This is a genomic window from Dietzia sp. IN118, assembly GCF_032905965.1.
GTDB lineage: Bacteria > Actinomycetota > Actinomycetes > Mycobacteriales > Mycobacteriaceae > Dietzia > Dietzia kunjamensis.
This window is the reverse complement of sequence record NZ_JAUMSR010000001.1, coordinates 977553-1205607: the sequence shown is the minus strand read 5'-3', so window position 1 is coordinate 1205607 and position 228055 is coordinate 977553. Positions and strand designations below refer to the sequence as shown.

The 228055-nt window shown below is 67.8% G+C and carries 204 protein-coding genes, 3 tRNA genes and 7 pseudogenes (2 of these 214 only partly in view); 119 read left to right on the top strand and 95 right to left on the bottom strand.

The window, feature by feature from the left end; all coding sequences use genetic code 11:
- Together Q2K20_RS05890 and Q2K20_RS05885 are read left to right on the top strand one after the other, a co-directional pair.
- Positions 1-39: the 3' portion of an LLM class flavin-dependent oxidoreductase gene (locus Q2K20_RS05890; RefSeq protein ID WP_269500893.1), read on the top strand. It extends 1212 nt beyond the left edge of the window; only the last 39 of its 1251 coding nucleotides appear in the window; its start codon lies off the left edge, out of view; its stop codon occupies positions 37-39.
- Complete coding sequence (locus Q2K20_RS05885) at positions 36-737, top strand: CE1759 family FMN reductase (protein WP_159148273.1); 702 nt, start codon at positions 36-38, stop codon at positions 735-737. Before Q2K20_RS05890 ends, Q2K20_RS05885 begins: the two co-directional genes overlap by 4 nt.
- 57 nt (positions 738-794) lie before the next feature.
- On the opposite strand, the gene Q2K20_RS05880 is transcribed toward Q2K20_RS05885, so the two are convergent.
- Together Q2K20_RS05880 and mca are read right to left on the bottom strand one after the other, a co-directional pair.
- Positions 795-1121: a hypothetical protein gene (locus tag Q2K20_RS05880; protein WP_182634178.1), complete on the bottom strand. Its 327-nt coding sequence runs from the start codon at positions 1119-1121 to the stop codon at positions 795-797.
- Positions 1118-2041 carry a mycothiol conjugate amidase Mca gene (gene mca / locus Q2K20_RS05875; protein WP_269500892.1) on the bottom strand — a complete coding sequence of 308 codons (924 nt, stop codon included), beginning with the start codon at positions 2039-2041 and terminating at the stop codon, positions 1118-1120. The genes Q2K20_RS05880 and mca overlap by 4 nt, the downstream gene beginning before the upstream one ends.
- Before the next feature lie 137 nt (positions 2042-2178).
- Between mca and Q2K20_RS05870 the strand changes: the two genes are divergently transcribed.
- From Q2K20_RS05870 to Q2K20_RS05845, 6 genes are all read left to right on the top strand, one after another.
- The gene (locus Q2K20_RS05870; RefSeq protein ID WP_120283777.1) at positions 2179-2637 is read left to right on the top strand and encodes a DUF4307 domain-containing protein; all 459 of its coding nucleotides are present in this window, start codon (positions 2179-2181) and stop codon (positions 2635-2637) included.
- Between the two features lie 147 nt (positions 2638-2784).
- On the top strand, positions 2785-3282 hold the full coding sequence (gene greA / locus Q2K20_RS05865) for a transcription elongation factor GreA (protein ID WP_067715687.1): 498 nt from the start codon (positions 2785-2787) through the stop codon (positions 3280-3282).
- A gap of 94 nt (positions 3283-3376) precedes the next feature.
- Positions 3377-5617 (top strand): AAA family ATPase, encoded by a 2241-nt coding sequence (locus tag Q2K20_RS05860; RefSeq protein ID WP_269500891.1) that lies wholly within the window; start codon positions 3377-3379, stop codon positions 5615-5617.
- Positions 5614-7059, top strand: coding sequence for an McrC family protein (locus Q2K20_RS05855; RefSeq protein ID WP_269500890.1), 1446 nt, complete (start codon positions 5614-5616; stop codon positions 7057-7059). Before Q2K20_RS05860 ends, Q2K20_RS05855 begins: the two co-directional genes overlap by 4 nt.
- A complete protein-coding gene (locus Q2K20_RS05850; protein ID WP_269500889.1) occupies positions 7056-8288 on the top strand; it encodes an SGNH/GDSL hydrolase family protein in 1233 nt (410 codons plus the stop codon). The genes Q2K20_RS05855 and Q2K20_RS05850 overlap by 4 nt, the downstream gene beginning before the upstream one ends.
- A 41-nt stretch (positions 8289-8329) precedes the next feature.
- Positions 8330-9550 carry an acetyl-CoA C-acetyltransferase gene (locus tag Q2K20_RS05845; RefSeq protein ID WP_069389598.1) on the top strand — a complete coding sequence of 407 codons (1221 nt, stop codon included), beginning with the start codon at positions 8330-8332 and terminating at the stop codon, positions 9548-9550.
- 291 nt (positions 9551-9841) lie between these two features.
- Here the strand turns inward: Q2K20_RS05845 and Q2K20_RS05840 are convergent, their stop codons facing one another.
- From Q2K20_RS05840 to Q2K20_RS05820, 5 genes are all read right to left on the bottom strand, one after another.
- Positions 9842-10705, bottom strand: a complete 864-nt coding sequence (locus Q2K20_RS05840) for a Bax inhibitor-1/YccA family protein (RefSeq protein WP_120283781.1) — start codon at positions 10703-10705, stop codon at positions 9842-9844.
- Between the two features lie 223 nt (positions 10706-10928).
- Positions 10929-11753, bottom strand: coding sequence for an excalibur calcium-binding domain-containing protein (locus Q2K20_RS05835; protein WP_317176750.1), 825 nt, complete (start codon positions 11751-11753; stop codon positions 10929-10931).
- A 140-nt stretch (positions 11754-11893) separates the two neighbouring features.
- On the bottom strand, positions 11894-12727 hold the full coding sequence (locus tag Q2K20_RS05830) for a hypothetical protein (RefSeq protein WP_317176749.1): 834 nt from the start codon (positions 12725-12727) through the stop codon (positions 11894-11896).
- Positions 12724-13455, bottom strand: a complete 732-nt coding sequence (locus tag Q2K20_RS05825; protein ID WP_241260950.1) for an ABC transporter ATP-binding protein — start codon at positions 13453-13455, stop codon at positions 12724-12726. Before Q2K20_RS05825 ends, Q2K20_RS05830 begins: the two co-directional genes overlap by 4 nt.
- 1 nt (position 13456) lies before the next feature.
- Positions 13457-13852, bottom strand: coding sequence for a GntR family transcriptional regulator (locus Q2K20_RS05820; protein ID WP_069390092.1), 396 nt, complete (start codon positions 13850-13852; stop codon positions 13457-13459).
- 147 nt (positions 13853-13999) lie between these two features.
- On the opposite strand from Q2K20_RS05820, the gene Q2K20_RS05815 reads away from it, so the two are divergent.
- Positions 14000-14383: a flavodoxin family protein gene (locus Q2K20_RS05815; RefSeq protein ID WP_253695991.1), complete on the top strand. Its 384-nt coding sequence runs from the start codon at positions 14000-14002 to the stop codon at positions 14381-14383.
- A gap of 323 nt (positions 14384-14706) precedes the next feature.
- Positions 14707-14877: a hypothetical protein gene (locus Q2K20_RS05810; RefSeq protein WP_096905156.1), complete on the top strand. Its 171-nt coding sequence runs from the start codon at positions 14707-14709 to the stop codon at positions 14875-14877.
- Between the two features lie 216 nt (positions 14878-15093).
- On the opposite strand, the gene Q2K20_RS05805 is transcribed toward Q2K20_RS05810, so the two are convergent.
- Both Q2K20_RS05805 and Q2K20_RS05800 read right to left on the bottom strand, forming a co-directional pair.
- Complete coding sequence (locus Q2K20_RS05805) at positions 15094-15234, bottom strand: hypothetical protein (RefSeq protein ID WP_156776371.1); 141 nt, start codon at positions 15232-15234, stop codon at positions 15094-15096.
- 65 nt (positions 15235-15299) lie between these two features.
- A complete protein-coding gene (locus tag Q2K20_RS05800) occupies positions 15300-16682 on the bottom strand; it encodes a family 1 glycosylhydrolase (protein ID WP_069390091.1) in 1383 nt (460 codons plus the stop codon).
- A gap of 223 nt (positions 16683-16905) precedes the next feature.
- Here Q2K20_RS05800 and Q2K20_RS05795 point away from each other — a divergent pair, with 223 nt between their 5' ends.
- Both Q2K20_RS05795 and Q2K20_RS05790 read left to right on the top strand, forming a co-directional pair.
- Entirely contained in the window at positions 16906-18564 is a 1659-nt protein-coding gene (locus Q2K20_RS05795) for an MFS transporter (RefSeq protein ID WP_268099800.1), read from the top strand.
- Positions 18557-19174 carry a TetR/AcrR family transcriptional regulator gene (locus Q2K20_RS05790; RefSeq protein WP_182642600.1) on the top strand — a complete coding sequence of 206 codons (618 nt, stop codon included), beginning with the start codon at positions 18557-18559 and terminating at the stop codon, positions 19172-19174. Before Q2K20_RS05795 ends, Q2K20_RS05790 begins: the two co-directional genes overlap by 8 nt.
- Before the next feature lie 19 nt (positions 19175-19193).
- Here Q2K20_RS05790 and Q2K20_RS05785 read toward each other — a convergent pair whose 3' ends face one another.
- The 5 genes from Q2K20_RS05785 to Q2K20_RS05765 form a co-directional block, all read right to left on the bottom strand.
- Entirely contained in the window at positions 19194-20312 is a 1119-nt protein-coding gene (locus tag Q2K20_RS05785; RefSeq protein WP_268099802.1) for a sterol desaturase family protein, read from the bottom strand.
- An 82-nt stretch (positions 20313-20394) separates the two neighbouring features.
- Positions 20395-21858 (bottom strand): MDR family MFS transporter, encoded by a 1464-nt coding sequence (locus Q2K20_RS05780; protein ID WP_254050654.1) that lies wholly within the window; start codon positions 21856-21858, stop codon positions 20395-20397.
- 176 nt (positions 21859-22034) lie between these two features.
- Positions 22035-23078 (bottom strand): arsenic resistance protein, encoded by a 1044-nt coding sequence (locus tag Q2K20_RS05775; RefSeq protein WP_317176748.1) that lies wholly within the window; start codon positions 23076-23078, stop codon positions 22035-22037.
- A 175-nt stretch (positions 23079-23253) separates the two neighbouring features.
- Positions 23254-25242: a hypothetical protein gene (locus Q2K20_RS05770; protein WP_317176747.1), complete on the bottom strand. Its 1989-nt coding sequence runs from the start codon at positions 25240-25242 to the stop codon at positions 23254-23256.
- Positions 25243-25345: 103 nt separating this feature from the next.
- Positions 25346-26644 (bottom strand): acetyl-CoA carboxylase biotin carboxylase subunit family protein, encoded by a 1299-nt coding sequence (locus tag Q2K20_RS05765; RefSeq protein WP_317176746.1) that lies wholly within the window; start codon positions 26642-26644, stop codon positions 25346-25348.
- Positions 26645-26852: 208 nt separating this feature from the next.
- On the opposite strand from Q2K20_RS05765, the gene Q2K20_RS05760 reads away from it, so the two are divergent.
- The gene (locus tag Q2K20_RS05760; RefSeq protein ID WP_317176745.1) at positions 26853-27242 is read left to right on the top strand and encodes a DUF1622 domain-containing protein; all 390 of its coding nucleotides are present in this window, start codon (positions 26853-26855) and stop codon (positions 27240-27242) included.
- Positions 27243-27244: 2 nt separating this feature from the next.
- Here the strand turns inward: Q2K20_RS05760 and Q2K20_RS05755 are convergent, their stop codons facing one another.
- The gene (locus Q2K20_RS05755) at positions 27245-28597 is read right to left on the bottom strand and encodes a cytochrome P450 (RefSeq protein WP_317176744.1); all 1353 of its coding nucleotides are present in this window, start codon (positions 28595-28597) and stop codon (positions 27245-27247) included.
- A gap of 172 nt (positions 28598-28769) precedes the next feature.
- Between Q2K20_RS05755 and Q2K20_RS05750 the strand changes: the two genes are divergently transcribed.
- Positions 28770-29066: a hypothetical protein gene (locus Q2K20_RS05750; protein ID WP_317176743.1), complete on the top strand. Its 297-nt coding sequence runs from the start codon at positions 28770-28772 to the stop codon at positions 29064-29066.
- Here the strand turns inward: Q2K20_RS05750 and Q2K20_RS05745 are convergent.
- Entirely contained in the window at positions 29063-30280 is a 1218-nt protein-coding gene (locus Q2K20_RS05745; protein WP_317176742.1) for a class I SAM-dependent methyltransferase, read from the bottom strand. The genes Q2K20_RS05750 and Q2K20_RS05745 overlap by 4 nt on opposite strands.
- 623 nt (positions 30281-30903) lie before the next feature.
- Here Q2K20_RS05745 and Q2K20_RS05740 point away from each other — a divergent pair.
- Positions 30904-31752, top strand: coding sequence for a class I SAM-dependent methyltransferase (locus Q2K20_RS05740; protein WP_317176741.1), 849 nt, complete (start codon positions 30904-30906; stop codon positions 31750-31752).
- Between the two features lie 23 nt (positions 31753-31775).
- Here Q2K20_RS05740 and Q2K20_RS05735 read toward each other — a convergent pair whose 3' ends face one another.
- Positions 31776-32048, bottom strand: coding sequence for a type II toxin-antitoxin system RelE family toxin (locus Q2K20_RS05735; protein ID WP_119192872.1), 273 nt, complete (start codon positions 32046-32048; stop codon positions 31776-31778).
- Between the two features lies 1 nt (position 32049).
- Positions 32050-32271 (bottom strand): ribbon-helix-helix protein, CopG family, encoded by a 222-nt coding sequence (locus Q2K20_RS05730; protein WP_119192871.1) that lies wholly within the window; start codon positions 32269-32271, stop codon positions 32050-32052.
- A 241-nt stretch (positions 32272-32512) separates the two neighbouring features.
- On the opposite strand from Q2K20_RS05730, the gene helR reads away from it, so the two are divergent.
- Positions 32513-34825 carry an RNA polymerase recycling motor ATPase HelR gene (helR, locus tag Q2K20_RS05725; protein ID WP_317176740.1) on the top strand — a complete coding sequence of 771 codons (2313 nt, stop codon included), beginning with the start codon at positions 32513-32515 and terminating at the stop codon, positions 34823-34825.
- Between the two features lie 319 nt (positions 34826-35144).
- Here the strand turns inward: helR and Q2K20_RS05720 are convergent, their stop codons facing one another.
- The 3 genes from Q2K20_RS05720 to Q2K20_RS05710 form a co-directional block, all read right to left on the bottom strand.
- Positions 35145-35999: a GIY-YIG nuclease family protein gene (locus tag Q2K20_RS05720; RefSeq protein WP_317176739.1), complete on the bottom strand. Its 855-nt coding sequence runs from the start codon at positions 35997-35999 to the stop codon at positions 35145-35147.
- A gap of 327 nt (positions 36000-36326) precedes the next feature.
- A complete protein-coding gene (locus Q2K20_RS05715; protein WP_317176738.1) occupies positions 36327-37148 on the bottom strand; it encodes a hypothetical protein in 822 nt (273 codons plus the stop codon).
- Positions 37149-37841: 693 nt separating this feature from the next.
- A tRNA-Met gene (locus Q2K20_RS05710) sits at positions 37842-37915 on the bottom strand.
- A 250-nt stretch (positions 37916-38165) separates the two neighbouring features.
- Here Q2K20_RS05710 and Q2K20_RS05705 point away from each other — a divergent pair.
- Positions 38166-40400, top strand: coding sequence for an AAA family ATPase (locus Q2K20_RS05705; protein ID WP_317176737.1), 2235 nt, complete (start codon positions 38166-38168; stop codon positions 40398-40400).
- On the top strand, positions 40397-41449 hold the full coding sequence (gene mcrC, locus Q2K20_RS05700) for a 5-methylcytosine-specific restriction endonuclease system specificity protein McrC (protein WP_317176736.1): 1053 nt from the start codon (positions 40397-40399) through the stop codon (positions 41447-41449). The genes Q2K20_RS05705 and mcrC overlap by 4 nt, the downstream gene beginning before the upstream one ends.
- 37 nt (positions 41450-41486) lie before the next feature.
- Here the strand turns inward: mcrC and Q2K20_RS05695 are convergent, their stop codons facing one another.
- From Q2K20_RS05695 to Q2K20_RS18190, 3 genes are all read right to left on the bottom strand, one after another.
- A complete protein-coding gene (locus Q2K20_RS05695; protein ID WP_317176735.1) occupies positions 41487-43613 on the bottom strand; it encodes an FAD-dependent oxidoreductase in 2127 nt (708 codons plus the stop codon).
- 155 nt (positions 43614-43768) lie between these two features.
- Positions 43769-44581, bottom strand: a complete 813-nt coding sequence (locus Q2K20_RS05690; protein WP_317176734.1) for a hypothetical protein — start codon at positions 44579-44581, stop codon at positions 43769-43771.
- A gap of 20 nt (positions 44582-44601) precedes the next feature.
- The gene (locus Q2K20_RS18190; RefSeq protein WP_410494222.1) at positions 44602-44718 is read right to left on the bottom strand and encodes a hypothetical protein; all 117 of its coding nucleotides are present in this window, start codon (positions 44716-44718) and stop codon (positions 44602-44604) included.
- 361 nt (positions 44719-45079) lie between these two features.
- Here Q2K20_RS18190 and Q2K20_RS05685 point away from each other — a divergent pair, with 361 nt between their 5' ends.
- Positions 45080-48079, top strand: coding sequence for an AMP-binding protein (locus Q2K20_RS05685; protein WP_317176733.1), 3000 nt, complete (start codon positions 45080-45082; stop codon positions 48077-48079).
- On the opposite strand, the gene Q2K20_RS05680 is transcribed toward Q2K20_RS05685, so the two are convergent.
- From Q2K20_RS05680 to Q2K20_RS05660, 5 genes are all read right to left on the bottom strand, one after another.
- Complete coding sequence (locus tag Q2K20_RS05680; RefSeq protein ID WP_317176732.1) at positions 48076-49452, bottom strand: DUF3375 domain-containing protein; 1377 nt, start codon at positions 49450-49452, stop codon at positions 48076-48078. The two genes, Q2K20_RS05685 and Q2K20_RS05680, sit on opposite strands and share 4 nt — an antisense overlap.
- A 621-nt stretch (positions 49453-50073) precedes the next feature.
- Positions 50074-52131, bottom strand: a complete 2058-nt coding sequence (gene brxL / locus Q2K20_RS05675) for a protease Lon-related BREX system protein BrxL (RefSeq protein WP_317176731.1) — start codon at positions 52129-52131, stop codon at positions 50074-50076.
- Complete coding sequence (gene pglZ, locus Q2K20_RS05670; RefSeq protein WP_317176730.1) at positions 52128-54461, bottom strand: BREX-1 system phosphatase PglZ type B; 2334 nt, start codon at positions 54459-54461, stop codon at positions 52128-52130. Before pglZ ends, brxL begins: the two co-directional genes overlap by 4 nt.
- Positions 54458-57670 (bottom strand): Eco57I restriction-modification methylase domain-containing protein, encoded by a 3213-nt coding sequence (locus Q2K20_RS05665; RefSeq protein ID WP_317176729.1) that lies wholly within the window; start codon positions 57668-57670, stop codon positions 54458-54460. The genes pglZ and Q2K20_RS05665 overlap by 4 nt, the downstream gene beginning before the upstream one ends.
- Before the next feature lies 1 nt (position 57671).
- Positions 57672-58517: a hypothetical protein gene (locus Q2K20_RS05660; RefSeq protein ID WP_317176728.1), complete on the bottom strand. Its 846-nt coding sequence runs from the start codon at positions 58515-58517 to the stop codon at positions 57672-57674.
- Between the two features lie 154 nt (positions 58518-58671).
- Here Q2K20_RS05660 and Q2K20_RS05655 point away from each other — a divergent pair, with 154 nt between their 5' ends.
- Positions 58672-60081 (top strand): IS1380 family transposase, encoded by a 1410-nt coding sequence (locus tag Q2K20_RS05655; protein WP_069389547.1) that lies wholly within the window; start codon positions 58672-58674, stop codon positions 60079-60081.
- A gap of 61 nt (positions 60082-60142) precedes the next feature.
- On the opposite strand, the gene brxC is transcribed toward Q2K20_RS05655, so the two are convergent.
- The 8 genes from brxC to eno form a co-directional block, all read right to left on the bottom strand.
- The gene (brxC, locus tag Q2K20_RS05650; protein WP_317176727.1) at positions 60143-62803 is read right to left on the bottom strand and encodes a BREX system P-loop protein BrxC; all 2661 of its coding nucleotides are present in this window, start codon (positions 62801-62803) and stop codon (positions 60143-60145) included.
- Positions 62800-63357: a BREX protein BrxB domain-containing protein gene (locus Q2K20_RS05645; protein ID WP_317176726.1), complete on the bottom strand. Its 558-nt coding sequence runs from the start codon at positions 63355-63357 to the stop codon at positions 62800-62802. Before Q2K20_RS05645 ends, brxC begins: the two co-directional genes overlap by 4 nt.
- Positions 63354-64109 carry a hypothetical protein gene (locus Q2K20_RS05640; protein WP_317176725.1) on the bottom strand — a complete coding sequence of 252 codons (756 nt, stop codon included), beginning with the start codon at positions 64107-64109 and terminating at the stop codon, positions 63354-63356. The genes Q2K20_RS05645 and Q2K20_RS05640 overlap by 4 nt, the downstream gene beginning before the upstream one ends.
- A 258-nt stretch (positions 64110-64367) precedes the next feature.
- A tRNA-Leu gene (locus Q2K20_RS05635) sits at positions 64368-64441 on the bottom strand.
- 53 nt (positions 64442-64494) lie between these two features.
- Positions 64495-65499 (bottom strand): Ppx/GppA phosphatase family protein, encoded by a 1005-nt coding sequence (locus Q2K20_RS05630; RefSeq protein ID WP_317176724.1) that lies wholly within the window; start codon positions 65497-65499, stop codon positions 64495-64497.
- On the bottom strand, positions 65496-66047 hold the full coding sequence (locus Q2K20_RS05625; protein WP_317176723.1) for a DUF501 domain-containing protein: 552 nt from the start codon (positions 66045-66047) through the stop codon (positions 65496-65498). Before Q2K20_RS05625 ends, Q2K20_RS05630 begins: the two co-directional genes overlap by 4 nt.
- Positions 66044-66949, bottom strand: coding sequence for a septum formation initiator family protein (locus tag Q2K20_RS05620; protein ID WP_317176722.1), 906 nt, complete (start codon positions 66947-66949; stop codon positions 66044-66046). The genes Q2K20_RS05625 and Q2K20_RS05620 overlap by 4 nt, the downstream gene beginning before the upstream one ends.
- Positions 66950-67012: 63 nt before the next feature.
- Positions 67013-68290, bottom strand: coding sequence for a phosphopyruvate hydratase (eno, locus tag Q2K20_RS05615; RefSeq protein WP_317176721.1), 1278 nt, complete (start codon positions 68288-68290; stop codon positions 67013-67015).
- A 321-nt stretch (positions 68291-68611) separates the two neighbouring features.
- On the opposite strand from eno, the gene Q2K20_RS05610 reads away from it, so the two are divergent.
- From Q2K20_RS05610 to Q2K20_RS05585, 6 genes are all read left to right on the top strand, one after another.
- On the top strand, positions 68612-68872 hold the full coding sequence (locus tag Q2K20_RS05610) for a ribbon-helix-helix protein, CopG family (RefSeq protein WP_154828144.1): 261 nt from the start codon (positions 68612-68614) through the stop codon (positions 68870-68872).
- A gap of 394 nt (positions 68873-69266) precedes the next feature.
- Entirely contained in the window at positions 69267-70895 is a 1629-nt protein-coding gene (locus Q2K20_RS05605) for a DEAD/DEAH box helicase family protein (protein WP_317176720.1), read from the top strand.
- Positions 70896-70933: 38 nt separating this feature from the next.
- A complete protein-coding gene (locus tag Q2K20_RS05600) occupies positions 70934-72442 on the top strand; it encodes a tyrosine-type recombinase/integrase (RefSeq protein WP_154828146.1) in 1509 nt (502 codons plus the stop codon).
- A gap of 107 nt (positions 72443-72549) precedes the next feature.
- The gene (locus Q2K20_RS05595) at positions 72550-74187 is read left to right on the top strand and encodes a hypothetical protein (protein ID WP_132064156.1); all 1638 of its coding nucleotides are present in this window, start codon (positions 72550-72552) and stop codon (positions 74185-74187) included.
- Positions 74184-76148: a hypothetical protein gene (locus Q2K20_RS05590; RefSeq protein WP_132064157.1), complete on the top strand. Its 1965-nt coding sequence runs from the start codon at positions 74184-74186 to the stop codon at positions 76146-76148. The genes Q2K20_RS05595 and Q2K20_RS05590 overlap by 4 nt, the downstream gene beginning before the upstream one ends.
- Entirely contained in the window at positions 76145-76504 is a 360-nt protein-coding gene (locus Q2K20_RS05585; protein WP_132064158.1) for a hypothetical protein, read from the top strand. Before Q2K20_RS05590 ends, Q2K20_RS05585 begins: the two co-directional genes overlap by 4 nt.
- 242 nt (positions 76505-76746) lie before the next feature.
- Here the strand turns inward: Q2K20_RS05585 and Q2K20_RS05580 are convergent, their stop codons facing one another.
- Positions 76747-77007, bottom strand: coding sequence for a helix-turn-helix domain-containing protein (locus Q2K20_RS05580; RefSeq protein WP_182654034.1), 261 nt, complete (start codon positions 77005-77007; stop codon positions 76747-76749).
- 1125 nt (positions 77008-78132) lie between these two features.
- Here Q2K20_RS05580 and Q2K20_RS05575 point away from each other — a divergent pair.
- Both Q2K20_RS05575 and Q2K20_RS05570 read left to right on the top strand, forming a co-directional pair.
- On the top strand, positions 78133-78468 hold the full coding sequence (locus Q2K20_RS05575) for a histone-like nucleoid-structuring protein Lsr2 (RefSeq protein ID WP_182642448.1): 336 nt from the start codon (positions 78133-78135) through the stop codon (positions 78466-78468).
- Positions 78469-78718: 250 nt separating this feature from the next.
- Positions 78719-78985, top strand: coding sequence for a hypothetical protein (locus Q2K20_RS05570; protein ID WP_067715495.1), 267 nt, complete (start codon positions 78719-78721; stop codon positions 78983-78985).
- A gap of 42 nt (positions 78986-79027) precedes the next feature.
- On the opposite strand, the pseudogene Q2K20_RS05565 reads toward Q2K20_RS05570, so the two are convergent.
- The 3 genes and pseudogenes from Q2K20_RS05565 to Q2K20_RS05555 all read right to left on the bottom strand — a co-directional run.
- Positions 79028-79951: pseudogene (locus Q2K20_RS05565) on the bottom strand (sensor histidine kinase); the annotation flags it as partial.
- A pseudogene (locus tag Q2K20_RS05560) lies at positions 79944-80132 on the bottom strand (response regulator); the annotation flags it as partial. The pseudogenes Q2K20_RS05565 and Q2K20_RS05560, both read right to left, overlap by 8 nt.
- Positions 80133-80396: 264 nt before the next feature.
- Entirely contained in the window at positions 80397-80630 is a 234-nt protein-coding gene (locus Q2K20_RS05555) for a heavy-metal-associated domain-containing protein (RefSeq protein WP_235027278.1), read from the bottom strand.
- A gap of 413 nt (positions 80631-81043) precedes the next feature.
- On the opposite strand from Q2K20_RS05555, the gene Q2K20_RS05550 reads away from it, so the two are divergent.
- The gene (locus Q2K20_RS05550; RefSeq protein WP_007626392.1) at positions 81044-81388 is read left to right on the top strand and encodes an NADH-quinone oxidoreductase subunit A; all 345 of its coding nucleotides are present in this window, start codon (positions 81044-81046) and stop codon (positions 81386-81388) included.
- A gap of 95 nt (positions 81389-81483) precedes the next feature.
- Here the strand turns inward: Q2K20_RS05550 and Q2K20_RS05545 are convergent, their stop codons facing one another.
- The gene (locus tag Q2K20_RS05545; RefSeq protein ID WP_187352317.1) at positions 81484-81933 is read right to left on the bottom strand and encodes a hypothetical protein; all 450 of its coding nucleotides are present in this window, start codon (positions 81931-81933) and stop codon (positions 81484-81486) included.
- A 21-nt stretch (positions 81934-81954) separates the two neighbouring features.
- On the opposite strand from Q2K20_RS05545, the gene Q2K20_RS05540 reads away from it, so the two are divergent.
- Genes Q2K20_RS05540 through Q2K20_RS05510 form a run of 7 tightly spaced genes read left to right on the top strand, consistent with a single transcriptional unit; the run spans position 81955 to position 89329 of the window.
- Complete coding sequence (locus tag Q2K20_RS05540) at positions 81955-82662, top strand: hypothetical protein (protein ID WP_223210110.1); 708 nt, start codon at positions 81955-81957, stop codon at positions 82660-82662.
- Complete coding sequence (locus tag Q2K20_RS05535; RefSeq protein WP_017836399.1) at positions 82655-83590, top strand: complex I subunit 1 family protein; 936 nt, start codon at positions 82655-82657, stop codon at positions 83588-83590. Before Q2K20_RS05540 ends, Q2K20_RS05535 begins: the two co-directional genes overlap by 8 nt.
- A gap of 3 nt (positions 83591-83593) precedes the next feature.
- Positions 83594-84157, top strand: coding sequence for an NADH-quinone oxidoreductase subunit J (locus Q2K20_RS05530; RefSeq protein ID WP_064257203.1), 564 nt, complete (start codon positions 83594-83596; stop codon positions 84155-84157).
- Complete coding sequence (locus Q2K20_RS05525; protein WP_017836397.1) at positions 84154-84456, top strand: NADH-quinone oxidoreductase subunit NuoK; 303 nt, start codon at positions 84154-84156, stop codon at positions 84454-84456. Before Q2K20_RS05530 ends, Q2K20_RS05525 begins: the two co-directional genes overlap by 4 nt.
- The gene (locus Q2K20_RS05520) at positions 84453-86399 is read left to right on the top strand and encodes an NADH-quinone oxidoreductase subunit L (RefSeq protein ID WP_317176719.1); all 1947 of its coding nucleotides are present in this window, start codon (positions 84453-84455) and stop codon (positions 86397-86399) included. The genes Q2K20_RS05525 and Q2K20_RS05520 overlap by 4 nt, the downstream gene beginning before the upstream one ends.
- Positions 86400-86401: 2 nt before the next feature.
- The gene (locus Q2K20_RS05515; protein WP_007626381.1) at positions 86402-87892 is read left to right on the top strand and encodes a NuoM family protein; all 1491 of its coding nucleotides are present in this window, start codon (positions 86402-86404) and stop codon (positions 87890-87892) included.
- 15 nt (positions 87893-87907) lie between these two features.
- Complete coding sequence (locus tag Q2K20_RS05510; protein ID WP_007626380.1) at positions 87908-89329, top strand: NADH-quinone oxidoreductase subunit N; 1422 nt, start codon at positions 87908-87910, stop codon at positions 89327-89329.
- Between the two features lie 174 nt (positions 89330-89503).
- On the opposite strand, the gene Q2K20_RS05505 is transcribed toward Q2K20_RS05510, so the two are convergent.
- From Q2K20_RS05505 to Q2K20_RS05485, 5 genes and pseudogenes are all read right to left on the bottom strand, one after another.
- A complete protein-coding gene (locus Q2K20_RS05505) occupies positions 89504-89932 on the bottom strand; it encodes a four-helix bundle copper-binding protein (RefSeq protein ID WP_007626378.1) in 429 nt (142 codons plus the stop codon).
- A 110-nt stretch (positions 89933-90042) separates the two neighbouring features.
- Positions 90043-90243, bottom strand: a pseudogene (locus Q2K20_RS05500) (ATP-binding protein); the annotation flags it as partial.
- Positions 90242-90751, bottom strand: a complete 510-nt coding sequence (locus tag Q2K20_RS05495) for a DUF2771 family protein (protein ID WP_007626376.1) — start codon at positions 90749-90751, stop codon at positions 90242-90244. The pseudogene Q2K20_RS05500 and the gene Q2K20_RS05495, both read right to left, overlap by 2 nt.
- A gap of 239 nt (positions 90752-90990) precedes the next feature.
- Positions 90991-91995 (bottom strand): c-type cytochrome biogenesis protein CcsB, encoded by a 1005-nt coding sequence (ccsB, locus tag Q2K20_RS05490; RefSeq protein ID WP_017836393.1) that lies wholly within the window; start codon positions 91993-91995, stop codon positions 90991-90993.
- Positions 91992-93638 (bottom strand): cytochrome c biogenesis protein ResB, encoded by a 1647-nt coding sequence (locus tag Q2K20_RS05485; RefSeq protein ID WP_096907181.1) that lies wholly within the window; start codon positions 93636-93638, stop codon positions 91992-91994. Before Q2K20_RS05485 ends, ccsB begins: the two co-directional genes overlap by 4 nt.
- 318 nt (positions 93639-93956) lie before the next feature.
- Between Q2K20_RS05485 and Q2K20_RS05480 the strand changes: the two genes are divergently transcribed.
- Complete coding sequence (locus Q2K20_RS05480) at positions 93957-94655, top strand: response regulator transcription factor (RefSeq protein ID WP_096907180.1); 699 nt, start codon at positions 93957-93959, stop codon at positions 94653-94655.
- A complete protein-coding gene (locus tag Q2K20_RS05475) occupies positions 94652-95809 on the top strand; it encodes a sensor histidine kinase (RefSeq protein WP_119192606.1) in 1158 nt (385 codons plus the stop codon). Before Q2K20_RS05480 ends, Q2K20_RS05475 begins: the two co-directional genes overlap by 4 nt.
- A gap of 1 nt (position 95810) precedes the next feature.
- Here Q2K20_RS05475 and Q2K20_RS05470 read toward each other — a convergent pair whose 3' ends face one another.
- Entirely contained in the window at positions 95811-96437 is a 627-nt protein-coding gene (locus Q2K20_RS05470) for a M23 family metallopeptidase (RefSeq protein ID WP_154828158.1), read from the bottom strand.
- 652 nt (positions 96438-97089) lie between these two features.
- On the opposite strand from Q2K20_RS05470, the gene Q2K20_RS05465 reads away from it, so the two are divergent.
- From Q2K20_RS05465 to lnt, 3 genes are all read left to right on the top strand, one after another.
- Positions 97090-97518: a hypothetical protein gene (locus Q2K20_RS05465; protein WP_244200922.1), complete on the top strand. Its 429-nt coding sequence runs from the start codon at positions 97090-97092 to the stop codon at positions 97516-97518.
- Entirely contained in the window at positions 97515-97880 is a 366-nt protein-coding gene (locus Q2K20_RS05460) for a cytochrome b5 domain-containing protein (RefSeq protein ID WP_017836387.1), read from the top strand. The genes Q2K20_RS05465 and Q2K20_RS05460 overlap by 4 nt, the downstream gene beginning before the upstream one ends.
- 313 nt (positions 97881-98193) lie before the next feature.
- On the top strand, positions 98194-99672 hold the full coding sequence (lnt, locus tag Q2K20_RS05455; RefSeq protein WP_269529591.1) for an apolipoprotein N-acyltransferase: 1479 nt from the start codon (positions 98194-98196) through the stop codon (positions 99670-99672).
- 158 nt (positions 99673-99830) lie between these two features.
- Here lnt and Q2K20_RS05450 read toward each other — a convergent pair whose 3' ends face one another.
- The 3 genes from Q2K20_RS05450 to Q2K20_RS05440 all read right to left on the bottom strand — a co-directional run bounded on the left by Q2K20_RS05450 (position 99831) and on the right by Q2K20_RS05440 (position 102945).
- Positions 99831-100829 carry an SURF1 family protein gene (locus Q2K20_RS05450; RefSeq protein WP_269529592.1) on the bottom strand — a complete coding sequence of 333 codons (999 nt, stop codon included), beginning with the start codon at positions 100827-100829 and terminating at the stop codon, positions 99831-99833.
- 166 nt (positions 100830-100995) lie between these two features.
- Positions 100996-101739, bottom strand: a complete 744-nt coding sequence (locus tag Q2K20_RS05445) for a M23 family metallopeptidase (protein ID WP_081615259.1) — start codon at positions 101737-101739, stop codon at positions 100996-100998.
- Between the two features lie 270 nt (positions 101740-102009).
- Positions 102010-102945: a cation diffusion facilitator family transporter gene (locus Q2K20_RS05440; protein WP_095719382.1), complete on the bottom strand. Its 936-nt coding sequence runs from the start codon at positions 102943-102945 to the stop codon at positions 102010-102012.
- A gap of 191 nt (positions 102946-103136) precedes the next feature.
- Between Q2K20_RS05440 and Q2K20_RS05435 the strand changes: the two genes are divergently transcribed.
- From Q2K20_RS05435 to Q2K20_RS05365, 15 genes are all read left to right on the top strand, one after another.
- Entirely contained in the window at positions 103137-103790 is a 654-nt protein-coding gene (locus tag Q2K20_RS05435; protein WP_154828163.1) for a TlpA disulfide reductase family protein, read from the top strand.
- Positions 103787-104641, top strand: a complete 855-nt coding sequence (locus tag Q2K20_RS05430) for a cytochrome c biogenesis CcdA family protein (protein WP_043568439.1) — start codon at positions 103787-103789, stop codon at positions 104639-104641. The genes Q2K20_RS05435 and Q2K20_RS05430 overlap by 4 nt, the downstream gene beginning before the upstream one ends.
- A gap of 358 nt (positions 104642-104999) precedes the next feature.
- Complete coding sequence (locus tag Q2K20_RS05425) at positions 105000-106547, top strand: multicopper oxidase family protein (RefSeq protein WP_269529594.1); 1548 nt, start codon at positions 105000-105002, stop codon at positions 106545-106547.
- Between the two features lie 76 nt (positions 106548-106623).
- Positions 106624-107250, top strand: coding sequence for a DUF305 domain-containing protein (locus Q2K20_RS05420; RefSeq protein WP_096907541.1), 627 nt, complete (start codon positions 106624-106626; stop codon positions 107248-107250).
- 109 nt (positions 107251-107359) lie between these two features.
- A complete protein-coding gene (locus Q2K20_RS05415; protein ID WP_241724152.1) occupies positions 107360-108202 on the top strand; it encodes a F510_1955 family glycosylhydrolase in 843 nt (280 codons plus the stop codon).
- A gap of 41 nt (positions 108203-108243) precedes the next feature.
- On the top strand, positions 108244-109518 hold the full coding sequence (locus Q2K20_RS05410; protein ID WP_181694399.1) for an Ig-like domain-containing protein: 1275 nt from the start codon (positions 108244-108246) through the stop codon (positions 109516-109518).
- A gap of 130 nt (positions 109519-109648) precedes the next feature.
- Entirely contained in the window at positions 109649-109804 is a 156-nt protein-coding gene (locus Q2K20_RS05405) for a hypothetical protein (protein WP_156523497.1), read from the top strand.
- Between the two features lie 667 nt (positions 109805-110471).
- Entirely contained in the window at positions 110472-110738 is a 267-nt protein-coding gene (locus Q2K20_RS05400) for an SHOCT domain-containing protein (RefSeq protein WP_003862069.1), read from the top strand.
- Positions 110735-112216, top strand: coding sequence for a multicopper oxidase family protein (locus tag Q2K20_RS05395; RefSeq protein ID WP_096905124.1), 1482 nt, complete (start codon positions 110735-110737; stop codon positions 112214-112216). Before Q2K20_RS05400 ends, Q2K20_RS05395 begins: the two co-directional genes overlap by 4 nt.
- A 65-nt stretch (positions 112217-112281) precedes the next feature.
- On the top strand, positions 112282-113583 hold the full coding sequence (locus Q2K20_RS05390; RefSeq protein ID WP_096905123.1) for an APC family permease: 1302 nt from the start codon (positions 112282-112284) through the stop codon (positions 113581-113583).
- Between the two features lie 236 nt (positions 113584-113819).
- The gene (locus Q2K20_RS05385) at positions 113820-114062 is read left to right on the top strand and encodes a DUF2892 domain-containing protein (protein WP_076599981.1); all 243 of its coding nucleotides are present in this window, start codon (positions 113820-113822) and stop codon (positions 114060-114062) included.
- Positions 114063-114241: 179 nt separating this feature from the next.
- Complete coding sequence (locus tag Q2K20_RS05380; RefSeq protein ID WP_256385638.1) at positions 114242-114370, top strand: hypothetical protein; 129 nt, start codon at positions 114242-114244, stop codon at positions 114368-114370.
- A 35-nt stretch (positions 114371-114405) separates the two neighbouring features.
- On the top strand, positions 114406-114753 hold the full coding sequence (locus Q2K20_RS05375; protein ID WP_096907174.1) for a YHS domain-containing protein: 348 nt from the start codon (positions 114406-114408) through the stop codon (positions 114751-114753).
- A 153-nt stretch (positions 114754-114906) separates the two neighbouring features.
- Complete coding sequence (locus Q2K20_RS05370) at positions 114907-115845, top strand: cation diffusion facilitator family transporter (protein ID WP_096907173.1); 939 nt, start codon at positions 114907-114909, stop codon at positions 115843-115845.
- Complete coding sequence (locus tag Q2K20_RS05365; RefSeq protein ID WP_067717485.1) at positions 115842-116768, top strand: DMT family transporter; 927 nt, start codon at positions 115842-115844, stop codon at positions 116766-116768. Before Q2K20_RS05370 ends, Q2K20_RS05365 begins: the two co-directional genes overlap by 4 nt.
- A 49-nt stretch (positions 116769-116817) precedes the next feature.
- Here Q2K20_RS05365 and Q2K20_RS05360 read toward each other — a convergent pair whose 3' ends face one another.
- Both Q2K20_RS05360 and Q2K20_RS05355 read right to left on the bottom strand, forming a co-directional pair.
- On the bottom strand, positions 116818-118338 hold the full coding sequence (locus tag Q2K20_RS05360) for an ABC transporter permease (RefSeq protein WP_096907172.1): 1521 nt from the start codon (positions 118336-118338) through the stop codon (positions 116818-116820).
- Positions 118335-119018, bottom strand: coding sequence for an ATP-binding cassette domain-containing protein (locus tag Q2K20_RS05355; protein ID WP_096907171.1), 684 nt, complete (start codon positions 119016-119018; stop codon positions 118335-118337). Before Q2K20_RS05355 ends, Q2K20_RS05360 begins: the two co-directional genes overlap by 4 nt.
- Before the next feature lie 831 nt (positions 119019-119849).
- Between Q2K20_RS05355 and Q2K20_RS05350 the strand changes: the two are divergent.
- From Q2K20_RS05350 to Q2K20_RS05335, 4 genes and pseudogenes are all read left to right on the top strand, one after another.
- A pseudogene (locus Q2K20_RS05350) lies at positions 119850-120215 on the top strand (L,D-transpeptidase); the annotation flags it as partial.
- Positions 120216-120592: 377 nt separating this feature from the next.
- Entirely contained in the window at positions 120593-120802 is a 210-nt protein-coding gene (locus Q2K20_RS05345) for a heavy-metal-associated domain-containing protein (RefSeq protein WP_007625927.1), read from the top strand.
- A gap of 86 nt (positions 120803-120888) precedes the next feature.
- Complete coding sequence (locus Q2K20_RS05340; protein ID WP_269529589.1) at positions 120889-123261, top strand: heavy metal translocating P-type ATPase; 2373 nt, start codon at positions 120889-120891, stop codon at positions 123259-123261.
- Positions 123258-123614 carry a metal-sensitive transcriptional regulator gene (locus Q2K20_RS05335; RefSeq protein WP_017838595.1) on the top strand — a complete coding sequence of 119 codons (357 nt, stop codon included), beginning with the start codon at positions 123258-123260 and terminating at the stop codon, positions 123612-123614. Before Q2K20_RS05340 ends, Q2K20_RS05335 begins: the two co-directional genes overlap by 4 nt.
- A gap of 840 nt (positions 123615-124454) precedes the next feature.
- On the opposite strand, the gene Q2K20_RS05330 is transcribed toward Q2K20_RS05335, so the two are convergent.
- Positions 124455-124682 (bottom strand): hypothetical protein, encoded by a 228-nt coding sequence (locus Q2K20_RS05330; protein WP_317176939.1) that lies wholly within the window; start codon positions 124680-124682, stop codon positions 124455-124457.
- Between the two features lie 48 nt (positions 124683-124730).
- Between Q2K20_RS05330 and Q2K20_RS05325 the strand changes: the two genes are divergently transcribed.
- Positions 124731-126671 carry a heavy metal translocating P-type ATPase gene (locus Q2K20_RS05325; RefSeq protein ID WP_132061807.1) on the top strand — a complete coding sequence of 647 codons (1941 nt, stop codon included), beginning with the start codon at positions 124731-124733 and terminating at the stop codon, positions 126669-126671.
- Positions 126672-126676: 5 nt separating this feature from the next.
- Positions 126677-127273 carry a CueP family metal-binding protein gene (locus Q2K20_RS05320; protein ID WP_179524731.1) on the top strand — a complete coding sequence of 199 codons (597 nt, stop codon included), beginning with the start codon at positions 126677-126679 and terminating at the stop codon, positions 127271-127273.
- A gap of 75 nt (positions 127274-127348) precedes the next feature.
- Here Q2K20_RS05320 and Q2K20_RS05315 read toward each other — a convergent pair whose 3' ends face one another.
- Positions 127349-127738 carry a heavy metal-responsive transcriptional regulator gene (locus tag Q2K20_RS05315; RefSeq protein ID WP_107747668.1) on the bottom strand — a complete coding sequence of 130 codons (390 nt, stop codon included), beginning with the start codon at positions 127736-127738 and terminating at the stop codon, positions 127349-127351.
- Positions 127739-127830: 92 nt separating this feature from the next.
- On the opposite strand from Q2K20_RS05315, the pseudogene Q2K20_RS05310 reads away from it, so the two are divergent.
- Positions 127831-128433, top strand: a pseudogene (locus Q2K20_RS05310) (FAD-dependent oxidoreductase); the annotation flags it as partial.
- A gap of 71 nt (positions 128434-128504) precedes the next feature.
- On the opposite strand, the gene Q2K20_RS05305 reads toward Q2K20_RS05310, so the two are convergent.
- Together Q2K20_RS05305 and Q2K20_RS05300 are read right to left on the bottom strand one after the other, a co-directional pair.
- Complete coding sequence (locus Q2K20_RS05305) at positions 128505-129560, bottom strand: IS3 family transposase (RefSeq protein ID WP_083249486.1); 1056 nt, start codon at positions 129558-129560, stop codon at positions 128505-128507.
- Entirely contained in the window at positions 129557-130012 is a 456-nt protein-coding gene (locus tag Q2K20_RS05300; protein ID WP_095719468.1) for a transposase, read from the bottom strand. The genes Q2K20_RS05305 and Q2K20_RS05300 overlap by 4 nt, the downstream gene beginning before the upstream one ends.
- Between Q2K20_RS05300 and Q2K20_RS05295 the strand changes: the two genes are divergently transcribed.
- The 8 genes from Q2K20_RS05295 (at position 129932) to istB (ending at position 137840) form a co-directional block, all read left to right on the top strand.
- Complete coding sequence (locus tag Q2K20_RS05295) at positions 129932-130828, top strand: FAD-dependent oxidoreductase (protein WP_317176938.1); 897 nt, start codon at positions 129932-129934, stop codon at positions 130826-130828. The genes Q2K20_RS05300 and Q2K20_RS05295 overlap by 81 nt on opposite strands.
- A gap of 81 nt (positions 130829-130909) precedes the next feature.
- Complete coding sequence (lspA, locus tag Q2K20_RS05290; protein WP_227022071.1) at positions 130910-131473, top strand: signal peptidase II; 564 nt, start codon at positions 130910-130912, stop codon at positions 131471-131473.
- A gap of 613 nt (positions 131474-132086) precedes the next feature.
- Positions 132087-132653: a copper chaperone PCu(A)C gene (locus tag Q2K20_RS05285; RefSeq protein ID WP_227022070.1), complete on the top strand. Its 567-nt coding sequence runs from the start codon at positions 132087-132089 to the stop codon at positions 132651-132653.
- A 6-nt stretch (positions 132654-132659) separates the two neighbouring features.
- Positions 132660-133916 (top strand): Dyp-type peroxidase, encoded by a 1257-nt coding sequence (locus tag Q2K20_RS05280; RefSeq protein WP_132061803.1) that lies wholly within the window; start codon positions 132660-132662, stop codon positions 133914-133916.
- Between the two features lie 153 nt (positions 133917-134069).
- Complete coding sequence (locus tag Q2K20_RS05275; RefSeq protein WP_132061801.1) at positions 134070-134738, top strand: DsbA family protein; 669 nt, start codon at positions 134070-134072, stop codon at positions 134736-134738.
- Complete coding sequence (locus tag Q2K20_RS05270) at positions 134722-135369, top strand: vitamin K epoxide reductase family protein (RefSeq protein ID WP_132061799.1); 648 nt, start codon at positions 134722-134724, stop codon at positions 135367-135369. Before Q2K20_RS05275 ends, Q2K20_RS05270 begins: the two co-directional genes overlap by 17 nt.
- 423 nt (positions 135370-135792) lie before the next feature.
- A complete protein-coding gene (istA, locus tag Q2K20_RS05265) occupies positions 135793-137049 on the top strand; it encodes an IS21 family transposase (RefSeq protein WP_132061797.1) in 1257 nt (418 codons plus the stop codon).
- Positions 137046-137840 carry an IS21-like element helper ATPase IstB gene (gene istB / locus Q2K20_RS05260; protein ID WP_132061795.1) on the top strand — a complete coding sequence of 265 codons (795 nt, stop codon included), beginning with the start codon at positions 137046-137048 and terminating at the stop codon, positions 137838-137840. The genes istA and istB overlap by 4 nt, the downstream gene beginning before the upstream one ends.
- On the opposite strand, the gene Q2K20_RS05255 is transcribed toward istB, so the two are convergent.
- Positions 137833-138675, bottom strand: a complete 843-nt coding sequence (locus tag Q2K20_RS05255; RefSeq protein ID WP_132061793.1) for an SURF1 family protein — start codon at positions 138673-138675, stop codon at positions 137833-137835. The genes istB and Q2K20_RS05255 overlap by 8 nt on opposite strands.
- A complete protein-coding gene (locus tag Q2K20_RS05250; protein WP_017838586.1) occupies positions 138672-138872 on the bottom strand; it encodes a hypothetical protein in 201 nt (66 codons plus the stop codon). The genes Q2K20_RS05255 and Q2K20_RS05250 overlap by 4 nt, the downstream gene beginning before the upstream one ends.
- A gap of 446 nt (positions 138873-139318) precedes the next feature.
- Here Q2K20_RS05250 and Q2K20_RS05245 point away from each other — a divergent pair, with 446 nt between their 5' ends.
- A complete protein-coding gene (locus Q2K20_RS05245) occupies positions 139319-139696 on the top strand; it encodes a hypothetical protein (RefSeq protein WP_017838585.1) in 378 nt (125 codons plus the stop codon).
- 761 nt (positions 139697-140457) lie between these two features.
- Here Q2K20_RS05245 and Q2K20_RS05235 read toward each other — a convergent pair.
- Entirely contained in the window at positions 140458-141228 is a 771-nt protein-coding gene (locus Q2K20_RS05235) for a M23 family metallopeptidase (RefSeq protein WP_069389212.1), read from the bottom strand.
- 479 nt (positions 141229-141707) lie between these two features.
- Between Q2K20_RS05235 and Q2K20_RS05230 the strand changes: the two genes are divergently transcribed.
- On the top strand, positions 141708-142403 hold the full coding sequence (locus tag Q2K20_RS05230) for a M23 family metallopeptidase (RefSeq protein ID WP_063973417.1): 696 nt from the start codon (positions 141708-141710) through the stop codon (positions 142401-142403).
- Between the two features lie 60 nt (positions 142404-142463).
- Here Q2K20_RS05230 and Q2K20_RS05225 read toward each other — a convergent pair whose 3' ends face one another.
- The 6 genes from Q2K20_RS05225 to Q2K20_RS05200 form a co-directional block, all read right to left on the bottom strand.
- The gene (locus Q2K20_RS05225; protein WP_017838581.1) at positions 142464-143105 is read right to left on the bottom strand and encodes a hypothetical protein; all 642 of its coding nucleotides are present in this window, start codon (positions 143103-143105) and stop codon (positions 142464-142466) included.
- A gap of 86 nt (positions 143106-143191) precedes the next feature.
- Positions 143192-145234 (bottom strand): cytochrome c oxidase assembly protein, encoded by a 2043-nt coding sequence (locus Q2K20_RS05220; RefSeq protein WP_132061791.1) that lies wholly within the window; start codon positions 145232-145234, stop codon positions 143192-143194.
- Positions 145235-145604: 370 nt separating this feature from the next.
- Entirely contained in the window at positions 145605-146546 is a 942-nt protein-coding gene (locus Q2K20_RS05215) for a cation diffusion facilitator family transporter (protein WP_017838579.1), read from the bottom strand.
- A 6-nt stretch (positions 146547-146552) separates the two neighbouring features.
- Positions 146553-146930: an ArsR/SmtB family transcription factor gene (locus Q2K20_RS05210; RefSeq protein ID WP_042330374.1), complete on the bottom strand. Its 378-nt coding sequence runs from the start codon at positions 146928-146930 to the stop codon at positions 146553-146555.
- A 208-nt stretch (positions 146931-147138) separates the two neighbouring features.
- Entirely contained in the window at positions 147139-148857 is a 1719-nt protein-coding gene (locus tag Q2K20_RS05205; RefSeq protein ID WP_276549594.1) for a heavy metal translocating P-type ATPase, read from the bottom strand.
- A 272-nt stretch (positions 148858-149129) separates the two neighbouring features.
- The gene (locus Q2K20_RS05200; RefSeq protein ID WP_063973160.1) at positions 149130-149492 is read right to left on the bottom strand and encodes an ArsR/SmtB family transcription factor; all 363 of its coding nucleotides are present in this window, start codon (positions 149490-149492) and stop codon (positions 149130-149132) included.
- 306 nt (positions 149493-149798) lie between these two features.
- Here Q2K20_RS05200 and Q2K20_RS05195 point away from each other — a divergent pair, with 306 nt between their 5' ends.
- The 7 genes from Q2K20_RS05195 to Q2K20_RS05165 all read left to right on the top strand — a co-directional run bounded on the left by Q2K20_RS05195 (position 149799) and on the right by Q2K20_RS05165 (position 155250).
- Positions 149799-150419 carry a TlpA disulfide reductase family protein gene (locus Q2K20_RS05195; protein ID WP_017838574.1) on the top strand — a complete coding sequence of 207 codons (621 nt, stop codon included), beginning with the start codon at positions 149799-149801 and terminating at the stop codon, positions 150417-150419.
- A gap of 41 nt (positions 150420-150460) precedes the next feature.
- Positions 150461-151315, top strand: coding sequence for a cytochrome c biogenesis CcdA family protein (locus Q2K20_RS05190; protein ID WP_371517683.1), 855 nt, complete (start codon positions 150461-150463; stop codon positions 151313-151315).
- Between the two features lie 108 nt (positions 151316-151423).
- Entirely contained in the window at positions 151424-151783 is a 360-nt protein-coding gene (locus Q2K20_RS05185; protein WP_031265411.1) for an ArsR/SmtB family transcription factor, read from the top strand.
- A complete protein-coding gene (locus Q2K20_RS05180; RefSeq protein ID WP_132061787.1) occupies positions 151780-152376 on the top strand; it encodes a cadmium resistance transporter in 597 nt (198 codons plus the stop codon). The genes Q2K20_RS05185 and Q2K20_RS05180 overlap by 4 nt, the downstream gene beginning before the upstream one ends.
- Before the next feature lie 222 nt (positions 152377-152598).
- Positions 152599-152727, top strand: a complete 129-nt coding sequence (locus tag Q2K20_RS05175; RefSeq protein ID WP_256385636.1) for a hypothetical protein — start codon at positions 152599-152601, stop codon at positions 152725-152727.
- Between the two features lie 1231 nt (positions 152728-153958).
- Positions 153959-154354 carry a hypothetical protein gene (locus Q2K20_RS05170; RefSeq protein WP_132061785.1) on the top strand — a complete coding sequence of 132 codons (396 nt, stop codon included), beginning with the start codon at positions 153959-153961 and terminating at the stop codon, positions 154352-154354.
- Positions 154351-155250: an alpha/beta fold hydrolase gene (locus Q2K20_RS05165; protein ID WP_227022069.1), complete on the top strand. Its 900-nt coding sequence runs from the start codon at positions 154351-154353 to the stop codon at positions 155248-155250. The genes Q2K20_RS05170 and Q2K20_RS05165 overlap by 4 nt, the downstream gene beginning before the upstream one ends.
- Here the strand turns inward: Q2K20_RS05165 and Q2K20_RS05160 are convergent.
- Positions 155241-155753 (bottom strand): hypothetical protein, encoded by a 513-nt coding sequence (locus tag Q2K20_RS05160; protein WP_132061783.1) that lies wholly within the window; start codon positions 155751-155753, stop codon positions 155241-155243. The two genes, Q2K20_RS05165 and Q2K20_RS05160, sit on opposite strands and share 10 nt — an antisense overlap.
- 160 nt (positions 155754-155913) lie before the next feature.
- On the opposite strand from Q2K20_RS05160, the gene Q2K20_RS05155 reads away from it, so the two are divergent.
- Complete coding sequence (locus Q2K20_RS05155; protein ID WP_132061781.1) at positions 155914-156762, top strand: hypothetical protein; 849 nt, start codon at positions 155914-155916, stop codon at positions 156760-156762.
- A gap of 22 nt (positions 156763-156784) precedes the next feature.
- Here Q2K20_RS05155 and Q2K20_RS05150 read toward each other — a convergent pair whose 3' ends face one another.
- The gene (locus Q2K20_RS05150; RefSeq protein WP_132061779.1) at positions 156785-158038 is read right to left on the bottom strand and encodes an alpha/beta fold hydrolase; all 1254 of its coding nucleotides are present in this window, start codon (positions 158036-158038) and stop codon (positions 156785-156787) included.
- A 56-nt stretch (positions 158039-158094) separates the two neighbouring features.
- On the opposite strand from Q2K20_RS05150, the gene Q2K20_RS05145 reads away from it, so the two are divergent.
- The gene (locus tag Q2K20_RS05145; RefSeq protein WP_167492338.1) at positions 158095-158796 is read left to right on the top strand and encodes a DUF4386 family protein; all 702 of its coding nucleotides are present in this window, start codon (positions 158095-158097) and stop codon (positions 158794-158796) included.
- Between the two features lie 98 nt (positions 158797-158894).
- On the opposite strand, the gene Q2K20_RS05140 is transcribed toward Q2K20_RS05145, so the two are convergent.
- The 4 genes from Q2K20_RS05140 to Q2K20_RS05125 all read right to left on the bottom strand — a co-directional run bounded on the left by Q2K20_RS05140 (position 158895) and on the right by Q2K20_RS05125 (position 164398).
- The gene (locus Q2K20_RS05140; RefSeq protein WP_317176717.1) at positions 158895-160736 is read right to left on the bottom strand and encodes an ABC transporter ATP-binding protein; all 1842 of its coding nucleotides are present in this window, start codon (positions 160734-160736) and stop codon (positions 158895-158897) included.
- Positions 160733-162586 (bottom strand): ABC transporter ATP-binding protein, encoded by a 1854-nt coding sequence (locus tag Q2K20_RS05135; RefSeq protein ID WP_317176716.1) that lies wholly within the window; start codon positions 162584-162586, stop codon positions 160733-160735. Before Q2K20_RS05135 ends, Q2K20_RS05140 begins: the two co-directional genes overlap by 4 nt.
- Before the next feature lie 390 nt (positions 162587-162976).
- Positions 162977-163726 carry a lytic transglycosylase domain-containing protein gene (locus tag Q2K20_RS05130; protein ID WP_067713423.1) on the bottom strand — a complete coding sequence of 250 codons (750 nt, stop codon included), beginning with the start codon at positions 163724-163726 and terminating at the stop codon, positions 162977-162979.
- A gap of 81 nt (positions 163727-163807) precedes the next feature.
- Positions 163808-164398, bottom strand: a complete 591-nt coding sequence (locus Q2K20_RS05125; protein WP_317176715.1) for a TetR/AcrR family transcriptional regulator — start codon at positions 164396-164398, stop codon at positions 163808-163810.
- 45 nt (positions 164399-164443) lie between these two features.
- On the opposite strand from Q2K20_RS05125, the gene Q2K20_RS05120 reads away from it, so the two are divergent.
- The 9 genes from Q2K20_RS05120 (at position 164444) to Q2K20_RS05080 (ending at position 173021) form a co-directional block, all read left to right on the top strand.
- Entirely contained in the window at positions 164444-165700 is a 1257-nt protein-coding gene (locus Q2K20_RS05120; RefSeq protein ID WP_317176714.1) for an oxygenase MpaB family protein, read from the top strand.
- 214 nt (positions 165701-165914) lie between these two features.
- Positions 165915-166256 carry an ArsR/SmtB family transcription factor gene (locus Q2K20_RS05115; RefSeq protein WP_067713415.1) on the top strand — a complete coding sequence of 114 codons (342 nt, stop codon included), beginning with the start codon at positions 165915-165917 and terminating at the stop codon, positions 166254-166256.
- Positions 166253-168232, top strand: coding sequence for a cation-translocating P-type ATPase (locus Q2K20_RS05110; RefSeq protein ID WP_317176713.1), 1980 nt, complete (start codon positions 166253-166255; stop codon positions 168230-168232). Before Q2K20_RS05115 ends, Q2K20_RS05110 begins: the two co-directional genes overlap by 4 nt.
- Before the next feature lie 99 nt (positions 168233-168331).
- Positions 168332-169030, top strand: a complete 699-nt coding sequence (locus Q2K20_RS05105) for a hypothetical protein (protein ID WP_317176712.1) — start codon at positions 168332-168334, stop codon at positions 169028-169030.
- Positions 169027-169467, top strand: a complete 441-nt coding sequence (locus Q2K20_RS05100) for a hypothetical protein (RefSeq protein ID WP_317176711.1) — start codon at positions 169027-169029, stop codon at positions 169465-169467. The genes Q2K20_RS05105 and Q2K20_RS05100 overlap by 4 nt, the downstream gene beginning before the upstream one ends.
- A 36-nt stretch (positions 169468-169503) precedes the next feature.
- Complete coding sequence (locus Q2K20_RS05095) at positions 169504-170193, top strand: DUF305 domain-containing protein (RefSeq protein ID WP_131886155.1); 690 nt, start codon at positions 169504-169506, stop codon at positions 170191-170193.
- Between the two features lie 74 nt (positions 170194-170267).
- On the top strand, positions 170268-170945 hold the full coding sequence (locus Q2K20_RS05090; protein ID WP_317176710.1) for a CueP family metal-binding protein: 678 nt from the start codon (positions 170268-170270) through the stop codon (positions 170943-170945).
- 44 nt (positions 170946-170989) lie between these two features.
- On the top strand, positions 170990-171628 hold the full coding sequence (locus tag Q2K20_RS05085) for a GNAT family N-acetyltransferase (protein WP_317176709.1): 639 nt from the start codon (positions 170990-170992) through the stop codon (positions 171626-171628).
- A gap of 58 nt (positions 171629-171686) precedes the next feature.
- On the top strand, positions 171687-173021 hold the full coding sequence (locus Q2K20_RS05080) for an alpha-hydroxy-acid oxidizing protein (protein ID WP_317176708.1): 1335 nt from the start codon (positions 171687-171689) through the stop codon (positions 173019-173021).
- Between the two features lie 152 nt (positions 173022-173173).
- Here the strand turns inward: Q2K20_RS05080 and Q2K20_RS05075 are convergent, their stop codons facing one another.
- From Q2K20_RS05075 to mfd, 4 genes are all read right to left on the bottom strand, one after another.
- Positions 173174-173305, bottom strand: coding sequence for a putative transporter small subunit (locus tag Q2K20_RS05075; RefSeq protein WP_096907137.1), 132 nt, complete (start codon positions 173303-173305; stop codon positions 173174-173176).
- Positions 173306-173323: 18 nt separating this feature from the next.
- Positions 173324-175057 carry a sodium:solute symporter family protein gene (locus Q2K20_RS05070; protein ID WP_317176707.1) on the bottom strand — a complete coding sequence of 578 codons (1734 nt, stop codon included), beginning with the start codon at positions 175055-175057 and terminating at the stop codon, positions 173324-173326.
- Positions 175058-175536: 479 nt separating this feature from the next.
- Entirely contained in the window at positions 175537-176244 is a 708-nt protein-coding gene (locus tag Q2K20_RS05065) for a MazG nucleotide pyrophosphohydrolase domain-containing protein (protein WP_317176706.1), read from the bottom strand.
- Between the two features lie 212 nt (positions 176245-176456).
- Positions 176457-180131: a transcription-repair coupling factor gene (mfd, locus tag Q2K20_RS05060; RefSeq protein WP_317176705.1), complete on the bottom strand. Its 3675-nt coding sequence runs from the start codon at positions 180129-180131 to the stop codon at positions 176457-176459.
- 129 nt (positions 180132-180260) lie between these two features.
- On the opposite strand from mfd, the gene Q2K20_RS05055 reads away from it, so the two are divergent.
- Genes Q2K20_RS05055 through Q2K20_RS05035 form a run of 5 tightly spaced genes read left to right on the top strand, consistent with a single transcriptional unit; the run spans position 180261 to position 184152 of the window.
- Positions 180261-180992: a vitamin K epoxide reductase family protein gene (locus tag Q2K20_RS05055; protein ID WP_067713395.1), complete on the top strand. Its 732-nt coding sequence runs from the start codon at positions 180261-180263 to the stop codon at positions 180990-180992.
- 6 nt (positions 180993-180998) lie between these two features.
- Positions 180999-181733 (top strand): glycosyltransferase, encoded by a 735-nt coding sequence (locus Q2K20_RS05050; protein WP_269505193.1) that lies wholly within the window; start codon positions 180999-181001, stop codon positions 181731-181733.
- 27 nt (positions 181734-181760) lie between these two features.
- Complete coding sequence (locus tag Q2K20_RS05045; RefSeq protein ID WP_390890278.1) at positions 181761-182795, top strand: acyl-CoA dehydrogenase family protein; 1035 nt, start codon at positions 181761-181763, stop codon at positions 182793-182795.
- Positions 182792-183583 carry a PIG-L deacetylase family protein gene (locus tag Q2K20_RS05040; protein WP_269505191.1) on the top strand — a complete coding sequence of 264 codons (792 nt, stop codon included), beginning with the start codon at positions 182792-182794 and terminating at the stop codon, positions 183581-183583. The genes Q2K20_RS05045 and Q2K20_RS05040 overlap by 4 nt, the downstream gene beginning before the upstream one ends.
- Positions 183580-184152 carry an SAM-dependent methyltransferase gene (locus Q2K20_RS05035; RefSeq protein WP_269505190.1) on the top strand — a complete coding sequence of 191 codons (573 nt, stop codon included), beginning with the start codon at positions 183580-183582 and terminating at the stop codon, positions 184150-184152. Before Q2K20_RS05040 ends, Q2K20_RS05035 begins: the two co-directional genes overlap by 4 nt.
- Positions 184153-184165: 13 nt before the next feature.
- Here the strand turns inward: Q2K20_RS05035 and Q2K20_RS05030 are convergent, their stop codons facing one another.
- Positions 184166-184867 carry a TetR/AcrR family transcriptional regulator gene (locus Q2K20_RS05030; RefSeq protein WP_269505189.1) on the bottom strand — a complete coding sequence of 234 codons (702 nt, stop codon included), beginning with the start codon at positions 184865-184867 and terminating at the stop codon, positions 184166-184168.
- Between the two features lie 117 nt (positions 184868-184984).
- On the opposite strand from Q2K20_RS05030, the gene Q2K20_RS05025 reads away from it, so the two are divergent.
- Positions 184985-185551: an HdeD family acid-resistance protein gene (locus Q2K20_RS05025; protein WP_269505186.1), complete on the top strand. Its 567-nt coding sequence runs from the start codon at positions 184985-184987 to the stop codon at positions 185549-185551.
- 44 nt (positions 185552-185595) lie between these two features.
- Here the strand turns inward: Q2K20_RS05025 and Q2K20_RS05020 are convergent, their stop codons facing one another.
- A complete protein-coding gene (locus tag Q2K20_RS05020) occupies positions 185596-186267 on the bottom strand; it encodes a TetR/AcrR family transcriptional regulator (protein ID WP_067713378.1) in 672 nt (223 codons plus the stop codon).
- A 177-nt stretch (positions 186268-186444) separates the two neighbouring features.
- On the opposite strand from Q2K20_RS05020, the gene Q2K20_RS05015 reads away from it, so the two are divergent.
- Positions 186445-188307, top strand: coding sequence for an FAD-dependent oxidoreductase (locus tag Q2K20_RS05015; protein WP_269505181.1), 1863 nt, complete (start codon positions 186445-186447; stop codon positions 188305-188307).
- Positions 188308-188449: 142 nt separating this feature from the next.
- Positions 188450-188521, top strand: a tRNA-Gln gene (locus Q2K20_RS05010).
- On the opposite strand, the gene Q2K20_RS05005 is transcribed toward Q2K20_RS05010, so the two are convergent.
- Both Q2K20_RS05005 and Q2K20_RS05000 read right to left on the bottom strand, forming a co-directional pair.
- Complete coding sequence (locus Q2K20_RS05005) at positions 188522-188692, bottom strand: hypothetical protein (protein ID WP_159147944.1); 171 nt, start codon at positions 188690-188692, stop codon at positions 188522-188524. It abuts the tRNA gene before it with no gap.
- A complete protein-coding gene (locus tag Q2K20_RS05000) occupies positions 188689-190494 on the bottom strand; it encodes a thiamine pyrophosphate-requiring protein (protein WP_269505176.1) in 1806 nt (601 codons plus the stop codon). The genes Q2K20_RS05005 and Q2K20_RS05000 overlap by 4 nt, the downstream gene beginning before the upstream one ends.
- A 133-nt stretch (positions 190495-190627) precedes the next feature.
- On the opposite strand from Q2K20_RS05000, the gene Q2K20_RS04995 reads away from it, so the two are divergent.
- The gene (locus Q2K20_RS04995; RefSeq protein ID WP_269505174.1) at positions 190628-191239 is read left to right on the top strand and encodes a flavodoxin family protein; all 612 of its coding nucleotides are present in this window, start codon (positions 190628-190630) and stop codon (positions 191237-191239) included.
- On the opposite strand, the gene Q2K20_RS04990 is transcribed toward Q2K20_RS04995, so the two are convergent.
- On the bottom strand, positions 191236-192519 hold the full coding sequence (locus Q2K20_RS04990; protein WP_269505222.1) for an MFS transporter: 1284 nt from the start codon (positions 192517-192519) through the stop codon (positions 191236-191238). The genes Q2K20_RS04995 and Q2K20_RS04990 overlap by 4 nt on opposite strands.
- A 170-nt stretch (positions 192520-192689) precedes the next feature.
- Here Q2K20_RS04990 and glmU point away from each other — a divergent pair, with 170 nt between their 5' ends.
- From glmU to Q2K20_RS04970, 4 genes are all read left to right on the top strand, one after another.
- On the top strand, positions 192690-194186 hold the full coding sequence (gene glmU / locus Q2K20_RS04985; RefSeq protein WP_269505172.1) for a bifunctional UDP-N-acetylglucosamine diphosphorylase/glucosamine-1-phosphate N-acetyltransferase GlmU: 1497 nt from the start codon (positions 192690-192692) through the stop codon (positions 194184-194186).
- Positions 194183-195160 carry a ribose-phosphate diphosphokinase gene (locus Q2K20_RS04980; protein WP_067713365.1) on the top strand — a complete coding sequence of 326 codons (978 nt, stop codon included), beginning with the start codon at positions 194183-194185 and terminating at the stop codon, positions 195158-195160. Before glmU ends, Q2K20_RS04980 begins: the two co-directional genes overlap by 4 nt.
- A 1-nt stretch (position 195161) precedes the next feature.
- Positions 195162-195521: an arsenate reductase (glutaredoxin) gene (gene arsC / locus Q2K20_RS04975; protein WP_132061728.1), complete on the top strand. Its 360-nt coding sequence runs from the start codon at positions 195162-195164 to the stop codon at positions 195519-195521.
- Between the two features lie 274 nt (positions 195522-195795).
- The gene (locus Q2K20_RS04970; protein ID WP_069389953.1) at positions 195796-196428 is read left to right on the top strand and encodes a 50S ribosomal protein L25/general stress protein Ctc; all 633 of its coding nucleotides are present in this window, start codon (positions 195796-195798) and stop codon (positions 196426-196428) included.
- Positions 196429-196561: 133 nt separating this feature from the next.
- Here Q2K20_RS04970 and Q2K20_RS04965 read toward each other — a convergent pair whose 3' ends face one another.
- The gene (locus tag Q2K20_RS04965) at positions 196562-197179 is read right to left on the bottom strand and encodes a LysE/ArgO family amino acid transporter (RefSeq protein ID WP_269505163.1); all 618 of its coding nucleotides are present in this window, start codon (positions 197177-197179) and stop codon (positions 196562-196564) included.
- Positions 197180-197247: 68 nt separating this feature from the next.
- On the opposite strand from Q2K20_RS04965, the gene Q2K20_RS04960 reads away from it, so the two are divergent.
- Genes Q2K20_RS04960 through Q2K20_RS04950 form a run of 3 tightly spaced genes read left to right on the top strand, consistent with a single transcriptional unit; the run spans position 197248 to position 199260 of the window.
- A complete protein-coding gene (locus Q2K20_RS04960) occupies positions 197248-198144 on the top strand; it encodes a LysR family transcriptional regulator ArgP (RefSeq protein WP_132061724.1) in 897 nt (298 codons plus the stop codon).
- Positions 198145-198193: 49 nt separating this feature from the next.
- The gene (pth, locus tag Q2K20_RS04955; RefSeq protein ID WP_132061722.1) at positions 198194-198805 is read left to right on the top strand and encodes an aminoacyl-tRNA hydrolase; all 612 of its coding nucleotides are present in this window, start codon (positions 198194-198196) and stop codon (positions 198803-198805) included.
- Positions 198802-199260 carry a DUF1990 family protein gene (locus Q2K20_RS04950; RefSeq protein ID WP_269505157.1) on the top strand — a complete coding sequence of 153 codons (459 nt, stop codon included), beginning with the start codon at positions 198802-198804 and terminating at the stop codon, positions 199258-199260. The genes pth and Q2K20_RS04950 overlap by 4 nt, the downstream gene beginning before the upstream one ends.
- Before the next feature lie 38 nt (positions 199261-199298).
- Here the strand turns inward: Q2K20_RS04950 and Q2K20_RS04945 are convergent, their stop codons facing one another.
- On the bottom strand, positions 199299-199730 hold the full coding sequence (locus Q2K20_RS04945; protein ID WP_067713342.1) for a DUF6508 domain-containing protein: 432 nt from the start codon (positions 199728-199730) through the stop codon (positions 199299-199301).
- A 290-nt stretch (positions 199731-200020) separates the two neighbouring features.
- Between Q2K20_RS04945 and Q2K20_RS04940 the strand changes: the two genes are divergently transcribed.
- The 4 genes from Q2K20_RS04940 (at position 200021) to Q2K20_RS04925 (ending at position 206203) form a co-directional block, all read left to right on the top strand.
- Positions 200021-201694 (top strand): peptide chain release factor 3, encoded by a 1674-nt coding sequence (locus Q2K20_RS04940; RefSeq protein WP_269505154.1) that lies wholly within the window; start codon positions 200021-200023, stop codon positions 201692-201694.
- A gap of 56 nt (positions 201695-201750) precedes the next feature.
- Positions 201751-202695, top strand: a complete 945-nt coding sequence (locus tag Q2K20_RS04935) for an LLM class F420-dependent oxidoreductase (RefSeq protein ID WP_269505152.1) — start codon at positions 201751-201753, stop codon at positions 202693-202695.
- 85 nt (positions 202696-202780) lie between these two features.
- Positions 202781-204436 (top strand): hypothetical protein, encoded by a 1656-nt coding sequence (locus Q2K20_RS04930; RefSeq protein WP_269505150.1) that lies wholly within the window; start codon positions 202781-202783, stop codon positions 204434-204436.
- Between the two features lie 60 nt (positions 204437-204496).
- Complete coding sequence (locus Q2K20_RS04925) at positions 204497-206203, top strand: serine hydrolase domain-containing protein (RefSeq protein WP_317176704.1); 1707 nt, start codon at positions 204497-204499, stop codon at positions 206201-206203.
- A gap of 47 nt (positions 206204-206250) precedes the next feature.
- On the opposite strand, the gene Q2K20_RS04920 is transcribed toward Q2K20_RS04925, so the two are convergent.
- The 3 genes from Q2K20_RS04920 to ppk2 all read right to left on the bottom strand — a co-directional run bounded on the left by Q2K20_RS04920 (position 206251) and on the right by ppk2 (position 209511).
- Positions 206251-207405 carry an AI-2E family transporter gene (locus Q2K20_RS04920; RefSeq protein ID WP_069390333.1) on the bottom strand — a complete coding sequence of 385 codons (1155 nt, stop codon included), beginning with the start codon at positions 207403-207405 and terminating at the stop codon, positions 206251-206253.
- Positions 207406-207479: 74 nt separating this feature from the next.
- A complete protein-coding gene (locus Q2K20_RS04915) occupies positions 207480-208523 on the bottom strand; it encodes an enoyl-CoA hydratase/isomerase family protein (protein WP_069390334.1) in 1044 nt (347 codons plus the stop codon).
- A gap of 85 nt (positions 208524-208608) precedes the next feature.
- On the bottom strand, positions 208609-209511 hold the full coding sequence (gene ppk2, locus Q2K20_RS04910; protein WP_235027705.1) for a polyphosphate kinase 2: 903 nt from the start codon (positions 209509-209511) through the stop codon (positions 208609-208611).
- A gap of 86 nt (positions 209512-209597) precedes the next feature.
- Here ppk2 and Q2K20_RS18185 point away from each other — a divergent pair.
- The 5 genes and pseudogenes from Q2K20_RS18185 to Q2K20_RS04890 form a co-directional block, all read left to right on the top strand.
- Positions 209598-209645: pseudogene (locus tag Q2K20_RS18185) on the top strand (twin-arginine translocation signal domain-containing protein); the annotation flags it as partial.
- Between the two features lie 8 nt (positions 209646-209653).
- Positions 209654-209953, top strand: a pseudogene (locus tag Q2K20_RS04905) (GMC oxidoreductase); the annotation flags it as partial.
- Positions 209954-210020: 67 nt separating this feature from the next.
- A complete protein-coding gene (locus Q2K20_RS04900; RefSeq protein ID WP_269505140.1) occupies positions 210021-210575 on the top strand; it encodes a TetR/AcrR family transcriptional regulator in 555 nt (184 codons plus the stop codon).
- Complete coding sequence (locus Q2K20_RS04895) at positions 210572-211273, top strand: HAD hydrolase-like protein (protein ID WP_069390337.1); 702 nt, start codon at positions 210572-210574, stop codon at positions 211271-211273. The genes Q2K20_RS04900 and Q2K20_RS04895 overlap by 4 nt, the downstream gene beginning before the upstream one ends.
- 390 nt (positions 211274-211663) lie before the next feature.
- On the top strand, positions 211664-213187 hold the full coding sequence (locus tag Q2K20_RS04890) for an HNH endonuclease signature motif containing protein (protein WP_067713318.1): 1524 nt from the start codon (positions 211664-211666) through the stop codon (positions 213185-213187).
- 18 nt (positions 213188-213205) lie between these two features.
- Here Q2K20_RS04890 and Q2K20_RS04885 read toward each other — a convergent pair whose 3' ends face one another.
- The 7 genes from Q2K20_RS04885 to Q2K20_RS04855 form a co-directional block, all read right to left on the bottom strand.
- A complete protein-coding gene (locus Q2K20_RS04885; protein WP_067713316.1) occupies positions 213206-215053 on the bottom strand; it encodes an ABC-F family ATP-binding cassette domain-containing protein in 1848 nt (615 codons plus the stop codon).
- Positions 215054-215055: 2 nt separating this feature from the next.
- Positions 215056-216075, bottom strand: a complete 1020-nt coding sequence (locus Q2K20_RS04880; RefSeq protein ID WP_067713443.1) for a 4-(cytidine 5'-diphospho)-2-C-methyl-D-erythritol kinase — start codon at positions 216073-216075, stop codon at positions 215056-215058.
- 10 nt (positions 216076-216085) lie between these two features.
- A complete protein-coding gene (gene rsmA, locus Q2K20_RS04875) occupies positions 216086-217015 on the bottom strand; it encodes a 16S rRNA (adenine(1518)-N(6)/adenine(1519)-N(6))-dimethyltransferase RsmA (RefSeq protein ID WP_067713441.1) in 930 nt (309 codons plus the stop codon).
- Positions 217012-218202 (bottom strand): resuscitation-promoting factor, encoded by a 1191-nt coding sequence (locus Q2K20_RS04870; RefSeq protein ID WP_269505135.1) that lies wholly within the window; start codon positions 218200-218202, stop codon positions 217012-217014. Before Q2K20_RS04870 ends, rsmA begins: the two co-directional genes overlap by 4 nt.
- Before the next feature lie 224 nt (positions 218203-218426).
- Positions 218427-219293 carry a TatD family hydrolase gene (locus tag Q2K20_RS04865; RefSeq protein ID WP_119192018.1) on the bottom strand — a complete coding sequence of 289 codons (867 nt, stop codon included), beginning with the start codon at positions 219291-219293 and terminating at the stop codon, positions 218427-218429.
- A 9-nt stretch (positions 219294-219302) separates the two neighbouring features.
- Positions 219303-221141, bottom strand: coding sequence for a methionine--tRNA ligase (metG, locus tag Q2K20_RS04860; RefSeq protein WP_067713310.1), 1839 nt, complete (start codon positions 221139-221141; stop codon positions 219303-219305).
- Between the two features lie 79 nt (positions 221142-221220).
- The gene (locus Q2K20_RS04855; RefSeq protein WP_069390416.1) at positions 221221-222795 is read right to left on the bottom strand and encodes a BCCT family transporter; all 1575 of its coding nucleotides are present in this window, start codon (positions 222793-222795) and stop codon (positions 221221-221223) included.
- 99 nt (positions 222796-222894) lie between these two features.
- Here Q2K20_RS04855 and Q2K20_RS04850 point away from each other — a divergent pair, with 99 nt between their 5' ends.
- On the top strand, positions 222895-224124 hold the full coding sequence (locus Q2K20_RS04850) for an aminodeoxychorismate synthase component I (RefSeq protein WP_317176703.1): 1230 nt from the start codon (positions 222895-222897) through the stop codon (positions 224122-224124).
- 14 nt (positions 224125-224138) lie between these two features.
- Here Q2K20_RS04850 and rsmI read toward each other — a convergent pair whose 3' ends face one another.
- Positions 224139-224978, bottom strand: coding sequence for a 16S rRNA (cytidine(1402)-2'-O)-methyltransferase (rsmI, locus tag Q2K20_RS04845; protein ID WP_256820573.1), 840 nt, complete (start codon positions 224976-224978; stop codon positions 224139-224141).
- A gap of 66 nt (positions 224979-225044) precedes the next feature.
- Here rsmI and Q2K20_RS04840 point away from each other — a divergent pair, with 66 nt between their 5' ends.
- Together Q2K20_RS04840 and Q2K20_RS04835 are read left to right on the top strand one after the other, a co-directional pair.
- Entirely contained in the window at positions 225045-226556 is a 1512-nt protein-coding gene (locus tag Q2K20_RS04840) for a dolichyl-phosphate-mannose--protein mannosyltransferase (RefSeq protein WP_067713301.1), read from the top strand.
- Between the two features lie 181 nt (positions 226557-226737).
- On the top strand, positions 226738-227766 hold the full coding sequence (locus Q2K20_RS04835) for a mechanosensitive ion channel family protein (RefSeq protein ID WP_069390418.1): 1029 nt from the start codon (positions 226738-226740) through the stop codon (positions 227764-227766).
- Positions 227767-227803: 37 nt separating this feature from the next.
- Here Q2K20_RS04835 and Q2K20_RS04830 read toward each other — a convergent pair whose 3' ends face one another.
- Positions 227804-228055: the 3' portion of a DoxX family protein gene (locus tag Q2K20_RS04830; RefSeq protein ID WP_317176702.1), read on the bottom strand. It continues 147 nt past the right edge of the window; 252 of the gene's 399 nt are visible here — the last part of the coding sequence; the start codon falls outside the window, past its right edge — the gene reads right to left on this strand; the stop codon is at positions 227804-227806.

Here is a 228055-nt window from a genome sequence, read left to right as displayed (position 1 = left end):
CGCCTCGCCGAGGCGCCGGCCGGGAAGGACTCCAAGTGACCGAATCCCACAACAGCCATGCCGCCGGGCGGCCGCTCAACCTCGTCGTCGTCGCCGCCGGAACCTCGGTGCCCTCCAGCACCCGGATGCTCGCCGACCAGCTCACCGCCGCGACCCGGGACGCGCTCGCGCGTCACGGCCAGGACGTCAACGTGACGGTCCTCGAGGCCCGTGAACTGGCGCACGAGGTCGTCGACGCCACCTTCACCCGGTTCCCCGGCGAGAAACTGGCCGCGGCGATCGACGAGATCGGCCGGGCGGACGGGCTGATCGCGGTGACGCCCATCTACAACCAGTCGTTCTCGGGCCTGTTCAAGTCACTGTTCGACGTCATCGAACCCGGCACGATCGCCGGCGTGCCGGTGGCGTTGGGCGCGACCGGCGGGACCGCGCGGCACTCGCTGGCGGTCGACTACGCACTGCGACCCATGTTCGCCTACCTCAAGGCCGACATCGTCCCCACGACCGTGTTCGCGGCGGCCGAGGACTTCGGCGCCGCCACCACCGACGGCGACGAGGACTCGCTGCGCGCACGAACCGCGCGGGTGGGTACCGAACTGTCGGACTACATGATGCGGTTCGCCGGGGTCACCGCCGGCGCGGTGGCGCCGACGCGCGCGGACGCCGGGCGGGGACGCAAGACCGACGACGACGAGTTCAGCGACTTCGTCCCGATGGGCGACCTTTTGGGCCGCTGAACCGGCGGGCAGGTCCTGCCCCCGGCGGGGTGTGCGGCCCGGCCCCGACGCAGACCGTCAGCGGGGGTCGGGCTGCCCGTCGGTCTGCTCCAGGGGCGGGACGGCGCCGCGGTCGGTGCCCTCGTCGGCGAGCTGATCCGGCTCGGGATGCTCGGTGTCGAAGCTCTCCGGCAGGTTCTTGATGTGCTTGTTCATGTTGCGGATGAGCAGCACGGTGGCGATGAGCAGCAGCAGGATCACCGGGATACCGATCGGCGATGCCTTGCCGAACTCCGGTCCCACCGGGTTGTCGTTGTACCCGGGCGTACCGGGCGACTGGTTCTGCGCGAGGACCATCGCCGACTGGTACGCCAGGATCTGGACGTCCGGTCCCAGGGTGATCATCGTGGGTCCTTCACTGTGCTCGGGCCGACGGGGAGAGCGACGTTCGGGTCGACTCCCTCGAACAGGTCTGTCTCGTATTCTCCCTCACCGAGCTCGGGAAAGCCCACCCGGCTGGCGGCGAGCTCGAACTCCTCGGTGGGCCACACCCGCTGCTGCATCTCCACGGGTGCGGCGAAGAACCAGCCGTTGGGGTCGATCTGGGTGGCGTGGGCCAGCAGTGCCGAGTTGCGCTGCTCGAAGTAGTCAGCGCACTCGACCCGCGTGGTGACCCGCTCCATGATGTCGGGGCGGTCCCCCCAACGGGACAGGAACTCCTCGAAGTGGCGCACACCGTCGCGGGCGAACAGCTCGTCGTCCAGCAGCTGGAGGCGGCTCTTGGGGAACCCGTGGGTGTAGTAGACCTTGGCGATCGCCCACGGCTCACCGGCGTCCGGATAACGGGTGGGGTCGGCGGCGGCCTCGTACGCGGCCATCGACGCCGAGTGCACCTTCAGGTGATCCGGGTGGGGATACCCACCGTTCTCGTCGTAGGTGATCATCACGTGGGGACGGAACTCCCGGATCCTGCGGACCAGGGACTCGGTGACCTCGTCGTCGTCGGCCAGGGCGAAACATCCCTCCGGCAGGGGTGGCGTGGGGTCACCCTCCGGCAACCCCGAGTCCACATATCCCAGCCAGTGGTGGTCGACCCCCAGGATGTCGGCCGCGCGCGCCATCTCACGCACCCGGACGCCCGTCAGGTCCGCGACGATGTCGGGGCGGTCCATCGCGGGGTTGAGGATGTCGCCCCGCTCGCCCCCGGTGCACGTCTCGACCAGCACGTGGACGCCCTCGGCGACGTACCTGGCCATGGTTGCCGACCCCTTTGACGACTCGTCGTCGGGGTGGGCGTGGACCGCCATCAGCCGCAGACCGGCCATCGGAAGCACCTGCCGTTCTTCTCACGTGAGTGGATGACCGCACCATTCTATGGGCGTCGGCCCAGGCGCCGCCCCCGGCGGGGCCCGCCGGCGACCCCCGGCCGTCCCCGCCAGCGTGCCCCGATACCCTGGCTCCCATGAGTGAGCCGAGGTCGGACGCCCCGTCGCAGCCCCCCGTGGGCCCGCCCGCGGACCGGTACGCGACCGCCGACCGCGGCTCGAACCTGACCGGCAAGGTCGTCGCCGTCATCCTGGCGCTGCTCGTGGGCGGCCTGGTGATCGCCGGCGTCTACACGATGTGGCGTCTCAACCAGACGCCGGACATCACGGGCGAGGCGATCGGGGTGGAGGTCGTCGACGAGTCGCGGGTCGACCTGACGTTCACCGTGACGCGCGAGGAGCCGGGCACGCCCGCCTACTGCATCATCCGGGCCCAGGAGGAGTCCAAGGGCGAACTCGGTCGGCGCGAGGTGTACGTCCCACCGTCGGAGAACACCACGATCCAGATCGACGCGTCCATCTTCACCACCGCCCGCGCGTTCGCCGCGGACGTCTACGGGTGTGGCGACGACGTCCCCGACTACCTGCGCAGGTAGAGCCGCAGACGGCGCGGCCGTCAGGGCCGCGCGTATCGGCCGGCGACCGACGGCGCCTGTGTTAGAATCGGCGCTTCAGCACGGCTCCCTTTTTCGCGGGGCCGTGTTTTTCTTACATCACGCACGCGAACAGATTGGAGTGCGCTCATGGCGAACGACACCCAGGTCCACTGGTTGACCCAGGAATCGTACGACCGCCTCATGGCCGAGAAGGAGGCGCTGATCGCCAACCGTCCGGTCATCGCCGCCGAGATCAACGAGCGGCGCGAGGAGGGCGACCTCAAGGAGAACGCCGGCTACCACGCCGCGCGTGAGCAGCAGGGCCAGGAGGAGGCCCGCATCCGGACCATCGACGACCTGCTGGCCAACGCCCAGGTCGGCGAGACGCCCACCGAGTCCGGTGTCGCGCTCATCGGCTCCGTCGTCCGCGCCTACTACAACGGCAACGAGGACACCAAGGAGACCTTCCTCATCGGCACCCGCGGCGAGGGTTCCGGCAAGGACGACCTCGAGATCTACTCCCCCGAGTCCCCGCTCGGCAAGGCCGTCCTCGGCGCCAAGAACGGGGAGAGCCGCGAGTACACCGCCCCCAACGGCAAGAAGGTCGCCGTCACCATCGTGACCGCGGAGCCGTACCACAGCTGACCGGCTGAAGACCGGGGCCGGTGGTAGGTTCTTCACGAATGTCGGGCCGCCTCCAGGCGGGCCCGAATCCGCCCCGGCGTAGCAGGAGTTCCACGTGTCAGACGGTTCCCAGGACAGGCCCCACGGCCCGGCCCCGACTATCGAAGCGGCGGCCGGGCGGGTCCTGGGACCGGCACTGCGGACGGGCCAGTCCCCCTTCGAGGACGACCTCTACACGTGGACACCCGAGGTGGCCGAGGAGCTGGCCCGCCGTCTGGACTCCGACCCCGAGGACGGGGCCGCCGGTGCGGCGCCTGGGTCGACACGCTCCCCCGTGATGCAGGCGCTGCACGACCAGCTCGAGGGCGCACCGCGGCCCGTGGTCCTGCTCGCCGCCGAGCTGCTCTTCATCCAGCAGCTCCCCCTGTCCACGGTCACGGCCCGCCTCAAGCGCGGCCGCGTCCGCGACGTGCTCTCCTGGATCGAGGACGCGCCCGCGATCCCCACCGATCTCGACGAGGTCCTCAGCGAGAAGGGCCCGCTCACCGGCGGCCTGGGGTTCAACGTGCAGATGCGCGAGCACCTGCGCTGGCTGTGCTCGTTCGTCATCCACTGGGCGGAGCTCGACGCGTCCGTCCGGGACGCCGCCCTGTCGGACCCGTGGGAGTTCCAGCGCGCGGCCCGCTCCACCCCCGGCGACTGGCGGGCCATCCGCTACAGCCTCCAGTACCTCGTGTGGCCCGGCTATTTCCAGCCGATCGTCAAGCACGAGCACAAGACCCGCATCCGCGACGCGTTCGCCGACCTCATCGGCGGCCCGTCCGGCATCGACGAGCTGGACATCGACCAGGACCTGCACCGCATCTCCGAGGTGCTCTCCGCGCAGCTCGGCCAGCCCGTCGACTGGTACCGCGGCTCCGTCGCCAACCAGTGGCAACGCCACCGCGACGACCACTCCCGGCGTGCCTGGCTCGTGCGGCCCGGCCGCGGCGGCGTCGGCCAGGCCGGCCAGTGGGTCGCCCAGAACCGCATCGCGCTGCCCGCCTCGCACCTGCCGCGGATCCCCGCGCACGCCAGCCGGCTCGAGGTGTCCCAGGCCGTCGAGCAGGGTTACCCGCACCTGGACTACCAGGCCCGGTTCCAGCTCACCGCCGAGCTGCACACCTTCCTGTCCCGGATGAACCCGCAGGACGTGGTGGCCACTGTCGCCGACGCCAAACTGCATCTGGGCACCCTCACCGACGACCTCGGCTACGTCGACGACGGCGGCCAGCAACTCGAGCGCTCGGTGCTGTGGAGCACCGTCACCCTCGACTTGGAGACCCTGCCCAGTCCCCTGTCCGAGCTGATCGGCGAGCCCGGCACAGTGGTCGACCTCACCGACGGCCTGGACGCGATGCTCTCGGCGATGCACCCCGGGCGCCACTCCGCGGAGTCGCAGGTCGCCGAGGCCCCCGCCGCCGGGGCGGTGCCGACCCTGCCCGAGGTCACCGACGAGCTGGCCGACGGCCTGCACATGCCCCGCGAGGAGTTGCAGGAGATCGTCGACACCCTGCAACAGCGTCAGCAGATCGTGTTCTACGGCCCGCCCGGCACCGGCAAGACCTTCCTCGCCCAGGAACTGGCCCGCTTCCTCGCCGGCCCCGACGACCCCAGCCGGGTCCAGCTGGTGCAGTTCCACCCCAGCTACGCCTACGAGGACTTCTTCGAGGGCTACCGGCCCACGCTCACCGAGTCGGGGCAGCCCGGCTTCGCTCTCCAGGCCGGGCCGCTGCGGCGCCAGGCCGCGCGGGCGACCTCGGAGTCGGGCCGCGAACACCCGAGCTTCCTCATCATCGACGAGATGAACCGCGCCGACCTCGCCCGCGTGTTCGGCGAGATGTACTTCCTGCTGGAGTACCGGGACCGGACCGTGCTGCCGCAGTACTCCCCCGACACCTCCTTCCGGCTGCCGCGCAACCTGTTCATCATCGGGACCATGAACACCGCCGACCGGTCGATCGCCATGGTTGACGCCGCCATCCGCCGACGCTTCGCGTTCATGGAACTGCACCCCGACACCCCGCCCGTGGCCGGTGTGCTCCGACGCCACCTCGAGGCGCGCGGCGTGACGACCGAGCCCGCGGAGCTGCTCGAGGCGCTCAACTCCGAGATCGACGACTCCGACCGCGACCTGCGGATCGGGCCGTCGTACTTCATGAAGGACCGGGCCACCGAGCCGGGCGGCCTCGAGGCCATCTGGCGGTTCGACCTCCTCCCACTGCTCGAGGAGCACTACTACGGGCGGCTCACCCGCGCCGAGGTGCACGAGCGGTTCGGCCTCGCGGCGCTGCGCCGCAAGATCGGGCGGGCGTGACCGCAACTCCGACGCGCGCCGGCGCGCCGGCGTCGGCACAGTCGCCGGCGTCGCCGGTGGCGCTCGAGTTCGACGAGTTCGACCGTCGCGGCCGACTGGTCAACCTGAGCTGGGAGGGTGCGCAGCACCTGTCGCAGACCGGCCTCGTGGAGGTGCTGCCCGCCGGCCGCGACACGTGGCGGCTCATCCCCTGCGGCGCGGTCGGTTCGGTCCGCGTCGAAGGACTGTCGGTGCGGGTCATGCCCGCCGCCAGCCTCGGCCTGACGCAGTTGTTCTTCCTGCTCGACCACGCGGCCGACGACCCCTTCCTGTCCTCATCGGTGCAGGCCAGGGACGACGACGAGCTGTGGACCTCCGTCGCCGAGTCCATGGCCCGGTTGGCGCACCGGGCCCTGTCCGCCGGACTGCTGCGCGGGTACCGCAGGGTCGACGAGGCGCTGACCACCGTGCGCGGCCGGATCCGACTGGGTGACCAGATCCGCCGCCACCCGGGCATGACCATCCCGCTCGAGGTCACCTACTCCGAGTTCACCCCGGACATCCCCGAGAACCGCATCCTGCGCACGGCCGCCCACCGCCTGCAGTTCCTGCCCGAACTGCCCGATGCCACCCGCCGCCGGCTGGCCATGGTCGACGCCCGGTTGTCGGACGCGACGCTCATCGGCCAGGGCGCGCCCGTGCCGGCGTGGACTCGCAGCAGGCTCAACGCTCGTTACCAGGACGCGCTCGCGTTGGCGGACCGCATCGTGCGGCGGATCTCGGTGGAGGTCGAGGACGGCCACGCAGCGTCGGCGGCCTTCGTCACCGAGATGCCGGCACTGTTCGAACGCTTCGTGGAGGCCGAGCTGACCGCCGCCCTCGACGGCCGGGGTGGTCGGCTGCTGCAGAACCCCGTCGTCAACCTGGATTCCGGTGCCGAGGCGGACGACGCGCCGTCGGGTCGTCACAGCGCGCCGTCCGACGACGGTGACCACATCTCCGTGCGCACGGGGTTGGTGTACGAAGTCGACGGCGAGCCCGTCACCACGTTCGTCCCGACCTATCCCACGGACCGCCGGGCCCGCGCCGCCGAGCACTACCGACTGTTGGCCGCCTGCACCGCGCTCGGGGTGGACCGCGCGTACCTGGTCTACCCGGCCCAGCGGCGCGACGATTCCCCCCAGCCCCGACGGATCGTCCACACCGACATCTCGATCGTGGAGTACCCGATCGACCTCTCCCGCGGGCCGGCCGAGAGCAGGAGGGCTATCGTCGAGTTGGCCCAGCACGCCCGTGAGCTGGCCGCTCCGTCCGCCGCACGCCACCGGACGGGCTCACGCCACGACGCCGGGTCCCACCACAGCGCCGGGTCCCACCACAACGCAGAGTTCGACCACAACCCAGAGTCCGACCACAACCCAGAGACCGACCACAACCCAGAGGGGAGACGACACGCCCGATGACCGACGCCGACGACGCCTCCCGACGCCTCTGGATGAGCCTCGGGCTGGCTGCCGTCGGCACGGTCGGGGCGTTCCGCGGCGCCCAGGAGGTGCTCACGCAGCAGGCCCGGATCGCGCGCCGGGTGATCCCCAAGCCGACGTCGCGGCCCTACTCCGGCGACGGGCTCTACCGGCCCGGGGCCCGGTCACCCGAGCCGTGGCGACCCGGAATGACGTGCGATGTGCACATGATGATCTTCGGCGACTCGCTCGCCGCCGGCCTCGGCGCCGACTCCCCTGACGAGTTGCCCGGCGTCCTGCTGGCGCGGGGTCTGGCCGAGGAGTCCGGCTGGGACGTGCGGCTGAGCATCAAGGCGATCGTCGGCGCCACCTCCAAGGGACTGCCCGGGCAGATCGAGGCGATGCAGATCGCGCACGGCGACCCCGACATCTCGGTGATCCTCGTCGGCGGCAACGACATCACGTCCCGCAACGCGATCGGCCCGTCCGCACGCCGCGTGGGCGACGCCGTGCGGGCGCTCCGGGAGAACGGTTCACACGTCGTGGTGGGCACCTGCCCCGACCTGAGCATCATCAAGCCGGTCCCCCAGCCGTTGCGATCGGTCATGTCGGGCCTGAGCCGGCGCCTGGCCGGCGCGCAAGCCGTGCAGGCCCGCAGGGCCGGCGGCGTCCCCGTCTCCCTGGCGGAGACCCTCGCGCCCGAGTTCCACCGTCGTGGCGAGAGCCTGTTCTCGCCCGACCGATTCCATCCCAACTCGGCCGGGTACGAACTCGCCGCCGGTCTGCTGCTGCCCGCCGTGTGTGTGGCGCTGGGCGTGTGGGAGGACGTGCCCGAGGAGCAGCTGCCGCACGACGCCGAGGGGGCCGCCGCCTCACTGGAGGCCGCCGAGAGCGCCGCCGACACCGGCGCGCCCGCCGACACTGCCGACACCGGCGCGCCCGCCGACGCTCCCGACTCCGGCGCGCCCGCCGACGCCCCCGACTCCGGCGCGCCCGCCGAGCACCGCGAGTCCGTGGTGGCCCGGCTGACCAAGCGCCTGACCGACTTCGTCCGCACTCACGAGGATGCGGACGACGGTGACCGGAACACGTTCCTGCATAATGAGGACGTGGACGGTGACCCCGAGAGCACGGGCGAGGCCCGTGAGGCCGCGGACACCCTCCGACGCCGTAGCCGGATCCTGACACCGGCCCGCTCGACGCGGGACGACCCGGATCCCCAGGACTGACCCGACCACACCAGCACTCACCCGCAACGAAGGAGCTTTCCATGCCGGAAGCCGTGATCGTCTCGTACGCCCGTTCCCCCATCGGGCGCGCCAACAAGGGTTCCCTCGTGGGCATCCGCTCCGACGACCTCACCGCCCAGATGGTCAAGGCCGCGCTGGACAAGATCCCCGCGCTCGACCCCACCGAGATCGACGACCTCATGCTGGGCTGCGGCCTGCCGGGCGGCGAGCAGGGCTTCAACATGGGCCGTGTCGTCTCCGTGCTCGCCGGCCTGGACACCGTCCCGGGCACCACCGTGAACCGCTACTGCTCCTCCTCGCTGCAGACCACCCGTATGGCGCTGCACGCGATCAAGGCCGGCGAGGGTGACGTGTTCATCTCCGCCGGTGTGGAGACCGTCTCCAACTTCTCCAAGGGCACCGCCGACCACTGGCCGGACACACACAACCCGATCTTCGCCGACGCCGAGGCCCGCACCGCCACGCGCGCAGAGGGCGGCGCCGAGACCTGGACCGACCCGCGGGTGAACGGCCAGCTCCCCGACGTCTACATCCCCATGGGCCAGACCGCCGAGAACGTCGCCCAGATGACCGGCATCACCCGCGAGGACCAGGACCACTGGGGCGTGCGCTCGCACTCCCGCGCCCTCGACGCGATCGAGCGTGGCCACTTCGCCAACGAGATCGCCCCGGTCACCATGCCCGACGGCACCGTCGTCTCCACCGACGACGGCCCGCGCGCCGGCACGACCTACGAGAAGGTCTCGCAGCTCAACCCGGTCTTCCGCCCCGATGGCACCATCACCGCCGGCAACTGCTGCCCGCTCAACGACGGTGCCGCCGCCCTGGTGATCATGTCCGACACCAAGGCCAAGGAGCTGGGCCTGACCCCGCTCGCGCGCGTCGTCTCCACCGGCGTGTCCGGCCTGTCGCCCGAGATCATGGGCCTGGGGCCGATCGAGGCCGTCAAGAACGCCCTGCGGATCGCCGGCAAGTCGATCTCCGACATCGACCTGTTCGAGATCAACGAGGCGTTCGCCGTGCAGGTGCTCGGCTCGGCCCGCGAGCTCGGCATCGAGGAGGACAAGCTCAACATCAACGGCGGTGCCATCGCGCTCGGCCACCCCTTCGGTATGACGGGCGCCCGCATCACCGCGTCGCTGCTCAACAACCTGCAGGCCGAGGACAAGCAGTTCGGCGTCGAGACCATGTGCGTCGGCGGCGGCCAGGGCATGGCGATGGTGCTCGAGCGCCTCAGCTGATCCCACCCGGCGCGGCCTGAGCCCGCGCCACCCCGCGGCACTGCGAGCGCCCCGGGCACGCTTCTCTCGAGGAAGTGTGCCCGGGGCGCTCTCGTCGTTGGTCCTGCAGCCGGCTACCCCGGCGGCGCCCGCGGGGTGTACGAGGCGGGCCGGGCACGCCGGCCGCCGCCGGAACCCCATCGCCGCCACACCCGAAATGCCGACGACCCCGGCTCCCCTCGCGGGGGCCGGGGCCGTGGGATTCGCCGGAACCTGACCTGATCAGTCAGGCAGCGCTACAGCTCGCGCCGGTCAGTCGCGAAAGTAGCTCATGAGGCGGAGGATCTCGACGTACAGCCACACCAGGGTGACCGTGAGGCCGAGCGCGACGCCCCACGCCATCTTGGACGGGGCACCGGCGCGCACGAGGCGGTCGGCGTTGTCGAAGTCCATCAGGAAGCTGAACGCGGCCAGGCCGATGCACAGGAGGCAGAAACCGATCGCGATCGGGCCACCGTCGTACAGCGGGTTGGTGCCGGTGAACAGGCTCAGCACGATGCTGCCCAGGGCCGCGAACAGCACGCCGACGATCGCGGCGGACATGAAGCGGGTGAACTTGGGCGTCACGCGCACGGCGCCGGTCTTGTAGACGAACAGCATGCCCACGAAGACGCCGATGGTGCCGAGGATCGCGGCACCCACCGCGCCGAGGACGCCGCCGGTCCCCTGCAGGTCGATGGTGAACAGGTACGTCGCCGCGCCGACGAACAGCCCCTCGAGGGCGCCGTAGGTCAGGGTGACGGGCGCGGAGTCCATCTTGCGCGCGAAGGTGGCGATCAGAACGGTGATCAGGCCGCCGATGCCGCCGACCAGGATGAACGGGAACAGCAGCCCCGGGTTCATCGTGATCAGGTAGAAGGAGATCGTGCCGACGATGGCGAGCAGGCCGAGCGTCGTGCCGGTCTTCGCGACGACGTCATCGATCGTCATGGGCCGCGTGTCGGCGGCGAACTGCGGGTGCGCCTGCGGGGCACCGTAACCGGCCTGGGCACCGAAGCCCTGCTGGCCGTACTGGCCCTGCTGGAAGGCGCCACGGCCGGCACCACCGAGATGGGTGGCGCCGCGGGCACTGTCCGTGGACAGTGAACTGAAGACCGGGTTGCTACTGGTGCGCATCGAGGTCCCTTCGGAATTGTCGGGGAAGGTCGTTGGTCGAGAGTCCCCGCCGGGTCACCGACGAATCACTCGTACATAGTCAACGCGCGGGCTCACCTGTGTGTTCCCGGCGCCGATACCCATCTTGCCCGATCCGCTCGCCCGGCCCGGAACGACTCACGGGAACGACGACGACGACGAAGATTTCAGCGCCGAGCGATCCTGCGGTCCCCGGCGCCGCGGATCATTCGCAGGCGACACCGTCGTCGTCGCGGTCCAGTTTCGAGGCGTACCCCGGCTGCCCGCGGTACAGCGGCGCGACGCCGGCGGCCCGGGCCGCCGAACAGTTGGCGTAGGACGCCGCCTGCGGGACCGGCTCGGCGACCGGGGCGGGCGCGTAGGTCTGCGGCGGGGCGTACGTCTGGACCGGGGCGGGCGCGTACGTGGGCTCGGGGGCCACCGGCTGCCGGGGCGCGGACTCCGACTCGACGGCGACGGGCGTGACCGGGGTCGCCGAGGCCGGTGAACTCGTGGGGGCTTGCGTCACGGTGGTCGTCGGCGCCGCGGCCCGGGCCGTGGTGGTGACGGTGCTGGTCGCGGCCACCGGGCTCGAGGCCGGGGTCGGCGTGGGCGCGGGGGTGGGCATCAGTGCCGCCCCGACCATGAACATGGCCACCGAGACGGAGCCGACCACCGGCCAGCGACGGGTGAACGGGCTCAACGGGGTGTTCCAGGTCAGCGGGCTCAGCGCGTCCGGGGCGACGAAGCCGGACATCGACTGCGCGGCGAGAGCGGCCTGCCGGTCGAGTTGGAAGTCCTCCTCGGCGTGGGTGCGGTCCTCACGCTCGCAGAAGACCCACCACCCGCCCGCCACGGCCATGGCCAGACCGATGAGCGCCATCGCCACCGACTCGAGAACGCCGCTGCCGAGCGTTCCGAGCGCCCCCACCACCATGAGTCCACCCATGACCAGGCCGGCCCAGGCGAGGACCGGCTTCCAGACGGGAGGCGTGAGGTAGGTGGGCTCGGTCAGGGTCGGACGGGCCATGGAGGGCAGGACGATCGGCATGCTCGCGGTCTTTCGAGGGAGGTGAGGGGCCCGCGGCGGCCAATGGACGACGCGCGGTGAGGATGTGAACACTACTCCACCGCGCGCCGCCCGCCAAAGAAATCCTTATCCAGACCGGGGCAGTGCCCGGGCAGGGACTACTACCCCAGCGCCACCTTGTGGTTCCACGATCGCGCGGTGCGCCAGAGGCAGAACGCCGCCACCGCGACCAGGGAGACCGCAAACCCGATCGGCATGACCTCGCTGGTCGTGCGCCCCGCGGCGAGCTCGCCGACAAGGTCGAACCGGACGAGGCCCAGGGTCTCGCCCTCTGCCTCCCCCACCCCGAACGGGATCACGAGCATGCCGAGCAGGGCAAGGACCTGGCTGGCGATGTAGACCGCGACGAACACCACCACGGGCCCGCCGGCACCGAGTCCGGCCAGTCGCCGCTCGTGCCCCACCGAGACGGCGAAGTAGTAGTACACCGGCCACACCAGGAACCAGGCGAGCACCAGCACCAACCCGGCGGCGATCATCCACCCCGGGGTCACGGCGGTGACCGTGGACCACGCCTCGGTCAGCGTCGACCACGACGGCGCGGTGCCCCCGGACCGCTGCGAGTTCGCCCACCACGCGAGCAGCGCGAGCACGACGGTCAGGACGATCGCCGCCAGCGAGGCGAGCATCGCCCACGCCAGCTTGGCCCGGAAGATGCGGGCCCCGCGGACCGGGATCGAGTGCGTGAAGTAGCCCGTCCGGCCGTAACCGGAGCGCCAGTAGTCGGCGGCGAGGGCCAACTGGACGGCCGGGACCGCCACGACCGCGGCGAGCATGCCCGCGGCCAGCCCGAGCTCAGACAGGAGCGGCCATCCCGAGGCACCGAGCAGGCTGCCCAGCACGCCGACCAGCGCGATCAACCCGAAGAGGGTCGCGAGCGGACCGCGCGTGCGCAGCCACTCGTGCTTGAGGAGTGTTGTCGTCGTCGCTCTCATCGGTAGGTCTCCCTGAAGATCTGGTCGAGGCTGGCGCCGCGGCTGCCGCGGAGGTCGTCGGCGTCGCCGGAGAGCAGGACGCGGCCGTGGCGCATCATGACGGCGGCGTCGAGGATCGGCTCGAGGTCGTGGACGAGGTGGGTGGTGATGAGCAGGAGCGAGTCCTCGGAGAGGTTGCGTACGATCCCGTCGAGGATCACCTGACGCGCGGCCGGGTCGACGCCCGAGATGGGCTCGTCGAGGAGGAACACGCGCGCGTCGCGGGACATGGCCAGTGCGATCTGGACCTTCTCGCGCATGCCCTTGGACATCTGCTTGAGCCGCGCGGACTCGCTCAGGCCGAAGAAGCCGATGAGGTCGCGCGCCTTCTCGGGCTGGAAGTCGGCGAAGAAATCCGTGTACAGCTCGAGGCAGTAGCTCACCCGCGCGGCGTCGGGCAGGAAGCTGGTGTCGGGCAGGTAGGACACCAGTGCCTTGGACTCCGGACCGGGGACGTGACCGGCGATCCGCACGTCGCCGGAGTACCCGGCCAGGACGCCGGCGAGGATCTTGAGCAGCGTGGTCTTGCCGCAGCCGTTCTCGCCCAGCAGGCCCACGATCTGCCCCGGGGCCAGGGCCATGTCCAGGCCGTCGAGAGCGGTGGTGGCGCCGTACGTCATGCGGAGCCCTGTGGCCTCAACGAGTGTAGTGGCGGGGCTCGCGGTGGCGGCATGGTCGGTGGCGCTCATGTCAGGCACCTCCGTCGTGCTCATCGGTAGTGGTGTGTTCATGGGTGTCCCATCTGTGGTCGAGCAGCGTTCGGGCTTTGTCGTGCGCCATTCCCAGGCCGCGGACGCGTCGGATGAAGGCGTCGGCGGCGTCGGTGGCGAGGTCGGCGCGGACCTCGTCTATCCGTTCCTCGTCCTGCGTGACGAACCGCCCGGTGGCCCGCTCGGACCGGCACAGTTCGAGCCGTTCCAGTTCCGCGAGGGCCCGCTGGGCGGTGTTGGGGTTGACGCCGAGATCGGCCGCCAACTCCCGGACGCCGGGCATCTTCTCCCCGGCCGCCCACTCCCCGGTCACGATGCGTCGCGAGAACTCCCCGACGAGCTGCACCCAGATCGGGGACGAGTTGTCGAACTGCATCGCCGCCCCGCTTCCGTGTTGCTGTATTAGGTGCTTAATACAGTGACATCAGGCGGGACACTTGTCAATGAGCGGATCCTGACGAGCCGCTGTGCGGGGCGGTCCGGAGGCGCAGACTGAGGGCAGGACCTGCGGAAAGGGCCGGCCATGAACGCACTCGTCGTGTACGAATCCGCGTGGGGGAACCCCAGGCTCGTCGCCGAGGCGATCAGCGACGGCCTGTCCCCTCACCTGACCGCCGAGGTGGTGGCCGCCCACGAAGCGCCGCCGCTCGCCGAACTCACGGTGGACCTGCTCGTGGTGGGCGCGCCGACCCACGCGTTCGGGCTACCCCGCGACGGCACCCGCGAGGACGCCCACGCCCGCGGCGGCGAGCTGATCCCGTCGGGAGTGCGCGAGTGGCTCGACGCCGCCGGGCCCGCCTCCCTCGCGGTGGCCACCTTCGACACCCACGTCCGCCACCCCGACCTCCCCGGCCATGCAGGCAAAAAGGCCGCAAAGAAGCTACGCAAGCTCGGCTGCCACCCGTGACGGATCCCGAGACCTTCTACGTGGACGGCTACGAGGGCCCGCTCCTGCCCGGCGAGCTGGAGCGCGCGCGGGAATGGGGAGATGGCCTGACCCGCGGCGACTGGTGAGCCGGGCCGGACGCCGGCGGGGGTGAGCCCCGACGGGAACGACGACGACGAGGTCGACCACCCCGCCCACGCCGCAGGTGCAGGGCGTGCCGAACCGGCAGGGTTGACCGATACCCCTAGGGGTATGTAACCTCGGGGCATCAGCCAGTCGGATCATCGGCCGGCGGTCGGCGCGATTCACGCCGACGACAACCCCACCCCCTGAGGAGTCTCATCATGTGCCGTCCCGCCACCTGCAAGAAGTGCGGCAAGACCACCTGGGCCGGATGCGGAATGCACGTCGACCAGGTGATGGCCGGCGTGCCCAAGGCCGACCGCTGCCCGGGCCACGAGTCGGACGTCCCCGCCGTCAAGGACGGCTTCTTCGCGAAGATGTTCAGCAGGTAGTCTCGGCCGCCGCCGCCGAGCCTGGCGGAATTCGATCCGCATTCGATCCGCCCCTCGGATTTCGACCTGCATTCGATCCGCCCCTCGGATGTCGATCCACGCTGCGGCCCCCGCGCGCAGAAGAAAATCCGACGGGCGGGTCGGGGCGTTTCGGACAGGGGCTACCGGGAGTCGTCGGCCGGGGGCCGTCAGTCGGGGCTCGCCAGTCGGGGCTCGTCAGCTGGCGATACCGAAACGGGCCGCGAGGTACGGGATCAGGCCCATGCACTCCGGTGTGAGAGCGAGGCACGCGGGCTCATCCGGCCCGGGGCCGAACAGAAAACGCAGCGGATTCTCGATCGAGCCGGCGGGAAACATCTCATCGGTCCTCTCGTGGTCAACGGGCGGGTCCACTAGGGAAATCGCGTGTGAGGTCGATCCTGTTATCGCCCTGCCAGCGTCGTCAAGGGTCCTTCTGCCGACACCGGCCCGATGCAGCTGTCCGGGATCGTGGCCAGCGAACACCACGCGGACGGCAGCACCGGACGGTATCCGTCGGGCACTCCCCCGCCCGCGATGATCTCGCGGTAGGCGTCGACGCCCGACGTGGGTTGGCGTGTCAGGGTCGGGTCGGTGAGCACGTCCACCCGGTACAGCCCGAACCGCGCCGAGTAGTCGCCCCATTCGTAGTTGTCGACCAGTGACCAGTGGTTGTAGCCGATCACGGGGTACCCGTCGGCCACCGCCCGCTGCAGCCAGAAGACCGTGTCGCGCAGGAAGTCGCCCCGCTCGATCCCGTCTGCGCGCCCACCGTTGAGAGTCGGCATGCCGTTCTCGACGATGTAGATCGGCTTGCCCGGGTAGGCGTGCGCGTAGTGCGCGATCGCCTCGTAGATCCCCTCCGGCTGCGGTCGCACGGCCGCGAAGTCGTCCCACGCCGCGTTGATGGCGGTGAGGTTGTTCAGCGCGACGCCGTAGTAATAGTCGATGCCCACGTAGTCCACGACGTCGGCCACCCGGTCCCCGATCAGCGTGTCGGTGAACTCGGTGGCCAGCGGCAGGTAGGCCTCGTTCATGGTGACCATCGCGTCCGGGTCGGCCCGGTGGGCGGCCGCGTAGCCGAGCCGGTGGGCGGCCTCGATCCGGTCGAGGAACCGCGAGAAGTCGGTGAACTGCACGCGGCCGATCGTCATCTCGTGCTTGAAGAAGACCAGGGGTTCGTTGAACGTCACCCACATGGTGCCGTCACCGGCCCACCGGTCTGTGATGAGGTCGGCGAAACGGCCGAAGGACTCCACCGCCGTGTCCGCGAGCATCCCGCCGCGGTCGGCCAGCCACCCCGGGTAGACGAAGTGCACCATCGTGATCATGGGGGTCATGCCATGTCGGCGGACCGTGTCGATGATCCTGTCGTAGCGTCTGAGTGCCTCGTCGTCGTACTCCCCCGGCGCCGGCTCGATACGCGCCCACTCCACGCTCAACCGGAAGGTGTTCACGCCCATCGCCGCGGCGTTGGCGATGTCCTCCTCGTAGCGGTTCCAGAAGTCCACCGCGTCACCCACCGGGTCGGTCTGACCCGTCGGCGCGGTCGCGTCGACATACCGCTTCCAGTTGGAGTCCGGATTCGATCCCTCCACCTGGAAGCCCGACGTGGCGACGCCCCAGTGAAAGCCGGAACCCGGCGCGGCCAGTAGCCCACCAGGTTGGGCCGCTGCGCTCGGCTGCAGCTGCGGGGCCACCGACACGGCGAGGACGAGCGCCAGCAGCAGCGGAAGCGCCCTCCGGACGATCGTCGAATGTCCGGCCCATCGCGCGCGTCCGCTCATGGGTGAACCCTAGGAAGCACCCTCGCGGACGGCAGCGGAATGACCCAAGTGCGCGAACCGCGAGCGCTCCCGACGGTGGCACTCCCCACACTTCTGGCCACCTGGCCAAGAAGGGTTGGCCAGTTGGCCAACCTCGTGTCAGGATGGTCTTCGCCGGGTGCGGATCTCCCCGGCATCGCTGCGTGCACACCGCCCGCAGTCCGACCGCCCTGGAGAGGCACCCGTGTCCCCCGCACGCCGCTGGACGGCCCTGCTCGTCCTCGTCCTTCCCGTTCTGCTGATCTCGATCGACATGTCCGTGCTCGGCATCGCCGTGCCCGCGCTGTCCGCAGACCTGCGGCCGACGTCGAACCAACTGCTGTGGATCATCGACCTCTACTCGTTCCTGCTCGCGGGCCTGCTGATCTTCACGGGCTCACTCGGAGACCGGATCGGCCGCAAACGGATCCTCATGATCGGCGCACCCCTGTTCGGCGTCGCCTCCCTCGTGGCCGCGTTCTCCACCAGTCCTGAGATGCTGATCGTCGGCCGTGCGCTGCTCGGCATCGGCGGCGCGACCCTCATGCCGTCCACGCTCGGCCTGATCCGCGCGATCTTCCCGGACCGCACCGAGCGACGCACCGCCATCGCCGTGTGGGCCACCGCGTTCTCCGGCGGCGCCGCACTGGGCCCCGTGGTCGGCGGGCTGCTGCTGGAGAACTTCTGGTGGGGCTCGGTCTTCCTCCTGAACGTCCCGGTCATCGCGCTGTTCCTCCTGACCGCCCCGTTCCTGCTCCCCGAGGCGAAGGACCCCAACCCGGGCCCGTTCGACCCGACCTCCGTCATCCTCTCGATCGCGGGCATGATCTCGCTGGTCTACGCCCTCAAGACCGGTGTGAAGGGAGTCGACGGGGCGGTGCTCGTCGCCTTCGTTCTGGGTGCTGCCGCGCTGGTCTGGTTCGTGTCCCGTCAGCGCCGCCGCGAGAACCCCATGATCGACGTGTCCCTGTTCGGGAACTTCGCGTTCTCCTCGGCGGTGTCGATCAACGTGATCTCGGTGTTCGCGTTCATGGGGCTGATGTTCTTCCTCCCGCAGTACCTCATGCTCGTGCGCGGCATGGGCTCGGCCGAGGCCGGTCTGTGGATGCTGCCGCTCGCGGTGGCCGCCGTCGTCGGCACCCTGCTGGCCCCGGTTCTGGCGCGGACGGTCTCGGTGCGCACCGTGATCATGACGGGCCTGTCGCTCGTGATCGTCGGGTTCGTCATCGGCACCCGGTTGGACACCGCCGAGACGATGCTCCTCTTCACGCTCCTGTCGGCCCTGTTCGGCATCGGCGTGGGTCTGGCCGAGACCCTGACGAACGACGTCATCCTCACTGCCGCCCCGAGTGACCGCGCCGGCGCCGCCGCGGCGATCTCCGAGACCGGCTACGAGTTCGGCGGCGCGATGGGCACCGCCGTACTCGGCACCGCGGGGATGGCCGTGTACTCGAGCCGCGTGGTCGAGACCGCTACCCTGCCCGGCATGGACGCCGACTCCGCGAACGCCGCTTCCCAGACCCTGGCCGGCGCCCACGAGATCGCGGAAACGATGCCCGGCGGCGGCGCTCGTCTCCTGGAGATCGCCGATTCCGCCTTCCTGGCGGGCATGGACCTCGTGGCCGCGATCGGTATCGGGACGGCGGCGATCACTCTGATACTGGCCTGGCGCGGCCTGCGCTCGGAGTCGCGAGCGGCCGGAGCGGTCGGGGCGGCCGGGGCGGCCGGAGCAGCCGGGGCGGCGCCGGTAGAGGATTACGACGCCGAGGCCGCCCACGCGACGGGAGGGCCGGAGGCGAACCTGCCGTACATGCCACCCGCCGCACGCGCGGACCCCGCCGATTCCGAGGTGACCCGTGGCTGACGCTCGCCGCGCACAGGTGCCGATCGAACAGCGCCGCCGGGAACTCACCGAGACCGCGGTGACGGTGATGGCTCGGGACGGGGCGTGGGCGCTCACCACGCGGGCCCTGGCCAAGGAGGCCGGGGTGCCCCACGGGTCCGTCCACTACGCGTTCTCATCGAAGGACGAGCTGATGCGCTCGGTGCTGCGTCTGGACCTGACGCACCTGTCGGACCTGGTCCAGACGCAGCAGGACCGGCCGGTACACGGACCCGACGACGTGACCGCCGCCGTGGCCGAACTCTTCGCGGCCTACGCGGATTCCGTCCTCGCCGATCCGATGACCGAGATCGCCTACTTCGAGTTGTCTCTGATGGCGGCCCGCGACGAGCAGCTGCGGGCTCTGGCCGCGCAGTCCCACCAGGAGTACCGACGGATCATCGTGACCCTGCTCAGCAGCCTGGCCGAGCGTGCGGGCCTGCGGTGGGACGCCGACGTGGTGCTGGTGGCCGAGCAGGCGATGACGCTGATGTTCGGGGCGGCGCTGGGTTGGTTCGAACTGCGCGACGACGCCCTGTTCCGGGCTGTGCTCGACGATGCCGCCGGGATGGTCGGTCGCCGACTCGTCTGAGTCCGCGTTGCACCGGGCCCTACGCCCTCCGCGCCCCGGCCCACCCCGGCCCACGCATCAGGTACCCCGCGCGGTCGCGCCAGGTCTGCGCGCTGAAGATGTCGCGCCCGATCGCGACCCATTCATGCATGGCGATCCGTAGCGGGTTGAACGTGTCGATGTTCGTGGTCAGCCCGTAGACCACGTCCTCGCCCTCGGGTTCGTAGGTACCGAACAGACGGTCCCAGATGATGAGGATGCTGCCGTGGTTGCGGTCGAGGTACCGCCGGTTGCTGCCGTGGTGCACGCGGTGGTGCGAGGGCGAGTTGAGCACTTTCTCCAGCGGCCCGATCGACCGCACCGCCTCGGTGTGGACCCAGAACTGGTAGATGAGGTTGATCGCGCGGGCGTCCATGACGATCGCCGGCCGCACCCCGAGCAGCGAGAGCAACCCGTACGGCACGTAGATCGTCAGCGCCTCGGCGACGGGCTGGCGCAGCGCCGTCGACAGGTTGTAGCGCTCGCTCGAGTGGTGCACGACGTGCATGGCCCACAGCCACCGCGACTCGTGGGCGAGGCGGTGATTGCAGTAGTAGATGAGGTCCCAACCGAGGATCCCTACCGCGTACGCAAGCGGCCCGGACCCCAGGTCGAGCGGGGACGTCCGGAAGAGCCGCGAACTCGCGGTCTGCGCGCTCCACAGTGTCGAGACCATCACCACGGTCGAGGCCACGGCGGTCACCGCCGACCCGCCGGTGATCCGACGCAGGGCGGGCGGGACCGCCGCGCCGGTGGCACCGTCGGCGTCGGGTCCGGGGCCGGATGACGACGACGACAACGACCCCGCCTCACCCAGACCCGACCCGCGATGGCGGCGTAGGACGTCCCCGGCAGTGGCGACGGCCGCAGCCCCGAGGGACAGTCCCATCACGGCTTTTGCGAATCGGCCTGTCCGCGGGGTGAGTGGGGAGAGCACCGTGGCGGAGATGTAGGGGGCGAGCAGACTCCCCACGCCCATCGAGAGGCTCGCCATCGTGTCGGCGAACTCGTAGTCCCCCGCCCGCTCCCCGACGGCCGGGTTGCGCTTCTGCCATGCGCATTCGGCTGCCATCGCCCCGACGAACGCCGGGATGGCCAGGACCGTCAGATCAACCTTCACGCCATCCAGGGTATGGCGTGGGTCACTCCGGCGGGCGATCGACCGGCTACGCCCGGGCTGCCGGCTACACCCGAACTGCCGGTTACGCCGAGGCGGTCTCCTGCGCCGTGGCGTTCTCGGACCCCTCGGCCTTCGGCGCCGAGGCCGGCCCCTCGGTCTGCGCGCTGTTGCGGACGAACCACACGCCGACCACGGTGATGAGCGAGATGCACGCGCCCAGCAGAAGTGCGTTGTGGACGCCGGTCATCTGCGCGGCGACGTCTCCCAGGCCGGACTCGGCGCCGGAGACGATGCCCAGCGTCATGACGGTGATGAACAGCGCCGTGCCCGCGGCGGCGGCGACCTGCTGCAGGGTGTTGAGCAGCGCCGAACCGTGCGAGTACAGGTGCGGCGGCAGCGAGCCGAGCGCGGAGGTCATGAGCGGCGAGAAGAGGAACGCCAGGCCCACGCTGAGCACGATGTGCCAGACGACGACCGTGACCAGCGAACTGTCCGCGGAGAAGAACGTGTACATCCCCCACAGGCCGGCGGACGCGAGGACGGAGCCGGGGATGATGAGCGGCCGGGGGCCGATCCGGTCGAACGCGCGGCCGACGAACCAGCCGAGCACGCCCATGATCAGGCCGCCGGGCAGCAGTGCCAGCCCGGAGTTCAGGGTGCTGGTGCCCACGACCTGCTGCATATAGAGCGGCAGCAGGATAAGGGTGCCGAACAGCGACATCATGGAGATGAGCATGAGCGCCAGGCTCACGGTGAAGGTCGGGAACGCGAACGCCCGCACGTCGAGCAACGCGTAGTCCTTGAGCGAGAGCTGGCGCCAGACGAACACGGCCAGGGCGACCACGCCGATCGCCACGGGGATCCACGGCGAGATGAGGGCGTTGTCGCTGGCGGCTTCGCCGATGGAGCTGAGGCCGAAGATGAGGCCGGCGAAGCCGATCGCCGAGAGGACGCCGGAGAGGATGTCGAGCGGGATCCGCCGGGGCTCGGTGACGTTGCGGATCAGCACCGCTCCGGCCACGAGTGCCAGCACACCGATGGGCAGCACGGACCAGAACATCCAGCGCCAGCTGAGCACGTCGAGCACCAGGCCACCCACGGTGGGGCCGATGGCCGGGGCGACGGCGATCACGATGGAGATGACGCCCATGGTGCGGCCGCGACGGTCGGCGGGAACCACGTTGAGCACGGTGGTCATGAGCAGCGGGATCATGATGGCGGTGCCGACCGCCTGGACGACCCGGCCGGCGACGAGCATGGGGAACACCATGGCCAGCGACGCCAGCAGGGTGCCCGCGGTGAACGTGCTCATCGCGATGACGAACACGGACCGCAGCGGCAGGCGCACGAGCAGCCACCCGGTGAACGGGATGACCACCGCCATCGTGAGCATGAACGCGGTGGTCAGCCACTGCGCGGTGGCGGCGGTGACCGCGAACTCACCCATGAGCTCGGGCAGTGCCACGGACATGATGGTCTCGTTGAGGATCACCACGAACGCGGCGCCGACGAGCAGGGCGATGAGCCGCACGGTGGCGGCGGGCATCGGCGGGGAGGCCTGCGGGGCCCGGGCCGCCTGTGCGGAATGGGGGGTGGCGGAGACTTCAGACGTCACGGTCGTCCTCTGGGATTGCGGTGTGAGCAGAGAGCAGAATCCGGCGCCGGCCTCAGCCGCGCACGGGAACCCTCTGAAGCTACCGGAACCACGGTTCGGATGGCGGGTCAAGTGACCGGCGTTACCTCGGGGATGAGACGGGGGACGAGCCGAACGAGGACGACCATGGCGACGAGCTCGACGAGGGTCTGGGTGACGACGACGAGGGCTGCCAGATCGAACGCCGCGGGCAGTGCCAGGACCAGCGGGAGGACGACCAGGGAATTTCGGGTCGCGCCACTGAACGCGATCGCCCGCCTGCCCGGCACATCGAGGCCCGCCAGCCGCCCGGCCGCGATGCCCGCCGGCACCATGACCATGACGAACGCCACGTACACCGGGACCACCTGCACCAGCGCGCCGAGCCGCTCGCCCACCGCGCTGATCTGGGACGCGACCACGAGCGCGAGGGTCGCGACCATGAGCGGGACCATCGCCGCCGTCGCGCCCTGCGCCACCGAACGACCGACGCGACCGACGCGACCGACGCGAACGGCCCGGTCACCCCGGGCGGAGCGGGCCGACTCTCCGCGGGCCGACTCCCCGTGGCCTGCGACGAACTGCGTCAGCGCGGCCGCCGCGAGGGGCAGCGCGATGAGCACGAGGAACGCCTCGCCGAACGGGCCGAACTCCACCGTGTCCATGAACCCTGAGCCGACGAACAGCCACAGGTACAGCGGCAGCAGCGCCATCTGGGCGAGCATGAGCAACGGGGTCGCGGCCAGGAGCCGGTGCACGTCGGCCCCGGCGAGACCGGCAAAGACGAGGACGTAGTCGATGCACGGCGTCAGCAACACGAACAGCACTCCGACGAGCAGCACCTGGTCGTGGGCGACGATGCGCGTGAGCAGCCAGACGACCGGCGGGACGGCCACGAAGTTGACCGCGAGGATCGTGCCCAGGAAACGCCAGCCGCGGAAGGCCCGGCCGATGCGCGCGAACGGGATGCCGAGGAACGTCGCGTACAGCAGCAGCGCGAGCACGGGCTGGATCGCGAGCTCCGCCGGGCCGGCCACAGCGGGCGCGAGCAACCCGACGACTCCGCCCAGGACGAGTCCCGCCAGGTAGAGCGACACCTGGTGCCGCTCCATCCACTCCACGCTCGCGCGCATGCTCCTCCTCACGCCCATCCCTCTCCGGCTTGTGCGTCCTCTTTGCACACTTTGTCGGCAGGTGTGCGCGCGGTGTGGACCATTCCCGCAGCGCATCGACTCCGAACCCCCGCGTCGGGCCGCCTCACGCCATTCCCGGCGCACAAGTCGACTCAGCAGCCGCGCCGCGCCGGCCTCAGAGTTCCGGCAGCCGGTCGGCGCCCCAACTGCCGTGGATCAGGTCGGTCACCCGCGAGATCTCCTCGGCCGTGACCGATGCGGTCTCGCCGGGTTCGAGGGTGTCGAAGTGGAAGATGTACAGCCGCGAGACGAACTCCTCGAACGGCAGTGACGACTCACCGAACCGCTCGCCGCTCCCGGCGGTGCTCACCACTACGCCGTTGCCCCAGTCCTGCCCGCTGTCGTTGTTGGGGTTGAAGAAGTAGACGCGCATGGTCTCGTCCGGGTCCAGCGCGACCCGCAGGATCGTGATGGCGTGCCACCCGACGAACCGCGCGGAGGAATCGGTGACGGCGACGCCGGCGGGCTGCGGGTGGATGAGCGGCTGGTTGCCGTTGTGGAACGGGTGGTAGCTGCCGTAGAAGTGCCGCAGGAAGTCCTCGAGCCCGGTCAGCCTGCCGGTCTCCACGTCCACGTTGATGCGGAAGCCCCGGGCCGACCACCAGCCGTGGAACTCGGGGTTGACCCACCGGTGGGGGTCGCCCGGGCGGTCCGAGCACAGCCGGCCCATCTCGGCGTAGATCCGGTCCAGGTGCGGCACCACGAGCAGCGACACGGGGTCGAGATCCACGGGCAGCATGGTGGCCAGGCCCGAGTCGAGTTCGCGGGAGGAGATCGGCCGGCCCTCGAAGTGCATGACCACCTCGTTGTCACGCGCCGCCCACGCGATGATCTGCAGCAGGTAGTCGGGGTCGTTGTACGCCCAGATCGACAACGCCCGGGCGGACTGGCAGGTGGGGTTGTCGCCCTGGCCCACGCCCAGCGGCTGGCCGAGCATCGACATGGTCCCGGCGAGCAGCCACACGCGCCCCTCGTGGGCGGGGCCGCAGGAGAGTGCGAGCCGCTCGGCCGCGTAGTCGGACAACGGAAGTGCCGACAGCCGCCACAGCGCCGGCGCGACGGGCGGCTGGAAGAGGATCCCCCGCTCGAGCAGCAGCGCCAGCCCGTACACGGATTGCGCGGTCTCGGGGTGGACGGCCGCGTCGATGAGGGCGTCGACGAGAGCGTGGAAGCAGAGCAGGCTCTCGCGCCCCGTGCTGGACAGTCCCAGCGCCTCGCTGAGCAGGAAGCTGCCCTTCTCGCGGAGGAACCGGACCAACACCGGGTGGTACGGGGAGACGAGCCCGGTGTCGTGCATGGACCGGGCGAACCCGGTCGCCTCGTACTGCAGCGAACCCTCGTCCATGGACTCCAGCCGGGAGAGGTAGACCTCCACCCCGGGATCCTCACGGCTCGCGTCGGTGGTGCCGTAGATGCTGCTGATCAGCCGGTCGATGCCCACGCCGCCGCCGCTGGTGTCGACCTGCGGGTCCCGGCGCGCGATCGCGATCTGGGTGATGGTGTGTTTGATCTGGTCCACCTGGATGGGGCGTTGCCGCAGGATGCGCCAGATCTCCTCGACCAGTTGGTCGAGCACGCCGTCGAGGCCGATCTCCGCGGCGATGTGCGCCAGCGCGGCGCGGGTGACCGTCGCCATGCGGCCCTGCTGGCTGCGCTCGGCCTCGGTGGCGACGGTGAACAGCAATGAGGCGTTGACGGCGAGGACCTCGGTGAGGTGCTGCCGCGCCTGCTCGGGTGTCACCTCCGGGTGCTCGTACTCGCCCAGCGCCACGGCGACGAGCCGCAGGTCGCTGACGATCTCGATGACGACCTTGTCGGAGTCGGGACTACGGAGCGTGCCCGCACTCAGTGCGGGGATCAGCGACGCCGGCGACGCCCAGTCGGTGCCGTCGAAGAAGCCGGCGGCCTCGAGGTCGTGCGCCATCGACTGCACGGCCCGCGCTCCCCCGTCCCGGAGAAGCACCAGACGCACGCCGTCCAACACCCGTCGCAGTCGCGACGCCTTGGCCACGTCGCCGGCCTCGGCGAGCGATCGGGCGGCGTCGACGAGCGAGGCCACCCGCTTGTCGAGCACTCGCGCCGCGTCGGGCTCGTCGTCTCCCACTGGTCCACTCTCCGTCCTTCGCGGCGGCGTCTGCCACGTCGCCCGACCTCTGACCACGTCCACCCGCCGGTACCGTACCCGCGGGTCGGTACCGGCCGAGGCGTCACACGTAGAAGTCGAGGTCCTCCTGGTTGCGCAGGACCGATCGCATCTCGTAGGCGTCGTCGCCGAAGAAGTAGACCAGGCCCCAGTGGGTGCCGAAGGCGGTGCGCTTGGTGACGGTCTCCTCGACCGGTGCGGTGAGCTCGTGGGACTCGAAGTACTCGTGGTCCTCGGTGGCTTCCGGGATCTCGAGCGTGGAGACGACCCGGCGCCGCGGGTAGACGCCGAAACACCCGGCGTGACCCTTCGCGTCGACCACCTCGCGCGGGAAGAACGCGGCGATCTCCTCCTCGGTGGTCTTGGGGTCGAACGCCAGCACCAGGCCCTGGTAGGCGTTGAACCCGTACGTACGCTCGAGCAGTTCGAAGACCTTGAACCCCGGCGGCCGGTAGGCCACCTCGCCGAAGTACATCTCGCCGTCGCTGGTGACGAAGTACTCGGGGTGGACGAACCCGAACTTGATGTCGAAGGTCTTGATGAGCTTCTCGATCTGCCGGGTGATCTCCGGACGGTACTTCTCGAGCTCGGGCGAGGCCGGTACGAACACCGAGTAGCCGAGCGTGACGTACTCGGAGATGTTGAGGAACACGATCTTGCCGTTGTGCACCCAGGCCTCCACGGCGAACTCCCAGCCGTCGAGGTGGGACTCCATGAGGACGGGGAACTCCTCCTCGGGGATCGTGTCGACCTCGTCGGGCGTGCGGATGACGCGGTGGCCGAGGCACCCGGCCTTGTCGAAGGCCTTGAGGTGGATCGGGTCGTTGGGGTCGCCGTCGAGCTTGAGCAGGGTCTGGTTGACGCGCTTGAGGAACCGGATCACGTCGTCCCGCTCGTGCGCCTCCTCGAAGATGCCCACGCGGATCCCGCCGAGCTGGGCGCGCCGCTTCATCAGCGCCTTGTCCCGCAGCAGCAGCGACTGCCCGTACAGGGTGGGGTTGTCGAGCAGCATCGAGTTGATGGCGCCCGCCCACTCGACGGTCTCCTCGAACAGCGGGATCGCCACGTCGACGCCCATGTCCCGCAGCGTCTCGGCGATCTCCATGGACCGGTCGTTGAGCCGCTCGAAGTCCCACGGGACGTACGGGATCTGGTGCTGGCTGCAGTATTCCTCGGCCCAGGGCGGTGCCACCACGACGTAGCGGCGGTCGAACTTGTCGAGCGCGTCGATGGCGTTGGGCACCCAGCCCAGCAGTGCGACGTAGCCCTTGTCGGGATCGCGCAGGTGCTCGTTGGGGTCGTGGGTCGGGTTCGGACGAAGGTCCGTGGCTCCGGAGGTCGATTCTGCGGTAGGCGTCTGCAAGTGCGGTGCCTCCTCGAGTTGGCGCGGGTTCGATCTGCGTGGGCCGATCAATCCAGGGCGGTGGGCCACAAACGTACCCAAGACCCGTCTCAGTGCAACTGGTTACGGGATCGGCGAACGCCCGGGCGCGCGGCGGGAGGCCCCCTAGGCTCGTCGGACAACGCCGTCCGGGTCGCCCCGGTGCGGATCCGGGTGAGAGGAGTCCAGGGTGCCTTCCAAGGAGTACATCGAGGCGGTCGGCGAGGTGATCGACGCGCTCGGTGTGGCGGCGATCGTCATCGGCATCGTGGCGGCCACGGTCATCGCGGGGTGGCGCCTGCTCAGCCGGCAGCCGGACACCTATCGGCACTTCCGCCGGTTCCTCGGTCGGTCGATCCTGTTGGGGCTGGAGATCTTGGTGGCGGCGGACATCATCAAGACGGTCGCGGTGACCCCGACGCTGGAGAGCGTGGCGGTGTTGGCGGCGATCGTCGTGATCAGGACCTTCCTCAGCTGGTCGTTGGAGCTGGAGATCTCGGGCCGGTGGCCGTGGCAGAAGTCGAGGACCCCGGAGGCCAAGCCCCGGGACGCCGCCACCTCACCGGTGCCGTCCGACTAGGGTCACCGACGCCGGACGGTGATCCGCCCGCCGCGACGGGGTGCGAACGCGACCCCCCGCGAATGCCATTTCTCGTCAGGCTCGGTCGTGGGGACGATCTCGTACATGCTCAGCACGGTGCGCAACACGACATCCATCTCCATGGCCGCGAACGCCGCCCCGATGCACCGCCGGGTCCCGCCGCCGAACGGCAGCCACGCCGGCGGTGGCGTGGTGCCGAGGAAGCGGGTCGGGTCGAAGCGTTCGGGTTCGGCGAAGTGCGTGCTGTCGTCGTGCAGTAGCGAGATCGCGACCAGCACGTTGTACCCGCGTGGGATCCGCCACGGGCCCAGGTCGAGGTGCGGGACCTGCACGTTGCGTCCGGCGAGATCGATCACCGGCCGGCTGCGCTGGACCTCGAGGATCGTGGCGCTGCGGTAGTCGGTACCCCCGGCATCGACCTCGGCGACCAGCTCGCGTAGCACCGCGGGGGTGCGGCTGAGCCGCTCCAGCGCCCAGGCGAGTGTCGTCGCCGTGGTCTCGTGCCCGGCCACGAGGAGTGCGGTGAGCTCGTCGCGGATCTCGTCATCCGTCATGGACGATCCGTCGTCGTAGGTGCTCTGCAGCATCATCGCGAGGATGTCGTCGCGCTCGTCGAGCCGGTCGTCGCGGCGACCCCGTGTGATGAGGGCGCCGATCGCCTCGTCGTACTCCTTCTTGTAGCGGGCGAACCGGGCGCGCGGGCCCACCGTGCCGAGCCGTGCCGGCAGCTCCGGGGTGATCACCACCGCCGAGCCGGCCTCGACCATGGGCGGGATGACGCGGCGCAGGGTGTCGAGCTCGTCGTCCCGGGCGCCGAACACGGTCCGGAGGATGACGTCCAACGTGATGCGGGTCATCGAGGGCATGGAGGCGAACGGTCGGCCGGCGACCCACGAGTCGAGCTCGCGACGGGTCTCCTCCTCGACGATCGCCTCGTAGGCCTTGATGCGTCTGCCGTGCAGTGGCGGCGTGAGCAGTTTCCGGCGCCGGCGGTGGTCGGTGCCCTCGAGCGCGAACATCGAGTTCTCCCCCAGGACCCGGCCCAGGTTGGGGTCGACGTTGGTCAGCGACTCCTGCGGGGCGGTGAACAGCTCCTTTGCGAGCGCGGGGTCGGAGATCACCACCGCGCGCCCGTAGATGGGGAGGTGCACGGTGAACGCGGTGCCGTACCGCTGGTGCAGCAGTCGGAGAGTCTCCCGCCGGGCGATCCCGAAGCCCACCCCCTGGACTGGCCTGGGTAGCCGGGGCCCGGGTGGGAGCTGGGGTGCGCGCTCGCCCTCGGTGGGATGTCCGCCGCCAGCGGCGGGAGCCGACCTGTCCGTCATGCTGTCCATGGCATCCTCGGCCTCGGGTGGGGTGCGGGCGCCGCCAGCCTACGTTCCGGAATCGCCGTGGTGGCGGGGTAAGTGCGACGACGACGAGGTGCTCCACTGCCGCCGGAGACCCGCCGACTGCTCGCTCGGCCGAACCGGCCATCCGGGCACCCCTGGGTGACGAACCCCTGTCATGCACTCCGCCTCGCAGTCCCCTCGGCCCGCCGACTTCCCACTGGCGGCGGACAGCTCTGACGTTGAAGGGCTGTGGGCGGGCTCCTCACACGACGACCCCGAGCTCGCCGACCCCGGGCACAGCGCTCCCGAACAGACTGATCCCGAGCGCGGCGACTTCCTCGCCGCCATGCGCGCGTCGTGGGACGACTGGGTGCCCGTCGCCACCACGGGCTGGGGCGCGGTGGTGCTCATCGCCCCGTTGCTCGCGGTGCACGCGCTGGTCTGGGCGTTCGGTGGGAGCCGCCCCCGTTAGGTGTCCCGCCTCCAGTTGTCCCGCCTCCAGGTGTCCCGCCTCGCCCCCACCCGCCAGAGGATGGTGCGCTCCTTCGATCGCGCCGCGTGGAGCGGATCGTCCGTGTCAGATGCGCGCGGGTGGCGAGGCGTCGTCTCGTGCGTTCCCAGAACCGTCAGCCCGGCGTCGGCGATGCGGGTCAGCAGCTCGTCGCGAGTGCGTAGACCGAGATGCTCGGCGAGGTCGGACAGGATCAGCCACCCCTCGCCCTGCGGCGTGAGGTGCTGCGCGAGCCCGTCCAGGAAGCGGCCCAGCACGTCCGAGCCCGGGTCGTAGATCCCCTGCTCCAGAGCGGACGTCGGACGACCCGGAATCCACGGCGGGTTGCACACCACCACGTCGGCCCGCCCGGAGTCGCCCACCTCGTCGTCGTCGTCATAAGGCCACAGGTCGGCCTCCACCACGTCCACCCGGTCCGCCAACCCCAGCCGACCCACGTTGTCGCGCGCGCACTGCGCCGCGCGCGGATTGATGTCGGACGCCACGACCTGCCGGGCCCCGCGCCGGGCCAGGACGGCCGCGAGCACCCCGGTTCCGGTGCCGATGTCCCACACGATCGGATCCTCGACGCCCTGCGGCCAGGGGGCGTCGGCGACCAGGTCGATGTACTCGTCTCGGGTGGGGGCGAACACGCCGTAGGCGGGATGGATGCGCGCTCCCAGTGCTGCCACCTCGATACCGCCCAGGTGCCACTCGTAGGCGCTGATGACGCCGAGGAGCTCGGGCAGCGAGACCAGCGTGTCCCGACCGGTCGAGTCGTTGCCGTTGTGGGTCGGCGGCCCGTAGGCATGGGTGCAGGCGTCGCTCACGTCGGGCGCCCGGCGCAGCCGAACCGAGTAGTCCTGCTCCAGTGGGATGAGGACCTTTCCCAGCGTCTCCGCCCGCTGCGCGCGTGCCTTCCGGTTGGCCAGGAACACCTCCCCGGGGTCGGAGCTCTGCGGCGCCCGGGACGCCCGCTTCTGCAGACGCCGGTCGAGGGCGCGCATGAGCTGGCGGGCGTTGTGGAAGTCGCCCCGCCACAGCAGGCCGGTGCCCCGCCGGATCATCCGAAGCGCCTTGTCCGCGGCGATGTCGTCGTGGATCACCACGATGTCCCGCGGCGGCGGCGCGCCGTTCTCCGAGTGCCACCGGGCCGTGCGGCCCTCGCCCTTCTCGCGCCAACTGACGGTGGTCACAGGCGACCCGGGCGCGGCAGGAGAAGACACGGGAGTCCTTTGAACGGGCGCGCACTCGACCGTGGGGAGGAATGACGCGCGAGAGCAAGCTACCCGCGAACCGGGCCGCACCCAGTGTCTCAGCTCCGCCGCCGACCGGTTACTGCCAGTCGATCTCATACGGCTCGGCCCGGGCCGAGTGCATCCGACCCCCGCTGACGAAGTAGCCATCGGTGTAGGTGGCCGTGTCGGACGGGATGCCGTGGGCGAGCGCGTAGAGCTGGGCCGCCAGGTCATCGGCATCGAACGCGCCGGAGCTGTCGCGATGGGGGGTGATGACCGCGGTCCTGTCGGCGAAGACCCCGGGCGCTCCCTTCAGTGATTCGGCGAGCGCGGTAGTCCCCGGCGCGAACGAGGGCGAGGGCTTGGCGAAGCACCGTGTCGTAGCGGGTGCCGGTCAATGGTGTGGCGATGTGCATGGCCGACAGCGTCACACCCCTCGACGGATTCCTCGCCCGTACCGCGGTCCCCGGAACGGCGCCCTGTGGAGAGTCGCGTGCCCTGTGAGTGTGGTGCCGCTGCCGTGAGGGTTCCGGTCGCCTCTCCCCGGTTCTACGATGGGAGTCGAGGCATTGGAGCTCATCATGAGTGCATCGCAGGCCGACCTCTGGAGTGGTCCCGTCGGGCAGTCGTGGGTGCGCAATGCGCTCGCGTACGACACGATTCTCGAGCCGCTCGGTCGCGCGGCCCTCGACCGCCTGGACCTCAGCCCACCGCAGCGGGTGCTGGACATCGGGTGCGGGACCGGGACCACGACGTTGGAGATCGGACGCCGGGTGCGCCCGGACGGGTCGGCGGTCGGCGTGGACGTGTCCCGACCGATGGTCGAGTGCGCGCAGGCTCGCCTGGTGGACGAGGCCGATGCGGAGAACGTCGAGTTCCTCACCCTCGACGTGGAGAGCGAGCCGTTGCCCGGCCTGTTCGACGCCGCGTTCTCGCGGATGGGCGTGATGTTCTTCGACCGACCCGAGGTGGCGTTCTCCGCCGTCCGGGCGGCCCTCCGACCGGGCGGCCGGCTCGCGTTCGTCTGCTTTGCCGCGCCCGCCGCAAACCCGTTTATCACGGTCCCCACCGGCGCCGCGTTGGCCCGGCTCGGTGGTGCCCCTGTGCCTCCGCCGGGCGCGCCGGGACCGTTCTCGTTCGCTGACCCGGACCGCGTGCGCAGCGTGTTGGAGACCGCCGGCTTCCAGTCCGTCGAGGTGAACCCCGGCCCCGACGAGGTCACCCTCGGCCCCGCCGACCGCCTCGAACAACTCGCCCGGCAGGCGCTGGAACAGAACCCCCAGGCCATGATGGCGATGGCCGCCAACCCCGATGCCCGCGACTCCGCCGTCGCCGCGGCCGCGGCCGCGCTGGGTGAACATGTCACCGACGGCGAGGTCCGTCTGGGCGCCGGAACCTGGGTCGTAGAAGCCCGTGCCCCCGGGGCGTGACAGGGCAGAAGCACCAAGGGCCGCTATCGATAGACCTCGCGCCGATGGGCAATATCGACAACGAGGACGGTCACCCGTTGATCCTCGATCGAGCAGATGATCCGGTAGTCGCCCACGCGGTACCGCCAGAGGTGCTGGTCGCCGCGAAGTGCCTTCCCGAGATACCTGGGGTCTTCGCACCCGTGTATTCGCTCCTCGAGGAATGCCCGGATTCTCTGCTGCGCAGTCCTATCCTGTCGACCGAGTTTGGTGATGACCTTCTGGACGTGCGGCGTGACCTCGACCAGATACGCCACCTCAGGACCAGTCCACCTGGTCCAACGGGATCGCGGAATCGTCTGACTGCCTGAATTCCTCCAGACGGTGCCGGGCCAAGTACCAGTCCTCCATCTCGTCGAGTCCGCTGCGGATGAACTCGCTCGCGTAGAACGACTTGGACCTGCCGGTGATTCGAGCCAGATGGTCCAGACGAGCGATGGTCTCGTCGTCCAACTTGGTGTTCAGCTGTTTGGCCGTCATGACACCCCTTCCGCCGCTATACGAGTATAGACCCAGTGACCACCCTGAGACCGTGACCATCCGGCCGGTCGATGTCGAGAGCGTCATTGACGACAAGCGTGGGGGCGAGCCACTGCGAGGCGCAGCGTCGATCTGGCAGCCTCCAGGCAACTAGATTCCTGCCGGAAACCCCTCCCCTTCTCAAGTTATAGCTGGTAGGGGGCCTTGCGGCAAGACCCCGGTGGGGGCGCACACTGTCGCCATGTCCCCCGAGGCACCCGGCATCTTCGCCCTCCCCGATCACCTCGCCCACAAGGCTGACCCGGCGCACATCGCCGCCGACGAACGCCACCTCGCCGCCATCTCCCACGCCCTCGACCAGAAGGTCGCCTCCCTGTCCGCCCGTCTGGACGCCCGCCGCCGCGACCCCGCAGGCCGCGGCGCGCAGACCATCGAGCGCGACGCCGACATCCGCCGCCTCGTCGCCGAGCTCGCCACGCTGCGCCGCTTCGGGCTGGACGTGTGCATCGGCCACTACGCCACCGCCGCCGCCTCCCGCGCCCCTCAATTCGACTCCAGCCCCACAGCACCCGCGACCGCGCCGGTGTACGTGGGCCGCATCGGCCTCACCGATGCGGCCGGCACTCCCCTCCTCGTGGATTGGCGCACCCCGGCCGCCGAGCCGTTCTTCGCCGCGACGCTCGCCGATCCGAGGGGCGTGACGTATCGCCGTCGGTACCGGTGGTCGGGCCGGCGCATCGTGGACTACTGGGATGAGGTCTTTGGCGACGACGACGAGGTGTCCGCTCACGTCAGCCCCGACGACCTCTCGGCATTCGTCTCGAGCTTGTCCGAGGCGCGGACCGGCCGAATGCGCGATGTGCTCACCACGATCCAGGCCGATCAGGACGCCATCATCCGCGCGGACTCCCGGGGCACCCTCATCGTGGACGGCGGACCGGGCACCGGAAAGACGGTGGTGGCCCTGCACCGGGCGGCCTACCTGCTGCACGCCCAGTCCCGCGGGGGGCTACGCCGCGGCAACCTGCTCCTCCTCGGGCCGCACCGGCCGTATCTGGACTACGTGGCCGATGTGCTCCCGTCGCTCGGTGAACACAGCGTGCAGACCGCGACGGCCGCCGACCTGGGCCTCGCCGCGCTCGGCGGGGTGATCGCGACACCGCCCGGCGGACTGCCCGACGAGCCCGATCCGGAGGTCTTCCGATTGAAGTCCGACCTGCGCATGGTCGAGGCGATCGTGGCCGCGGTGCGCTTCTCCGAGCAGCCGCCCGAGCAGTCGATGCTGGTGCAGACCGAGTGGGTGGACCTGCGCCTGACGCCGGCCGACTGGGCCGAGGCGTTCGGCGCGGTCGAGGACGGCACACCACACAACGAGGCCCACCCGCAGATCCGCGAGACGATCGCCGAGATCCTCGTCGACCGGGCCGTCCACAACAGCGCCGGCGACGTGCCCGAGGAGGTCCTCCGCGCGGAGTTCGCGGCCCACCCGGACCTGCACCGCACCCTGTACCGGGCGTGGCCGATAATCAGCGCCACCGACCTCGTCGGGGACCTGTGGACCGTCCCCGCGTACCTGCGCCTGTGCGCGCCGTGGCTGACCACCGAACAGATCCGGCTCCTTCAGCGATCCGCGGTCGGCGCGTGGACAACCGCGGACCTGCCGCTTCTGGACGCGGCCCACCACCGGCTGGGCGACGCCGACAGGGCGCGCAGGACACAGCGCCGCCGGGCCGGGCGATCCGCGGAACTTGCGAGGCGCCAGCGGGTGATCGACGACCTCATCGCCGCCGATGACGACCCCGAGGGCGTCTCCCCCATGCTCCGCCACGCCGATCTCCAGGAGGCACTGCTCGATACGTCACCCGACGACGAGCCGGCTGCTGGCGCGTCCCGCCTCTCGGGCGTCTTCGGGCACATCATCGTCGACGAGGCTCAGGAACTCACCGATGCCGAGTGGCGAATGGTCTTGCGCCGCTGCCCGTCGGGCAGTCTCACGATCGTCGGCGATCGCGCTCAGTCCCGCCGCGATTTCGACGATTCCTGGACCGAGCGACTGGAGCGCATCGGCCTCTCCCCTGCCCGCATCACGTCCGTGCGTCTGAGCATCAACTACCGCACACCCGCCGAGATCATGGAGGCCGCCGCACCCGTGATCCGGTCCGTGCGGCCCGACGCCAACGTTCCCGAGTCGGTGCGCCGCAGCGGGGTCCCGGTCGGCTATGGCCGCGTCGATGAGCTACAGCGTGTGGTCGACGAGTGGCTCGCCATCCACTCCGAGGGCACGGTCGGCGTCATCTGCGCGCTCGGCGCTACCGTCCCCGACTTCAGCGAATCCGACCGCGTCCGCGTGCTGCCACCAGCCCAGGCCAAGGGCCTCGAGTTCGACCTCGTGGTTCTGGTCGACCCGGATTCGATCGGCTCGGGCGTCATCGGTGCAGTTGACCGCTATGTGGCGATGACGCGGGCGACGCAGTGTCTCGCGTTGCTGCGTCCTCCCGAAGGCACGGAGACAGATCTCAACCTTCGGAGACGGGGAGAAAACGGTGATAATTGATGCGAAGCAATGTGGTCAGCGTTTACAGCCAGCGGGGTCTTGCTCCTCTCACGCAATATTGTGGTTCGCGCAGACCAACTCGACAAAACGACTCATGGGACGCGCCCCTGGCCCGGTTCGACAGAAAGCTACCCTGAATCAGCTGCGATTCCATTCAGATATCGTTGAAGAATAGCTGGACATCTGATTATCTCCGCGTCATGGCCACCTACTGTGCGATCTATGCCAGTGTCCTGCAGTAAGGAAATTTCGACTGCTGGCAATAGCTCACCGAGTTTGAGCTCATCGAACATGCCAATTGGTCGCAAATGAGATCTCGCTAGTCATCGTCAGCGTCGTCCACCTCATTGACCACAACAGCGTCGAACTTTAGGGCTCTCGCCACTTCATCTAAGAACCTCGTGCTGGTGACGAACCACTCTCGGCCCGCCGTGCGCGCAACGCTGCGGTAATGGTCAGCAGCCTCGAGCAATCGATGGAAGGTTCTCTCTGCCTCGTCCGTTTCTCCCTGACAGACCCTGTAAATACGCAGAAGAACTGGCTCTTCCGGCAGTGCTGTTATACGAGTCTGGTTCTTGAAACGCTGGATCACGTCGCTATCACTGCGGCCAACCTTCATCAACGTCCGACCGCTTTCGGGCTCATAACGATGGAGAAGATAGTGCGGAAGCGAGTAGACATAAATACCTATCTCGTTCCGAGCTTCAGCCTTTTCCGTCTCACTTTTGGCTTTCTTGACTTCCGCCGCCCTAGCCGAATCATCGTTGATTCTACGCTCAAGCTCTAGTGTTTGATGTTCTAGATAAGAAATAGCTTCGGGACTCCACTCGCCAGCCTTTTGCACACTGCGAAATTTCCGAGCTACGCGCAACGCGACTGAGGGCGCCGTCGGCAGATCGCCCTCCAACAAGCTTCGAATTTGACGCTCGGCACCCCAGACAAAGCCAGAGGTCGAAACGTCTAATTCGTCGGCGATTTCCTGCGCAGACATTTCTTTTTTCAGTAGTCGGTATACCTGCCCAACCCGGAACGAGTCTTGCTCGAGGAACCTTATTAATTCAGCTCGGACTTCACCGGTAGGTCGCACTGCACCGAATTCTGCAGTCTCCGTAGTCGGCTTTGTGGAGATGCTAGGAGTTCGATCGAGTGAGCGGTCCGCGGCGTCTTCAGTCACGCGAAGATTGTGTCACGCTTCTCGGACGAGATGAGACTCGCAGGTCTTCGGCGGTGGCCCCTCGCGCGTCAGGCAGAATCTGCGGCCACTCAACGCTGGCGTGACTAAGACCTTCGATCAAACTGCGCCACTCCTCTGGCGATGCAGCTCCCCGTCGAGATGCAACGCGCCGAGCAATGGCGTCTACTCGCGCTTGCGTCCTCCTGAAGAGCCCGACCAGGCAAGCCCATATCTTGCCGCGCGGGCGGTAGCTAGCCGTGCCGATCAAGACTTTTGATCGGACTCTGGCAGCTCCATCGTTCCCTTCGCTCGGTAGGCGAACCGAACTCAGACCTCTCCCTCCGACTCGAGAGCGTAAGCATCTCGTACCGCTTCGATCCACCTACCGCATCGGAGGCGAACCGTACCGCCGGACGGGGCACCGTCTTCGGTTCGAGACCACTCGTCGTACCTGGTGAAGCTCGGCTCTTCGGTGGTTTCCAGGTACTTGAGCACCCATCTTAAGCAATCCTCGCGGTCCCATTTCTGGGAGTAGTTCGACCGCACTGCCCGCGTGCCACGGACTCCTGCCTGTTCACATGCACTGGCCCACGTCCCAAACATCTGGATCAGGCGGACACTGGATACCCCACCGCGACGATGCTGATCATAGAAGGGCCCGGATAGACGCGATTCGGTGCAAAGCGCGGCGACCCGGCGAATCTCTGCGAGAGCGTCTGATCGATCTAATGCACCGGAGACGGTACGAGTCCGCCTTCGACGCGCCGCTTCCGCACGGCCAAGAATCTTCTCGACTTCGCGCACTCCCAAGCCTGACTTCTTGGCGAGCGCATCCACCGGCAGGTCCGGATGGCCGCCCACCAGATCCGTCAGCTGCCGAAGCTTGAACTGATGCCGAGCATCGTCGCGAATTCCCTTTAGGTCCCTAGCGCCTAGGCCAGTGTGCTTCTTGACAACCAATCGGACCCATTCGCGAGAAACGTCGAACGAGCGGGCGATGACACTGAACTCCTCACCCGTCAGAGCCCGCCGAATCATCTCGGCTTCCCGCGTACCGATCGGTGTGCCCCCATCGCGAGAATCAACCGGCATCTCTGCGCCGGCTGACTCCACCGCACGGCGGACGGTGAACGCATCGACGTCATACACGCGGCACACTGTGTCGAGCGAGACGCCCCGAGTAATCGCTCCAACTACTGCAGCATCGCGCGCTTTCGCCGATTCTGTACCCACAGCAATCTCCTCTCCAAGCCCGCATGGACTTGCGATATGCCACTGCTACACCCACTGCGTGCTCGGGAAAGCATGCCCTACTCCGCGGTCGACGGATCAGGCATCTACGGACCTTTGAGCCCTCCACAAGAAACGTAGGTCCGTGCAGCTAAAGCGATTACTAACAGATGGGTAAGACAACCCGCCATCATCAGCCGATACCCGCGACCTTCCACGCCAAGTCGATATGGCCGACCTCGTGGGCGTCGCCGCCGACCTCGTAGTCGATCGGTGGAGCCGAGCACGTCGACGTGCAGCGCGGCAACGGTTATGCCGTCGGCGCGGGTAATTTTGTCAACAGGCGCGGACAGAGAACGGTCCCCGCTCTCGGTCTAGGCGAACGCCGACTCCACGATGCGACTAATTTCACCGAGCACTACCGAAGACGTGCTTGCGAGCACGGGCGCCCCGACTAGGCGGCAGACCGAGCAGCTGCGACTCGACTTGGAGAGTCACGCTGCGAGCGCGCTCGGTGACGAACTACGCCGGTTCACTACAACCGGTCACTTCGAACGCGAAACGCACTCAAGCCCGGCTCCCCCAACAGGGAACCGGGCTTGACTGAATGCGTAGCGGGGACAGGATTTGAACCTGCGACCTCTGGGTTATGAGCCCAGCGAGCTACCGAGCTGCTCCACCCCGCGTCGTTTGCATCGCCAACCGTACGTCCTACCCTGCAGTAATCCAAATCGATATTTGCGTGACTGCGGGGCCAAGGCCCGCCGCTCGGCATGTAGACCGTTGGCCGTCTGACTCCACTCGTCTCACCGCCCTGGGGGCCAGCTCACCCACCGCCGATCACGCAAAGGAGTGGGTTTCGGATATCCGCGCCCCTAGGCGCCGAGGTCTAGCCGGTACTACACCCTGTCTCTAGAAGCCAGGCAGAATCGCGGTATGACCAACGACATTCAGCCCGATTCGAAACTCCAGGATTCTCGCTGGTCCGCTGATACCAATCTCGCGCACGAAGTCGCGGGAGTGTTCGACCAGATGCTTGGGGATGGCCGCTCAGTGCTCGACCCGGAAACAGTCATCTGGACTACCGAGGCAGCGGAGGACCTGCGGTCTCGAGTCGCCGACAATCCGATTGTTGGGACGGAGCAGGGCCAGTGGGAGAAGCTGGACCGCCAGCTTCAAGGCGCCTCGCGAGAGGTAGTGCTATTGGCCGCCGAGCTCGTCTTCTTACGCGAACATCCCCTGCTTTCAGCGCGTCCGGACACACGGTTGATGCACATCAACAGGGTGCTGGCGCACCTCGATGATCCAACCCCCGTCAACGAAACGATCGCTGGTTTGCTGGTCCGTGAGCCTGGCAAGGCGGGGTTAGAACAAGGCAGGGGATACAACGGATCACTGTGGCGACACCTTGTCTGGGCTGCAAAATTCGTGATCCACTGGTCAACCCTGTCTCCAGCTGAACACGCCACCGCACGATCAGACCCATGGGCACTACAAAAAGTCATGCTCGACTCAGGAGACGACCGTTCAGACATCCGAAACGTGTTCCAGTTCCTCGCACGTCCCGACACTTTTGAGCCGATTTCATCTGCCGCCACGAAAAAGCGGATCCGCGATGCACTCGCCTCCCGAATCGGCGGATCAACTGGAGACGATCCCGCTTCGATCGACCGCGACTTGTTTGCAATCAGGTCCACCTTGGCGTCCGAAATCGACGGCGAATTTCACTTCTGGACGCCGGGGGTACAGGACCTCTGGGATGCCGAGCTGACAAAGCTCGTACCGGAATTGCCAGAGAAGGCGGAGCCTGAGGAACCTCGCCAACGCCACTATTGGATCTACTCACCCGGTCCCCGCGCCTCCGAATGGGACGCATTTCGCTCTGACGGGATAATGGCAATCCACTGGGACGATCTCGGCGATTTAGCCGACTATCCCGACCGCGAATCTCTCCGGCAGGCGTTAGAAGCTGATGGGAGCGGCATCGCAAGGAACAACGATGTCCTCTGCTGCTGGCAGTTCCAGAACGAAATCGAGATCGGAGACATCGTGTACGCCAAACGGGGTCGACACGAGATAATTGGCCGAGGCGAGGTCACATCCGAGGCTCAATATAGACTCGACCGAGATACCTACCGGTCCGTCCGAACCGTCGACTGGACGCATACGGGGTCCTGGCCCCACCCAGGAAAAGCGGTTGTTAAGACACTCACCGACGTCACACAGTATCCGGAGTACGTAGAAGAGATCGAAACACTTATTGTTGGCGAAGTAGAATTGGATCTCGCCACGCCAGTTGGCGAGATCCCCTCCTACGACAAGACTAGATTCCTCAGCCAAGTTTACCTTTCAGAAGAAAGCTACGATCGTCTCCGGTCGCTGCTGCATCGCAAGAAGAATGTAATTCTCGCCGGTCCGCCCGGCGTTGGTAAAACGTTCGCGGCGAAGCGGCTAGCGTACTCGATAATGGGCGAGAACGATCCCACTCGAGTGCAAGTCGTGCAGTTCCATCAGAGCTACTCGTACGAAGACTTCATGATGGGCTACCGCCCGACCGAGGCTGGCGGATTTCGCCTTGCCGAAGGGCCGTTCTACCGGTTTTGCGAAACCGCCCGGGACGCCGGCCCCGCCCAGCCGTACTTCTTTATCATCGACGAGATCAATCGTGGCAACATCTCGAAGATTTTCGGAGAGCTACTTATGTTGATTGAGAGCGACAAACGCGACTCCCCGCTTCGTTTGCTCTACAAGAATGAGAACTTTTCAGTGCCCCCAAACCTGCACATTATCGGCATGATGAACACGGCCGATCGCAGTCTCGCGGTAATCGATTACGCCCTGCGACGTAGGTTCGGCTTTTTCAACATGACACCGGGCTTCAGCTCGGAAGGGTTCGCCCAGTACCAAGCCAAGGTCGATAGCCCTACTCTCGACAGTCTGGTTGAAGCGATCGGCGCACTGAACCTCGCCATTGCGGACGATCCCGCTCTAGGACCGGGATTCGCGGTCGGACACAGCTTTGTCAGCGATGCGCCCAAGGACGACACCGTTGACGTTTGGCTTCATTCTGTGGTGGAGGACGAACTCATTCCACTTCTGCAGGAGTATTGGTTTGACGAGACGCGCAAAGTCGAGGAATGGTCCGGAAGGTTACGAGCAGCAATTTCATGACTGGTAACTCCATCGCCATTCGCAATATCTACGTGATGATGGCCTATGCCTTCAAGGCGATCCAAAAGGCGGGAGACGAACATCTGGAAGTGGAGCAATTCGACAAGCTCCACGACTTGTTCGCGGAGATTCTGGTTCGCGGAGTCGGAGCGCAGGTCAAACGCGGCCTTCACCACGATTACCTCCACCGTCGCGAGGAACTTGCCACCGTTCGCGGTCGGATCGACGTCTCACGGAGCATCGCCGAGCATTCGAAGGCCCGTGGTCGGCTGATCTGTGGGTACGACGAGTACGACTCGGACACGCCCCATAATCGCGCGTTGAAGTCAGTAATCATTCTGTTGGTTCGCCACGGCGAGATCAGGAAAGGACGGAAGGAGGCCCTCCGCCGCCTCTTGCCCTATTTGGACGCCGTCACCACTATTGCCCCGACCGCGATCCGGTGGGACACCCTCACGTATCACCGCAGTAATGCTTCGTATCGGATGCTGCTAGGCGTGTGCGAACTGGTGGTCCGCGGACTCCTGCCGACCGAAGGCTACGGCGACCGTAAACTGACCGCGTGGCTCTCCGACGACGCAATGAGTCAGCTATACGAGCGATTCTTACTCGAGTACTTCGTCTTTCACCACCGTGAGCTATCGCCGAGCGCACCCCAAATTAACTGGGACTACGACTGCTCGCTGTCGTCGGGCACGAGACAGCTTCCGGCCATGAAGACGGATCTCCGGCTCCGGCGCGGGCGGAAGATCCTGATCGTGGATGCCAAGTACTACAGCAAGTCGCTGCAAACAGGTCAGTGGGGAAAGGAGTCCGTCAGCTCGTCTAACTTGTACCAAATTCTGGCCTACACCAAGAATGCTGACGTCAAACAGGACGGGTCCGTAAGTGGGCTCTTGCTGTACGCACGCACCGATGCCCCCTCACAACCTGATCTTGATATGACTGTCCAAGGGAGCAGGATCGGTGCTCGCACGCTCGATCTAAATTTGCCGTGGAACCAGCTACGTACCCAGCTAGACGGCATCACTCAGTGGCTGGATAGTTGACTCCTCCCCACGGCTACCCTCGCTGCCGCGCCGCGTCTTAGCCTGTCGCCGCCGCCTTCCACGCCGAGTGGATCGCGCCGTGGATGTAGCCCACCTCGCCGGCGTCGCCGATGACCTCGCAGTCGATGCCGGCGGCGCGGAGCTCGTCGGCAAGCGGGGCCGCGGCCGTGGTGCCGTCGGCGTAGATGACCATGTCGGCGGCGGCGGACTGGGCGCGCCCCTTGGCGTCAGTCCAGGCGACCGTAGATTCGGTGATGTGGCTGACCTTCACCCGGCGCTGGATGTCGACGCCGTGCTCCTTGGCGTGCCGAACCGCGGTCCACCGACGCGGCATCGCCAGCGGCAGACCCAACTGCTGCTCTTCGTGGAGCAGGGTGACCTTGCGGCCGCGCTCGGCGAGGAACTCCGCGAGCTCCAGGCCCACCAGCGAGCCGCCGATCACCACGACGTTCTTGCCCATCGGCAGTGCGATCTTGGTCAATCGACGAATCCACGCCGGCCTCTTGGTGATGGTCGAGAGTCTGCCCAGCCGCCCGACAGTCCGGAGGAAGACCCCGGCCTCGTCGGCGGTGGCAGTGCCCAGCATGGTGGCGCGCAGCGAGTCACCCGTGTGCACGTGCGGCAGGTCGCCACCGGGGATGGACGGAGCCGGACGCTTGGCGCCGGTGGACACGATCACCCGGTCGGCGCCGAGGGCACGAATGGACTCCACCGTGGCCTCGGTGTTCAACCGCACGTCGATGCCCAGTCGTTTGATCTCAGCCTCGAAGAAGCGGATGAGCGGCTCGTTGTCAGGCGTGGTGAGCGTGGAGAACCACATGGTGCCGCCCAGACGGTCGGCCTTGTCCAGCACGGTGACGCGGTGCCCGCGCTCGGTCAGGACCAAGGCCGACTCAAGTCCTGCGGGGCCGGCGCCCACCACCACGACGTGCTCGCGCGTCGGAGCGGGTGTGAGCGGCAGCAGAGTCTCGTTGCCCAGCGCGGGGTTCACCGCGCAGAACGGGGTGTCGTCGAAGAAGTTCTCCGCCACGCAGAGGTAGCAGTTGATGCACGGGCGCACGCGCTCCGGCGTGCCGGCGGCCAACTTGTTGGGCAGGTTCGGATCGGCGAGCAACTGCCGGCCCATGGCGGCGAAGTCGACCTTGTCGTCGTCGATCGCCTTTTCCGCCACCTCCGGCAGCATGCGGCCCACGGCGATGACGGGGATCGACACGGCCTTCTTGATGGCCGCGGCGTTGTCCACGTACGCGCCGATGGTGTCCGGGAGGGGGCCGTCGGTGAAGTTGTCGAAAGGGTTGCGACCCCAGCCGGTCACGTGGATGGCGTCGGCGCCCGCGCGCTCGAAAAGCACCGCGGCCTCGGTGGCCTCGGGCAGCGTCAGCCCGCCGTCCTGGCCGTACTCCTCGCCGGACACGCGCACCAGCACGGCGAGCTTCTCGCCTACCCGCGCCTTGACCGCGGCGATGACCTCGCACGTCAGCCGCGCCCGGTTGGCCAGCGACCCGCCGTACTCATCGGTGCGCAGGTTGTCGCGGCGGTTGAGGAACACGCCCAGGATGTAGCCGTGGGCCACGTGGATCTCGATCGCGTCCGCGCCAGCCTTGGCGATCCGCTCGGCGGCGTCGGCCCACGTCTCGATGAGCCACGAGATGTCGTCGTGGTCCATCTCCTTGTAGACCGTCTTCTTGCCGCCGGTGGCCGCGCCCATCCGACCCAACTCCTCGCCGGTGCTGTCGGCCAGGGCGGAGTAGTCGTAGTCGTAGTCCGGGGTGCTCGGCGCGATGAGGGGGCGGTCGTTGGCGATGTCCACGCGCGCGACCTTGCCGTGGTGCGTGGACTGCACGCACAGCTTGGACCCGGCCGCATGCACCGCGTCGGCCAGCGCCTTGAGGCCCGGGATGTACTTGTCGTCCGACAGCCCCGGCTCCTTCATGGACGCCGCACCCACCGGGAACGCGATCGCGCACGCGCCGGTGATGATCAGCCCGGCGCCGCCGGCGGCGCGGGCGACGTAGTGGTCGATCTCCCGCTGCTCGATCTCGCCGTCCTCGGACACGTTCATGTCCATGGCGGGCAGGACGATGCGGTTGGGCGTCTCCATGGGGCCGATGCGGCCGGGCGACATGAGGCGAGGGAATGAGGTGAGGGTCGTCACGTCGATCATGATACGCCCGAGTTGACGGGTGTCGAGAACAGGTTCCAGTTTTTGGGGCGGTGGGTTGTAGTCGACGGGGTGAAAGGGACGACGACGACGCCAGCGAGTGCGTCTTGCAATCCCCTACCAGGTGCTGCCTTGCCGGCTCAGTCGGCTACGAGCAACTACTCGTCATCGGCACCGAGGGCATCACGCAGACCCACAGTCGGCAAGCCAATTCCAGCCGCCCGGTCGATCGCCGCCCCAGCCAGCAACCCGTTGTGCGCATCGGCGTACCGCCCAGAAACCCGGCCTCTACGAGTTCTGTCCAGGGAGTACCTCGCCGCTGCGGAGCGAATCTTGTCGGACTTCTTCATCGCCTTCACGAACGCAGTTGGAGACCTAAAGATGAGATACTCCGCGTTGGGTCCCGAGGACTTGTGCACGGGACCAGCCATCGACGCACCGCGATGCTTCAGTGCCCACCACGTCATGCGGGCCAGAAGTACGGTGCTGTCCGTCGCGACACCGAGTTCCAGCCTCCCGCCCGGTAACTCGTTGAGGTAAAAGACCTCGAGCATCCCCATATTGAGCGTCACCAGACGCTTGACTCCGCCTCCCATTCTCAGGCTCGGGAGACACGACAGGGACCAGAACTGGCCCTGCGTGCGCCTCGGGAAGAGCACGCACCCGTGCAGATACGTCGCAAGCGCTTCCAGAATCGACCCGAACTCAGGGTGCGAAGAAAGCTCTTCGAACCTGACCTTCGAGCGCACCTCCGCCGATTTTCCGCCGAGGACAGACCGATCGGCTTCGCCAGACCGAAGATCAGCGAGATTGGCTTCCGCAGGGCTGTTGAACCATGCCTTCTGTTCCTCCACCGAGACGAGCTCGTCTAAAACGGACGTCCCGTAGATCACCGCGCTGTGCTCTCGGTTGAAACAGGTGAACCCGTTTCGGCAGAGGTCGTAGATCAGTTCGCGCTCTGCCGCCCTCAAGGTTGCCGTGTTCGCAGATTTTATCGGAACGACTGTATATTCGCGTGATCATAGTCCTTGACGTGCTGCCGCAGCCTCGACACCACCGACGTGCTCGAGATTCCTACGTACACCTCGTTGGCCTCACCCTCCCACATGTACAGACCCGCCGGCTTACCGCTCCGCCTTTTCGCTAGAGCTCTGAGCGACTTGTCAGACATCTGGGTCGCCGGCCCGAAGCCCTGCTGATCTGCCCACGTGGCGACAGCGGGATCGGGCACCCAGTTTGGGATAAGCGAGTTATTATGAGAGGCCATTGGTGGAGAGTAGCTTCTCAGTAAGACACTCGTTCGGGAGCAGCGTCTAAGTGGGTCTGGCCATGCTGAAGGATCCCGGCTTTGTAGCGGGGATGCGAGCGACGACGAGATCGGCCCGGCGGGGGCGGACAGCCGCAAGTCGCGGAGCTATCCGCTGGATCGTCTCGGTGCCCGTGCTGCACCCTCTACCCTCGGAAGCACCATGCCGCCCAACCCTGACATCGTCTCGGCCGCGCTCAAGACAGCGACGTCGTTCGTCCTGAACGCGGTCGAAGTCGTGCGTTTCGGCGGCCTTCAGACAGACGAAGAGCAATCTCCGTTCGAGATCGTCGCACGGCGCCCGATGTTCCGGCTGCGCCGCTACTACCCGCCGGCGGCGGGGGACGCTGGCCAAAGTGGCGTCCACATCGATGAGGACGAGCCGCCGCGGCCGCCGATCGTGCTCGTTCCGCCGATGATGATCTCCGCGGAGGTCTGGGACGTGTCCCCCTCGACCAGCGCAGTGGCCGCGCTGCACGAGGCCGGCATGGACCCGTGGGTGATCGACTTCGGCGCCCCGGACCTCGAGACCGGCGGTCTCGAGCGCACCCTCACCGACCATGTGGTGGCCGTGAGCGACGCCGTCGACCTCGTCACCGCGGCCACCGGCCGTTCGGTGCATCTCGGTGGGTACAGCCAGGGCGGCATGTTCTGCTACCAGGCCGCGGCCTACCGGCGCTCACGCGACCTCGAGAGCATCGTGACGTTCGGTTCCCCCGTCGACTGGCGCGGCAATGCCCCGCTCGGCATTCCCGAGCAGGTGGTCGTCACTATCGCACGCCTTGTCGCCGACTACGTCTTCAACGAACGCCCACTGCCCGGGTGGCTGGCCTCGACGGCGTTCCGTCTGCTCGATCCGATCAAGACCGCCCGTTCGCAGGTGGACTTCCTGCGCCAGCTCCACAACCGCGAGGCACTCCTCGGCCACGAGCGACAGCGCCGCTTCATCGGGGGCGAGGGATTCGTGGCCTGGTCCGGGCCCGCGATCGTCGACATGTTGCAGCAGGTGATCGTCCAGAACCGGATGATGGTCGGTGGATTCGTCGTCGGCGACCACGTCGTCTCACTCGCCGACATCACCTGCCCCGTCCTCGCCGTTTTCGGCGAGGTCGACGAGATCGGCGTCCCGGCCGGCGTCCGCAAGATCGCGTCCGTCGCTCCCGCGGCCGATGTCTACGATTTTTCGGTCCGCGCCGGGCACTTCGGGCTCGTCGTGGGCTCGACCGCAGCCTCGCTGACGTGGCCCACCGTCACCAGGTGGGTCGACTGGATCGAAGACCGAGGGACTCGACCGGACGGCATCACCGAGGTCGACCCCGACACTGTCATCGACTCCTCCCCCACCAAAGCGATCATGCTCGCGGCGGACGGGGCGTTCCAGGCCGCTGGACTCGGGGTCGGCGTGGTGCGCGGTGCGGGGCAGCTCGCCTTGGGCGCCCTGCGGACGACGCGAGCCGTCGGATACGAGGCGGTGCGCGCGGCACCGCGTCTCATCCGGCTGGGGCAGATCCAGCCCGCGACCCGGATCTCCTTCGCCAAGATCATCGACGAACGCGCCCGGAACCAGCCGAACGACGCGTGCTTCCTGTTCTCCGACCGCGTCCACACGTACTCGGCCGTCGACACCCGGATCACGAACGTGGTCAAGGGCCTCATCACCGTAGGCGTGCGCCAGGGCGACCACGTCGGCGTGGTCATGGAGACGCGGCCCTCGGCGCTGGTCGCGATCGCCGCACTGTCCCGTCTCGGTGCCGTGGCCGTGCTGCTGCCCCCCTCCCAGTCCTTGCCGGAGCTCCTCCGGCTCAGTTCCGTAACCGACGTGGTCGCCGACCCCGAGCACGCGTCCAAGGTCACCGATGCCGGAGCGCGGGCGCTCGTGCTCGGCGGTGGTGGTGGTGAGCGCGACCTGCCCGCCCACCTCGGCGAGGACATCGTGGACCTCGAGCGCATCGACCCCGAGGCGGTGGAGTTGCCCCGCTGGTACCGGCCGAATCCCGGCCGAGGGGGTGACCTAGCCTTTGTGTTCTTCACCCGCTCCACGGGCACGTGGCAGACCAAGCTCGTCACCAACCACCGGTGGGCGGCGTCCGCGTTCGGCACCGCCAGCGCCGCGCGTCTCACCACCGAGTCCACCGTCTACTGCCTCAGCCCTCTCCACCACCCATCGGGCCTGCTCACCACCGTCGGCGGCGCCGTGGCGGGAGGAGCCCGGATCGCGCTCTCCCGCGGTTTCGATCCGGCGACCTTCGACGAGGAGATCCGCCGCTACGGCGTGACGGTGGTGTCCTACACCTGGGCGATGATGCGCGAGTTGGTGCGCGGGCCAGTGCATCCGCGCGAGACGCTCCCGACACTCTCACTCTTCATGGGGTCAGGCATGCCCCGTGGGCTGTGGCGGCGGGTCCTGGACCGCTACCCGGGCACGCGGGTCCTTGAGTTCTATGCCGGTACCGAGTCCGATGTGGTCCTGGCCAACCTCACCACCTCCAAGCCGGGCGCGCGCGGACGTCCACTGCCCGGCACCGCCGACGTGCGTCTCGTCGAGGCCGACCCCGACACCGGCGCGATCCTCGCCGGCCCCGATGGCTTCGCCATACCCAGTGAGGTCGACGCACCCGGCGTACTTCTCACCCGGCCCAGGCTCGGATTGGACGCTTCCGTGCGCCAACTCCGTGGGGTGTTTCGCCCCGGCGACACGTGGGTGTCGACCAATGACATCTTCGAGCGTGACAGGGACGGCGACTTCTGGCTGCTCGGCTCAGCGAGCTCGGTCGTCCACACCGAGCACGGTCCCGTCTACCCGATCCAGGTCGCCGACGCACTCGGGGATCTGCCCGAGGTGGACCTCGCCGTGCTGTACGAAGTGGATGGCGCTATGGGCCCGGTCGCCGTCGCCGCGGTGGACCTATGGGGCTCAGATCCCATTACCGCGGCCGACATCGGTGGCGCGCTGGCCTCGGTCCCGCCCGCCGGACAACCGGACATCGTCCACGTCGTCAAAGACATCCGGGTGACCAACTGGTACCGGCCGGACCCCAGGACGCTCGCAGCCCGGGGGCTGCCGAAGGCCGGCGCGCGTACCTGGATCCGCGATCCCGACACGGGTGAGTACGTGCGACTGACCAAGGCGGTGCGAGATGGGCTGGCTCCGCCGACTTCCTAGACCAGTAGCTTGGTCTCCTCGTGCTCGTTGGTGGTCACCTCGAGGTCGTCGTCCTTGAGCGCCAGGTAGCCGACGATCTCGGCCGCCCCGTGCTGCAGGGGGTACATGGTGACGATGTCCTCCAGGCGGGCGGTGCCGCGGACCGGGATCAGGGCGCGGATGCGGGAGGCCAGGCGCGCGGGGTCGACGACGACCTGGTCGGTCAGCACCGAGGTGTCGACCTCCTCGGTGTCCACAGGATCGAGCAGGCTGTTGACCTCGGCGGCGGGCCGGGCGGTGAACAGCGGACGATCCGTGGGCAGCGCCACGTCGATGTTGGTCTCCTCCAGCTCCAGCCCGAGGTCGGGCAGCTCGCCCTCGCGGACCTGCAGCGCCGACGTCTCGATCTGGCGCACCAGGTCCAGCACCCGGCGGTTCTCCAGCCACACCTGGTCGTCGGTGAAGCGGCGCAGTTGCTCGGAGATGTTGCGGACCGTCTGCTGGGTGCGCTCCGCGGCCTCCGCCCAGCCGTGGTGCACGGTGCGCAGGCGCCGGTCCGCGCCGAGCTCGTCGATGCCGGTCAGGCGCTCGAGCAGCATGGACAGCTCCTCCTGACCCGAGGTGGACAGCAGCAGGTCATAGAAGGCCTGGAAGCTGCGGCCCTGGTCGGAGGAGTCGATCATGCTGCGGCCGTGGACGAGCTCGGCCAGCAGCTCGCCTTTGCTGCCCTGCCACGTGGCGATGCGCTCGCGCGCCGAGCGGTCCAGGGCGCGGAAGTTCTCCTCCACCTGACGGAAGTCGGCCAGCAGCTCGCGGGCCGTGGTGGCGAACTGCTGATAGCGCTCGCGGACCGCGGTGCGGTCCAGTAGGCCGGAGGCCGGGTCCTGGCGGAGCTGGTCGATCTCCCGCTCGATGTCCTGCTTGCGGCGCTCGAGCTGGTCCAGGCGCTTGGCGGGGTCGGACTCGGTGCCCTGGGCGATCTGGCGCAGCAGGTCCACCGCAGTCTGCAGGCGCGACTCGGTGCCCACGAAGGAAGTCTCGGACAGCCCCTGCACCCAGGCGTAGGCCTTCTCCAGGGCCGGGGTGGCGTCGTAGTGGATCTCGTCGGCGCCCAGCGGATAGAAGCGGCGCAAAAAGCCCGCCTCCGGGCCGGCCCAGTCCGCCAGGTACTCGGCGGCCGTGCGCAGGAACCGCGGGTTCTGCGGATCCAGGGCGTTGATGGCGTAGATCTGGTCGTCCAGCGCCGCCACCAGCTCCCCTTCGGAGCTGGCGCCACGGCCCTCCTCCACGAAGAACCGGCCCAACACCGTGAGCAGCAGCGGCGCGTGGGTGGCGCGCAGCATCCGCCAGGCGGGATGCCCCTCGCGTAGCGCCTCGATCTGCGCGTACTCCACGTGGGCTCCTCGGGGTGGGTGGACTGTCGGCGGCGGCTCGTGCGCCGAGGGGACAGTCTAGGAGTGGGGGGTGAGGAGGCCGCGGCGGGGCGAGGGAGGGACGGGGGGATCAGCTGATGTGGGGGCCGGAGGGTGGGGGGATGTCGACAACACCGGCCTGGCGGACCCTTACTCCTCACGGGACTATCCGCGAGAGTTCTCCGAAGTCCACAATGCGCCCTCCACTCTCAGACGCACCATGTCTCCCGCCCCTGACATCGTCTCGGCTGCTTGGGGTGCGTTTCGAGTAGCGCGGTTCTGATGATTGGATAGCGGTCGGACGTGTATCCGATAGCCGTGCCTGCCCGTCCGACCGCTGGGCCGCTACAGCGTCGTGGCGGGGTGTCGTCTCATGTTCGGCCCTTTATGGGCGATGATCTCGGCACCAGCGACGATCCGGTTGAGGATCGACTCGGCGACAACCATGTTCTGGCGCGACTTGTACCAATCAGACGGATCGGACTGAGGAGTCACCAACGTCGAGTCCCGGCCCTCGGGGGCAGCACCTCGCGCGGATCCTGCACTGATGCGCCCCCTGCGACTTCAGGCCCTAAAGTGCGACTCCCCACCTCATGCCCGCGCTCACTCGTCGAGCACTTTCACCAGAGCGTCCTGGGCGTCGCTGTAAAAGATGAACGACACCTTCGTAGCGACCTCATCGCTGACGTCCAGGAGCTGACGGCGTGCGGACACTGGCAGCAGTAGCGACGTTGCGCCCTTCTCCATGGCGTGCTCCGCTAGTTGCGCGGCGTTCAAGACGGTCTCGACACCACCGCCGAGCGAAAGATTCCCGACCGCGATGAGGCCACCACGGATCGACCTCTGGAGCATCGCCGACGCCAGTGCCAGGAGGATCGGGAGTCCGAGGCCAGCCCCGGTCTTCGCGGCGTCGAGTGCGCGGATCTGGGCGGTGAGGTTGTGCTCGCGCGGGTCACGGTCACCGACAAGCTGTCGCGCCTGAGCGATCAAGTTCTGCTCTGCGACCTTGAAGCTCTCCCGGAGCGTGGCAGGAGCGGCCTGGTTGAGCAGCCCGCGTGCGCCTGATCCGGGCGTGTCTGCCGCCTCGATCCGGTAGAGCCCCGGGCCGACGTCACCGCTGCTCTCGGAGATCGCCCACACTTGGCCAGGTGGCAACGGATCGAGGCCGATCGAGTCGGGGCTAGCGAGTTCGGGAGTCGAGACGAACTGCTCCACCCCCTCGCCGAGGCGGTAGCCGAACTGGGTGTTGCGGAACTCTGCTGCGCCAATGCGGCGCTGCTGCTCCTTGACGCGACGACGACACTCCAAGGCGATCCGAACGGCCCATTCGAGATCCTCGTCGGAGATGGGAACTTCAGCGTCGGGATATAGGAGCTTGAGCAGGCCATCGACCGTCTTGTTGACGGCCGACAAGTCTCGACCCGACAGCGCATCGGAGTAGTTGACCCGCCCCTGGATCGATGCGAGGCGCGACTGGTCACGAAGACGCGACCAGCACTCGGAGAGGAAGTCACTCACGAGTCCGAAGTGATGGGTGAAGTAGGTCGGGTTGAGCTTCGGAACATCCCAGCCTGGCAGGTAGGCGTGGATGCGGTCCATGAATGCTGTGTCGTCGCGCATCTCCGGCGGCAAAGGCGACAGCAAGTGCCCGATACGCTGCTGGTGGGCTACGTCCACGTCAAAGTTGCCGACGAGCATGATCGAACCGTCAGCCCGGATGGACTCGCGACCCCGTGAGAACTCGCCCGACTCCATGTAGCCCTTCATGATGTTGACGCCATCCTTCTGATCGAAGGAGACGCCGGACACCTCGTCGAAGCACACAACGTCGTATTGGGCGACGAGGCCGCGTTGTCCAGTGGCGTTGTTGACGAACATCCGGGCAACGGTGGCCTTGCCGCCGGAGATCAAGTGCGCGTAGGGCGAGACCTGCTGGAACAGGTGGGACTTGCCGGTGCCACGAGGCCCCAGTTCGACCATGTTGAAGTTTCGCTGCACGAACGGGACCATGCGCAGCAACAGCACGTCTTGTTCGCGCTCGGTGAGTTGCGCAGGTTCGAAGCCCACTGACCGTAGTAGGAGGTGCTTCCACTGCTCTGTAGTGAACCGTGAGCGGCCTTCGGCTAGACGCGAGAGCGAATCACGGGTTGAGAGCTGGATGGGGCGAAGCGACCCCACAGCGAAGGGCTTGCCGTTGTTCTCGTCAGCGATCGCGGCGTCGTAGAACAGATCGACCTCGGCGTAGAAGCCACCGGTCAGCATGCGCTCGTTGTCACGGACAACGGCATCGTCGATGCGCACATCGCGGAGCCCGAGACTCGGCAGCTCGGCGACGTAGGCGTTCGACTTCGCATCGAGGCGGGCCTTGACGAGGTCGATAAGCTTGACAGTCATGCGCTCGCGCGCACGCGACTTGAAGAGTTCCTCTTCACCTGCTCGCACAGTGCGGTCGGCGAGAAGCCGTCGCACGACCTGGAGCCCCTCTTCGATCTCCTCCGGGTCGGTCGTGGCGCAGTAGCGCCCGATAAGGAACTCTCCGACGTAGGTCGGTACAGGGTATGCGCCCTTGAACTGCTGGGCGAGATCCTTGCGAACGACGTACCCCTCGAAGGCTGACGCTGCGGTCGTGTCGATCTCGTCGAGTGTGATTGCCTCGGTCATTCGACGCCTCCTACAGTGGTTTGTGCTTGCGCTAGAACTCCACCGCTCGGGTCGAGAAGTACGACCCACGCGTTCGCCCCAGCAGGAGCCTGTTCCTCATCGACGAGCACCTTGACCTCGCCCGGCTCGGTGGGCGACTTCGGGCCACCGACGGCGCTCGATGCGTCGGCGGGGCGAAGCCGAACTTCGGCGACCACTTCGGCTTCGGCGGGGCCGTAGTCGATGCGGCATCGCTGTCCTGTCCATCGAACAGCTTCAATCTGGACGGACGCAGCGACCGAATCGCCGCGTGTCACAGTGACGACGGGAATCACGCACTCTTGAAGGCTCAGCCCTCCGTGCTCGTACAGGCAGCCCGCCTCAAATGCAGCAGCTCCCGGTGCGCTGACCATGTCGACAGATGAGTCCCAAGTCCAGGGCAGGATCGGGAAGTCCGGGCGCGCCGCGGCGGCCTTCAACCGCGCCACACGCGGCTTGCGGGCAGAATCACCTTCCGTCACCTGTATCGGAAGGTTGACCTTCTGCGCTGCTTGACCGGGCAAGAGGAACCCGTGATCGGTGACCACGACAACCTTCCGCCACCCTGCGTCGAGCAGTGCACGAACACGCTCGGCGATGAGGTCGAGGTGGTGGTCGATGAGGTCTGCCATCTGGTGCCCGTGCGAGTGCCCCAACGAGTCGATCATGTTCGTCTGCGTCCATCCCGTTCCGGCCGGGTCGCCAATCTGCGCGGTATCCCAGTCGAGGAACTGCACTCCCGCGCCAGCGAGGGCCGACCGCAGTACTGCACCTTTCACAGATCGTCCCTGATCGTCGGACGCGTCGAAGGCGGCACCGCCAGCCACGCAGATCTTGATTGGTGCCACCGCCGGCTGGCCGGTTGGCGTGACGCTGGGGAAAGCCGCCTGGCGCGGCTTTACGTCCGCCGCGAGCCCTGACAGTCGGCGAGCAACACGAGTGGCCAGGTCGTAGCGCAGTGCATCGACGTAGACCACGCACGTTCCGGCGGCTACGTCGAGGCCCGTCTGGCCGCGGTAGGCGCTAGCTGCGGCCTTCTGGAATGCTCGCGCGGTCTGATCGACCCACGGGTCGTAGATCGCACCGAGCGCGTGAGCGACAGCGGACCTATCTTGTGCGGTCCTGGCCGTCGCGATCGTCCGCAGTGCGAGGTCGTCAATCACGTGGCCCTGGTCGCCATACCACGCGACCTGAGCATTGAGGTCTGACGCCGACGGAGCGGTGGAAACACGATCGGCCAGCTCGGCCAGGTGCCCAACCGCGCGTGCAAGCGGTGCCTGGCCGAGAGCAGCCCAGACGTTGTCTTCGCGCGACGTGTGCGCGGCAGCGAGTTCTTCAACGCGACCCCGCGGGTCGGGATGAGTGCCCAATGCATTGAGCGCGGACCTAAGAGCGTCCTCCTGGTCGCGGTTCCACGAAGGCCACGAGTCAGGATGTGGGTCGGTGTCTCCAAAGAGCGGCACTGCAGAGGGCCGTGCCTGGTCGAGCAAGACAGGCAGGTTCGGATAGCGGCTCGGGTTCTCCGCAAACCGTTGCCAGACCGCTCCCCATTCGCCCGTTCGGCCGCCGAGCTTGCTGGCTGCGGTGAGCGCGCCGTCCTTCTCAGGGCCAAAGCCGTAAACGGACTTGCAGGAGGCGACAAGGGCCTGCCACTGCGCACCTTCGAGCGAAGCCCTCACCTCGTCCGGATCATTCATCCATTCCAGGAGGGTGCGCACAGTGTCATCGAGAACGAGGTGGTGCAGGCGAGACGAATCGAGACGCCCCATACGCTTGAGATCGTCGATGTCCTCGAAGAGGAACTTGCCCAGCACCTGAGCGAGGGCCGCCTTCGTCGCACTGTCACTCGCGATGTCGAGCCCGCCACCCTGCTTCGATGCAAAGAACGAGTGCGGCGTCCAGGGCGTATGGCCGTGGGCAGAGGGCCACCAGTTCGAGCGGATCGCAACCTCGGCCAGCGGCGCGAGCGAGTCATCGAGCGCCGCCGCCTCGACCACGGAACCTCGACTGACACCAGGAAGGTAGATCACCCACGGGTTACGTTCGCCTCGTTCAGCGAGATGAGCTGGCAGCGCCGTTGACTCGGGTGAGGCGAGTGCGGTTCGAAGCCAGAGCGCCGGACCCCGTGCAGCTGCGGGGTCGTATTCTCCGAGCACGAGGATGGGCACTGCCTCCTGGAGGCTGCGAATCACAGACTCCCATGCCCGCTCCGGGTCGGCCCATAGAACGGCCGCTGGGGCCGAGTTCGCCCCCGCATTGAAGGCAGCGGCGTCACGGAGAGCCTTGGCGACAACGGCACGGACGAGTGTCATTCAGTATCGCCCGCCTCGCGACGGGCGGCACGCCGCCCCTCCAGCGTTGGGTGCAGGTCATTGATCCGCTCCGAACCATCAGGATTCGTTCCACGGTCTTTCTTCCAATGCACGTTGACCTTCGACCTGAGCACACCAGCAGTGACAAATGGTCTGATGTTGAGCCGCACCCCGTCGTCAAGGTCGGGCTCCCAGCCGATCGGTTGCTCAGCCATGGTCTTCCACCGCACGTAAATGTCGTACGGCGGTGCACCTTCAAGGATCAACTTGAGTTTGCGCTGAAGTTCCTCAGCCGAGGCAAGTCGGACATCAGCACCGGCTCGCTCTGCGCGTGCCTCGTGTTTCTGCCGGTCAATCCAGGCGCCGAGCGATGTGAAGGTCAACTTCTCTAGCGTCTGCCGGTCAAGCTGGTGGTAATTCACAATCGCTGAGAAACCATCCTTGCGCCCATCCCAGATGTGCCACAGGAACGGTCGGTTGTCGAAGACCTTGACGTGTTGGGCAAAGAACGAGTCGTGTAGCCAGTCCTCCAATCGCCCGCTCTTGCCGCCGGCCGCCGTGGCGAGCTGCCGTTCCATCGCGGCGGACCAACGACCGCCGTAGGCATCGGCAAGCAGAGCGCGTAGGCGTGGGGTTGCGTCGGCTTCGCCGGGGAGTGATTGCAGAGCAACGATTCCGTCGGCGTCGACATGTGCGTCGAGAGCATCAGCAACCTGGTCCGGCCATCGATAGCCGAGGAGACGCGCGACCGCGACCTGGAGAGGCTGGGTTGAGGAAGCGACCTGACCATCGAACAGCCACTGTGTCGGGTCGGCGGAGTGAGAGGCTGGAAGCGGGCCCATTTCAGCGGACGCCTTCCTCCAGCGGTCCCGCTCGAATGCGACCTTCACAAGCGTTGAGTTGGTGACCTTCAGCGAATCGTCGATGTCCCGGACATCTTCCGCGAACTCCGAGCTCGTACAGTATGCCCAGATCGCACCCAGATCCTGAGGATCGTGCGGAACGATGGGCGATGCGTTCGTATCGAAGAGCTCGCCCGTATACATAGTCACGGGCAGCGCCTGGCTCATCTGGCTCACCAGGACACCGCGCTTACCCCATGCACTCCTCCCAACGATTCGGGCGCCGCGACTCTGCGCCATCGCACCGAGACCCTTCTCCCACCGTACGACGTAACTTCGACCGCCATACGGCACGGTTGCTGGCACAGAGGACAGGAAATGGCTCCACGTCGCCTGCTCAGCGTCGTCGACCTCCCAGAAGTACCGTCGGAAGCGCGGGTCGTCGCCGGTCTTGATTCCTTGAAGACCATCGGCACATCGAGCAAGCAGTGTTCCTGGTTCAATGCGGGTCAGCGTGATTCGACTATCCGGGTTCTTCAGTTGACTCGCCTGGACTACTTCGAGCGCACCTTCGGTTCGCAGTGCTGTCGCCTTCGCATCCGCGCCCGCCGTCTGATGCACCATGAAGCCGACGAAGGCGTGGTTAGGCGTCGGCTCAGCCGCAGAGATGAGGCTGAGCGTCACCTTGACCACTTCACCCGAAATCTGCCGGAACGCCCCCGATCCAAGGCGTGCGACTGCATCGAATCGGCGGTTCCGCAACAGTTCCGAGCGGAGATCGGCATAAGACGTGAGCAACTGCCACGCCTGTGGAGAGACGACGGCGAGCGACCCGCCCGGAGCCAGAAAATCGAGCCCCCTCTCGACGAATGCCGTCGCAAGGTCTGCGCGCGCGTTCGGATGATGAGTATCAACGTAGTTCTGGAGCCGCGTACCCATCGAACCGCGCGTCAGGTAGGGCGGGTTCGTGGCGACCAGCGTGTATTGCCGCGAGAGCAGGCCAACCGCGTGAGCAACTTCATCGGCGGCATGCCCAAGAACAGTGTCATCCTGTCGCTCCGCACGGAGTGCATCGGCAAGCAGCGCACGAAGGTCGCCAGGCGCCGCACCTAGAAGTAGATCTGCACCGAAGAGACCGTCGTCACCGTTAGTCGGGCGAGGAATGATGAGAGATCCAAGCGTGTCTGCGTCACGGAAGAGTGAGTGGAGGCGCGCCATTGCATGACCGAGATCTGCGTCGTCGCCTGCGAGCGCCTCCCAGTCATGCCGCGAGCTGCGAACAGGCTCACCTGAGCACGCGATCTGAGGAGCGGGTAGGTCGCGGAACCCACCCTGCTTCCAAGCTTCGAGCGCGACGTTGAAGGTGGCGATCTGAGTGCAGCGCGGGTCGAGTTCGAGGCCGTGGAGGTTGTCGCGGAGGACGGCATCCTGTGCCTCTGGCGGCGTGAGTCCCTCCTCCTCGGCTCGCATGCGCCAGAGCATCCCGAACATTGCTACGAGAAAGTGACCGGAGCCGCAGCACGGGTCCATCACCGTCACATCGGCAGCGCGTTCAGGCCAGTCACTGAACGAGCCCGCCGCAGGGGCGCCGTCTTCGCTACGGCGGAAGTACTCCCAGCCTGCGATGAGCGAAGAGTCGGGGTGACGTGCGGCCCACCATGCTCCGAGTGAGTTCTCCAGCAGGAAGCGCACCATGTAGTTCTCGGTGAACAGCTGTGTGACGGGCGAGAGGTCGGCCCCGCCGATTTTGATGCCTGAGTCGTTGACGCGCTTCTTCTCGGCCGTCTGCCAGAACTGATACACCCAGCCGAGTGCGTCTTCCGTCGTGAAGACCTCGGAAGGAATGTCGAGGAGGAGACGCTCCAGCGCGTTGCGGTGTTCGGCTGCGAACCGGACTTGTACCGCGGGGTCGGTGAGGCGGAACACGCCGGGCAGAATCTCCGAGGCGAACCGCGCGGCAACGGCCCAGGCGTCCGGCTCGCCAAGGTCAGAAGCGAGATCGCCGCAGTCTTCCAATGACAACGGGATATCGCGGTAATCCGGATGCCGGAGTAGGCCGTTGACTTCCAGGAAGCGCGCGAACAGCAAGCGATGCCACTGCTCGTAAGCGACGTCGTGCACCAGGTTGACAAGCGGTGCACCCGCGCCGGCCGTGTCATCGCCGAGCTGCCGTGCCTTGTCGCGTAGCGCAATCCGGAGTGTGTTCTGCTCATCACTCAAGTAGCCGGGACGGCTCGGCTCGGCGACCGCGAGAGCGCGCAGGGCATCGTCGGCAGCGCGTTGTGCAGCGGCGCGGGCGCGCTGCGTCTGGGCGTCCAGAAAGCGTCGTTGGTCGGAGTTGAGGACTTTCGTCGTTTCCGTCGTCATGTCAGCCCTTCACCATCACGGTGTCGTTACCGCTGTTCAGAGCGTCGAGAAGCTGCACCCGCAGGGCCTCGATGTAGCGTTCGACCTCGTCGGCGCTGCTCAGGCTCGCCGTCGAAACCCGCACCGTGGTCATCTTGGCCGCAGGTGTCGTGAGCTGAATTGCCGCTTCCATCGCCCGCGAGGCCCGCTGTGGTATGGCGTCGAGTTCAGCGGTCCACCCCTGGAGCGGCCGAGCCTGCGCCGCCTTCAGGACGGCAGCCGCATCTGCAAGGTTGGGGGCCGCCTCGGTGCCGAGATGATGTTCCGTGAGGAGAGCCGCGCGCTTCGCATCGTCGAGAGCCGTCCATGCTGGCTGCTGTTCGAGGCCTGCTACAGCCGTTGCGCGGGCGTCGCGCAGCGCAACGGCTGCTTCGTGGATGGCATCGCGGAGTGCCTCGGCGAGTTCCTTGACGATCGGGGCGACTGGATCGGCGTCGGTGAGGAGATCGCGGCTCGCGGCCAGCGCGCCGAGCCGCTCACGGGCCGCCGACGCGGGCTCCAGCCCCGTGGTCGCGGATGCAAGCGAACGCGCCAGTTCGAGCGAAGGCGTGCGGCTCTTGAGCCTGCGTTCCAGGTCTCCGAGTTGGTCGTTGAAGCTCGTGAGGTCACTCTTCGCTGCCAGCAGGGCGTGCACGCGGTCGTTCCCCGACGCACTCACGATCACCTGGATATTGCCTGGCACGGTGATGTCAGGGAGCGGAGCAGGCCCACTCACGCCCTTCGCGCGGTCGACGAGCGACTTGACGGCCTGTTCGACAGCCGACACGAGTCGGTCGTTTTCGGTCGGGAAGCCGAGGTTGCTCAGCACCTGGCGTGCCTGGATTTTCTCGGCGGGCTTAACCTGGATCCACCGATGAGATGAACTTCTAGCGCGGTGTGGGAACGCGAGAATGCCCTTCTGAACTGGCAAGATACGACTTGCTTAAGGTCCGTATCGCCAATTCAAGAAGGGCATCCCGCAGATGCAACTATCTCACACTCTGCCCGTAAGCTTCGCGACGTTCGATGAGCCCAACCTCGTGTCGGGCGCCGGCCTCGTGCCGCTGATGAAACTCGCCGACCGGGCGGGCCTGCACCGGCTCGGTGACGAGCATCTGAGCGTGCCCACCGACAAGGGCTCCAACGGTGGAGTGAAACTGGCCTCGCTCGTGGCCGGGATGGCCGCAGGCGCGGATAGCATCGACGACATGGCCCTGCTGCGCCACGGGGCGATGGGCACACTCTTCGACCGCCCGTACGCCCCTTCGACGCTGGGATCGTTCCTGCGGCAGTTCACCTTCGGCCACGTCCGCCAAACCGATGCGATCGCCTCGCGGTTCGTGCGCGCACTGGCCGAACACACCGGACTGCTCGGTCATGAGTCGGACACCGGGACGGTGATGGTCGATATCGACGACACGATCGTGGAGGTCTACGGACACGCCAAGCAGGGCGCCTCGTTCGGCTACTCCGGGGTACGTGGCCTGAACGCGCTGCTGGCCACGGTCTCCACCGAGCAGGCTGCTCCGGTGATCGCCGCTCAACGGCTGCGCAAGGGCTCTGCCGGGTCCCCGCGAGGGGCTGCCCGGCTGGCCACCGACACGCTGGCACTGATCCGCCGCACCCACCTTCACGGCCGTGACGTGCTGGTCCGAGGCGATTCGGCGTTCTACTCCCACAGCATGGTCACCGCCTGCCTGGCCGCCGGAGCCGAGGTCTCGGTCACCGTACGCATGGACCCGGCGGTCAAACGTGCCATCGCCACCATCGACGACGACGCGTGGACCACGATCAACTACACCGACGCGATCTTCGACGAACACACCAACCGTTGGATCTCCCGCGCCGAAGTCGCCGAGGTCGACTTCACCGCATTCACCTCGAAGCCCAAGAACGACCAGGTGCCGGGTCGGCTCGTGGTGCGCCGTATCCCCGACCTGAATCCCAAGGCTGCAAGTGGGCAGGCGAGCCTGTTCGATACCTGGCGGTTCCATGCGTTCTTCACCACTACATCCGTAGAGCAGTACGACACAGTGGCGGCCGACAAGACCCACCGCGCACACGCGATCATCGAGAACGTCCACGCTGACCTGAAAGCCTCCGCGCTGGCGCACCTGCCCTCGGGCGTGTTCAACGCCAACGCCGCCTGGCTGACCTGCGCCGTCATGGCGTTCAACCTCACCCGCGCCGCCGCCACCCTGACCACAAGCTCGAGCCTGGCACGCGCGACGACCGCGACGATCCGCCGCAAACTCATCAACATCCCGGCCCGGATCGCCTCCTCAGCCCGGCGGCTCCGACTCCATCTACCCGAAAGCTGGCCATGGCAAACAGCCTGGCAGGCGCTCTACGACACCGTCTTCTCCCCGCGCCGGCCCAACGTGCCGATCTGACTCCCAACTCCAGCACCTACGACCAGGAACCAAAGTGGAAAGCCGGGCAGACCGGCGGACCTCACACGCCCTCCATACGGTCACGACCCACGACCATGCCAGCGACCGCCCCGGCTACTTCATCGGTGAATTGAGGCTTAAGCACCGTGACCTCGCGGCGGAGTTGCACGTTGCCGAGGCGGGTCTGCTTGAGTACATCTGCCGTTGTCGCGTCACTCCCATTGAGCGTCGCGCGGATCACGCCGGTGTCGAGGAGCACGCCGAGCGAGGCCATGAGCGCGTCGCGCGGCCAGCCGAGCGGCTTCGATGTCACAGCCTTCTCGACGTCACTCGCGGACGTGCCTACCGGGCCGACGTGGCTGAGAATTTCTTTGACAACGGGATGCTGCTCAGGGTCGGCATCGAACTGAAGGGCCTTCAGCGCATCGGCTGCCGACCCGTTCTTCACTCGATCCCTAACCATCGACCACCGGGTGTCGTCAGCTTCGGAGAACCGTGGGAACAGTCGGGTCGCGGCGGACTGTGCGCCGGCCTCGATGCGCTCGCGCAGCGAGAGCCCATTCGGGGCCGTACCGCCGCCGAGGAGCACGTTCGCCTTGGAGATCACGTCACGGACATGGCCGTTCACCTGGTCCGTCGCGCGGTTAAGGCGGGTCTGCATCGCGCTTCGGGCCTGCTTGCCCTCGTCATCCTGCGGGATTCCCTGCTGGTCGATCACGCGTTGCGCAGCGATCCTGTTGCGGACCGCTGCCACGAACGCCGGAGCCTGGACGCGAGGAAGGTGGATGAGGACTATAGGCGACTCGACGCCGAGGCTGCGGGCGGCCTCCTCGAACTGCTTCGCCGTGATTCCCTCGTCCCACTCCGAGCGGAGCCACACCGGGATCGCATCGGAGGCTGGCGGAAGCGAGGCGTCGGCATGCAGCGCGAGCTTGCGCGATTCCTTGGCACGACCCTGCTGGATCGTCGCGGGCAGAGCCCGGTTGACCTCCGCTAGCAACAGCGAGTCGCGCTCCGTGCTCACCTCACTGTCGGTCACCTGAGCGTGGTGTCTACGAAGGGCCTCGTCCCACTCACGACCAGCCTTGGTCTGAAGCCGATATTCCTCTCCGTCCTGCTGGAGCACACCCTCGTCGGCGAGAGCCCCGAGCGCGACGGGCACCTGCTGCCGGAGCCGGTCGCCATCGTGGGCGAGGTCCTCGACGAGCAGGTCGACGAGATGGTCTGCCGTCGCCCGCACGCCGATGTCGCCGTGATCCGACGTCGGGAGCAGACCAATCAGGTGGATGAGGCCGAGGATGCGCCCGCGCAATGGGTCCTTCTGCCCATGCTCGTGGATTAGCGTCTGCGTCTCCTTGAGAAGAAGGCCAGCGCCGTTGAGGTCATCGTTCTTCTGCGAGTAGAGGAAATCCGCACCGACCACTGTGCCCACCGGCCGGGGGGCGACCTTGCGGTTCGCCTCGTGAACGATACGGAGTTGGGAACGCAACTGACCAGCGCGGCCGGCGTCGGCCTGGCGGAGCACGCTTTCCCAGAAACGACGGCGCACGGGGAGCACCGGGTAGTCCTCGGCGAGATCCTTGTCGTCCGGCGCGGTGTGCTGAATCTTGCTGCCGATGAGCTGGCGGGAAATCTGCCCGGCGACCAGGGACAGCGCGCTGTCGAGGCCGGGCTTCTTGGCGGGCTCTTTACTCAGTAAGACACGGCGGACAACGGCGTCGACGTCTTGGTTCTTGAGCACGACCTTGACCGTGAAACGGTCCTGGATCTTCTGGAGCGTCGAATCAGCCGTCAGTTCCTGCTGGCCCGTGGCGACGAGCAGTACACGACCGTTCAGCTCGCGCGACACTGACTCGACGAGATTCTGCACCTCCATCGCCCGGCCGCCGTCGCCGCTGATGTACTGCTGCACCTCGTCCAGGACGATCAGCGACGGCGGAATCTGGCCATCGCCGACGTACTCAAGGATCTTCTTGAGCAGCGCGATCGTCTCGTCCGTCGAAAGCGAGCGGGTGTCCGGCGGGAACTGGTTGCGCAACGCGGCGCGTACGTCCCGGGCCGATGACGCGAACGCGGGGTCGGCCGCGAGGATCGCGTTCGCGAGCAGCGTGCTCAGGTTGTACTCGCCCAGCTCCTCGACGAGGTCGCCTCCATTCGCCGTGACGTAGTCGCGCACGTCATCGAGGCGCCCATTGCCTGCGAGCCACAGCGCGACTTGAGCGGGCGCGACGCGCGTGGGCAGCCCCGCGGCCCCGAGGACGATGGAGAGGAAGACCGAGCTCAGGGTGTCGCCGCTGCGGTCGAGAGCGCCCGCTGCCGCCCACGGTGCGGCACCGTCGCGCCGGCCGAGAGTCGTCAGCTCCGTCAACTGGTCTTGAAGACCCTGGGGGATGTTGGTGAGACCGCGCGCCGTCGCTCCGTTCGGGAACTTCGTGTCCGCCCAGAGGTGCTGGAGCACGCGAACAAGGTGCGACTTACCGCTGCCGTAGAAACCCGATACCCACACGGCAGGCTGCGTCGTCCGATTCCGATGCCCGGTGTAGGAGTCGAGGATGCGCTGGAGGCCGTGCTCGTACTCGCCCTCGCAAACGAAGCTCTCCAGCTCGTACTTGAGGACATCCCACTGGTTGGAATCCTCAGGACGGTCGACGTTGGTGACACCATCGTTCGGAATCTCGAAGCTCAGCGGAGGCCGGATGAACAGGTCGTTGTTGGTCGTCACGCGAGGTCCTTCTGCAGATCGATGACACGAGCGCGGTAATTGAATCCGTCGCGCGCGTCGAGTAAGCGGAATGAATGAGTCTCCGGGTCGTGAAGCCCGGGGAAGAGCACGAGGAGGCGGCCAGTCACGGCTGAATCGACGGACTTGATCACGCTCGATGCCCGCAGAAACGGGAAGATTGAGCCGATACCGACGAGTGTCACGACTGCGTTCGCGGGAGCCGTTTCGAGGGCTTCGCGTATACGGGTGACCAGCGTCGCCTCGAACTGGTCCAGGATCGACTGCGTGAGGTCGCTCGGCTCCTCGTAGAACGCCTCCGCGTGACGGTGCGACAACAGCCAGCGCCCGAAGTCATTGGTGACGTCGATGACCACCCAGCCGCGACCCGCTTGGTTGCTCGCAAGCTCCATTGTCGGCAGCGCATGCCGAATCTGGCGTTCGAGGTCCGGCGGGTACACGAGCATCCACACCCGCTCGCCGCCCGAGACGTTGTCCTTCCAGGTCAGTGACAACTCGGCCTTGAACGCATCAACGAGATCGGAGACGCGGCTCATGCGACACCGCCGAGGGATGGGAAAGACACGTCGACCACGTTGCCCGCAACGAGCAGGTCAAGGAGGCCTTGGGTGTGCGCGTCGCGCAGCGCCTCCAACGCGCAGCCGGGGGCCAGCCCCAGAATTTGCGCCCACGGATTGTTGAGGACGCCGAGACCACGGCCGCCGGCGAGGTGTCCGAGGTAGGCGGCATACGCGATGGCGACTGGGCGGGCGTCGACCTCGATACGCACCTTCTTGGAGCGACCGGCGAGATGACCAGTCTGAGTCCAGCAGGCACCGGTGTTGCGGCCTGTCTTTCCGAGGGTTGACTCCGACATTTCGTTGCCGAACTGCGCGGCTACCGCGGCGGTGAAATCTGCCGATGTCACGCCTGATCCCACCGAAAGGTCCGCGATCGCGGCGAACGAGGCGCGGAGCACCTCGTCGCGGGTGAAGGCTAGCAGCCCCGCCAGGAGCGGGTGCGATGACGGATCGATAGCCCAGAAGTGCCGCAGCGCCTCGAACTCCGGGCGAGCTGGGTCCAGGAAGTAAAGCTCGCGCAGGTGGCGAAATGACCGCTGTCGGCCAGACAGCGTCGGGCGACCGAGAACGTTGCCCTCAACGACAGCCTCGCGGTACTTGTCGGTAGCGGCATGCGAGGGCACTGCGCGGAGCAACTCGACGAGGTGAGGGATGCCGATGGTGTGACTGGCGGTCGTCCTCAATGTGCCGAGGGCGAAATCGCTCTGAGGGGTACGAGAATTTGTCATATCTCTGTTGCACTCCTACCTGACGGGCGCTTTGCGCCGCTCGACCACGGCGCGGAATCTCGACTCAAAACTGCCTCTTTTACGGCTTCTACTACAGCAGCGACGTACGACATTTTCAGCTTGCAGATATCTAAAAAGGTCGTTTGTCACCGTTCGGGGACCAAAGGGATCGCTGCACGATTCGTGTGTGCCAAGAGTTAAATCGACCGTCCCTCTGGGCGAGCGGCCAAGTAGAAAAGCTACTTAATCATAACCGAGTGCCCCCAGTCGGACTCGAACCGACACTGAAACGGTTTTAAGCCGTCTGCCTCTGCCAATTGGGCTATGGGGGCTTGCCGGCCCCGCCGGAGCGGGGCCGGGTGGCGCGAAGCGCACCAGGACCGACTTAGCCGGCCAGGCGGGTCAGCACCGACATCGCGATGCCGTCCAGGATGTCCTTTTCACTCACCGTGAGCTCGGACAACCCGGCGCGCTCTGCCATCACATCACACAGCGCCTGGACCACGATGGAGCCCCCGCCGATCACGTCCGCGCGGCCCGGGTGCATCGGCCCCAAACTGCGGCGCTCAGTCACGGTCGAGGCCACCAGTCGGTCGCAGACCGCGCGCATGCGATCCAGCGGGATGACGCTGCTGTGGATCCGCTCCGAGTCGTACTCCCCCAACCCCTGCGCCAACGCCGAGAGCGTGGTGAACGTGCCGGCCACGCCCACCCAGCGGGCAGCGCGTCCCATCGGCACGTCGCCGGCCTCAGCCAGCGCGGCAGCGATCACCGCACGGGCCTCGGCGATCTCGGCCTCAGTGGGCGGATCCGAGTGCAGCACCCGCTCGGTGAGCCGCACGCAGCCCACGTCGAGGCTGCGGGCCCCGAGCAGCTTCACCTCGCCGCGGACGAGCTCGCCCACCACGATCTCCGTGGACCCGCCGCCGAGGTCGGTCACCACGAACGGACCGTCTTCGGCCCGCAGGTCCGACACCCCGCCAGCGAAGGTCAGCTCGGCCTCGGTCTGCCCGGAGATCACCTCCGCCTGCGCGCCCGGGAAGTGCTTGCCGAGCACCTCGGCGGTCATTCCGAAGAACTCGTCTTTGTTGCGGGCATCGCGGGTGGCGGAGGTGGCCACCATGCGCACCGACTGCACGCCGAGCTCAGCCATCGTGGCCGTGTAATCAGTCAGCGCGGTGCGGCAGCGAGAGAGCGCGCCTTCCGAGAGCCGCCCGGTGGCGTCGACGCCCTCGCCGAGTCGGATGATCCGCATCTCGCGGACGACATCAGTCAGCCCGGGCTGGCCGGCGACGCCCTCGGCGACCAGCAGGCGGATCGAGTTGGTGCCGCAGTCCACAGCCCCCACGCGGACGGCGCCGGGGGCCGAAATGCCGGCAGACGTGGTCACGCGTGCTCCTTGTCCTTGTAGTCGGGGATGCCCAGCTCCTCGGGGGTCGGCCAGTCACCGGGAAGAGCGTTCCCACGCAGCCCGGCCTCGCAGGCCAGCGCCACGGACTCATCGCCCAGCCACACCACGCCCGGACCCTCGGCCAGCGCGTACGCCATCAACACGTGGAGGCACTTGACGCGCTCGGGCATGCCGCCCCCGGAGAAGTCCGTGCCCAGGTCCTCGATCTCATTGCGCTGCGCGAGGAACCGCTCGTGCGCCTGCCGATAGTTGGCCGCCATCTCGGGATCGTTAGCCAACCTCGTCGTCATACCCCTCATGATCCCGGCAGATTCCTGCCGACTCGCCTCGGCGGTGAGCCGCGGATCGGTGAGGTAATACAGCGTGGGGAACGGGGTGCCGTCCTCCAGCCGCGGCGCGGTCTTGACCACCCCGGGCCGGCCGTCGGGGCTGCGGTAGGACACCTCCAGCACCCCGCGCGGCGGCCGGCCCAGCTGGGCCTGGATCGCGTCGAGGTCGGCTTGGGACACGCTCTGGTCGGCGCTCACGCTGGGGGGTCCTCCTGTGATTGATCTTGGACGCCGCCCGGGATGGGGGCGGCGGGGTCATCGGCGCCGGGCACGCCGGGCACGACCGGCACCGGCGGGGTGTCGGGGCCGCCGGGGATGGACGTGCCCTCGAGCACCGCCGAGTCCTCCGGCATGATCGGCTCGGCCGGCTCGGCGATGGAGTTCCACACGCGCGTCTGCCACGGCTGCGCCGCCAGCTCGGCGGCCTTCTGCTCGGCCACGGCCTGCTCGATCGGGTCGACCATCGACACGCGGTACGGGGTCTCCCCCGGCTTCACGGCGCCAAAGCGGATGCGGGCCTGCTGCTCGATGTACGCCGGGTCCGAGAGCATCTGCTCCTCGGCCTCGAGCTCGGCGATCGTCGCCTCCAGCGCGGCCCGCTCCTGCGCCACGGTCTTCTCGTCGCGCAGGAACTGGTAGTGATTGCGCAGCGGGAACGACACGGTGACGAGCAGGATGATGGCGACGACGGCGAGGAGTCCGATCCGCCGCGGGGTGTAGTTCCGCGGGCCCAGCAGGGTGTCGGACAGGTCCGTCCGCGTGGTGAGGCGGTGGGCCTCCGGATGCGCGGTGGTGCCGACCCGGCCGGAGCGGGCAGAGGCCGGGACGGGCCGGTCCCGTTCGCGGCTCGGCGTCCGCCGACGCGTCGGTTCGCGGCGGGTGGGGTCGGCAGGCTGATCGGCCCCGGCCTGCCCGTCGACCCCGTCGCGGCCGGTAGCACCCGGGCCGCGGCCGGTGCTACTCCCCCGGTCGGCGGCGGTCCCGCGGCCCGTCCCGTTCGCACGGCGACGGATGGCACCCGACGCCTCCCCGGGCCGCCGGGACGCCGCACGATCGCGTGCGTCTCCCCGGCGGTCCGAGGGGCGGGGCGGGCGGGCCATGCGCCTTCCTTTCCGACTACGTGCCCGTCAGCGGTGGACTGCCGACGGGCGGTGTTGGTGCCGTCAGGCGTTGAAGCGCGGGAACGCCTCGGCGCCGGCGTAGCGGGCGGCGTCGCCGAGCATCTCCTCGATGCGCAGCAGCTGGTTGTACTTGGCCACGCGCTCGGAGCGGGCAGGGGCGCCGGTCTTGATCTGGCCACAGTTACAGGCCACGGCGAGGTCGGCGATGGTCGTGTCCTCGGTCTCGCCCGAGCGGTGCGACATCATCGAGGCGTAGCGGTTGCGGTGGGCCAGGTCCACGGCGTCCAGCGTCTCGGTGAGGGTGCCGATCTGGTTGACCTTGACCAGCAGGGCGTTGGCCAGGCCCTTCTCGATGCCCTCGGCCAGGCGCTGCGGGTTGGTGACGAACAGGTCGTCGCCGACCAGCTGGACCTTGTCGCCGATCATGTCGGTCAGCGTCTTCCAGCCGTCCCAGTCGTCCTCGTCGAGCGGGTCCTCGATGGAGACCAGCGCGTACTTGCCCACGAGCTCGGCGTAGACGTCGGCCATCTCGGCGGCGGAGAGCTGCTTGCCCTCGAAGTGGTACTTGCCGTCCTTGTAGAACTCGGTGGCGGCGACGTCCAGCGCGAGCGCGACGTCGGTGCCGAGCGAGTAGCCGGCCTTCTCGATGGCCTCGGCGATGAGGTCGAGCGCGGCGGTGGTGGACTCGACGGAGGGAGCGAATCCGCCCTCGTCGCCCAGGCCGGTGGACAGCCCGCGGTCCTTGATGACGGTCTTGAGGTGGTGGTACACCTCGGTACCCATGCGCAGGGCCTCACGGAACGTGGGCGCGCCGATGGGGGCGATCATGAACTCCTGGACGTCGACGCCCGAGTCGGCGTGGGCGCCACCGTTGAGGATGTTCATCATCGGCACCGGCAGCACGTGGGCGTTGGCGCCACCGATGAAGCGGTAGAGCTCGAGGCCCGAGGACTCGGCGGCGGCGCGGGCCACGGCCAGCGAGACGCCGAGGACGGCGTTGGCGCCGACGGTCGACTTATTGGGGGTGCCGTCGGCGTCGAGGAGGGCCTCGTCCACGACGCGCTGATCCTCGGCGGGGATGCCGATCACCGCGGGGGCGAGGACGTCCAGCACGGCCTCGACGGCCTTGGTGACGCCCTTGCCCATGTAGCGCTCGTCCTCATCGCGCAGCTCCACGGCCTCGTGGGCGCCCGTCGACGCGCCGGACGGCACGGCGGCGCGGCCGAACGAGCCGTCGTCCAGAAGCACCTCCACCTCGACGGTGGGGTTGCCTCGCGAATCGAGGATCTCCCGGGCTCCGACCTGCTCGATAAGCGCCATCTGTGCTCCTTGGGGGAAGTTCGTGGGTTCGTGTGCGTGGCCGGCGCCGCTAGGCGGGCGCAGTCCGTTGGCCATTGTTCCACGTCGGTCCAGAGGGCGGGACGAGGCTGGGCCGGGGGCGCTCACCCAGCCCCCGCCTGGCCGGCCTTCGCCCCTCCCGGGTGGTGAGTCCCCTATGTACGCCGCCGGCCCGGAGGTGCGCCCGGTCTGGTCCATTCCGCGCGTACCTGCACTCAGGTCGCAGCAGCGCCCGCCCGACCCGCGGCCGGACCGCGAACTGCCGCCTTCCAGCACCGGTTGATTCGTATTACGATACTGCCTATGGAGCGGAAGATTCAGGGCAAGCCCGTCTCGGAGGAACAGCTCGACGCCTGGGTTGCCGAGGCCGAGGAGGGGTACGACCCCGCCTGGCTGAAGAAGCGGAAGGGTCGCCCGGCCCGAGCAGAACACGCGGCCCAAGTAGTTCCGGTCCGATTGACAGAAGCCGAACTCAAGGCGGTGATGGCCCGAGCGGATCGGGAGCACCTCAATCGATCAGAGGCGATCCGAAGGGCCCTCGCAGAGTGGGCCGCCGCCTCATGACCATTCGTCGATCCGCGCAATGAAAGCGCGCCGAACCTATCTCGACTTGATCGACTAGTTGTTGGGGTGCTGGTTGTGCCCGGATACCAACGGGCCCCGGCCAGAGTTCCGGCCGCGGCGGGTTGTCGTCGTCGTCATCGGACCCAAGCGCCGTCCACGCCACGCGGACTCACGCCGGCTCCCCACGCTCGCCCCGGCGGCTCGGCGGTCCGGCGGTCCGGCGGCCCGGCGGCCCGGCGGCCCGGCGGCCCGGCGGCCCGGCGGGATGCCCACCATCGGACGCCGTCGGTGACGTACCCGGCCCCTAGAGTGAGCCCGACCCCGCCAGGACCACCCAGGAGGACTCAGTGGACTCACCCGCCCTCATCACCGCCCGCAACCGGGGCGGCATCTGATGGCGGCCCGGTCCGCGCGCAAGGCAACCACCAAGCGCAAGACGAGCTCGCGCAAGGCCACGACCAGGAGCAAGCCCACCTCCCCCCGGGCGAAGCCGGCCAAGAGGCCCAGCGCGGCGCCGGCGGTTCCGTCGATCCCGGCCGGTCAGCGGGTGTGGCTGCTGGAGCTCCCGTGGGGAGGGCTCGGCGGCGGGATGCCGGCTGGGGTGACCTACTACAAGTCGCTCACCGCGCACGCCTTCGTCGGCACCACCCTGCCGAGCGCACTTGAGGCCTACGCCAGCAAGCCGTACTCCTACCTGCGGTGGCTCGAGGACGAACTCAACGGCAGCGAGGGCCCGGGCGCGACCGCCGCGTCGATGTCGCTTCGGCCGGAGCAACGCGCGGACGTGGACGCGATAGTCGCCGCCGCCGAGCGACAGTTCCGGCAGGTCCACCTGGCCAACGATGTGGGCACCGGCAAGACGCTGGTGGCGGTGGCCGCGGCGAAGGCCATCGCCGCAACGCGCGGTGCCCGCACGATCCTGGTGACGGTGGACCGGCCGGCGCGCATCACCATCCCGTCGTGGCGGCGCACCATCGCGGCACTGGGCGACGACGATCTGCGGTGGATCATCATGTCCTCCGACAGCCTCGGCAAACTCATGGCCCGGAACGGGCGGCCGCGGCTCAAGGTCGACGTCGCGGTGATCGACGAGGCCCACCAGTTCCGGCACGCCAGCAAGCGGACCAGCTACATGCGTCGACTGACCCGCATGGACGGACCGCCCGAGAAGGCCCCGTTCGTGCTGACGATCACCGCCACCCCGGGGCATCACCCGGGCGAGTGGGGCTACCTGTCGTCGCTGTACGCGCAGGTGCACGGCGATCCACCAGCCCGGTGGGCTGACTTCGGTGGGGCCCTGGCCGAGCGGGGCGTGCCCCTGGAGACCTCGTACGGCAAGTGGACGTGGAGCGCGGAGGCCAAGGAGTCGCTCCCGACCCAGCAGGCCGCCATCAGCGACGTACGCGACATGCTGCTGCGGCACGATCCGCCGCTGATGCTCACCCGGTCTGCGCCGTGGGGGCCGCCGCCCTTCGACGTGGACCTGGTGGAGCTGACCCCGGACCAGTGGCGTGCCTACGAGCTTGAGTGGGGCGACTTCCAACGCGAGATGCAGCTGGCCCGGACGGGCAACAACGTCGCCCGCGGGCTGGCCGCACTGGTGAGGCTGCGTCAGAAGGCGTCGATGATCCGGGTCGAGCACACGGTCGCGGCGGCCAAGGCCGAACTCGAGCGCGGCTACCAAGTGCTGATCGCCACCGAGATGGTGTCCACGGCCGCGCACCCGGTGGCCGAGATGCTCGAGGCCGACGGGATCCCGGTCGCACGGATCTACGGCTCGAACCCGCAGGCCGAGTCCGAGCGGATGCGGTTCCAGCGGGGCGAGACGCCGGTGGTGGTGTTCAACACCCCCACCGCGATCAACCTGCAGGCCCGGGAGCAGTTCGCCGACGGCTCGTTCGCCACGGCCACCCCGCGCAGGGGCTTCTTCCACCAGGCCCGATACTCGGGGTTGCTGGCCGAGCAGACGATGGGCCGCGCACACCGGAACCATCAGGTCTGCGCCTGGTCACTCCTTATATAGTAACCGGCGACTGTTGGGTGCGCTCTACGCTGGCTGACATGACCGTCTCGCAACCCATGAACCTCGCGCAGGTGAAGACCGTTCGTCTGAGCGTGCTGTCGGACATGGTTGACCGGCCTGCGTGGCTGGAATCCACAATGAGCCAGGCGGCTGGGATTCTTCGCCGGAAGGCTCCCCTCTATATTCCGGTGACTGCCAACGGGAATATTCATCCTGCGGTTGCCGAGTGGGCGCGGAGGTATCACTCCGTCAATACAGCTTCCGCTTATGCGTCAGATGTGGCGCTCTTTTTCAGATGGCTTGGTCCGGGGAATGACTGGCTTGCGGTGCGCCGCGCTGAGATTAACGATTTCATGGACCGGCGTCGCTTTGGTGCCTCGGGCGATGATGATCTGCGAGATATTCCGGCGGAGCCGGTATCTGCATCAACGCTAGCTCGCAACCTGGTCGCCATTCGCTCGCTTTACGACGTGGCTGTGGGTCTGGGAATTATCTCCGGCAATCCAGTGCCGTCGGGACGGATCAATGCCACCAAAGGACAGTTGTCAGCGGACGTCAACTGGCTGACCCGCCGGGCGTACGACCGCTGGCGGTCCGAGGGCCTGCTGGGGATTGGATCAGCTCGCGGCGAATCGTTGATGATGCGTGAGAGGAACACCGCGTACGCGGACTTGCTTTACCACACTGGCCTGCGACGAACTGAAGGTGCTGGGCTGCTGACGTTTGAGATTCCCAGCGCTGATTTCAGCACGCGACTGGTCTCTGGGCGGGTGCCAGCTTCGCTGTCGAAAGGGAGCCCGTCGCGGGGCCGGATGATGTACTTGGACCGCGCGACGCACCAGTCGATCACGTCATATGTCACCGGGGCGCGTGAGGTCGAGGTGGCGTTCGGCCTTCGGTCTGGCATCTACGAGCAGGACGCGGACCCGCTGATCCTGAAAGAGATTTCCCGCCGCGGAGGGATTCCGACCAAGGTCCTGGTGAGCCGACCCGCAAGGGCTGGTGAAGAGCGTTGGTGGCGGCTGGACGACCTCACGCTCGCCCAGCGCACACGCATGTACGCACTGGATGAGGAGGGGCGTCGGCGTCCTCTCATGGTGTGGCTCGGGACGGGCGGGAAGCCTGTCGGCGTCTCCAACTGGAACACCGTCTTCAAGTCTGCTTCCGCCCGAACGGCGGGTTCTCGCGGCGCGTGGGGGGCCGGTCTCGCGGTCCTCGATGACACAACGATTCGGGTTCATCCACATATGCTTCGCCACTCGTTCGCGCTGTATGTGTTTGCGCTCGCCGCACACATGGAAATGTGCCAGCGTGGTGCACTAACGCCCGGCGCGTTCGACTCGATGGTGCGCAGCCAAAACATCTGGCTGCGAGTCCAGACACTGCTGGGGCACCGGAGTGTCGAGACCACTCGGAATTACTATTTGGCACCCGTTCTGGCCCTGGAGTGGGAGTGGTTCATGCGGGCCGCTGAGGGTGCTCCGCTGTCCCTCGACCACACGCTCTCGCAGGTCGCTGCCCTAGACGACCGGGTGGCAGACGCATGAGATGCGAAGCAGTCAATGACGGCCTCCGGGTGACCCCGTCACGCGGACGGCCCTACGAGCTCGATTTCACATCTGTTGACGTCGGACCAAACCTGCGAAAAGCACTCATGGAACGATTCATCGACATGGCTGGGCCTTCGGGGTCATGGGGCACGAAAGCGACGACGGGTAGAGCTCTGACGGCAGTCCGGGCGTTCTTCTCCGACCTCGGCGTCGTCAATGCCAGTGACCTGACTGGGGTGATGTACCGCGAACGGTTGATGTTGTGGACCAATTACACTCGCTACAGACGGCACCGCATTCTTCGAGTCATCCTGCCCACACTTCCCGGCATCAGCGCGGAGTGCGCACACGTCATTGAATCGACGACTGCGCCGCGACCGGAACCGCAGGCCTCTGACGACGCGTTGACCGATGAGGAAATCGAGTTGCTACGACTCACCTGTGTCAACAACGTGCGTGATGCCCTCACCCGTGTGAAGCATGGCTGGGACGTCGTCGACGCCTATCAGCGTGGCGAGTATGACGACCGCCATCCCGACTACGAGTACGCCCAGTTCCTCGACGAGGTGGCCCGCACCGGCGATGTAGCAGACCGCAGCCCCGGGAGCCCGAGTAAGCGGCGCGTGCCACCGAGCGTGTACCGCAGGCTTTACCCGAACTCGAGAACCAATAACCGAACGCTCTTTCCGCTGTGGGAGAACCTCTACCCGACTCCCGCCGAAGTCGCTGCCGCGCTCCTCGCATTGATCATCACCTGCGGCTGGAACCTCGGCACCGCCCTCACTCTCGGCGTGAGCGACGTCAACCGAGTGGACGCCCGTGACGGCAGTGAACCGCTCCATCTTCGCGTCAGGCTCACCAAACCGCGACGGGGCGTCGTCAGCGAGTGGACTGAGACCTACACCGACAACGGCCCTCGATCCAAAGCCCGCCTGATTCAGATGATTCTCGAACTCACCGACGGGGCGCGGCGCACGCTACAAGAGGTGGGCTACCCCACTGACGCGGTGCTCGTGTCCCTCTCGGGCCAAGTAAATGCGATCGGTAGGAACGCGCGACCAGTCCCGCTCACCGTGCTGGTAGACGCGAATACCCACACGATAGCGAGATACCTCAGGGCCTGGCGCGGTGAACACCCCGAACTGGACTTTGCAACTCCTATCAGGTTGCGATCCTACTTCGCCACACAAGTTCATCCGCAAGGTCATAGCCTCAACACCAACATCGACTACAACCTCAACGATCCGACGGTGAAGAAGGCCGTGCAGCCAGTCATCGCCACTGTTCTTCAAGACCATTTCCACGCCGTGCAGGCGCGAGTCGTGAACGGTGCGGCGACGGTCGACGACCTCCCTACGGATTTCCGCGGCGTGCTTGAGGACGTGAACTCAGGTGCGCGCGACACAGTGGCCTCGGCCTGCGTTGACCACGAGCATGCTCCCGACACTCATGAGCCGTGCCGCGCGTCCTTCCTGACTTGTTTCGCGTGTACGAACGCGGTGGTCCTTAAGCGACACCTCCCTCGAGTCGTCGCCCTCCACGACCACCTGGAGGGATTGCGCGCTGTCACGCCAGCACACCTCTGGGACTCGCGATTCGCGGCTCATCATGCCCGCATCGCCTCGCTGCTAGTCCCCAATCGGCACTTCTCGAACAGCGACCTCCTCGCTGCCCGCGCTGATGTCACCGATACTGACCGGGACCAGGTCAATCGACTGATGAATAGGACTTGGGACACATGACCAACCCCGCCGTCAACACTGCTGCGACTCGGACGGTCGGGCTCACGCCGGTCGTCCCGCTGCTGACCAGTCCACTCTTCGCCAACCGTCACCACCGGACTCCCGAAGCAGCACCGGAGCCAGTCTTCGGCGACGACGTGTGGCCGCTCCACTACCTCTCGCTCTCCGAGAACCAGATCACATTGAACATCAACTTCGCTGCCATTCGGCCCCGTCATCGCGAAGCGGCGAAGGTTTACCTCTACAACGTCCTCAATACGGAAACTCAGCGTCGAACCACGTCTATGAAGTCTCGGTTCCCATCCGCCGGGACCGCCCTCCATATGTTCCACGCCATGAAGTTGTTGCTGGACTGGATCGACGCACACGGACTCAGTAGCATCGCAGACCTCACCACCGACGACTGGACCCAGTACGGCGAGCACGTGGGTGCACGCGAGGATTGCGCCTATTCATACAAGGTTGCGCAACTAGTCCACCTAGGGCGACTGTGGGCCCACAATGTCGACCTGCCCTCGCCTTACGCGTTCACCGCACCCTCATGGTTCTCGGCGAAATATAGCCGGTGGCTCGGTCCTGCCCCAGTCGAGTACGAGAACAAAACCGAACCGTTCCACCCTGAGGCGATCAGTGCGCTCATCGTTGCCGCCCACACCGTCATCAGCGGCTATCTCGACGGCACACTCACCGTCGGGCGTCGCGGCATTAAGAAGACCGCTGAAACATGGTTCACGGCGCAAGGGATCACGCTCCCACCGGGCCGTCTCTCCGCCGAGAACGCCCGACAATGGAAGGACGCCACCAACTGGCTCCAGTCCTACGACGCAGGCAGCGTGCGGTCGGCAGCGTTCGTGCTCATCTCCTACTTCACCGGCATGCGCCCCCAAGAGGTCCTGCACCTTCAACGCGGCTGCCTCCGCTACAACCCAGTCACCAGCAATGCCAGCGCCGCAGCTGAGTACACAATCGTCGGCCGCGAGTTCAAGGGCCTCCGCGACGAGTACGGTGATCAACTCAGTCAAGGTGCTCAACGCGACCAGCCGTGGGTGACCATCGAGCCCGCCGCCCGCGCGATTGAGGCGCTCGAACAGCTCGCGAGACCAGACACCCCATATTTGTTCGCCTGGAACCGCCGCCCACGAGAAGGCCAACAGCGGCAAGGCGAAGTAGCCACCACGTCCTCCATAGGTATTAGTCTCGGCAGCTTCATCACGCTCTGGAACGCCCACGCTACCCAGAACGGAGACCCGGTCGTTCCAATCTCCGGGCCGACCAGCATCCTCTCCGAGAACCAATCCGGTGACGCCGCTCGCCTGCTTATCGGAACCACCCGCTTCCGACGCACGCTCGCCTACCACATCGCCAACCAGCCCGGCGGTGAGATTGCGCTCGGCATCCAGTACGGGCACGTCAAAAGCGTCGTCTCCCTCGGCTACGCGGGGCGCGAGGAGTCCGGCTTCCCCGATGTAGTGGAGTTAGACGCCCTCCTCGGCTCCTGGGACGACCTCACGCTACTCGCCGAAGAACTCGAAGGCGGATCTGCCATTAGCGGCCCGGCCGCGAATCGCGTCCGTGATGGCGTCACCGCCTTTGCTGCCGAGTTCGCCGGCGAGGTCAAAACCGAAGCAGCACTCGAGCGTTTCAAACGATCCGGACTCACTCTCATTCACGACAACGGGCACGCCCACAACGTCTGCTCGTACGTTGCCGCCACCGCCCTCTGCCACCCCACCCGAACTACCAACCGCGACTCGGGGACACCAGACCTCACCAACTGCCAACGCGGCTGCCCCAACATCGCCCTGCTCGACCGCCACTTCCAAGAGAAGACGCGGCAACGCGACCAACTACTCGCTGAAATCGACTACTTACCCGCCCCGCTGGCAGCGCGCAACCAGCAAATCGCGGACGAACTTACCAAGGAAATCACCCGACACGAACAAGGAGAGAACAATTCATGACCCGACGCGGTGATGATGCAGAAGAACGCGACAAACTCATTGCCGCGCTCATTCGGACCCTGAAAGGTGAATCCGAAAGTAGTTCGGGACGGCTATCAGTCAAAGCGATAGCCCAGGAAGCTGGTCTCGCACGAACGGCGCTTACCCACAAACACCTCGACCTAAAAGAACTCATCGAAATTTATCAATCTGCAAATAGAGACCGAACCCGAAATGACAATACGGAAAAGGTGGAGTCTCTCACGGCCGAAGTTCAAGAACTCAAAGCCCTCAACGAGGTGCTGGCCGCGCAAGTGACGCTCGCGGCCCTCACCTACCGTCCCTCGCCAAGTCTCACATCGGTGCCGCCACCCTGAGCACCACGCAGGCTGGTCAACCAATTATTTACCAGCGCGTGTCGAACAATCAGCCCAAGGATTTCGCCCTGCAACCTGCCGGAGGCCGCGACGGAGTGAACAGCCTAGCCGTCAGTGGTACTGACTGTTCTAGCTGAAAGTTGTTGGTGGGTGCAGACCACGATCGTCAATCTCTACAGCCATGCCAAATCTCGCCACTGGGTCGGCCTATCAAACGAGTCGCGGCTGGCCCATTAGTATTCTCAGCCGAGTTCTGGGTCGGCGCTTATGAGCTTCTGCGCTTCAAGCACGATTTCTTCTGGCGTTGAATTTATCGCACGGGCTAGAGGCCATAGACGATCCAGCGGGGTTCCGCCGACTCCCTTTTCAATCCGTCGAAGCTCTCTCTCGCTCATGTTCGCCTGTTCGGCAACTTCGACCTGAGAGAGCGCGGCCGCCTTCCGCAACCGGGCTACGACCGTTCCGATGGCTCGGCGCACGACTTCCCTCTCCCGCAGCTCCATGGGCGAAAACTTGTGATCCGAGATAGGCACAGGCCCATTATCGCCGTCGATCGACCGTGTCGAGCGACCGGCACGACCCTTTCTGGCACCCGAGGGCCCCTCAGCGATACTATAGGACACTAGTGTCCGGTTTCGCTACGATCGTCTCGAGGTCCTTGGTGCACTCGCCACTCCCGCTACCCGCGCTCCGGCCGCCGAAGCGGCGCCCGGTCCACCAGATGTTGAGCTTGATCGAGGCGCACTCGAAGGGCGAGCAATGGACAGTTCAATTCCGTAGCCCGATATTTGGTGTTTACAGTGTGTTCGGCCCAATTCACCGCTCTGCCGTGACAAATGAGCTGAGAGTGGGACTGGCTTTTATCACGACCGGGGGCAAGTCCCCTAATAGCCGCGTGCTAAATATCTGGGCTGAACGGGCGGACTTAATTGATGTTGCGAGCACAAACTGCTCGCCGGCCACCGTCAGACATGGGGCAGTGGTCCGCGCTGAGGTCTCATCATTCGGAGATCGCCTCACCTTGGTGGGACATGCAGTCGCACAACGGCGCACCGAACTGATCGGAGTCGGCCACCACACGATACGAACGCCGTCTGGTGCGGCGCCGAACCTCATCTCAGTGTCTGAGGTTGCAATCCCCTCTAAACGACCTCCACCCCTGCCGTATGCGTGGTCGGATCTCGACTACGATGCCTCGCGTCAATAACGTGCTGGCTATGTACGCGACACTGCACCGAGCCCGGCAGGAATCATGACCCAGCGACAAACACACGCCGGAACCCCGCTTGTCGAAATAACTCTACCGGGACGAGGGCCACTTGCTGCCGCTGCGGCATTGGGAAGAGATGCTGGGAACCATAACCGGCATGTGGTGAGTTTCCGGTTGCCGGCACGCTCTAAGTGGTCTGATGACAACGCTGCTGCCGACCGTCCGCAAAAAACCGTTCAGCAGCACTAAGCCGACCGAGGACGTGCGGAACAACCCCAGATATCGCCAAGCTGTGAGATAGCCCACTGGCCATACTGGGGAAGCTGTTTTTATTGCCACTCCTAGCTTGCTGAAAAATTGACCAAGATCGTCAAGTGTGGATACTTAGTCCCGCACCTTGACAATCTTTGGGAGAACAATGGCAGTCGTATATTCCGCAGTCTTCATCGACGACTTCGACGGTAAGGAACTAGACCGAGACGAGGCCGTGTCGATTAAGTTCAGCTACCGCGGCAAGGACTACAGCATCGATCTGAGCGCCGAAAACGCCGCTCTGTTCGATGATGCGATCGAACCGTTCCGGTCAGCGGCGACCAGAGTGAAGGGCGACAAGAAGAAGCAGATCGCCCGCACCTCGGGCGGGCGCACCGACACCAAAGCGATCCGCGAGTGGGCGAACGCCAATGGGCACACGGTCTCTGACCGTGGACGTATCCCCGCCGACATCGTCGAGGCGTACGACGCCGCTCACTGAACTAGCCGAAGAAAAAGGAAGGGCCCTGCCTCAAGTCGAGGCAGGACCCTTTGTTTCCACTCGCAGGCTCCAGTCCAGCTCGTCCCAGCCACAGAATCGCGCTGACACATTGACGAGGTCGAGCCAGCGGGCGCCCTCTCCGACTGGCGGCGGGACGACACCGGTAACCAGACGTTATGTAAAGTAGTACTTGTCGAGAGCGTCCACTACTACTTGACGACATACTCAGCGCAGGCGAATACTCGGGACTATGGAGACCTCTCGCCTGGTCGAGCTCATTGATGCTCACAAGCACACCTACGGCGTCAGTGAGGCCGAGCTGGCCCGCCGAATCGGGATCACCCGCCAGAATCTGTACTTGTGGCGCACCCGCGGTCTGCGCGGCCTGCCGGCCCGAGCGACTCTCGATGGCATGGCTACCGAACTGCATCTTCCGTATGTCCGGGTTCTCGAGGCGGCCTTGCGCGATGTCGGCTACCTCGACGCCACCGACGGATTCTCAGGCGTACTGGCATGACCGCCCCTGACCCCCTCGGCCCGGCGGCCACCTGAGTCGTCTTTAGTCCGGCTTTGGAATTTCGACAGTAAAGCTCGCACCTTGGCCGGGCCCGTCGCTGTGCGCTCGAATGTGCCCTCCGTGGGCTTCGACGAGTGCGCGAGTGATGGTCAGGCCGATACCGCTGCCGCCGCTGTGGCGGCCGCGTGAGGTGTCGGCTCGGTAGAAGCGGTCAAAGAGGTGGTCGAGGTGGTGTGGGGCGATTCCTTCGCCGGAGTCCGACACGGTGATCTCGACGTGGCGGCGCCCTACCTGCCCGCTGATGACGGTGACGGTGCCGCCGGCGGGGGTGTGGCGAAGTGCGTTGTCCAGGAGATTGCCCAGCACTTGTCCGATGCGGTCGGTGTCCACCGTCACCGGTGCGTCGTCGACGTGGGTGTGTAGCTGGACTCCCTTGTTCTCGTATCGTTCTCGGACGGCGTCGACCGCACGGGTGACCAGCGTCCGAGTAGTGGTCGGACTGGGGCGAAGGCGGGTGAGGTGTTCTTCCGCGCGGGAGACGTCGACGATGTCCGCGGCGAGTCTCTCCAGCCGCCGAGTAGCCGACCACAGAATGGTTCGGACGTCGTCGTCGAAGGTGTGGATGCCGTCGTCGATGGCTTCGAGGTAGGAGTCGAGTGTGGCAAGGGGTGTGCGCATTTCGTGTCCGAGGTCGGCCAGCATTCTGCGTCTGGTGGTCTCGGTGGCGTCGAGCCGTCGGGCGAGTTCGTTGACACTGTCGGCGAGATCGTCGAACTCGCGGCCCAGGCCTGGGCTAACGACCCGCGTGTCGTAGCGTCCACTGGCGATCTCGGCAGTCGAGGAGGTCACGGCGGTGACGGAGTGTTGAACTCTCCGGGTGAGATACCAACTCACCAGCAGCGCCAGTAACACTGCGATGGTCACCGCCAACCCCCACGCCACGATGATGGACGCCGTGAATGCTTCGACAGACCTCCACCCCGTCCAGCCCGGGCAGGCCAAGGTCAAGGACGATGACGTCTGGGTCGATTTGCCGGGCCAGTGTCACCGCCTGAAGACCATCGCCGCAGATCGTCACCTCGAAGCCCTCGCGTTCGAGGTAGGTGGCCACGACATCGGCCAAAGACTGCTCGTCCTCGACAACCATCGCCCGCAAGCCCGTGGCCGGACGTGGCGTCGGTGCGGCGACTTCTGTCGTTCCGAGCGCACGGGCAGAAGAGTTCATGTCCCCCATCATCCTCGGCGCCACCATATGGGCCACACGCGCGCGGGCCACATGCCGACCCGGACATCTCTCAATGACTTGCGGCTGGAAGTCGAGCGCCGGGTGAGCGAGGGTGCCCACCCGGCCAATGCTGTGTTCGCTCGAGAACGTGGTTCATCGCGTCATCGGGCCGAAATGGGCCAACCGTCAGCTGCAGCAGCAGCCACCCGTTCCACTCGCCATGGGCAAGGAGACACCGACCGTCTGATCTGCGGAGACTATCGCGTATCCGGCGTCGGCCACGGCTTGGGATACGGCCTGGGTAGTCGCGGTTCCGGTCGTTGTCATACTTCCTGCCTGCAAGTTGACTTCGACGCCGATCACGCCGGGCAATGCACCAACAGCGGCTTTCACGGATGAAACGCAATGCCCGCAGGTCATCCCCTGAACTTGGTATGTGGTGGCCGTCATCGTCTTAATCCTTTCGCCGAACGCCGTGGGGCGATCCCACACCAGAATCATATACCCCCGGTGGGTACATGATTCGAGTCGTCAGGTTTCTTCACGAGATCTTGACCTTGGCACCGAGGGAGCGAGGTGGGCGCCCCAGGACACGTTGCCCGAGGCTGGTCGATCGGGCTCGGAGAACCGCGGTTTTCGGACTGGCCCCTGAAAGCACCCTCTGCCGGTGCCCTACAGCGCCCATCATTTCCTGCTGCTCTGCGGAGCCGGCCCCGGTCACGGCTGACCGCCGAGCTGGAACGAGATTATCGATCGCGGTAATCCGTTAAGGTGACTCCCACCGCTCAGCGACCGGCCTCGATGTTCGACCGCGAGAAAGGGGAGAGACCGTCATGTCCTCAGGGATCGTGTCCGTGGCTCTGGTGGCGCTGTCTGTCGTTGCTCTCTTCTATGCACTCCACCGCGTGGCCAGCATTACCTCCGACCCGTTGACAGTCCTGCCGGCCCAATCCGGGTGGGCACCGCAGGAGCACGCCCTGTCGCGGTTCCACGCACGCTGGTACCTCGCCTCGATCGTGTTTCTGGCCTTCGACGTCGAGATGCTCTTTATGTACCCGTGGGCCGTGGTGGTGATCGAGAAGGGGCTCTCTGCGGTGGTGGAGATGTTCCTGTTCCTTGGTGCCCTGCTAGTCGCCGTGGCCTGGGCACGGCGAGAAGGCGCATTCCGATGGGCTTGAGCCCGTTTCTCGCCCGCCTCGCCGTCCAGGCCACCCGGGTGCTCGTCGTCGAGGCCCCGGGCCAGTGGGCGACTCGGATGGAGCTTGAGCAACAGCTACTCCGTCGCGGGTGGCGGATAGCCAGTAGTCCGGCTCAGGGGGACGTGCTCGTCGTGTGTGGTGCGCCGGGCCCTGAGCTGTCGGATCTGGCGAACCGCCTCTGGGAGCAGATGCCCGGCCCTCGGGTGCGCATCGGCATCGCCTCGCCCGGAGCGGTGGTTCCCGCCCTCGACAATGCCACTGCGCTCCTGCTCGACACTTCCCATCACCGGACCGACGCCCGCGAACGGGCGCAGGAGCCCTCGATGTCCGATCACGCGAACAATGCTGATGGCGAAGGGCACGAAGGGCACGTGGGTCACGAAGGACACGAGGAACACCAGGGCCACGGTGGACACTCGGACCACGAAGAGCACGCGGATCGCCAGGCGCACGAGGGCCACGAAGACCATGGCGGGCATGGTGGCCACGAGGGCCACGCAGACCACGGCGGGCACGAGGGCCATGAAGGCCACGGGGATATGGACATGGCTCCCGCCGGGATTCCCTTGGCCGAAGGCGGGGAGGACCGCGACGGCCTGGAGATGGATGTTCTCCATCTGCCGCTCGGTCCGGTATTGCCGTTCTGGCCGGCCGGGCTCGTGCTGCACTGCTCGCTACAGGGGGACGTTGTCGTCGACGCCACCGCCTCGGTGATCGACGCGACGGAGCACAGGGCCGGAGCACCCGGTCGGCCCACGGACCACGCGTCTGCCACGGTGACCCAATGTGATCAGGTCATGGCACTGCTGGCACTGGCCGGTGCCGAAGACCTGGCGGACTGCGCCCGCCGTGCCCGGGACGGGATTCTGACGGGCGATCCCGGTGCCGCCCGTGACGCCGTCGAGCGTCTGCACCGGAAGGTTCGCAGGTCGCGGCTGCTGCGCTGGTCATTGCGGGGCGTGCTGCCGCTCGGCCCGGCCGATCTGGAGCGCCACGGCTTGCCGGGGCACTGCCTCGGGGATGCCCACGACCGGTTGCTGGCCCAACTGGAACGGATCCGCGTCGAGGTCGGCGGCGCAACGCCGGACCGGGCGGATGGCGGCTCAGCGCAGGAATCTGCGGACAAACTAACTGTGCCGTGGGCGGTGGTGCCGGACCTGGTGACCGGTTTGGAGCTGGGCACTGTGCGCTTGGCGGTGGCGAGCCTTGATCTGGGCTCGCATCCTGCCGTCCGGGAGGTGGGGCATGTCTGAGACCGTGGTGACGACCGTGTCCGGTGGGTGGGCCGTGCTGGCCGGGGTGATCCTGTGTGGGCTGGCGTTGTTCGCGGTGGCGCTGGACGGGGTGCTCTCGTCGCCGGCGCGGGGCGGCGGTCGTGGCGGGCCCACTCCCCTGGCCCGTGCGGCCCGTCTGTTGCGGCAGCGTCGCCGCACGACGGTCGCCGCGGACACCCTGCTGTGGCGGATCGGCGGCGCGGGCATGCTGGTCGGGGCGTTCCTGATGATCGCCGTGATCCCGCTGGGCCGCTGGACACTGGCGGACCTCGACGTGGGAGTCGTGTGGTTCAACGCCGTCGACGTCATGGTGTGGGCCCTGGTCTGGCTGGCGGGGTGGGGCGCCAACTCCATCCACGGTCTGGTGGGCGGTTACCGCTTCCTCGCGCACGGGCTGGCCTATGAGCTGCCGCTGATGTTCGCATTGGTGGCCCCGGCGATCGCCGCCGGCAGTCTGGCGGTGGGCGACGTCGCGGCCGCGCAGGACGGCGTGTGGTTTGTGGTGTGGATGCCGGTGGCGTTCCTGGTCTTCCTGATCGGCGTGACCGGCTTCTCTGTATGGGGTCCATTCGCCCCGGCCCTGTCCGCGGACATCGTCGGCGGGGTGACGGCCGAACTCTCGGGGGTCGATCGGCTGGTCCTGCAGGCCGGGCGCTACCTGTTCCTCACCGCCGGGGCGGCGTTCTCGGTGCCGCTCTTCCTCGGCGGTGGTGCCGGGCCCGTCCTGCCCGACTGGGCGTGGGTGCTGGTCAAGACAGCGCTGGTGCTGACGGTTCTGGTGTGGGCGCGGCGCAAACTTCCGCTGCTGCGACCGGATCGGTTCATGGAGATCGGCTGGACTGTCTTGCTCCCGGCCGTCGTGGCCCAGGATCTGCTTGTGTCCCTCGTCGTGGTCTGGAAGGGCTGAGCCGTGCTGGTCGGGATCGTGTTCTGGGTACTCGCTGTGGTGGCGGTGACCGCGGGGACGGCCGTGTTCGTGGTGGACTCGATGGCCCGGGCCACCTACGCGCTGGCGGCATCGTTCATCGCCGTGGGGGTGATGATTTTGCTGCTGGGTCAGAGCTACCTGGGCATCATCACGATTCTGATGATGGTCATGGAGATGGCGGTGATGGCGGTCTACATGGTGATGTTCATGGGCATGAACCCGGCGCTGATGCCGATGGACATGACCCACGGTAAGAAGACCGCGATCGGCACCTCGGTCGGGGTCTTTGTGCTGCTGGCCGCCGGGGCGCTGCTGATCCCGTGGCCCGAGCGACGTGGCGCCCCACCCGAGGACCTCACCAACGCGCTGGGCCTGGAGATCATGGGCGAAAAGATGTTGGTGATGGCCGTGGTGGGCGCGGTCATGGTGGCCACCATCGTGGCCGGGATCGTCCTGGCCGCCGGGCGCACCCGCTACGACCGGCTCGGCGACGATCTGCGGCGCCGCCCGGCCGACGACCCCCAGCCGGGAGGTGTGGGTCGATGACCCTGGAGGCCGTTCTGGTGGTGGCCGCCGCCCTGTTCGCCGTCGGGCTCTACGGGGCCCTGTCCCAGCAGGTGGTGGTGATGGTGATGATGGGCCTGGAGTTGATGATCAACGGGGTGCTCCTGGCCGCCGCGGGGTTCTGGTGGTTCCTGGCCCCGGGCCCCTCCGGGCAGGTGCTGCTGCTGGTGGTGCTGGCGGCCATGACCGTGGAGATGGCCATGGGCTTTGCCGTGGCGACGCTGTTGCACCGCAAGCGGCAGACCGACATGACCGACATGGCCGAGGATCTCTCCGGATGACCGCCGACCAGACCTTGCTGCTGACCCTGGTGGTGCTCCCGGCTGCCGTGGGTGCGGTGCTCGCGCTGACCCGGGCGGAGCGGGTTGCGGCCCCGATCGCGGTATCGACCGCTGCCGTGACCGCGCTGCTGGCGGCTGTCGTCGCCGTTGCGCGGCCAGCGGTGGCGTTCCCGTTCATCGCCGGCGTCGACGTGGCATTGGAGGTCGACGCCCTGGCGGCGCTGACCCTGCCGATGGTCGCAGTGGTGACCCTTTTGGTGCTGGTTTTTGCGGCCGGCAACATCCGGGCGGCCCGGCCCCGCTTCCACGGGCTGATGCTGCTCTTCGCCGCCGCGGCCCTGATCACGGCCTCGGCCGCCAGCCTGCCAGCGCTGCTGTTTGCCTGGGAGTTGATGGGCGCGACCTCGTACGCGTTGATCGGGTTCTGGTGGCGGGACACCGACCGCGTCTCGGCCGGGCTCACGGCCTTCCTCACCACCCGTACCGCCGACCTGGGTCTCTACCTGGCCGCCGGCGCTGCCTTGGCCGGCGGCGCCGGTATGGGCCTGTCCGAGTTGCCGGCGGTGGAGAGCCCGTGGCGGCACGTGGTGGCGGCCGGGATCATGGTGGCGGCACTGGGCAAGGCCGCGCAGCTGCCGTTCTCGTTCTGGCTCTCCGGCGCGATGAAGGGCCCCAGTCCGGTCAGCGCACTGCTGCACTCGGCGGCGATGGTGGCAATGGGCGGTTACCTGCTGCTGCGCGTGGAGCCGCTGCTCGCCTCCACCGGGTGGGCGGGCCCGGCCGCCGCGTGGATCGGGCTACTGACCGCGGTGGCGATGGGGATCGTGGCGTTGGCCCAACGGGATCTCAAACAGTTGCTGGCGGCGTCCACTGTGGCGCAGATGGGATTTGTGGTGCTGGCCGCCGGAGTGGGCGCGGTGAGCGGAGGTGCCGCCCAACTGGTGGCTCATGCCTCCACCAAGGCACTGCTGTTCCTCGCTGCCGGGGCGTGGCTCACCGCGTTGGGCACCGAGAAGCTCACGGAACTGCGCGGGGCGGGCCGCCGATGGCCGGTGGTGGGCGTGACCGCGACCGTGGGAGCCCTGGCCCTGGCCGGGATCGCGCCGCTGTCCCTGTGGGCGACCAAAGACGCGGTGCTGGCTGGGGCCCTGGAGACCTCGGCCTGGCTCTACGCCACAGGACTGGTGGCGGCGGCCCTGTCGGCGGCCTACTCCGGCAAGGTCCTATGGACGATCTGGCACCGCGGGGCCCAGGCCCGGGTCGAGGAGCCCACCGCCGGGCGGGAGGTCGGCGCAACGCAAGAGCTCGGCACCGGGCAGGTGGGGGCGCTCGAGCAGGCCCCGCTGGTCGTGCTGGCCGCGGGGGCGGCCGCGGTGTCGGTGTTGGCGCTGCCCCCGCTCAGCGGCGCCCTCGCCCAGGCGATGGGCGGGCACGGCGAGGTGACGGCGCTCGAGCTCGTGGTCTCGGCCGCCATCGCCCTGGCCGTGGTGCTGCTGATGCGACGTCTACGCGCCCCGGAACTCGGGTGGGCCGAGCGGTGGCTGGGGCTGGAGGCTGCTGCGCACGTTGTCGTCGTCGTTCCCGTCATGCGGTTGGCGCACCTCCTGGCCCGGTTCGACGACGCGGTCCTGGACCGCGCCGTGACCTCCGTGGCCGGGGCCGTCCCGATGCTGGCACGGTCCGTGGCGCGGTTCGACGACGAGGTCCTCGACGCCGGAGTCGGAGCAGCCGCACGGGCCGCCCATACGGCCGGGCAGGGCGCGGCCCGCCTCGATGACGCCGTGGTCGACGGCGCCGTCGAGGGCCTGGCCGGTTGGGTTCGCCGACTCGGGCACCTGGCCCGCACCCCGCAGACCGGGGCCGTCCACCAGTACCTCCTGCAGGCCGTCGCGGTGCTCACCGTGGCCGTGGTGGCCTGGACCGTCTACGCAGTGATGGGATGAGCATGCTCAGTCTGATCGTCTTTCTCCCCTTGGCCGCCGCCGCCGTCCTGGCCGCGGTGCCGGCGATCGGGCCGGCGGCCGCGCGATGGGCGTGGATCGCGGTGAGCGTGCTGGAAGTGCTGCTGGTTGCCGTGGTGTGGGCCGGCTACAAGGACCCGGGACCGAACGGGCTGGCGTTCGAGGAGCAGGTGCCGTGGATCCCGGGGGTGGGCAGCAGTTACCACGTGGGCATCGACGGGCTGTCCCTGCCGCTGGTGGCGATGACGGTCGTGGTGTTCTTGGCGTGCGCTGTGTACTGCCTGCGGGATTCGGACCGGCCGCGCGTGCAGGCGGCGCTATTTTTGTTCCTGCAGAGCATGAGCCTCGGCGTGTTCGTTTCGGCCGACCTGATCCTGTTCTTCGTCTTTTTTGACCTGTCGATCGTGGGAATGTACTTCATCATCGCCGGGTGGGGCCACGGCAATGCGGCCCGGTCGGCGCTGAAATTCTTCCTCTACACGTTCCTGGGGTCGCTGGCCCTGCTGCTGGGTTTCATCGGGCTGTATGTGTTCTCGGCGCCCCACACCTTTGACATCCCCGAGCTGGTCGCCGCACCCCCGCTGGCCGGTGAGCCGCTCGCCGGGGGGCTGGTGCTGGCGGCGATCCTGGTGGGCTTGGCCGTCAAGACCCCCACCGTGCCGTTCCACACCTGGCTTCCCCCGGCCCACACCGACGCCCCGGCCGCCGGCTCGGCCGTCCTGGCGGGGGTGTTGCTGAAGATGGGCGCGTACGGCTTCGTGCGGATCGCCATGCCGATGCTGCCCGAGGTCTGGCGGGCGTGGGCCTGGGTGATCGTGGCTGTGGGAATCGTCTCCGTGCTCTACGGCGCACTGGTGGCGCTTGCCCAGACCGACCTCAAGCGGATGATCGCCTACACCTCCGTCAACCACATGGGCTACATCGTCCTGGCCCTGGGTGCGGCCGGGCTGCTGGTGGAGGGTGCCGAGCAGGCCCGGTCCGTGGCGGTCACCGGCGCGATGGTGCAGATGGTCAGCCACGGACTGATCACCGCCGCCCTGTTCTTGCTGGCCGGGGTCATGCAGAGCCGGGCCGGGACCTACGACCTGGGTTCCTATGGCGGGCTGGCCGGCCCCGCCCCGCGGTACGCGGCGCTGTTCGCGATCGGCGCCTTTGCCTCCCTGGGCCTGCCCGGGTTCTCCGGGTTCATAGCCGAGTTCCAGATCTTCGCCGGCAGCGTGGCCGTGGCCCCGGTGACCGCAGTGGCGCTAGTGGGCATCGTGATCACCGCCGCCCTGTTCCTGCGGGCCCTGCAGCGGGTCTTCACCGGGCCCGCCGCCGGGCGCTCCCCCGGGTTCGCGGACCTGCGGGCGCACGAGCTGTGGTCGGCCGGCCCTCTGCTGGCGCTGTCCGTGCTGATCGGAGTGCTGCCGCTGGTGCTGCTCGGGGTGATCGAGCCGAGCTCGGCCGCCCTCGTGGAACTGGTGGGACGGTAACCCGTGGACGCCTCCATGCAGATGAGCCCCGGGCTGCTGCTGCCCGAGATCATCGTCTTTACCGGCGGATTGGCGGTGCTACTGGGCGGATCGTTCCTCCCCCGGCAGCGCCAGTGGATCGCCCGCGCCGCGGCCGCCCTGGCGCTACTGGGCGCCGCGACCGCCGCCGCGGTGGCTATGGCCGGGCCTGCGCAAAGCGCCTTTGCGGGTACCTTTGCCGTGGACACCGCCACCGGCGCCGCACGGGTGATAGCCACCCTGGCCACCCTGCTGATCCTGGGGGTGGCCTCCGGGGAGCTCAAGGACTCCCCGCGCGAATCCGACACCTACGCCCTGCTGCTCTTCGCCACCGCCGGGGTGATGGTCCTGGCCGGGATCACCGACCTGTTGGTGCTGATCGTGGGATTCCTGCTGGCCAGCATCCCGCTGTACGGGATCATCGGACTCACCGGCGGCCGCTTGGGCGCCGAGGCGGCGGTCAAGACCTACCTCATGGGGGCGCTGTCCGGGATCCTGCTGATGCTGGGCGTCACCGTGCTCTATGCCCTGGCCGGAGGCACCGACTACGCCCTGCTCCGGGAGGCGTTGCCCACCGCACCGGACGCCGCCGTGGGGACAGGCATCCTGGGGGTGCTGGCCGGGCTGCTGTTCAAGGCCGGCGGGGTGCCGATGCACTTCTGGGTGCCCGACGCCGCCCAGGGCTCCGGGGTCACCGCCGCCACGTTCCTGACCACCGTGCCCAAGGTGGGCGCGCTGGTGGCCGTGTACCGGTTGGTGGCCACGGTCTCCGCCGAAGAGCACTCCTGGTTGCTCGTCGCCGCCCTACTGGCCACCGCCTCGATGTTCCTGGGCAACCTGGCCGCCTACTGGCAGACCGATCCCCGCCGGCTACTGGGCTGGTCGACCGTGGCGCAGGTGGGGTTCCTGCTGGTGCCCGTGGCCGCAGCCGGGCGCAGCGACCTGGCCCTGCCCTCGCTGTTGTTCTACCTGGCCGCCTACGCCGTGACCAACGTCGCCGCCTTTGCCGTGACCGCTGCCCTGCCCGAGCACCGGACGCTCGCCGAATACCGCGGGCTGGCCCGCTCCCGCCCAAGGTTGGGACTGACCGTGCTGGTGGCGCTGCTGGGGCTGGTGGGCACCCCGCCCCTGGCGATCTTCGTGGGCAAACTGACCACCGCCACCGCCGCCTGGGACGGCGGTCACGGGTGGCTGGCTCTGGTGGTGGTGGTCAACAGCGTGATCAGCCTCTTCTACTACCTGCGCTGGTTCGCCCCCGTCTTCGCCCGACCCGACTCCCAAGCCGCCGAGTTCCCCGGACGCGGCGGGATGGCCGCCTGGCCGGCCGTCACGGCCGCGGTCGCCGCGACCGCGAGCCTGGCGCTGGGCGTCCTGGCCGGTGTCCTGTGGGCTGCCCTCGACGGCCCCGGGATCCTGTAGGGCTGGGAGCGGCAGCCTTCCCCAGCCGGAAGGGGCGTCGAGTAGGTGCGGGAGGGAGCCGGGGGCCGTACAGGAGAGCCCGCTTATAGGAGAGAACCCCCTAGATCGTCGGTTGTCGCCGTAGGACCTAAGTCGCACACCCAGTCGAGCAACGACTACAGCGGCGCCGCGGGTTCAGCCAATGGCGCTGAGGAGGTCGCTGCAGGCCTTTTCGCAACGACGGCAGGCGTCAGCACACAGCTTGCAGTGCTCGTGCATGTCGGCGTGAGCCTCGCAGTCTTCGGCGCAAGTAGCGCACGCGGCACGGCAGGCCTTGAGCAACTCGGTGACCACGGTCAGGTTGCTGCCCGTTCGGCGACTCAGGACGGAAGCGGTGGCGACGCAGACATCGGCGCAGTCGAGATTGGTACGGATGCAGTTCCGCAGGTCGGCAACCGCCTCTTCTGCCAAGCAGGCGTCCGCGCCGTGCGGGGAATCAAGGTAGGTCCGGTGCCAGCGACGCATGAATCGTGGCCCCAGGCCGGGGAAGAAACCGGCCGGTAGCTGTTCAACGTGCAACTGCGCGGTCGCGCCGAGATCAGCGATCGTGGCGTACCGCAGCACGAGATCGTCCTCCGTCGCCGGTCCCGGCCGTGGGCAAGGCGCCGTCCGCGCACGGTAGAGCAGGCGGTAGCGCCACGTCGGTCGACACATAAGCTGACTCCCTTCTTCGGTCAAATCAGACCGGGCCCGGCCACTTGCGCGCCGGAAATGCCGGCTCGGTTAGTGGGAGAGCGGCCAGAGCTCGGAAACTCGACAGTGAAACTTGCATCTCGGCCGGGCCCGTCACTGTGCGCTCGAATGTTCCCGCCGTGGGCTTCGACGAGTGCGCGAGTGATGGTCAGGCCGATACCGCTGCCGCCACTGGGGCGCTCAGTCCTCGTAGACGAAGGACACGGACCATTCGCCGTTGAGGATCGACGGCTCACCGGCTTTGTCATAGAAGATCGGGACCGACCGGATGGCTAGGCCCTCGATGGGGCCATGCTCTGGGGTGCTCACCGGAATGAGTAGCTCGCCGGCACCGCCAGCCTCGACGATGTACTCGTTGGTACCGCCCTGACGCACCTCGTAGACGTTCATCGTCGACTCGCGCAGCTCGGTGGACAATCGGACGGTCAGTGTGTGCTCGCTGCGCACCACGAATTCGGGCACCGGGTTGGTGAAGGAGTTGCCGTCCAGGTCGGTCGCGGTGAAGGGCAGAGCCTTGACGGTGCTGCGGTCGGTGGCCACGGTGATCTCCGACAGCACACCGAACCGGGCTTCCGACCCCTTCCACGCCCCCAGGATGGCGGCGATCATGATGATCATCCACGCCAGGATCGCCCAGGTGGCCGGGCGGACACGGCGGCCGGTCAGTTCGGATTCATTGCGGGAGCTCACAGTTTCGTTCTGCCGATCTCTTCGTAGTCGGACTCAGGGAGCCACCGGCTTCCCCGAGGTGCCGCGAACGGTTCCACCTAGCCCAGTGTGGTTACCCGGCTCGCCTCGCACGGTGCCAAAAAGCGTCTCCTGCCCGAGTCGGACCGGGGCGATAGCCGGCCCCGTTTCTTTCATTTCGCGGAGTTGGATGCTGCGCTTTCTAAAGCAGATATCGAGGCTGCGAAGTGCTCCTCAACCGTTCAGTTCAGGCCAGCATAGGAGTGCAGACCGGAGACCACGATGTTGATAAAGAACAGATTGAAGATGAGCACCGCAAACCCGGCGAGGTTGATCCAAGCGGCCTTCTTGGGGCCCCAGCCACTGGTGGCGCGGGCGTGCAGATAGCCGGCGTAAAGGACCCAAGAGACGAAGGAGGCAGTCTCTTTGGGGTCCCAGCCCCAGAAGCGACCCCACGCGCCCTCGGCCCAGACAGCGCCCAGCAGGATGCCCACGCTGTAGATCGGGAATGCGATCACAGCGGTGCGATAGGCCAGTCGGTCGAGAGTGTCGGCATGCGGTAGTGGGCGGGAAAGCCCAGAGCTCCAGCCCGTTTCCTGACCCTGCGGTTGCCACACCCGGATCAGGTACATGATCGAGGCGACGCCGGATATCAGCAGTATGGCCGATCCCAGCGAGATGATCGAGACGTGGATGGGCAGCCAGTACGACTGCAGTGCCGGCACGACGGGAGAGGCTTCGGAATACAGGTTGGTGCCGCCGAAAAACAGCAGGATCAGAACCGGTACCAGTACGAATGGCCAGGCCACCTGTAGGGCCGGCTTGCGCAGGAAAATCAGCCCGGCGCCCACTCCCAGCAGCGTGGTGGCCAGAATGAACTCGTACATGTTGCCCCACGGGAAGCGACCTGTGGCCACCCCGCGCAGGATCAGCGCAGCCGCTTGGAAGAGGAAGGCGATGATGATGAATAGCTGTGCGATCCGTGCCCAGCGGACACTGCCTGCGGACTCACGGTCCTCGTCTCCGGTGTCGGTGAGAGAGGTTGATTCTGTGAGCCCGGGCCCACCGGCACCCACTAGGTTCCGGCTTGATTTAGTCACCTTGGCTACCCGGAATCCGGCGTAGTAGATCAACGATGCGACAAGCGCCAGCACGTATAGACCGAACGCGGACCTATACGCCAGGTCGCTGTAGGTGGAGAGCGTCTCGTTGACAGGCAGTCCCTGCGCGAGAATTACAGTGTTCACCGGATGTTGTCCTTCCACGAAGCGTCGGGGTCGGCGCCTCGACTAGATGCAGTGTCGCTAGGTTCGGGCAAGACGGGTGTAGCAGTAGCAATGGTGGCCAGCCGGTCCCGGAGGTCGTCGAATTCCCGGCCCCAGCCCGATCTGTCCGTCTTAGCGAGGCCACCCAGGTCGACGCGGGTCGCCTGGGCCCCGTCGACAATGACCCGTGCCCAGATCCTTCGGCGACGGACCATCAACGACAGGACGAGTCCACCCACCATGACGGCAGCGAACACGCCCACCCAGATCTGAGTAGGGTCCTCCGAGACCTGGATGTTGATGAACTCGTCGGCTCCATCGAAGCGAACCTCGGTGCCATCGGGCAGGGTCGTGGATTCGCCGGGCATGAGGTTGACGCGGGCCCTACGCTCCAACGCGCCCGACTCCATTAGGTCGGGGTCCAGCGAGAAGATCGACTGTGCGCCGCCATTGTCCAGGCCGGCGTTGCCCTGGTAGACGTCGATCGCCACCGCCGGGTCGTCCATCCGCGGGAAACGGGAGCTGAGTATGTTGCCGTCGAACGAGGCGGTCGGTGCGAACAGCCCCTGGATGGCGATCTGCTGCTCAAGGCGATCGTCGATGTCCGGGTACATGCCGGCTGGCGGATCAAAGCGCATGATGCCGGAGGAGAGAAAAGTCAACAGGTCCGTCGGTTGCCACTGCACTGTGTCTGTACGGGTCTCGCCGTTGGGGAACGTGACCGTGAACGTGGGCGCGAAGCCGTGACCTTGGAGGTAAACACGAGTACCGCCGATGCGCAGCGGGTGGTTGACCTGCAACGTGTAGGGATCCCATGTGTCTGGATCGGTGGTAGTGACCTCCTCACTGAAGCGAATGTTGGAGGTGAACATCTCCGCCTGGCCATTGGGTAGATAGTCGGTACGGAAGTCTTCGACCTTGATACAGAACGGCGCCAAGTCAGTGCCGTCTACCAGCAGACCTGCCCGGAACGAGTCGTACGCACTAGGCGTGGTGTTGCAGAAGGCCGGCGCTTCCTCGTTGGCGATGATCACCCGCATGCCCTCCGCGTACACGAACTTGCCGGCCGCGAACGCGATCAGCAGGAACAGCAAGCCGAAGTGGAATACGATGTTGCCCACCTCGCGCGCATACCCGCGCTCCGCGGACAACTCGATGCTGCCCGACACGCGACCGTCCCCGTTGTTGCGACGGACCCGCCAGCCCTTGAGGCTCTTTTGGACCTGGTCCGCGGCCTGCTCCGGCGTGGCCGTGGTCCGGTACGCCGCATGATGCGGCAGGCGCGCAAGGTTACGCGGGGCGAGCGGCGGCCGGGCCTTGAGTTGTTTGACCAGATCAATCGACCGCGGTGTCAGGCAGCCCACCAGCGATATAAACAGCAACACGTACACGGCTGTGAACCACCAGCTGGAGAACACGTCGAACAGCTGGAGCTTGTCGAAGAACTCCCCCAGCCAGCCGTTGTCCGCGATGTACTGATTGACGTTTCCCTGGTTGAGGCTGCGCTGCGGCAGGAGTGCCCCCGGTATCGCCGCCACTGCCAGCAGAAATAGCAGAATCAATGCCGTGCGCATCGCGGTGAGAGTGCGCCATGAGTTCCGCAGGAACGCGGTGACCGGAGCCATCCTAGGCACTGATATGAGTCCCCTCTGCCGTTCCCGGTGCGACGAACCAGAACGAGGGGCAGCTTCGGTGGGGCGTCACCGGCTTCATAGCATCATCAGCACCGCTGTAGCACGCATAGTCACATCTGGAGATTGTCCTTCGCCGACCCCATTGATTCGGTGGGGGTTTGATGAAGGTCTGATCAAGATCAAGCATGCGATAGGCGCCAGTGGCAGACCTACGACGATGATTGAGGCCTTATGTTCACATCCGATTCTCGAGACGCCGGACCTGAAGGTGAGTCACCGACCACGCGCGCGACCACAGGGCTGCGGGCGATGGTCATCGAAGATGAGCGTGAGCTCGCCGATCTCATCGGTACCTATCTGACCCGCGAGGGCTTCGACATCACGATCGTTCACGACGGGCAGGATGCAGTCGACCTGATCCGGCAGATTGATCCCGACGTCGTCGTGCTAGACCTCGGCCTTCCGCGACTGGACGGCGTCGAAGTGTGCCGCCAGTTGCGCACCTTTTCCGATGCGTATGTCGTCATGCTCACCGCCCGCACCGAGGAGGTCGACACCCTCATCGGACTGTCCGTGGGAGCCGACGACTACATGACCAAACCGTTCAGCCCACGAGAGCTCATGGCCCGCATCCAAGTCATGCTGCGCCGTCCTCGATCGTCTACAGCCTTACGCTCCCCGTCCGCGGCCTCCGAACGCAGAGAGCTGCGAAGGATTGGGGCACTGGCGATCGACGTCGAAGGCCGCGCGGTCACCGTCGACACCACCCCGGTTCAGTTGACCAGGACCGAGTTCGACCTCTTGGCGGCACTGACGCGAGACCCCGGCTTGGTGCTGTCCCGGACGCAGTTGATCAGTGCCATCTGGGGGCCTGACTGGGTCGGCGACACGCACCTGATTGATGTCCACATCGCGCACCTCAGACGCAAGCTCGGAGACACTGCGTCCCGGGGCGCGTACATCCGCACCGTCCGCGGTGTCGGCTACCGCACCGGAGATGGTCAGTGAGCCGGATCGATCTGGGTGACAACGTGACGCGCCTCAAGCGGTGGTTCACCACTGCCACCTTCGGTACCCGGCTACTGGCGGCGCTCGCTTTTGTGATGATCGGTTTCGCAGTCAGTGCCTGGGTCGTCGCCGCAATACTTGCCCCCGGGATCTTCCACGAGCATCTGGAGATGGCCGGACTGTCACAGAACTCCTCCGAAGCAGCCCATATGGAGGAGGCATTCAACTCGTCAATGATGCTGTCTTGGTCGATCGCACTGGCGGTATCGGTGATCTTGTCGCTGGCTGTCAGCGGCTACATCGCCCGCCGCGTTCAACGATCGATCACCCCGGTCACCCGATCAGTCCAGCAGATCTCCGGTGGACAATACGACTCACGAGTGCACGAGCCGAGAATAGGTCGTGAATTCGACGATCTTGTCGTCAGCTTCAACGAACTGGCACGACGACTAGATGCCACCGAAACCACACGCCGACGGATGCTTTCAGATCTCGCACACGAGTTGCGGACTCCCCTGGCCACGCTCGAATCCCACCTTGAGGCGATCGAAGACGGTGTCCGTGCACTCGACGACGACACGCTGCGCATTCTGCGTACCGCGACTGGTCGGCTAGGCCGGCTCGCTCACGATGTCAGCGCAGTGTCCCGAGCCGAAGAACACCTCACGCGTCTCATCCCCATCGGTACCGACACTCGCAGCATTATCGCGGCCGCGATCGAAGCCCTGCGCCCCGAGTACTCGCACAAGAATGTGATGCTCCAAGCGCGTATTGATCAGGCAATACCGATCACTGTCGACAGTGATCGAATCAACCAGGTCCTGACCAACCTTTTGCACAACGCGCTCCGCCACACCGATTCAGGTGGGATGGTCACCGTCACCAGTCGCCTACACGAGGGGAACGTGGAGATCACTATCGCCGACACTGGAGAAGGCATCGCAGCGCAGCACCTCGACCACATTTTTGACCGCTTCTACCGCGTCGACACCGCACGCGACCGGGCACACGGAGGAAGCGGCATCGGACTCACCATCACCCGTGCACTCGTCGAAGCCCACGAAGGCCATATCCGCGTTCACAGTGACGGGCTCGGCCGCGGCGCCCGATTCACGATCTCCTTACCGCAGACCCCGGCTCATTCCAAGGGCTGACTCAGTTGGTCGCGATACCGTTTTGCCGGAGCCACTCGATGGGGTCGGCGCGCTCCCGTCCCTCGTTCAACCACACCTCGAAGTGCAAGTGTGAACCGGTGGAAAAGCCACGACTTCCCATGAGGGCAATCGTCTGTCCAGCCTGTATACGCTGGCCCGTGGACACGAGAACCTCTTCCATGTGTCCATAAACGGTCATCGTGCCCTCATCCGACAGCAGTCGGACCCAATTGCCGAACCCTTGCGCCGGGCCGGCATCGATGACGGTCCCGTCAGTGGCCGCCACGATCGGGGTTCCGATCGCGTTTGCGATATCGATGCCGCCGTGGAGCGAGCCCCAGCGTTGGCCGAACTCAGACGTGAGGGTCCCGACTGTCGGCATCGCTGCTGTTGGACGGCGCGCGGTCTCCTCGGCAACTTGTCGGCGAGCGTCGATTTCGGTGCCTGCCGCCAATGACGACACCATGGCGGCAGCGCTCTCCAGCGGGAGGTCGCCTTGCACCGCAACGGGCCCAGGCAGTTCAGCCGGGGGAAGGGCTATGTCTCCAGACTGGCCAGCAGGACTGATCGACTCCTCGTGCGCGATGAGGTGAATGTGCTCACCACCAGCTTCTGCGTGCTGGTCCACTAGAAAACTTATCGAGGACACGATGGCCCCGGCGGCGACCGTGACGACGACGACCTGATCATGTAACTCGGGCCGGGCGGAGGGTTGGCGATGCGTACCGCCACCTCGAGGGCGACCAGAACTCGCCCAGATGTCGACAGTTAAAGGGTGTGCCTTGCGGCGTGCACGTCTTCGCTCCACTGTCGCCGTGTCTCCCCTGCCGCTATACCGTGATGGTTTCGTGATGTGACTTTTGCTCGAACTTAGACGAGCAGAGTCCGCCGTCGCAAGAAGTGGGGGCCTCGTCACCCGTGTCGAAGAACGACCGGGAGCGGCCCCCACCAGCGTGCATCGTGCCTAGAGTCTCCCTCTGACCACAGCCTCTGGCAGCGTTCATCAAGCTGCCTGTTGCGAGTGTCAGGGACTACGTGGGCGACATGGGAAGGCCTTCGGAAGCTGGACGTCCTGACAGGCTTCACCCAGGTTCACCCCAACTGGCCGCGCACCAAATCAGCACCGCGTCAGCGACCGTCACGTCCGGGATCTTGATCAGACCTTCATCAAACCCCGACCGAATCAAGAGGTCAGCACAGCACAATCTCCAGATGTGACAGTGCGTGCGGCATTGGGGGACAAGTGGGGCGGGTCGCCAGCCGCCTCCCACCACGAAGAAGTGGACGAGCAGCTCGAGAAAGGGAAAGTGTCGCGATCACAAGATTTACAGATTTCCGGACGATTGTTGTTGCTCGCACGAGCGGTGGCCTTGTTGACGGTCAGCGCCCTCGGACTTCTCTTCACTTCGGCAGGGGTGCTGGTCCAGGACGGCACCAGTCTGGACGTCCACAGCTCGGCCGCCATCGCCCTTCATGTCCTCACCGGCGTGCTGGCTCTGGTTCTAGGGTGGCGCGCGTGGGCTACGCGGCGAGGTCGCTGGGCTGCAGTCGTCGCCCTCGTCCTGTTCGGGGCCACGTTCGCCCAAGCGAGCTTAGGGGGCAGTTCGACCTTGGCATTCCACATCGGCGTAGCACTGGTGCTCACGGTCCTGTGTACGTGGCTGGCCGCCTGGACTTTCGGTAGATCACTATACGAGGAGATCGAATGAGACTGCGCAGGACACTCACCGCCTCCGGCTCCACCGCCGCCCTGCTCCTAGCTGTGGGCTGCGCCGGGAACGACACGGGCGCGCCAGAACAGGCAGAGCAGCTCCAGACGGGCGAGAGAGCCGAGAAACAGGTCACGATGGCCGAGGTCCAGCAGAACGATTCGACCGACTCGTGTTGGACCGTGATCGAGAACATCGTCTACGACCTCACCGCGTGGGTCGACCAACACCCGGGCGGGCCGGACCGGATCGAGCAGCTGTGCGGCACAGACGGGACAGAGAGTTTCACCGACCAGCACAGTGGAGCGTCCCAGCCACAATCGCGGCTCGCCGAGTTCCAGATCGGCCAGCTCGCCGGGTGACCCGGCAGATATGCTTCCGATCCGCTCTGTGCGTCCCGGTCGGAGGCATGTGCCGGGCCCCGCTCCGGGGCCGCGCGCGTGGACTCAGCGAGGCCGTGAACGGGTTCGATTCGCTCCCCCCGCGACCTCTGCGGAAGACGAGAGCGCACCTCGCGAGCGTGACATGACAACACGACAGAAGAACCGTGGGCCGCAATCGGTGGTACTGCCAGCAGTCGACCTCAGGATGGGCGGGGTTACCCGAAATCAACCGCAGTCAACGCCTTCCCGGCGGTGGCTAAATAGTCACCCCGTCGGCCGTGCGCTTGGTCGAATGGTGTCGTCATTGGGCGCAGGAATACTGCTGTACACCAGTTTCCCGCCTCTATCCTTGTGGTTTCTCGCCCCGGCCGGTCTTGCCATTTTGGTCCTGTCGATCCGAGGGATCAGCGTGCGCGGCGCATTCGGATTGGGATACCTGGCTGGTCTCGGGTTCTTCGTACCTTTACTGCCCTGGGTGGGGGTTTATGTCGGCGCTGTCCCCTGGCTAGCATTAGCGGCGCTACAGGCCGTGGCAGTCGCTGTCTGCGCTGGGGCCACCGCACTGGTGGCGCGGCTGCCCGGGGCTGCACTGTGGATCGCGTGCTGCTGGGTGGCCACCGAAGCCGTTCGAGCGCGCCTGCCCTTCGGTGGGTTTCCCTGGGGCCGGCTGGCGTTCGGTCAGACTGATGGACCATTGCTGGCGATCGCTCAGATCGCTGGGGCGCCAGGGGTGAGCCTGTCCGTTGCACTGGTGGGCAGTGCAACTGCTGCAGTGGTCGTCGGACTTGCTCGGCGCTCCGCCTGGCGCTCGGTGTTGCTACTCGGGGCGGTGCTTGTGACCGCCTCTGCACTCGGCTCGATACCCGTCTCTACCGCACCAATCACCACCCCCTCTAAAACGGTTGCCCTAGTCCAGGGCAACGTGCCCCGACTCGGTCTGGATTTCAACGCGCAACGGCGCGCTGTACTGGACAATCATGTGGCTCGTACCGACGCTCTCGCCGCCGAGGTCGCAGCGGGGGTGAAGCCCGCACCGGATCTGGTGATCTGGCCGGAGAACGCATCAGACATCGACCCGTTTCGCAATGCCGACGCTGCAGAACAGATCGATGCGGCCACAGAGGCGATCGGCGCTCCGATCCTTGTGGGGGCGGTGGTGTCCACTGGCTCCGGTACCACCCGAAATACAGCGCTGGTGTGGGAGCAAGGAACAGGACCTGGCGATGCGCACGACAAAAGACGCCTGGTTCCATTTGGTGAATATCTGCCAATGCGATCGATCGTGAGCAAGCTCTCGCCTTATGCCGCGCAGGCGGGCAACTTCGTGCCCGGTAACGGCGATGGTGTGGTGACCATCGATGAGACACCGCTCGCTGTGGCCACCTGTTATGAGGTCGCGTTCGATGATCTGGTGGCCGAGTCGGTTCGGTCGGGGGCGCAGTTGATCGCGGTACCAACGAACAATGCAACCTTCGGCGATACCGACATGACCTATCAGCAGCTGGCGATGTCGCGGCTGCGCGCTGTCGAACACAACCGCACGGTGGTGGTAGCGGCCACCAGCGGTGTCAGCGCGATTATCGCGGCGAATGGCGATGTCCTCGAGCAGACCGAAATGTTCACTGCCGATGCCCTCGTCGCACAGGTCCCGCTCAATACCGAGTTCACACTTGCCACCCGATTACGTTCAATTCCTGAACTCATCATCACGGTCACCGCAGTATTCGCGATGCTGGTGGGGTGGATTGCTAGCCGCCGTCGGCGGGGCTGAGATCCCCGGCCATGAGTGCGCGCCGATATCGGGAGCGGACCCGTCGTCGGCCGGGCCGGCTGCAGGCGCTCAACGTGAGCATGTCGGGCAGGGCGCCGAGGGCGAGAAATTGATGAGCTCCCGCGAGGTAAGGGCGAGAGCCAGCTCGAGGATTGGACTCAGTAATCGAGCCTATTTCTCGGACGTAGACGCCGTCGGCGTTCAGCCTCAAATCTGGTGCCGTAGCGATCACGAACGGTCATCGTTACGAGGCGGTCATGGGCCACTGCCTCCGTGGCCGCATCCACCTCAGCAATATGACCGGATACGACATCAGGATCGATATCCCTGTCACCAGGTCCCACAGCACCGTCGCCTAGGCTGCCTTGCTTGTCGTTGCCCTGGCTACGTTGGCGGCGCCGCTCCCGGATTTCACTCCACAGAAAGTAGCCAAGCCCAATTGGCGCTAGAACTCCGAATGCAAGCCATTGAAGCCCATAGGACAGGTACGAACCCGCCTCGACTTCCGGTATCGGAGTTGGCTCGAGTGATCCTGGTTGACCTCCGGGGAGCTGGAGATGATAGCCAGCAAGATCGAGATCCAGAACCCGACCGATCGTCGAGGTTTCAATGGAGCGCACCATGTGACGATCGTGCAGAACTATCGGTTCGGCCGGGGTGTCGGTGGGCATTCTGAGCCTGGCGGTGATGGTCACTGGATCGGCTACCGCGGCCGGGTAGGTCGGCACCGTGTTGTTCTCGCCAACGCGAACCCATCCACGATTAATAAGCAGATCATCGCCGCCCTCGGTCCGAAATGCGGTGAGAACTTGGTAAACCTGTTCCCCGTCGACAGCTTGCTGCCGCAAGAGCACTTCGTCTTCGGGCAGATAGCGACCGGTTACTGTGACCCGATGCCACTCGGATTCGTCCAACGGCGCGTCCCGCGCCGTCAATTCCGTCAACGGCACTGGATCGGCTTCGACGCTGTGAAGAAGTTGGGAATTGCGCGTCTTCAAATCCTCGTTCTTGCCTAACTGCCATGGCGCCAACAGTGTGAAGCACGTATAGACGAACAGTGCGACGGCGATGAAGGAAATCAACCACCCCGGCGTCATCACGCGAAAGACCCTCTGCACGCCGTTCACGGTAGGCGGTGATGGCAAGACGGTCGGCATCGGGGCCCTCCTGTCGGCACCAGCTCCGGCGATCATTAATCGTGCCCGCCTCCCGCCACTGTCGGCAGGGATGGTTCCGATCCGGCGAGATCAGCGTGTTGCGTGCCGAATTGTGGCATCCGGGCCTGGATCGGAAGTGTCGAGCAGCAGGTCGTTGTCTACGTCCTCAGATGACGACGCCGTTCGCGGCCAACCATGACACCGAGTCGATCCACTGGCCGGCGGGATTCTGTACGCCGAAGTGCACATGCGGACCAGTCGAGTAGCCACGGTTACCGACTTCACCGATCACCTGGCCGGCGGTGACCTGCTGGCCTTCGGTGACGTAGTTGGCATTGTTGTGGCCATACTCCAAGAGATAGCCGTCATCGGTCTTGATGCGAATCCATAACCCATAACCGGAAGCGGGGCCGGAGGCCACGACCGTGCCGGACTTGGCTGCATACAAGGGTGTGCCGATCGGCGCAGCGATGTCGGTGCCATTGTGGTTAGCGCCCCACCGCGAGCCGAAGCCAGAGGTGATCGTTCCATCAGTCGGCCTGTGAGCTTGGCTGGCGACCGAAAACGCCGAAGACGACGACTGAGCAGTGTCGAATCCGAGCGCCTGGCTCAGCCCGGGGGCCTGACTTGCATACTGGCGGACCGCGTCAGCTCCGATGCCATAGCGGGCGGCAGCCTCTTCGACCATCTGTCCGACGTGCTCGGGATCAGACGATTGGGCAGCGGCCACAGGGGCGACACTAAGCGCCGCGCCACCGGCGATTGCGGCGCCAGCCAGCGTGGTGGCGGCGATCCGGCCCACTCCCCTGGATCGGTTGGCGCGATGACGCCCACCAGCAGAGATGCGGTGGCCCACACCAAGCGAGTCCATGAGATCGGCGAACGGAACGCTCTTGGAGGAGCTCGACATGATTGATTCCTTCAACTTAAGCGATGGTCGCAGCTTCATACCGACGACCACTGGAGACTCCCGAAAAGGTAACAGTTGCATATCGTCCTGTCACGGAGAGTTTCCTGAGAATCCAGAAATCAGCAGTTCATACGCCATTTGTTATTCATCTACGGCATCGCCCGACCGTTACCCCGACGTGATTTTTGGTTCGAACGCGGGCCGGCCGGAGCCACCCCGCAATCGTCCCGGGTGACTAAACCGCGATCAACGCAAGCAGGATCAAGGTCCTTACTCCTGCCCCCTCCTCGTACCCGCCGCACGTGTGATGTCGATCGCTGCTGCCGCAGACTCATCGGGACAGTCGGTCTCCACCTGCACAGTAGAAAAGAAAAAGCCGTACCGATCCTGAAGCAAGTTGGAGGCGGATTGGAGAACGATCTGCGGATCGGCGCTTGCGGAGGTGCGCAGGTGGCCGGAGAACACGAAACGTCCACTGGTTAGTGCCCAAGCATGGGCATGATGGACGTCTTCCACCCCATCTATCGCTGCCAGGTCTTCAGTCACGTCAGACAGGTAGACCTCGTCGGGTGTGCCCTCCATGAGCAGATGGGTGGCGTCGCGCAGGATGCTCCAGCTTGCCCATACAAGCACGAAGCCGAACGCCAAACCGAGCAGCGGATCGATCAGCAAGAACCCGGTGAACTTGATCACTAGTGCGGTGACGATGATGAGCAGGCTGCCGACGAAGGTCTGGATGATGTGCCACAACGCGCCACGAACGTTCATGTCGCTGCGGCTTTGTTTCCAGATCAGGCTCAGGGCAACGATTTCGGTAAGCAAGCCTCCCGCGGCTGCCCACAGCATGGGCGTCGTGGGCAGGTCAACCGGAGCATTCATGCGCATGGCAGCCATCACGATCACCACCATCGCCATGATTAGCAGGAAACCGCCATTGACCAGCGCGCCTACGATCTCGGCGCGGTACCAGCCAAAGCTGCGATTTTCGTCTGCGGGGCGGCGGGCGAGTCGAGCAGCGAAGATGGCGACTAGGACACCACCGACCGCCGAGAAGGTGTGAAAAGCGTCCGAGATCACCGCAACCGAGCCGGTCCACAGCCCGATCGCCAACTCGATGACGAAGTAGATTCCCGTCAGCCAAGCCGAGATAGCCATGCCCCACCCACGAGCCTGCACCTGCCCGTGTCCACCATGCCCATGCGCCATGGGGGTCTCCTTTTTTGCACTCGGAATCCGGTTCTCGTGTCAGCTGCACACTGTGCATCGGTCTCGCGGTGCCCACAGCTTCTCTTGGGAATCTTGATCAGACCTTCATCGAACCCCGACCGAACCAATGGGGTAGGGGCGGCACAATCGTCCGGTGTGACTGTGCATGCAAGAGTGGTGCTGATGCTGTGATGACGACGAATGTGTTCGGCAAGGGTGCGCAGCCCGGTAGCTGGGGCAGACGGGCAAGATGCCAACTGGCCGCAGTGGTGGTGAGTTCGCTTGTACTTACTGGCTGCGCTAGCGGCACTGATGCCGTCGCTTCAGGTGAGACGTTCGATTTTGTCAGCCCGGGCGGCCAGATTGAGATCTTCTATGATCCGCCGGCGGACCGCCAGAAGATCGCGCCGATGTCTGGCCCGGAAGTAGTAGATCCGGAGGCCACTGTGGCGGTCGCAGACTTTCCTGGCGAGGTGGTGCTGATCAACCTGTGGGGTCAGTGGTGTGCTCCCTGCCGGACGGAAACCGACGACCTGCAGCGACTACAGGACAAGTACCAGGCGCAAGGGTTCACCAATCTCGGCGTCAACTTGCGCGACCCGAATCGGCAAAAGCCTGTCGACTTCATCAAGGACAACGGGGTCACCTATCCCTCAATTTGGGACCCATCGCAGGCCGCGGTGGCAGCGCTACATGGTTTCCCCACCTCGGTGGTGCCAGCGACACTGATTCTCGACAAACAGCACCGAGTCGCTGCGGTATATCTAGCAGAGGTCACCGACACCCAGTTGGAGCCGGTCATCGAGAGACTGCTGGCCGAGCCTGCTGAAAGCGACGCTGCATGAACACGGTGCTGATCGCGCAATCCATTGGCCAGACGTTCCAACAAACAGCTGCTTCCGGGCCTCTACTTCTCGCGTTGGGAGCATGTGTCCTTGCGGGACTCGTCTCGTTCGCCTCGCCGTGCGTAGTCCCGCTCGTGCCCGGGTATCTGGCATATATGGCCAGCATCGTGGGTGCAGAGCGCCCGGCGGTGACCGTGCAGGCCGCCGAGCAACGCCGCGCCGAAGCCAGCACGCTCACTCTTGAACAGCAGCGTCAGCGGGTGTCATCGCGACGACGAGTCGTCCTCGCCGCGGTGCTATTCGTTGCTGGATTCACGGTGGTCTTCGTGCTGCTGTCGGCGATGGTGCTGGGCACCGTGCAATACCTCGCCCCCCAGCAAGAATTGCTGCAGCGGCTCGGCGGTGTGGTGACCATCTTGATGGGTCTGGTGTTCATCGGGGCCATACCCGCCCTCCAGAGGGACACTCGAATGCAGCCGAAAGCGCTTTCCACCTGGGCGGGCGCGCCGCTACTTGGCGCCGTCTTCGCCCTGGGATGGACGCCGTGTCTCGGACCGACGCTGGCAGCGGCGTTGTCGGTGGCCGCCGGAACCGGACTCGACGCCGCACGCGGAGTACTGCTCATCGTGGCGTACTGCCTGGGGCTCGGACTGCCTTTTATCGTGGTGGCCTTCGGTTCGACGAGAGCCATCCGCACGGTGGGCTGGCTGCAACGACACACGCGAACGATTCAGATCGTCGGCGGCATCATGCTCATTGTCGTCGGAATCTTGCTGCTCAGCGGCATATGGACGCAGTTCGTGTACTGGCTCCGCGACTTCGCCGTCTCAGACACCACTTTGCCGATCTGACAGTGCTCCGATGGTCTCTCCTAACTCGAGTCGAGTCTGTCTGTCCGAAAAGAACCTTGATCGGATCTTGACGAAACGATGACCCAGATCTCGCATTTCGCCCCGCAGAATCGAGTTTCTAATACAGGCAAGGAGTTGAGTCTGATGGGGTGGTTTTACGGTATGAACTGGATCGACATCGTCCTGTTGATCGCGTTCGTACTCGGTTTCTGGGCGATGGTTCTGGCCTTGACGACCAGTCTTTTCGGAGGGCATCGGCACCTACGCGGGTCTCACTCTCCTGCTACTGGGGTCGTCTCTTCCGGTATCTCTTTCGGATCTCACGTAGGGACCGCGACTTCGCGAAACGCCGATCATGATGAACGCTGACGCCACGGGGCGGGCAGGTGCGCTAAGACGTGCGCCGCGCGTGCTGGTCTCCCGCCGGTCTTTCTTGGCCGGATCGCTTCTCGCCGGCGCCGGCGCTCTGACTGCATGTTCTGGTTCCGGAGCAGCCACGGGCAGTCCCGTGGGAGCCTCGTCAGATCTCGTGAGGCGGCTTGAGCAGGAGCGACGCTCCCCCGGCCAAACGGTGGTATCTGCGCAGTTGACCCCCCGTCCGGTCGACGTTGATCTGGGTGGCCGAGTCGTCTCAACGTGGGGATACGACCAACAATTGCCAGGCCCACTGGTGCGGGCCCAAGCTGGAGAGCGGCTGCAGATCACCGTGGACAACCAGCTGCCCCAGGAGACCAGCGTGCACTGGCACGGGATCGCCATGAGCAACGACATGGACGGGGTTCCCGGGTTGACGCAGGACCCGATCGCACCAGGCACCACGTTCACCTACGACTTCACCGCCCCAGACCCGGGCACGTACTTCTACCACTCACATTCGGGTCTGCAACTCGATCGGGGCTTGTACGGAGTGGTGATCATCGATGATCCGGGCGAGCCCGGCGACTACGACCATGAATGGCTCGTGGTCCTTGACGACTGGGTCGACGGGACCGGTCGGACCTCCGACGATGTCGCCCGTGATCTGGGCATCGGTGCCGACACCGCAGATGCCGGGATGCAGGGGATGGACCACGACATGATGGACATGCACGGGGGTGAGGGGTCGATGATGTCCCCCATCCTCGGCAGCGCCGGGGATGTCACCTACCCGCACTTTCTGATCAATGGTCGACTCCCTGTCGACCCCTACGTTTGGAGAGCGGCGCGGGGCCAACGCGTGCGCATCCGGTTCGTCAATGCCGGCGCCGACACCGCGTTCCGGGTAGCGCTTGGCGGGCACCGGATGACCGTCACTCACACTGACGGCTTTCCCGTGCTTCCCGAGGACACCGATTCCCTTCTGATCGGCATGGGTGAACGGTTCGATGTTGTGGTCACGCTCGGCGACGGCGTGTTCCCGTTGTTCGCTCAGCCCGAAGGCAAGGATGGCCACGCGCAGGCCCTTGTACGTACAGCAGCGGGCGATCTCCCGACAAATTCCCGACCAGTCGAAGTGGACCGGCGTCCGCTATTGGGTACCGACTTATCCCCCAGCGAGGCAGTGCGTCTGTCTAACCGAAGTCATGATCGGTACCACAGTGTTGACCTGGGCGGGACGATGTCGCCGTACCGGTGGACCCTCAACAGCCAAGTCCACCCGGATTCGGTGCCGCTGGAGGTCAACAGTGGGGAGCGGGTGCGGATGCGGATGCGGAACATGTCCGACATGTTCCATCCGATGCACCTGCACGGACATACGTTCGCGCTCGCGGACAGCGGGCTTCGCAAGGATACCGTCACGATTCGGCCGATGCGCACTATTGAGATCGAGTTCGACACCGATAATCCTGGCCAGTGGGCGTTGCACTGCCACAACGCCTATCACCAAGAGGCCGGGATGATGACCACTCTGTCTTACCTCGCCTGACCGGCAAGGTAATCCACTCGCGGGCCCGAAAGTCCGCAGAAGAAAGGGAACCCAGATGAATCGAAAGAAGCTTGTGATGACCGCCGCTGCCGCCGCGGTCCTGCTGGGGCTGTCCGCCTGCACCAGCGACGAGACCGACACGGCCAGCGAGACCACGACCGCCGTCGAGACCACTGCGACCAGCGGGAGTTCGACCACCGAGCAGGCAGAGGAATCAGCTCAGCATTCCGAGGCTGACGTGATGTTCGCCCAGATGATGATCCCCCACCATGAGCAAGCCATCGAGATGAGCGACATCATCTTGTCCAAGGATGATGTCCCCGCCGACGTCACCTCGCTGGCCGAGGAGATCAAGGCGGCCCAGGGGCCCGAGATCGCGCAGCTGACCGACTGGCTTGAGCAGTGGGGCGAGCCGACGCAGCCCGAAGGCATGGACATGGACATGGGCGGTGACCATGACATGGCGCAGATGGAGGGCATGCTCTCCGATGAGGACGTGCAGCAGTTGTCCGACGCTCCCGGCCCTGAGGCTGCCGAGTTGTTCCTTAACCAGATGATCGCCCACCACGAAGGTGCCGTGGCCATGGCCGAAGACCAGGTGGAGAACGGCACGTACCCGCCGGCTGTCGATCTGGCGCAAACCATCATCGACACCCAGCAGCAGGAAATCGACACCATGCGGCAGTTGCTTGACCCCATGTAGAAAACGAAGCCTTGTATACCCGGCGGGGTCGATGGCAGTCCGACCCCGCCGGAGACCGTCTGGGCATCAACACATTTTCTTGTCCCTGCCAGAAACGAGATACGCATTCATGCTTTCGCACCGAAAGCGGGCCTGGGCCTCAATAGCCATCCTTGCATCGGCTCTCATCGCGACCGCGTGTTCGAGCCCGCAGCAGACGCCAGCACCCGAATCCGGGGACGCCTCATCGACGGTCGGCACCGCATTAACACCCGCGCTTGACCATGTGCACGGACTCCACCTCGATGCTGAGGGCAGGGTGCTGGCCGGCACGCATACGGGGCTTTTCGTCCTCAACCCCGATGGCGCGACCACCCGCGTCGGCGACGCCGACGACGACTTCATGGGGCTCACAGGCGCGCCCGGGACGGATAACCTCTACGCCTCGGGCCATCCTGGCCCGTCAAGCTCCGCCCCCAATCCTCTCGGACTCATCGAGAGTGTCGACGGCGGCCAGTCGTGGGCGACGAAATCCCTCTCCGGCGAAGTCGACTTTCACGCCCTGACCACTGACGGAAACACCCTTGTCGGACTCGACACCGCCAACGGAATTCGAACGTCCACCGACTCGGGCGTCAGTTGGACCGACGGCATCGAGATAGCCGCGAGAGCATTGGCGATTACCGACGAGGGCATCTGGGCCACAACCGCAGGAGGCCTACAACTCAGCACCGACATCGGGCGCACATTCGCATCAGTACCAGCTGCTCCCGAACTCCTGCTGATATCTGCAGCCGAAGACGGCACCCTCTGGGGGATCGATACCGACGGCACCGCCTGGCGCAAGAACGTCAACGACGATGAGTGGCAGCAGGGACCAGTTGTCGGTGATGTCGAAGCCATCATCGCCGCGGACCAGGACACTGCCTACGCTGCTGATGGACGGTCATTTCATACATTAACGATTCCCTGAAACGTCGTCGGCGGCGCAAACCAAGGCCGACCGAAGACGGAATGGAAACTACCGGTCAGAACGCATACGAACTCGAGGGAGAAGTGGTGAGGAAAGAAGCGATGCTCGCAGGCGGAGCCGCACCAGAGCGCACACCGGCGAAACGGCTTGCCTCGGTCGCGGTGGCCTTGGTGGCCGCAGTAGGACTGAGCGCGTGCACGATCGGGGACACCGAGGACGCCTCGACGGCCGCTGCACCGAAAGAAGCCCCCGCCGCTGCGGCCGTCATTCACACCTCGTTCGAAGATGGGACAGTGGCCGCGACGCCGCGGGAACCGATCGTCTTGGATGTGACAGACGGTGCGTTCGACGATGTCACGGTCACAAACGAAGAAGGCCGCGAGGTCGAAGGCGAGTTCAACGCGGAACGCTCCCAGTGGCGCACCACCGAGACTCTGGGCTACAACCGGGATTACTCGATCGAGGCGAGCGCTACTAACGACGACGGTGAGACGATTACAGACTCGTCCTCGTTCAGCACCGTGGTCCCGAACTCGACCACCAGCGCGAGCCTGGTGACCGGTCAGGGCCACACGGTAGGTATCGCGCAGCCGGTCGCGGTGCGTTTCGAGTCCGCCGTCGGCGACCGTAAGGCCGTCCAGGACGCCATCGAGGTCACCACGACCCCCGCCGTCGAAGGAGCCTTCTACTGGGTGTCGCCCTCGGAGGTTCGCTGGCGCCCCGCCGAATTCTGGGCACCGGGCACCGAGGTCGACGTCGACGTCAACATCTACGGCACCGATATGGGCGAAGGCCTTTACGGAGCCCAGGACGCAAACAGCAACTTCACGATCGGCGACGAGGTCATCACCACGATCGACGACAACACCAAGACAATGACGACCCGAATCAATGGCGAGGTCGTCAGCAGTAGCCCGGTCTCACTAGGAAAGGCATCGACACCCACCCCGAACGGCACCTACTACATCGGCGACCGATACGAATCGCTCATCATGGATTCATCGACGTTTGGTGTGCCGGTCGACTCGGCCGACGGCTACCGGCTTTCAGTCAACTGGGCCACCCAGATGTCCTACAGCGGGATCTACGTCCATGCCGCCCCATGGTCCGTTGAACAACAGGGCTTCACCAACGTCAGTAACGGCTGTATCAATGTCACCGACGCCTACGCCAAGTCGTTCCAGAACAACAGCAACCGTGGCGACGTGGTCGAAGTCATCAATACCGTCGGACCAACACTTCCTGGGACCGACGGACTGGGCGACTGGAACATCCCGTGGGAGACCTGGCGTGCCGGAAATGCCGATCAGGCCTGAGGGGTCCAGTCACTATTCTGACCTCGACCAAAGGCCAGGCCAAAATCGTCCGGCGAGCGCGGGAATAGCCAAAATGCACACTCTTCCGTGGTCATTGATCGACGTTTGAATTTCCTGACATTCGACGTTCATGGACGAGGGAGTCTCGCCGGATTCGTTTTTGGCGGCCCCACCGGCACAAACGAACAATGGCAGCCAGCAGGTGCGCAAGATGGTGCGCGACATCTGGTGCAACCAGCCGGTGGACGCGAATACGCCCGGAGCTAATACGCAGACCTTCCACTAAACGGGCCCTTCACTATGAAGGGCCACTAAACGATGCCGAGCTGTAGTTTCTGCGAACTCACCCTTCCCCAAATTTCCCCCATCTTCGAGGGCACGAGGGTTCTCCACCATGGTCTCGATCGTTCCAGCCTGTCCTGAGTGTCAGCTCGCCAGCGGAAATTCTTGATCAGACCTCCACCTGATCTCCACACAAATACGCGGGCGTACCGGCCAATGTGGAACTCGACCGGAAGGCAGGGGCGCGGTATGGAGTGGGCGAGTGTAACCGTGGTGGCCATTGGCCTGGGCGTGTTCTGGGCCAGCGTGCTCTGCCTCATTGTCGCCCTGACAGGGACCGCTCCCCAGGCGTGAGACACCCAGGGACCAATCGATGGGTGAGCCGGGTTCAACCACCTACCCCACATACCCCATAGGGGTATAATTGGAGGTGTTCCAGTGAGCACCAGCAACGAATATGAAGAGGAGAAGATGTCTATCCAGCCTCGCAGTAACCTTCCGTTGGAAGCGATCGCTGAATCCTGCACGTGCTGCTCCACACCCAGACCCTCGGTGCCGATGCCGATCCACGGTCTCCAGACCGACCGCCACGCCCCGCACCCGGCGCCACCACCCCCCAGACACCGGCGGGCCACACGCTCGGGACTGAGAAGTAGCGAAGGACGATCGCGATGATGTGGAACAACGGGATGGGTTCGGGAATGGGCTGGATGTGGATCTTCTGGCTCTTGGTCATTCTGGGCACGGTGGTGGTCACCGTCGTCCTGGCGAAAGCGTTCACCGGCGGCCGGGGCCAGACCGGAGGGCATGAGCATGTCAAAACCGGGGAACGCCCGCGCCAGCCGCGAGAGATCCTGGACGAACGCTACGCCCGTGGAGAGCTAACCACCGAGGAGTACCGGGAGCGACTACACACTCTGGGCGAGGGACGGCAGTGAGCGAGCTGACCCGACGGCAGCTCCTCGCACTGGGTTTGGCAGGGGCCGGCACCGCCGCCGTGGGCGGGGCCGGCCTGTGGTGGACCGTCAGTGAGGGCAACACCACGAACAGTGGTGGCTTCTCCGACGGTGGTGACGACCTTCTCGAGCCGGACGTGGTGGCCAGTCGGGACGGTGTGCTCGATCTGGAGTTGGTCGCCGCCCCCGCCCGGGTCAAGATCGGCGGGCGAAACGCAAACGTGCAGGCGTTCAACGGCACACTCCCAGGCCCCACCCTGCGCGTTCGGGGCGGAGACACGATCCGAGTGGCGATTGCCAACGAACTCGACACCCCGACCAACCTGCACGTACACGGGTTGCACGTCTCCCCCGAGGGCAATGGCGACAACCCCTTCGTCAGCATCTCCCCCGGCGAGTCCTTCGACTACGAAATCGTCCTGCCAAACGACCACCCGCCCGGGACTTTCTGGTACCACCCCCACCACCACGGCCATGTCGCTGACCAACTGGCGGCCGGACTCTACGGAGCGATCGTTGTTGAGGACCCCGAGCCGGTCCCGGTGTCCCGTGAGCGCACCTTGGTCGTCTCCGACATCACCCTCGACGGCACTGGCAACCCGGCTGCCGCGTCCCCGCCCGAGAAGATGATGGGCCGTCAAGGCGAGATAGTGATGGTCAACGGCCAGGTTCGGCCCCGGGCCACCGCTTCGCCGGGAGAGCGAGAGCAGTGGCGGATCGTCAACGCCTGCCCGTCCCGCTACCTGCGCCTGACCCTGGATGGTCAGTCTCTGCGCCTGCTCGGCCGTGACACCGGCCGCCTACCCGAACCTGTCGACCTCACCGAGGTGACGCTGGCTCCCGGAAACAGAGTCGAACTCCTGGTGGACGCTCGCCAGGGCACCTCCACTCTGCTCAGCATCCCGGTGGACCGCGGCGCCATGCCTGGCATGATGGGCGGACCCATGGCCGGTGCGTTCCCGGCGGACGACGAGCCGATCGGTCTGCTCACGCTGGACGTGACTGGGCCCCCGGCGGACGAACCCGATCCCGTGCCCGCAGGACCGGCCCTGCGGGACCTGCGCACCGCACCGGTAACTGCCCGTCGAACCCTGGAATTCGCCATGGGCATGGGCATGGGCCGTGGGATGCGCGGAGCCGAATCGATGATGTCGTTCACCATCAACGGCCGACAGTTCGACGCCGACCGAAACGACATCACGGTCCGCGCCAGAACTGTGGAGGAATGGACCCTGACCAACACCAGCCCCATGGACCACCCAATGCACCTGCACGTGTGGCCCATGCAAGTCCTCGACGACGGCGAGTCACCCACCTGGCAGGACGTGGTCAACATTCCGGCCTTCGGCCGCGTCACCATCCGCGTGGCCTTCGACGACATCGTCGGCCGCACCGTCTACCACTGTCACATCCTCGACCACGAGGACCTCGGCATGATGGGCACGATCCTGGCCCGCTGAACTCGGCGCACCCGACCGCAAGCACACCGCCAACCCCGCCCGACGAGAAGAAAGTACGGTACCGCATGGATCGCAGCGCCCAGTCCTCGAACTCACTGACCCTCACTGGATCCGTTGCGCTCGGGACGGGGGTGATGATCGGGGCGGGCATTTTCGCCCTGGTAGGGCAGGTCGCCGAGCTGGCCGGGGGGTGGATGCCGTGGGCCTTCCTTGCCGGGGCAGTGGTGGTGGCCTTCAGCTCCTACTCCTACATCCGCTACTCAGCCACCAACCCTTCCTCGGGCGGAATCGCGATGCAACTCAAAGCCGCGTATGGACCCGGGGTCGTGGCTGGCTCGGTTTCGCTGTTCATGTACGTGTCGATGATCCTCGCCGAGTCCCTTCTCGGCCGAACCTTCGGTACCTACATGCTGCGACCGTTCGGGATGCAGGACTCCGACGTGTGGGTCCCGGTGCTGGCCGTCCTCGCCATCGCCGGCGCCGCACTGGTGAACCTGGTGGGCAACCAACTAGTGGAGCGCTCTGCCACGGTCACCGCAGCGCTCAAGATCGTCGGCATCGCGGTGCTGGCGATCGCGGGAATCCTCGCCGCGGGACTCTCCTCCCTGCCCCGGCTCATTACCGCCGCTGGACGCACGCCACCAGACCAGGGATGGGTGGGCTTTCTCGCCGGTGTCACCCTATGCATCCTGGCGTACAAGGGGTTCACCACGATCACCAACCACGGCGGGGATCTGAAGAACCCCAAGCGCAATATCGGCCGCTCAATCATTATTTCCATCGCCCTGTGCACGGCGCTCTATCTATTGATCACCGTCGCAGTCACTGCGAGCCTGACCGTGCCAGAGATCATCGAGGCCCGCGACTACGCACTGGCCGAAGCAGCCCAGCCGATGTTCGGCGACTGGGGCATGAGAATAACCGTGCTTATCGCGGTGGTCGCCACACTGTCTGGACTGATCGCGAGCCTATTCTCAGTCTCGAAGCTCTACGACATGCTCCGAGAAATGGGCCAAGCCCCGGGCCTGCCCGGCCGGCCAGGACATCAGTCGCTCTACATCACCGCCGGGCTGGCGATCGTGATGGCCGCCTTCTTCGACCTCTCCCAGATCGCCTCCCTTGGCGCTATCTTGTATTTGGCCATGGACATTGCCATCCACTTCGGGATCATCCGCCGTCTCAAAAACGACGTCGCCGCCAACTCCTGGATCCCGTTGCTCGCGATCATCCTTGACCTCGCGGTACTGGTGCCCTTCCTGCTCACCAAGAGCCAATCGGACCCGTTCACCCTCGTCATCACCGCGCTAGTGGCCCTAGCCATCGTCCTCGCCCAGTGGCTCGCCGTGCGACACCACCAACACCAGTGAGAACACAGAGCACACCAGAGACTCCAACCAACCCAGCGCGATTCAGGCCGCACGACGCGCGTCCGCTGAGCGCGTTGAGGCGCGCATCTCCCCACACTTGTGGCACACGCCGTACCGGCTTCACCGAACCTTCACGTGAAGGACAGTTCGTCCTTCACAAACACTTGGCAGATTGGGGGTGTACCGATCAATGGTCCCGTGCACTCGGGGCTGGATCGAGCACCCAGGAGGAAACGATGCAGGCGAGATGGAGTATCAACATCACCCCTATCGAAAGGGGCGCTCGCATCGTGTTGGGTCTTCTCGGTGTCGTTGGCGGAGGAATTCTGCTCAGCCAGGCGGACTCCACGGGCGCGGTGATCGTGGAGCTGTTGTTGATCGTGGCTGGTCTGGACCTGATCGTCACTGGTGGGACCGGGCACTGTCCACTGTACAAAAAATTGGGCCGCCTCCCGCTTCGGAAAGGACACCCCTCATGAGCGAGCAATCACCCCAGGAGCGACGGCGCCAGCCACTAGACGCGCCCCCTGATCAGCCCCCCGTTGCGGGGTCGGCTTCCCCCTACAGCGATGGGCCTCTGGAAGAGCAGTACCCGCCCGAGCCCTCGAAGCCCGGACGCTCCGGTCATCGTTGGATGATGCTCGCGTGTTGTGTCCCGATGCTCGTTCTTGTCGGGGTCCTGCTGGTGACCGGGGTCGCAGGCACCGGAGTGATCGTGTTTGGCGCGCTGTGCGTGGCGATGATGGGCCTGATGATGTTCGCAATGCCCGGTGGCCACGGCCATTAACCCGCCACTACACGCTCCTGGGATCCATCAGCCCGATGATTGCCGCTGCGGCGATGGCATTGTCCTCCCTGTCGGTCGTGGTCAACGCCAACCGACTCCGGGGCTTCACTGCCGAACGGGCCGCTGATGACACCGCGGTGTCGCTCGCCTCCGAACCTGTGGTGGAAGTCGGCGACGACCGCCACGATCCTGGATCAGAGCCAACTCCCCATGCCACTGACCCGGTATGCGGCATGAGCGTGGACCCGGCCTTTGCCACTGCCAGCGCCACCCACGAGGGCCACACCTACTACTTCTGTTCCGGCCACTGCGCGAGAGTATTCGACACCCGACCCACAGACTTCGCCGCCACCACCGAGCGAGGAAGCGCCCCGCCGCAATGACCTCCACCAGAGATGCTCTCCTCCAGACGCGAGCACTAACTCGCACTGACCCGATCAGATCCTCAATTTCGACCATATTTCGCCCTGCCGGTTGCTCCCGGTGGGGATGAGCAATCACACCAGAACTGACCTTGCGGTCAGGAGGAGGGGTTCATGACTCACGGACACGGAGGCCACAGTTACACGGACGGTGCGCGCGGCCCTGGGTGGGGACTGGCCATCTCGGCGTGGCTGACGGGAATTTACTTCTTCATTGAAATTAGCATCGGGTTATGGACCGGTTCGGTCGCGGTGATCTCAGATGCCTTCCACACTTTCTCGGCCGTCGGTGGCGTACTGGTGGCCATCATTGCTGCACGGCTCGCTCGCCGGCCAGCAGATGAAGACCGCAGCTTCGGCTGGTATCGCGCGGAAATTGTCGGCGCATTGGTCAACGGCGGTTTCCTGCTGGTGATGGCGCTGGTAGTGATCGTGATGGGCGGGATGCGGCTAACTGCCCCGATCGACCTGTCCACTACGCCGATGTTGTGGGCAGCCGCGGGCGGTTTGCTCACTGAAGTCATCTCGTTGGGTCTGATATGGAAACAAAGTCGCACTGATCTGAACGTCCGCGGCGCACTGTGGCACATTCTTCAGACCTTTGTGGGCAGCCTCCTGATCATCGTCACCGCACTCGTGATCCGCTTTACCGGTTTCTTGCTGATCGACCCACTCTTGGGCATTGCTTTCGGTGTGGTATTGCTGTGGGCGAGCTGGGGCATCTTGCGGGATGCTGCCCATCTACTGATGGCGGGCACACCGACCGACCTCAGCCTTCCCGAGATCACGGCAGCACTGGAGGACACCGAGGGGGTCCAAGGGGTGCACCACGTTCACGCGTCAGCACTGACCAGCGGACGCTATATCTTCTCCGGACACCTTCGAGTGGTCGAGGGCGCCGATCCACAAACCGTCCTGCAAACAGCCTCCACTGTGCTCGAAAACAAGTTCGGGTTCTTCTTCACCACCTTGCAAGTGGAGACCGGCCACCTTGATGAGGCTGGCGCCGAAGCGATCGACATCACGCGGCCCGCGCCGAAAAATAGAACATGAAGGCGCTACTGCTGCTGGCTTTGATCACCGTGTCTGAAGCGACTATCGGCGTATTTGTCAAGCTTAGCGACGGGTTGATTCCCGTCCAGACGCTGACGTTTTACGCGATGGCCTTCGCGGCGGTGTTTCTGTTCATTGCGCGGGCACTGGCGAGCCGGGAATGGCCCCGGTTCCCGCGCGGGAACGTAAAGGACACGGTCATCATCGGCGCGCTGATCGCGGCCCAGGGCGGAGTGTTCAACTACGCCATGACGTTGGTGCCCATCGCCAATGCGGTGATATTCTGGAGTATTGCCCCGTTCTTCGTGTTCATTTTTTCTGCACTGTTTCTTGGCGAGAAGGCGCACAAGCGCTACATCGGGATTTTCGTCATTGCGTTGGCCGGTATCGCCGTGGCTAACCCGCTCAGCGGCGGTCACACCCTGGGCAATCTTGTGGCGTTGGCAACCGGGGCGATCTATGCGGCGATGATCACCTACATGCGTTATGAGGGCAAGACCGAGACGGGTAACGACATAGCCTGGTCGCTCCTGGCCGCGGCACTGGTGCTGTCGCCCTCGCTGCTGCTCGTCGGGCCCGGCAAGGTCTCAGCCACAATCTCCTATCCCGGGCTAGGTATCTCCGTGCCGGTGATGCTTTGGGTGGGGGGTTTGGGCGTGATTTCCACAGGATTCGCCTATTTCGGCATCTCCATCGTTTTGAAAGTTCTCAACGCCAATGTTTACTCGCTGGTCGATATCATTGTCTCCCCTGTGGTAGCCACGACATTGGGGTATCTGGTCTTCGCCGAAGTTCCGGCGCGGAGCACGATTTACGGGGCTGTACTGCTGCTCGGCGCCGGATTCTGGTTGACACGGGAGATGTCGCGGGGGGCAGAAAATCGAGCCGCGCACCCCTGTCAAATTGCCTCCCACCACACTTGAGAGTCCAGGGGTTCGTGCACGAGGTGAACCACGACGTCGTCTTCGACGTTTAGCTGGCTGTCCTCAGTGGGGTGCGGCCCGGTGCGGCAATCCGGTGGAACACCATGGCTGCCGCGAGCGTGATCCCAGCTAGCCAGCCAAGGGCCAGTAACGCCCCGGCGGTCTCGTCGAAACTGGGGGTGAACGCTGCGTCGGTCAAGACGCGAACAGCTCCATGGGAGGGCATCCAAGTCGCCCAGTCGGGTGGGGCGGCGTCGAACATGATGTTCTGGGCCAACCCGACATCAAGGAAAGGCAGCATGAACATCAAGTACAGGCCGCCCAGGCGCCCGACTATAGGTCCGATCAGCACTCCGAGCATGGCGTAGGTCAGGGCAACCGCCAGGGTCGCGAGCGCGAACGCCACCCACGAACGCGGTTGGAAGCTGAAGCTGGTCACGCCCAGGGAGACTGCGCTGACCAACACTGCGGCCAAGAGGATCACCCCGAGACGAGCCGCGAGCACCTCTGCGGTGCGGTAGCCGGCCACAACGAGTCGCCGGTCGGCCTCGAGTGATCCGAGCACGACGAACAGGCCAGCCAGGCCGGCCAGGAAGGCCACGGTGATCGGCACCATGATCGCTCCGTGCACATCGATCATCGAGACAATGGCGATCGTGTCCTGGCCGCGCTCGGTGAGTGCAACGGGGGTGGGCTGATCAGGGGTGATGGCGATCGACAGAGAGATGAAAAAGAAGGGAAGACCGACAAGCAGAACCCACAGTGCGACGTTGCGTCGATACTCGCGCCAGGCGAACCGCGACGCCACCCGTGTGCGCCCCCAGGTCGACTCGGGTGCACGACGACTGGTGCGGCGGTGGCCGGTAGTCAACACGAGGACACCGAACGCGAGCACCAGCCCGCCAAGGGTCCAGACCGCTGCGGCGCCAAGGTCACTGAGCGGGCCCGCGTGGCCAGTGCTGGCATCGAGCATCACCAACGTCGGAAAGTGTGAAGGGAACACGCGGGTAATCCATGAGTCGGACGGACCCATCGCCGGTCCGAGGAATACATCGAACATCCACACGAAGACGATCACCAAAGAGCCGTTGACTTCGGAGCGCACTAGCGCACCCACCGCTGTGCCGAGTCCCAGGTATATGAGGGCAAACATGACGGTGGCTGTCACTGTGCGGCCCACGTCAACGATGTCGGTACGAAGCGCCAGCGCCAGAAGTGAACCGGCAACCGCCACGCCCGCCAACGCCAGAGACGACGCCAGCCTGGCCAGCACGACCCTCGTCGGGGAGGAATCCGTGGCAGCCAGTCGTCGATCTGCCTGACGGGACCCGCTGACGTGGAAGAACCCCGCCACGCCAGCCAGAAATGCTGAGGCCCAGCCGGCGGTCACCGCCTCCAACTGTCCGAGGCTGGCTTGCCCACCCAGGATCCGGGCGAACTCGGCAATCGTGTCCGCTGTCAAGGTCACAAACACCAGGGGCACGACGCCCAGTAGCACCAAATTTATTGGACGGCGGGCATACTCGACCAGATACCGCCACGTCAACGACACAGTGAATGGGGTCGTCATCGTAAGATCGTCCTGCCGTCGACCAGGTCGTAGATGCGGTCGAAGCGCTCGGCGTCAGTGATGAAATGGCTGATGATCAACAGACTGCGCCCGGACTCGCGCCGGTCTCGGGTCAACTGCCAGAACCGCTGGTAGGTGTCCCAGTCGAACCCGGCGTAGGGCTCATCCAGTAGCAGCAGGTCAGGGTCCGGAAGCAGCGCCAAGCCGAGGTTGAGCTTGGCCCGAGTCCCCCCGGACAGCGCCTCAACGCGAGCGTGCCTCCACGCGACAAAGCCCAACGTGGTGTAGATGTCGTCTTTGGACCGCTCGATCTCGTCGTCGTCCATGCGGTAGGCCCGACCGAACAGGTCGAAGTGCTCGTCGCAGGTCAGCCTCTCGTACAGGATCGGCTCCTGCGGACAGAATCCGATGGGCCCAGTGTGGCTAATGGTGCCGCTATCTCGGGGTAAAGCACCCACTAAAATTTTCATCAGAGTTGATTTCCCCGACCCATTTTCGCCCACTAGACCCACGATCTCGCCAGGTCGAAGCTCGATGTCCGCGCCGCGCAGCACGCGTCGGGTGCGCCGTCGTGGCCACCACCCGGTTCGGTAGGACTTAGCCACACCGTGAGCGGCCAACACCACCGTCTCCCCAATAGGGCTTTCAGGCAGGCCGGTAATTGGATCCTGGTCCGTCACATCTGCTCCTCATTCAAATACTGGTAATGATCTCGCAAAAAGATGAAGTTTGGAGTCACCTCCGATGAAGGTTCAATAAACATTCTGAAAGAGCACTCCGGGATTATGGCGGTGGCATTCTTCACATTCATACTTTGAGGGAGGCTCTGCCCAACTCCGGCCGTAACACCGCATACAGTCACATTGGATGCGAGCTAGAAAATCGCGGGCCACCCACCGCGGCGAGGAGGCTACCGATGTCCGACAGAACAGAAGATGCGATGACCTTCCAGGCAGTGCATACATGGATCGCGTCCTCTCCCGCCGCCGGTGCAGCCACCGCTGCCGAAGTAGGGGTCACCGACGCGATGAGGTGCTCTGAGCTACACCACACCCTGGTGAGGTTGCCCCTCGGTCGCGGTACGGGTGGCACAAATCGGCAGAATTCCCACTGGGCAGGCAAGGACCACCCGCTCGCCGGCCTGCCCGCCAGCGGGCTCGTCGATCCGCTCGTCAACCTATTGCTTCGCTCGCAGCTCCTTGCGTGGGCCAAACCCAGCGGGCTCTTCGCGACCCTTCCCCTTGAAAGCGTCACCTCTCCCCTCCCGCGCCGATTGAGTTCTTGTAGCTCAAGACCCCCGGACCGGATGGCCAGCCCGAGCGACAAATCGGCAGACAGTCAACCGCGGGGGCGTCGATGACCTCCCCGCGAGCCGAAGGCGGATCCCCTGCGTTAACCGGCAAACCGTCCCCGCTTCGGATGTTATGGATCACCGCCGCCCTGGCTGCCTGCTTCCTCGGTATCAAATGGGGACTGCGCGATGCGCCGCTGCTGTGGTTTGCGGCCCTGCGAACGGCACCTACTACATCGGCGACCGATACGAATCGCTCATCATGGATTCATCGACGTTTGGTGTGCCGGTCGACTCGGCCGACGGCTACCGGCTTTCAGTCAACTGGGCCACCCAGATGTCCTACAGCGGGATCTACGTCCATGCCGCCCCATGGTCCGTTGAACAACAGGGCTTCACCAACGTCAGTAACGGCTGTATCAATGTCACCGACGCCTACGCCAAGTCGTTCCAGCACAGCAGCAACCGGGGCGACGTGGTCAAGGTCATCAATACCGTCGGACCGACGCTTCCCGGGACCGACGGGCTGGGCGACTGGAACATCCCGTGGGAAACCTGGCGTGCTGGAAATGCCGACCTAGCCTAAGAGGCCCTCGGCCAGGGTTCCGAACAATTGGTTGCGGATACAGACATGGCCGGGTGTTGGCCTGCGTTAATACGCGTCGCCCGTCTCTATGACGAACTGCTCGACTGCGGCAGCAAGGGCCTGGTTCGCGCTGCACCGCCAGCACGGTGAGCTCGTCTCCGCGCTTCCAAAGACCTTGCCGCCACGGCTCTTGCGCCCGCCTACTGGTCAATCCATACGGCGTCCGGGCGATCAGAGTGCAGGCGGAGTGAGCCGCGGACACAAGCGAACATCACCCTTGACCAATACCCCTACGGGGTATAGGTTCATTGGTGTTCGGATTGATCCGAGCCATCGGATGTCTCAACGAACTACACCCGTCAACGGAAGGAGCCGTCATGGCTACCAGCACCAAGGAGTACACCGTCCAGGGCATGACCTGCGGACACTGTGAGTCGTCGGTCAAGGAGGAAGTCGGCGAAATCGCGGGCGTCTCCATGGTGGAGGCCTCGAGCAAGACCGGAACGGTGTCGGTCTCCGGCGAGGGCTTCACCGACGAGCAGGTCGTCGCCGCCGTCAAGGAAGCCGGCTACACCGTCACCTCTTGACGCGAAGCGATCTCGCCAGCCCCAGCAGCTGGCGAGATCCCTGGCCCCGAGCACACCACCCGTTCACCGTGAAGGATTGATCCTCGATGACCCAGACTCAACCCTCCCAGATGCACCCCGCGGTGGATCTGATCGACATAGATCTGGGCGTCACGGGCATGACCTGCACTTCGTGCTCGGGGCGGGTCGAGCGCAAGCTCAACAAGCTCGACGGGGTGGACGCCACGGTCAACTTCGCCACCGAGTCCGCGTCCATCTCCTTCGACCCGAGCAAGGTCGACACGGACGCGCTCATCGAGACCGTGCGCGGTGCGGGATACGACGCGTTCACGATGAAGAATGACGACGACCAGGCTGTGGACGCAACTTCCGCAGGTGGCGGCGCCGGTCCCCGAGACCAGATCGAGGAGGCCAGGGAACGCGAGACCGCAGACCTCAAACACCGTCTGATTGTCTCGGCTGCACTCACGGTCCCGGTGGTCTTGCTGAGCATGATCCCGGCACTGCAGTTCACCAATTGGCAGTGGGCCGTGCTGACCATGGCCACCCCCATCTTCTTCTGGGGAGGCGCACCCTTCCACAAGGCCACCCTCGCCAACCTGCGGCACGGCTCGTTCACCATGGACACCCTGGTCTCCATGGGCACGGCGGCCGCCTACCTCTGGTCACTGTGGGCACTGTTCCTCGGCAACGCCGGCATGCCCGGCATGACCATGGAAGTGCATCTGCTGCCCACAAACTCCACGATGGACGAGATCTATCTGGAGACCGCCGCCGTGGTGATCTCCTTCCTGCTGCTGGGCCGCTGGTTTGAAACCAAGGCCAAGGGGCAGTCCTCCGCCGCACTCAAGGCGCTCCTCGACATGGGAGCCAAGGACGCCGCCGTCCTCCGCGACGGCGTCGAGGTCCGCATCCCCGTGGGTCAGTTGAAGGTCGGCGACATCGTCGTGGTGCGCCCGGGCGAAAAGATCGCCACCGACGGTCGCGTCACCGAGGGTTCGTCCGCGATCGACGAGTCCATGCTCACCGGCGAATCCGTCCCGGTTGAGGTCACGTCCGGCTCCACGGTGACCGGCGCAACCATGAACACCTCGGGAAGACTGCTGATCGAGGTCACCCGCACCGGCGAGAACACCACACTGTCCCAGATGGCCAAGCTGGTCACCGAGGCGCAGTCCAAGAAGGCCCCGGTCCAACGACTGGTCGACCGCATCTCGCAGGTCTTCGTGCCCATCGTGATCGTCATCGCGATCATCACCCTGCTCGTGCACTTGTTTGTGGTGGGAGCGGGACTGGCCACCGCGTTCACCGCCGCCGTGGCCGTGCTCATCATCGCCTGCCCGTGCGCACTGGGCCTGGCCACTCCCACCGCACTCCTGGTCGGTACCGGCCGCGGCGCCCAGATGGGACTGCTCATCAAGGGGCCCGAGGTCCTAGAGTCCACCCGGCGCGTCGACACCATCGTCATGGACAAGACCGGCACCGTCACCTCCGGAGTGATGTCCGTCAGCCAGGTCACCACTGCCGCCGGATTCGACCGGACGGATCTGCTGGTCAAGGCCGCTGCGGTGGAGGCCGCGTCCGAGCACCCGATCGCCCAGGCCATCGCCCGCGAGGGTGCAAAGAGTCTGGCGGGCGAGGGCCCCGTGGCCGACAGGGAGGCCGGATCCGCCATTCTGCCGGAGGTCACCGGGTTCACCAATACTGCAGGCCGTGGCGTCACGGGCACCGTCGACGGTGCCGTGGTGACCATTGGTCGCCCTGAGGGCTCCCTGCCGGCGGACCTGCGGACCGCGTTCGACGATGCCCAGAAGCAGGGCGGCACCCCTGTGGTCGCCCAGATCGACGGCACCGTCGCGGGCGTGATCACCGTCCGCGACACCGTCAAGCCCACCTCCGCCGAGGCGGTAGCCGGACTCAAAGCTCTCGGATTGACCCCGTGGCTACTCACCGGCGACAACGCCGGAGCCGCACGTGTCGTGGCCAGCGAGGTCGGCATTGATCCGGCCAACGTGATCGCCGAGGTCATGCCCCACGACAAGGTCGCCCAGATCGAGAAACTGCAGGCCAAGGGCAAGAACGTCGCCATGGTCGGCGACGGCGTCAACGACGCGGCAGCTCTCGCCCGGGCCGAGCTCGGACTGGCGATGGGCGCCGGCACGGACGTGGCGATCGAAGCCTCCGACATCACTCTGATGAACGACGACCTGCGATCCGCCGTGGACGCGATCAGGCTGTCACGCCGGACCCTGGGCACCATCAAGGGCAACCTATTCTGGGCGTTCGCCTACAACGTCGCACTGATCCCCGTCGCTGCGATCGGACTGCTCAATCCCATGCTCGCAGGCGTCGCAATGGCGTTCTCGAGTGTGTTCGTGGTGACCAACTCCCTACGCCTGCGCGGGTTCACCTCAAGCCACGCGACCCCCAACCACGACCAGACCAGGAGCCAGCAATGACGGATACCCCGGACCTCGCCATCGACCCTGCAGCCGAGCACGATGCCGAAGCCGCTGGCTGCGAGACCCACAGTCACCACGGCTACATGAAGGAAAAGGACCGCTACAAGGCCCGGCTCAAGCGGATCGAGGGCCAGGTGCGGGGCATCCACCGCATGATCGATGAGGAGCAGTACTGCATCGACATCCTCACCCAGGTCAGCGCCATCAATTCCGCACTGCGCAACGTCGCCCTCGGCCTGCTCGACGACCACATGCGCCACTGCGTCGCCGACGCAGTGAACGAGTCCGACGAGGCCGCAGAGATCAAATTCAAGGAAGTGGCCGACGCCATCGCCCGCTTCTCCCGCTAAGCGGGGGCGGGTAGGTGCATGGGAGGCCCCGGCAAGGTCGCGAGCAGGATGCTTCGCGGATGTAGCCGAGCCCCGAAATTCGGTGAACACGCCTCACCAACATACCCCGTTGGGGTATAGTTTGCGGGTGGGAAAGCCAATGAACTCGCACGGCAGAAACCAGGAGAGAACATGACATCTGATCGAATTCAGGATCCGGTCGACGCCGCCGGTTAGCTCGACGAACTCGCGGGCCCTATCCCGGGCTGGCAACCCGGTTGTTCCAATCGTCCCAGGCCATCACCGCAGGTCGTCACCGAAAAAGCCTTCGGGTTCGAGCAATGTGGCTACGGAGTCGGGCCAAAGGCAGCTCACCCTGGCCCACGCCCTTGGGCGCCCGAAAGACCAGCAGCGGCGGAGGGTGCTTCCATCGTTCCGAGCGCCCTAGAAGGGAGCCGCCATCATCGTGGCGCCAGCCCGAACCACTCCCCTGACGAACATCTTGAGCAAACCTTCACACAATCTCCACCACAATCCGCTGGCTCACCCACGATCCTGACTGTCGGCCGGACCCCAGAACGCCAGGACGTGCGTCATCACCGACGGGAACGGCGATCCTGGGATGGGCGGTGTCACGAACGTGGTCGGCCGAGCACAGATGTCAGCACGATTCGATACCCTGCGGCGGTATCGGCTCGTGGCCCGGAGCAACTGCTACTTGGCCCCACGGGAAGAGATGTCCATGACCCCTAGAACACATCATGCGCTAGGGCTCACCGCTGTCAGGGAATCATGTTCTTGCTGTTTCACTCCCTCGAAACTCCTGCATATCGAAGCTGCCGGACGCATGCCGCTCGAAGATCACGCCAACCAGGTGGCAATGGACAAGACGGAAGGGACCAAATGAATCAGTCGCACGATCATCATGACCACGCCCACAGTCACGGATCCGGCGGAGCCGCGGCCGGGCACCTCAACGAGCGAGACACGGCGGTAGCCGAGCATCATCACCCGGACGGACCCCAGGAGACGACGGGCCACGCCCATGCGGGGCAGCACCATGCCGGCCATGAAGACCACGGCGGTCATGCCGGGCACGCAGACCACGTCGGACAGTTCCGACGTCTGTTCTGGATCATGCTCGTCCTGGCGGTACCAGTGGTGGCCTTCAACGAGATGTTCGCCGACCTCATCGGCTACCAGCTGCCCGACGCCGACTGGGTCTGGTGGGTCTCCCCCGCCCTAGGCACGGTGGTGTACCTCTGGGGTGGCCGGCCGTTCCTGACCGGCGCGGTGTCTGAGGTCCGCGCTCGTCAGCCCGGCATGATGCTGCTCATCGGCCTGGCGATCACCGTGGCGTTCATCGCCTCCTGGGGCGCAAGCCTGAGCTTGTTGGATCATGAGCTGAACTTCTGGTGGGAACTGGCGCTGCTGGTGGTCATCATGCTGCTGGGCCACTGGATCGAGATGCGCTCCCTGGCGCACACCACCTCTGCACTCGATTCCCTGGCGGCGCTGCTACCCGATGAGGCCGAGAAGGTCGACGGCGACGACGTGGTCACAGTCGCTCCCGCCGATCTGGTGGTCGGTGACGTCGTGATTGTCCGCCCCGGTGCCTCTGTGCCCGCCGACGGCAGGATCATCGACGGCTCGGCCAGCATGGACGAATCCATGGTCACCGGCGAATCCAAGGCGGTCCGGCGTGAGATCGGCGAGCAGGTGGTCGCCGGCACGGTGGCCACCGACTCCGGCTTGCGCGTCGAGGTGTCCGCAATCGGCGACGACACAGCTCTGGCTGGGATTCAGAAGCTGGTGACCGAGGCGCAGGCATCCTCCTCGCGGGCCCAGCGCATCGCTGACACCGCGGCCGGCTGGTTGTTCTGGTTCGCCCTCGGTTCGGCTGCGATCACCGCGGTCATCTGGAGTGTCCTGGGGTTGCCGGATGCGGCGGTGGTTCGCACGATCACCGTGCTGGTGATCGCCTGCCCGCACGCGCTGGGTTTGGCGATCCCGCTGGTGGTCTCGATCGCCACCGAACGCGCCGCCCGCGGCGGGGTGCTGATCAAGGACCGCCTCGCGTTGGAATCGATGCGAACGGTGAACTCCGTGCTGTTCGACAAGACCGGCACCCTGACCAAGGGCGAACCCACCGTCACCGGGATCGAACCGATCGAGGGACACACCCAAGACGAGGTACTTGCCCTCGCTGCCGCGGCCGAGAGCGACAGTGAGCACCCGCTCGCCAGAGCTGTGGTCGGGGCGGCGCGAGCCCGGGAGCTGGCCGTGGCGAAGGCGACCGACTTCTCCTCCTCGCCAGCTGTGGGTGTGAAGGCCACGGTGGATACCATCGTGGTCGAGGTCGGCGGCCCCTATCTCCTCGACCAGCATGGCCGCGACGAACTCCCCGTCGCCGATCAGTGGCGTACCGAGGGCGCGATCATCCTGCACGTCCTCGCCGAGGGTCGGGTGATCGGCGCGCTGCGGTTGGCCGATGAGATCCGGCCGGAGTCCCGTGACGCCGTCGACGCGCTCCATGCTGCCGGTGCGCAGGTCGTCATGATCACCGGCGATGCTCAGGCCGTCGCTGACACCGTCGCCGCCGAACTGGGCATCGACCGGGTTTTCGCCGGGGTCCGGCCCGAGGACAAGGCCGCCAAGGTCGCCCAACTCCAGCACGAGGGCCGCAAGGTCGCCATGGTCGGCGACGGGGTCAATGACGCTCCCGCGCTGGCCCAAGCCGATGTGGGCATCGCCATCGGCGCCGGGACCGACGTGGCGATCGGCTCCGCCGGGGTGATCCTGGCCAGCTCGGATCCCCGCTCTGTGCTCTCGGTCATCGAACTCTCCCGCGCGAGCTACCGCAAGATGAAGCAGAACCTGTGGTGGGCCGCCGGATACAACCTTGCCGCCGTGCCTCTCGCCGCTGGAGTGTTGGCTCCGATCGGATTCGTGCTGCCCATGAGCGTCGGCGCCATCCTCATGTCGCTCTCCACCGTCGTTGTCGCTCTCAACGCCCAGCTGCTGCGGCGCCTCGACCTGAGCCCAGAATCCGTCACAAGAGCGATGGAGCGAGGATAACCACCATGACAACCACCGACACCTCTCGGCGACGAGTCGCATCCGCGTTCCTTGCTGCCGCCGCGTTGACTCTCGCCGGCTGCTCGACCGGACCGTCAGGCAACGCGTCGACAGAACCACCCGTCACCTCGTTGGAGTCCTACGGTCTCGCCGGTCTCGACGCGCCCCAGATCATCAACAAACTCGACACCATGCCCGTGGCCGATAGGCCGGATGATCTGATCGCCTCGGTGCAGCCGAACGAACTGGTCTTGACCAGTGGCGATGTGAGCCTCGCAACGATGCCTATGCCAGATGACCAGTTCTATCTGTCAGTGGCGCCCTACAGCACCAGCACCCACCCCTGCCAGTTCCACAGCCTGACCACCTGCCGCGGTGAGATGGCCACCGAGGAGGTGTACGTCACCATCACCGATACCGCCACCGGAGACACCCTCATCGACGAACCACGCACCACCTATGACAACGGCTTCCTCGGATTCTGGCTACCGCGAGACATCACTGCCACGCTCACCATCGATTACGACGACAAGTCGGCCACTGTTCCGATCGCCACCGGAGACCAGGACCTCACCTGCCTGACCACCATGAGACTCGCCTGACAACCCCCCGCCGGGTCGCGGCCACCGGCTGGCAGGGAAGCCAGGTGCGTCCCGAATGGGCCACAGCACCGCCAGTCAGAGGTAGTGGCAGATCGTCTCGGCTTGGCAGGTCGCAGGGTCCACTGTGCGGTTGGCGGACTGGAGCTGGGCGACTGCCTGACGCAGCTGCAAAAGGTCGGCTATCTGCTGGTCGATCTCGTCCAGTCGAGTCACCAGGAGCGTGTCGACGTGAGCGCAAGGTGCCTGTCCGTCATCGCGAATCCGGAGGATCTCACCGATGCGGGCAAGCGATAGTCCCGCGCTCTGGCCCCGCCGGATGAAATCGAGCCGGGAGATGACGTGCTCGGGGTAGTCACGGTAGCCGTTGAGGGTTCGTTGTGGGGGCGGGAGCAGGCCCACGGATTCGTAGTAGCGAAGGGTTTTCGGAGTGGTGCCCGCCGTGGCAGCCAGTTCGCCGATCCTCATTGAAATTACCGTTCCTTCGAAACCGCCTGGTTTGACCTTCCAGTGCGCTGGAAGGTCCATCCTAATGAGCGAAGAAAGAGAGGGGCCATCTGATGGAACCGGGTTTCGAATTCGATTTGGCGGTGGTGGGCTCCGGCGGGGCAGCCATGGCGGCCGCTATCACCGCGCGGCAGGCCGGCAGGACGGTGCTGGTGATCGAGCGCGGCACCATCGGCGGCACCTGCGTGAACATCGGGTGCGTCCCGTCCAAGGCGCTGCTGGCCGCTGCCGGCACCCGCCAGGCCGCACTGACCAATCCCTTCCCCGGGGTCCCCACCCTCGCCCGGGACGTTGATCTGGGAGCGCTGGTCATGCAGAAGGACCAGCTGGTCACTCGACTGCGAGAGACCAAATACGCCGACGTCGCGAACGCCCATGGCTTCGAAATCCGCCGTGGGGAGGCTTCCTTCCTCGATCCCGACACTCTGGTGATGGATGGGGATCCGGTGGCGGCCGGTTCGGTGGTACTGGCCACCGGAGCAGAACCGGCACTACCGAAGGAGGTAACCGGGCTGGACGAGGTGGGGTATCTGACCTCGACCGCCGCCATGGAATTAACTGAACTTCCCGACTCCATGATCGTCATCGGCGGTGGCTACGTCGGTATCGAACAGGCCCAACTCTTCGCCCATCTGGGCACCCGGGTGACCATCATCGGCAGGATCACCCCTGCTGCCGAGCCGGAAATGGTCGCCATCCTTCGTCAGGCCCTGCGGAGCGTGTCAAATCAAATGAGACGTGAGGTGCTCGGTTGGGCTTGGCTAGTTTCGGGTGATCGGGCGTCGGGGTCGTTGATGGTCGCCTTTTCCGGCAGTCGGGGTGGGCGCGGTCGTCGGGTGAACCGTTCGGGGTGTTTGGCGTAGGCGGCGTCGAGCACGAGCTGGCGCCTGTCGCGGATGGTCTCGGCGGTGCCGTCGTGGACGCTGGCCGGGGTGTGCAGTCCGATCCCGCTGTGCCGGTGCTGGTGGTTGTACCAGTGGATGAATCGGTTCATCCATGCCCGGGCGGCACCGATGCTGGCGAACCGCTCGGGGTAGTTCGGCGTGTACTTCATGGTCTTGAACTGCGACTCGCTGTACGGGTTGTCGTTGCTGGTCCGCGGCCGATTGTGCGACCGGGTTACATCCAGATCGCACAGGAGTGAGGCCAACGGCTTCGAGGTCATCGCCGCGCCCCCGTCGGCGTGGAGATACCCCGGTGCCTGGCCTTGCTCGGCGATGGCGGCGGCGACCAGGTCGGCGGCCAGTTCGCCGTCTTCGACGGTCTCGATGCGCCAGCCCACGACGTAGCGGGAGTAGATGTCGATGACGACGTAGGCGTGGTACCAGATGCCCTTGGCCGGGCCCCGCATTTTCGTGATGTCCCACGACCACACATCATTTGCTGAGGTTGCGACCAGTTCGGGAATCGCCCGTGGTGGATGGGTTGCCTGCCGACGACGCTCGCCGTTCATCGCCTCGGCCGCCAGGATCCGGTGCATCGTGCGCTGCGAGCAGTGATACCGGCCGGCGTCGAGTTCGCGGGCCCACACCTGGGCCACGGACAGATCGGCGTAGGCCTCGCTGGTGAGCACTTCCAGTATCGCGGTGCGCTCGGCGGCGGTGAGCTCGGCAGGATGGCGGGCCTTGGGGTGCGGCCCATACTGGCGCGGTTTCGGATTGGCCTGGCGATGATGGGTCGCCCGCGACCTACCGACCAGGGCGCAGGACCGCACCACACCCAGCAGCGCGGTCAGCAGCTGCGCGGTTTCGGCCTGCCAGGTGCGCCAGGCGGCCCTGGTCACCCCTTGTTTTTCTTGGAGAGCGCTTCCAAGAACGCGACACCTTTTCCCATGACCTCCAACGCGGCGTCACGATCGGCGATGACCTTGTCCTTCCGGGCGGCGTCTGACTCGAGTTTGCTGATCTGCTTTTCCAGCTCAGCGATGCGCGCCTGCTCCGGCGACTGGCCAGCCCGGGGCCTTCTCTTGGACACGGTGCCCAGTGTTCCCGCTTCGATCTGGGCCCGCCACTGCTTGACGCTGGAATCGTAGAGGCCCTCTCGGCGCAGCACGCGGCCCTTCTGCCCGGACGGGGCCTGCTCGTACTCGGCGACGATGCGCCGCTTGTACTCGGCCGTGAACGTCCGCCGGGCCGGCCGCCCGGTCCGCGGGGCCTGAACCGTCTCCTGCGTCGAGGTCGTCGGCGTCGGCTGCGAGGCCTCCAGGGCCGCGTCAGTAGTTGCAGTGATAGTCATGCTGGGTTCTCCTTCTCCTCACGCCCCAGCCTCTCAACCAGCCAGCCCGGGTGTCTCACCTCAGTCTGGCGGATAGGGCTGGCCCAGGACGGGATCACGGTGGTCGAGGAGCACGCCACCTCTGTCGACCGGCAGAACGCACAGGTCAGAGTCCGCACCGCTTCGGGCCGCAACCTCTGCGCAGAGCGTCTACTGGTGGCCACCGGGCGTCTCCCTTCCACAGACCGCCTCAACCTGCCAGCCGCAGGCATCACCGCCGACCCGGACGGATTCATCCTTGTCGACGAGCATCAACGCACGACCAACCGGCGGGTCTTCGCCGCCGGTGACGTCACCTCGGCACCCCAGTTCGTCTACGTCGCTGCTGCCACTGGGAAGGCCGCCGCCGTCAACGCTCTTCGGACCGATCCGCAGGGCCCAGCCGAGGTCGTCGACTACACCGGACTGCCGACGGTGATCTTCTCCCGCCCCCAACTGGCCACCGCCGGGCTCACCGAAGCCGCAGCCCGGGCCGCCGGGCACCGATGCCAATCCCGAGTGATGAGCTTCGAGGACCTGCCGCGCGCCTTGATCGACCAGGACACCCGCGGGGCGATCAAGATGGTCGCCGAAGTAGAAACCGGGAGGATCCTCGGACTCAGCGCCATCGGAGACCGCGCCGGAGAAATCATGCTCGCGGCCACCTACGCCATCACAGCCGGGATGACTACCCGCCAGATCGCCGACACCTGGGCTCCCTATTTGACCACTTCCGAAGCCCTGCGCCTGGTCGCAGGCACCTTCCACACCGAACTACCCACCTCCTGCTGCGCCTGAACACCGCCTCCACGTGGGGGCTTGGTCGGTCGCGTTCGAGGTTTCCTGCCGTCTCGGTTTCGAGTCGAGGAGGATGATGCCATGTCGAAGGACGTCAATCCCGTTACTGAACCACCCCGACAAAGCGAACAAGGTGCCCTGGCGCGAACTGTTCTGGTCGTCTCCGTCATGCTGCTGGCCGCGGCGGACCTCGGAGCTAAGGCTTGGGCGGGCGGAGCACTGGCCGACGGCCACACGGTGGATCTGGGACCAATGCAGCTGCGCCTGGGTTTCAACTCCGGGGTGGCGTTCAGCCTCGGCGCTGGCCTTCCCGCCGGCGTCGTTCTCGGCATCACTGGACTCATCATCGGTGCGCTGGCGCTCTTCACCTGGCGGGCCACCGGCACAGCAACGCGCACAGTACGACTGGCGTTGGCCCTGGTCTTGGGCGGAGCTGTGGCCAACTTCATCGATCGCGCCCCCGACGGGGTGGTGACTGACTACCTGCACACCGGATGGTTCCCTACTTTCAACCTCGCCGATGTCTTCATCACCGGTGGCGCTGTGGTGCTGATCGTGGCCACCCTTACCGGCCGCGACAGGATCGAGGTGTGGGAGACGCCAGAAGTTGCGGCCCGGCAAGTCAGGGGACCTCATGACAACTGAGGTGGCCGCGGCAGCATCGGCCTTGTGGTTCGGTCTCGTGGCCGCGTTCGGGGTGCGCTCCTAGCGCCTCCATCAGAGCACCGCTTTCGCCGACCTGCGCGACCTGCGCGGCCTGCGCGGCCTGCGCGGCGCGCCCGGATCAGTCGAGTGGTTGAGGTGGGAGCTGGTGACGTCAGGTCTTGCGTGCCGACCGCGAGACGAGTCCGAGTTACACCGAGATTCTGCGACAGATGCTCACAGTGGCTGACCCACGCTCAGGGCGGCAGCGCTATCCCCGCTGCATTTCCGCCGATCCCGAGCCCGCTTGGTCGGCAGCCAGTCGATGCAGTCGCGCTCGCCTCTAGTTCGGCCGTACCTGACTGCTCAGGTGCCGACGTGGCCGCACCCGGCCGGTGCGGTGGCCGGCTCTGTCGTTTCTACAACCCACCCACGGCCGGTGGGTTGGACCAAAGCGCGGCATTATAGAGTCCTGGCTAGCCGTTGCAGCCCGAAACGCGCCGTAAATAATCCACGCCGGTGCGACGCTCCGTTTGGACAACAGGGGCGGTCGCGGTTCAGGTGCGTGGAGTTACATGGATGTGAGTGAGCTATGCGTAGGACTCCCTTCGTCGCGGTGATCGCCGCGGTCGCCCTGGGCCTGGCCGGGTGCACCTCGGAGAACACCGAGACCGGGACGGAGACGACCGCAGCCTCGACCGTCGGCGCGGCGCCCCTTGTGGTGGAGGATGCGTGGGTCAAGGCCACTGATGTCAATGGGGGCACTGAACACGGCGAGGCCGCCACTGGTGACCCCGGTTCTGCTGACCCGAATGCGCACGGTGACGGTGGCGCGATGGCACCGGTGTTTGGGATCGTGCGGAATCAATCCGATGAGGATGTCCGCTTGGTCGAGGTGGCCTCCGTGGTCTCCGGTGAGGCCGAGTTGCATGAGACCGTCTCGGGGGCGGCGGGTGGCTCGATGATGCAGGAGCGAGAGGGCGGCTTTGTCATCCCGGCAGGTGGAGAGCTTGTGTTCGAGCCTGGCGGGAACCACATCATGCTGATGGGCGTGCACGAATCGATCCGCACGGGTCAGGATGTCGCCGTGACCCTCACATTGGAGAACGGCGATACGAGCGAGATCGTCGCCTCCGCGCGGTCGTTCGAGGGGGGCAATGAGCAGTACCAGGGCGGAGAGTGACCGGCAATGGGTGACAGTAACGGCCGCTCGGCGTTGAATCGCAGATCCTTCCTGGTCGGCGGTGCGGCTCTCACCGGTGGTGCCGCTGTCGCCGGAGGAGCTGCGGGGTGGGGAGTTGGTGGGCGCACCGCGACCGCGCGGACCCCTGATCGCGACGCGATAGCCAACTCCCGGGCCGTCGGCGCGGCCACCGAGCCTTTCCATGGTGACCGTCAGTCCGGCATCACCACGGCGCCGCAGGCGCATGCGGCGTATATGGCATTCGATCTGCGAGACGGCCTTCGCCGCACCGACCTCATCGGCGTACTGCGAGCTTGGACGCAGGACGCGGCCCGGCTCACGCAGGGGCGCGGCGGTCTGGCCGACCTGCAGCACGAGTTGGCTGAAGGACCGTCCCGGTTAACGGTGACCATCGGCTTCGGCCCGGAGCTGCTCGGCAAGATCGGTCTTGGAGACCGCACCCCGGAGTGGTTGCAGCCGCTACCGGACTTCCCGCAGATCGACCGGCTCGAGGACCGGTGGTCCGGCGGCGATCTGCTGCTGCAGGTCTGTGCCGACGATCCGCTCACCGTCGCCCACTCGGCCCGGATTCTGTCCTCGGGTGTTCGCGATGCGGTTCTTCAGCGGTGGGCGCAGCGAGGGTTCCGTCGTGCCGTGGGCACCGACCCGTCCGGGCAGACACAACGCAACCTCTTCGGGCAGATTGACGGCACCGCCAATCCCTCGCCGGCCGATGCCGACTACGACCAGTTGTTGTACTCCGATGGCGCCGACCGGCGATGGATGCGGGGCGGTACCTCCCTGGTGCTGCGTCGTATCCGGATGACGATGGACACCTGGGAGGAGATCGAACGGAACTCCCGTGAGCTCACGATCGGACGGAAACTCGACTCGGGCGCGCCGTTGACCGGTGCCACTGAACACGATCCCGCTGACTTCGAGGCGATTGACCAGACCGGGTTGACCGTCATCCCCACCGAGTCACACATGGCCCGGGCTCGGCCGCGGGTCCGGGCCGAGACGATTCTGCGACGACCGTACAACTATGACGATGTCCCGGATTCCGGCCAGATCAGCAATTCTGGTCTGTTGTTCGCGTCCTACCAGGCCGACCCGGTACGTCAGTTCGTGCCGATCCAGCAGCGACTGGCAGAGCAGGACATGCTCAACACCTGGACGGTCCCGATCGGCTCCGCCGTTTTCGCGATCCCACCGGGGTGCCACGAGGGCGGCTACGTCGGCGAGAGCGCATTGGAGGGATAGCCGCACGCAACCACCGGGAGCTGCGGTCGCCGTCCCGCTCGATTCGGGTCTGGGCCGCCTTCGTCTCGTGGGTCGATCGCGCTCCGGTTGCCCGCCTCACCGCTATCGCTACGGCTGGCCCGATTATCATCCAGTGACCACGTCAGGGCACGCATGAGTTGGAAAGCGGACAATCTGTTGAGTAAGAATCTGAAGCTCTCGCTAGCGCTGATCACGGCTGCGCTGGTCGTCCTGGTGGTGGCCTTACTGGCTGCCGGGAACGATTCCGGCTCCGAGCAGGCACGTCCTGATGACAGTCCGGGCACCGGAGTGTTGGTGCGTGAGGACAGTCCCCGACTGTCTGAGGGCGGTGACGCCGTCTTCGTTGAGTTCCTCGATTTCGAATGCGAAGCCTGCATCGCGCTCTATCCGACAATTGAGGACCTCCGCGAGCAGTACGGAGACCGGGTGACGTTCGTGGTGCGCCACATGCCCCTGCACGACAACTCTATGGCGGCGGCCCTGGCCGCCGAGGCCGCCGCCGAGCAAGGCCGGTTCGAGGCCATGTACCGCAAGTTGTTTGACACTCCCGAGCAGTGGGGCCACCAACAAACCCCGCAAATGGACACATTTTTCGGCTATGCCGAGGAACTGGGGTTAGATATGGAGCGCTTCGAGAGCGCATACAACGACCCGGCCACCCTCGAGCGCATCGAGCAGAGCAAGCAGGACGGTCAGAGCCTCGGGGTCAGTGGCACGCCGACCTTCTTCCTGGACGGGGAGCGCCTCGAGCCGACCAGCGTCACCGATCTCGAGAACAGCATCAATGCTGCCCTCGAATAGCTCAGCCACCCCGGTCGCACACTCCACCAACGCCGGCCCGGATCAGTACCCCCACCGCAGGCTCGCGGTGGTGCTGATCGTTGGTGGGCTCATCGGCCTGGTCGCGGCGGTAGTGCTGCTGGTGGAGAAGATCGCGCTGATCGAGAACCCGGGCTACGTCCCGTCCTGCAGCATCAACCCTGTCCTGTCCTGCGGGTCGGTGATGACCACCGCGCAGGCCGAGGCCTTTGGCATCCCCAATCCGATCATCGGCATCGCCGGATTCGCCGCCACCACGGCCCTGGGTGCTGCGCTCCTGGCGGGGGGAGCATTTCAGCGCTGGCTGTGGGCCAGCATCCAAGTAGGCGTCACCTTCGCGGTGGTGTTCATCCACTGGCTCATCTACCAAAGCTTGTACAGCATCGGTGCCCTGTGCCCGTACTGCATGATCGTCTGGGCGGTGACCATACCGATCTTCTGGTACTGCACCCTGTGCAATCTTCAGCCACTACGCCGCAGCGGTTCGGCGGGTCTTGCGCGCCTCATCGCCGTAGTTACCGAATACCGGGGCGCGATACTTACCGCCTGGTACCTACTTGTCCTGCTGCTCATCACGCACCGCTTCTGGGACTACTGGACCACCCTCGTCTAGAAACGCTCGCCGAACAGCAGATCGCGTTCCGCGAGTCAGTCCTCGGCTCACTCGGGGGCGGCACACCGCAGTCTGCGCAGGCGCTCCCAGATCAAAGCAGCGCACGCCGGATGGCTCTCGGACCCGGTCCCCCGCCCGCTGTCCAACTCCTCGTACAGCTATCGACTGCTGTCGCAGACGATCAGGCGCGGTTGCCTCCACGCGAGCTGCGTCGATACTCGGATGCGAACCGGTCACCGTAGCGATCACGCATGGCCGCCGCTACGAGCCGGTCTGAGTCCGCGGCCTCGTCCGATGGACCATCGTCTCCAACCGTGGCCGCGGGAGGGCCCGACGGGGCCTGCGACGCTGTGGTTGTCGACGGCGCGTGAATACTGACCCCCGGGTGACGGGTGAAGTTTGACCCCTCCCGACCCTGGGAGGGTGATTGCAGTGGAGCAGTGGGCCGAGATACGTCGCTTGCACAACAGCGAGGGGGTTCCGATCAAGGAGATCTCGAGGAGGTTGGGTATAGCGAGGAACACGGTGAGGTCGGCGTTGGCGTCGTCGGAGCCGCCGAAGTACACGCGGGCTCGGAAGGGATCGCTGGTCGACGCCTTTGAGCCGGAGATCCGCAAGCTCCTGGCGGAGTACCCGACGATGCCGGCCACGGTGCTCGCCGAGCGGATCGGGTGGCCGCACTCGATGACGGTCCTGAAGGACCGTGTGCGGGCGATCCGTCCGGAGTACCGCGGGGTGGACCCGGCGGACCGGATCGAGCACAAGCCCGGCGATACGACGCAGTGCGATTTGTGGTTCCCGAAGACGCCGATCCCGTTGGGTGGTGGCCAGAGTGCCCAGATGCCGGTGTTGGTGATGACGTTGGCGTTCTCGCGGTTCATCTCGGCGACGATGATTCCCTCTCGCACGGCCGGGGACATTTTGGCCGGGATGTGGCTGCTGCTGGGCCAGCTCGGTGCGGTGACCCACCGCCTGTGGTGGGACCGCGAGTCGGCGATCGCGACCTCGGCGGGCAAGCCGACCATCGACGCCGCAGCGTTCGCCGGGACGTTGTCGTCGAAGCTGGTGATCGCACCGCCACGGGACCCGGAGTTCAAGGGCATGGTGGAACGCCATAACGGCTACCTCGGAGGGTCGTTCATGGCGGGCCGGAAGTTCGCCGGCCCCGACGATTTCAACGCCCAGCTCACCGAGTGGCTGACAACGGCCAACACCCGCACCGTGCGGGTGCTCGGTGCCCGCCCCGTGGATGCGCTTGCGGAGGACCGGGGCCGCATGCTGGCACTGCCGCCGATCGCGCCGACCACCGGGATTCGCTCGACGGTGAGGTTGGCGCGGGATTACTACGTCCGTATTGACTCGGTGGACTACTCGGTCGACCCCCGTGTGATCGGGCGGTTGGTCGAGGTCGTCGCCGGCCTGCAGACGGTCACGGTGACCTGCGCGGGGGACGTGGTGGCCGAGCACCGCCGTAGCTGGTCACGCAGGGGCACGGTGACCAGCCCGGAGCATGTGGAGCTGGCCAAGCAGCTGCGCGTGGAGTACTGGGACCGGGCCCGCCAGCAGCCGGCTGCGAGCTCGTTCATCGATCCGGTGGTGCGGTCGCTGAGCGATTACGACGACCTCTACGACGTCGACTTCCCCGGTGGCGTGGCCGCGGGTTCGGAGGTGTCGGCATGAGCAACGACGCCGCCTCCCAGGTGGCCTACGCTGCCCGGGTCCTCAAGACACCTGCCATTACCAGCGTGTTCGCAGATCTCGCCGACACCGCCCGCGAGCAGGGCTGGACCTACGAGGAGTACCTGGCCGCGGTACTGGGCCGCCAGGTCGCCGACCGGGAAGCCTCCGGCATCCAGGTCCGCACTCGGGCTGCGCGTTTTCCACAGGTTAAGACGTTGGAGGATTTCAACGTTGATCATCAGCCGACCCTGCGGCGGGACGTTCTTGCGCACCTGGCCACCAGCACCTACATCGGCAAAGCCGGCAACGTCGTCTTGCTCGGCCCGCCGGGAGTCGGCAAGACCCACCTGGCCATCGCCCTCGGGCACAAGGCGATCGCCGCCGGCTACGCCGTGCAGTTCGACACCGCCGTCGGATGGCTCACGCGACTGCAGGCCGCGCACGCAGGAAACCGTCTCGAGGCCGAGCTCCGCAAGCTGCGCCGCTACAAGCTGCTCATCATCGACGAGGTCGGCTACATCCCGTTCGACTCCGACGCCGCGAACCTGTTCTTCCAGCTCGTGGCCCACCGCTACGAACAGGGCTCGATCCTGGTGACCTCCAACATGCCATTCGGACGGTGGGGAGAGATCTTCGCCGACGACATCGTCGCCGCCGCAATGATCGACCGCCTCGTCCACCACGCCGAAGTCCTCACCCTCGGCGGGCAGTCCTACCGGACCAAGACACGCCGAGACCTCATGACCGCACAGACCAACAACCAGAGGGGTCAAGATTCACCCGTCACGTAGGGGTCAATTTTCGCCCGCCGTTGACAGTGGTGTCCTGCCCGGGACCTGCTGCCCGGTTCCCGCCCTTGCGTGGCCGCGCCGCGGCGGCATCGTTGTCCTCGTCGTCCAGACGACGGCGCTGACGTATCTCGCTCCACACGAAGTAGCCCAGGCCGATGGGAGCGAGGACCCCGAAGGCCATCCACTGCAGGCCGTACGACAAGTACGGACCCGACTCGGTGGACGGCACTGGCATCGGTTCCAAAGACCCGGGCTGCCCACCGGCGAGCTGGAGATAATAGGGCGACAAGTCGGTGCCGAGGAGGTCCCCGATGACGGGGGGGTCGATGTTGCGCACCATGTTCCAATCGTGCAGAACGATGGGTTGGGCGGGAGCATCCATCGGGATCCTGAGGCGGGCGATGATGGTCAGCTGGCCCGTCGGCGCGGACGGGAAGTCCGGGACCGCGTTGTCGTCGCCGACGCGGACCCATCCGCGGTTGACGAGCAGGGAGTCACCACTGTCGGTGCGGAATGCACGAAGTGCCTGGTACACGAGTTCACCGTCGACGGACTGCATCCGCAACAGGACATCCTCCATGGGCAGGTAACTTCCGCGCGCAGTAACCAGATGCCACTCGGAATCACCGAGAGATCCCTCCCGCCGGATCACTTCGTCCAACGGAACCGGCCCTGCCACGCTGCTCTCAACGAGCTGGGCATTGCGTGCCTTGAGATCCTCGTACTTGTTCAACTGCCAGGGGGCAAGCATCGTGAAGCACAGGTAGGCGAAGAGGCTGATGAACAGAAGGGTGATCAACCATCCCGGCTTGAGCATGCGAGAGAACCGTTTCACCTGCCAAACAGTAATCGTGCCGGCTGTCCGATCACCCTGCGCATCACCACGGCGACGGGAGCCGGCTGCACGGGCCTGTCGGAAAACTGGGCTGACCGGGGGGCGCGCACCTCATTTACGACCTGTCCGGTGCCCTGGTGGTCCGTGATCAGCGTCGTCAGGTTTTCGACCTCCCGCCGATCGAACATGCTCGCCATCGAGCACCGCGCCCAGCGGCGCGCATGTTCATGCGGAGTAGTGACTACCGCTGCGTTCCCGGCCGAGGCCAGAGCCCCGGTGTGTTACGGGCCCGGCGTGGCTGCGCTGGGCGCCTACCTACTGGGCCGCCAGCACCTTCCGGTTGACCGGCGTTCCGCAGAATTCGGTGGTTCTGAAGCCATTCCGGGGTGTTCGCAACGCTGTGCCCTGCACGGGCATGTTGAGGTCTAGCAATTCGTGTCGACTCTGCCCGTGTCACCTAACCCCCCAAGCAGAAACGCGGGACTCATGACCGAATGGGACACTTGAAGAGCGCCCTGGAGTCTCGCCCCCAGCAGCGTCCGGGACCGTAGCCTGATTAGGCGTCGTTGGAGCCGATGACTGCTCGCAGAGCAACGGGCGTGCCAGCCTAGCTGCAATCAGATACCGACCTAGGAGATCAGCAATGATCGCATTGACCACGTGGACGGGCGGCATCCTCACCGCCACCGGACTCATCGCCTACTTCACCACCGGGATGGAGAGTGCCACCTCGCTGATACCGGCGTTTATCGGTGTGCTGCTGCTCATCGCGGCGTTCATCGCGAGCCGCGTCCCGAACGCCAGCCGAGGGGTGATGATCGCAGCGCTCGTCATCGCCGTGCTCGGGGCACTGGGATCTCTCATGCCGCTTGCCGACCTCGGCGCGTTGTTCGCCGGAGATGCAGAGCGGCCTGCTGCGGTAATCGTCAGCGGGATCATGCTGATCGTGCTCGTCGTGTACTTCGTGGCGGGCCTTCGTCAGATCCTGACCACTCGCGAAACGGGGCCAAAAGCAAATTGACAAAGACCCCGGCCTTTCGCGGTGGGGTGAACATCGGGAGGAAGATTCCCGCGGATCGTGAATCGGGGCGCTCGCCTCGCACCGCGGCTGACGCGGGTTGCCGGGGTCGAGAGCGTTCAGGACGTAGTCGGGGGCGCGGGGATCGGCCACGGCAACGTGCTCGGAGAGGTTCTGCTCGCAGCCGTCCTGGACCACCACGTTGGTCGCCATCGAACCGGGGGCCAGGCCCGACGTGTACGGCAGGACGACCTCGACGTACCGGGTAGCCCGTTGAGGTACCGCACGCCCGGCGCGTACGGAGTCCCGTCGGCCCACAACTCCTGCAGCACGAGCGAGCCCGGCAGCATCTGCGTGAGGAGCACCGCAACCAACTCGACGCCGCCGGTGGAGGCGGTAAGCATCTGGTCCGGTCACCGGCCTGCTGATCGAATCCCGTACGACTCAGCTCAATGACCGCGATATCAAGACGGTCCGCGGAACCCCGGTTTTCGCTCCCAGCCGGGACACGCTTCCACGTCGCGCACGCGGCCGGAAACCAGGAACCACTCCTGCCAGCGTTCCGGAGAATTCTCCGGTTCTGGAGTCATTTCGGAGTGGGCGCAACGCCGTGACCTGCAGGGGCTTGTTTGAGATCTAGTAAGTCGGGGATTCCCCGAAGAAATGCACTACCGCGCGGGGTTGCAACGCCGGCCCGGAAATTGGCGAACACCAGCACGCGCTCCCCCGCGGGGAGGCGGTCGGCACGCCCGAAGTGGACGGTGCTAGACGAGGACTCCTTGGGCCGCGAGCCACGGCACCGGGTCGACCCACTGACCGGCGGCGGTCTGTACGCGAAAGTGCAGGTGGGGGCCGGTGGAGTCTCCGCGGTTGCCGACGGTTCCGATCACTTCACCGGCGTTGACCCGCTGGCCGACGCTGACGTAGTTCTGGTCGTTGTGGCCATATTCCAGCAGTTCGCCGTCATCTGTGCGGATGCGGATCCAGATGCCGTACCCGGCGGCGGGGCCAGCGGCCTCCACAACGCCGCTCTTGGCGGCGTAGAGCGGCGTACCAATGGGCGCTCCAAAGTCGGTGCCGTTATGGAAGCTGCCCCAACGCGAGCCGAACCCCGAGGTGATCGCGCCCGCGGTCGGGGCATGCGCACCACCGATCTGCGGGCTACCGGCGCTGTCGCCGAGGGAACCGAGCCCGAGCCCGGCGGCGTACTGCCGGACCTCACTTGGGGCCACGCCGAACTGGTCCCCAATCCTTTGGATCTCGGCGGGGTCGATGCCGAACTGCTCGGCCGCGGCCTGGATCGCCTCGACGACCTGGGCATGATTGATCGCGACGGGTTGAGCGGCGGCGGCTGGCGCGAAAGCCAGACCAAGGCCGCCCGAGAGGGCTACGCCGACGACGGCGCTACCAACAAACCGCGACACCGTCGCGGTTTCGCTGGCCACACGATGGCGGCCGCCGGCCAAAGTCGCGCTGCGCACGCCCAAACGCTCGGTGAGCTCTGCGACGGTCACGGTCCGGGTGGAGTCGATCATGGGGCTGTCTCCATCGTTCGGGGTGATGTGTTCCCGCGACGTCTATGCGATGCGGGTGACCGATTTCGTCGGCAACACGACCCAATATAACAACTCGGTATCGATCGTGTCACCCCTCAGCGCGTAATTCGTGATCATCGCCAGCCCCAGTGCGCCCAGATCGACTCCCGGTCGGGGAGAAGTCGTCTCCACCTCGGAAGCTCAGCCAGCGCCTAACCCTGGCGGAGCTGTCACCTCACTGGTCCTCTCTGTGACGGTCGTCTCGGCCGTGCATCTGCCTTGCGACCCGGTTGGTCAGCCACTACCTTTAACCGGGGTCAGGTCACGAAACGATTACGGTTAGACGACGACGGGATTCGGTAGCAGTGGAGAAGCGAGCAGGACCGAAGCACGCCTCTCAGTCGACCAGCCCCCCGCGGCGCCGCCGCGGAGCCCATCGCCGGGTTTCACCGAACAACCACCGCAGTATCGCCGCGGTCGTGGCCCTGGCCGCGGGTGCCTCTATTGCGGCAGCGGCTCCCGTCAGTGATCAGCGGATCGTTCTTCTCGCGACCGACGAGCCCCCGGCCGGTAGCACCGATGACGCACACTCCAAAGATGCCCAAGCCGCGACCCCCTCGGCTCCGCTCCCCCTCACCTCCGATGACGCGAACGTGTCAGGCGAGCCGGGACCCACCGCCGCGGGTTTCGTCGGCAGTCTGCAGAGGGGCACCGAACTCAGCTACGAGCGTGAGCTTGCCGAGGAGCAGGCGCGGCGTCCCATTGTGGCCCTCCCGGCAGTGGGCATCTCAACGTCCTCCTTCGGCCCCCGATGGGGCACGTCCCATTCGGGTCTCGATGTCGCCAACGCCATCGGCACGCCGCTGTTCGCCGCGACCGATGGAATCGTCATCGATTCAGGCCCGGCCTCCGGTTTCGGCATCTGGATTCGGATCATGTCGCCGGACGGCTTCATGACCGTCTACGGCCACAATGAGAGCAATACAGTTCAGGTCGGTGACACTGTCGTCGCTGGTCAGCAAATCGGCGTGATGGGCAACCGCGGCTTCTCCACCGGCCCACACGTGCACTTCGAGGTATGGGCCGACGGCGGCTCGCGGGCTGTCGATCCGTCGGCATGGCTGGCAGAACGGGGCATCATGGTCAACTCGGGGTCAAGCAGCAGCGCCCTATGACGCCGGAACTCTGACGGCGCAGGCTGGCCGACAAGGCCCTGGCTCCCCCACACTGGGCTTCTAACTGTGACGAACAACTGACAAGACGACGCCCACCGGCACACTCACTGCGAGGCTGGCAATGACAATCCGGTAGAGCACGAGATACCACGTACGCGGGCGCGCGTGACGCACAGTGGCCAGGAACAACGTGAGCGATATCAGCAACAGCACACCGCCCGCGGCCACCACGATCACGGAGCCGGTCAGGGTGCCACCGAGTACCGCACTGTTGGCCAAGTTGTAGGCGAGAAGCTGGACAACACGCAGGCGACCGAACAGTGTGCCGCCAGTAAGCAGTGCCTGTCCGACGCCCAGCCCTACCTGGGCCACCCCCGCAACTAGCACCAGGTAGGCCGCCACCCAGGAACCCTCATCGAAACCGGTGGGACCGGTGACCGCGGCGACAAGGCCGCCCGCGATGATGGCGGTGAGGCCGACGAGCACGAATTCTCGCATCGCCCGCCAGTGCGAGCGTGTGAACTCGGCCTGATTACGTGCGCTGTGACTCAGTTCGTCGCCCATTCTCTGTTTCCCCTCGCCGTGATCGGTGTCGTGGTCCTGGTAGCGGGGTTGCTCGCCACTGAGGTGGAGACCACCGGGTTGTCGCACCCGCCGGTTGGTGGGGTTGGGGATGTTGCGGCGGGCGGCCATCTCGTTCATGGGCTCGCTCCTATCGCCGACGTGCCTGGGGGACGAACAAGGGGGTGTGAGGGAACCATCCTCGACGACGAGGGTCCGCTTGTCCCCTACTTCCGGTCGGTCTGGGACATTTCGCGGAGCATGTCGTTATAGGCCTTGAGCTCGGCGTCGTCGTCGCGCTCGGCCTGCCGCTCCCCGCGCCAAGCCTCACGCATGTCCGTCTGGAACCACTGCCAGGCCAGGGCGAGCATGACGATGAACAGCGGGATCTCCCCCGCCGCCCACGCCACCCCGCCGCCGACCTGCTGGCTCTGGAGGAGATCCGGGACCCAGGGCAGCCCGATCCCCGAGTACCAGCCCTCGGCCAGCACGGTCTTGTAGTTCATGAGCATGATGCCGAAGAACGCGTGGAACGGCAGCGAACCGAGCAGCACCATCAGCTTGTAGAAGGGCGAGAACTGCCGCGGCGCCGCGTCCACGCCGATGATCACCCAGTAGAACAGGTAGCCGCTGATGAGGAAGTGCACGTTCATGAACATGTGGCCCAGGTGCTCGGAGGCCAGCGTCTCGTAGAACCCCCCGAAGTAGATCAGGTAGAACCCGGCCACGAACTGCACCGATGCGACGATCGGGTGGGTGAGGAATCGGGAGAGCGGGTTGTTGATGAACTCCACGATCCACTCGCGTGGTCCCGGCGGGTTGGCGCGGCCCGCCGCCGGCAGGGCCCGCAGCGCCAGTGTCAGCGGCCCGCCTAGGGCGAGCAGGACCGGAACGAGCATCGAGATGAGCATGTGCCCGACCATGTGGCTGGAGAAGTCGGCCATCATGTACATCCCCATACCGGAGCTGGTGGTCAGGAACAGCAGCACGCACCCGAGCACCCACGCCACGGTTCGTCCCACCGGCCAGGAGTCGCCGCGTCGGCGCAGGGTGATCAGCCCCCACACGTAGAGCCCGAGCAGGATCACCGAGGCCAGACCCAGCACCAGGTCGAAGCGCCACAGACCGAACACCGTCTCGAAGGAGAACGGCCCCGGCAACTCAAAACCCAGCAGCGACTCCTGCCGGGTGGGCACATAGAGCGGTGCCGGGGGCGGGGTGCGGCCGAGCGAGACCGACAGACCCAGGGTGCCCGCCATGATCACCGTTTCGACCAGTCCGATGCGCAGCAGCGTGCCGCGGTCCACCGGGGCGTTGGCCGACGTTCCCTCGATGCGGTTGATGATGCGCCGGCGCACCGCCAGCCCGAACACCGCCAACAGTGCCAGGCACAACGCTTTGGCCACAATCAGCAGCCCGTAGGTCGAAGACAACAGGTCGGCGGGGTGCAGACGGACCAGCCCGTTGATGATCCCGGTCAGCCCGAGCGCGACGATCGCCACCGTGGCCACCACCGAATAGCGGCGCAATGAAAGCGCTACCCGGCCCCCGCCACGCATCGCGTGGGCGATCACCGCGACGAGCCCACCGACGTAGAACGCGGCAGCGAACAGGTGGATAATCAGCGAGTTGGCGGCGATGTCGTGGGCGGTGCCGCCCGAGGCGTGGCCCGTCGCGGCAACGGGCAGGAGCGAGAGCACCGTGACCCCCAGCCAGATGACCGACCAGCGCCAGCTCACGGTGAGCCGCTGCCCGATCCCGGCGACCAGTGCAATGATCGCGGCCCAGCGCCACGAGGACGCCACCTCGATCTGAGTGATCGCCACGATCCACTGGTCCGGCGGCAGGGACTGCCAGAGCGTGCGCCCGGACACATCCGACAGGGTCAGCGGGATGAGCAGGGCCGCCGCGATCGCCCACGCGATGTTGATCCACGAGGAGATCTGCTGTGCGCGGTAGCCGTCCACGTCGAGGGTCTTGTCTTTCTGCGGCGGGGTGAAGAACGCGGCGAACAGCGCCATTCCCACCGCCACCGATGCCAGCAGCTCGGCGATCGCGCGGACCGCCGGGAGCCCGGCGGTGGTGAGCAGGCCCGGGTTCGGGACGCCGAGGAGCTCGAGTGCCAGGTCCGTGGACATTCGCGAGAGCGGGACCACCACACCTGCCGCCACGACCGCGAGCAGCACCACGACCGGCACCACACCGCGGGTACGCAGCGGTCTGGCGGTGGCGGAAGCTTTGGACGAGGGTGCCTTCGACGACGGCGACATGATCCCTATCGTAGGAAGCGGGTATCCCGGGGTCCGATTCGCGCCTGCTCTGCGCACCCCCGTGACCGGCGACGTTTCATGCGGGCCGTCCACCTGCCGGCGGACTACCGGGCCTGCTCGCATGCGCCCACTCGGCCGCCGCTCTCTCGGACTCCGGGCCTCAGCTGATCAGACAGTCTCGGGTTCGGGCGGTGATCGCGTGGGTCGGCCAGCCTGCCGAGGCCTTCAGGGTCGTACCTTCACCCGCATTGGTGGCCGTCTCCGCGCCCGCCGATCCCTTTCCTGCCGCCGCGCCGAGCAAGTCCGCTGGCCGGACCCGCACTACCCATCGTGCAGAAATGTGAACCGTTCATCTCCGGCTCGTAGCGGGTCAAGCGTGTCTGACTGCGGGAGATTCACGGTCACGCACGGCGGCAGTCTCCAGTTGAATGGTGGCATGGTCAATGGAGACGGGGAAATGCTCCTTGACGCAGGTGAGGATCTCCTCCAGGATCTGCGGGGCGTGACCGGATTCGAAGCACTGATCATCGATCACGACATGCGCGGAGATGACCGGCAGGCCGGTCCCAATCATGGATGCGTGCAAGTCGTGCACGTCCCGAACATGGTCCAGCTCCAGTATGTGATCCCGAACCTCATCCAGATCGAGCCCCGTAGGCGCGTACTCCATCAGCACCCGAACCGTCTGCCGCAGAAGCGTGAACGCGCGCGGGATGATCAAGGCGGCGATGAACAGCGCGGCAATGGTGTCGGCTCGCTGGAAACCGGTGGTGTTGATGACGATCGCCGCAACGATCACCCCCACCGACCCCAAAGCGTCGTTGAGCACCTCCAGAAATGCCGCCCGCATGTTGAAGTTGTCGCCTCGCCTGGAGGCCAGCACCACAATGGCGGCGATATTGGCGATCAGGCCGATCACGCCGAACACCAGCAGTTCGGTACCGGGCACGTCCGCCGGCTCGAAGAGTCTGCGGACGCCTTCGATCGCGGCATAGCTACCGACGACGATCAGCAGGACAGCTTGCCCTAGTGCGGCGATGACTTCGATCCGGGCGAATCCCCAGGTCCGTTTACTGCTCGGTGGACGCAGCATCATCGTCGCGGCTATGACCGCAACCAACAATCCCGACGCATCAGCCAATGCATGAGCGGTGTCGGTCAACAACGCGAGACTGCCAGTGACCACGCTGCCCACCGCTTGGGCCACCACGATGATCGCGGTGATGCAGAACGCGATCAGCAGCCGACGACGCGTCCCGCGATCGGCCTGGGGAGAAGTACTTCCATGGTCGTGACCGTGGCTATGCCCCATCTCGACTCACTCCTGCCCGAGGTCAAGGTCGGGGTGGTCCTGGTGATCGCGCAGCGACGGCGACACCCCGGACGCACTCAACAGCGCATCGGCGGCTTCCACCAGGTCCGCCAGCCGGGCCGGCTCAGCCAGCGAGAACCACGAGGAGCGCCCCTCGATCCGCATTCTGACTAACCCGCAATCCCGCAGGCAAGCCAGGTGCTTGCTCACCGTGGACTGTGCCAGATGCATGTGATCGACCAGATCCCGAACCCGATGCTCACCACTGACCAGATGCTCCAACAACGCCAGTCGAGTTGGTTCTGCCAGAGCATGGAACAACGCTGCATAGGTGTTTCGATCCTCGAACGTCACTGAATCGGGCACCCCATAATTGATCGCCATAGAGCGATGTTAGCACGAACCGTCGATAAGTTCGGGTGGGTCTCGGCCATCGGTGTACGCATTGTTCTTGCTCAGTCGTGCCTGGCAGCTGATGCCCTCCCGTCGATGCCGGGGCGCAGCGCAAGGCCGTCCGGTCGATACCGAGTGTTGTGATGGTTGCCGTCGTTTTTTTCCGGCGGTGTGCGGTGCGGGGCACGCGGGCACAGTGTCAATGAGGGAGCGGTGCCAGCTGGTGCATGTGCCGGCTGTCGTCGCGGTCGGCAGTTCTTGGGCTCGAGGGTCGCTCGAGCTGCCTGGTGCGTGCGGCACGCAGGCCATTGAGTATCACGAAGACTTCGGCGACCTCGTGGACCAGGACGACCGCTGCGAGTCCCAGAATTCCGGTGATCGCCAGTGGAAGCAGAACGATGATGATCGCCAAGGACAGGATGATGTTCTGATTGATGACGCGACGACCGCGGCGGGCGTGGTCTATGGCGCGCGGGATCAGTCGCAAGTCATCGCCGGTGAATGCGACATCCGCCGACTCGACCGCTGCGTCGGAGCCGGTGGCCCCCATGGCGATTCCGATGTCCGCCGAGGCGAGCGCGGGGGCGTCGTTGACACCGTCGCCGATCATCGCCACTGGCCCCCGGCCGTCGGCACGCAACTCGGCGATTGCCTGCGCCTTGTCCTGCGGACGCAGCTCGGCACGCACGTCGGTGATCCCCGCCTCGGCGGCCAGTGCATCAGCGGTGCGGGCGTTGTCGCCGGTAAGCATCGTCACGCCCATACCCCTCGACGCCAGCGACGTCATGGCCTCGCCGGCCTCTGGACGCAGCTCGTCGCGCACCCCGATGGCCCCGACCGGGTGGTCGTCGCGGTGGACGACCACCACGGTGATGCCGCGGGCCTCCATCGCGTGAACGTGATCTGCCAGAGGACCTGGGTCGAGCCAGCGCGGGCTGCCGACGGCGATGTGCGCGCCATCGATAAGGCCGGCGATTCCCGCGCCCGCGGACTCGGTGACCGCCGATGCGGCGGGGACCTCGGTAGCTGCGGCGGTGATCGCTGCGGCCAGCGGGTGGGTGCTGTGGGTTTCCAGAGCGGCCGCCCAGCTCAGGACCTCGTCCTGGGCAGCGTTGCCAGTGGTGAGGACCTGCGTGACGGTGGGCTGGTTTCGGGTCAAGGTGCCGGTCTTGTCCACTGCCACATGCCGGAGGTAGCCCATGCGCTCGAACGCGGCACCGGATTTGATGATCACCCCGAACTTGCTGGCCGCACCGATCGCGGAGACGACCGTAATCGGCACCGAGATCGCCAGTGCGCACGGCGAAGCGGCGACCAGTACCACCAGTGCTCGCTCGATCCACAGTCCGGAATCTCCGAAGATCGAGCCGATCAGGGCGACCAGAGCAGCCAGGATGAGAACACCCGGCACCAGCGGGCGGGCCAGGCGGTCGGCGATACGTGCCCGCTCCCCCTTCTCTGTCTGTGCCTGCTCAACCAGTTCGACCACTGTGGTCAAGGAATTGTCTGTCCCTGCGGCGGTGGCCTCGACCTCCAGGACGCCGGAGGTGTTGATCGAGCCGGCCAACACCGCGTCACCGGGCCCGACCTCGACGGGAATGGATTCACCCGTGATCGCCGAGACATCCAGGCTGCTCTGCCCGACACGAACGATCCCGTCGGTGGCCAAACGTTCGCCGGCGACCAGACGCAGCACATCGCCGCGTTCCAGAGACTCAACGGGCACGGTGCGGGTGCCCCCGGTGGCGCCGAGGACGGTGGCACTGGAGGGAATCAGCGCCAACAGGGCCCGCAAGCCCGAGCGGGCCTTGTCCATCGCCCGATCCTCCAGCGCCTCGACGATGGAGTACAAGAAGGCCAGAGCGGCGGCCTCCTCGATGAACCCGAGCCCGACCGCACCGGCGGCGCTGATCGTCATCAGCAGCCCGATACTCAACCGACCCCGGACGAGCAGACCCCGCACCGCGCCTGGAACAAACTGCGAGGCGCCCAGAAGGAGAGCGGTCCAGAACAGCCACGCCGCTGCAGTCTCCGCCCCGGGGCCGTTGGCGAGCCACTCGAGGATCACACCCAGCAGGAGCGTCAGGCCAGAGAACACCGGGATGAGGACGGCACCGTTGCGCCACCACGAAGCGGACTCGTCAGGGCCGGCCACTGGCCCGGCCGGCTCACAACCACACGCGGACGTTGTCACCGCCGACCCCCTTCCGAACTGCAGCAACCCTCGACCGGACACTGCATGTCCAGACAGGGCGCGTTCTCGTCAACGGCAAGAGTCGTCTCGACCAAGGCGTTCAACGCACGTGCCAGATGGGCATCGACGATCTCGTACCGATTCTGCCGACCCTCGAGTTCAACCACGACGATCCCGCAATCCCTGAGACAGGCGAGATGATTCGACACATTTGAACGCGTCAACCCCAGCTCCTGGGCAATCTCGGCGGGATACACGGGCCCATCCAGCAGCCTCATGAGAATTCGAGAACGAGTCGGGTCGGCCATCGCACGACCGAGTCGGTTCATCACACCTTGACGCGAAGCAACAGTCAGCATGCACTGAATAGTACAGGACTCAGTGAACTGTCCCTGGCGGTGTGACCACGCATCTAAAGACGACGAAACCGCAAGGCCAACACAGTCAATGGGCACAGGTGTACCTGGCCTACCCCCGGAACCCACCCGCTTGCCGCGCCGTTCTGGGGCGTTTAACAGGGCGGATAGTGGCTATGGCACGATCGGACAGCGGGAACATCTCGCCAGTGCCGGTCACGTCACTGGTGTTCGAGAGAGCCACCCCGTGCGGCACCGCCGGTTCGGAGCCGAGGGGGCAATGACCCGTCGCAGACCGGAGTGAAAAGCATGGGCAGTATCCGAGCAATCGGTTTCCGCGCGCGCCTCTGGGCGGCCCTGTGTGCGGGCGCCTTTGTCCTCTCCGGTTGTGGGAGTGGCACCGATGCGGTCGCGCAGGGCGGCACGTTTGAGTTCGTCAGTCCAGATGGACAGCTGGAGATCCACTACCCCGAGGAAGAACGGAAACCGGTTGCCGAACTCGCCGGGCCGGATCTGCTTGACCCAGACCAGACCATCGGGCTCGCTGACTACAAGGGCGAGGTGGTGATCCTCAATACGTGGGGCCAATGGTGTGGGCCTTGCCGCACCGAGGTCGACGATCTTCAGCGCCTTCAGGAGGAGTTCGAATCCCAGGGCGCCACCGTGCTCGGGATCAACGTGCGTGATCCCAATCGCGATAAGCCGGTCGACTTCGTGCGCGACAACGGCCTTACCTACCCGTCGATCTGGGACCCGTCCAACGCGGCCGTAGGTGCACTTCGCGGCTTTCCCACCTCGATCGTGCCGACAACCCTCGTGCTTGACCGGCAACACCGGGTGGCCGCCGTGTATTTGGCGGCGGTCACCGATTACCAACTTCGGGACGTCATCGCCGAATTGGTGGCCGACGAGGAGAGTGCCACGCCGTGACGAATGTTGCCGACCTCGTCTTCGCCGGTGCCATGCCGCCGATGGACGGCCTGGTGCTCGCGCAGGGTATCGGTTCGGCGTTCCAACAGACAGCGGCCAGCGGACCCCTTCTGCTCGCCCTCGGCGCCTGCCTACTAGCCGGTCTGGTCTCGTTCGCCTCGCCATGTGTGGTCCCGCTCATCCCCGGCTATCTCGCCTACCTCGCTAGCGTCGTCGGCGCCGAGCGACCACCGGTCACCGTGGCGCAGGCCGAACAGCGCCACAGCGAGTCGCGAACGATCACTCTCGAGGAAAAGAAGGCCAGACAACGCTCGCGCTACCGGGTCGTCGGGGCATCTCTGCTCTTCGTTGGCGGGTTCACCGTTGTGTTCGTCTCGCTTAGCGCAATGGTCCTCGGAACGGTTCAATACCTCGCACCACACGAGGAGTTGCTCCAGCGCATCGGCGGGGTCATCACCATCCTCATGGGTTTGGTCTTCATCGGCTTCGTACCGGTGCTGCAACGAGATACCCGATTCCAGCCGAAGGCTGTCTCTACCTGGGTCGGCGCGCCTCTCCTGGGCGGAGTGTTCGCCCTCGGCTGGACACCCTGCCTCGGACCAACGCTCGCCGCCGCACTGTCCGTCGCCGCCGGAAGCGGCTTCAGCGGCACGCGCGGTGTCATGCTCATCGTCGCCTACTGCCTCGGGCTGGGGCTGCCATTCATCCTCGTCGCCTGGAGCTCCACCTGGGCAATCCGAACCGTCGGCTGGCTACAACGCAACACTCGACGAATCCAGATCATCGGCGGCCTCCTACTCATCGCAGTGGGCATAGCACTGTTCAGTGGCGTGTGGGCACTGTTCATCAGTTGGCTACGGGACTTCGCAATCACCGGCACGACGCTGCCGATTTAACCTTCTGCGCGGCCCTTCCGGGGCGGTAGCGCCCGAGTCACAGAGCCCAGAAATGTCTAACCTGTTCAGACGCCCAGTCAGTTCAGCGCCTACTGTACAGTTCAGTGAATGCTGACTATATCGTCTTGTGTGGATGTGATGAACCGGTTGGGGCGGGCGATGGCCGACCCCACCCGGTCGCGGATACTGCTGACCCTGCTGGAGCGGACGGCCTACCCGGCGGAGCTGGCCCGCGATCTGGAACTGACGCGTTCGAACGTGTCGAACCATCTAGCGTGCCTGCGCGACTGTGGCATCGCGGTCGCCGTGCCCGAAGGCCGCCAGACCCGGTACGAGATCGCTGATCCGCACCTGGCGCGGGCGTTGGCCTCCCTGGTCGAGGTCACCCTCGCAGTCAATGAAAACGCCTCCTGCCTGGACCCGGCCTGTTCGGTGCCGGGTTGTTACGCCACGGAGGTGCAGGGGTGATCCTGTCCTCAGCCCTGCAGGCGATCGGTCTGTTCATCGCCACCAATATCGACGACATCATCGTCCTCTCACTGTTCTTCGCCCGCGGCGCAGGCCAACGCGGCACCACCGCACGCATCCTGGTCGGCCAGTACCTTGGATTCCTAGGCATCCTCGGCGCCGCTGTGCTCGTGGCCTTGGGCGCCGGGACGTTTTTGCCCTCGGAGGCCATCCCGTACTTCGGGCTGATCCCATTAGGCCTGGGACTATGGGCCGCGTGGCAGGCCTGGCGTGGGGACGATGACGACGACGACGCCAAAATCGAAGGTAAGAACGTGACCGTGTGGACCGTGGCCGCGGTGACCTTCGCCAACGGCGGGGACAACATCGGCGTCTACGTCCCAGTCTTCCTCAGCGTCGGCCCGGGAGCCGTGGTGGCCTACTGCGTCGTGTTCCTGGTTCTGGTCTCGGTCCTGGTGGGCCTGGCCAAGTTCGTCGCCACCCGCCGACCGATCGCCGAAGTCCTAGAGCGCTGGGAACATATCCTGTTCCCGACTGTCCTGATCGGCCTGGGCGCCTTCATCCTGATCAGCGGCGGAGCATTCGGACTCTGACAGAACCGACGCAAACCCCACCACGCACCCGTGAGCCGCAGACTCGCTCTAATTCTTCCGGCCAGAACGCCCGATTGGTACGTCGCCGCCAAGAAGTAGCCACAGAAGACCGCCACAGAGCGATCAAGTCCACAACGTAGATTTGCAGGAACCCAACACTTCTATGATAGTTACATAACGCTTCTGGCGGCGGCGGGCACGATCGAGGAGCGGGCCGGGACGGTGATGCTGTCCCGCCTCATCGCCTCGGCGACCAGCACCGATGCGGACGCCTCCACCTTCTCCGAGGTGGCCCGGGTGTTCGGTATCGACTGGATCCCCGCCGTCCGACTGGCGGACGAGCTCGGCTAAGACGCCGCTTCCGATTCGATCGGGCTGCACCGAGCTGCCTCGGTGCGCCTCACCGATGCCGAACTCGTTTCCGTCATGGCCCGCTCCGAGAGAGCTCAGCTCACCCGGTCTGAGGCGATCCTGTGAAGTGGCTTGAAAGTACTCGAAAACCTGATAGTCACCGGCCCATTACGCTGGGAACGCTACTGTCCATAGATGCCCTTGTCGGATATTACCCGCCCCGCAGTAGACGCCGCGCTCGGCGAATTCGACCGATTGGGGCGTGAGTCGTTCTTGCACAAGTATGGCTTCGGGAAGGCACGAGACTATTACTTAGTTCGAGATGGAAAGCACTACGACTCGAAGGCTATAGCGGGTGCCGCGCATGGGTTTCTCGCGGGACGCTCCGCACTATTGGCGAGCGAATTCTCTGGTGGCGCCGCGACGGTTGCTGCGCAGCTGGAATCACTCGGCTATGTGATGACGTCTGATCGACCGCGAGATTAAAAGGAGTACGTCTCCGTTCGGATCCGCGCAGGGCTGCCCGGTGACACGCTTGGGGAATCCGGCGCACTTCTAACCGCGACAATTATTCCCGAGGAGACCCTGATGGCATACGGACTGCACAGCGACATCGACGGGGACCTGCACCTGCACTCAAACGACCCCGACAGCGACTCGTGGCTTGTAGAGGCGATCTGGCCTCCCTCCACGGAATTCGAAGTGTGTGAGCACACAAAGAACTGGTCCACCTACGGGATCACGCATGCGCGTAATGCGTGGTACGTCCACCTCTGCTCTACGATTCGCATCACCGACGGGGCCGGGAACACCACCGAGCACACCGTGCATTCGTACCCAGCCATCCGTTCTGGCAACTGGGACTGGCCCCAGCCCTCTGTATCCGAAGACAGGCCGATCAAGCTCAATCGAGCGCCATGGGGCGTCAGAATCCGTCGGGCGGTCCGTCGAACTCGCGGACAATGACCAACTGAGCGCTCACCGTCCTCGGGTGCCAGTCACGACACGCAGACAGGTTCAGCGAACGCCCTCTTCGTCGTCACCTACGTGGTCCTTCCCACAACCGGCGTGATCGGACCCCGGCGGCACTCGTCCGCCTCTCCGATATCGGCCCCGCTTGGGGTGGACGCATTTCCGCGGCCGATAGTTGCACCTCGACCTGCTGGCCGGCACCAGACTTTCGCCCCAATATCGCTGAACCACCCGACGGCACGGCCGATAGACTCCCAGAGTGCGGCTTCGTCCCATCGACCTCGTGGATGTCCTCGCCTATCTCGTCGTCCTGGGCGTGTTCATCCAGCTCTTCCCCGCGGTCCTGTCGGAGACGTTCCTGCTGGCGCTTCTCACAGCGGTCCTGCTCAAGGTCGTCCTGGAGATCGTGCTGCGGGTCAAGAAAGGGCTTGTGGGTCGCATCCGCTCGGACAGGACGCTTCCGGTTCGCGTCGTGAACGTGGCCGCGCTGGTGTTGGTGCTGCCGGGCAGTAAGTTCCTGGTTCTGGAGCTGGTCGCCCTCGCCTTCGGCGACGCCGTCCAACTGGGTGGCTTCGTCGCGGTGACCGCCCTCATCGTGGCACTAATGCTCGCTCGCGGTGGCATGCGGCGGCTGCTTGCGAAAGGTGAACAGTGACCCATCACGAGATTGTTCGAACAAAGGACGGCCGCGACCTCGAGGTGCGCGACACGGGTCCGGCCGAGGGATTCCCGCTCGTCTATCACCACGGCACGCCGCAGGGCGCGGTGCCGTTCCCGACTCTCGAGCGCGCAGCGGCAGACCTCGGGCTCCGGGTCATCTCCTACTCGCGCCCCGGGTACGGGTCGTCGTCCCCGCGCGGGGACGGGACGACGACAGCGCAGGTCGCCGACGACGCCACCGACACCGCCACAGTCCTCGACAGCCTGGGCGTCGGAGAGTTCCTCACGATCGGCTGGTCCGGAGGAGGACCGCGGGCGCTCGCCTGCGCAGCGCTTCTGCCCGGGCGGTGTCTGGCGGCCGCGTGCTGCGTCGGCATCGCCCCGGCCGCCGAGTACGACGGCGACATCCGCGACGGAATGGCCGAGGAGAACGTCGCGGAGTACACGGCCGCCCTCACGGGCGTCGAGGCGCTCGAGGAGTTCCTGGAGACCCAGACGGGGTTCTTCACCGTGAGCGCCGAGGACGTCGCCGCGGGGCTCGGCGCGCTCGCCCCTCCGGTGGACCGCGCCGCGCTCAACGGGGAGCTCGCCGGGTACCTGGCCGCCTCGGTCAACGCCGCAGGCCATCAGGGCATCGTGGGATGGCGCGACGACGACCTCACCCACACCCGCCCCTGGGGCTTCGACCTGCGGAAGATCACCGTTCCGGTCTCGATCTGGCAGGGCCGGCTGGACGCGATGGTGCCGTTCGCCCACGCGCAATGGCTCGCGGCGAACGTCGCCGGCGCGCAGGCGCACCTGGTCGAGGGCGAAGGGCACCTCTCCCTCATCCAGAAGGCCCCGGAGATTCTCGCGGATCTCCTGCGGCTCGGTGGCGTGGGTCAGGTCTGACGTCCCCGTCCGCCAGGGCCTCCGAGGATGCGGCGAGTGGGCCGCGCGAACACCAACCCGAGGTTCGCGACGCTCAGCAGGCCGAACACCCACCAGAACCCGTAGAAAAACGTCTTCTGCTCCGACGAGAGCGCTGCGACGGGGGTCCACATGAGGGCGATCTCGCCGACCATCCACCCGAGCTGGGCGAGTGTCACGGCAACAGCGAAGTACCACTGCCAGCTCGAGGGGCCGCCCCGACGCCTCCCCCGCCGCGACCACGCGCGCAGGCCTCGGACCAGGAGCGCGGTGAGCACGGCTCCGCACACGCCGAGGAGTCCGAGGATCACGCCCGGGAGGAAGTAGTCGCCGAAGGGCGTGTTCTTCAGCCACGCGGTATCGAAGCCCATGGCGGACCCGTCGGGCGAGAAGCTCAGGCCGACGCTGCCCCCGAACGCCATCACCGTCCAGAACGCGATCCCGGCGGTGAGCGAATACGCGGCCCATGGGCGCTTGGAGGTCAAAGCGGCGCTCCTTCCGGATTCCCTGCACGAGCGGGTCGGCTGGCTGGACCTCATTGTGCTCCCAGCGGGCGCGGTGGATGATGAGGAACGAGTGAGAAACAGCCGCGACGAGCTGGACTGACGTCACCGGACCCCGCACGATCACCCGAAGGGTCTGCCCATGAACCAGCCGCATCGGCTACCGGCACTGTGGACATGGCTCGCGGTCTCGGCGGCGGTCCTGTCCGCAGTGGGCAGCATTCTCGGACTCCTCATGCCGGAGCGTTTCTACGGGGACGAGACCACAGAGCTCGTCGTCGCCGTCCTGGCCCAGGATCTGGTGAACCTGGTCGTCGTCGCCCCGCTGACGGTCGTCCTCGCCGCGGCGGCTCGGAGGGGCTCGGTCACGTCGGGGCTCTGTCTCGTCGGCTTCCTGGCCTTCACCGCCTACAACTACGCGATCTACGCGTTCTCCATCCACTTCGGTCCGCTGTCCCTGCTCTGGGTGGCGGTGCTCGGGATGGCCGTCTTCGCCCTCGCCGGGAGTCTGGTCTCCCTCGCCGGTTCGGCCTCGGCGACTCGTCCCCGCGGCATCGCGGTGCGGGTGTCGGGGTGGTTCCTCGTCGTCGTCCCGCTGGCGTTCGCTCTGCTATGGCTGAGCGAGATCGTGCCCGACCTGCTCGGCGGCAGGGGTTCGACCAGCGCGAGCGCCTGGGAGGTCCCCACCAACCCGGTCCACGTGCTGGACCTGGCGTTCTTCCTCCCGGCAGTCTGCGTGGTGGGCGTGCTCCTGCTCCGCGGTCACCGGCTGGGCGTCGTCGCAGCGCCGGGGTCGCTGGTCTGGCTGCTCCTGACCAGCCTGCCGATCCTCGTCACGCCCGTCGTCGCGCAGGCTCGAGAGGAAGACCCCGGGTGGCCCGTTGTCATCCCGATCGGGACCGTCGCCCTCGCGTCGGCGGTGGTCCTCTGGAGGTTGGTGCACTCGATGGGCGAGCCTGCGACCGCTCCCCCGAGCCGCGTAACGGCGTGACGCCCGGACACGGCCCAGCCGCCTACTGCGACAGTGGCCGCACCCGCTCGAGCATCACGTCGACGAACACGTCCTTGTTATCCGCGCTGCCGAGCCCGTGCGCACCCTCGAGCCAGATCAGTTCCTTCTCCGGCGCCTCGAGCACGTCGACGTACTCCTCCACCAGGCTCGGCATCGCGTTGACGTCATGGCGGCCGACGAAGAAGAACACCGGCAACTCCAGCGACGGCGCCTGTTCGACAAAGTCCAGGCCCTCCAGCTGCGGATAGACGGCATTGAACGACTTGACCAGGCCGCGGGTGTGGTTGACCGTGTCGACGTAGCCGTACTCGGGCACGAGGAACCCGAGCAGCGGCACGACAAGCGTGTAGCGGGGAACCCCCATGATCTCGTTGAGCACATCGAGGAAGTCCACGTACGGCCACACCACAGCGTCGCCGCGGTACGGCGGCGGCCCGTTCTCGCGGAGCTTCTCCGCTCGCCCGGTCTCCCCCTGCTCCTCCAGGTGCGCCGACGCCAGCTCGTATCCCATCCGGTCGTTCTCGCCTGTGTTGACCATCTGACCGCTGCTGATCAACGCGTGGAAGAGCTCGGGATGCTCCTGCACCAGCCAGATGCCGATGATGCTCGACCACGACACCCCGTAGAGGTAGATCTTGTCCTGCCCGAACCGCTCGCGGAGGTGGTTGGTGAGGGCGGTGGCGTCGTCCACGAACCGCTCCCGGTCGAGCTCGTCGAACGGCACGGCGCCGTACGACTTGCCCGTCCCCGGCTCATCCCAGTTCACCACCGTGAAGTGCTCCTCCAGCGGCCGGAACTCGCTCGAGTTGAAGAACCCACCGCCACCGGGCCCGCCCATCCCCAGGTTGAGCAGGACCGGATTGGACTCGTCATGGCCGCGGATGGTGATCCACTGCTCGCTGCCGTTCAGCTCCACCTTCTCCATCGAGGCGATGCTGCCGGGCACCCGCTCACCGTCCGAGCCGGTGATCGGCGGAGTCACCGCCAGCGTCTGCGAGGCGACGACCGCCCCGATCGCGGCGAGGGCCACCACTGCCACCGCGGCCGGCCTGACCCATCGCCGTCGGCGCCCGACGACGAGCCAGACCAGCGCGGCCACGGCGAGCACGAGTAGCGGAAGCCACGCCCAGATCGGGACCGAGGTGGTGAGGGGCAACAGGAGGACGGGGAGGAAGACGACGACGGCGACGACAACAGCGGCCGCGGTGACCCACGCGTGGGCCCGGCCTTTCGGTTCCCGCGTGCGACTGGTCACGATGACTCCTCCGCCTACACTTCAAGAGTACGAGTCCGACAGAGTGGATGCCCGCGATGACGCCGATCGACGATGCCGCAGTCCGCGCGGACGTCCGGAGCTGGCGTGGTCTCGTCCGGACCGGTGCGTGGGCGGCGTTGGCCAGCGTGGGGCTCATCGCGGTGCAGATCGTCGTCTACTTCATCTGGCCTCCCCCGGACACCGTCGAGGGCTTCTTCCGCGTGCTGGTCGACAATCCGACCGCGGGGTTGCTCATGCTGGACCTGCTCTACCCGGTGAGCAATCTGCTGACCCTCCTGCTCTACGCCGCTCTTGCGGTCGTGCTGTGGCGTGTCAGCCGGTCCGCGGTCGTGATCGCGCTGGGGCTGGGCGGGATCGGGATGGCGGCCTACATGTCCTCTCCCCGCCCGATCGAGATGCTCCACCTGGCCCGCGCCTACGCGGAAGCCGGCCCCGCTGAGGGGGCGGCGCTGCTGGCGACCGGGGAGGGCATGCTCGCCACGTGGACGGGCACCGCCTTTGACGTCTACTACATCCTCAACTTCGCCGCCCTGCTCATCTTCGGCATCCTCATCTACCGCAGCACCGTGTTCAGTCGCGCCACCGCGGTGTGGGGTCTCGCGGCCGCGGTCCTCATGGCGGTGCCGTCGAACGTCGGGACGGTCGGGCTCGCCTTTGCCCTCGCCTCGCTGCTGCCCTGGTCGGTGTTCGCCGTCCTCACCGCCCGGCGGCTCCTCGCGTTGTGCCGCGGGCTCTGAGGACGCCGACCGGTTCGAACGATCGCCCTCGTCGTCGTCGCTGTTGTTGTCGTCGTTGTCGTCGTTGTTGTCGCTGACGCCACCGACGCACGCCTACGTCACGCGCCCCCGAACCACGCCCGACTGAGTTCGGCGTACCGCCCGTTCGCCCGGAGCAGCTCGTCGTGCGTGCCGGATTCGACGATCCGGCCGTGGTCCATCACCAGGATCCGGTCGGCGGTGGCAGCCTGGCTCAGCCGGTGCGCCACCACCAGACCGGCCCGGTCGCGGAGCACCGCTGCGGCGGCCGCGTCCAGGCGGCGGGCTCCGGCGGACCCGGCCTCGGCCGTGGCCTCGTCGAGGATCACCACGTCCGGGTCGGCCAGCTCGACGCGGGCCAGCGCGATCATCTGGCTCTGCATGGGGTCGAGCGCATGTCCGCCTTCACCGATGAGGGTGTCGATACCGTCGGGCAGGTCGTCGACCCAGTCCGCGCCGACGGTCTCCAGCGCGGCGCGCACCTCGGCGAGGCCGGCCTCGGGCCGGGGCGCGCGGACGTTCTCGACCACGGTGGTCGCGAAGGTGTGCACTTCTTGCGAGACCATCGTGACGTGCTGCCGCAGCTCCACCGGGTCGACGTCGGTCAGCGGGACCCCACCCAGTCGCGCACTCCCCCGCGTCGGAACCACCGAGCCGGCGGCGACCAACGCCAGCGTGCTCTTGCCGGCGCCCGTGGATCCGACCACCGCGACCACCTCGCCCGGCGCGACCGTGAGGTCCACGTCGATCAGAGCGGGAGCGCCCTCTCCATAGGTGTGCGTGATGCCGGTGAGCTCGAGCGGGCCGGCCCCGGCGGCGGTGGAGTGCAGCGCGGCGGTGCGCTCGGGCACGGGCATGGTGATGACTCCGACCATCCGCACCAGCGAGGCCCCGGCGGACTGGACCTGATCGACCATGCCGACCAGCGCACCGATCGGGTTGAACAGCCGATGGAACAGCAACGCGGCGGTCGTCACGGCACCGGCGGTGATGGCGCCGGAGTCCACGAGGAAGAACCCCACGACCAGCAGCAGCCAGAGGACGGTGACCTCGGCGCGGTTGTTGCGGCTGAAGGCGCGGGTGACGAAGTGGAACACCTGGATGGACAGGTCCCGGGCGCGGGCGGACGCGGCGGTGATCCGCTCCAGCTCGGAGTCCTGGGCGTCGTAGGCGTGCAGGGTCCGGGACCCGGAGATCCCGCCGAGGAGACGGCTCGCCCGGGTGCCGAACGCGGCGCGCTCGGCGGCATAGATGGGGCCGGACCGGGGCAGGTACCAGCGCAGGGTCGTCCAGTACATGGGCAGGGCGAGCAGCCCCACCAGCCCGAGCCGCCAGTCGACCGTGGCCAGCCCCACCCCGGACACGATCACCGTGAACGCCGACTGCACGACGAGCGGGATCACGGCGGTCGCGGCCTGGCTGATCTCGCGGGCGTCTTCGGCGACGCGGGAGACGAGGTCACCGGTCTCGGTCGTCTCCATCTGCGCCGCGCCCAGGCGCAGGGAGCGGTCCATCACCATCTCGCGCAGACGGGCGACGGTCGGTTCGGTGAGCCGGGCGAGCCAGGCCTGGCCGGCCCAGGTGCAGCCGGCGCCCACGATGCCGGCCATGGCGATCGCGCCCGCGCCGATCCACACGGCGGTGTAGTCCTCGCTGCCGGGCAGGTCATCGACGAGCCGGCCGATCACCCACGGCGCGACGAGGCCCGCCACGGATCCGATCAGCCCGGCCAGGCACACCAGCGCCAGGTATCCCCGCCGCTGCCGGAGCAGCGGCCACAGGACAGCCAGGGACTCGCGGCCCGTCGCCAGCGGCAACGCGCCGGAGGACCCCGCCGCGCCCGAGCCGTCCGGGCCGTCTGCGGCGGTGGCGGTGGCGGTGGTCGTCATCCCGCGGGTCGTCCCCGTCTCGGTTGTGCTCATCGGTCGACCGCCGTCCGGTAGGAGGCCGACGCCTCGCGCAGCTCGAGGTGGGTGCCCGAGCGCGCCTCGCCGCTGCGGGGCAGGTGGACCACCCGATCGGCGGTCGCGAGGAACGGCGGCGACGACGTGACGATCAGCGTGGCCTGCCGCGACCGACTCGTACGCAGTCGGCGGACGGCCTGGGCGATCTCCCACTCGGTGACGGCGTCGACCGCACTGGTCGGTTCGTGGAGAACGAGGACGTCCGGGTCGGCGTGGAGGGCTCGGGCGAGCGCGATCCGCTGGCGCTGTCCGCCGGAGAGGTTCCGGCCGCCTTCCTGCACCGCGTGGTCGAGCCCGTCGGGCAGGTGCTCGATGATCTCCGCGACGGCCGAGGCGCGCAGGACCTCATGGGAGATCGGGGTGGCGGCCTCGCCACCGGCACCGGGCTCACCGAGCTCGTCGTCGTCTCCCGGGCCGCCCTGCCCCGAACCGCCGTGCTCGTCGTCGTCCCCGGGGCCGCCGTGTTCGCCGTTGTGCCCCGGGCCGTCGTGCTTCATCGCGATGTTGGAACGGATGGTGCCGACGAACAGGTCCACGCGGTGCGGCGCGGCGACGAGATGCTCGGCGATGGCGGGTGCCAGGTGACTGCGTCGGTGCCCGCCCACCAGGACGGCGTCGGCCCCGTCGCCGTGCCCGGCGATCGCCAGGGTGACGGCGTTCGCGGCGGCGGGCTGATCGGCCACGAGCGCGACGACCTCCCCCTCGGCCACCTCCAGGTCGAGCGCGCGACCGTCGGGCAGTGCCAGCCCGCGCACCTCCAACCGCGTCCCCGCGGGGACCTCGTCGCCGGAGTCGTCGACCGGCGCCGACCCCAGCAGGTCGACCAGCCGCTGCGCCGCGCCGTGGGACCGGGCGGAGATCGACACCATCTGGGTGATCATCCGCACCGGCTCCTCGAAGAACACGGCCACGCCCACCACCGAGACGAGCGTGCCGGTCTCCATCTCCCCCGCCAGGACGCGGTAGCCGGCGGCCAGCAGGACCAGCGCCAGGACCACGGCCATCCCGAGCGAGCCGATCCCCTGGACCCGCCCCGTCCGCTCGGCGGTGACGATCCCCGCCGCGGCCGCCTCCTCGGACGCCGTGCGGTACTGCTCTGCGGCCCAGCGCTCCCCGCCGCCGGCCTTAAGCACGCGCATTCCCGCCATGATGTCGGTCGCGCGGCTGCTCGCCCGCCCGATCGCGGCCTGCTGGGCGGTGCTGTGCCGGGAGATGGCGCGGCTGGGCAGGGCCACCAACACCAGGCTGAGCGGGACGCCGATGAGCACGATGAGCCCGACCAGCCAGTCGGTCCACAACAGGTAGACCGAGATCCCCACGATGCTGATCACCGCCGACCCGCCGAGCGCGATCTGCCGGAATACCAGCGCGGCGACGTCGGCGTCGGCCGAGCACACCGAGAGCACGTCACCGGAGCTCGCGCCGTCCATCGCGCGCCGTCTGGTCAGCGGCACCCGAGTGACCTCGACCCGCAGGTCGTGCGCCTCCTCCTGCAGCGCCCGGTTGCTCATCCGGGCGCCGAACCGGTAGCCGAGGCTGAGCACGGTGAACAGCGCGATGAGCCCGACGACCGACCACAGCAGGGCCCACCGGTCGAGCGGGATGATCGCGACGTCGACGATCACGCCGATCGCGATGGGCACCAGTGCCTCACACAGCTGCCACAGGGTCATGAGCACCAGGCCGGGGACCACCAGGTGCCGGCGGCGCCGGACCGCGCGGAGCAGGAGCCCGTTGGCGGTGGTCGGCGCATCCGCCGGGGTCGGGGCGCCCGCGGACTGCCGGCGCGTCGACGTCGGTGCTGACATGGGTGTGGGACTCCCGCCGTTGGTGATCTCGCCTGCAAACTCGGCCGACTCAGCAGCGTAGTTCGCGGCGCCCGCGAAGCGGCGCCCACACCTCAGCTGCCAGATCGCCCGCCGCGCGCAGCCCGCCCGGCCCACGATCTGCCCGGCTCACGATCTGCCCGGCCCACGATCTGCCCGGCCCACGATCTGCCCCTCAGATATCGATGCGCCCCAGGGAGCCCGCGCGTGGATCGGAATACGAGGCGCGTCACGGCGGGCCGGAGGGCAGATCGACACCGGCGGGGCGAATCGGCGCCAACCCGCCCCGCCGGCTCTCGAAGCCCGGCCCGGCCGGACATCATGCCCCTGGCGTTCCCCGGGCCTCGTCCGCGCGCTGCCGCGGCAACCGCCTTACGGCGCGGTCGTCCCCACCGAGTAGGCGGCCGCCGCGTCGCGCACGTCCATGACGTATTCGCGCGACGCGTTGTAGGCGAGCACGGCCCGCTGCCAGTTCTCGGCCTGCGAGAGGTCTCCCCCGTTCGTGCACAGCAGGCGCGCGGCGGACACGGCGGCGTCGTCGATCTGGTTCGGATCGGCGCGCCCGTCTCCGTTGGCGTCGACGCCGTACTTGCGCCACGATTCGGGGATGAACTGCATCGGCCCGACGGCCCGGTCGTTCTCGGTGTCGCCGTCCAGCTCGCCGCCGTCGGTGTCGGGGATGTCGGCGAAGCCGGGCGAGCCGTCGAGTTTGATGCCAATGATCGGCGGGAGCGCGTAGCCGTCGTCACTCAATGACGCCCCGCGGTACCGGCCGTGCCGCGTCTCCACGTGCCCGATCCCGGCGAGCGTCGTCCAGGCGAGGTTGCACTCGGGACGGGTCTGCCGCATGGTCTCGGCGGCGTTGCCGTAGGCAGCGAGTGCGGCGACAGGGATATTCATCGGCTCGTTGAGGCCCGCCGCCCACTCGCGCAGCTGGTCGGAGGTGCGGCCGGGCGCGTTGATGTCGACGCTCGGCACCGGGGCCCCGGCGGCGGGCGGGATGCCCGGGGGGATGGGCGTCGGCGCCTCGCGGGTGGGCCCGTAGGAACACGACGACGACAACACGGCAACGGCGACCAGGCCCGCGAGACTCGCGGTGGCGCGGGGGGTCAGGGTGGGCATCGCGCTCAAGTCTGCCCGAGCGGGGCCCGGCAGCGCGTCGGGTATCCCCCGATTCCCGGCGGGCCGGCCGTGACCTTCCCCTCACCCGGACTCGAACCCGCCGGCGAGCGCGGTGAGCTCGTCCAGCAGGGCGTCGCGGCTGATGGCGGGCTGGTCGAGGACCCAGCGGACGGCGATGTTCTCCACGGCCATGACGATCACCCAGGCCCGCGCGGCCGGATCCGCCGAGCGCAGGCCGGCCGCAGAAAGGTACACGGCCAGCAGCTCGCGGACGCGGGTCTCCAGCGCGTGCTGCGCGGCCCGGTGGCGGACCGCGGGCAGTTCCTCCCACACGATCCGCAGCAGCCCGGCGTCCGCCTCCAGGGCGGACAGCAGCGCGTCGGCGATCGACCGGGCCGTCGCCGGGCTCTTCACGTCGACCGGGCCCGTGGCCGAGAGCGATGCCGCGACCCGGTCCGAGATCTCCGCCGACCACCGGTCCATGACCACCGCGACCAGCGCGGATTTGTCCGGGAAGTACTGGTACAGCGAGCCGGGGCTGACCTCCGCCTCGTCGGCGACGCGGTTGGTGGTGAACGACTCGTAGCCGTCGCGCACGAGCACAACGCGAGCAGCCTCCACGATCCGCTCCACCATCGCGCGGGATCTCGCCTGCTTGGGCACCTTTCTCATAGACGCGAATTGTATGCGAGTAATTACTCGCGTCATAGTCGTGTCATGACCGCAGCGCCTGAACGCCCCACCACCGCCACCGGTTCGCCGGCCGGCGAACCCGCCCCGCCGTACCCCACGCGCTTCCGCGAGGCCGAGGACCGCTCCCGCCGCATCGGCCGCACTCTCAAGGCCGTCGCGCGCGTGGACGAGGTCGACGAGCAACTCATGGACCGCCTCGGCCGCGGCTACCTCGAACGCGACGAGCTCGGCAACAGGCTGGCCGCCGCGATGCGCCTGCGCTCGGGCGAGCCCGGCGCCGTGAGCCGCCGCCGGCTCGACGAGGCCCTGACCACCGGCACGGCCGGCCTGCCCGAGGACACCGCGCCCGTCCTGCGCGAGTACATCGCGCGGCTCGAGGACACCCCGGACTGGGTCGACTGGGCCAGGATCGAGCGCGGCCAGAAGGTCTACCTGCGGCTGGGCCAGAACGCCGCCGACATCCTGCTGCAGCTCTCGCTCATCGGCGGCTACCGCTTCGGCGGCCCCACCGACCTGCTCGTGGCCACCGGCGGGCTGACCGGCAACACGACCCTGCGTCGCCTGGCCGAGACCAGCCACTGGACCATGTCGCTGTCGATCCCCGACGGGCTGCGCCCGGGCGGCGAGGCCTGGCGACTGACCGGCCACGTGCGGGCGATGCACGCGGTGGTCAACCACGCCATGGAGCCCCGCTGGGACACGGGCCACTGGGGCCTGCCGATCAACCAGAGCGACCTCGCCGCCACCCTGGGCCTGTTCGACGCCGTGGTCCTGCTGGGCGTGCGGACGCTCGGCGTGCCGGTGAGCCGGCAGGACTCGGCCGACGTCATGCACGTGTGGCGCTACGTCGGCTGGCTGCTCGGGGTCGACGACGACTTCCTCGTCGAGCGCGAGAGCGAACGCCACCGCATCAACTACCACATCCTCCTGGCGCAGGCCGGGTTGTCCGAGGCGGGCCCGCAGCTCACGCAGGCGCTGGTCGAGGCGCAGCGCACCCGGCATCGCAGCGGCCCCTTCCCTCGCCTGCGCGCCCGCATCGGCCACGAGCGGCTGCTGAGCATGCTCACCGTGCTGCTCGGCCCGGAATCGATGCGGGAGTTCGGCCTGCCCGTCCGGCCGCCGTGGGCCCACGCCTATCTCGTCACGCTCAACACCCTGCGCTACCGCACGCCGTTCGGCCGCGCCCGGCTCGACGCGTGGGGCGAGCGGGTCCGCGACCGCGAGCGCAAGGAGACCTTCGGCAACTCCCGGCCCGACATTGGCCGCCCCGCCACCACCTGACGCCGGACTCCCCCGAGGGGCCCGCCCCGACCCGCGCCCGCCTGCCCTCCCGCCTGCCTGCCTGCCTGCCTGCCTGCCGAGCAGAGGATTTCGCGCGTATCGCCCGAGAGACGGGTGCACGAATTCCTCTTGTCGGCGGGCTATGGCGGCGAGGAGGCCAGACAGCCGCCTGGTGGCTCAACGTCAGTTCAGCGTGCGTTGTACAGTTCAGCGTATGCTGACGCGTGCCACCCGCCTCGACGTGATGCATCGGCTCGGCCGCGCGATGGCCGACCCCACCCGGTCCCGGATCCTGCTGTGCCTGCTCGAGGGGCCCCGGTACCCGGCCGACCTCGCCCGCGAACTCGAACTGACCCGGCCCAACGTCTCCAACCACCTCGGGTGCCTGCGGGACTGCGGGATCGCCGTGGCCGCGCCCGAGGGGCGGCAGATGCGCTACGAGATCGCCGACCCGCACCTCGAGGCCGCACTCACCGCGCTGCTCGACATCACACTCGCCGTGGACCGCGACGCCGAGTGCGCGGTCTCCGACTGCCCCACGTGCGCGGCGTCATGACCTCCGCGTGCGGCTGCGAGGCGCCGGCGCCCGCCGACCCCGAGGAGAAGGACCGACCGTGGTGGAAGGACCCGGCGGTCCTCATCCCGGCCGCGTCCGGCGTCGCGTTCGTCTCGGGCCTCGCGGCAGAGTGGTGGGGGGCAGAGTGGTCGGGAGCCGGACCGGCCGGCCAGGCCCTGTTCTGGATCGGCCTGCTGCTCGGCGGGTCGACGTTCGCCCCGGCAGCGATCCGCGGGCTGCTCACCAGCGGCCGGCTCGGCATCGGGTTGCTCATGACCATCAGCGCCGTGGGCGCCGTGATCCTCGGCTACGTCGAGGAGGCCGCAGCCCTGGCCTTCCTCTACTCGATCGCCGAGGCGCTCGAGGACAAGGCGATGGACCGCGCCCGCTCCGGCCTGCGTTCCCTGCTGACGCTGGTCCCGGACACCGCCACCGTCCGCCGGGGTGCCCGCACCATCGAGATCCCCACCGCCGAGCTTCGTGTCGACCAGATGCTCGTCGTGGCCCCCGGCGAGCGCGTCGCCACCGACGGGATCGTGGCCCGCGGCCGTAGCAGCGTCGACGCCTCCGCGGTCACGGGCGAGTCGATCCCCGTCGAGGTCACGCCCGGCGACCGCGTCCTCGCCGGTTCGATCAACACCTCCGGCCTCCTCGACCTCACCACCACCGCCCCGGGCACCGACAACACGCTCACCACGATCGTCGGCCTCGTCGAGCGCGCCCAGACCGAGAAGGGCGACCGGGCCCGCCTCGCCGACCGGATCGCCCGCCCGCTGATCCCCGGGGTCCTCGTGCTGGCCCTGCTCGTCGCGGGCCTCGGCTCACTGCTCGGCGACCCGGAGCTGTGGATCACCCGCGCGCTGATCGTCCTGGTCGCCGCCTCGCCCTGCGCACTGGCGATCTCGGTGCCCGTCACCGTGGTCTCCGCGATCGGCGCGGCCAGCCGGTTCGGTGTCGTCGTGAAGTCCGGGGCGGCGTTCGAACGGCTCGGCACCATCCGTCACCTCGCGATGGACAAGACCGGGACCCTCACCCGCAACGAGCCCTCGGTCGTCCGCGTCCTCACCACCCCGAGCACCAGCGAGTCCGAGGTGCTGTCCCTGGCCGCGGCCGTCGAGGGCCACAGCACCCACCCGCTGGCGGCCGCCATCACCTCCGCCGCCCTCGCCGGGGCCTCCCGGCAGGACCCGGCAGACCCGCGGGTCTCCGCGCCGGGAATCGCAGACGCCGAGCACGTCGAGGAGTCCGCCGGGCACGGGATCTGCGGCACCATCGACGGACACCTCGTCACCGTGGGCTCACCACGCCGGCTCGCCGCCGGACAGCTCACCGGGCAAATCACGACCCTCGAGCACGAGGGCATGACCGTGGTGGTGGTCCACCGCGACGGCCGCCCGATCGGCGCCATCGGCATCCGCGACGAACTGCGGCCGGAGGTCCTCGTCGTCGTCGCCACCCTGGCCGACCACCGCATCGGCGTGAGCATGCTGACCGGCGACAACCCACGCACCGCGGCCGCTCTCGGCGCGCAGGCCGGCATCGGTGACATCCGCGCCGACCTCTCGCCCGGCGACAAGGCCGACGCGATCGCCGAGCTCGCCCGCACCCGGCCCACGGCGATGATCGGCGACGGCATCAACGACGCCCCGGCACTGGCCACCGCGGACGTCGGCATCGCGATGGGCGCGACCGGATCCGACGCCGCGATCGAGTCCGCGGACGTGGCCTTCACCGGCACCGACCTGCGCCTCCTGCCCCGGGCCCTCGCCCACGCCCGCCGGGGCAGCCGGATCATCAACCAGAACATCGTCCTCTCACTGATCCTCATCACCGCCCTGGTCCCACTGGCGATCACCGGCGCCCTCGGGCTCGCCGCGGTGGTCCTGGTCCACGAGATCGCCGAGGTCATCGTGATCCTCAACGGGCTGCGGGCGGCGCGGATCCCCTCGGCACCTGCGGCTACGGCGCGCGCGTGAGGCCTGAACGCCTCAGTTCGCGCAATTAGCCGATAACGGCTAATTCGTCACTTTTAGGTGCTTTCACCTTATGTCGGCGGTGTGTGGCACGATCGCCCCATGTACGTGGTGACCATCGACCAACGCCGCAGCCGCAGCAGCGCCGACCGGGTACCCGCCCTGATCGACGCCCTGGCGGGCATCCCGACCGCGGCCGCGTTCGAGCGCACGGCCGGAGACGAAGTCCAGGGCCTGCTCGACGACCCTGCCGCGGTGCGGTCGGCGCTGCTCGTCGCCCTGCGCGAAGGTGACTGGCACTGCGGTGTCGGGGCGGGGGAGGTCGACGACGAGTCCTACTCCTCCGGGACCAGAGCCGGACGCGGGGCCGCCTATCTCGCCGCCCGCGACGCCGTCGACGCCGCGAAGGGCCTCCCCGGCTCGGTGGCCATACGGGTGCCGGGCGACCCCGGATCGCGGGACGACCGCGGCTCGGCGACGGCGTGGGCCGCCGACTGCGAGGCGGTATGGGCTCTGGTGGCGCCACTCGTGCTCGGACGCACCGACGCGCAGTGGCGGGTGGTGGACGCCGTCGACCGCTCCCCCACCCAGGTCGCCGCCGCCGAGGAGTTGGGCATCACGCCCGCCTCGGTCACCGGGGCACTGCGGCTGTCGCAGATCCGCGAGGAGCGCGCCGCGTACCCCGTGCTCGACCGGTTGCTCGGCGGCGCACACGACGCGGCCGTGGGCGGGGCCGGCAGCCCGGCGAGCGGCCAACGCGGTAAGGCCACGAACGGCGCGCGTGGGAAGGCCGACCGATGAGCTGCTGGCCCGCCTGGATCCTGGTCGCGATCGTCGTCGCGCTGAGCCTGATCGCCTCCGCCGCGCTCGGTTCTCCCATCGCGTCGCTCGTCCTGCGCTCGGCACGGGTGCCCGAACCCCCGACCATCGAGGTCAGCGGTGACGCGCGAACCCCGGTGATGCGCCGACGCGACGATCCCGCCCCGGCTGTCCGCGAGGTCCTGCGCGGGGGGATGTGGATCGGGATCCTCGAACGCGTCGGACTCACCGCCGCCATCCTCGCCGGGCGCTTCGAGCTCGCCGCGGTGGTCGTGGCCATCAAGGCCCTCGGCCGCTACCCCGAGATCCGCGAGAACCCGGCGGTGAGCGAGCGGTTCATCATCGGCACGCTCGCCTCCCTGCTCGTCGCCGCCGCGTGCGGGGCGCTCGGACTCGCAATACTGCATACCCTGGGCTGAGCACGCCTGCCGATCCCCGAGGAGAGGACACCCGCCATGACCCGCACGACGCTCCTGGTCTCCGCCGCCGTGACCGCGTCCGCGCTGGCCCTGACCGCATGCAGCGGGGGCGGGGACGACACCGCGACCGCGGCTGCCCCGGCCGGCACCTCCGCCGACGCCAGCGCGGAGTCCGGCACGAACGCCCCGGCCGATCCCGGCGCCGACGCTCCCGCCGATGAGGGTGAGCGCTCGGCCGCCGACGTCATGTTCGTGCGGATGATGATCCCGCACCACGAGCAGGCGATCGAGATGAGCGACATCATCCTGGCCAAATCAGACATCCCCGCCGACACCACCGCCCTCGCCGAGAAGATCAAGGCCGAACAGGCTCCCGAGATCGATCAGATGACGACCTGGCTCGACCAGTGGGGACAACCGCCCGGCCCGCGCGACGGCCACCGGGGCCACGGTGGCGGCGGCATGCCCGTGATGGGCAACGACATGTCGATGATGGACGGCATGCTCTCCGCCGACGAGCTCCAGCAGTTGTTCGACGCCGAGGGCACCGACGCCGCGCGGCTGTACCTGGAGCAGATGATCGCCCACCACGAGGGCGCCATCGACATGGCACAGGGGGAGGTGGCGGACGGCACCTACCCGCCGACCGTCGCCCTGGCCCGGTCGATCATCGACACCCAGCAGCAGGAGATCGCGCGCATGCGTGAGATGCTCGCGGCGATGTGAGGCCTGACCGGCCACGCGACACCCGACGGCGTGATACCCGACAGCGTGACACCCGACAAGGAGCCCGCCCAGCAATGACCACCACCCCTCGACTGCGTCGCCGGGCCCTCGCCGCGGTCGTCACCGCGAGCTGGCTCACCCTCTCCGCCTGTGGCACCACACAATCGGGCCAGGCGGACCAGAGCCCCAGCGGGCAGAACCAGAGCGCGCAGAACCAGGGCGGACAAGACCACAGTGGTCAGAACCAGGCCGAGGCGAGCCAGGTCGCGGCGGTCGAGATCCTCGACCAGTACGGGCTGGCCGATATGGACGCCCGCGGGGTGATCGAGCACCTCGACACGATGCCCGTCGCCGAGCGCCCCACCACCCTCCTCGCCTCGGTCCAGCCGACCGAGCTCGTCCTCACCGACACCGCCGGCGGCTCCATCGCGACCCTGCCGATGCCGGACGAGCAGTTCTACCTGTCCGTCGCGCCCTACGAGGACCAGACCCATGACTGTCTCTTCCACAGTCTGACGACCTGCCTCGGCGAGATGGCCGGCGAGCCCGTCGACATCACCGTGACCGACGAGACGGGGCGGACGGTCGTCGACGAGACCCGCACGGCCTACGACAACGGGTTCGTCGGCCTGTGGCTCCCCCGCGACCTCACCGGCACCCTCACCGTCGAGCACGACGGAAAGTCCTCGACGGTGCCGATCGCCACCGGCGACGACGACCTCACCTGTCTGACCACGGCGCACCTGACGTAAGAGCCCGACGCCGCACCCGACCCGCACCCGCCAGGAGCCCGCCCATGGTCACCGTCCGAACCGCCACGCGCGCCGACGCGCCCGCGATCGCCCGCATCCTCAGCGACGCGTTCCGCGACGACCCCGCATGGTCGGTCACGCTGCCCGAGGACGAGACCCGGCACACCAAACTCACCTCGTACTACCTCCGCCGGGTGCGGCGACACCCCCAGTGGGTCGACGTCGCGATGGACGACGGCCGCGTCGTCGGCGCGGTCCTGTGGCAGCCCCCTGCCGCCCCCGGCGCTCTGGGCACCGCCCGGCGAGCGATCTCCGGTGCGGCCCTGTGGACGCTGGGCCGGCTCCCCCTGGGCCGCGGTGCCCGGCACACCCTCCAGATCGAGGCCTACCGACCCACCGAACCGCACTGGTACATCCGCGACATCGGCACCGGTCCCCGAGCCCGCGGCAAGGGCGTCGGATCGGCACTGCTGAAGCACCGACTGAGGGTCGTCGACCACTCCGCGACCCCGCTGGCGTTCCTCGAATCCACCACCCCGGCGAGCCGACGCCTCTACGAGCGGTTCGGGTTCGAGGCGGTGGGCTCCGTGCCGACACTTCCCGGCCAGTCCTCGACCGCCATGGTCCGTCGACCCGTCGACAGCGCGGACCGGTCCGGCCGGCCCGACGGAAACGCAGAGTAGACCCGCCGGGCGGCACCTCCTCCGCGCACGCGACGAGCCACTCAGTACGCTCACGGCTATGACGGCAGACTTCGTGACCCCCATCACAAACACGCTCGGCCGCGCGCGCCAGAACGTCATCTACCGCTCCGGAGTCTCCGGGATCACCCCCGCGGTGCCGACCGGCGCGGAGAAGCTCGAAGCCGCCGCCCGCCGCGCGCTCCTGCGACGACCCGGCGGGAAGAAGGCCTGGGCCTACGTCTACGGAGGCGCCGGCTCGGGGCAGACTATGGCCGCCAACCGCGAGGCCTTCGACCGCCGTCGGCTGGTGCCACGCATGCTCCGCAACACCTCCCGGCGCGACATCTCCACCACGGTGCTCGGGCAGACGCTCCCCGCGCCCGTCCTGGTCGCCCCGATCGGCGCCGCCGGACTCATCCGCCGCGACGCCGACGTCATGGTCGGCCGAGCCGCCGCCCGGCGCGGACTGCCGTACATCTTCTCCTCGCAGGGTTCCTCGCCCATGGAGGCCACGGCCGCCGCGATGCAGGCCAGCCCCCGCTGGTTCCAGCTGTACTGGAGCAGCGACGAGCAACTGGTCGACAGCTTCATCGCCCGCGCCGAGGCGATCGACGCCGGGGCCCTGGTCGTCACGCTCGACACCACCACCCTCGGTTGGCGGCCGTGGGACCTCGACCTCGGTTCGCTGCCGTTCACCCGCGGCGTCGGGATAGCGCAGTACACCTCGGACCCGCGTTTCCGGCAGTTGGTCGCCGAGCGGGTCGAGCGCGAGGCCGCGGCGGGTGCGGCCGCGGACGCCGATGCCGATGCCGATGCCGTCAAGGTCACCCCGCAGGCGGCGCTGACGCTGCTCGAGATGGCGCGCAACCACCCGGGCTCGACGCGGGAGAACCTGCGCGCCCCCGAGACCCGGGCCGCGGTGCAGACGTTCCTCGACACGTTCTCCAACCCGGCACTGAGCTGGGACCACCTGGCGACCCTGCGAGACCGGACGAAGCTGCCGATCGTCCTCAAGGGCGTCCTGCACCCCGACGACGCCCGGCAGGCATTCGACGCCGGTGTCGACGCGGTCATGGTGTCCAACCACGGCGGTCGCCAGGTCGACGGGTCGATCGGCACCCTCGACGCCCTCGTGGCGATCCGCGAGGCGGTCGGCCCGGAGCCGACACTGCTGCTCGACTCGGGCGTCCGCAACGGCACCGACGTCGTCAAGGCCATGGCGTGCGGCGCGAACGCGGTGACGATCGGCCGGCCCCACGTCTACGGCCTGGCCATCGCCGGCGAACACGGCGTCGGCGAGGTGCTCGACAACCTGCTCGCCGAGATCGACCTCACCATGTCGCTGAGCGGCGCCAGCTCGTGGGACGAGGTCGACGCCGCGCTCCTGGCCTGAGACTCGCGCCCGGGGTGATGCTCGCTCTCGGCGCGGTCGTGGTTCGGGCATGAGAAGAGCCCCCGGTCGGCGACTGCCTACCGGGGGCTCTGCTCTGCAACGGGCCAGCTCTGTGGCGGGCCAGCACTGCATCGGGCCGGCTCTGTGGCGACCTAGATGATCGGGTCGCCTTCGCGCCTGGCCTCGGCGGCCTCCTTGACGAAGCCACGAACGAGGACGGCGAGGACGCCGGCCACGATGACGGGCCAGATCAGGACGTAGATCGTGAGAAGGATCGGTGTCATTGTCAGCTGCCTTCCTTCCTAGACGCGGACGAGGTCGTCGTCGTCGTCATCGGTTCGGACGTTCTGGTCGCGGCCGTCGTCGTCGGACTGCGCCTCGAGGGCCTCCGCCGACTCCGCCGTGTCGTAGTCGGCGGTGCGGGCGGCGATCTTGGCGAAGTCGAAGTCCATCGAGCTACGGAAGGACATCGCGGCACAGACGATCGTGCTCACCGCGTACGCCACGAGCGAGGCGGTCAGGGTGTCGTAGTCACGCAGGAAGCCGAAGATGAACGGCGCACTGCCCAGGGCCGCGATCGCGCCGACGACCAGCGCCGGGCGCAGGCCGAAGAACCCGAAGACCATCAGCCCGAGCACCACGCCCACGCCGATCACCGCCAGCGCCTCGATGCCGTACGCGAGCACGCCGCTGTCCGGGATGGCACCGAAACGGGTCGGCAGGAACACCGCGAGCGCCGCGAGCACGGACACGGTGAAGGCCATGTTGGTGACCTTCTTCCAGTAGAAGCTCGCGATCACCGGGAACACCAGGGCACCCCACAGGGCACCCACGAAGACCAGCAGGTCCAGGATGTTGAAGCGGATGTTGGCGAACACCAGGGCCGCAGCGGTGGCGAGGACCATCGTGAGCCGGCCCACGATGAGCATCGTGCGCGGGTTGGGCACCTTGCCCTTGCTGCGCAGGCTCTGTCCGTAGACGTCGGTCATGGCGATCGACGACATGGCCGACAGGTCGGAGTCCGCGGTCGACGAGAGCGACCCGATGATCATGATGAAGAACACCGCGACCAGGACGCCCGGCAGGTACTCGGCGGCCACCTGCGGCAGGATGTTGTTGGGGTCGCCGTCCACGGGATCGATACCCGCGTACAGGGCGAGCACGCCCACCATGCCGATGCCGATGATCGTGGCGCCGTAGCCGATCGTCGCCGTGATGAACGTCGGCTTGATCAGGTCCTCGCGCACCGCGAACAAGCGCTGGGCGATGGTCTGGTTGCCGATCGCGTAGGCCAGCACGGCCGCGATGTACGGCGCGCCCTGGTTGAGGAACGCGTCCGAGGAGAAGAAGTTGCTCTGCTGCGGGGTGAGGTTGGCCGCACCGCTCGAGAACACCTCGACGCCGCCGAGGAAGAAGAACATGGACGGCACGATGATGATGACCGCGCCGAGCATGGCCAGCACCTGGGCGAAGTCCGTGAGCACCGAGGCGCGGAAGCCGGACCACAGCGTGTAGAGCAGCACACCGGCGGCGATCACGATGATGCCCTGCATGAAGCTGAACGGGCTGAGCATGGCGATCAGGGCGCCACCGGCGATGAAGTTCGACGTCAGCGAGATGACCGAGCCCAGGATGTTGGAGCCGGCCAGCATCAGCTGGGAGGAGCGCCCGTGGCGCGCGAACATGACCTCGGCCAGGGTGTGAGCCTGGGGCGCGACCTTACGGATGCGCCGGCCGAAGGGGTAGATGAACAGGATCATCAGGGCACCCCAGAGCCCGTAGTGGATCGGTCCCGACACCCCGTAGAGGTAGCCGGAGTTGACCGAGGCGTACATCGACGAGGCCCAGATCCAGGTGGCCGTCATCGACGCCGCCGAGATGCCGAATCCGATCCGGTGACCGGCCGTCATGTAGTTGTCAGCGTTCTCGTCCTTGCGAGCGATCCGCATGGACATGACCATGGTGCCGCCGTAGAACAGCAGCAGTAGCAATACAAGCGCAGTCGCACTCAGCGCGGGAGAGCCGAGCAAATCCATATCTGCCTTTCTCTCTTTTATTGTCAGAACAACGGGCCCAGCATAGAGAACCCTGACGGGAAACTGAGAATCGCCAAGGTGAGAGGCATTGTCGGGAGGTCCAAAATGGAGCCCGCTCCCCACCGCTCGACGGCCTGCGACCCGGCCACAAGATGGAGGAAAACCCCAAACGGGCCTCGGTGCCGAGGCCGATGCTCAGGGAATGTTGTGGATGAACGTTGCCAGATCACCGACCCCAGATAGTTGCGGACGGATGCAAACATTGCGGGTCCTGCCTGCGCCGATGGCCCAAGATCAAGCGGCAGCGGTCGACCCCGGCGAGTGTGCGCTCCGCGAACGGAGTGCCGTCAACTTAAGAGTGGGCTCACATCCCTCAGCAGGTGACTGCGAGGACCACCCCTCGGCCGGGCGCACCCGTGGGCGGGTCGGCGGCGGGCTGGTCGGCGGCGTGCGGGAGGCAGGTGGTCCCGAGGTGTGGATCAGTGCTGCTCGGTGCGGCCGGGCCACACGGCCCGCCACTCGTCCCCGCTGGCCTCGGCCGCGGGCACGCGCAGACGCGACTCCGCGGCGCTGACGGTCTCGGCGAACTCGCGGACCACCCGTCGGTACTCGACCTCCGCCGAGCCGGAGCCGTCGGCTTCGGAGGCCTCGTCGGCGGAGTGGGCGGCGGCGTGGAACAACCCCCCGGCATCGACGTGGACGACGCGCATCCGATCGGGCACGAGATCGTCGGGGATCCCGGCCGACCGGACGCGCTCGAGAACCTTCTGCCCCAGTGCCAGCGCGGGCATGTCCCAGGAGATCCCCTCGACCACACCGCGCGGCGGGCGACCGGCGCGCTCGGCGGCCTTGGCCTCCTGCCACAGTCGGTCCTGCTCGGCGGCATCGAGGGCCCCGGGCCCACGACCGGGCCCGTCGGTGAACCAGTACGGCGCCCGGCGTCGGAGCTTGTCGAGCAGCGCCCCGGCCACGTCCTGAACGTCGAACGGCGACTCGTCCCGCTCGGCCCCGATCGCGGCGTGGAACAGCACCTGGAGCAGCAGGTCGCCGAGCTCGGAGACCAGCTCGTCGCGGTCGCCGTCGGCCACCGCGTCGACCAGCTCCCACGACTCCTCGAGCAGGTACGGCAGGAGCGAGGCGTGGGTCTGGGCGGACTCCCACTCCCCGTCGCGGCGGATGCGGACCATCACCTCGACGGCTTCGGCCAGCCGGTCGCCGCCGCCCGTCGAGAAGAGGGTTTCGCTCGTATCGGTCGAGTGGACTCGTGCGAAATCCTCTTCTCGGCGGGGATCGCGGGCGCCGCCGGGGCCGCCGGGGCCGCCGGGGCCGCCGGGGCCACTGTGGCCGCGCGCCGCGCCGCCCGGGTCCGCGTCTGAGTCGGGCCGCCCGCCGCCCGGGCTCATCGCGCGGGCGCCGTCTCCGGCTGGATCACCGGGTTCGACCCCTCCGGATCCCCGGCCATCGCCGTGAGGAAGTCGGCGGCGTACTGCAGCATCTCGTCGTCGCGCGCCTTCTCGCCGCCGGCACCCGCACGCGCGCCGGCGGCCTTGGGCAGCGGAAGCAGCACGGTCTTCTGCGTGGCCCGGTACTGCGCGGCCGGGTACATGCGCTTGAGGCGCATCTGCTGCGAGTCCAGCAGGTCGAGCGGGCCCACGCGCAGGCGCGAGCCGGCCAGGACGATCTCGCGGACCCGGTACTTCTGCGCGACCAACCGCAGCCGCGAGACGGACACCACGCGGCGGGCCTCGGCGGGAAGCGGCCCGTAGCGGTCGAGCAACTCCTCGACCACGGCGTCGATGTCGGCGGCCTCCCGCGCCTGCGACAGCTTGCGGTACGCCTCGAGCCGGAGCCGGTCGCCGTCGACGTACTCCACGGGGATGTACGCGTCGACGGGCAGCTCGATGCGGATCTCGCCGACCTCCTCCTCGACCTCCACCTTCTCCCCGTCGGCGACCGCGCGGTAGGCCTCCACCGCCTCGCCCACGAGACGGATGTAGAGGTCAAAGCCGACGCCCGCGATGTGCCCCGACTGCTCGGCGCCCAGCACGTTGCCGGCGCCGCGCAGCTCGAGGTCCTTCATCGCCACGGCCATTCCGGCCCCGAGGTCGTTGTTCTGCGCGATCGTCGCGAGCCGGTCGTACGCGGTCTCGGTGAGCGGCTTCTCCGGGTCGTAGAGGAAGTAGGCGTACCCACGCTCACGTGACCGGCCCACGCGGCCGCGCAGCTGGTGCATCTGCGACAGTCCCAGCTGGTCGGAGCGGTCCACGATGAGCGTGTTGGCGTTGGAGATGTCCAGGCCCGTCTCGACGATGGTCGTACAGACCAGCACGTCGTACTCGCGGTTCCAGAACCCGCCGACCGTCTGCTCGAGCTGCTCCTCCCCCATCTGCCCGTGCGCCACCACGACGCGCGCCTCGGGCACCAGGTCGCGGATCTTCGCGGCGGTGGAGTCGATGGTCCGCACGCGGTTGTGGACGTAGAAGATCTGCCCCTCGCGCAGCAGCTCGCGCCGGATGGCGGCGGCGACGTGCTTGTCCGAGTGCGCGCCCACATACGTCAGCACGGGCAGGCGCTCCTCGGGCGGGGTGAGGATCTGGCTCATCTCGCGGATGCCGGCCAGCGACATCTCCAGGGTTCGCGGGATCGGGGTGGCGGACATGGTGAGCACATCCACGTGGGTGCGCAGGGAGGTGATGTGCTCCTTGTGCTCCACGCCGAAGCGCTGCTCCTCGTCCACGATCACCAGGCCGAGGTTCTTCCACCGCACGCCCGTCGCGAGCAACCGGTGCGTGCCGATCACCACGTCCACTGTCCCGTCCGCCAACCCGGCGAGGATCTTCCTGGCCTCGGCGTCGGAGGTGAAACGGCTCAGTCCACGGATCGTCACGGGGAAGCCGGTCATGCGCTCGGCGAACGTGGCCAGGTGCTGCTGCGCGAGCAGCGTGGTCGGCACCAGCACCGCGACCTGGGTGCCGTCCTGCACGGCCTTGAACGCGGCGCGCACGGCGACCTCGGTCTTGCCGTAGCCGACGTCGCCCACCACCACGCGGTCCATGGGGGCGGTCTTCTCCATGTCGTGCTTGACGTCCTCGATCGCCGTGAGCTGGTCGACGGTCTCGGTGAAGGGGAACGCATCCTCCATCTCGCGCTGCCACGGGGTGTCGGGGCCGAAGGCGCGCCCGGGCGCGGACTGCCGCTTGGCGTACAGCTGCACCAGCTCGGTCGCGATCTCGCGGACGGCCTTGCGGGCCTTGCGCTTGGTGTTCTGCCAGTCGGCGCCGCCCATCTTGGACAGCGTCGGGGCCTCGCCGCCGACGTAGCGGCTGAGCTGCCCGAGTGACTCCATCGGCACGTAGAGGCGGTCACCGGCCGCGCCGCGCTTGCCGGGCGCGTACTCGATGACCAGGTATTCGCGCCGTGAGGAGCCGTCGCCGCCGCGCACCTGCCGCTCGACCATCTCCACGAACTTGCCGATGCCGTGCTGGTCGTGCACCACCCAGTCGCCGGCCTTCAGAGCCAGCGGGTCGACCTGGTTGCGGCGCTTGGAGTGGCGCGCCTTGGGGCGGGTGGTGGAGCCGAGGCGGTTGCCGGTGAGGTCCGTTTCGGAGACGACGACGAGGTCATCGGCCACCCCGGCGGCGCCAGCGCCGGTGGTGAGCGAGAACCCGCCGTGCAGGACGGCCTCGTAGACCGACACGAGTCCGGAGGCGGGCTCGGATCCCGCCGTCGCGGCCGTGGCGGGGACCTCGGCCTCGGACAGGCGTTCCAGGATGCGGGCGACGGTGCCGTGACCGGGCACGACCATCGCGGCCCGGCCGCCGCCGCCGACGAGCGCGCGGAGCCGGACGAACATGGCCTCCATCTCGGAGTCCTTGCCGCGCGGGGCGGGCGGGTCGCCGGCGGGGACGGTGATGACCGCGCCGTCCTCGGGGTCGGTGAGGAACCCGGGCGGGACGAGCTGCCACCACGCGCGGCCCGCCTCGGTGGCCTCGGAGCGGACGGCGGAGAAGGTGCGGTAGCCCGAGCCGGACAGGTCCAGCGTCTCGCTGTCCACGGGGGCGTCGCCGCCCATGGTGGCCGCGGTCCACGAGGCCTCGAGGAACTCCCGACCGGCGGAGGCCAGGTCGGCGGCGCGGCGGCGGACCTTGTCCGGATCGCACACCACCACGCGGGTGTCGGCGGGCATGAGCATCGGCAGGGTCGTCATGTCCTCCGGCACGAGCACCGAGGTCAGGGCCTCCATGCCGTCGCGCGGGATGCCCTCGGCCAGCGAGTCCAGCAGCTCGGCGAGCGTCGGGTTGGCGCGGTGCTCGGCGGCCAGCCCCCCCGCTCTGGCCCGCACGGCGTCGTCCAGCAGGAGCTCGCGGCACGGGAACAGCACCGCGGACTCCACCTCGCCGTCGGGCAGGGAGCGCTGGTCGGCCACGGAGAACTCGCGGATCTCGGCGATCGTGTCGCCGTCGAACTCGATGCGTAGCGGGTGGTCGGCGGTGGTCGGGAAGACGTCCACGATGCCGCCGCGCACCGCCACGTCCCCGCGCCGGGCGACCATGTCCTCACGCAGGTACGCGAACTCGGCCAGCCGAACCATGAGGTCGGTGGGGTCCAGCTCGGCGCCCTTGACCAGCCGCACCGGCTCCCGGCGGGCCGCGCCGGGTGAGATCGGCTGCACCACCGACCGCGCCGCCGCCACGACGATCCCCGGGGGCCGCCCCGACAACACCGAGTTCAGCACCTCGAGCCGGCGACCGATCGTGTCCGCCGCCGGCGAGAGACGTTCGTGCGGCAACGTCTCCCAGCTCGGGAACTGCGCCACCTCGTCGTCGTACAGCCCCGACAGCTCGTCGGCCAGTTCCTCGCACTCGCGTTCCGTGGCCGTCACCACCAACAACGGGGCGCGCTGCGCCACGGCGGCGACGAGGAACGGCCGCAGCGCCTCGGGCGCCCGGACCACCGCCGCGTCGCGGTCCAGACCGTCGCGCAGGTCGTCCAGCGCCGGGTTGGCCAGGACCGCACCCGCCAGACCGGACAGTGCGGCGGTCGCGGGAGTGGTGGCGGTGGCGGTGGTGGTCACGCGTGTGGATCCTCCGGGTAGGGGGTTCGTCGAGCGGGGGTGTGCGGGTCGCACGGGTGGTGGGACGCACACCTGAAGGGCCGCAGATCCACCACTCTAACCGCGCACCCGCCCCGGTAGCCTGTGCGTATGCGCGAGACCACAGACGCCGAGCACGTCGACCCCCGGCCCGTCGACCCCGGGCACGGCGACACCCAGGGCGCCCCCGCGGGCCCGGTGACGATCTCCCCCGCCGCGGCCACCGCCGACGACGCCGCCCCCGACACCATCGGCGCGCGCGTGTTCACCGACCGGTGGATCGGCGTGCTCCTCACCCTCGGCTCGGCCCTCGCGCTGGTCGCGTCGTTCGAGCTCAGCCTGGACAAGATCCGGCTGCTGGAGAACCCGGACTACACGCCAGCGTGCAACTTCTCCATCCTCATGAGCTGCAAGAGCGTCATCAACTCCGAGCAGGGGGCGGCGTTCGGGTTCCCCAACCCGTTCATCGGGCTGATCGGGTTCGGCATCGTGATCGCGATCGGCGTCGCCGCCGCCACGGGGGTGCGGTTCCCGCGCTGGTACTGGGTGGGCGCGCTGCTCGGGCTGACGTTCGCCGCCGGATTCGTTCACTGGCTGGCCTACCAGTCGATCTTCCAGATCCAGGTGCTGTGCCCGTGGTGCATGGTCGTGTGGGCGGCCACCATCCCCATGTTCTGGTACACATTGCTGCACGTGCTGGCCAAGCTCACCCGGGCGCGGTGGGTGCGCGCACTGCAGCGGTGGCACCTGGTGCCCGTGGTGGTCTGGTACCTCGCGGTGGCCGGGGTCATCCTGTGGGCGTTCTGGGACTTCTACTGGGCCGACTTCTTCGCCAACCTCTGACCGGCCGTGGAGTACACCGGGGTCGACGTCGTGATCCCCGCCCACGATGAGCAGGACCTGCTGGCGGGCTGCCTCGACGCGCTCGAGGACTGCATCGCCGCCACCCCGGTCCCGGTGACCGTGACGGTCGTGCTGGACTCCTGCCGCGATGCCACCGAGGAGATCGCGCGGGGGCGGGCCCGGATCGTGCGGACGAGCGCCCGCAACGTCGGCATCGCCCGCGCGCGCGGGTTCGACTCGCTGCGGCGGCCCTCGTCGTCGTCGCCCGGCTCCGTGCCGTCCCCCTCGCGGCGCTGGTACGCGACCACCGACGCCGACTCCCGCGTGCCCCGCACGTGGCTCACCGATCAGCTGGCGGTCGCCCGCTCCGGCGCCGATGTGGTCGCGGGCCTGATCGAGGTCGACGACTGGTCGGACTGGACCCCCGCCACCCGGCTGAGCTACCTCGAGGGCTACCACCCGGGCCCCGGCCACCGGCACATCCACGGCGCCAACATCGGCATCTCCGCCCGCGCCTACCGGCAGCTCGGCGGCTTCGACCCGCTCGCGGTCCACGAGGACGTCCAGCTGGTCCGGCGCGCGCAGGCGGCCGGACTGACGGTGGCGTGGTCCACCGCCGCGCCGGTGATGACCTCGGCCCGCCGGACCGCGCGCGCCCCCGGTGGCTTCGCCGGTCATCTCGCCGCCACGGAATGCGCCGCCACCGCACGCGCCGCCACCGCAGGGACCACCGCGTCGTGACCGCGTGTCCGCGAGCGAGGAGGCCCCGTGAGCACCACTGACGTGCCCTCCGGCGGCTCCCCGGACGCCGCTTCGTCCGCCGACCTGGCCCGCGAATGGGTCCGCGCCGGCCGCGCCGACCTGCCCCTGCCCGCCCGCGGCGACACCCGCACGAGGTGGTCCGAGCTCACCGCGATGTGCGCCCGGGACGTCTCGGCCGGCCGCCTGGTCGAGGCCCACGCCGACGCCGACGCGATCCTCGCCGAGATCTCCGGCACCCGCGTGGGGCGCGACGAACTGTGGGGCGTGTGGGCTGCCGAACCGCCGATGCCCGTGCTCCGCGCCCGGCGCGTGGGCGGGGGCTCGGGCGGGGGCTCGGGCGGAGACTCGGGCGGCGGGTGGGTGCTCGACGGGGTCAAGGCCTGGTGCTCCGGCGGCGACGTGTGCACGCACGCCCTGGTCACCGCGTTCGACGACGACGAGCCGCGCCTCTTCGCCGTCGACCTGCGCCAGCCCGGTGTCGCGCCCCGGGCGGACGGCTGGGCGCACCCGGGGATGGCGGGCAGCCGCACCACCTCCGTCGAATTCACCGACGTGCCGGCCCGCTCCGTCGGGGACCACCGCTCCTACCTCGAGCGGGCCGGGTTCTGGCACGGTGGGATCGGGGTTGCCGCCTGCTGGCTGGGCGCCGGGATCGCCGTGGCCCGGCCCCTGATCGCGCGGGCGACCCGGCCCGACGTCGACCCCCACGCGCTGGCCCACCTCGGCGCCGTGGACGTGGCCCTGGGAGGAGCGTCGTGGGCGCTGGACGCCGCCGCCGCGGAAGTCGATCGCGACGGACCCGGCGCCGACCTCACCGTCGCGCGCCACCGGGCCGTGCGCGTGCGGGCGATAGTCGAGGCCGCGGTGGACGAGACCATCCGACGCGTCGGCCGGGCGCTCGGCCCGGGACCGCTCGCGATGGACCCGCGCCACGGGCAGAACGTCCTCGACGCCGAGGTGTACATCCGGCAGTTCCACGCCGAGCGTGACCTCGCCGGGCTGGGCGCCACCGCCCGCACCCACGGCGGGTGGGCGCGATGACCACCGATCCCGCCAAGGGCGGTTCCACCCACTGGACCGGCATCGGGCTCGACGACCGCGGCACTCCCCACGCCGCCTGGGACGCCTGGTTCGGCGGGCGTACCGCCGACCCGGAGCTGACCGTACCGTCCGGGGTCCGGCGGGTGGTCGTGGTCGCGCCGCATCCCGACGACGAGATCCTCGGCGTGGGCGTCACCGCCGCCCGGTTCGCCGCAGCCGGGGCGGAGGTGGTGATCGTGGCCGTCACCGACGGCGACGCCTCGCACCCCGACTCCCCCACGGTGACGCCCGCGCGGCTCGCCGCGCTGCGGATCTCCGAGAGCCGGCGCGCCTGCGCGGCCCTGGGCCTTCCCGAGCCGGTGCGGGCCGGACTGCCAGACGGCGGGGTCCGCGGGCACGAGACGCGTCTGGCCGACGCGATCGCCGAGGCGATCGGTGACGTCCCCGGCGAGGACTGCGTGGTGCTCAGCACGTGGCGCGGAGACGGCCACCCCGATCACGAGGCCTCCGGACGCGCGGCCGCCCGGGCCTGCGCCGCCACCGGAGCGCGCCTGGCGGAGTACCCGGTGTGGACCTGGCACTGGGCCGAGCCCGGCGATCCGCGCGTGCCCTGGGGCCGGCGGCGCCGCGTCGTGCTCACCGATCCCGAGCTCGCCGCCAAGCGGGCGGCGGTCGCGGAGTTCGTCACCCAGGTCGCTCCGCTGTCCGATCGGCCGGGGGACGAGGCGATCCTGCCCGACTGGATCCTCGACCGCCTGGTCACGCGCTCCGAGACGGTGTTCTGGTGAGCACCCCGGGCCACTACTTCGAGGAGATGTACTCCGGGTCGGCAGATCCCTGGGACTTCGCCGGCTCCTGGTACGAACTGCGGCGCTACGGGCTCCTCGTCGCCTCTCTCCCCGAACAGCGGTACCGCGTGTGCTTCGAGCCCGCCTGCTCGGTGGGGGTGCTCACCGAGATGCTCGCCGGGCGGTGCGACGAGGTGCACGCGGTGGACGTCGTCGACACCGCCGCCGAGCAGGCTCGCGCGCGCATCGACCGCGCGGGGTTGGACCACGTGCACGTGCGCACCGCCGACGCGTTGGAATCGTGGCCCGGGCGGTCCTGCGACCTGTTGGTGCTCTCGGAGTTCCTCTACTACACGCCGGCAGACGGGCTCGACGAGCTGCTCACCGCACTGCTGACGCTGGCCGAACCCGGTGGGACGGTCGCGGCCTGCCACTGGCTGGGTCAGTCGGACGACCACGCCTGCCACGGCGAGGACGTCCACGCCGCACTCGCACGCCGCGTCGACCTCACGCGGCTCGTCCACCACCGCGAGGAGCACTTCGTCCTCGAGGTCTTCCGCCGCACCTGATTGCCGCCTGCAGCTAGTCCGGCGGCGGCTGCCGTTCCGGCTGTGGTTGCGGCTGCGGTTCCGGCTCCGGCTCCGGCTCCGGAGCCGACGCCTCAGCCTCCGCCTCGGCCCGAGTGACGAGGTGCACGATCGCCTCGGTATGGAGCCGGAACAGTTCGGTCACGTCGGCGTCCCCGGTCAGGGACGCGAGGAAAATCCCGTCGCCGCCGGCGAGTGCAAAGGTGGCGAGGACCCGGGCATCCGCCTCGGGTAGCCGCGGACGGACCCGCCGGAACTCCGCCGCGATGCGCTCCAGGGCGTCCCCGCGCAGGCGCAGATAGATTCCCCGGGCGGCCGGCTCCACGGGACGCTGCTCCAGCGCCAGCATCAGGCCCAGCCGGAGGAAGTCCGGGGACTCGCGGAACGTCCGGGCCACGCCCAGGCAGAAGGCGGTCACGCGCTCCCGCAGGGCTTCGCCCTCCCCGCGGGTGACCTGGCCCAGCCACAACTCGACGCTCTCCTCGACAACCGCCGCCAGCAGTGCGTCCTTGTCCGCGAAATGCCAGTAGATCGAGCTCGCCGGGAGCCCGCTCGCCTTACTGACCTGCGCGATCGAGGTCCCCTCGTACCCGCGTTCACCGGCCACCGCGGCGGCCGCCTCGATGATCCGACGCCGGGACTCCCGGCCCTTGGCACGGGTGCGCCTGCCCGTGGTCCCCGTCGGCTTCCCCGCCATCCGCTCCCCCGCTCCCTGTGTCCGGCGACTCATTGCGAATCGCCCCGGATCAGACTTACCGTAGTGATCACTACAGTACCGCGCGGCGGCAGACGTCAGCGCAGGAAAGGTGGAGAAATGATCGAATCACTGACCCGGAACTGGTGGATCCAGCTCATCCGCGGAGCACTGGCGATCGCCCTGGGCGCGACCGCACTGGCCTCCCCCACCACGGGCATGACGCTCGCGGTGTTCCTCGTGGCGGCCTTCGCCATCGGTGACGGCGCCATGACCATGACGACCGGAGTGGCACTCCCGGACCGGACCCCCGGCCGCGGCGGCCTCATCCTCGCCGGCACCGGTTTCATGATCCTCGGGCTGATCGTCCTGTTCTGGCCCGGCATCTCGGCCACCGCGTTGGTTCTGCTGTTCGCCACCTGGCTGGTGGCCTCCGGCGCCCTCATCGCCTACGGCGCCCAGACCCTGCGCTCCGAGATCCGCGACTCGTGGGCCATGGTGACACTCGGCGTCGTCTTGGCGGTGGTGGGTCTCGGGCTGGGCGTCGTGGGCCCGGCGGCGGTCGACACGGTCGTCACCTTCGCCGGCTGGTTCGGTCTCGCGGTCGGCGCGGTCATGGCCGCCGTGGCGTTCCGACTCCGCGCCGACTCCGACCGGCTCGAGCGCAGGGTGGCCGTCGCAGCCTGAACCGCGCCACCCTCATCCCCCGGCAAGGGCCGGGGAGCGACCTACTACGGGCTTCCGGGCCCCGGGCGCATGTCGCGACCCTGCGGCGTGCCGCCGGGGTGGCTCGGCCCGCTGTACTTCTCGAGGACGTCGACCTCGAGCGTCGGCGAGGGATCGAGATGCGAGAGGCCGTTGAAACAGAGGTTGACGATGTGCGCGGCGACCTCTTCCTTGGGCGGCGTGCGGGCGTCGAGCCACCACTGGGCGGTCCCGGAGACCATCCCGACCAGGGCCTGCGCGTACACACTGGTGGTGATGGGGTCGAACCCGCGGGCGACGAACTCCTCCTCGAGGATGTAGGTCACGCTCGCGGTGGCGTCGTTGAGCAGGGTCGAATACGAGCCCCCACCCACCGGGGACGATTCGCGCACGAGAATGCGGAAGCCGTCCGTGCGTTCCTCGACGTAGCGCAGCAGCGCCATCGCCGCGCGCTCGATGCGCCGCCGCGACCCCTCGCCCTGCAGGGCCTCGGTGATCTCCGCGCCGAGGTAGGCGAGCTCCCGGTCGCACACGACCGCGTAGAGCCCCTCCTTGCCTCCGAAGTGCTCGTAGACCACCGGCTTGGACACGCCCGCCGCGGCGGCGATGTCCTCCACCGTCGCGGCGTCGTAGCCGTTCTCGGCGAAGATCCGTCGGCCGACCTCCACCAGCTGCTGCCGCCGCTTGGCAGCAGACATCCTGGTCCTCGGTGTCGGTACGCCCACGCCCGTCATGCCCCACCCCTTTTTCTGATACCCCGAGGATAGCCACGCGCGTATTCCGCTCCCCCCGTTCGGCGGCTCCCCGACCCCGTCGGCGACCGAACGCACGTAGCATTGTTGACACATCACAAAACCGAGACAAGGGAGCGAGCAATGGCTATTCGTCAGTCCGAACAACGCGGGACGATCGGCACGGTCACCGAGCGCGGGGTGCCCTCAACCACCGATATCGTCGTGATCGGATCCGGCGGTGCCGGCCTCACCGCCGCGCTGACCGCCGCGAAGGACGGTGCGAGTGTGCTGGTCGTGGAGTCCCTCGAGATCGTCGGCGGCGCCACCGGCGTCTCGGCCGGTGCCGCCTGGATTCCTGCTCACGGGTACTCGACCAAGGCGCTCGGGGTCGACGATTCCCTCGACGACGCCCGCACCTACATCTACGGCGAAGGCCGCAGCGAAACCCTTGATCCTGAGATCGTCGAGACATTCCTGCAGGAAGGCCCGAAGGTCGCCCGCTACATCGAGGACAACACCAAGTTCGGGTGGATCCCGGTGATCTGGCCCGACTACCGGTCGGACATCCCCGGCGCCTCGGTCGGCCGCGCACTGTTCCCCGGGCCCTACAACGCCGAAGGGCTCGGCGACGCCGCTCGGTACGTGCGCCCCGAACTGACCTCCGGCATGGCCAAGAACCCCATGCCGTTCTGGGCGCTCGCCGGACTCAAGAAGGAGTCCTCCTGGATGGCCGGACCGGCCCTGGTGGGCGCCCTGCTCGAGGCTGCACTCGACGCGGGCGTCGACGTCCGCGTCGAGGCCCCGGCCGAGCGGCTTCTGGTGGAGAACGGGACCGTGACGGGTCTGGTGGTCTCCTCCGGCGACGGTGAACACACGGTGCGCGCCACCCACGGGGTCATCATCGCCTCGGGCGGCTTCGAGACCTCCGACGAGCTGGCCACCGAGTACCTCGACGGCCCGCTCGGCACCCACGTCTCTCCGAAGGGGCACAAGGGTATCGCCGTGCAGTTGGCCGAGGAGGTCGGCGCGAAGCTCACCTCGATGAACGCCGCATGGTGGATGCCTGGTGTCCAACTGCCCGGCGAGACGCTCGACGGCGTTCCCTTCGCCCGGCTTCTGCTCGGTGAGCGATCCCTGCCCCACTCGATCGTCGTGAACCGGGCCGGGAAGCGGTTCGCCAACGAGGCACTGCCGTACGACCAGTTCGGCGGCGCCATGCGTGCGGCCAACGAGGAGGCCGGCGGCGCCAACGATCCGGCGTACTTCGTCTTCGACCAGAACTTCTGGGACAAGTACGGTCTGTTTGGCTCACTGCCCGGCGGGGAGGTCCCCGAGTACATCCACCAGGCCGGTTCGCTCGCGACACTGGCACGGGAGATCGGGGTCGACGAGGTCGGCCTGCTCACCACGGTCGACGAGTTCAACCCCGCGGCCGCGGCGGGTCGTGATCCCTGGTTCGGCCGCGGCGATACCCTCTTCGACCGCTACTTCGGCGACTTCAAGCCGTTCCTGGGGCGCTTCTCCTCCGGCGCCCGCTTCCCCGCGGCAACGATGAAGGCGCAGTTCGCGCTGGCCAAGGCCATCGCCCCGATCGTCAACGGCGCCGCCGAGAAGGTCGCCAAGCGCAACGACGCCGAAGCCATCCGCAGGGCCATCGTGGGTCCGCTGGCGACGATCATGCGCCCGGTACTCAAGTCGCCGCGCTCGTCCACGCTCGGGCCGATCGAGCGAGGCCCGTTCTACGCGGTGGAGGTCCGAGCCTCGGCGCTGGGCACGGTCGGTGGGCCCGCCACCGACGCCCGGGGTCGGGTGCTCACCGAGGACGGCGAGGTCGTTCCGGGGCTGTACTCCGCCGGCAATGCCGGCGGCGCCCCGACCCAGGGGTTCTACGCCGGAGCGGGCGGCACCATCGCGCTCGGTCTGGTCTTCGGCCACCTCGCCGGCCGCGAGGCGGCGGCCCACGCGTCGACCCGCGACGCGGCCGACGGTTCACTGACGGCGTGAAGGCAGCAACGTAAAGGCAGCGACGTAGAGGCAGCGACGCCAACTCCGCTGCTCACGGCGGCCAGGGCCCATCGGTGCGCAGGTGCGCACCGATGGGCCCGATCTCATGTGCCAGACTGGTGACGGCCCGTTCGCGGGCCGTTCCCCCGTGGTGTAATCGGCAACACTCCTGATTTTGGTTCAGGCATTTCAGGTTCGAGTCCTGGCGGGGGAGCTAGAAGATCCCGCCGAAGATCCCCACGGCCAGCACCAGCAACAGGATCGCGATGATCGCGAACACCGCCAACGCCGGTTGCCGTGCACGCCGCGGCTTCTTCTCCACCTCGGCATCGGGCTGGAAGGCCGGGTCCTGCCCGGGCTGCCCGGGTCCGTTCATTCCGGTCACGTGAATCGCTCCTCTTCCATCCGGGCGTAGGCCTCCAGCAGCTCAAGGGCGTGCTCTCCGGCAGCACCCTCCGCGCGCAGGCCCGTACGCATCGACTCCACCATCTCCCTACCGTGCGGGAACGGCGGCAGCAACGGAATGTCCGGGTCGGTGATCGCGTCGATCACGGTCGGCCGGTCCGCCAGGAACGCCTCCTCCAAGGCGGGCACGAGCTGCTCGGGGTCCTCGACGCGCACCCCGCGCAGCCCCAGCAGTTCGGCGTAGCCGGCCACGTCGAACGGCGGCACGTCCTGCGACCGGGCGAACCGCGGCTGGGCCTCGCTCTCGCGCTGCTCCCAGCTCACCTCCGCCAGGTCCCGGTTGCTGAGCACCACGATCACCATCGTCGGGTCCTCCCAGCTCGGCCACGCCTCGGAGACGGTGATGAGCTCGTTGATCCCGAGCATCTGGATGGCCCCGTCACCGGCCAGGACCGCGACGGGCTTGGCGGGCGCGGTGGCCTTGGCGGCGATCGCGTAGGGGATCCCGCAGCCCATCGACGCCAGCGTGCTCGACAGGTGCGCAGGGACGGTCGTCGGCAGGCTGATCTGCCGGACGTAGTGGTAGACGCTGCTGCCCACGTCCACGGCGAGGCGCGCATCGTGAGGCAGGCGCTCGCCCAGTCGCCGCGCGACCAGCTCGGGATTGAGCCCGCGCGCCGGCACCTCGGAGCGCATCCGGGAGATCTCCCACCACTGCCCCACCCATTTCTCCACGTCGCCGCGCCATGCGGAGCGGTCGCGATCGGCCACGCGTCCGGTGAGCTCGCGCAGCGCTGCCGCGGCGTCGCCCACCATGCCGACCTCGATCGGATACCGGTTGGCCAGGTGCACCGGGTCGAGGTCGATCTGGACGGCCCGCGCCCGCCCGGGCTCCGGGTAGAACTCGGTCCAGGGGTCGTTCGATCCGACGATGAGGAGGGTGTCGCAGTTCTGGAGGATGCGCGCGCTCGCCGTCGTCCCCAGATGGCCCATGGTCCCGCCCACCAACGGCGAGGACTCGTCCACGTAGGGCTTACCCAACAGGCTCATCGTCACGCCGGCGTCCAGGCGCTCGGCGAGCTCCATCAGTTCCGCCTGCGCACCGGCGACGCCGCGCCCGGCCAGGATCGCGATCCGCTCCCCCGCGTCGAGCACCTCCACGGCGCGCGCCACGTCGTCGTCGCGGGGGGTGGTGACCCCGTGGGTCCATTCGGGGGCGGTGACCACCACCCCGTGCTCCTGGTCGAGGTCCTCGCCCAGCTCCGGGGCCTCGGCGTTCTGCACGTCGTGGGGAAGGATGACGACGACGGGGGTCCGGTGCGTCAGCGCGGAGCGGAACGCCCGGTCGATCACCATGGGCGCCTGCTCGGCCGACGACACCGTCTGCAGGTACGGCCCGGCCACGTCCGCGAAGACGTTGCCGAGGTTGATCTCCTGCTGGTAGCCCGACCCGAGCACGCTGGTGTGCTGCTGCGCGACGAGCGCCACCACGGGCACGCTGTCGAGTTTGGCGTCGTACAGGCCGTTGAGCAGGTGCATCGCGCCGGGGCCCTGCGTGGAGGTCACCACCCCGACCGCGCCCGAATATTTGGCGTCGGCCACCGCCATGAACGCCGCCGACTCCTCGTGGCGGGCCCGCCCGAACGTCGGGGCGATCTCGGCGCGCTGCAACGCGCCGAGCAGCGGGTTGTTGCCGTCCCCGGCGTAGCCGTAGATCCGTTCGACGTCCCAGGCCACCAGTCGTTCGACGACGAGGTCGGCCACCGTCCTGTCCGTGGTCATACGCGTGCCCCTTCCGCTCGTCAGCCGTAGTGGCCCCACCGTAGGGGGCGCACCCGCGGCCCTCCACCGGTCATGGTGGCGCGGGCCCGCGGAACCGGTTGTCCGGCGGGTGGGGTGGACCTATCGTCCGGGCATGGACACCGATCTCAAGGCACTCGCCCTGGTGTGCTCGCTCAAGGCCTCGCCCGCCGAGTCGAGCAGCGACCTCATCGCCCGGCAGGTCCTCGACGAACTCGCCGGTCACGGCGTGACCGGGGAGACCGTCCGGGTCGCGGACTTCGACGTCCGTCCGGGGGTCGACGACGACATGGGCGACGGTGACGAGTGGCCCGCCATCCTCGAGAAGGTCCGAACCGCCGACGTCCTCGTGTTGTCCACGCCGACGTGGCTCGGCAATCCGTCCAGCATCGCGCAGCGGGTGCTGGAGCGTCTCGACGCGCAACTGTCGGCCACCGACGACGAGGGCCGTCCCGCGATGTTCGGCAAGGTCGCCGTGGTCGCGGTGGTGGGCAACGAGGACGGCGCGCACAAGATCGTCGCCGACATGTTCCAGGGCCTGAACGACATCGGGTTCACGATCCCGGCGCAGGGCTGCACCTACTGGAACAACGAGGCCATGAACCCGGTGGACTACAAGGACCTCGACTCCACGCCGTCGGCCGTGGCCTCGACCATCACCACGCTGTCGTCCAACGCGGTGCACCTGGCGCGGTTCCTGCGCCGTGAGCAGTACCCGGCGGTCTAACCCTTGGTGCTCCGCTCGACCGCGCTGCGGACGGTGTAGCGCAGGAACGCCGGGAAGGCGATCGCGCAGATCACCACGCCGATCACCACCAGCACGCCACCACCCGACGCGGCGACCGCCGTGCCGACCGAGGCCGCGGCCACGCCGTGCGCGACGTCGCCGATTCGCGGACCGCCGGCCACCACCACGATGAACACGCCCTGCAGCCGGCCGCGCATCTCGTCGGTGGCCGAATCCAGCAGGATCGCCTGGCGGAACGCGGCCGAGATCATGTCGACGGCTCCGCCGAACGCCAGCGCGGCGAGCGCCAGCCATAGCCACCACGCGGAGCCGCCGGGCGAGGACGCGCCCACGAACACCCCGAACGCGACCATCGCCGCGCCCCACAGCGCCACGCACACCAGCACCGCCAGGCCCTGCCTGCGCACGCGCGGGATCCACCCGGAGAACACCCCGCCGGCCACGGCGCCCACGCTCATCGCGGCGAACAACAGACCGAGGGCGGTCCCGCCGGTCGCGGGGTCGCCGAAGGACTCGGTGGCGATCTGCGGGAACAGTGCCCGCGGCATGCCGAAGACCATCGCGATGATGTCCACGAGGAACGAGGCCAGGAGGATGCGGCGGGTGGCCAGGTAGGCGAACCCGTCGATCACCGACCGCAGCCCCACCGACCCGCGCTCCCCCTCGACCGGCTGCGGCGGGAGCCGGAACACCGCGTACAGGGTGGCCAACAGCGCGACGGCGGTGAACAGGTACATCGTCGACAGGCCCAGGACCGGGATGAGGATGCCCGCGGACAGGGGCCCGACGATCGCCCCGAACTGCATCACGGTCATGTTCAGGGCCGAGGCGGAGGCAAGCTGGTCGGAGGGGACGATCCGGGGGATGATCGCCGAGCGGGTGGGCTGGTTGACCGCGAAGAACGCCTGCTGCACCGACAGCAGCACCATCACCACCCAGACGTTCCGGTTGCCCGCCGCGGCCTGCGCCCAGAACAGCAGTGAAGTGACGATCAGCCCGGTGGTGGTGACCATGAGCAGGCGACGCCGGTCGAGGGCATCGGCCAGCGCGCCGCCCCACAGGCCGAACACCACGAGGGGCACCAGCGCGAACACGCCGGTGAGCCCCACATACGCAGAGCTGCGGGTGATCTCGAAGACCTGCTGCGGCACCGCGACGATCGACAACTGCGCCCCGATGACCGTGACGATGTTGGCGAGCCACATCCTGCGGAAGTCCGGCTGTCGCAGTGGTCGGGTATCCGCCAACTGGCGCCTCAGGACTGACACGCGGGGCAGGCTACTCCGCCTCAAGACGGTTCGAATCGTCGGAGTCACACTCGATCCCGCATAGGGGTCCGCGCTACTTTGACAGTGAGTTGACGCAAAGTTGACCTAACGTTGCACTACGCCCATCCCCCACACGGCGCTGCCACGCCCGAGGAGACTCGATGACCACACCCGAGACCGACCGTTCAGCGCCCGACCGCCCACAGACCGCGGTCATCGTCCTGGCCGCCGGATCCGGCACCCGGATGAAGAGCGCCACCCCCAAGATGCTGCACCGGGTGTGCGGGCGGACGATGCTCGGTCACGCACTGCACGCCGCGGCGGGGCTCGAGCCGGACGCGATCGTCGTGGTCGTCGGCCATCAGCGCGACCAGGTCTCGGCGGCGGTCGACGAGTTGTCGGCCGAGCTCGGCGTGCCGGTCTCCACCGCGGTGCAGGAGGAGCAGAACGGGACGGGCGACGCCGTCGCGGCCGGGATGAAGGGACTGCCCGCCGACTTCTCGGGCACCGTGCTCGTCACCACCTCGGACATCCCCCTGCTCGACGCCGACACCCTGCGCGAGGTCGTGACGCGCCACGACCTGCGACCGCGCGCCGCGGTCACCGTCCTGACGTCGACGGCACCCGACCCCACGGGGTACGGCCGCATCGTGAGGAACGACGACGGCGAGGTGCTGCGGATCGTCGAGCACAAGGACGCCTCGGAGGACGAGCGGGCGATCGACGAGGTCAACTCCGGCATCTACGCCTTCGACGCCCTCATCCTGCGGGACAAGCTCGGGCAGCTGGGCACGGACAACTCGCAGGGCGAGCTGTACCTCACCGACGTCATCCAGCTCGCGCGGCGCGACAACGGCCTCATCCGCGGGCACCGTGTCGAGGACCCCGATCTGGTCGCGGGCGTCAATGATCGCGTGCAGCTCGCAGCCCTGGCCGGCGAGATGAACCGTCGCCTCTGCGAGTCGGCGATGCGGGGCGGCGCGACGATCGTCGACCCGTCCAGCACGTGGCTCGACGTCGGCGTGGCCACGGGCCGCGACGTGACGATCCTGCCGGGCACCCACCTGACGGGCGCCACCGAGATCGGCGACGGCGCGACCGTCGGACCGGACACCACCCTGCAGGACACCGTGGTCGGCGAGGGCGCCACGGTCGTGCGTTCACATGCGGTGCGCGCCACAATCGGGGCTGGCGCGGAGGTGGGCCCGTTCGCCTACCTGCGGCCCGAGGCGGACCTGGGCGAGCGGAGCAAGATCGGCACGTTCGTCGAGGTCAAGAAGTCGACGATCGGGGCGAACACCAAGGTGCCGCACCTGACCTACGTGGGCGACGCGACGATCGGCGAGCACACCAACATCGGGGCGTCGAGCGTGTTCGTCAATTACGACGGGGTGAACAAGAACCGTACAGTGATCGGCGATCACTGCCGCACCGGTTCGGACACCATGTTCGTCGCACCTGTGACCGTCGGAGACGGGGCCTATTCGGGCGCGGGTACCGTGATCAAGGACGACGTCCCACCCGGAGCCCTCGCGGTCTCGGGCGGACGACAGAGGAACATCGACGACTGGGTGATCGAGAACCGGCCCGATTCCGGTTCGGCAGAGGCCGCCCGTCGTGCCCGGAACGACTCCCAGAAGGACGGACTCACGCAGTGAGCGAGTGGATCGACAACCAGAAGAACCTGATGTTTTTCGCGGGGCGCGCGCACCCCGAACTCTCCGACCAGGTCGCCGCCGAACTGGGCGTCGAGGTCACCCCCCAGACCGCCCGGGACTTCGCCAACGGCGAGATCTTCGTTCGCTTCGAGGAGTCCGTCCGCGGCTGTGACGCGTTCGTGCTGCAGAGTGCCCCGGCGCCGCTGAACAAGTGGATCATGGAGCAGCTCATCATGATCGACGCCCTCAAGCGGGGAAGCGCCAAGCGGATCACCGCCGTCCTGCCGTTCTACCCGTACGCGCGGCAGGACAAGAAGCACCGCGGCCGCGAGCCGATCTCGGCCCGTCTCATCGCGGACCTGCTCAAGGCCGCCGGCGCGGACCGCATCATCACGGTCGACCTGCACACCGACCAGATCCAGGGCTTCTTCGACGGTCCCGTGGACCACATGCACGCCCAGGGCCAGCTCTCGGACTACGTCCGGCAGCACTACGGGACCGACAACATCGTCGTGGTCTCCCCCGACGCCGGCCGCGTCAAGGTGGGCGAGAAGTGGGCCGATGCCCTCGACGGCGCGCCGCTCGCGTTCGTCCACAAGACCCGCGATCCCAACGTGCCCAACCAGGTGAAGTCCAACCGCGTGGTCGGTGACGTGGAGGGCAAGACCTGCGTCCTGATGGACGACATGATCGACACCGGTGGCACCATCGCCGGCGCCGTCAAGGTCCTCAAGGACGCCGGTGCCGGGGACGTCATCATCGCCACCACCCACGGCATCTTCTCCGATCCGGCCGCCGAGCGTCTCGCCAACTGCGGGGCCAAGGAGGTCATCACCACCGACACGCTGCCGATCCCGCCGGAGAAGCGGTTCGAGAACCTCACCGTGCTGTCCATCGCGCCGCTGCTGGCCCGGACCATCCACGAGGTCTTCGAGAACGGGTCGGTGACCAGCCTCTTCAACGGGAACGCCTGACATGACCGCGGACCCGGCGGGGCGCGCCACGATCTACCACAACCCCCGCTGCTCCAAGTCCCGGCAGGCGCTGGAGCTGCTCCGCGAGCGGGGTGTGGAGCCGACCGTCATCAAGTATCTCGACACTCCCCCGGACGTCGAGCAGCTGCGCACCCTCATCGCCGACGCCGGCCTGACGGTGCGGGAGGCGGTGCGCGTCAAGGAGGCCGAGTTCACCGAGCTCGGCCTCATCGACGCCTCCGATGACGACCTGCTCGCCGCGATGGTCGCCCACCCCCGGCTCATCGAGCGGCCCTTCGTCGTCACCGACAAGGGCACCCGCCTCGCGCGTCCCACGGCGGCGGTCGAGGAGATCCTCTGACGTCCCGACTCTGACGGCGCCTCGCCTGCGTCGAGCCCGCTGCGCCCTCATCCGAGAGCGGCGGGTTCGCTGCGATTTTGGGCCCCGCACCCCTCGGCGCTAGGCTGGTCGGGTCATCTCGGCGAGGGAGGACCCGCATCAACCCGGGCCACTCCGTTATCGACGCGATCATTGTCGGCGTGGTCCCGGTGGACCGGCCCGGCGATCGTCTCGATCGCCGAGGAGGTCATCACCCGCAGGGCGTCCCGCTCTCCCACCCGACGAAAAGGCGATCATGGCCAAGGAAATCAACAACCTCAAGACCTCCACCCGCACCGAGTTCGGCAAGGGCTCCGCCCGCCGCGCCCGTCGTGAGGGCAAGGTCCCCGCGGTGCTGTACGGCCACCACACCGAGCCCCGCCACCTGCTGCTCGACGCGCTCGAGTTCGCCGCCGTGCTCCGCGCGCACGGCACCAACTCCCTGCTCACCCTTGACATCGAGGGCGAGGAGCAGCTCGCGCTGCCCAAGCAGATCGACGTGCACCCGCTGACCCGCATCATCGAGCACACCGACCTGCTCGTCGTGCGCAAGGGCGAGAAGGTCGTCGTCGAGGTCTACGTCGTCCTCGAGGGTGAGGCCGCCCCCGGCACCCTGGTCACGACGGACGCCGACTACATCGAGATCGAGGTCGAGGCCACCGACATCCCCGAGGAGTTCACGCTCTCGGTGGAGGACGTCGAGGCCGGCACCCAGTTCACCGCCGCCGACATCACGCTGCCCGCCGGCGCCACGCTGGTCTCCGATCCGGAGACCCTGCTGGTCAACGTGATCGAGGCGCCGTCCGAGTCCGACCTCGAGGAGGACGAGGAGGCTGCGCCCCAGGGCGAGGCCGCCGAGGACGCCGCGAAGGCCGCCGAGGAGGGTTGATCCTCCCCCGCGTGAATCACGCGGACGCCGCCTGACCGGCGGCACCCGGCCACGGGCCCGGAACGACCACAACGTCGTGCCGGGCCCGTCCCGTATTTCGCCGGCCCGGCCCCTCCACGCCGAGGGCTCGGCATCAGCCGCGGATGAGGCCGATCGCCAGGACCAGCATCATCACGGCGATGCCGGCGTCGAGCACCCGCCACGCCCCGGGCCTGGCGAACAGCCCCCGCAACGCCTTGCCACCGAACCCGATGAGCGAGAACCACAGCACGCCCGCGATGAAGGCCCCGGCCGCGAACACCCAGCGCAGGTCGGTCCCCTGTTGGTTGGCGAGCGTGCCGAGGAACACCACGCAGTCGAGGTAGGCGTGCGGGTTGAGCCAGGTGAACGCCGCGCACGCCGCCAGCGCCCCGAGCGTCGACGGGACCCGCGCGTTGCCGTCGACCTGCAACCCGTCGCCGGGCCGGATCGCGCGGGACGCGGCGAACGCCCCGTAGGCCAGCAGGAACACGACCCCGATCCACTTCATGACCGTGATCGCCGCCGGCGCCGATTCGATGAGCACCCCCACGCCCGCCACCCCGAGCAGGATGAGCGCGGCCTCGGACACCACGCAGAAGCCGACGATGGGAACCATCGCCACATCGCCACGGATCGAACGCTGGAGGACGTAGGCGTTCTGCGCGCCGACGGCGGCGATGAGCCCGAGGCCCATGCCGACGCCCATGAGAAGTGTGGAAGTAGCGGTCACGACGTCACCGTAGGCCCGGTTTCATCAGTAGTGCCACTGCACTTTCTGTACTAGCATCAGCTGTGCTTATGAACAGCCTGCAACTCGATCACCTCCGCACCCTCGCCGCCGTCGTGGACCTCGGCTCGTTCGAGGCCGCCGCCGCCCACCTGCACATCACCCAGTCGGCGGTGTCCCAGCGGGTCCGCGCACTCGAGGAGTCCGCGGGACGGATCCTCGTCCGTCGCGAGCGGCCGATCTCCGCCACCGCCTCCGGCGAGATCGTGCTGCGCACTGCGCGGCAGATGCTCCACCTCGAGGAATCCCTCGCCGGCGAACTCGACGACCCGGCGTCGGCCCAGGAACACGTGATCTTGGCCGTGGCGTGCAACTCCGACTCGCTGGCGACCTGGTTCCTCGATGCCATGACCGAGGTCCACGCGGCCGGCCGGGTGGTCTTCGACATCCGCCGCGAGGACGAGTCCCTGTCCAGCGAGTTGCTGCGGCGCGGCGAGGTGATGGCCGCGGTGACCAGCCAGTCCCGGCCGGTCCAGGGTTGCCGCTCGCAGCCCCTGGGATCCATGCGGTACCTGGCCTGCGCGAGCCCCGGGTTCGTCGCCCGGCACCTGCGTGACGGCTCGACCACCGCCGCGCTCGGCCGGGCGCCCATCGTCGACTTCGACCGCAGCGACGGCCACCAGAACAACCACTATCGCCGCCTGGCCCGCCGGGAACCCACCGGGCCCCGGCACTTCATCCCCAGCTCGCACGATCACGTCCGGGCGATCGTCGCCGGGCTGGGCTGGGGCCTGATCCCCGAGCACCTCGCCACCCCATGGCTGGTCTCCGGCGAGATCGTGGACGTCTCCCCCGACCACTTCCTCGACGTCCCCCTGTTCTGGCAGCACTGGAAACTGCAGTCACCCGACCTCGACGCCCTCACCGCCGCCGTTCTCGACACCGCCCGCACCGAGCTGCGGAACTGATCGGACAGGTGCGCCCGGGCGGGCCGGCGCCGTCTGGGATCATGGGCCCGTGACTACCGCTTCCACGCCCGGCCCCACGCCCGGCCCCACGCTCGTCGTGGGTCTGGCCAACCCCGGACCCGACTACGAGGGCACCCGCCACAACATCGGCTGGGACGTCCTGCAGGAGTTGGCGTCCCGCGCCCTGCCGATGCCGGCGAGCTTCTCCACCCACAAGCGGACCAACTGCGAGATCGCCCAGACCCGGCTCGCCGACAAGCCCGTGGTCCTGGCCCGCCCCCGCAGCTACATGAACCTCTCGGGCGGGCCTGTCGCCGCGGTCGCCAAGTACTTCTCGGTCACGCCCACCGACATCATCGTGATCCACGACGAGATCGACATCGACTTCGGGCAGGTCCGCCTCAAGCGCGGCGGCGGCGAGGGCGGCCACAACGGCCTGCGCTCGCTGTCCGGCTCCCTCGGCACCCGCGACTACATCCGCGTCCGCGCCGGGGTGGGCCGCCCGCCGGGCCGCATGGCGGTGGCCGACTTCGTACTCAAGCGCTTCTCCAAGCTCGAGCAACCCGATGTGCCGTTCCTCATCCAGGACGCCGCCGACGCCGTGGAACTCCTCCTCAAGCACGGGCTGGAGACGGCCCAGAACCAGGTCCACTCCGCGTGACGCGCTCCCGGCGGTTCGAGCGCGAGGCCCACCTGGGCTCCGGTGCCGATCTCTTCCGCCGCGCGAGTGCAGCACTCGTCAGCTGGGACCTGCACCGGCGGGCGGGCCTCGTCGTCGTCGCCACCGGGCCCGCCACCCCCGGCCGCACCGTCATCCTCCGGCCGCGATCAGGCCCCGGCGCGTGGCTGCACCTGGCCGCCCCCTGCGAGGTCACGGAGGTCGTCGACCGCCCCGACGCGCGGGGGTTCACCTATCGCGCCCTACCCGGCCACCCCGAGCGCGGATGGGAGACGTTCCTCGTCCGGCACGATCCCGTCACCGACGCCGTCGCGCTCACCCTCACCGGTGAATCCGCGCACGCCACCCTGCTCGCCCGGCTGGGTGCACCCATCGCCCGACTCGAACAGGAGCGGATCACCCGCCGCTACCTCGCCGCCCTGCGCGACCGGCCCTGACCCGCGGCGCCCGGCGTGGACGTCACAGCTCAGCAACGTCACAGTTCATAGAGCTCCTGCAGCCGATCGAGAAGCGCCACGAGCGATCCCTCCGTCAGCGACTCCGCGATCGCACCGTCGACGAACCGCTCGGACCGGACCACCCAGGTGAGCAGCGCGCGGGTCAGGTCCTCGTCCGACCGCTCGGCCAGCCCGGTGAGGTCGGTGAGCGAGCCGTCCGACAACCCGCGCCGCTCCAACTCGTCGAGGTACCCGTGCCGGGTGAGCACGCCCCCGCCGAACGCCTTCATCACGGCCAGGGTGTCCTCGTCGTAGGTCGGGTAGCGCACCAGGTACGCGCCGTTGCGGTGTCGCTGCCCGCCCGCCCACGTCACGCCGTCGAGCCCCCGCAACCGCTCGACCACGGGCAGCAGCCGCCGGAGCGCGACCCTGCGCTCCTCCAGCTCGTGCCGGTCACTGCCCTCGCCCATTCCAGTCCCCGCCTCTGCGCGTCGTCCGACGCGGCTCGTGCGCACCGTAGCGACCGGGTACGACACCCGGCCGCGCGTAGCGTCGTTCACGGTTCATCGGTCGGGGCACGCGCACTCGTTACGAAAGCTATCGACTGGCGCGCTCGATCCGCGCAGGCGCCGCGCCTGACCTCGCGTTTCACGCGCCACACCGACCTCGTGGGTCGCACCGCCGGATTGTGTGCTCACCCGTGGGCGGACGTACGCTGGGTGACGACGACGAGGGCCGTCGACTGCCAGAAGGAGTGCGCGTGACCGAGACCGCCGAGGACACCGGAACGGGCGGGCACGCCACGGGTGCGGACGCCGCCGGGGACGTCACGTCCGAAGTCGCGCGCCGCAGGACGTTCGCCGTGATCGCCCACCCGGACGCCGGCAAGTCCACGCTCACGGAGGCGCTCGCGCTGCACGCGCGGGTGATCACCGAGGCCGGCGCCGTCCACGGCAAGTCGGGCCGCCGCTCGACCGTGTCGGACTGGATGGAGATGGAGAAGGCCCGCGGCATCTCCGTCAGCTCCACCGCGCTGCAGTTCACCTACGCACCGGAGGGCTCGAGTCCCGGCGACGACCCGTACGTCATCAACCTGGTCGACACCCCCGGCCACGCCGACTTCTCCGAGGACACCTACCGCGTCCTCACCGCGGTCGACGCGGCGGTCATGCTCATCGACGCCGCCAAGGGCCTCGAGCCGCAGACCCTCAAGCTCTTCCAGGTGTGCAAGCACAACGGTCTGCCGATCATCACGGTGATCAACAAGTGGGACCGGCCCGGCCGGGCGCCGCTCGAGCTGCTCGACGAGATCACCGAGCAGATCGGCCTCGTGCCCACCCCCCTGTTCATGCCCGTGGGCATCGCCGGCGACTACCGCGGCCTGCTGCGCCGCGGCGACGACGGCGCCCCCGAGGAATACGTGCACTTCACCCGCACCGCCGGCGGGTCGACGATCGCCCCCGAGGAGCACTACGACCCGGACACCGCCGCCGAGCGCGAGGGCGACGTGTGGGAGACCGCGGTCGAGGAGTCCGAGCTGCTCTCGGCGATGGGTCAGGACCACGACCAGGAGCTGTACCTGGCCGGCGAGACCAGCCCGGTGATCTTCGCCTCCGCGATGCTCAACTTCGGCGTCCACCAGATCCTCGACGCGCTGGTCGAGCTGGCCCCGCCGCCGCGCGAGTGGCCGACCGTCTCCGGCGAGCCCCGCAAGACCTCGGAACCGTTCTCCGCCATGGTGTTCAAGGTGCAGGCCGGCATGGACGCCGCGCACCGCGACCGCCTGGCGTTCATGCGCGTGGTCTCCGGCGAGTTCGAGCGCGGCATGGTGGTCCAGCACGCCCAGACGGGCAAGCCCTTCACCACCAAGTACGCACTGACGGTGTTCGGCCGCGACCGCACCACCGTGGAGACCGCCTACCCCGGCGACGTGGTGGGCCTGGTCAACGCCACGGCCCTCGCCCCCGGCGACACCCTCTACAGCGGTAGGAAGGTGCAGTTCCCGCCGATCCCGCAGTTCGCCCCCGAGCACTTCGCAGTGGTCCGCGCCCAGTCGCTGGGCAAGTACAAGCAGTTCCGCAAGGCCATCGACCAGCTGGCCGCCGAGGGCGTGGTGCAGATCCTGCGCAACGACACCCGCGGCGACGCCAACCCGGTCATGGCCGCGGTCGGCCCCATGCAGTTCGAGGTGGTCACGGCCCGGATGAAGGCCGAGTTCAACGTCGAGGTCGTGGTGGACAACCTGCCGTACACGATCGCCCGCCGCACCGACGCCGAGTCGGCCGGCGAACTCGGCCGCCAGCGCGGAGTCGAGGTTTTCCAGCGCACCGACGGCGAACTGTTGGCCCTGTTCGGTGACAAGTGGCGGCTGCAGTACATCACCAAGGAGATGGAACACCTCACCATCGAGCCGCTGGTCGCCGACACCAACTAGCCTGACGCGGGCCGGCGGTTGGCGCGGGCGGGTCACCCGGCGGCATGCTGGAGGGCATGCCCAGTGATTCTCCGGTCAGCCTCCGCGTCTTCGTCGAGCCCCAGCAGGGTGCGACGTACGCCGACCAGCTCGCCGTCGCCCGCGCGGCCGAGGACCTCGGCTACGAGGCCTTCTTCCGGTCGGACCACTACCTCAAGATGGGCGACATCAGTGGCCTGCCCGGCCCCACCGACGCGTGGCTGACCCTCGCCGCCCTGGCCCGCGAGACCTCGACCATCCGGCTCGGCACCCTGCTCACCTCGGTGACGTTCCGCCACCCTGGCCCGCTGGCGATCTCGATGGCCCAGGTCGACGAGATGTCCGGCGGCCGCCTCGACGTGGGACTCGGCGCTGGCTGGTACGCCGACGAGCACACCGCCTACGGCATCCCCTTTCCGCCGCTGGGCGAGCGGTTCGACCTGCTGGAGGACACCCTCGGGGCGCTGGAGACCTTCTGGTCCACGCCCGCCGGCGAGACGGTCTCCGTCCGCGGGAAGCGCATGGAGATGCTGGACTCCCCCGGCCTGCCCAAGCCCGTGCAGCAGCGCCCGCCGGTGATCGTCGGTGGTCACGGCAAGAAGCGGACCCCGGCGCTGGCCGCCCGGTTCGCCGACGAGTTCAACGTGCCGTTCGCCGACCTCGACACCGTGGCAACGCAGTACCGACGGGTCGACGAGGCCTGCGCCGCGCGCGGCCGCGCCCCCGATGAGATCATCCGCTCGGCCGCCCTCGTCCTGTGCTGCGGGCGCGACGAGGCGCAGATCGCCCGGCGGGCGGACGCCATCGGCCGCGAGGTCGACGAACTGCGGGCCAACGGCGCCGCCGGGACCCCGGACGAGGTCGTGGACACGATCGGCCGGTACGCGGCGATCGGTGCCCGGCGCATCTACCTGCAGGTGCTCGACATGTCCGACCTGGACCACCTCGACCTGGTCGCCTCCGAGGTGGCGCGCCAGCTCTGACGCGAGCCCTGCCCGGCCGGCCGGCCGACCCGCCGGCCGGGCGAAACGCCCTCCCCTGCCCGAGGAGTGGGATTAGTGTCACTCCATGGTGGCACAAGACACGACGACGACGAGGGCAGCACATCCCGGAGGCTGTGCGTGGGCCGCGATGGCACTCCTCGTCGTCGTCGCCCTACTCGCCCCCCTGAACGCCGCACCGTCCCGGGCGGCGACCCCAGCCGGCGGCTCCCCCATCAGCGGCATGGTCGACGCCCACGCGCACCTCGCGGCGTCGCAGGCATTCGGCGGCGCCCTGCGCTGCGGCGAGCCGTTCTCCCCCGGCGGCATCGGCGAGGCGCTGGCGGACTGCCCGAGCCACTCGGGCACCGGGCACTTCGCGCTGCTCGAATCGGTCCTCGGGGGCACCGCCCTGCCCGGCGGGACCCAGGGCTTCCCCACCTTCGCGCAGTGGCCGTCGCACGAGTCCCAACTGCACGAACAGGCCTACTACACCGGTATAGAGCGGGCGTGGCGCGGTGGACTGCGGGTGCTCACCAACCATCTGGTGGCCAACCGCGTGCTCTGCGAGGCCCTCGCCGGGATCGGGGTACCCGCGCGCTCCCCGTGCGACGAGATGGAGCAACTGCGCCGGCAGGTGGACTACCTCGAGCGGATGGAGGCCCACATCGACGCCGAGCACGGCGGTCCCGGGCGGGGCTGGTTCCGGATCGCCCGCTCGCCGGAGGACGTCCGCGCCATCGCAGCGGACGGGAAACTCGCGGTCACGCTGGGCGTCGAGGCATCCGAGCCGTTCGGGTGCCGGGTGGTCGACGACGTGCCGATGTGCACGACCGAGGACATCGACCGGGGTCTCGACGAGTTCGCCTCGTGGGGCGTGTCGACCGTGTTCCCGGTACACAAGTTCGACAACGCCCTCGGTGGCGCCCGCATGGACGAGGAACTGGCCGGCCTCGCGGTCAACATCGGCAACAAACTGGGCACCCAGCGGTTCTGGGAGACCGAGCCGTGCACCGGTCCCGACGCCGACCACGCCCAACCCCTGGCCTCCACGCCCGTCGCCGACGGCCTGGCGGTGGCCTCCTCGGACGCCCCGGCGGGCGCGGCACTGCCCGTCTACCCCGAGGCTCCGCTGTGCAACGTGCGCGGGCTGACGCCGCTGGGCGAGCACGCGATCCGCGGGATGATGGCCCGCGGCATGGTGATCAACATCGACCACATGGGCGTCAAGACCGCCCACCGCACCCTCGACATCGCCGCTGAGGCGGGGTACACAGGCCTGGTCGTGGACCACGCCTGGGCCACGCAGGGCAACACTCGCCGGGTCCACGAGCAGGGCGGGTTCGTGGCCGCGTTCGCCTGGCCCGCCGAGGCCACCGAGAACTTCGAGACCGGCTTCCTCGAGCAGTGGCGCACGAACACCGCCGGCGCCGCCCGGCCGTTCACCGGCTACGGCTTCGGCTCCGACGTCAACGGCCTGGCCGCCCTCGCCGAGCCCCGGCCGAGCGCGGCGAGCGACCCGCTCGTGTACCCGTTCACCGCGCCCAGCGGCGAGGTGATGGACCGGTGGCGGTTCGGTGACCGCGAGTACGACCTCAACACCGACGGGGTCGCCCAGTACGGCCTCTACGCCGATTGGGCCGCCGACGTGCTGCACCGCGCCGGGCCCGACCGGGCCGAGCTGGAGCGTCAGCTCATGGGCGGCGCCGAGGCGTGGACCGCCAACTGGGAACGGGCGCGCTGACCACCAGCTCGTCCTGCGCTGTTGCGGCGATTCGCGGCGCCGGACGACTAACCTGAGGAAATGACCCCGGACCCGTCCCCTCCCCGTCGCTCGCGCCGCCCGCGGATCGCCGGAGCAGCGGCGCTCGGGCTCACCGTGGCCATGTCCGCCTCGGCGTGCGGCACCCCGGTCCCCGACCCGCAGCCCGGCCAGAGTCCCGCGGCCTACTCCGGACTGGAGGTCTCGGACGACCGGGTCGAGTACGCGATCGGCAAGGTGACCGACATCGTCGAGGAGGAGCTCGAGGCCTCGGGCATCCCGGGCGTCGCAGTGGCGGTGGTGCACGGTGGCGAGGTGGCGTTGGCCGAGGGGTTCGGCGTGCGCAGCACCGAGACCGGCGAGGAGGTGGACGCGCGGACGGTCTTCCCCATGGCGTCGGTCTCCAAGCCGGTCAGCGCCACCGTCGTGGCCGCGGAGACCGCCGAGAGCGAGATCGACTGGTCGACTCCCGTGCGCGAGCACCTCCCGTGGTTCGCCCTGTCCGATCCGGGCGTGACCGCCGACGTGACGGTGGGCGACCTGTTCGCGCACCGCTCCGGGTTGCCCGAGCACGCAGGCGACGATATCGAGGACCTCGGGTACGACCGCCCGGCGATCCTGCACGGGCTGCGCCACCTGCCGCTGGAGCCGTTCCGCGCCTCGTACGCGTACACCAACTTCGGGCTCACCGCCGGAGCCGAAGCCGTGGCCGTCGCGGCCGGCACCCCCTGGCCCGAGCTGGCCCGCGAGCGGCTCTTCGACCCCCTCGACATGGACGACACCTCCTACTCCTACGAGGACCTGCTCGACCGCCACAACCGCGTCGTCGGCCACGTCCGCGCTGCCGCCGACGAGTCGGGCGAGTCGTCCGGCGACTGGGTCCCGGCCGATCCCGCGCGTGACCCGGACGCCCAGGCCCCCGCGGGGGGCCTGAGCTCGTCGGTCACGGACATGGCGCGGTGGATGTCGATGGTGCTCGCCGACGGCGCCGGGCCCGGCGGCTCGCAGGTCGTCCCCTCCGACGCACTCCGACAGGCTCTGACCCCGCAGGCCGTCTCCTCACCCCCGCAGTCCGCGGCGGACCGGACCGGGACCTACGGCTACGGGTTCAATATCTCCACCAGCTCCTCCGGCCGCGTCGAGTGGAGCCACTCCGGTGCGTTCGCGCTCGGCGCCGGAACTGCGATGCTCATGATGCCGTCGCTGGACCTCGGCATCATCACCCTGACCAACGCCTCGCCCGTCGGGGTGGCGGAGACCATCAATTCGCGCTTCGCGGACTACACGCAGTTCGGCGACCCCACCCTGAAGTGGCGGGAGCTGTACGGCGAGGCGTTCGGCCCACTGCTGGCCCCCGTCGGCGACCTGGTCTCCACTCGGCAACCCTCCGCCCCCGCACCGCCGCGACCGGCGGACGAGCTGGTGGGCGTCTACCGCAACGACTACTTCGGCGAGATCGAGATCCGCCGCGTCGCCTCACAGGCTGACCGGGGATCGGACGACCCGGTTTCGGACGCCCCGCCGGTCGCGGGCCCCGCACTCGCGCTGGACGTGGGCCCGGGGCCGCAGGTCTGGCCGCTCGAACACTGGGACGGCGACACCTTCGCCGTGAGCCCGGTCGGTGAGAACTGGCCGCCCGGCTCCCGCGGCAGCGTCACCGTCGACGGCGACACGGTGACCGTGGATCTCCTCGACGGCAACGGCCTGGGCACCTTCACCCGCGTCGGAGAGGACGAGACGGGCGACTGACCGCGGGGCCGCCAGGGTCCACCGGCTGGTGCCGACGCCGGCGGGACCTACCCCTCGTGGGCCGCCTCCAGCCGCGCCGCGCGCCGCCGGTCCCGCTTGGCGTCCGCGTCCGGGGTCGTGAGGAACGTGGAGAACCAGGCCATCCGGGGATCAGCGTCCACGAGGAACGCCTTGACCGCCAGCGTCAGCGGGACGGCGAGGATGGCGCCCAGCGCCCCGGCGATCGCCGACCAGAACACCAGTGACAGGAACGTCACCGTGGGGGTCAGCCCCACCGCGTCGCCCGTGAACTTGGGCTGGATGAAGCTCTGCATGACCAGGTTGACGACGCTGTAGATCACCACCACCCAGATGGCCTCGACCGGCCCCCCGGTGAGCAGCGCGAACAATGCCGGCGGCACCAGCCCCAGCACGAAGCCGATGTTGGGGATGTAGTTGGTGACGAACGCCAGCACGCCCCACACCAGCGCCAGCGGCACGCCGAGGATCATCAGTGCCACCGTGTCGATCACCGCCACGAGGAGACCGAAGACCGTGGAAACGATCCAGTACGACTTCACGCCGTCGGTGAACGACCCGAGGGCGTCGGCGAGCCGGGGCCGCTGCCGGGCGATCACCGCGCGACGCCTCGTGATGCCGGGGACGTCGAACACGAGGAACGTCAGCGCGATGACCAGGACGGTGAGCTGACCGCCGGCCGAGGACAACTGACCGGCGACGTTCTGCAGGGTACCGACGATCGTGGTGGGGTCCACGCCCTGGAGGCTCGAGGTGACCTGATCCTCGCTCACGCCGAAAGTGCCGAGGAACGCGATCGTCTGCTCGTACAGCTCGATGAACTTGTCCTGGTACTGCGGGATCTCCTCGGCTGCGACCCACAATGCCCACACCAGCATCCCGACCAGCGCGGCCAGCAGCAGGTAGAGCACCAGCAGGACGATGATCATCGCCCCCCAGCGGGGCAGCCCGGCCCGCTGCAGCAGCCGCTGCAGGGGCTGGGCGGCGATGACCAGGTTCAGCGCCAGAAACGCCGGCATCAGCAGACTCGCATGTTCGGACAGTCCCCACACCACCACGAACAGGGCCGCGAGGGACACCGCCGTGACGCCGGCGATGCCCCAGCCCTTGGGTTCCTCGTGGGGGGCGAGCGCCTCCGGCGTCGGCGCCGCCGGAGGGCCCACGTTGTCTCCGCTGCCAGTCATGACGCTCCTCACGAGCGGCGCCCCGTGCGCCGGACGCCGCTCAGCGTATCCCGATCAGTCCGCGGAGAAACCGCTCAGCTCCCGGCGAGCGCCGAACGGATGGCGTCGACGTCCACCGAATCGAGATCCGCCGGATCCCAGGTGGGGTTGCGGTCCTTGTCGATCACGACGGCCCGCACGCCCTCGACGAAGTCCGGGCGGGCGGTGATCCAGGCGCCCAGGGCCAGCTCGTTGTCCAGGCACTCCCGCAGGTCCTCCGCCTTCGCCCCGGCGCGCAGCAGCTCGATGGTGGCGACGATCGACGTGGGGCAGTGCGACCGCAACATCTCGAGAGTGGACGTGGCCCACTCGTCCTGCTCACCGGACTCCAGCGCCGCGATCATCTCCTGCGCGGTGTCGCGGGAGAAGACGTCCTCGATGCGCTCGATACGGGCCTCGACGGCGGACTCCCCCGCCTCGGCGCGCTCGAGACCGAACCTCTTCAGCGCGTCGGCCAAGCCGATGGCAGCGACGGCGTCGACGAAGGCGTTGCGCTCGTCGTCGTCGATCAGGTGGGTGGCCAGGCCGGTGAAGAGGGCGTCGGCGGAGTTCATCCGCACGCCCGTCGTGCCCAGGTAGATCGCCACGGCCAGGCCGCGTGCGCCGCCGCCGCACAGGCGCGGAAGGAAGTGGCTGGCGCCGACGTCCGGGATGAAGCCGATCGCCGTCTCCGGCATGGCCATCATGACCTTCTTGGTCACCACGCGGTGCGAACCGTTGATCGAGACTCCCAGGCCTCCGCCCATGGCCACCCCGTGGATCACGGCGACCGTGGGGACGCGGTGCGTGTGGTACGCCAGATCCATCGCGTACTCCTCGGAGAAGAACTCGTGGTTCCTCTCGTGCTCACCGGCCGCCGCGGCGTCGCGCAGCGCGCGGATGTCGCCACCCGCACAGAACGCCTTCTCCGAGGTGCTGGTGGTGACGACGGCCTCGACGTCCTCGTCCTTGGACGCCTGGTCCAGCGCCGTGTGCAGGGCCCGGCACATGGACAGGTCCAGCGAGTTCAGGGCCTTGGGGCGGTCCAGGACGATGTGCTGTATCCGGCCATCACGCCGGCTGCTGACGAATTCGCTCATGACCCCATAGTGTCAGGCCGCCCACCGACCGTCGCACGGATACTAGGAATTCCTACTTCACTGCCCCCGATGCGGGCCCGCCGCCTCAGCCCTCCAACAACTGCGAGGCCACGTCCGGCACGTACCTGAACTCTTCGCGCGGCGGGCGGTCGTAGCTCGAGTCCGCACCCTTCGGCCGCTCGGGGATCTCCAGCTCCGGCGGGTCGAGCTTCTCCCACGGCACGGTCGACAGCAGGTGCGAGATGACGTTGATCCGCGAGCGCTTCTTGTCCTCGGACTCGACCGTGAACCACGGCGCCTCGGGGATGTCGGTGTGGACGAACATCTCGTCCTTGGCCCGGCTGTAGTCCTCCCACCGGGTGATGGACTCCAGGTCCATCGGCGAGAGCTTCCAGCGGCGCATCGGGTCGTCATGGCGCGACCGGAACCGGCGCTCCTGCTCCTCGTCGGACACGGAGAACCAGTACTTGCGGAGCATGATCCCGTCCTCCACCAGCAGCCGCTCGAAGATCGGAGCCTGGTGCAGGAACCGCCGGTACTCGTCGGGTGTGCAGAAACCCATCACCCGCTCCACCCCGGCCCGGTTGTACCAGGACCGGTCGAAGATCACGATCTCCCCGGCCGCCGGCAGGTGCTCGATGTAGCGCTGGAAGTACCACTGCGTCTTGTGCACCTCCGTCGGGGCGGGCAATGCCACGATCCGGGCGTGCCTCGGGTTGAGGTACTGCGTGATCCGCTTGATGGCCGAGCCCTTGCCCGCGGCGTCGCGCCCCTCGAAGACCACCACCATCCGGTTGCCGGTCTCCCGGAGCCAGGCCTGCATCTCGACCAGCTCCGCCTGCAGCCGCTCGAGCTCGGCCTCGTAGGCCTTCTTCGGCAGCTTCTCCAGACCGCTGGGCAGGAGGTCCTTCTTCTTCGCACCGCTCTTGGCACCGCTCTTGGACGCGCTCTTGCTGCCGCTCTTGCCGGAGGGTTTCTTGCTGCTCATGGCCTGAGCCTACGGACCCGACCCGGCCTCCTCGACCGGGACGACGATATTGACAGTTTTCGTCAACACTGTCTAGTTTCACGCCCATGCGGCACATCTCCCGCCGGGGCTTCCTCGGCACCGTCGCCGCCGCCGGGATCGCGGCGACTCCGACATCCTCACCCACGTCGACCGCACCGCACGGGCCATCGCCGGCCCGACCGGCCACCTCACGGACACCAACCGCATGCTCAACTCCACCTGGCACCCACTCGGCGGCGCCGTCATGGGACAAGTCTGCGACCTCGACGGCCGCGTCCTGGGCCAGCGCGGGCTGTACGTCGTCGACGGCGCGCTCATCCCCGGCACGACCGCCGCGTGCAACCCGTCGCTGACCATCGCCGCGATCGCCGAGCGCGCGCTGGACAGGATCGTGCGGCGGGACGTGGGCACTGTCTTCTAGGGGCGCTGTCTTCTAGGGGCGCCGTATTTTGGGCACGGCGTCCGGCGGCGTCCGGGATACTGGAGTGGTGCGCTCCCGCGATTCCATCCTCGACGCCACCCGAGCGGTCGTCGGGCGCGCCGGTTTCGGGGGCGTCACGATCGCCGCGGTCGCCAAGCAGGCCGAGGTCAGCCGCCAGACCGTCTACTCCATCTTCGGCAGCCGCGAGGACCTGGTCTCGCAGGCCGTCTCCGAGCGACTCACCATGCTCACCGGCGCGTTCACCGATGTGCTCGACGCCGCGACGACGCCCCTCGAGCTGATCGTGGAGATCGTGGTGGTGGGCCGCCACTGCATCCTCGACGATCCCCTCCTGCGCGCGCTCACGCTCGGCGGCGGCTCGAACCCCATCATCGACCCCGGCTCCGCCGAACGGGCCCGCCAGTACGCGGTCGCGCTCCTCGTCCCCGCCGCCGAGCGGTTCCCGCAACTGGCCGGCCGCCTGGACCTGGTCGCGGAGGTGGGCGTGCACGTGGGCTGGTCGGTGCTGTGCCTGGACTCGCCCGAGGCCCGCTCCGACGACGACCTCCGCACCTTCCTCACCACCTGGCTGGCGCCGCTGCTGGAGACGTTCGGGACGTGAGCGACGTACTCGTCCTGTGGGACCTCGACCTCACCCTCCTCGACCCCGCCGGCTTCGGGACCCGCATGATCACCCCGGCGCTCGCCGACCTCCTCGGCCGCGACCCCGTCATGGGCGCGTCCTTCGCTGGACGGACCGACCGCGCGATCCTCACCGATCTGCTCGAGATCAACGGGATAGGTGTCGACGACGACGAGGTGGTCCTTTCCCTCATGGACGCCGTGGCCCGGCGCTGCGAAACGTTCGGGGAGGATCTCCTGGCCGGTGGTGGCGGTCCCCTGCCCGGCGCCCACGAGGCTGTCGCCGCCCTGGCCGCGGACCCGCGACTGCACCAGGGGATCGTCACGGGCAACATGCGGCGGACGGCGCTGCTCAAGCTGCGGCTCTGTGGCTTCGACGGGCTGCCCGATCCCGGACTCGGCGCGTTCGGTGATCACCACGCGGACCGCGCCCACCTCGTCCGCGACGCCCTCGCCGCCGCCCGGGCCCGCGGTGTGGACGTGACCCCCGGGCGGTCGGTGGTCGTGGGCGATCACGTGCACGATGTCCGCGGGGCGCGCGCCGCGGGTGCCGTCTGCGTGGCTGTCGCCACCGGCAGGGTTTCCGCCGACGACCTCCGCGCCGCCGGCGCCCACACCGTCCTGCCGGACCTCACGGACCCTGACGCGCTACTGGCTGCAGTCCACGCCTCCGTCTGACCCGCGGTGCCGTCTGAGCTGCGGTGCCGTCTGAGCCGCGGTGCCGTCTGAGCCGCGGTGCCGTCTGACCTGCGGCGCCCTGGACGGGGCATCCAGGGCACCGCAGGTCACGAGGCTGCAGACGCCGCCCGGGCCCACGGGCTGCCGGTATCCATCGAGCGCCCGGGCGCGGTGGCACGCCGTACCGCCATGCCTCACCTACGCCGCCGCGCTGCCTGCTGCCGTCAACGCCTTCGCCTGAACCGCAGTGCCGTCTGAACCGCAGTGCCATCTGAACCGCAGTGCCGTCTGACCTGCGGCGCCCTGAACGGGGCATCCAGGGCACCGCAGGTCACGACCGCGCCAGCTTTTTCTCCCGACCATGTCGTACCTCGAACATACAGTCGAACCATGAGCCCAACAGACACCGCCCACTCGCCGTTCGTGACCCCGCCGGGATTCACGACGGTGCCTACCCCCGCCACCGACGTCGTCGTCCCTGAGGCCTTCAGCCGATGGGACCCCGGACAGCGACGCGGCTATCTCGCGCAGCGGGCGATCAACGCTGCCGAAGGCCGCACTGTGGCCTTTGCGTACGACTGCGTATCCAGGTCAACCCAGAACGACCAGCGACGCGATCCCCTGGACACGGCGGCGACCATGGTGAGCGCCTCGATGGCTTTGTCCCGCCGCGGGGCATTTCGGCTGGTGGCCACCGCCATAGAACTGACCGAGCGGCTGCCTCTCACCGCGACACTGCTGACGACTGGGTGGATCGGAGTCGACGCGGCCCACGCCATCGCCGAGGAGACCGCCCTGGTGGAGGACCGTCTCATGCCGGAACTCGACCGCCGCATCAGCGAGGGACTCGCACCGACGAGGCGCCGAACCCACCCTCCCAGGATCGGGCCACTGCGCAAGATGCTCAGCAAGCACGTCGCGAGCTGCGACCCCGTGGGAGCGGACGCCCGCGCACAACAGGCTCGGCGAGAGCAGAACGTGAAGATGACGCCGGTCACCGGCGATCTCGCGCTGCTCACCGCGACCCTCTCAGCCGTCGACGGCCTGGAGATCACCGAGCGGATCGAAGCCCTGGTCCGCACCGCCGCAACAGACGACCCCCGGTCGATCGGGCAACTCAGGGCCGCCGGCCTCCTCGCCCTGAGCCGCGGCTGGACCTGTCTGCCCGCACCCGACGGAGACCACCCCACGGACCCGGACGCGATGGCCGCGGCCCGCCGGGTCGTGATCCACGCCTACGACGACGGGGACGCGGACTTCCGGGGCCTGTTCGTGGCAGGTTACGGCCCCGTCAGTCGCTTCACGTCCGATGAACTGCAGCGATTCGCCAGGCGCAGACTCGACGCGATCGACACGCTCGCGGACCCGGACAGTGAGGCCTCCCGCCGGTACAACCCCTCGGAGGCACTGGCCCGCTTCTGTCGGGGTCGCGACGGCACCTGCGTTTTCCCCGGCTGCCAGACCCCGGCGGACAAGACGGACCTCGACCACATCATCCCCTTCGACCACGACGATCCCCAACGCGGCGGATACACCACCAGCGACGACCTCGGCAGCATCTGCCGCACCCACCATCGCCTCAAGACCGATGGCATCTGGGCCTACTACCGGAGCACTGACGGGGACTACGTGTGGATACATGGTCCGAACCATCCCGACAAGGACCCCGGGACACGCGTCATCACCACCCCCACCGGCCCATTGGCGGAGTTCGGCGCACCGCGACACCCCGAACGCTCCCGGCTACAGAAGGAGGCCGCCGAAGCCGGCAGAACCGGAGACGGCATACCCGGATCGCAGCGCCAACCGCACACCCGGCACCGTCGCGCCTCCGAACGGAGGTACCTGCGCGCTCAGGCGGAACAGCGACTCCACGCTGCAGAGCGCGAACCGGGGTCGCAGTCGGCTGCCTAGGTCGGCCGGCCGGGCGCCTCAACCCTCGATTTGCTCGCCCAGTTCCATCCAGCGCTCCTCGAGCGTGTCCTTCTCCGCGGAGACGTCCTTGAGCTCGCGGTCCAGGGCGGCCAGCTTCTCGGTGTCCATCGCCCCTGCCGAGACATCGGCCATGGCCTTGTGGAGCTCGGCCTCGCGCTTGTCGAGCTTGCCCATCTGCCGCTCGATCTTCGACATCTCCTTGGTGAGTGCCCGCTCCTCGGCGGCGGAGAGGGCGGGAGCCGTGGCACTACCACCCGCGGCACCGGCCCCAGAGCCGCCAGCCGAAGCAGACGCGGCGCCCGGCGTGGAGCGCGACACCTTGCCCGAGTCGCCAGCCGCCCCGGCGACGCGACGGCGCTCGAGGTATTCGTCGATGCCGCGCGGGAGGTTGGTGAGCTGGCCGTCGCCGAACAGCGCCCACACCGAGTCACAGATGCGCTCGACGAGGTAGCGGTCGTGCGAGATGACGACCATCGTGCCGGGCCAGCCGTCGAGCAGGTCCTCGAGTTGGCGCAGCGTGTCGATGTCGAGGTCGTTGGTGGGCTCGTCGAGCAGCAGGACGTTGGGCTCGGCCATGAGCACGCGCGTGAGCTGCAGGCGCCGTCGCTCGCCGCCGGACAGGTCGCCGACGGGTGTGCGCTGACGGGCCGGCGAGAAGCCCAGCCGCTCGGCCAACTGGGAGGCGGTGAGCTCGTCCTTGCCGAACGCCACCCGGGCGGCGACGTCCTCGATCGCCTCGAGCACCCGCTGGTCCAGCGGCAGGTCGTCGAGTTCCTGACGTAGCCACCCGATCCGGATGGTCTTGCCCTCCTTGCGGCTGCCAGCGGCGAGGGGGGCCTCACCGGCGAGCGCGCGCAGGAGCGTGGTCTTGCCGGAACCGTTGACGCCGACCAGGCCCACGCGCTCACCTGGGGCGAGTCGCCAGGTGAGGTCGTCGACAAGGGTGCGGCCGTCGGGGGCATCGAGGCGCGCGTCCTCCAGCTCGATCACGACCTTACCGAGGCGCCGCGCGGCGAAGCTCGACAGTTGTAGCGAGTCGCGGGGCGGCGGCACGTCCTTAATGAGCGCCTCGGCCGCCTCGATGCGATAGCGCGGCTTGGACGTCCGCGCCGGGGCGCCGCGGCGCAGCCACGCGAGTTCCTTGCGCATGAGGTTCTGACGACGCGACTCGGTGGCCGCGGCTTGGCGGTCGCGCTCGGCGCGCGCGAACACCCAGTCGTTGTAGCCACCCTCGTACTGCTCGACGTGGCCGTCGACCACCTCCCAGGTGTGGGTGGCGATCGTGTCGAGGAACCACCGGTCGTGGGTGACGACGACGAGCGCACTCGATCGCGCGACCAGGTGGTCCGCCAACCACTGGACCCCCTCGACGTCGAGGTGGTTGGTCGGCTCGTCCAGCACGAGCAGGTCCAGGTCCTGCACGAGCGCCGCGGCGAGCGACACCCGGCGCCGCTCACCGCCGGACAGATCCGCGACGGGCGTGTCCAGTCCCAGGTCGTGGATGCCGATGCCGTCGAGCACCGCGCGGACGCGGGCGTCACCGGCCCACTCGTGGACCGCGAGGCCGAGCCTGCCGACCACGGCCTGGCCCACGGTGTCGGCGGCGAGCTCGGTGCGCTGCGTGACCACGGCGGTCCGCAGACCGCTGACCTGTGAGACGCGCCCGGAGTCGGGCTCGGCCACGCCGGTGAGGATCTCCAGCAGGGTGGTCTTGCCGCCCCCGTTTAGGCCGACGACGCCGATGCGGTCGCCGGCATTGACGCCCAGTGAGACGTTGTCGAGCACCTGCCGGATCCCGAAGGAGACCGAGCACTGCTCGAGGTTGATGAGGTTGGTGGGGGCCATCTCTACTTTCCTGTGGGGTCGTCGACGATGTGCGCACCGCCGACCGGGCCGCGGGTCACGCGGACCTCGCGGGCGACGCCGTGCTCGCTGATCTCGGCGGCGACGGCGATCGCGTGGTCACGGTCGGTGCAGAAGAACAGGCAGGTGGGGCCGGAGCCGGAGACCATGCCGTGCAGGGCCCCGGCCTCCCGGCCGACGCGCAGGGTCCGGCGGAGGGCGGGCATGAGCGAGAGCGCGGCGGCCTCCATGTCGTTGGCGAGCAGCCCGGCCACGGCGGCGGGATCGTCGCCGGCGAGGGCCGCCACGAGCGGGTCGACCCCGCCCGCGCGCGGCAGGCCCCGCTCGGGATCAGCCGGGTCGCGCCCGGGATCAGCAGGGTCGCGCTCCGCGCGCAGCCGGTCGCGCTCGGCGCGCAGCCGGTCGAGCTCGGCGAACACCGTCGGGGTGGACAGTCCCCCGTCGGCCAGGGCCACCACGATGTGCTGCTCGGCGCGGGCGTGCAGCAGCGTCGCGAGTTTCTCGCCGCGCCCGGTACCCAGCGCCGTGCCGCCGCGGATGCAGAAGGGCACGTCGCTGCCCAGCCTCGCGGCCCGCTCCTCCAGCGCCGCCCGGCCGAGTCCCAGACCGAGCAGCCGGTCCGTGGCCACGAGCGCGGCGGCGGCGTCCGCGCTGCCGCCGGCCATCCCGCCGGCCACGGGGACGCCCTTGTGGATCCGGATGGCGATCCGGGCGTCCGATCCCGCCTCCTCGCGGAGCAGGTCGACGGCCCGGGCGGCGAGATTGGCCCGATCCGTCGGCACCTGCGGGGCCCCGGGCCCGGTGACGACGACCTCGCTGTCGTCGTCGGCGTCGTCCAGCGACACGGTGACCCGCTCCCACAGGTCCACGGCCCGGTACACGGTGAGCAGGTCGTGGTAACCGTCGCCGCGGACGTCACCGACGCCGAGGTGGAGGTTGATCTTGGCGGGGGCGACGGCCGTCACGGCGCGCGCGCCGGCGGGGGTGGAGGCGTCGCGGGGCATGACCACCAGCCTACGGCTCCCGGTGCGCCGGTCCGATCCCGAGCCGCACCGCCGCCTCGGCGATCCGGACGAAGTCGGCGGTGGTGAGTTGTTCACCGCGGGCCTTGGGGTCGACGTCGGCCTCGGTCAGCGCGAGTTCGGCGTTCGCGCCGGAGCCCGCCCACCCGGACAGGGCGGCGCGCAGGGTCTTGCGACGCTGGGCGAACGCGGCGTCGGCCACCGCGAACACCCGTTTCCGGTGTGCCTCGCCCAGGTCCCACGGGGCCTCGGGGTAGGCGTCGATCCGCACCAGGCCCGACTCGACGTTGGGGACGGGCCAGAAGACGTTGCGGCCGACGGTGCCGGTGCGGCGGACGGTGCCGAAGAACCCGGCCTTGACGCTGGGCACCCCGTAGACGCGGGAGCCGGGGGCGGCGGCGAGGCGATCGGCCACCTCGAGCTGCACCATCACCAGCGCGGTGCGCAGGGTCGGCACCTCGGCGAGCATGTGCAGCAGCACGGGCACGGAGACGTTGTAGGGCAGGTTGGCCACCAGCGCGGTCGGCGGCGGGACCCCCGGGCCGCCCAGGTCGGCGCCGGAGACCGCGAGCGCGTCGGCGCCCACGACGGTCAGTGCGTCGGCGAGCTGCGGGGCCCGCTCGGCCACGGTCCGGGGCAGGCGCGTGGCCAGCACGGGGTCGATCTCCACGGCCACCACGTGGCCGGCGGCGTCGAGCAGCGGCAGGGTCAGCGACCCGAGGCCCGGCCCGACCTCGATCACCGTGTCGTCTCGGCCCACGCCGGAGGCGGTGACGATCTTGCGGACCGTATTGGCGTCGTGGACGAAGTTCTGTCCGAGGGTCTTGGTGGGCTTGATGCCCAGTTCCTCCGCGAGCGCGCGCACCTCCTGCGGGCCGAGTGGGTCGGCCTGCCCGCGGAAGGTCGCGTCCGGGCCGGTCAGCGCAGACCCAGCTTGGAGGTGCAGGCGGGCCAGGCGCCCCAGCCCTGCGAGGCCCGGACCTTCTCGGCGATCGCGATCTGCTGCTCGCGCGTGGCGAGATGCGCGCTGGGCGCGTACTGGCCGCCGCCGTGGCCGGTCCAGGTGCCGGCGGCGAACTGCAGCCCGCCGGAGTACCCGTTGCCGGTGTTGATGCTCCAGTTCCCGCCCGACTCGCACTGGGCGATCGAGTCCCACACGCCGCCGTTCGAGACGGCCGGCGCGGCGGGCCTGGGCTTGGTGCCCACGCGGACGACGGCGGGGCGGGCCTCGGTGAGGACCTTCTCCGCGCCGCGGGCGCGCTCGGTCTCGACACCGTTGACGCGGGTGATCGTGTAGACGACCTCGCGCTCGCCGGGGGCACCGGGATCGACGACCGTGCGCTCGCCCTCGGTGGCCTCGGGGTCCTCGGTGGTCTGTTCGGGGGCCTCGAACTGCTCGACCGCGGTCTCCTCGGCGACGGCCACGCGGGTGATGGTGACCTCGGTGCCGGGCTCGACGGGGGCGTCCGGGGCCGGGGTGACAGTGTCCAGCGGGCCGAGGGTGATGCCGGCGCGCTCGAGGAACTGCCCGACCGTCTCACCGGGTGAGGCCATCGGGGTGGCGGGGCCGCCGTGGTCGGACAGCAGCGCCTCGCGCGGGGTCACCACGGAGACGGTGGTGCCGTCGAGCGGGACGTCCGCGTCGATGCGCGGGCTGACGTAGCTGCGGGGCGGGACGTCGTCGCGCTCGGCCACGAGGTCGGCGACGGTGGTGGCGGTGGTCCAGACCTGCTCGCTGCGACCGTCGACCTCGACGGTGACGGGCCGGGCGCGCAGCAGGGTGACGGTGTCGCCGTCGTCGATGCTGTCGCCGGGCGCGATCACCACGTCCCGGTCGTCGACGCTGTAGCCGGCGTCGGCGAGCGCGGCGCGCACGTCGGAGCTGAAGGTGACCAGTTCGACCTGCTCGCCGTCGACCTCGAGGGTGTACTGCGTGCGCTGGTCGAGCGCCGCCACCCCACCCACCACGAGGGTGGTGAGCATCCCGGCGACGGACAGCCGCAGCATGGTGGAGCGGGACTCGTGGAGTCGCTTGACGGGGGCGAGCATGCCCCGGGTCGCGGTGGGTCGGGCGCCCGTGGGGGTGTCGGTCCGTGCGTCGTCAACCACTTGTCGGTTCTCTCCTCGGGTAGCTCCGCGAACTGCCGTACAGCCGTTCGCGTTTCATCACGATAGCGTAACGAGCGGACAGCGCCGGGGCAACGTGACCCTCGTGACATGCGGGAACGAGTCGACGACGACGAGGTATTCAGGTCACGTTTCGTTACATTCGCCACTCAGCCCTCACGAGTACCACGCGCCACACCGGTCGTCGGCCCGGGCGGGCCCGCCCGTCAGACGGTCAGGCCGAACACGGCGCGGGCGGTGTCGGCGACCTCTGCCACGAGGTCCTCGGGCGTCTGCCCCCGGACCTCGGCGATCGCCCGCGCCGTGTAGCCCACCAGACCGGGCTCGTTGCGGGCGCCCCGGAACGGCTCGGGAGCCATGTACGGGGCGTCGGTCTCCACGAGCAGTTGCCCGGCCGGGGCCAGGCGGGCCGCCTCGCGCAGGTGGTCGTTGGCCTTGAAGGTGACGTTGCCGGTGAACGACAGCACGTAGCCGCGGTCCAGGGCCTCCTCGGCGACCTCCAGCGGCGAGGAGAAGCAGTGGAGCATCACGTGCGGGATGCCCGAGCCCGGGCCGGCGACCTCCGCGAGCACACGCAGCAGGTCGTCATCGGCCTCGCGATTGTGGATCATCAGGCATTTGCCCAGCTCGGCGGCGAGCCCGGCGTGCCAGCGCAGCGACTCCTCCTGCTCGGCCGGGTCGGCGCAGCCGTCCATCTTCCCCACCCAGTAGTGGTCGAGGCCGGTCTCCCCCACCGCGACGACCCGCGGATGGGCGGCGAGTTCGCGCAGGCGCGCCCGCACCTGCTCGCCGCGCTCGGGGTCGGTGATCTCGGCGGCTCGGGTGGGGTGCACGGCCACGGCTGCGTACACCCGCTCGTCGGCTTCGGCGGCGGCCACGACGGCCTCGGACTCGGCGAGGTCGTCGCCCACCGTGACCAGGGCCGCGACCCCGGCGAGTGCGGCGCGGTCGGCGGCGGCGCGCACCTCGTCGGCGGTGCGGTGACCGCAGGAGTAGAGGTGCGTGTGTGCGTCGACGAGCCCGGGTAGCGACTCGGGCAGGACGGGAGTGGGGCGGGGCTTGCGCTTACCCATACGGTCGCCTCAGTCCTCCTGCTGGATCGGCGCCCAGCTCGGCCCGGTCTCGGCCAACTCGGGGTCGACCTTGGCGAACAGCGGGCTGGGCTTGGCCAGCGGGGTGCCCGGGGTGATCTCGGTGCGCGCCCACCGCGCCTGCTCGGCGGCGTAGTCACCCATGATCACCGGGTAGCTGCGGCCAGCGTCGGGCAGCCCGACCCCGACGAGCTCGACCGGCATGTCGTCGGTGACCTCGTGCACCTGCGGGGCGGCGGCCCACACGCCCTGCCCGCCGATCGCGCCGTGGATCTGCTGCGCGGCCGACGGCAGGTACGGGGTCAGCAGCGTGTTGGCGTCGGAGACCACCTGCAGCGCGGTGTGCAGCACGGTACCCAGGCGCTCGCGCTGGTCGGGCTCCTTGGCCAGCTTCCACGGCTCGGTGGCGGCGATGTAGCGGTTGGCGGCGCCGACGATGCGCATGGCCTCGGTGGCGCCGGCCTTGAACCGCGAGCGCTCGAGGTGCGCGCCGACGGTGGCGAAGGCCGACTCCGCCTCGCGCAGCAGTTCGGCGTCGAGGTCGGACAGGGTGCCGGGCCGCGGGATCTCGCCGAAGTTCTTGTGTGCCATCGACACGGTGCGGTTGACGAGGTTGCCCCAGCCGCCGACCAGCTCGGAGTTGGTGCGGCGCACATACTCGTCCCAGGTGAAGTCGGTGTCGTGGTTCTCCGGGCCCGCGACCGAGATGAAGTAGCGCAGCGCATCGGGGCCGAACTCGGCCAGGAAGTCGCGCACGTAGATCACCACGCCGCGCGAGGACGAGAACTTGGACCCGGACATGGTGAGGAACTCGGACGAGACCACCTCGGTGGGCAGGTTCAGTGCGCCCAGCGCCCCCGGCTCGCCGCCGTGGGCGCCCCGGCCGTCGTAGCCGATGAGCTCGGCCGGCCAGATCTGCGAGTGGAAGGTGATGTTGTCCTTGCCCATGAAGTAGTGGGACACGGCCTCGGGGTCGGTCCACCACCGTCGCCACGCCTCAGGCTCGCCGGAGCGCCACGCCCACTCGATGGAAGCGGACAGGTAGCCGACCACGGCGTCGAACCACACGTAGAGCTTCTTGTCGCCGCGATCCTGCCACCCCTCCACCGGGATGGGGATCCCCCAGTCGATGTCGCGGCTCATGGCGCGCGGACGCAGGTCCTCGAGCAGGTTGAGCGAGAACTTGAGGACGTTGGGTCGCCAGTCCTTCCGCCCCTTGAGCCAGTCCCCCAGCGAGTCCGCGAGCGCGGGCAGGTCGAGGAACCAGTGCTCGGTCTCGATGAACTTCGGCGTCTCACCGTTGATCTTGGAGACCGGGTTCTTCAGGTCCGCCGGGTCGAGCTGGTTGCCGCAGTTGTCGCACTGGTCCCCGCGGGCGCCGTCGTCACCACAGATGGGGCAGGTGCCCTCGATGTAGCGGTCCGGCAGGGTCCGCCCGGTGGACGGGCTCACCGCACCGGTGGTGGTCTTGGCGACCATGTAGCCGTTCGCGTGCAGGCCCCGGAACAGTTCCTGCACCACCGCGTAGTGGTTCCGCGTGGTGGTGCGGGTGAACAGGTCGTAGCTCAGCCCCAGGCCGGCGAGGTCGTCCACGATCACCCGGTTGTAGCGGTCCGCTAGCTCCTGGACCGGCACGCCCTCCTTCTCGGCCTGCACGAGCAGCGGCGTGCCGTGCTCGTCCGTGCCCGAGACCATGAGGACGTCGTTGCCTGCCATCCGCTGGTAGCGCGAGAAGACGTCCGACGGCACCCCGAACCCCGAGACGTGTCCGATGTGCCGGGGGCCGTTCGCGTACGGCCATGCGACCGCGGTCAGGACTGTCTTCGCCATGGGCTACAGACTAGTGGTCACGTCCGCGGGGGCCGTGCCGGGCGTACACCCGCACGCCCGGCACGCCCCCGGGGTCGCGTCAGGCCGCCTCGGCCGCGGGATCCCGCGAGAGCGATTTGTGGATGGACACGCACAGCGCGATCAGCACCAGCACGAACGGCGAGGCGGCGATGATCGTCATGTTCTGCAGGCTCGACAGGGCGTTGCCGCCACCGTCACCGGCCACCAGCATGATGATCGCCACGGCGGCGGTGAACGACCCCATGAGCATGACGAGCCAACGGGTCGGCTCCTCCACGCCGTGCTGGGCCATCCCGCCCATGACGATCGACGCCGAGTCCGCGGAGGTAATGAAGAAGATGGCGATGAGGACCATCGCCACCACCATGAGTACGGGCGCGAGCGGCAGCTCGCGGAGCAGGTTGAACAGTTGCGGCTCGAGCGACCCGTCGCCGAAGACGCTGCGTCCGGCCTCCTCGAGGTAGAGGGCGAAGCCGCCGAAGATGGAGAACCAGACCACCGACAGGGTGCTGGGGATCAGGACCACGCCGATGATGAACTCGCGAACAGTGCGCCCACGGCTGATACGGGCCAGGAACATGCCAACAAACGGCGACCAGGAGATCCACCACGCCCAGTAGAAGACCGTCCACCCGGAGAGCCACTCGGCGGCCTCACCGTTCTCGCTCACCGCGGTACGCGAGGCCATGTCGAAGAAGTCGGAGAAGTAGGTGCCGATCGTGGTGGGGATGAGGTCGAGCATGAAGAACAGGGCGCCGGAGAAGATCGCCACGAACAGCGCGAGCGACACCGCCAGGATGAGGTTGATGTTCGACAGCAGCTGGATACCGCGGCTGATCCCGGAGGCGGCCGAGGCGAGGAACACCAGGCCCAGGACCACGATGACGCCCACGACCAGGGCGATGCCGCCACCGCTGATCGCGCCGGTCTCGTTGAGCCCGGCCCGGATCTGCAGCGCACCCAGGCCGAGCGAGGCCGCGGTGCCGAAGATGGTCGCGACGACGGTCGCGATGTCGAGGACCTTGCCGATCCATCCCGCGGCCCGCTTCTCGCCGATGAGCGGAACGAACGCCTGGGAGATGAGGTGGCCGCGCTTGAAGCGGTAGGCGGCCAGGGCGAGCGCGAGCCCGACGATCGCGTACATCGACCACGGGTGCAGGGTCCAGTGGAACGTCGTCGTGGCCATGGCCACGTCGTACTGCTGCTCCTGCCCCGGCGGCGGCTCCTGGAAGTGGGTCAGCGGCTCGGACACGCCGTAGAACATCAACCCGATCCCCATACCCGCGGCGAACATCATGGCGATCCACGACCGGGTGGAGTATTCCGGCTTCTCGTCGTCCCCACCCAGCCGGACGCCGCCGAACCGGGACAGGGCCAGGTAGATCGCGTAGACCACGACCGTGGTGGAGACGAGGATGAACAGCCATCCCACCGTGTCCACCACCAACGAGAACGCCTCACCGGCGGCGTTCTCGAACGAAGTGGTGTACATGGCGCCCCAGATCACCACGATGAGAGCGATGATCGTGGTGGGCACGAGGACCGTGAAGTCGACGCCCGGACGGGGCCCGCGCACAGGGTCCTCTGGGCCGTCATTCGACGCGTCGAAAGCTTTCTCTCGTGACTTAGGCATACGTCGAACCCTGTCAACAATCCAAGGTGAGCGCAAGATATTAAAACGCTTATCAGTCCCCGGCGTGGATTCGACGCCCCGGGGTGGCACGATCGGACGGTGCCCGATTCCACCCCCGCCGTGCCGGCGCTCCTCCGCGCCCTCCACGAGCGGTCGCGGGCCCTCGGGATCGGTCCCCCGGCGGCGTTCCTCGGCGACTGGTGCGGCTCCCCGGCGGTGATCATCCCGTCCGTGGACCTGCGGCCGACCCGGCCCGAGCAGGTCTTCTCGGTGGCCGGCCACCTCGTCGTCGTCGGGTTCCGCTCCTTCCCCGACCACGTACCGGACGACGCCCCCCTCCTGCCCGCGGCGGTCCGCGGCACGGCCACCGGCAGGCTCACGCTCGCCCCCGACGGCCGGTGGCGGGGCGACGGCACCGCCCCCGACCCGCACGAGGTGGTCCGACGGTACGGGCCGCCGTCACCCGGGGGCACCGGTGACGACGAGGGCGTTGGCGACGACGGTGGCGACGACGACGAGGTCGGCATCCCCCTCACCTGGGCCGCCCCCGACCGACGCGCGCACAGACGTGCCGTGGTGGACTGCCTCGAGGCGATCCGCGCCGGCGAGGTCTACCAGACCTGCCTGAGCACCCGCCTCGACGGCAGGCTCCGCGCGGACCCGCTCGAGACCTTCCTCTCCCTGGCCCGCCGCGCCCCCGCCGCGCGGTCGGCGTACCTCGAGGGCGAGTGGGGCGCGGTGCTGGCCTTCTCCCCCGAGGAGTTCCTCGTACGCACCGGCGACGACGTCCGCACCAGCCCCATCAAGGGCACGGTGCCCGCCGACCGCGACCCCGCCGAACTCCTCGCCTCCGCCAAGGACGTCGCGGAGAACATCATGATCGTCGACCTCGCGCGCAACGACCTCGGACGAGTGGCGGACGTGGGCTCGGTGAGGGTGTCCGACCTGCTCGCCGTCCGTCCCGCGCCCGGCGTCCACCATCTGGTCTCCACCGTCACGGCGCGCACCTCGGTGGACCACGACGCCCTCGTGGCCGCCACCTTCCCACCCGCCTCGGTCACCGGGACCCCCAAGCAGCGTGCCCGGGAACTCATCGCCGGCTGGGAGCCGCGGTCCCGCGGCCTGCACTGCGGCACCTACGGGTTCGCGACCGCCGACACCCTCGACCTGGCGGTGGCCATCCGCACCCTCGAGGTGGCGCCGGACGGCCGCTGCGAACTCGGGGTGGGCGGCGGGATCACCATCGACTCCGACCCGGACGCCGAATGGGACGAATGCGTGCACAAGGCGGCGTTCACCTGGGGCGGCGGTCCCGCGCCCTGGCTCTGAGCCGCCGCGCCCCCTCAGGCGCGTGAGTCGAGCACGGCCTGGTAGAGGTCCCGCTTGGTCACCGCCGACCCCTCGGCCACGGCGGCGCAGGCGTCCTTGAGCCGCTCCCCCGCCTCGACCCGCTCCTCGACGATCTCCACGAGGTCCTCGAGGGTGGCGGTCGACCCGGCGGCGTCGGCACCCTCGACCACCACGACGATCTCCCCCAGCACGCCGCCGGCGGTCCGCTCGGCCAGCTCACCCAGGGTGCCGCGCAGGACCTCCTCGTAGGTCTTGGTCAACTCCCGGCACACCGCCGCCCGGCGATCGGCGCCCAGGACCTGCGCCGCCTCGGCGAGCGTGTCGGCCAGGCGGTGCGGGGACTCGAAGAACACACAGGTGCGCTCCTCCGCCGCCAGCCGGGCCAACCACGTCCGGCGTCGGCCCGGGCGCCGCGGCGGGAACCCGTCGAAGCAGAAGCGGTCGACCGGCAGCCCGCTGAGCACCAACGCCGTGGTGACCGCCGACGGTCCCGGCAGACACGTCACCGGGAGCCCGGCCTCGATGCACGCCACGACCAGCGAGTACCCCGGGTCCGACACCGCCGGCATCCCGGCGTCGGTCACCACCGCCACCACGTCCCCGGCGCGGACCCGCTCGACCAACTGGGGCACGCGACCGGCCTCGTTGTGCTCGAAGAAACTCATCACCCGGCCCCCGATGGTCACCCCGAGAGCCGTCGAGAGGGAACGCAGCCGGCGGGTGTCCTCCGCGGCCACGATGTCGGCGGTCGCCAGGACCTGCCGCAGCCGGTCCGAGGCGTCAGCCGGGTTCCCGATGGGGGTGGCCGCCAACACGACACGTCCGGACGTCATGACGACCACCCTATCGGTGGCCGGGCGCATCCCCGCCCGGCGCTCGGCCCCCACTATGCTCTGCCTGTGACCTCGACCATCGGCGTGCGCTCACCAGGACGCCCGCTGCCCGCCCCCGACACCGGTCCGGTCGACACGACCCGCGACCTGATCGCCACCGGCGCCATCCTGGTCCTGGCGTTCCTCTCCCGCTTCTGGGGCCTGACCTCGGCCACGGACAAGGGCACCCCGGTCTTCGACGAGAAGCACTACGCACCGCAGTCGTACAACGTCGCCCAACTCGGCATCGAGGAGAACCCCGCCTACGGCCTGGTCGTCCACCCGCCCGTCGCCAAGCAGATCCAGTCCATCGGCGGCATGCTCTTCGACTACTCGCCCCTGGGCTGGCGGTTCACCGCGGCTCTGGCCGGGGTGCTCGTGGTGCTCATGGTCATGCGCATCACCCGGCGCCTGACCCGGTCCACCCAGCTCGGCCTCGTCGCCGGGCTGCTGCTGTGCCTCGACGGCGTCAGCTTCGTGACCTCTCGAATCGGCATGCTGGACATCTACCAGGTGCTCTTCGTCGTCGCCGCCGCCGGCGCCCTGCTGGTGGACCGCGACCGGATGCGCGCCCGCATGCATCGGGCCGCCCTCGAGGGCAGGCTCCACCTGTCGAGCCTGGGACCGCGACTGGGATTCCGCTGGTGGCGCTTCGCCGCCGGCGTCATGCTGGGCCTCGCACTGGGGGTCAAGTGGTCCGGCCTGTACTTCATCGCCTTCTTCGGTCTGATGACCGTGGCGTGGGACTGGGCCCTGCGCAGCCGCTACGGGGTCCAGCGCCCAATCGCGGGCGCACTGCTACGCGACGCGGTGCCGGCCTTCCTCACCCTCGTCCTCTGGCCGGCGATCCTGCACATGTTCACCTGGCTGCCCTGGTTCGCGAACGAGAACTCCGTGTACCGGCACGTCGTGGGCGACGAGGTCGAGGACAACTGGCTGCCCGACGCGGTGCAGTCGTGGCTGTACTACCAGTCGTCGGTCCTGGACTTCCACTCCACGCTGACCACCTCCGCCGGGAACCGACACCCCTGGGAGTCCAAACCGTGGACCTGGCCCATGAGTCTGCGGCCGATGCTCTACTACGTCGAGCAGGGCGAGGGCATCGCCGGCTGCGGGGAGACCTCGTGCGTGCGCGCGATCATGCTCCTGGGCACGCCCGCCATCTGGTGGCTGGCCATCCCCGTCCTGGCGTGGGCGTTCTGGCGCGCCGTCATCTGCCGCGACGGCCGCTACGCGTTCCCACTGGTGGGCTACATGGCCGGCTACCTGCCGTGGTTCTTCCAGCACGACCGCCAGATGTATTTCTTCTACGCCTCGGTCATGGCGCCGTTCTTCGTCATGATCATCGCGCTGGTGTTGGGCGAGATCGCCGGCAGGGCCACCGACTCCCCCCGGCGGCAGCTCATCGGCCGCGCGATCGTCAGCCTGTACCTGGCGCTGGTCGCGGTGAACTTCATCTATGCGCTGCCCATCCTCTCGGGGATGCCCATCACCCAGACCGAGTGGAGCCACCAGCTCTGGCTGCCGTCCTGGCGCTAGCGCGGTCGACCACGCGCGGACCCGACCCGTACTGAGCCCGGCCGCTGAGCGCTCGCTTATCACCGGCTCGGCGCCGCCTGATCCCCGCGCCCCGCGGCCGGGGACGAGGTGTCGCCGACGGTGTGCGGTCAGTACCGTCGCGGCAGTGAACGAGCTATCCCTTCCCTTCGCCGATCTCCCGATGAGCGACGTGACCCAACAGTGGCTGGTCGAGAAGCCGGCCATGATCGCCCTGTACCTCGTGCTGGCGCTGCTGGTGCGGTGGGTGCTCCACCGGGGCATCGACCGGATCACCGCCCCGTCGAAGAACGCGTCCCCGTCCTCGTGGCGGCGCCGCCGACAGGAACGGGCCGACCGGCGCGCCGGCGCGCACACGGTCGAACTCGACCCCGACGGCGACCGCGGTGAGGTCACCGCCGACGAGAGTGGCGGTCTCACCGCCGCGAGTCTGAAGAAGAACAGTCGACGACGCTCCGCGGAGCACGTGCGGACCGAGCATCGACGCGCGGAACGGCGGGCACAGCGGATGGCCACCATCGGGTCGGTGCTCAAGTCGATCGTCTCGTTCGCCGTGCTCGTGTGGGTGGTGCTGCAGACCCTGGCCATCGTCGGCGTCAACGTGGCGCCCTTCATCGCGTCCGCCGGGATCGTCGGCGTCGCGCTGGGCTTCGGCGCCCAGGCCCTCGTCCGGGACTTCCTCTCCGGTCTGTTCATGCTCTTCGAGGACCAGTACGGCGTCGGTGACTGGGTGGACCTGGGCGAGGCCGAGGGCACGGTCGAGCACGTGGGACTGCGCGTCACCTCACTGCGGGACCTGCACGGGACGCTCTGGTACTGCCGAAACGGCGACATCGCCCGGGTCGGGAACTACAGCCAGGACTTCGGCGTCGCGTTCCTCGAGATCCCCGTGTCCTACACCGCCGACGTCGACCGGGCGTGCACCGTGGCCATCGAGACCGCCAGGCAGGCGGCGGCCGAGGAGCCGATCGCGTCGAACCTCATCTCGGGCCCGGAGCTCCAGGGCGTGAACGCGCTGGACGCGGACTTCTGGTCCCTGCGGATGACCGCGGTGACGCAGGCCAACACCCAGTGGGCCACCGAGCGGGAGCTGCGGCGCCGCATCCGCAACGCCTTCGACGAGGCCGGCATCGACGCCCCGTACCCGGACGGCCTCCCGGTGTCCGCGATGCGCGCGATGGCCTCGGGGTGAGGCCCGGGCGGCGACAGCCGTTCCCGCCCGGTCGGCGCTAGCCGCCCAGCACCCTGTCGATGCTGAACCGGCCGGCGCCGACCGCCGCCACGAGCAGCGCCCCCACCCCGAGCGCCACCACGAGCTCCCAGCCGTTCTGCGTGAGGAACGGGCCGTTGGTGGCGTGGACGAAGTAGAACGCGCCGGCCATGTCCACGCCGAGCAGGATGCCCGCGAGCGGGGTGAGGAGCCCGGCGATGAGGGCGGCCCCCGCCACCAACTCCACCCCGGCGACGATCGCGGCGGTGAC

What these genes read in the sequence shown, in the direction of transcription:
- Q2K20_RS05740 (WP_317176741.1), top strand. Translation starts at nt 30,904, where the DNA reads ATGAGTGCATCGCAGGCCGACCTCTGGAGTGGTCCCGTCGGGCAGTCG.
- Q2K20_RS05105 (WP_317176712.1), top strand. Translation starts at nt 168,332, where the DNA reads ATGTACGTGGTGACCATCGACCAACGCCGCAGCCGCAGCAGCGCCGAC.
- Q2K20_RS05385 (WP_076599981.1), top strand. Translation starts at nt 113,820, where the DNA reads ATGCAGGCGAGATGGAGTATCAACATCACCCCTATCGAAAGGGGCGCT.
- Q2K20_RS05430 (WP_043568439.1), top strand. Translation starts at nt 103,787, where the DNA reads ATGAACACGGTGCTGATCGCGCAATCCATTGGCCAGACGTTCCAACAA.
- Q2K20_RS04855 (WP_069390416.1), bottom strand. Translation starts at nt 222,795, where the DNA reads ATGCCTAAGTCACGAGAGAAAGCTTTCGACGCGTCGAATGACGGCCCA.
- Q2K20_RS04970 (WP_069389953.1), top strand. Translation starts at nt 195,796, where the DNA reads ATGGCCAAGGAAATCAACAACCTCAAGACCTCCACCCGCACCGAGTTC.
- Q2K20_RS05705 (WP_317176737.1), top strand. Translation starts at nt 38,166, where the DNA reads ATGACCAACGACATTCAGCCCGATTCGAAACTCCAGGATTCTCGCTGG.
- Q2K20_RS05065 (WP_317176706.1), bottom strand. Translation starts at nt 176,244, where the DNA reads ATGGTCCGCATCCGCCGCGACGGGGAGTGGGAGTCCGCCCAGACCCAC.
- Q2K20_RS05025 (WP_269505186.1), top strand. Translation starts at nt 184,985, where the DNA reads ATGATCGAATCACTGACCCGGAACTGGTGGATCCAGCTCATCCGCGGA.
- Q2K20_RS05275 (WP_132061801.1), top strand. Translation starts at nt 134,070, where the DNA reads ATGAGTTGGAAAGCGGACAATCTGTTGAGTAAGAATCTGAAGCTCTCG.
- lspA (WP_227022071.1), top strand. Translation starts at nt 130,910, where the DNA reads ATGTCGAAGGACGTCAATCCCGTTACTGAACCACCCCGACAAAGCGAA.
- Q2K20_RS05370 (WP_096907173.1), top strand. Translation starts at nt 114,907, where the DNA reads ATGACTCACGGACACGGAGGCCACAGTTACACGGACGGTGCGCGCGGC.
- Q2K20_RS05205 (WP_276549594.1), bottom strand. Translation starts at nt 148,857, where the DNA reads ATGACGATCAGCGCCGCCGGTGCGGTCGGGCTCGGGTTCATCGAGGAG.
- Q2K20_RS05605 (WP_317176720.1), top strand. Translation starts at nt 69,267, where the DNA reads ATGGCGGCCCGGTCCGCGCGCAAGGCAACCACCAAGCGCAAGACGAGC.
- Q2K20_RS05420 (WP_096907541.1), top strand. Translation starts at nt 106,624, where the DNA reads ATGACCGCCGCTGCCGCCGCGGTCCTGCTGGGGCTGTCCGCCTGCACC.
- Q2K20_RS05555 (WP_235027278.1), bottom strand. Translation starts at nt 80,630, where the DNA reads ATGACCTGCGGGCATTGCGTTTCATCCGTGAAAGCCGCTGTTGGTGCA.
- Q2K20_RS05270 (WP_132061799.1), top strand. Translation starts at nt 134,722, where the DNA reads ATGCTGCCCTCGAATAGCTCAGCCACCCCGGTCGCACACTCCACCAAC.
- Q2K20_RS05410 (WP_181694399.1), top strand. Translation starts at nt 108,244, where the DNA reads ATGGAAACTACCGGTCAGAACGCATACGAACTCGAGGGAGAAGTGGTG.
- Q2K20_RS05415 (WP_241724152.1), top strand. Translation starts at nt 107,360, where the DNA reads ATGCTTTCGCACCGAAAGCGGGCCTGGGCCTCAATAGCCATCCTTGCA.
- Q2K20_RS04930 (WP_269505150.1), top strand. Translation starts at nt 202,781, where the DNA reads ATGGTGGCACAAGACACGACGACGACGAGGGCAGCACATCCCGGAGGC.
- greA (WP_067715687.1), top strand. Translation starts at nt 2,785, where the DNA reads ATGGCGAACGACACCCAGGTCCACTGGTTGACCCAGGAATCGTACGAC.
- Q2K20_RS05100 (WP_317176711.1), top strand. Translation starts at nt 169,027, where the DNA reads ATGAGCTGCTGGCCCGCCTGGATCCTGGTCGCGATCGTCGTCGCGCTG.
- Q2K20_RS05730 (WP_119192871.1), bottom strand. Translation starts at nt 32,271, where the DNA reads ATGACGGCCAAACAGCTGAACACCAAGTTGGACGACGAGACCATCGCT.
- Q2K20_RS04995 (WP_269505174.1), top strand. Translation starts at nt 190,628, where the DNA reads ATGGACACCGATCTCAAGGCACTCGCCCTGGTGTGCTCGCTCAAGGCC.
- Q2K20_RS05450 (WP_269529592.1), bottom strand. Translation starts at nt 100,829, where the DNA reads ATGCCGACCGTCTTGCCATCACCGCCTACCGTGAACGGCGTGCAGAGG.
- Q2K20_RS05040 (WP_269505191.1), top strand. Translation starts at nt 182,792, where the DNA reads ATGACCACCGATCCCGCCAAGGGCGGTTCCACCCACTGGACCGGCATC.
- Q2K20_RS05540 (WP_223210110.1), top strand. Translation starts at nt 81,955, where the DNA reads ATGGCTCCCGCCGGGATTCCCTTGGCCGAAGGCGGGGAGGACCGCGAC.
- Q2K20_RS05780 (WP_254050654.1), bottom strand. Translation starts at nt 21,858, where the DNA reads ATGCCCGCCGCCACCGTGCGGCTCATCGCCCTGCTCGTCGGCGCCGCG.
- Q2K20_RS05055 (WP_067713395.1), top strand. Translation starts at nt 180,261, where the DNA reads ATGCGCGAGACCACAGACGCCGAGCACGTCGACCCCCGGCCCGTCGAC.
- Q2K20_RS05195 (WP_017838574.1), top strand. Translation starts at nt 149,799, where the DNA reads ATGGGCAGTATCCGAGCAATCGGTTTCCGCGCGCGCCTCTGGGCGGCC.
- ppk2 (WP_235027705.1), bottom strand. Translation starts at nt 209,511, where the DNA reads ATGAGCAGCAAGAAACCCTCCGGCAAGAGCGGCAGCAAGAGCGCGTCC.
- Q2K20_RS05775 (WP_317176748.1), bottom strand. Translation starts at nt 23,078, where the DNA reads ATGCGCGCGAGCGTGGAGTGGATGGAGCGGCACCAGGTGTCGCTCTAC.
- Q2K20_RS05080 (WP_317176708.1), top strand. Translation starts at nt 171,687, where the DNA reads ATGACGGCAGACTTCGTGACCCCCATCACAAACACGCTCGGCCGCGCG.
- Q2K20_RS05185 (WP_031265411.1), top strand. Translation starts at nt 151,424, where the DNA reads ATGCTGACTATATCGTCTTGTGTGGATGTGATGAACCGGTTGGGGCGG.
- Q2K20_RS05335 (WP_017838595.1), top strand. Translation starts at nt 123,258, where the DNA reads ATGACGGATACCCCGGACCTCGCCATCGACCCTGCAGCCGAGCACGAT.
- Q2K20_RS05215 (WP_017838579.1), bottom strand. Translation starts at nt 146,546, where the DNA reads ATGGGGCATAGCCACGGTCACGACCATGGAAGTACTTCTCCCCAGGCC.
- Q2K20_RS05800 (WP_069390091.1), bottom strand. Translation starts at nt 16,682, where the DNA reads ATGAGCGGACGCGCGCGATGGGCCGGACATTCGACGATCGTCCGGAGG.
- Q2K20_RS04885 (WP_067713316.1), bottom strand. Translation starts at nt 215,053, where the DNA reads ATGGCCCCCACCAACCTCATCAACCTCGAGCAGTGCTCGGTCTCCTTC.
- Q2K20_RS05830 (WP_317176749.1), bottom strand. Translation starts at nt 12,727, where the DNA reads ATGAGAGCGACGACGACAACACTCCTCAAGCACGAGTGGCTGCGCACG.
- Q2K20_RS05340 (WP_269529589.1), top strand. Translation starts at nt 120,889, where the DNA reads ATGACCCAGACTCAACCCTCCCAGATGCACCCCGCGGTGGATCTGATC.
- Q2K20_RS05840 (WP_120283781.1), bottom strand. Translation starts at nt 10,705, where the DNA reads ATGCGCACCAGTAGCAACCCGGTCTTCAGTTCACTGTCCACGGACAGT.
- Q2K20_RS04920 (WP_069390333.1), bottom strand. Translation starts at nt 207,405, where the DNA reads ATGACTGGCAGCGGAGACAACGTGGGCCCTCCGGCGGCGCCGACGCCG.
- Q2K20_RS05325 (WP_132061807.1), top strand. Translation starts at nt 124,731, where the DNA reads ATGCTCGTCCTGGCGGTACCAGTGGTGGCCTTCAACGAGATGTTCGCC.
- Q2K20_RS05145 (WP_167492338.1), top strand. Translation starts at nt 158,095, where the DNA reads ATGACGCCGATCGACGATGCCGCAGTCCGCGCGGACGTCCGGAGCTGG.
- Q2K20_RS05140 (WP_317176717.1), bottom strand. Translation starts at nt 160,736, where the DNA reads ATGAGCACAACCGAGACGGGGACGACCCGCGGGATGACGACCACCGCC.
- Q2K20_RS05360 (WP_096907172.1), bottom strand. Translation starts at nt 118,338, where the DNA reads ATGACGACCCCATTCACTGTGTCGTTGACGTGGCGGTATCTGGTCGAG.
- rsmI (WP_256820573.1), bottom strand. Translation starts at nt 224,978, where the DNA reads ATGACGTCCGGACGTGTCGTGTTGGCGGCCACCCCCATCGGGAACCCG.
- Q2K20_RS05440 (WP_095719382.1), bottom strand. Translation starts at nt 102,945, where the DNA reads ATGGCGCATGGGCATGGTGGACACGGGCAGGTGCAGGCTCGTGGGTGG.
- Q2K20_RS05520 (WP_317176719.1), top strand. Translation starts at nt 84,453, where the DNA reads ATGACCGCCGACCAGACCTTGCTGCTGACCCTGGTGGTGCTCCCGGCT.
- Q2K20_RS05610 (WP_154828144.1), top strand. Translation starts at nt 68,612, where the DNA reads ATGGAGCGGAAGATTCAGGGCAAGCCCGTCTCGGAGGAACAGCTCGAC.
- Q2K20_RS05075 (WP_096907137.1), bottom strand. Translation starts at nt 173,305, where the DNA reads ATGACACCGATCCTTCTCACGATCTACGTCCTGATCTGGCCCGTCATC.
- Q2K20_RS05085 (WP_317176709.1), top strand. Translation starts at nt 170,990, where the DNA reads ATGGTCACCGTCCGAACCGCCACGCGCGCCGACGCGCCCGCGATCGCC.
- Q2K20_RS04880 (WP_067713443.1), bottom strand. Translation starts at nt 216,075, where the DNA reads ATGCCCCGCGACGCCTCCACCCCCGCCGGCGCGCGCGCCGTGACGGCC.
- Q2K20_RS05300 (WP_095719468.1), bottom strand. Translation starts at nt 130,012, where the DNA reads ATGACTATCACTGCAACTACTGACGCGGCCCTGGAGGCCTCGCAGCCG.
- Q2K20_RS05110 (WP_317176713.1), top strand. Translation starts at nt 166,253, where the DNA reads ATGACCTCCGCGTGCGGCTGCGAGGCGCCGGCGCCCGCCGACCCCGAG.
- Q2K20_RS04960 (WP_132061724.1), top strand. Translation starts at nt 197,248, where the DNA reads ATGAACAGCCTGCAACTCGATCACCTCCGCACCCTCGCCGCCGTCGTG.
- Q2K20_RS05115 (WP_067713415.1), top strand. Translation starts at nt 165,915, where the DNA reads ATGCTGACGCGTGCCACCCGCCTCGACGTGATGCATCGGCTCGGCCGC.
- Q2K20_RS05620 (WP_317176722.1), bottom strand. Translation starts at nt 66,949, where the DNA reads ATGGCCCGCCCGCCCCGCCCCTCGGACCGCCGGGGAGACGCACGCGAT.
- lnt (WP_269529591.1), top strand. Translation starts at nt 98,194, where the DNA reads ATGGTGTCGTCATTGGGCGCAGGAATACTGCTGTACACCAGTTTCCCG.
- Q2K20_RS05665 (WP_317176729.1), bottom strand. Translation starts at nt 57,670, where the DNA reads ATGACGACGGAAACGACGAAAGTCCTCAACTCCGACCAACGACGCTTT.
- Q2K20_RS05845 (WP_069389598.1), top strand. Translation starts at nt 8,330, where the DNA reads ATGCCGGAAGCCGTGATCGTCTCGTACGCCCGTTCCCCCATCGGGCGC.
- Q2K20_RS05655 (WP_069389547.1), top strand. Translation starts at nt 58,672, where the DNA reads ATGCAACTATCTCACACTCTGCCCGTAAGCTTCGCGACGTTCGATGAG.
- Q2K20_RS05020 (WP_067713378.1), bottom strand. Translation starts at nt 186,267, where the DNA reads ATGTCTGCTGCCAAGCGGCGGCAGCAGCTGGTGGAGGTCGGCCGACGG.
- Q2K20_RS18190 (WP_410494222.1), bottom strand. Translation starts at nt 44,718, where the DNA reads ATGTGGGAGGGTGAGGCCAACGAGGTGTACGTAGGAATCTCGAGCACG.
- Q2K20_RS05015 (WP_269505181.1), top strand. Translation starts at nt 186,445, where the DNA reads ATGGCTATTCGTCAGTCCGAACAACGCGGGACGATCGGCACGGTCACC.
- Q2K20_RS05595 (WP_132064156.1), top strand. Translation starts at nt 72,550, where the DNA reads ATGGAACGATTCATCGACATGGCTGGGCCTTCGGGGTCATGGGGCACG.
- arsC (WP_132061728.1), top strand. Translation starts at nt 195,162, where the DNA reads ATGACCGCGGACCCGGCGGGGCGCGCCACGATCTACCACAACCCCCGC.
- Q2K20_RS05460 (WP_017836387.1), top strand. Translation starts at nt 97,515, where the DNA reads ATGAGACTGCGCAGGACACTCACCGCCTCCGGCTCCACCGCCGCCCTG.
- Q2K20_RS05380 (WP_256385638.1), top strand. Translation starts at nt 114,242, where the DNA reads ATGCTCGTTCTTGTCGGGGTCCTGCTGGTGACCGGGGTCGCAGGCACC.
- Q2K20_RS05320 (WP_179524731.1), top strand. Translation starts at nt 126,677, where the DNA reads ATGACAACCACCGACACCTCTCGGCGACGAGTCGCATCCGCGTTCCTT.
- Q2K20_RS05090 (WP_317176710.1), top strand. Translation starts at nt 170,268, where the DNA reads ATGACCACCACCCCTCGACTGCGTCGCCGGGCCCTCGCCGCGGTCGTC.
- Q2K20_RS05435 (WP_154828163.1), top strand. Translation starts at nt 103,137, where the DNA reads ATGACGACGAATGTGTTCGGCAAGGGTGCGCAGCCCGGTAGCTGGGGC.
- Q2K20_RS05580 (WP_182654034.1), bottom strand. Translation starts at nt 77,007, where the DNA reads ATGGAGCTGCGGGAGAGGGAAGTCGTGCGCCGAGCCATCGGAACGGTC.
- Q2K20_RS05515 (WP_007626381.1), top strand. Translation starts at nt 86,402, where the DNA reads ATGCTCAGTCTGATCGTCTTTCTCCCCTTGGCCGCCGCCGCCGTCCTG.
- Q2K20_RS04925 (WP_317176704.1), top strand. Translation starts at nt 204,497, where the DNA reads ATGACCCCGGACCCGTCCCCTCCCCGTCGCTCGCGCCGCCCGCGGATC.
- mca (WP_269500892.1), bottom strand. Translation starts at nt 2,041, where the DNA reads ATGGCCGGTCTGCGGCTGATGGCGGTCCACGCCCACCCCGACGACGAG.
- Q2K20_RS05200 (WP_063973160.1), bottom strand. Translation starts at nt 149,492, where the DNA reads ATGCTGACTGTTGCTTCGCGTCAAGGTGTGATGAACCGACTCGGTCGT.
- Q2K20_RS05425 (WP_269529594.1), top strand. Translation starts at nt 105,000, where the DNA reads ATGAACGCTGACGCCACGGGGCGGGCAGGTGCGCTAAGACGTGCGCCG.
- Q2K20_RS05210 (WP_042330374.1), bottom strand. Translation starts at nt 146,930, where the DNA reads ATGGCGATCAATTATGGGGTGCCCGATTCAGTGACGTTCGAGGATCGA.
- Q2K20_RS05235 (WP_069389212.1), bottom strand. Translation starts at nt 141,228, where the DNA reads ATGATCGACTCCACCCGGACCGTGACCGTCGCAGAGCTCACCGAGCGT.
- brxL (WP_317176731.1), bottom strand. Translation starts at nt 52,131, where the DNA reads ATGACCGAGGCAATCACACTCGACGAGATCGACACGACCGCAGCGTCA.
- Q2K20_RS05880 (WP_182634178.1), bottom strand. Translation starts at nt 1,121, where the DNA reads ATGATCACCCTGGGACCGGACGTCCAGATCCTGGCGTACCAGTCGGCG.
- Q2K20_RS05535 (WP_017836399.1), top strand. Translation starts at nt 82,655, where the DNA reads ATGTCTGAGACCGTGGTGACGACCGTGTCCGGTGGGTGGGCCGTGCTG.
- Q2K20_RS05510 (WP_007626380.1), top strand. Translation starts at nt 87,908, where the DNA reads ATGCAGATGAGCCCCGGGCTGCTGCTGCCCGAGATCATCGTCTTTACC.
- metG (WP_067713310.1), bottom strand. Translation starts at nt 221,141, where the DNA reads ATGGCGAAGACAGTCCTGACCGCGGTCGCATGGCCGTACGCGAACGGC.
- Q2K20_RS05685 (WP_317176733.1), top strand. Translation starts at nt 45,080, where the DNA reads ATGCCGCCCAACCCTGACATCGTCTCGGCCGCGCTCAAGACAGCGACG.
- Q2K20_RS05375 (WP_096907174.1), top strand. Translation starts at nt 114,406, where the DNA reads ATGATTGCCGCTGCGGCGATGGCATTGTCCTCCCTGTCGGTCGTGGTC.
- Q2K20_RS04945 (WP_067713342.1), bottom strand. Translation starts at nt 199,730, where the DNA reads ATGGGCGAGGGCAGTGACCGGCACGAGCTGGAGGAGCGCAGGGTCGCG.
- Q2K20_RS05245 (WP_017838585.1), top strand. Translation starts at nt 139,319, where the DNA reads ATGATCGCATTGACCACGTGGACGGGCGGCATCCTCACCGCCACCGGA.
- Q2K20_RS05070 (WP_317176707.1), bottom strand. Translation starts at nt 175,057, where the DNA reads ATGGATTTGCTCGGCTCTCCCGCGCTGAGTGCGACTGCGCTTGTATTG.
- Q2K20_RS05400 (WP_003862069.1), top strand. Translation starts at nt 110,472, where the DNA reads ATGATGTGGAACAACGGGATGGGTTCGGGAATGGGCTGGATGTGGATC.
- Q2K20_RS05570 (WP_067715495.1), top strand. Translation starts at nt 78,719, where the DNA reads ATGGAGACCTCTCGCCTGGTCGAGCTCATTGATGCTCACAAGCACACC.
- Q2K20_RS05600 (WP_154828146.1), top strand. Translation starts at nt 70,934, where the DNA reads ATGACCGTCTCGCAACCCATGAACCTCGCGCAGGTGAAGACCGTTCGT.
- Q2K20_RS05445 (WP_081615259.1), bottom strand. Translation starts at nt 101,739, where the DNA reads ATGTCGAGCTCCTCCAAGAGCGTTCCGTTCGCCGATCTCATGGACTCG.
- Q2K20_RS05190 (WP_371517683.1), top strand. Translation starts at nt 150,461, where the DNA reads ATGGACGGCCTGGTGCTCGCGCAGGGTATCGGTTCGGCGTTCCAACAG.
- Q2K20_RS05585 (WP_132064158.1), top strand. Translation starts at nt 76,145, where the DNA reads ATGACCCGACGCGGTGATGATGCAGAAGAACGCGACAAACTCATTGCC.
- Q2K20_RS05315 (WP_107747668.1), bottom strand. Translation starts at nt 127,738, where the DNA reads ATGAGGATCGGCGAACTGGCTGCCACGGCGGGCACCACTCCGAAAACC.
- istB (WP_132061795.1), top strand. Translation starts at nt 137,046, where the DNA reads ATGAGCAACGACGCCGCCTCCCAGGTGGCCTACGCTGCCCGGGTCCTC.
- Q2K20_RS05870 (WP_120283777.1), top strand. Translation starts at nt 2,179, where the DNA reads ATGAGTGAGCCGAGGTCGGACGCCCCGTCGCAGCCCCCCGTGGGCCCG.
- Q2K20_RS05345 (WP_007625927.1), top strand. Translation starts at nt 120,593, where the DNA reads ATGGCTACCAGCACCAAGGAGTACACCGTCCAGGGCATGACCTGCGGA.
- Q2K20_RS05850 (WP_269500889.1), top strand. Translation starts at nt 7,056, where the DNA reads ATGACCGACGCCGACGACGCCTCCCGACGCCTCTGGATGAGCCTCGGG.
- Q2K20_RS05645 (WP_317176726.1), bottom strand. Translation starts at nt 63,357, where the DNA reads ATGAGCCGCGTCTCCGATCTCGTTGATGCGTTCAAGGCCGAGTTGTCA.
- Q2K20_RS05030 (WP_269505189.1), bottom strand. Translation starts at nt 184,867, where the DNA reads ATGGCGGGGAAGCCGACGGGGACCACGGGCAGGCGCACCCGTGCCAAG.
- Q2K20_RS05220 (WP_132061791.1), bottom strand. Translation starts at nt 145,234, where the DNA reads ATGTCGCCGTCGTCGAAGGCACCCTCGTCCAAAGCTTCCGCCACCGCC.
- Q2K20_RS05810 (WP_096905156.1), top strand. Translation starts at nt 14,707, where the DNA reads ATGTGCCGTCCCGCCACCTGCAAGAAGTGCGGCAAGACCACCTGGGCC.
- Q2K20_RS05820 (WP_069390092.1), bottom strand. Translation starts at nt 13,852, where the DNA reads ATGCAGTTCGACAACTCGTCCCCGATCTGGGTGCAGCTCGTCGGGGAG.
- Q2K20_RS04865 (WP_119192018.1), bottom strand. Translation starts at nt 219,293, where the DNA reads ATGGGTAAGCGCAAGCCCCGCCCCACTCCCGTCCTGCCCGAGTCGCTA.
- Q2K20_RS05805 (WP_156776371.1), bottom strand. Translation starts at nt 15,234, where the DNA reads ATGTTTCCCGCCGGCTCGATCGAGAATCCGCTGCGTTTTCTGTTCGGC.
- Q2K20_RS05575 (WP_182642448.1), top strand. Translation starts at nt 78,133, where the DNA reads ATGGCAGTCGTATATTCCGCAGTCTTCATCGACGACTTCGACGGTAAG.
- Q2K20_RS05695 (WP_317176735.1), bottom strand. Translation starts at nt 43,613, where the DNA reads ATGATCGACGTGACGACCCTCACCTCATTCCCTCGCCTCATGTCGCCC.
- Q2K20_RS04915 (WP_069390334.1), bottom strand. Translation starts at nt 208,523, where the DNA reads ATGAGCGAATTCGTCAGCAGCCGGCGTGATGGCCGGATACAGCACATC.
- Q2K20_RS05750 (WP_317176743.1), top strand. Translation starts at nt 28,770, where the DNA reads ATGCACTCCGCCTCGCAGTCCCCTCGGCCCGCCGACTTCCCACTGGCG.
- pglZ (WP_317176730.1), bottom strand. Translation starts at nt 54,461, where the DNA reads ATGACACTCGTCCGTGCCGTTGTCGCCAAGGCTCTCCGTGACGCCGCT.
- mcrC (WP_317176736.1), top strand. Translation starts at nt 40,397, where the DNA reads ATGACTGGTAACTCCATCGCCATTCGCAATATCTACGTGATGATGGCC.
- Q2K20_RS05550 (WP_007626392.1), top strand. Translation starts at nt 81,044, where the DNA reads ATGTCCTCAGGGATCGTGTCCGTGGCTCTGGTGGCGCTGTCTGTCGTT.
- Q2K20_RS05640 (WP_317176725.1), bottom strand. Translation starts at nt 64,109, where the DNA reads ATGACAAATTCTCGTACCCCTCAGAGCGATTTCGCCCTCGGCACATTG.
- glmU (WP_269505172.1), top strand. Translation starts at nt 192,690, where the DNA reads ATGACCACACCCGAGACCGACCGTTCAGCGCCCGACCGCCCACAGACC.
- Q2K20_RS05000 (WP_269505176.1), bottom strand. Translation starts at nt 190,494, where the DNA reads ATGACCACGGACAGGACGGTGGCCGACCTCGTCGTCGAACGACTGGTG.
- Q2K20_RS05120 (WP_317176714.1), top strand. Translation starts at nt 164,444, where the DNA reads ATGACCGCAGCGCCTGAACGCCCCACCACCGCCACCGGTTCGCCGGCC.
- Q2K20_RS05525 (WP_017836397.1), top strand. Translation starts at nt 84,154, where the DNA reads ATGACCCTGGAGGCCGTTCTGGTGGTGGCCGCCGCCCTGTTCGCCGTC.
- Q2K20_RS05815 (WP_253695991.1), top strand. Translation starts at nt 14,000, where the DNA reads ATGAACGCACTCGTCGTGTACGAATCCGCGTGGGGGAACCCCAGGCTC.
- Q2K20_RS05365 (WP_067717485.1), top strand. Translation starts at nt 115,842, where the DNA reads ATGAAGGCGCTACTGCTGCTGGCTTTGATCACCGTGTCTGAAGCGACT.
- Q2K20_RS05280 (WP_132061803.1), top strand. Translation starts at nt 132,660, where the DNA reads ATGGGTGACAGTAACGGCCGCTCGGCGTTGAATCGCAGATCCTTCCTG.
- Q2K20_RS04835 (WP_069390418.1), top strand. Translation starts at nt 226,738, where the DNA reads ATGAGCGACGTGACCCAACAGTGGCTGGTCGAGAAGCCGGCCATGATC.
- Q2K20_RS05480 (WP_096907180.1), top strand. Translation starts at nt 93,957, where the DNA reads ATGGTCATCGAAGATGAGCGTGAGCTCGCCGATCTCATCGGTACCTAT.
- Q2K20_RS05825 (WP_241260950.1), bottom strand. Translation starts at nt 13,455, where the DNA reads ATGAGCGCCACCGACCATGCCGCCACCGCGAGCCCCGCCACTACACTC.
- Q2K20_RS05405 (WP_156523497.1), top strand. Translation starts at nt 109,649, where the DNA reads ATGGACGAGGGAGTCTCGCCGGATTCGTTTTTGGCGGCCCCACCGGCA.
- Q2K20_RS05155 (WP_132061781.1), top strand. Translation starts at nt 155,914, where the DNA reads ATGAACCAGCCGCATCGGCTACCGGCACTGTGGACATGGCTCGCGGTC.
- Q2K20_RS05250 (WP_017838586.1), bottom strand. Translation starts at nt 138,872, where the DNA reads ATGGCGAGCATGTTCGATCGGCGGGAGGTCGAAAACCTGACGACGCTG.
- eno (WP_317176721.1), bottom strand. Translation starts at nt 68,290, where the DNA reads ATGGCGCTTATCGAGCAGGTCGGAGCCCGGGAGATCCTCGATTCGCGA.
- Q2K20_RS05485 (WP_096907181.1), bottom strand. Translation starts at nt 93,638, where the DNA reads ATGGCTCCGGTCACCGCGTTCCTGCGGAACTCATGGCGCACTCTCACC.
- Q2K20_RS04935 (WP_269505152.1), top strand. Translation starts at nt 201,751, where the DNA reads ATGCCCAGTGATTCTCCGGTCAGCCTCCGCGTCTTCGTCGAGCCCCAG.
- Q2K20_RS05135 (WP_317176716.1), bottom strand. Translation starts at nt 162,586, where the DNA reads ATGTCAGCACCGACGTCGACGCGCCGGCAGTCCGCGGGCGCCCCGACC.
- Q2K20_RS05755 (WP_317176744.1), bottom strand. Translation starts at nt 28,597, where the DNA reads ATGGACAGCATGACGGACAGGTCGGCTCCCGCCGCTGGCGGCGGACAT.
- Q2K20_RS04890 (WP_067713318.1), top strand. Translation starts at nt 211,664, where the DNA reads ATGAGCCCAACAGACACCGCCCACTCGCCGTTCGTGACCCCGCCGGGA.
- Q2K20_RS05835 (WP_317176750.1), bottom strand. Translation starts at nt 11,753, where the DNA reads ATGCCGATCGTCCTGCCCTCCATGGCCCGTCCGACCCTGACCGAGCCC.
- Q2K20_RS05095 (WP_131886155.1), top strand. Translation starts at nt 169,504, where the DNA reads ATGACCCGCACGACGCTCCTGGTCTCCGCCGCCGTGACCGCGTCCGCG.
- Q2K20_RS05225 (WP_017838581.1), bottom strand. Translation starts at nt 143,105, where the DNA reads ATGAACGAGATGGCCGCCCGCCGCAACATCCCCAACCCCACCAACCGG.
- Q2K20_RS05125 (WP_317176715.1), bottom strand. Translation starts at nt 164,398, where the DNA reads ATGAGAAAGGTGCCCAAGCAGGCGAGATCCCGCGCGATGGTGGAGCGG.
- helR (WP_317176740.1), top strand. Translation starts at nt 32,513, where the DNA reads ATGTCCCCCGAGGCACCCGGCATCTTCGCCCTCCCCGATCACCTCGCC.
- Q2K20_RS05130 (WP_067713423.1), bottom strand. Translation starts at nt 163,726, where the DNA reads ATGCCCACCCTGACCCCCCGCGCCACCGCGAGTCTCGCGGGCCTGGTC.
- Q2K20_RS05330 (WP_317176939.1), bottom strand. Translation starts at nt 124,682, where the DNA reads ATGACCGCCGTGGTCTTCATGGCCGGCATGGTGCTGCCCCGCATGGGC.
- Q2K20_RS05390 (WP_096905123.1), top strand. Translation starts at nt 112,282, where the DNA reads ATGGATCGCAGCGCCCAGTCCTCGAACTCACTGACCCTCACTGGATCC.
- Q2K20_RS05590 (WP_132064157.1), top strand. Translation starts at nt 74,184, where the DNA reads ATGACCAACCCCGCCGTCAACACTGCTGCGACTCGGACGGTCGGGCTC.
- Q2K20_RS05545 (WP_187352317.1), bottom strand. Translation starts at nt 81,933, where the DNA reads ATGGCCCTCGTGCCCGCCGTGGTCTGCGTGGCCCTCGTGGCCACCATG.